The organism is Algoriphagus machipongonensis (genome assembly GCF_000166275.1).
Taxonomy (GTDB): domain Bacteria; phylum Bacteroidota; class Bacteroidia; order Cytophagales; family Cyclobacteriaceae; genus Algoriphagus; species Algoriphagus machipongonensis.
Window position 1 is genome coordinate 57,672 of the sequence record NZ_CM001023.1, and the last position, 230,686, is coordinate 288,357.

The following is a 230,686-nucleotide window of genomic DNA, read 5'->3' on the forward strand; positions in this document are numbered from 1 at the left end:
GAACGAACTTGGAGTAGACATGATCCTTTTAGGTTCCCGAGGAAAATCAAAGTCTGCAGCAATTTTACTTGGATCTGTGGCCGAAAAACTTGTCATGGTCAACAATGTGCTCCCCATGCTAATCTTTAAAAAGAAAGGAGAAACCATGGGCTTCTTCGACGCACTATTCAGAATTTAAGCAGGTTTCGTCAGATAAAAACAAACCTGATCCCCTTTGCCCTCTTGGTTATACCGGAGGGCTTTTTTATGGAATTCATCCAGCGTCTCCTTAGAGAATTTTCCTTTTGCTAATTCTGGATTGAGGGGGATTCCCATTTTGTATAACTCTGTGCCCCAAAATTGAAAGCCATCAGAGTCAAATACCACATCCTCTAATTGAAAACCACAGGCTTCTGAAGCTTTTTTAAAGCCTTGGGTGGATGGGATAATCAAGTGTCTAGGAGCATCTAGCTGAACCCAGAAAGTTCCCTCCTCTTTCCAAACTTGGCTATTTGTGACTGGGGTACGAATCAACAGCTTGCCTCCGGGGTTTAACTTATTATAGCAGGCTTTTAAAATAACGTCAGGGTCTGGCATATGCTCAAATGAATGATGTAACATAATCACATCAAACATCTCATCTGCTTCTTCTATTCCCTTTTTTAATAGACTCAATGAATTGGATATGATTTGGTCTTTTGGGATAAAAGGATCAAATCCCCTAAGATTCTTAAAGCCAGATACAGACAATTCATAAAGCAATTGCCCATTTCCACAACCTACATCTGCGATGCGATCAGTGAATTTTGGCTTCAATTTTTTTAGCCAATAGCCGAAGCTTGGTTCAAATCTTTTCGAACCAGTAGCAAGGAACAATCGCATGCGAAGTTGTTTCAAAAAATTTCGCAGTGGAGGAGAATAAACAAGCTTTTGTAAGGAATAATATTGGTCGGAATAATAAGGCGAAAGATCTTCCGGAATTTCAGCAATCTGCAGAGAGCCACAAGATCCACAATCTTGATAAGTGAATTCCCCACCTATCCCAAACATGCGTTCTGTAGCTTCAACTTGGCTTAAATCCGAGGATCCACAAAACTTACAGTAATCAATCAATTTTCTATAATTTCTCCAGCTTCAAATAAATTAGCAAGGTATTGGTATACCAAAGTGAAAAATAGCCTGAATTACGAAAACCTTTCTTCAAAACTTAGGTGGGGGTAAATTCAATTCCTATTTTTGCAGATTGAAGCTAGAATAAATGAAAAATATCTATTCAAATTCCAGCTTTTTGCTTTAAATCAGAAATAAGGCTCATTTCTGAATCAAAATTAAGAAAAGAATCATCTAGGCTGATTACTTTTGGAGCTAATTATTTTCCAAACCGCTCTTTTGAGCAATTTATGAGTTTTATTACAGAATTATTTGCTGCTTCCGATAATCCCAATTCTTTGGGAGCCAAACTTCGAAATAAAAGACAAAAGGCATTTGAGAAACTTTTTTTCTCCACTTTCCCTGATAAAAAACCTATCAAAATTCTAGACCTAGGTGGTACTGCCTACTTTTGGAAAAATAGTTTTCTTCTTGATCTACCTTATGTGGAAATCACCCTTCTTAACCTCACAAAAGAGGAAGAAAATCTCCCCAAGATTAAGAGTGTTTGCGGAGACGCTACAAATATGCCTGAATACCAAGATCAAAGCTTTGACTTGATCTTCTCTAACTCGGTCATCGAGCACCTTTATAATTGGGAAAACCAGGTCAAAATGGCCGAGGAAATTAAACGAGTTGGTAAAAAGTATTTTATTCAAACTCCCAACAAGTACTTTCCAATAGAAGCACATTATGCGATTCCATTTGCACAGTTTGCTCCCAAGTCACTTATTTTTAAAACATTGACCAAGACAAAACTTAGCAGACTCAAGAAGTGGGATGAAGCTGATGCCAAACAGTATTTAGAGGAAATTGTCCTTTTATCTGAAGGTGACATGAGGAAACTCTTTGAAGGAGCTTCTATTTACAAAGAAAAAATGTTTGGTCTCACCAAATCCTTAACAGCCCATAATCTAGGCTAAATCAAGCTGATTTTCTTTGATCAGTTGGTGGATTCCATCCCAAAGCACTTTCCTTGCTTCTAAAGCCTCTCGAGCAGCATTCTTTGCCTCTCTGAATTTTTCTGGGTCTTCACCTATCAGATGACTGACCATCCTCCAAGCCAAAGGCCCATGCTCTTCCTCATCTAAGTGGATGTGGCGATCAAAGTAAAAAGAAAGTGTTTCTAGTTTCTCAGGCTGGTGTTTAACTAACCCCTCCACTAATTTTCTGAATAAATCGGGAATCAAATCTTCTCTTCCCAAAGTGAAAGAGGCTGCAATCTCATGTGCTTTACCTGATCTGACTAACCTGTAGTTTATCTTGAGAAATGTTCTGACAAATACTGGAAGATGCAATTGATCCAGTACCTCCGTAAACTCTTTTCCCGAGCTCAAACCTTCTACCAATTGATCTATTTGAAAAGTTGAAGCTCCCGCCTCTTTCATCGACCTACGGTAGAGCTCAAAATGGCTACAGAAGCCTCCCTTACCGTCTTCATCGCTTTCTTCAGCCAATACGATATCATTGATTAGTCTTGCGATAAAAGGATCTTGAGCAGGAACCCAGGGAATATTCATCCCAGTCAAGCGAACTTGCAATGCTTTTAACAAACTCATGAAATCCCAAACAGCAAAAACATGGAATTCCATAAAAAATTGGAAATCGTGTAGGGTCAATAAGTCCTGATAAAGACCATGATTCAACAGGATTTCTCTTTCTGGCTGAACTGCCTGAATCAATCTTTCTAGAGGGGTTCTCATGGGGGTTTTTGTCGAATTACGAACTAACTTCCAATTTGGATTACCAGATCAATAAAATTCTTCGATTAATTTTCTGCAAATTGTAATCTCACCAGGTTGGCATAGAATCCCTCATCTTTTTGAAGTAGCTCCTGATGATTTCCAGACTCTACAATTTCCCCATCTTTGAGTGCATAAATACGATCTACCTTTCGAATAGTCGCAAGCCTGTGGGCAATGATTATTGTAGTTCTTCCTTTCATCAGTTCGTCCAAAGCCTCTTGTACCAAAGCCTCAGATTCCGCATCCAAAGAGGAAGTTGCCTCATCCAAAATCAAGATAGAAGGATCCTTCAAAATGGCTCTTGCGATTGCCACTCGTTGTCTTTGTCCTCCAGAAAGCTTCACTCCACGCTCACCAACCAAGGTCCCTAAACCCTCTGGGAATTGACTGATAAACTGCCAAGCGTTGGCCTTTTTAGCAGCAAGAATAATTTCTTCTTCCGTGGCATCTGGTTTTGCATAGGCAATGTTCTCTCTTATAGAGCCTCCAAAAAGCAGAACTTCCTGCGGGACCATCCCTACCCTGCTTCGCAAAGCCTGAATATCCCAGTTTTGAATATTCTTGTCATCAACAGCAATACTACCTTCCTGAATATCATAAAAGCGTAAAAGCAATTGAATAATGGTGGATTTTCCTGCACCCGAATGCCCTGCAAGCGCCACTTTTTCCCCGGGATTGACATGGAAACTCAAATCTTTTAATACCTCCACCTCTGGTCGTGTAGGGTAATGAAACTTGATATTTTTGAAATCAATTTTTCCTTGAAATTCCATGGCCACATCGCCACCGGAAGCTTCAGGCTCCTCTTCTAAAATCTCCAATACACGTTCCGATGAACCGATCGCTTTTTGAACTTGACCGTAAATATCACCTAACCCTGCAATGGAGCCTCCAATAAACGTGGTGTACAACACAAAAGAAACCAATTCACCCACACTCATATCTCCTGATCCAACTAGGCTGGCTCCGTACCACATCACGGCCACGATTCCACCAAATAATGCGAAAATGATAAATGAAATAAAGGCTCCTCGATATTTAGCTTGACGTAAAGCTACGCCTACTACGGAATTCAGCCCTTTTCCATATCGAAGGGATTCATAAGTCTCACCAACAAATGATTTAACCGTGCTAATGGATTGAAGGGTTTCCTCCACAATGACATTTGCTGCGGCCAACTCATCTTGGGTTTTCTTCGAAAGCTTTCTGATAAATTTCCCAAAAACCATGGCTATTAAGACCAAGACAGGAAATGTTCCCAACATAAACAGCGTCAACTTCGGGGTATTAAAAAGCAAAAAGGCCACACCGGCAATCAGCGTAACAATCTGCCTGAAAAACTCAGCCAAAGTCACCGAAAATGTATCCTGCAATAAGCTCACATCAGAAGTAATCCTGGAAATCAGCTCCCCTGTTCTTCTTTTATCAAAAAATGTCATGGGCAAGCGAACCATTCGAGAATAAAGAGCCAGTCTGATATCTCGCATGGATCTTTCCGAAACCAAGGCAAAAAGCCATACCCGGAAAAATGAAAAGATACTTTGGACAGCCAGAATTCCCACCAAAATCAAAGCGATGGAATTGATATCTGAAACGATCCATTCTGTTCCCTGTGCTGCATCGATCAACTTGCCAGCCACATATGGAAATGTCAATAAAGTAAGTGAAGAAAATAAAAGGAATACCAACCCCAAGATAAATACCCATTTGTAGGGTAATAAAAAGCGGAAAATACTTCCCATTTTTTGTAAATTCTGCTTCGACAACTTCCTCTTTTCGCTCTCTTCTAAAGCAGTACCTCTTTGTTTTGCCATTCGTTTATACTGGTAATTGAAGGGACAAAAGTAAGGGTTTTTGAATGCATATCATTCCTATTTATACAAATCCCTATTTCAAGTGAACATTTAGTTTACTTCAGCCTTAATTTTCAAGATAAAATAGCTGCTTCAGACAAGCCAAAACAAAAAAAGAGACCGTCTCATAAGACAGCCTCTTTTTTTGAAACTTTTTAGAAACAATCTGAGGGAATTTTCTACTTTTTGCCCATTTGAACATCAATTAATTCCCTTTTCAATTTCCTTTCTCGATCCAGTGTGTTCTTTCTGTGGGCATCAAATTCCTCCTGAACTTCTTCCAAATCTTTACGAGCTTTTTTGATCTTATTAAAACTCCTTAAATACTGCATTGAGAAAAAGGCCAGTGCCGCAGCCAAAATGGCCACTAAAATCCACATCATCGAAGAATAAACGGCCTTGTGTATTCCCATTCCTAAAAAGCTGAAATTATCCTTGGCAGCTATTGCTTCTTCTTTCTCTGCCTCAGCATTCTGCATGACTATATTCATATTCCCTAGGGAATCTTTCTGATTGGAAATCAATGTTTTCAAATCAACAACTTCCTGTCTCATCGTTCTCATCGAGTCCAGAATATTGGATTTTAACTTGTCCAAGTTGGTCCGCTTGACAACCTTATATTCTTGGTAATTATTAGATACGTTATAGATGTAATCAAATTGGCTATCAATAGTGCCTTCATTCAAAGATCCTTTGTCTTCTGTTTCGCTTTGTGCCAATACTTGATTTTCAATTACACAAACGAACAGCAGCAAACTACACAGCTTCAATACTTTTAACATTGGGTATAAATTTTACAATTTGGGGGATTGGCATCGGGCTTCAATAAACATGCCCAGCCGCAAAAATAACAGGTATTTTTTAAAAGCCCTTCTTTTCAGCCACTTAGGGTTTTGGTAATAACAGAAAGTCCCAAAAATCGTATTTCTAAAAAATTCTACCTATTCCGATTTAAAAAAATAAAACCTCCTTTAACAGCTGAAATTCAGCTCTCTTTGTTAATTCTAAGGGAGATTAGGTATTTTTATTCGGTTAAAAATTTGATCCATAAATGCCCAAGATTTTAAGGTTTATTCTCTTATTCCTTCTTCCTATAGCTAGTTTTTCACAACAGAAAAACAATAGCTCCATTTTGGAACAAGGGAAAATTGCCTTTGAAAATGAAAACTGGAAGCAAGCGGTTGGGCATTTTGACACCTGGCTTAGCTTACACCCTAAAGATGAAGAAGCGTATTGGTTGAGAGGTCAATCCTTTGAATACCTGGAGGAATATGAGCGATCCAATAGTGATTACAGTGCGGCTTTGACCTTAGATCCCTTGCATGCTGAAGTGTATTTTGCTCGGGGAAGAGTACGACATATGCTTGGGCAATATGAACAGGCTATGCTGGATTTTGATACATTTTTAGAAAGTGAACCTGGAGAAACCACACGGGTCATTTACAGTAGAGCTCCCGGTCAGAAAGGCATTTCAAATATCATAACTGCGCAAAATGAAAATCCAGCTCAGGTTTATTACCATATGGGTTTAAGCAGCATGGAACTCCAAGAGTATGACAATGCCCTGAATTTTTTTGAGGAAGCCCTCAGATTTCAGCCCGGCAAAGCCGATTTTTATGCAGAAATAGGGAGAGCTTATTCTAAAATTGGGGACAATGAACTTGCCCTAGCCGCATTCGAAGAAGCACTTTCCATTGATCCTGATCATCTGATCGCTAAACAAGGTATCGCTACGGTTAAGGCTGGAAATGATCCGGATCTAATAAAAACACTCACTGAGGTTATAGACGATTCCTCTGCCAATTCCCAGACTTTCAAGCAGCGAGGATATTATCGAATGAATAATGATGAATTGGAGGATGCCTTAAAGGATTTCTCTGAAGCCATTAAGCTAGACGATATGGATCCCGAGACCTTTTTCTACCGAGGCAAAGTTTACGGTAAACTTAAAAACTGGAAGGAAGCCGAAAAGGATCTCTCAAAAGCCATTGAACTGGACGCTCAGAATCCTGAATATTATTTAGCCAGAGGCCAAAACCGCTATCTCTCGAAAGCCCTTCAAGAGGCTTTGGCAGACTTCACCATTTTTATCAATCTGGATCCTGAAAATCCATCTGCCTATTACCATAGAGGCATTACCTATCAACGCTTAAAGGAAATGGATTTAGCTTGCCAGGACCTCAAGAAAGCAGCAGACTTGGGGATGGAACAGGCACAAACAATCTGGAAAAAGATTTGTCAGGAAGGGACTCGCTAGAGTTCTTTGACCGTATCAACCTGTGAGGCTATCCAAGCGGGTCTGTAGGATGCCAAAAGCGTAATTGCGATCACGGATAAACTGGTCCAAATAAAGTCTGTCCAAGCTATTTTTATCGGGTAAGCATCGATAACAGCCGAGGATATTCCCAAAGAGACCAAGCCAAAATGCTGCTGTGCTATGCAAACCAAATACCCTAAAATCAACCCAATTGATGCCCCACTCAGGGCGATCATTGCTCCCTGTTTCAAAAATATTCTCCTGATCAACTTATCTGTTGCCCCCATTGCTTTCAATACCGCAATGTCTTTTTTCTTTTCGATCGCAAGCATACTCAAGGAGAAGAAAATATTAAAGGATGCGATGGCCAGAATAAAGGTCAGAGTCAAAAACACAAAGAGCTTCTCCAGTTTTACCGTTCTCAAAATCCCGGCATGTTGTTCATCCGCGTTTTTGACAGAAAATTTCTCGCCAAGCAAGGCTTTCACCCTATCTTGAACTCGGTCAATAGAAGCTCCTTCTTCGACTTTGATTTCTAGTGCCGTCCGTTTATCTCCATAATTCAAGAGATTTTTGGTGAATTCCAGGGGAGCAATGACATATTCATCATCAAATTGTCGGTCAATACTGAAAAATGCTCTGGGATCTAAGACTCCTGAGGCATATAGTTGTGTGGGATCAATCGAGGCGGCACTTCTTGGAGCTTTCGGGTAAAAAACCTTCAAAGGAACGTTGACATCTTTTAAGTTGACAGAAAGAAAAAAGCCTACACCCCTTCCTAAAATCGCTCCCGGATTTTTATCTGTTCCCAGGGTCGTATCGCCCCAATAATACCCTTTTGAAAATCTACCATGATCTAAGAAGTTTTCAGAAACTCCTTTCAGTCTGGCTACAATCTGGTTTCCATTGTAATCAAAGAGTGCATTATCCTCAATGACTTCCGTCAAAATCGCCACACCTTCTACCTGGCGAATGCTTTCCAACCAATCCTCTGTCACCTCAAAGCTTTTTCCCTCCACCACTTCAATTTTTAGCTCGGCATCAAAACTGGCAAATAAGCCTCGAATTAAATCTCCCAAACCATTGAATACAGACATGACGATGACCAATGCCATCGTCCCTACTGCCACCCCAATCATGGAGATGGTAGATAGAATCGTGATAAAATTCCGTTTTTTCTTACTTCGGAAATATCGGGATGCTATGAAGTAACTTAGGCTCAATTGTAAACCAAATTAATCTTCAGTGTCCTCATCTTCTTCCTCCGATGGAGCTTTTGGGATCTCCAAATCCGAGATTACTTTTTCTATATGCTGAGCATAAGAAGCAGAATCATCCGGGAAGAACGCAAGTTCAGGTATCACCCGAACTGACTTACCAATCCTTTTTGCCAACTGATGACGAATTTCTTTCTTATGATCGTTGATCAGTTTATAAGTTGATTCTGGGTCTGCCAGCAAAAAACTTAAATAAACTTTGGCTAAACCCAAGTCCGGGCTTACCAAAACGTGGGTAACGGTGATCATCGCTCTTCCAACCAAGTGCTTTGCATCTTTTTGGAAGATATCTCCAATTTCCTTTTGGATCAGTTTGGCGTATTTTTGTTGTCTTTTACTTTCCATACGAAGTATTTGTGGTACAAATTTAGCGAAATAGTTGGGCAAGCTTTAATTTCGGGCAAAAGCAACCCATTTCAAACTTTATAATCCATTAATCTTGCTGAGATTTTTCAAAGTCAATGATCCTTTCAGGTTGGTAGGTCTCGTCATCTACTTTCTGATATTGACACTTATTTACCTCATTATAAACCCATTACCACTCACTTCTCTGCAGTTGACTTGGATGGTACTGGGTGAGCGATTGGAACAGGGTTTCTTTTTATATCAAGACATCATAGATGATACCGGACCTCTTTCTGCTGGGTTTTTCTCTTTTGTGGATTTAATTTTTGGTCGAAGCGCCTTGGCATTTGAGTTAATCGGCCGGATTTTGATTTTATTTCAAATTATTTTTTGGAATAAGATTTTAATTAAATATCGAGTATTCGATGAAAACACCTACCTGCCAGCCATCATCATGGCGGCCTTGTTTCATTTTTCATTCGATATGCTCTCCCTAAATCCTGCCTTGCTAGGAAGTACATTTCTGGTTTTGGCTTTGGGACAACTTTTCTCTCAAACGGTGCTTCAGAAAGAAACCAGTGAATCTACCTTGCTGATCGGAATCTACGCTGGCCTGGCCACAGGGTTTCACCCAAGCTATGCATTATTTATGCCGTATATGATTTTCACCGGCATTGCCATTAGTGGTTTCTCTTTCCGACAACTATTGCTTTCGCTGGCAGGTTATACTTTGCCTATTCTTTTGATAGCTGTCTTCTATTATTGGAATGATGGTCTTCAAGAGGCGATTGATATCTGGCCTATGATCTTTGCATCAGCCAAAACTGCCTACCAATCCTATTGGAGTTGGTTAATTTTGGGAGCCTTCCCAGTGATTTTATCTATGGTAGGATATTTCTTTAGTGCCGTCCTTAAGGGTTCTACGATCAATCAACAGAAACAAAGGCAGCTGATCATCCTTTGGTTGATCTTTGCCGCTTTGGAGTTTTTCTTTATCAAGAAACAGGCAGGTTTTCAATTGGTCATATTTATTCCAGGACTTACCTATTTGATCACGCAGTTTTTCCTCAATATCAAAAGGGGCATCATCCCTAAAATTGCATTTCCACTCTTGATTTTAGGCTTACCAGCCGCAGCATGGTGGTATTGGCAAAGTCATGTGGATAACCCAGCCTATTTTATTTCCAGTGAAAGCGAAAGTCGATACGAAGGAAAAGAAATCATGATCTTGGGACCTGATATTTCTGCCTACCAAAACTCAAAATTGGCTGGTCCATTCCTTAATTACCCCTTGAGTAAATTGTATCTGGCTCAGGAAAGAGACTTGCCCGAAAAAGCTCGACTTTACCAGATGTTTCAGCAGCAGAAACCTAAAATCATCCTCGATCAGGAAGGCCAATTCCAGTCCATTTTAGATAATTTCCCCGAACTCAGCCGGCATTATAGCAGCAATGGAAATGGAGTTTTTACACTCAAAGACTAAAGAAAGTATTCATTCGATTAAGGCCCTGTTTTAGTGGATCAAAGGATTTGGTAGATATCTGATTTACAGTTCATTGGAATTTGATTTTAATCCCTTTCTAATTAACTTTTAGAATCCCAATCTCTGTAAGAATGAAAAATCTTCTTCCTTTAATACTCCTACTTTCCTTACTCTCATTTTCCTGCGAAAATGCTAAAACACAATCTGATCCTATTCAAGATGAAATCTTAGCGATCGAGAATGGGCTAATTCCACCCTTCGTAGTCAAAGGTGACTCCACAGCGAAGATGAATATTTATGATCGAATGGAACATTACAAGGTTCCCGGAGTCAGCATTGCTGTAGTCAAAGATGGAAAATTACACTGGGCAAAAGGCTATGGAATTGCGAATACTTCAACAGGAGATTCCGTGACCACAGAAACTATTTTTCAGGCAGGATCCATCAGTAAACCACTCGCAGCTTTGGGTGCTTTGAAATTGGTGCAAGAGGGAAAAATGGCCTTGGATGAAGATATCAACACCTATCTGCAAGGCTGGAAAGTACCTGAAAATAAATTTACTGAAACCGAAAAAGTCACGCTTGAAAGACTGTTGACGCATACCGCCGGTATGACGGTTCATGGCTTTCCGGGCTACTCCCAAACCGACACTTTTCCGGATATTATCACAGTTTTGGAAGGGAAAGGAAACACTCCTCCGATTTTTGTGGACACCATTCCGGGAAGCATATGGAGGTATTCCGGAGGAGGCTATACCGTGATGGAAAAAGCTGTTGAAGATGTTTCCGGACAAGCTTTGGAAGTGTTTTTGGCAGAAAATGTTCTGGCTCCTATCGGGATGACGCATAGTACTTATACGCAGCCCCTTTCCGAATCTTTTCAGGCCAATGCCAGCGCCGCCTATGATGGGGATGGAAAATTGTATGAGGGGTTGTACCATAATTATCCCGAACAGGCAGCCGCAGGGCTTTGGACTACACCTTCTGATTTGGCAAAGTATTATCTCGAGATCCAAGCTATCAGAGCCGGGAAAAACGATGGAGTTCTTTCTAAGGAAATAGTGGATCAAATGCTGACCGAACACAAAAATCACTGGGGTTTGGGACCGGCTTTGGGTGAAAGAGACGGAAAGGTTGTTTTTGCACATGGAGGAAAAAATGCCGGTTTCAGCAATGATATGATGGGTTACGCGGATCAAGGAGACGCCATTATCGTGATGACCAGTGCTGATCGGGGAACGCGCCTGATGGCAGAAATCCTGCGGGGAATTTCTGATTATTATGACATGAACTTGAGAAATCCAGGTGAAGTCGAACTGGCTGATCTTAGTTCAGAGGAATTGGAAAACTTGGCAGGATCCTATCAATTGGATCAAGCTTTAGGAGAAATCGAGGAATATAAGGTAGAAGTGACAGTTCGGGGAAAAAATCTTTTTGTCTACGACCCAAATAACGGGGATGAAAACCTCCTCTCTCCTACCTCTAAAACTGACTTTGTGGACTTGACCACTGGCGATCGAGTGGAATTTCAAATCACCCAAAATCCTGTTGGAATGCTTTGGGGAGGTGGTTATCAGTTTTATAAAGTGGAAGATAAATGATGGTTCTATAGTTTATTGGTTACCAAATCCTTCTAATTAGTAAGATTGAATTTTGGAGGTGTTCCCTTAAACTTTCCGGTTTTTGAGATGCAAGCATATCCGTTAAGAAAATCAATTAGCTCGCGAGGGACGAGAGAGATCCATTGATTTTTAGGATGTGGTAAAGCGAAAAAATCAAATCAATACGAATTGAAGTACTTTCTTGTTCCTTTTCCGATTTGAAGGAAAGTTTAGGGAAAAGGCTTTTGGGTACTTTTGGCCTCAAAAGTACTTTAGAACAAATTTTATTTCTTTAAAATGTAATGAGCAGGCAGGCTGAGCACATAAGGGACGAGAGTCTCTAAATCAAAGCTTAAATTTATTCCAAAGACTTTTAGTTTATTGAATGCACATTTTTTTTCCTGTCCTTTTGTCTTGATACAAAAGGACCAAAAGATCAAGATTTGGCAAAGCTTCATCCGCACAAGCCCAACGCCCGCCCCGCTGCCAAATCCTCCCCACGCGCATTCCAAAAACAATACGCCTTCAAATAATTCGATTCTTTTTAGAAAAGACTTGATTTAGCTAGCTAATCGCCAACCTTAAGGCAGGCTGGCGTTCGGACTGACAAAAAAATTCTAACAATTCAAAAATCCCTAACTCATCGACATTTCCATTGGAAAACTTGAAATAAATCCCCACTTTAATTGAATGGTTTATCAGCATTCCGTCGGAAACTTTAACTATTCTTTTCCCGACCTCAAAACTGTTTTGGCAAAGGCTACTCCCGAAAAATCCGGAGACCAATTAGCTGGTTTGGCTGCCCAAAGCGAGCAGGAACGAATTGCTGCCAAACTGGTACTTGCCGATATTCCTTTGAAGCAATTTCTCCAGGAGGAAATCATCCCAGTTGAAATTGATGCGGTATCCCAACTCATCCAAGACTCATTTGATGCCAAAGCCTTTCAGCATATCTCCCACCTGACTGTGGGTGGATTCCGAAATTGGCTGCTGGACTATCAAACGGATGGAGAAAAAATCGCTCAAATCAGTCCCGGACTCATACCCGAAATGGTCGCCGCGGTTTCGAAAATCATGGCCAACCAAGACCTGATATTAGCAGCTTCAAAAATCCGGGTCATTACCAAATTCAGAAATACACTTGGCCTGAAAGGTCATTTCTCCACCCGACTGCAACCCAATCATGCCACCGACGATGCCAAAGGAATTATGGCCTCCACCATCGATGGCTTGCTTTATGGAGTTGGCGACGCGGTGATCGGAATCAATCCGGTTTCGGATTCGGCAGAGACTACCCTTCGATTGCTCGAAATGCTGGAAAAACTCCGACTCCAATACGACATTCCTACCCAATCCTGCATTCTTTCCCATGTGACCACCACCTTGGAATTGATTGAGAGGAAAGCGCCGGTAGACCTGATTTTTCAATCAATCGGAGGCACGGAAGCCACCAATACCAGCTTTGGCTTTAGCTTAAATACCTTGGATGAAGCCTATCAGGCAGGCAAAGAATTAAATAGAGGAAGTATCGGAGATAATTTTATGTACTTCGAAACGGGTCAGGGAAGTGCACATTCTGCCAATGCCCACCATGGCGTGGATCAGCAAACTTGCGAAGTCCGAGCCTATGCCGTCGCCAGAAAATATAATCCCTTACTCGTTAATACCGTGGTCGGATTTATCGGTCCGGAATATCTATACGATGGCAAACAAGTGATCCGTGCCGGATTGGAAGATCATTTTTGCGGAAAATTGATGGGTTTGCCTATGGGCTGCGATATCTGCTATACCAATCACATCGATGCGGATCAGGACGATATGGATAATCTCTTGACTTTACTCGGAGTGGCCGGATGCAATTTTATTATGGGAATCCCCGGTGCGGATGATGTGATGCTGAATTACCAAAGCACTTCTTTCCACGATCAACTCTACATCCGACAGGTGTTGGGGCTGAAAAGAGCTCCTGAATTTGACGAGTGGCTGATGAAGATGAATCTGACAGACTCCTCCGGAAAAGTCTTGGAAGTCAAGGGAAATAAATTGCTGAAGCTATGAGCGAGGTATCCAATCCCTGGGAAAAACTCAAAGACTTTACCGACGCCAGAATCGCTTTGGGAAGAACGGGAGGCAGCCTCAAAACCCAAGAACTCCTGGCTTTCAGAAAGGATCATGCCTTGGCCAAAGATGCGGTTTGGGCAGATTTGGATATTGACTCTTTGCGAAAGCAACTGGAGGATTTACAAATTCCTAGCATGCTTCTCTCCAGTCAGGCAAAATCCCGGGAGATCTATATCAAACGTCCCGACCTTGGCAGGAAGTTAAGTGAGGATTCCTTTGCAGAGATTCAGAATTCCAAAGTTCCAGCATCCGAAATTTCCATTATTCTGGCGGATGGATTGAGTGCAAATGCCATTTCCCTGCATGCTATCCCCTTTTTACAGGAATTTTTACCCAAACTAAAAGGGCTTTCCATCGCTCCCATTTCCATCGTCAGCCAAGGAAGAGTAGCCATCAGCGATGAAATCGGCGAAAGCTTCTCCAGCAAAATTTCCATAATTCTGATCGGGGAAAGACCCGGTTTGAGTTCCCCGTACAGCATGGGGATTTATTTGACATACAACCCAAAAGCAGGAAATACAGACGAAAAGCGAAACTGTATATCCAATATCCGAACCGGCGGTTTGCCCTATGCCTATGCAGCGGAAAAACTCGCCTTTTTATGCTCAGAAGCACTGAGACTTAAATTATCCGGTGTCCACTTGAAGGATACTTTTGACCACCACTCACTTAAAAATGAATCAGGAAAAAACTGAATTAAAACGCACGCTAGGGCCATTTATGCTTTGGGGGCTCGGCGTCGGCTATGTGATTTCGGGAATGTATTTTGGCTGGAACCTCGGGCTGGCGGAAGGCGGAACCCTCGGACTGGCAGTAGCCACCCTCTTTATCATCATCATGTATGTCACCTTTACCTTTAGCTACACGGAGATGGCCTGTGCCATTCCCAAAGCCGGAGGAGCTTTTGACTATGCCCGTTTGGGATTGGGAAAAAACTGGGGATTTCTGGCAGGAATCGCCCAAAGTATAGAATTTATCTTCGCCCCGCCGGCCATCGCAGCGGCAATTGGAGCCTATTTCAATGTGTTTTTCCCGGAAATCAGCATTACCGCGATTGCGATTACAGCCTATCTGATTTTCACGCTGATCAATATCTCCGGGGTAAGGTTTGCTGCCTACTTCGAACTGATCATTACCATAATTGCGGTAGCCGAACTCCTACTTTTCTCAGGAGTTAGTTTTACCGAATTCAAATTTGAAAACCTAACCCAGAATGCCCTGCCTAACGGTTGGGGTGGTGCTTTTGCAGCGATACCTTTTGCGATCTGGTTTTTCCTGGCGATCGAAGGTGTGGCCAATGTAGCCGAGGAAGCCAAAAACCCGCAGCGAAATATTCTGATTGGGTTTGGTTCGGCACTTCTGACTTTGGTGATTTTATGCCTGCTCACCTTCACTTCCTCGATCGGAGTGGATGGCTGGGAGACGATCGTCTATCCTCCGGGAAGTACAGCGCCTTCCGATTCTCCCCTGCCTTTGGCTTTGGCCAAGATTGTAGGCGAAAGCAATATTCTCTATCACCTGCTGATTACCGTGGGCTTGTTTGGGCTGGTGGCTTCCTTTCATGGGATTATCCTGGCGGCGGGTCGATCTACCTTGGAACTGGGAAGAGAGCGTTATGTGACGCCTTTTGTGGGGAAAGTCCATGCCAAAACCAAGACTCCTGTCAATGCCCTTCTGGTGAATATGGGCATAGGGATCCTGGCCTTGCTCACAGGAAAAACCGGTGAAATCATCACCATCGCCTGCTTTGGAGCCTTGACATTATATATCGTATCGATGATTGCCTTTTTTGCCTTGCGAAAGAATCATGCGGACTTGAAGCGCCCCTTTCGGGTTCCGTTATTCCCCTATTTCCCAGCCATCGCCTTGGTCATCGCCATTATCGCGATGATCGCCATGAGTATTTACAACCTGACTTTAATGGCTATTTTCTGGGGATTGGTAGGTTTTGGCTATATGAGTTTTCGATGGTATCAGAGGAAGGGGTAAGGGAAAAATACCCTGTACTGGGTATTGCAACTAAAGAATTTCATACCGTTCTTGAAGATTTGGTTCGGAATCAGAATTAAAAGGATTCATTTCTCAATCAATTCTATTCCTCAGACAACAAACGTTTGTTTTCATTTGTTGTCGAGTAATTATTTTAAAATGCTGATATTCAAAGGATTAAAAACTACCTGTAATTAAAATCTATAATGGATATATACGCAATTACGTATATACAAGTGTTGGGTGCAATAAAGTAATGCATGACGAAATGAAGAAAATATTGAAATTGTCTGGCTGCGAACAGTTGTGTTTGCTCCTTGATGAATTCAAAGAGGAGATGAATAAAATTTCATCAGACCAAATAATCAATTCGTTGATAAAAGAGTTTGAAAAGAGTTCTGGTCAACAAAATTTTCAAGTAATATCCAAGGATCCATCAGCACTTCTACAGCTTGCTTTATTTACGAATGCAATAATTGTTCGATTAAATGACTTACCATCATCCGATCGTATCAAAACTTTAATTAGTGCTTTTCAGGATTGTTTAGATAAGAACATAACCAGTGTTATTGATTCTTCAGAACATCAGATAATAAAATTATGTTGCTTTCTCAATTCAATAATTCAAACCCTGAGGCAATTAGAGTTTGAAAACATTTTCATTTTGGAATTACCCTTAGGAAATTCTATTCCATCCAAACTTTTGAAAGAAATGCTGGATGAAAAAGAAATAAAGTCAACGATACTCTCTGTGTCAATAAATAGGAATGACAGTAATCGAAAAGGCATTACACGAGCCCAATTAATTGATCAAAGGGTTTCTGAAATTGATACAAAGGATTCAATACTTATTTACCTTGATGAATGGATTACAGGGTCTAATTTTTACAACATTTTAACTATACTAAACAGGAATGAAAACTTGAATTTGATGCCCGGTGCATTTATGCTAGAAAAATCAAAATCAGAAATTCGTTTTCAAAAATATATGACATTACACGAGAATATTAGTCAGAAAATAGGTCTGAAGTCCGAAGATTTGATTTGTGTTTTCCCCAATCTCAATAACAATGTCAGTTCAAATCAAGAGTTCATCTGGGCTGAGAGCGATCGACTTGCTGGATATCGAAAGTTGGAATTTTGGGGAAGTATAGTTAGTTCTTATATCTCTGCAGGTGAATTATTGAATAATGAACCCAAAACACTGGATGAAACATTAAAACAAAGCATTTCCGAATGCACTACCCTAGATAAGGAAACTGAAATTCCAGAAGATCTTAGAAATAAAATTCAAATTTCATTTCAGCACTTTAAAGATGAATTTTCAACATCTCTGAAAAAAGAATTTGAATCTCAAGAAGTAATATTTTCCGATGAATTTAACATAGATGCAGAAACAACAAAAGCAATTTCAATTATGAAAAATGTACAAGGGTATGAAAAATCAAAATTGGCCATTAACATAATTGGATATTATCTCAAAACCAATGTAATCAGTCCAACTTCAAGATATTACTATAGAGGTCAAGCACCACTTTGCATTAAACTTGAAGACCAAGAAAATGCATTAAACAAAAAATTCGTAGCTGAAATAAAGAAATACTGCACCCAACAAGGTGTATAGTGCATACCCTTCGGGATACGCACCATACACAGAACGTTAGCCTCAATATTCGAAAATCGAATGACCACCTCTAGATTCAAAATATACCCCCACTAGCCCCTTCTAGGTGTAGGTACTATTTTTTTGAAATCACCCTCCACCAGAACCCAATAAATCCACTGATTCCCAATACCATAGAAGATATTCTAAGCCCTCAAATTTTGCATAGCCCATATAAATAGGCTATCTTTTTAATACAGGAAATTTGGAAAGAATGGTATCCAATCAGGATACGAATTAGCCAAGCCCATTTTTAAACAAGCTTATTATGTCAAAGAAACAGTTTGGAAACATTGGAAAATTCAGCAGTAAAAACCTGAATATAAAACCTATCGATATCAAGGTTAACCCATCAAATCGAATCTCGAATGCACAATTGAAAAAGCTCGATCCAAAGGGTATTGCCAGCATTCCAGCGCTTAGAGTTAATAGAAATGACTTGTTGAATTTGCAGGCCAACGAATCCTGGGAAATCACTGCTCAAAAGTTGAAGGATAAGGATATGTATGTCGCTGAATATTTTGGATGGCATAGATCCGACCAAACAAGCATTGATGTACATCCGGAAAACAAGTACTATCCAAGATTAAATAATGGCATGGCTGGATTCCTTCCTGAAATGAGATACTTGGTTTTACGATTCAGACCCGAAATGGGTAAGCGGTATCGCGTGACCATTCAGTTAAAACCAGGTTCCTACAGAAATAAAAAAGTCATGACCAATATCACGGGTAGGTATAATGACACATGGTATATCAATTATCAATTTAATGAGTTGATGTTTGATTTTTTGGCCTCATCAAATGAGATAAAAATAAGTCCTATTATCGCTGGTTATGAGAACTATTATGTCAAGTATCAGCCTTTGCAGATTGAGAAAATTAATGTGGATAAGGTAGGGGATTGATTTCAGCTCTGAGAAGAAATTTACATCAGGTCATTTCACTAGGTGAAGTCCTCGATTTTGTCGAAAAGGACTTCACCTTTTTTATTTTTTGAATTGAAAAACCGTACCTAACCTTTCCAGAGTATTCCCTTTTTATTCCTAAGGGAGAGAAACTCTTCAAAATCCCCTAAATTGTTTCGATTAGCATTTCTGCCGAATAGGGGCAATTTTTGAATGAAGAATGGATTTTAACAAAGAGAGTATTGCGCGTTTTGGCATTGCCACCAAGGGTTTTGTTTACATCTTAATAGGTGCACTCACATTTATGGCTGCAATCGGTACTGGGGGCTCCAAATCAGGGAGCAGTGATGCATTGAAATTTCTAAGAGATAACACCTTTGGAAGCATATTGCTCGGGATCACAGCCGCAGGACTGGTGGCTTACGTTTTCTGGCGTTTTTATCAGGCCATCATGGATCCTGACAAGGAAGGCACCGATTACAAAGGAATAGGAAATAGATTAGGATTCTTTTCCAGTGGTGTTTTTTACGGTCTTATGGCATTTTCAGCTATCAAAATCCTTATTGGAAATGGAAGCGAATCTTTAGAAAGTCAGGAATCTCTTATCGCAACGGCCTTAAGCAAGCCATTCGGGCAGGCCATCGTACTTATTATAGCCACTATTTTTTGGGAAGAGCCATATTTCAAATGGTCATTGCCTACACTGATTTGTACAAAAAGAGGGTAAAAGCTCAAAATTTAGATCCTAAAACACAGAAATTGATGGTTACTCTGGGTAAGGTTGGACATACCGCTAGAGGGTTAGTCATTGGGGTGATTGCATTCCTAACATACAGAGCAGCATTTTCTTACAGTTCGGAAGTAGCTGGAGGCACTAAGGAGGCATTTAGTTTCCTTCAAGATGAATTCGGAACGATTGTGTTATCCTTGGTTGCTTTGGGCCTAGCCATGTACGGCATTTTTTTGTTAATTAATGCTCGCTATCGTGATATGAAGAGGGTATAGGCAATTTCTACCTAAAATAAATTGAAAGACGTCGGCCTTTTTTCAATCTTACCCAACCTTCCTAATTCAAAAACACGTAGAGGATAAGACCTAAAATAATTTTGTTTCCGTTCTTCATGGCTTGGACTGGAAATTTTTGATTGATCTAACTAGAACCATGCATAAATATCACCTCCTACTGATCCTCTTTCTTTTTGGAATCAGACAAGCAAAATCCCAAGATACAGGGAACATTGAAATCGGCAGCACTTATACCATTCACTCCAGCATTTTGGATGAGGACAGAAGCTATTGGGTCAGCCTTCCTGAATCTTATGGCAATCCAGAATCATCCTATAAAGAATATCCCCTGCTGATTGTATTGGATGGCAGCAGTTTTTTTCATCCGATTAGCGGTATGACGAACTACATGGGTAGAATTGGAAGGATTCCAGAGATGATTGTTGTCGGCATTCAAAATGTAAGTCGAACCCGGGATTTTACCCCTGACAAAATCGTCACGACACGAGAAAATGATTTTGGAGGTGGAGATAATTTCTTGGCTTTTCTAGAGGAGGAACTGATTCCAAAACTGGATCAGGAGTATCGGACCGTACCTTATCGAATTCTTTTTGGGCATTCGCTTGGCGGATTACTGGCTACCCATGCTTACATGAAAGAAAATACGATTTTCAATTCCTTCCTAGCCATTGATCCAAGTTTTGGCTCCTGGGATGCCGAAACCATGGATAAAAAACTAGAGGCAGTTAGCCCTAATTCATTTAAGAGATACATCTATTTCGCCACTGCGAATTGGGGCAAAAGAAATATCAGAAACAGGGACCGACATGTGCGCTTGTTTGAGTCGCTCAACAGTAAATATGATGGAGTATTTCCTGGGAAATTGGAATATTTCGAAAATGAGGATCATAGTTCGGTACCCATGATTGCATTCCACAACGGAATCAACAGCATTTTTGATGGCTATGGGATTTCTTATCGGGATGTGGATAACTTAGAGCAACTCACCCAGCATTTTCAAGATATTTCGCAGCGGTTATCCTGGACTTTTGCTCCGCCGGAAAGCCTCGTAAACAGAATTGCTTACAGTAAACTTCAAAGCAGAAACGAAGCAGAGAAGTCAAAAGCATTGGAGTTCTTTATTTTAAATACTGAGAATTATCCTGACTCCTACAATGGCTTTGATAGCTTGGGAGAAGCCTATGAACTAGTGGGCAACACTTCGAAAGCCATTGAAAACTATGAAAAGTCCCTTTCCCTGAACCCAACTAATGGGCATGCGAAAGCGAAGGTAGATGAGTTGAAAAAGAAGGAATGATCAACAAGAAGATAGCAAAACTGATTAACGATTTTCTTATATTGGATTCAGTTTGAACCTGAATTCCGTTGCCATGAGAAAGTTTTTAAGCGTACTATTTTTGGCTATTCTGTTTTTTTCATGTGAAGAGAAAAAGGACCAAACAGAAGAGCCAGCAAGTGATAAGCTACTTTATTCCCATGCCGGGAAAGATTACGAAATCCCTGAAAACCCCTTAAAAGAGGCCTATTTTGGTGAACAGCATTTACATACAGCTGCCTCGATGGATGCCTTTATAGCCGGTACTCGCCTTACTCCGGATGATGCCTATCGATTTGCGCAAGGTGAGGAAGTCATGGTGAATGGCAGGCCCCATACAATAAACAGACCCTTAGACTGGGCTGCTGTAACAGACCATGGCGAATTTTTGGGAGAGGCCTACACGCTAATGAATCCAGGATCCCCCGGTTATGACAGCGAGGCCGCAAAATCAATGCGTGAAGCTCCTGATTTAAAAACAGCTTTGGCAGTGTACAAAAAATATGTACTCGATGCTTTAGCTGGAGGTAATGCCCATCCTGATTTTTGGCAGGGTTACGAGTCAGTTAAATCCCAGTGGCAGGTTAATATTGAAGCTACTGAAAAAAACTATGCCCCTGGCAAATTCACGACCATCCATGCCTACGAATGGAGTTCGGCTCCTAATACGGCAAACCTTCATAGAAATGTATTTTTTAGAGATACTAACCTGCCAGAAATACCCTTTTCTTCCAATGAAGGGGCATCTCCTCAGGAATTATGGGATTGGATGACTACACAAGAAGCCAACGGGGTAATGGTGTTTTGTAATCCACACAACCCAAACGAAAGCAAAGGCATGCTCTTTCCTGAAGTGGCCATGAATGATAAACCTATCGATGAAACCTATGCCTCAACAAGACAGCATTTTGAGCGGAATGTGGAAATGATGCAAACTAAAGGAAATTCAGAAGTTGTACCTGATTTTTGGCCCAACGATGAGTTCGCGGATTTTGAAAATGCCAGATCTCTGCAGGAATACAACGGTAGAATTTTTGAGAAGCATAATTTCATTCGATATGGATTGAACCGTGGGGTAAAATACCAGGCAGAACTGGGTGTAAATCCTTTTAAATATGGTTTTGTAGGCGGTACTGATAGCCACAATGCGGTGATGTCCAATGTGGAAGAATTCAATTATGTCGGCCACCATGGAATGGCAGATGAAACGGCGCTTGACCGATCCCGAAATGAGCAGGAAGGGGAAATGTTTAATAGAGATATGAATCCCGGAGGTCTCACCGGTGTTTGGGCAACCTCCAATACGCGTGAAGCCATTTGGGATGGAATGCATAGCCGCGAATCTTTCGCTACTTCAGGCCCTAGAATTAAAGTGAGATTTTTTGCAGGTAACGGTTTTAAAGAGTCATATGAATCTTATGAAGAAATGGTAAAAGACGGCTATGCCAAAGGGGTACCTATGGGACAAAACTACGAGGGTAGAGAAGCTCCAGAGTTTTTGGTTTGGGCGCTTAAAGACCCGATTGCCCCGAATTTAGACCGTGTTCAAATTATTAAAGGATGGGTAGATGCGGATGGTGAAATGCATGATACCATTTATGATATAGCTGCTTCAGACAATCGTATGCGGGCCGATGGAACTGTAGAGCCGATAGATGCTCCTGTCAATATGGAAACGGGAGAATTCAATAAGGAAAAAGGATCACCTGAATTTACCGTGGTTTGGAAAGATCCCGATTTTGACCCAAACCAAAATGCTTATTATTACGTGCGTGTCATCCAACTTCCCACCGCCCGATATAGCTTATGGGATGAAATCAGAAATCCTGATGTTCAATATCCCGAAGACACAAAACAAGTGATTCAAGAGCGAGCGTGGGCTTCTCCAATCTGGATTGAACCGAAAAATTAAAATCTCTTCATGCGGAAATTTTTAAAAGAGCCCTTGGTTCATTTTCTGCTCCTAGGCGGATTGATTTTCGGGTATTACTCTCTGGTCAATTCCGAAAGTGCGTCAGAAAATACCATTGTCATTGATGATGCAGAATACGACTACTTGCTTTCTTTATGGAAAAAACAATGGAAACGAGACCCAAATGAAGAAGATATAAAGGCCTTCATAGATCAATACCTTAGACAGGAAGTCTTCTACAAAGAAGCACTTGCTTTGGGCTTGGATCATAATGACATCATAGTAAAGCGTCGCTTAGCTCAAAAAATGGAAGCCGTATCCAATGATTTGAATGCAATGCTCAAGCCTCCAACAGCGGCTGATTTAGAGGACTTTTATATGGCTAATGATAGCTTATTCCGACTACCCACCAGTTATACTTTTCAGCAAGTTTTATTTACAAATCAAGAACCCAATTGGCAACAGGAGTTTGTAACAATTCAAACAGCTCTGAAAGAAGGGAAAGAGATTCCAACATCCAGAGTACTTAAGTTATCCATTTCGAACGATTGGAAAGACATCCCCATCAACGAGATTAATCAGTCTTTTGGAGGGGAGTTTGCTTCTAAATTAGGTAGTCTGCCTTTAAATCAATGGGTAGGGCCGATTTCATCTGGCTTTGGAAAGCATTTGGTATTTATTTCTGAAAAAAATGACAGCCAGTTGGCTGATTTTGAAAGGATTAAATCCTATGTAGAAAAAGAATTTGAATACCAAACGGAGCTTGAAATGCAAGAGCAAGTGTTTCATGATCTTTTGGAAAAGTATCCTGTGAAAATCACTTCGGATAAAATTCCTGAAAGTATTAAAAAGAGTTATTAACCGTGATGGAAAGAGTTTCAAAAATCACCCTATTTCTACTCTTTGTTTTTCAGGTAGTTTCCGTACAAGCTCACGAGGTGCGTCCGGCTTACTTACAAATACAGGAGGAATCCCCACATGTCTATTCGGTATTATGGAAAGTTCCGCGTACCGTAGACAAAGTCCTGGATATTCAACCCAAATTTGAAGAACGCTTCTTATTGACTGAAACAGTTCCTCCCCGAATTTTGGAAGCATTTGTCCTCTATACTTTTAAGCTTTCTGGTGAAGAAAGTCTGGCAAATTCAGAATTGCGAATAGATCAGCTAAATACGACAGGTACCGATGTTTTGGTAAACATTCAATTACTCAATGGAGAAAATCACAGCTTTTTACTCCAACCGACCCAAAACTCAGTGCATATTCCAGAAACACCCAGTATATGGATGTTGGCTAAAACCTACACTATGTTGGGCATAGAACATATTCTGTTTGGCTTTGACCATTTACTTTTTGTTTTAGCCTTACTTGTGATTACCAAAGGCTTCAACAAATTGCTGAAAACCATCACGGCTTTTACCTTGGCTCACAGTATTACACTATGCTTTTCAGCTTTAGGCTTCGTCAATTTACCTGGACCCCCAGTGGAAGCTGTAATTGCCTTGAGTATTGTTTTTTTGGCCCATGAAATCATTAAAGTTCAACAAGGTCATCCCACACTCACTTCCCGTCGACCTTGGCTGGTAGCATTTAGTTTTGGTTTACTCCATGGGTTCGGTTTTGCTGGAGCTTTAGCTGATATTGGTTTACCCACCAATGATATTCCAATGGCTCTCGCTACTTTTAATATTGGTGTTGAGTTAGGGCAACTTATGTTTGTAGTAGTTGCGCTCGGCATTTTCCGTCTTACACAATCCATCATCCCACAGCAAAATTGGATTCGTAAAACCGTCCCTTATGTCATTGGTTCTGTAGCAGCTTTTTGGCTAATTGAGCGAATAGTGGCATTTTAAGCATTTGAATCTTGGGAGGAAATTGTGGAATGGTTAAATCAGACTTTTCTATAATCATCTAGCTATCCAGATCAGAATGGAATTCCAGATTACTAAGGTTATAAAAATCCTTCAGGCAATCTACATTCTTAACTGATTCATTTTTAGTTTACTAAATGCTCTTACAAACAATCAAATAAAGGCAAAATACCCAGTACTGGGTATAGGATTCCTGTACATAGTTTCCGTTCTTAATAAACCCAAAAGACCTTATTGATGGAAAAGTTAGGCGAGAAATTCACCGAATTGTTTAAAAAGTATTTGCCTGACGCCTTTGTATTTGCTCTTGTTTTAACCCTCCTCACCGCACTTTTTGCTCTTATTTGGACGGATACCTCAGTCATGGGAATCATTGAGGCTTGGTATCAAGGTTTTTGGATGCTTCTTGAATTTGGAATGCAAATGATTCTCTTGTTAGTGACAGGGTATTCCATAGCTCTTGCCACACCGGTGAAAAGATTTTTATTCAAAATAACCCAATTCATTCAAACACCCAGACAGCTTTATCCATTCATCATAATCATAGGCATGCTTCTCAGCGCTGTTAGTTGGGGTTGGATAGTGATTACCGCTGTCTTGGCCAGGGAACTTGCCTTGCGGATGAAAGGAGTCAATTATCCCTATTTGATAGCCTGTGTTTATTTTTCTGGAGTTATTTGGGTAAGTGGATTTTCCAGCTCAATTCCACTTTTACTCAATACAGAAAATAACTACCTCATCGAAGCAGGTATTTTATCCAATACCATCCCTACTTCCTATACGCTGGGCTCGTACTTGAATCTCTCGATTATTGCTTTTTCATTAATTATTGGCCCCCTTCTCATGTTTTTGCTGATTCCAAAAAAAGGACAAAGTCTTGAGGAAATGTTAGTCTCAGAAAACCCAAGAATGGAGCGTTCTCTCAAAGAAGAGGAAAATAGTATGAAACTTCCAGAAAATCCCATTTCTGACAAATTAAATAGCAGTCCAATTTTCCAATACATTCTTGGGTTCATGGGCTTGGCTTATATTATTTATCACTTCAGTAGTAGAGGCCTGGATATTAACCTGAATATCATGATTTTTATTTTCATAATCATGGGTCTGTTTTTACATAAAACTCCCATGCGCTATGGAATTGTCATGAAACGTTCCAGTAGTAATATTTCTGGAGTTCTATTCCAATTTCCATTTTATGCAGGAATCATGGGAATCATGATTTATACCGGCTTAGGGGATGAACTTACAAAATGGATGGTTTCGGTAGCAACCATCAATACCTATCCTCTCCTTGCTTTTTTCAATGGGGCAATCGTCAATTTCGCAATACCTTCAGCAGGGGGTGAATTTGCAGTAGTGGGACCTAGCATTATCAATGCAGTCAAAGAAATTGGAATAGGTCTTCCAGAGGCAGAGGTCACAAAAATGATTGCAAGAGCAAGCTTATCCGTTGCATTTGGGGAATCGCTAACGAATTGCCTTCAGCCTTTTTATTTACTGATTGTACTTCCTGTTATGGGCATTGGTATCAAAATACAGGCTCGTGATGTGATCGGTTTTCTTTTCATTCCCTTTGTCATTTTTCTGGTATCATGGGCACTGATGGTGGTTTTTGTACCACTTTAAAACATCCATTCAATACAGCTATTTTTTGGCTAAAGCCAGTTGGATTGTGATTTTTGATGGAATGGAATGGGCTAAAGCCACATTCCTATTCATGCTAATCCACATTAATTTCCTCTAGTTTTAGCCGAATTATTCATATTTATCAGATTCCAAAGTCCTATTCAAGTCAATGATTTTTCAAGCCAGTATTCTAATATTATTACATTTCTTCCTGCTTTTGATGAAGGCAAACATCAATCAAAAAGTTATTGCTTAAACCAATAAATGATTCCTCTGCAGAATTAGAAAGGAACTGGATATTTCCTTCAGCTTTAGCTGGAGGCTGACATCAATCCCTAACCCTTATCCGGCTTTAGCCGAATTATTCATTTTTATCAGATTCCGAAGTCCTTCATCCCTTATTAAATCGAAAAATGGTAACTTATTATTTTCCCTTAAAAAGAGAACGCATTTAAAAAGAATCCTTGAATCAGAAAAAAATGGAAAATCAAGATAATTTCTCGCATGCAGCGACCATTTTTCCTGTGGAGGATCTGCAAACCTCCATCGATTTTTATACCCAAAAACTGGAATTTAAACTAACCTTTTCCTGGGGAGAGCCAACGAACTACGCAGTCATAAAAAAGGGAGGAGTAAGTATTCATCTCGTGAAGAAATCAGACGATAGGATACCCTCTAAAAAACATTGTGCCTTATACATTTTTGTCTATGATATTGCCAAAATCTATAAAAGGTGTGTTTCTGAAAAGGTTTCAATTATCAATACGCCAGAAACTCGAGATTACAACATGAAAGACTTTGATATTAAAGACCCCGATGGGTATATCATAACTTTTGGAAACGGAGGATAAAATCTGAAAAGCAATCATTCAAAAACTCCTCCCTGATTATAATCAATCTCCTACTTTAAATTTTCATTTTAGCTTAAGAATTTACCATGCCACGTGCTATTTCAAAAACACTATTTTTGATCTTTTTTATCCTAGGAATACAGCAAATAGCTTATTCTCAAGAGGCAGAAAAATCCCTTAAAGTCATGACCTATAATATCTGGAATGGCTTTGATTGGGGCAAAGATTCAGCACGACAAGAAAACCTGATCCAATGGGTGAAAACGCAAAATCCAGATGTGTTGGCCTTGCAGGAGCTCTGCGCGTATGATGTGGATAAGTTGAAAAAGGATGCAGCCAAGTGGGGACATCCCTATGTTCAGATTTTAAAAGAAAAAGGCTACCCAACAGCCCTTACATCCAAAAAACCCATTAATCTTATTGAAAAAAATGTTGATAACTTCTGGCATGGGCTTTTACATGTCCAGACATTTGGGATAGATTTTTATGTGGTTCACCTGTCTCCTTCTGATGCCGACACGAGATTGAGAGAAGCTCAGCAAATCAAAACAAGAATTCAAGAACAGGCAAGTGATCAGTATATCATCTTAGGAGATTTCAATTCTTACTCACCCTTTGATGCCTATTGGTTGGAATCGAAATCTGACTTGAGAACAAAGATGTCGGAAGAAAAAAATGAGAAATATAGTAATCTAAGATTAGGAGAATTTGACTATGCTCCGATGTCAGAGTTTCTTTCAATTCCCGCGATCGATGTGAGTCTGGGAAAAGTTGATAGTGAAGAAAGTTATACTTTTCCTACTCCAGCCTTGGTGGGATTGTATGACCAGACTGCAGAATCCATTCTCGAAAATCGAGTTCGTATAGATTATATTCTCGCCAGCCCAACTTTGGCGCAAGCATGCAGCCAGGTAGAAATTTTCAATCAAGGAATTCCTGAAACTTTGTCGGATCATTACCCGATGATGGCGGTTTTTCAAATTAAGATGTAAATGAACTTAAATAGGTCGAATTCATGATCGTGAATTGATCTTCAAAAATATCCATTCATATAATTACTAACTACTTCACCTTTTTTAACTAGTGATAATTCACCTTATTAGAAGGGTTAGCGTTAATTTTGTATTATGATTAGAAGCAAAATTCAAATATTGACAGGACTAGGAATGGGCCTACTGATGATGGGATGTAGTACTTCCAACATCATCACTGCCCCACCTATTAATTACTCTAACAGCAGCTCTAAAGTTGCGGAACTAACAGATCAGGAATCCCGACATTGGGGTCATCTAGATTTACAGCAAGATACCATCCCAGGAATGAGTGTGGATCGTGCTTATACCGAACTTCTAAAAAAGAAAAAAGGCGAGGAAGTGATCGTTGCGGTGATTGATTCGGGGATAGACCTGGATCATGAGGATATTCAGGAGGTAATCTGGACCAATGCGGATGAAAAACCTGGAGATGGCATTGACAATGACGGAAATGGTTATATCGATGACATCCATGGCTATAATTTCCTTGGTGAGTCTTATAACGAGCAGATGGAAATGGCAAGGATCCTCCGGTTAAAAATTGGAGATGAAGCCTATCAAGCTGCTGCCAGAGCCAAACTAAACGAGATGCTTCCTGAGGCAGAAGCCGGTCTTCCTCAACTCAAACAGGTGGAAGCAATGCTGACCCAGGCAGATAAGAATATCAAGGAATCTTTAGGAAAGGAGAACTATTCTCTAGCTGATCTGCAAAACTATCAGCCAAAAAATCCGCAAGAGGAAAGGACAGTGGGCATGCTGATGCAGCTCATAGGCATGGGAGAAGAAATTCCAGCCACGATCAAGAATATTCAAAAGGGAATCAAGTACTACGAAACTCAGGTGAATTATAATCTGAATGTGGATTTCAACGGAAGAATCCCTGTGGGCGATGATCCTTATGATATATCAGATGATCAGTATGGCAATGGAAACCCGGATTCCAGGTATCAAGATGAAAGCCATGGTTCACACGTCGCCGGGATCATAGCAGCTACCCGAAACAATAAAAAAGGAGTAGATGGAGTAGCTTCTAATGTAAAAATCATGTCAGTCCGTGCCGTTCCTAATGGTGATGAATACGATAAGGATATTGCATTGGCCATACACTATGCGGTAGATAATGGAGCTAAAGTCATCAATGCCAGCTTCGGTAAGGGATTTTCACCGAATTCAGAATGGGTATATGAAGCATTAAACTATGCAGCTTCAAAAGATGTATTATTCGTACAGGCTGCAGGCAATGACGGTATCGACTTGGACTCTCCGGAGAATCCGGTTTTCCCAAATGACCATAAATCCCAAACTCAGGAATTCGTGGATAATTACCTGACTATTGGGGCACTCACCCCGATGTTTGGAGAAAACATGGTAGCTTCTTTCTCGAATTACGGGAAAGAGAATGTGGATATCTTTGCACCAGGGGACGAGATTTATTCCACCATGCCTGATAATCAATATGAATTTCAAGGCGGTACTTCTATGGCAGCTCCTGCAGTTACGGGTCTTGCGGCAATGATCCGCTCTTATTTTCCGGATCTTTCTGCGGCACAGGTGAAACAAGTCATAATGGATTCAGGCATTCCCCTTGCAGTAGAAGTTCATGTAGGCGGTCCTGAAGGCCCGGTAAAATCCTTCTCGGAAATCTCGAAATCCGGTAAAATCGTCAATCTCTACAATGCCTTGATTTTGGCTAGTGAGGTGGCCAATGGAAATGCCAGCTTATAAAGCTTTGATTCCATAAGCCTTTTCAATCAAAAGAGCCCATCCTGTTTTCACAAGATGGGCTCTTTCATTTATTGATTTCTGCTGATCGCTTTTTAGCTACAAGCAATTTTATTGACTCTGTTTTGATGTCTTCCCCCTTCGAAGTCCGTGGTCAGGAAGGTCTCAGCCAATTTTTCAGCCAATTCATAAGAAATAAAACGAGCAGGAAGGGCAAGGACATTCGCATTATTATGTTGTCTTGATAAGGCTGCCAAGTCCTCATTCCAGCAAAGTGCTGCGCGGATTCCCTGATGCTTATTGGCTGTGATGGCTACGCCATTTCCAGATCCACAGATCACAATCCCCAATTCATACTCACCAGCTTCAATTGCCGTGCTCAAAGGATGCACATAATCCGGATAATCCACTGAAGCATCAGAGAAGGGACCAAAATCCTTTACCTCATAGCCTTGTGACTCCAGTTTGCTGATCATTTTAGCCTTGTATTCAAAGCCTGCATGATCTCCTCCTATTGCTATTTTCTTTGCCATAATTAGTAAATTTATATAAGCTTCGATTTCGAGACTCTTGTCTCTCAAGTACTCAGCCTGACTTTTTTGTCATCCTGAGCGCCTGTCTGCCGAAAGGCAGGGAGTCGAAGGATATCTTAAACCTTAATCTCGATTACCCATTGCATCACGTGCTTCTTCCTCAGCTTGTCTGATCGCTCTTTTCTTCTCCAAGCGCTTTGCAATACGGATTCCAGCCTCATAAAGGACCAAAATAGGCATGGCAATCAAAATCTGTGAGATTACATCCGGCGGAGTAATGATGGCCGAAAGCACCAAAATAACCACGATCGCATGTCTTCTATACGATTTTAGCATTCCAGAGGTCACCAATCCTGACATAGCCAAGAAGTAAACGACTACGGGTAGCTGGAACATAATGGCAGAAGCCAGCACCAGCATAGTCAGCGTAGAGATATACGAGGTAATATCAAACTCATTCAGAATGGAAGGATCCAACTGATAATTTGAAAGGAAGTTGATCGAAAGTGGCGAAAGGATAAAGTATCCAAAAGCTGCTCCCATAAAGAACAACAAGCTCACAAAGAATACGGCTCCTCTGGCTGCATTCTTCTCCTGGTCATAAAGTCCAGGGCTGATGAATCTCCATATTTCCCAGAAAACAAATGGGAATGAAACAATAAATCCCACCACAAAACTCGAAGTCATGTGCATGGTAAACTGTCCAGTCATTTGCCTACTTTGAATCGTAAAAGGCAATTCATCAATACAGAGTGCTGGTACACCAATGTAATCACTGATATTACAAAGCCATCTATAAGTGACAAAATCCACCTTGGAAGGACCAAGGATTACGATTCCAAAAACAATGCTTTTTGCTAAAAAAGCAATAACTGTAAATATAAGGATTGCAGCAACGGAGCGGAGGAGGTGCCATCTAAGTGCCTCCAAATGGTCCAAAAAGGACATTCCTTCCTCTTCTTCGTCTTGGTATTGATCTAACGCCACGGGTGGTATCTAAATTCTAGTACAATGGAAACTGATTCATCCAAGCATTTACCTCGCTACGGATGTTTGCCAACTCGGCTTCATTTTCATGATTATTCAATGCCTTGTCTATCAAAGCAACGATTTTTTTCATATCATCTTCTTTCAGGCCTCGGGTAGTGATTGCGGCAGTACCTACTCGCATTCCTGAGGTTACAAAAGGAGACTTGGTATCAAATGGCACCATGTTTTTATTGATGGTAATATCCACTTTGCCTAAAGTCTGCTCTGCAATTTTTCCTGTAAGATCTTTATTTCTAAGGTCAATCAACATCATATGATTGTCTGTTCCTCCAGAAATAATCTGATATCCTAAACTTACGAACTCTTCAGCCATTACGGATGCATTCTTTTTCACCTGAAGTACATATTCCATGTATTCATCAGAAAGTGCTTCTTCGAATGCAATCGCCTTAGCTGCGATGATATGCTCTAATGGACCTCCTTGAGTACCTGGGAACACTCCCATATCCAACAAGGCTGACATTTTCTTTATTTCTCCTTTTGGAGTGGTAATACCCCAAGGGTTATCGAAATCTTCACGCATCATGATCAAACCACCTCTAGGACCTCTCAAAGTCTTATGAGTAGTCGTAGTCACGATATGGCAATGCTCCAATGGATCATTCAACAAACCTCTTGCAATCAAGCCTGATGGGTGAGAAACGTCTGCCAAAAGAATGGCCTCTACCTGATCGGCAATCTCTCTAAGTCTTGCATAATCCCAATCTCTTGAATATGCTGAAGCTCCACAAATGATCAATTTTGGCTTTACTTCTAAAGCTTTCTCCTCAACCTTATCGTAATCAATGGTACCCGTCTCTTTTTCTACCCCGTAGAAATGTGGTTCATATAGTTTCCCGGAAAAGTTAACCGGAGAACCATGAGTCAAGTGTCCACCATGGGAAAGATCGAATCCTAAAATAGGATCACCTGCTTTTAAACATGCCAATAATACAGCGGCATTTGCCTGTGCACCGGAGTGCGGCTGAACATTGGCCCAGGTAGCACCAAAAAGCTTCTTAGCACGATCGATCGCCAATTGCTCGATCTCATCCACCACTTCGCATCCTCCATAATATCTTTTGCTAGGTAAGCCTTCAGCATATTTGTTTGTCAATACGCTTCCAGCAGCTTCCATCACTTGCTTGCTGGTGAAGTTTTCTGAGGCAATCAGTTCGATTCCTCTCTTTTGTCTGTCCTCTTCTTGGCCAATCAGGTCAAAAATCGCCGTATCTCTTTTCATTTTCAGGGGTTTGATTGCGGATTTTCGAAGAAAATTGAACTGCTCAGGCAGTTCAAAAACGAGCCCAAAAATAGTCTGAAAGTCTTGATATTCCAATCCAAATACTGCTTTGATCAAAGAATGAAGAATTCCTTTTTGGGAATTGTTATTTTTGAGGCATGTTTAACTTTAAATTCAGGCCCGAAAGCTACTTTCTAGAGGAAGTTACCTCGGTTTTGCTGGTCAAGCTAAAATACCCAGAAAGTCAGTGGGGAGAGCAGATCAGTATCTATGCCCATTGGATGGAAAGGAAAATTCACTTTGAAGCGGTGGATTTTTATGGAAATGACTTTGTCTTGTATCCATCCTCGTCTGAGGAGCCATTGGATTTTGAAGATATGGTTTACCTGCTTGAAAGCCTTCAGGTCAATCAGGATGAGGTAGAAGGGAATGTAGAATTAACACTTTACGGCGTACCAAAAGCCGAAAGTGAATTCTATCCGGAGCTGGAAAAATATTTTGATGAAAAAAGAAAGGAATCAGGTCTGACTTAAAAGTCTAGCGTGGCCTGATTCAAATGATTGACATAATGGGACCTAAACCAATATTCATAGGTTGAAAAATCCACACATTCGTTTAACTCTATTCCTTGAAAAGGAATTTTCTTCACAGAGTTAACGGGCAACCAGGATTTCAGCTGTGCAGCTTGTTTGACGCTCAACTGCGATAATTGAATCCATTTTCCGCCTTCAATACAAATTGGTACAAGTTTCGTCATAGTAAACTGATTGATCTTTCCAAAAGTATACTGATATTCAATACGATACAAAAATTTTAAATTAAATCTATGTTAATTACAATTTACCAATCCCAAGCGACTATATGATACCTGTAATCATAGCCATCGTGGGACTTTTATTGGGTTTATTTCTACAGCATAGAAAAGGTTTTGATGCAGAAAAAGCCACGAAATGGACTAATTTTTATCTACTCAACATAGTACTACCGGCATTAGCCCTTTTATATATTCCACAGATCAAAGCAGAATGGAAGCTTTTGATCCCGATCTCTGCGGCCTGGTTTACTTTTATACTTTCCTGGGTAATATTTGGTACCCTTGGTAGAGTCCTTCAATGGGACAGAGGTCTTACAGGCTGCCTGATTATCGTCGCAGGGTTGGCAAATACTTCCTTTCTAGGCTTTCCTATTGTGGAGGGATTGTATGGAAAAACGGGAATGCCAGTGGCCTTATTGATGGATCAGGGAGGATCCTTTTTACTGGTTTCCTCTTTGTCTATCATAGTAGGCTCTCTCTACAGTGAGCAGGAAGGAAATTTGCGTCAAATTCCTCTAAAAATACTTTCTTTTCCACCCTTTGGCTTTTTGATGGGCACCCTAGTGATGAGTATTTTAGAAATCCCTACGCCGGAATTTCTAATGCCGATTTTGAGACTTATTGGAAGATCCATGGCTCCTATGGCCCTATTTGCCATCGGACTCAAGTTTTCTCTGGACTTTGAGTCCATTAAATCCAAGTATTTTTGGTGGGGTATGGGCTACCGCTTGATTCTAGCCCCTTTCATAGTTTGGCTTATTTACCAAAACTTCATGGACTCATCCAGCCTTACTTTCAAGGTTACGGTTTTGGAAAGCGGAATGGCTCCCATGATAACAGGCTCAATTGTAGCAATTAGCTTTAATCTAAGGCCTAAACTTGCCACCTTGCTAGCTGGTTTAGGCATCCCTATAGCAGGTATTACATTACTGGCCTGGTATTATTTCCTAGGTTGATTAGTTCCAGATAGCTTGGATTTGCTTCGTTAACTCTTCCTGAATTTTAGTATTGGTGGCGATAATCTCTCTACCAAAGATATAATCCTTTCCACCTGAAAAATCGGTGACGGTTCCTCCTGCCTCTTGGACTATCAATGCTCCTGCAGCGACATCGTAAGAGTTCAGGTTATATTCAAAGAATCCTTCTATTCTACCAGTAGCCACATAGCATAGATCGGTTGCAGCACTCCCAAATCTCCTTACACCATGGGTTTTCTGCATCATGATCTTTAAAGCATTCAAATACTTATCGATCAACTCAAAATTGTAATAAGGAAATCCTGTAGCGATCAGTGAGCTTGCCAAATCCGGTGCTGGGCTCACCTTAATTTTAGTGTCATTACAAAATGCTCCTCCACCTTTCATGGCATAAAAGCACTCATGTCTATTCACTTCGTAAACTACTCCGAGGATAACCTCATCATATTCCATCAAAGCTATGCTTACCGCAAAAACAGGAATGCCATGGATAAAGTTAGTCGTGCCATCCAATGGATCGATTACCCAGTTGAATTGCTCTGCCTGAGTGGTATTGGTTCCTTCCTCAGTAATAAATCCTGCTTCTGGTAAAATCTTCTCCAGTGCATGGACAATTTTCTTTTCTGCCTCTTTATCCACATAAGAAACCAAGTCATTGAATCCTTTGTGCTCCACTTTTCCCAAATCAAAATGCTGACGCTCTTTCCTGATAAAAGATCCGACTACTTTGGCAACTTCCTGGGTCTGCTCTAATAGATTTGTTAGTTTTTCTTGGCTAATCATAAAGCTAATAAATAGGCTAATTAAGATTTTGGGTTCTTCCCTGCCACTACGAGAACAATTTCTCCTTTGACAGGATGTGTTTGATAATACGCTATAAGTTCCGCCAAAGTCCCTCTGGCATTCTCTTCATGGATTTTAGTGAGCTCTCTGGAGACACAGGCTTGCCTATCCGCACCGAAAGCCTCAGCAAGTTGCTCCAAAGTTTTCATAATTCTATGAGTAGACTCATAAAAAACCATGGTTCGCACCTCATCGACCAAGCCATCAATCCTCGTCTTCCTTCCTTTTTTATGAGGAAGAAAGCCTTCAAAAATAAATCGATCATTGGGAAGACCACTATTTACTAAGGCTGGTACAAAAGCAGTAGGCCCTGGAAGTGTCTGAACATCCAAACCTGCAGCGAGTACTTCTCTCACCAACAAAAACCCTGGATCAGAAATCGCAGGCGTTCCTGCATCAGAAATTAGAGCAAAATGTTCACCATCCTTCATCCGTTGAACCAATTTTTCAACGGTTTTATGCTCATTGAATATATGATAGCTCTGCAAGGGTCTAGAGATCTCCAAATGCTTCAAAAGCTTGCCACTGGTACGTGTGTCCTCAGCAAGTATCACATCAGCTGCTTTTAAGACCTCTATGGCCCGCAATGTGATGTCCTGAAGGTTTCCTATTGGAGTAGGAACCAAATACAAATTAGGAAGAGTAACCTCGCTCATCAGATCAGTTCGTCAATGGCCTTGGCTAGTTTATGGTCTTTCTCTGTGACAGTATTTCCGGCATCATGGGAGGTAAGTGCAATATCTACTTGATTATACACATTACTCCAATTGGGATGATGCTGCTGAGCCTCTGCCAAAAATGCCACTCGGGTCATGAAAGCAAAAGCTTCTTGAAAATCCTTGAATTCAAATGATTTTGTAAGTTGATTATCTACTTCTTTCCACATCGTTTTTTTTGTTTAAAGTGAAATAATACCCTCGATTTTAGAAGCTTTCTCGTAAATATCGATGACCTGATCTGAAGTTTCCACCATAGACTGAATGGTAGTACTCACGTATTTTCCACCTGTACTGGCCTTGGTTTTGATTTCATGCTTAGGAAATAAAAGGGCAATCTCATTTTCCCGTCCCGAAGGCACAATAAATTTAAACATATAAAGCATGGGAAACTGGCCTGAAGCTTCTAGTTTCTCTTTGAATTTTACTTTATCAAATTTCTTATCCATAAGTCAAATCCTGAAATTATATCAAAAGGGTTTAAACAAAGAACCCATGCCGTTTGGCATGGGTTCCGATGGTGGTCCTTTTATTTAAAAGAATTTATATCGATAATCCTTTACGCCCACTAGCTCTTGCAAGGCCATCATGATCTGGTAAGTAGATCTCTGAGCAGCTCCTTGAGTCAGTTGACGCTGGAAAGCAGTGTAATCACCAATCTCTCCTGCTGGATTCTTGCTATTTAATTTTCCTACGATCACACCTACATCTTCACGAATAGGAGCAGTCAAGTCTCCTGAATTCTGCAATCCGAAGATTGCTCCGATTGCTCTAGGTGCAAATCCAACTCCAGGAATAACTGAAGCACTCAACTTCAAGTCTGGAGTAGTATTAAGAGATGCATCTGGGTAAACAGACTGCATTTCTTCCAAAGTAGCTTTTCCTTTTAATTGCTCAGCAATCATAGCCGCTTTCTTCTCATTTCTTACTTGGGTCTCAACCTGAGTACGAACATCAGCAAGCTCAACATCGCCTTCTTCTTTTTTGCTGATCAAAGACGCTACGATATAATTATTGTCTAATTCAAATACTGGAGAAACCTCATCTTCTGAAGCCTCTGTGAAGGCCCATCTGATGACCTGTCTTGCATTCTGGATGTTATTGATGTTTCTGGCTGTAGCATTGACATTGCTAGCTTCCAGCACTCTGTAACCATCTGTAGAGGCATTCTCTTTAAACTCATTTCTGTTTCCACTGGAAGCAGCAAAAGAATCCGCCATTCTGAAAGCTTCATTACGAGTAGCATCACTTGCTACCAACTCACGCTCTAACACTGCAAGCTTTGTGTAGGTAGTCAAAGGCATACCAGTTACTTCCACAATATGGAAACCATATTCAGTTTCTACCAAGTTGTTGATTAATCCTTCAGATTTTGCAGCAAATACCGCTTCTGCAAATGGCTCCACAAAGTCAGCCTTCTTAAAGTATCCAAGATCACCACCATTTTGGGAAGTTCCATCTTGTCCATACTGGCTTGCAGCCAAAGCAAAGTTTCCTCCACCTTTAAGGTCTGCCAATACTTCTTCCGCCTGTGCTCTTACATTCGCTTTAGCAGCATCGTCCATTCCTTCAGTGCTAAATAAGATATGAGAAGCTCTCATTCTTGCAGCACCTTCATACTGGTCGGAGATTTTATAAGAAACGTAAGAAGAATTTGTCGTAACAAAAGGTCCATAAGTTTGACCTGCCTCTACCTCATCCACATTGGAAGTTAATCCTACTGGAAGTTCAGCTCCTGGCTGATAAGTAAAGAATGGGAATTGGGTCTCAGAATTTCTGACTACAAAAGTGGAATCATTATCACTATTTCTCAATTCCTGAGTCAAGCTGTTCATCTCAGAGATAACCTCTGCTGAATCTTGGCTTGATGGCTGAATGCTAAAGCTTACATATTCGATGTTTGCACTAGAACCAGTCTCAAACTTGCTCTTATGCTCGCTTAGGTAACTCTTCATTTCACTTTCGCTTACTTCCACTGCAGAATCTGCAATGACATAATAAGGAACGAACAAATGAGAAACGTCAGCTACGGTGTTTGCAGCTTCGTATTCAAACTTTGCTTCATCGGTAGTTGTGTACTCAGAAGTAGCAAGCATGTTGTCATACTTGATTCTTAATCTTGATTCAGCAAACATCTGCTCTTGCTGAGCCCAAAATGCTTGTTGAGTTGGATCAGCTGTCTCAAGAGATTGTAAGAATGAAACCAATTGAGTTTTGTCAAACTGACCTGTTTGAGGATTGATTAATTGCTGACGTATCTCAGCAACAATATTTTTTCCCTGGACCATGTCCACTAGCTCCGCATCAGAAATTTCCAATCCAAGTTTTTCATATTCTTCTTGGAATACGTTTTCCACGATCATCGCCTGCCATGCCTGCTCTCTCACTGAAAACATCTCTGGTTCGGAAGGAGTTCTTCCAGTTCTTTGCTGAAAGGACATTTTAAATTCCTCCACTTTGGCTGAATATTCCTCGTATGAGATTTCCTCACCTCCGATTTCACCAACAATGTTTTGATTTGAATTCAGAAGGGTGGAGTTTGGACTTAGCAAGTCTCCTCCCAAAAGGAATAAAATCAACCCGCCGGCAATAACGCCGATTGCGAGACCAGTTCTCTGTCTTATTTGTTTAATTAACGCCATTAGTATTTCTACGCTTTTTTAGAAGTGTCGCAAAATAATAGCATTAGTGGCGAAATTCAAAATATATTCTGAATCAAACCTTTATCTAAAAAATCCCTGAACTGTTGATTTTCAGCTTAACGGTGTCAATTCTATGGTCTTGTTTTGACACAACGGTAAAGGTATATGCCCCAAAAACGACCGACTCGCCTTTCTTAGGCAGGTTTTCCGTCAAAGAGAGGATCAAACCTGAGAGCGTTTCAAAATCTCCGTATGGTAATTCCCATCCATATTTATCATTTAAATAATCTATCTCGTGACGTGCACTTAACAAATATTCATAGTCTCCGGTCTTTTGTTCGATCAAATCATCGTTGTCATATTCATCTTCGATCTCTCCAAAAATCTCTTCAATGATATCTTCCATGGAAACAATTCCACTCGTTCCTCCAAATTCATCCACCACCAAAGCCAAGCTTTTACGTTCCTGAATAAATTGAATTAACAACTCATTGGCCAAGGCAGATTCCGGAGCAATGATAATTGGAGTCAGGATATCTTCAATAGATTTTGGCTTTTTGAACAACTCTAACTGATGACAATAGCCAATAACATCATCGATGGTTTCTCGGTAAACAATCACTTTGGAATGTCCACTTTCAGCAAAAATCTGCTTTAGGTCACTGATGGAATCTTCTATTTCAACTGACACAATATCCGTTCGAGGTACCATGCATTCCCTCACGCGAACAGTCTTAAATTCTACAGCATTATCAAAAATCTTCGTATCGATCTCCACATTCCCTTCTTCCTTTTCCTGTGTGAGGTGGTTTTGGATAAAACTATTCAGGTCAGTAACGGTAAAAACGGGTCGGTCCTCGCTGTATTCCAGACGTAAAATTTTTGTGATAAAAAACCTGGACATTCCTACCACAGCCCATACAATGGGGTACATCAGATAATAGATCACCAAAAAAGGCACGGCAAAAAACGCCAACATGCTATTGGGATTCAATAAAAAGATGCTTTTAGGAAGGAATTCTGCTGTGATCAATACCAAAATAGTCGATAAGATCGTCTGCAATATCAAAATGATGGCTTGATTGTTAAAACCATCCGGAAGCCACATTTTTAAAGGGTCTTCCAGTAGATAGGCCATAAAAATACCATACAATACGAGTGAGACGGTATTGCCCATAAGAGTGGTCCCAATAAACTGCCCTGGCTTATTGGCAAAATTACTGAGCACTCGCCCAACGAGGGCTCCTTGCTTATTTTGAAGCTCGATTTGCAGTTTATTAGAAGAAACGAAGGCAATCTCCATTCCTGAAAAAAATGCAGAAAAAAGCAATGTAATAATGACGTAGATCAGATAGGAAATCTCCATGCTTAATGCTTTTTCCTTTTTTTAGATTTTGGCTTTGGTTTATTGGGCTCTTTTGGGGCGTTTGTCCTCCTATATTGAAACCAAAATAGTAAGGCTACCGCAAACATAAAAATAGCATAGGAAGCTTCTACTCCTATGGTAAGACTTAAATGTATTCCTATGATAATAAATGCTAGCGCAAGGGATAAAATAAGGACGTCTGCTAATTTCAATTCTCTACTTTTAATTTAATTTCCTCCGACCTTTACTGTATCTCTTTCACCAGGAAGCAAGGTTCGGCTATCTTTGATGTTCCTAAGCGTGTAATTGGAAAAACCTTCATCAGCTTCCATTCCAGTTCCATTAAAAACCGTCTGTCCATCACGGACTGTCACAAACTTTTCCGTATAAATTTTTTTGTCATTTGGGTTCCAAAATATCTCTTCAGCTTTCAGAGACTGGTCTTTGACCAAGTTCTCAACTTGCACATCACCCACTCCTTTATACAGATTTTCATCTCTTAAGTAAAATCCTTTATCAGCTCTAAAGGTCGTGGTGACATTTCCATCTTTATCAAAAAACTGAATATCCACTCCCTCAGGAAATTCCCTATTTCCATTGGCAAACTCTAATTGCAAAGGAGCTTTGATATGGGATCTTATGACGGTAGAATCACTCTGAACCAGATCAAAATTCTTTGCACTGTTGACTGGGCCATCATAAACCTGCAATTCGGTAGCTCCAATGTCCTCTCGGCAGGAGCTGAAGCCAGTTAGGGCGACTACTAATACTAAAAGAAGATTGACTGCTTTCACGTTACAAATGTAATTGAAAAATAAATGATTCTTGCCCGACTCCATCTGGAGCTGTTTTATTTATGAACTATTAACAACGTTCATAAAAATCAAAGGTTTTTGATTCGGAAGTAAGATAGCCTTTAGTCTCAGGGAATTTTCCAGGACGAACTCTTAATTGCTAACAACAAAAAAAGGACAGTCCCATGGAACTGTCCTTAATATTATTTTTTGTACTGATTAGTCTCTGGTAGCCAAAGTTACAGTTTCACCAATCCAACATCCAGTGTTGATGGTCTGTCCTGGCTGTAAACTTTCAGTAAACAATTCTTCTTTAGAAGGGAATCTAGCCTTGGCGTTTGCCATTCCAGTATTGTCACCTGCTCTTTGATAAGCATTGTATGCTGCAATGTAGATAGAGTAATCTTTTGCACGGCTTTCTCCACCTTTACAGTCGTTAATTGAACTCATGTACATGTCAGCAATCAATTTCCAAGAATCTTTGCTCTTAGATTCATCTAGGTTAGCCGCTTCCTTAGCAGCTGTTCTAGCAGCAGATTTCTGACCTTTAGCACCATATAGTTTTGCCAATTCAAACTGAATCTCTGCTTTCTGAGCATCATTTTCAGCTAGAGTCAAGGCTTTGTCTAATACAGGCTCTGCCTTCTCATAATCCTTCTCCTGAAGATATCTCATCGCTCTTACCTGAGAAGTAGCAAAGGTTGGGTTTTTAGAGTCAATAATCTCCAATGCTTGTAAGAAAGCATCAGAAGAGAAACACTTGTACTGAACAGAATATTTGAAAATCTGATTAGCCAATTGCTCATTTCCAGGATCAGCGACTAATTTTGGACCCATCGTGTTCTCGATAAAGTCACAGTCGATCAACTCCATCGCAACAAGAATTTGCTCTGTAGTACTTTTTGGTCTTGAAACATCTGTTCCTGCAGCCGCTGCTTTGTCTAAGTCGGCCTGGATAGCGTTATAGATACCCAAAACTTCTTCTGGAGTATAAGCTTTGTTATAAGCATTGTTTCTATATACTGCATCAAAGTAAGCAGAATAAAGATCCGGAAGAGAAAGTTCTCCGTTTAGCTCAATAGCTCTCTGGAAATCTCCTACTACCTCAGGAAGTTTTTCTTTTACATTCTTATAATAGCCATAGCCATAATAAGCTTTATTCTCGATCCATTTTGGAGCGTTGTCATAAAGTTCTTCTCTTTTATTATAAAGAGCGATCACAGAGTCCTGATAAACTCTTTTTTGAGCTTCATCCGAAACTTCATCAGCTGCACCATTATAAATTTTGGTACCGTTGATATAGATAGATTCGTTCAATTCAGGAACATTTACCAATAACCAACTTAATGGCTTGGTTGCATCAACATACTGCTCCGACTTCATGTAGTCAGTGTATGCTGCGTTCAATTCTCTTGCTTTGGCTTCTTGCGCAGCGTCAGATGGCCAATTCCATCCGTCTTGCGCTTGAACCACGCCGGCCATAAGGATGGCCGCTAGACCTAATAGGGTTGATTTAATTTTCATGGTTATTTATGCTTTAATCAAATACTCGTTTATAGAACCAACTGTTGTCATTAAGTGAAAATCCTAACGTGAAATTCATATAATTTTCTTGGACGAGGCCATTCTCTGTAGTTCCTCTTGTCCCTAGCTTCATCGCGAAGTTCACTAATGAAAGCTGGTTTACTGGGAATGAAACTCCAAAGTTGATGCCAATATCATTAATATTTGTTTGGTTCAGATAATAAGGAGTCTGCAAATATTCCACTCCAAAACGGTAAGTAGTCCTTTTGAAATAGTTATCTATTGCTTGATAATCTGGTACTATCTGAAAACCTAAGCCAACTTTTATAGCTTCTTTCAATGCTAATTCTTCTCCAAAAAAGGATTCGAACTTATTGAAATCCTGAATTTGTCCCTCCAAACCGAGGGCGAATTTATTCATTTTTTCAAAAGTTACCCCAAAACCGATGCGATTTGGAATGTATATACTGCCTTTTTCATTGTCAGCGATCAAATCCCCGTCTGAATCCGGATCGCTAGCTTCATCAACATTTCCCAATTTGGCAAATGCTTTTCCATTAACATTTCCAAGATTCTGATAAATGGCACCAAAGTGTAAACTATTCTTTTCGGAAACCTTAGCTACGTAGTGAGCTCCGAATTTAAAGCCAATATCACTAACTGTTAATCTTTCATAATATTCTGAAGAATTCCCTACCGGGTTATCATTATCATTCAAAATCGTCAGTTGGTTGTTTCTTATCGTCGAGCCAAATAAATAGGATGCTTGTGCTCCGACACTCAGTCCTTTCGCAACTTTAACCCCTAAATTTAAATAAGCTTCAGTAATTCCACCATCTCCTACAATATAGTTATAGGCTCTGAGATCAGAATTTTCTACCTGACTGTTGATTTGAAGTCTATAATTCACAGAGGTAATCTGATTTAAACCTAAGCCCATGGTCACTCTACCTGACTTTAGGGGAAGAGACATAGCTACATAGGATAAACCTCCACCGTCTACATCTTCTTTCTCAGAACCATTATCAGCATTGATCTTTTTGTAGTTCAATGCAGCCTGAAAATTAAAGACAGTGTTATATGTACTCAATGCGGGATTGACCACATTCACATTCCAGCCAGTTCCATAACTAATTCCAAGACCTCCCATTCCTTGATTTTGGGTTAATCCGGAGTAATTAAACTCCCCGATGCCCAATGCACTATAGGTAGAGGCCGAAGACTGCGCTTGGACTTCAGAAAATAAGAAAAGGGTGCAGATTACACCCAGCAATTGCAATTTGATTTTACTCAACATTGTGGTTTAGAATACTATTCAATCCGCGAAGGACTAAATTTTGGACTACAAATATGTGGTCTTTTGCTAATGTTTCAAAAGAAAGAGCGTCTCCACCACAAACAAAGACCTTTAATTGTGGATATTTTTGCTCATATTTTTGGATTTGGCCAAGAATCTCGGCTTCCACCCCATACCAAATTCCGATTTGCATACAACTAATCGTATCGGTACCAATGAAATTTTCTGGCCTTTTCTCCAAATCCACCAGAGGAAGACGTGCAGTTAAGGAATTCATTGCTTTCGCTCGCATCAACATTCCAGGACTGATGGCACCCCCTCGGTAGATATCATTTTCATCTACTAAGTCAAAGGTCATACAGCTTCCCATATCAATAACTAAAATGGGACCTTTACCCGCTAAACTCCAGCCTCCAACTGCGGCGGCCATCCGATCAAGCCCCAAGGTAGCAGGACTTCCATAGGCATTGCCAATAGGAAACTTTATTCCTTGCTTGAGAAACAGAAAGTCAAATGGTAACTGTATTTTAATATCCTTCTCCGACCATTTGACGGAGCTTACCATGCAGCGATCAAAAGAAAGTGCTTTCCAAGCTGGAATGGCGGTAGCCAAATCAGGAAATACCGAATCCGAAAGGAGTTCATCCTCTCGAAATAAGGCAGATTTGATTCTGCTATTGCCAATATCTATGATTAGATTGTTCATGCCATCAAAATGGTAGACCGCAAAATAGGCATTAATAAAAAGAAGCCTTTTCCAGCGCGGCAAATTATCTTTGGAATGCTCAATACTTAACAAACATTAACCCATGAACACCGACTCTTACCACATGATCGGCCTGATGTCAGGAACCTCCGGGGATGGCTTAGATGTAGCCTATTGCCATTTTGAAAAAAATGAAAACTGGAATTTTGAGATCATTCGAACCCATACTTACCCCTTTCCAGAGGTCTTGGGAAACCGCTTACAAAGGTCCCACACCCTCAGTGGTTTAGAGCTTCATTTATTGGATGTTGAATTTGGAAAATGGATGGGTGAAGTAGTTCATGCCTTTTGTAAAGAAGCCCAGATTCACCCCGATGCTGTATGCTCTCATGGTCATACGGTATTTCATCAACCCCAGCATGGGCTGAGCCTTCAAATTGGCAATGGTTATGCACTTCACCAAGCTTCCCGATTGAAAGTAATCAACGACTTTAGGATGATGGATGTGCAACTAGGAGGGCAGGGAGCTCCGCTAGTGCCCATAGGAGATAAACTGCTGTTTTCTGAAATTGATTATTGCCTAAACTTAGGCGGTATAGCCAATATCAGCATGGAGCATCAAGATCAAAGGATCGCATTTGATTGCTGCCCCTTTAATTTACTTCTCAATCCCATCGCCCAGGAATTAGGGCAACCTTTTGACAGAGATGGGGTTTGGGCAAAAGAGGGGAGTATCAACCCAGATCTTTTAGCTCAGTTGAATCAGCTACCTTTTTATCAGATTCAAGGGGCAAAATCTCTGGGAAGAGAAGACATGGAAAACACTTTTGAACCCCTTCTTGCTGCCTCCAGTGCCTCTCCAAAAGACAAACTTGCTAGTTTAGTAGAGCATTATGCGATTCAGATTTCAAACATCATCAAGAATTATTCAAACACAGCTTCCCCTTCGGTATTGATAACTGGAGGAGGTGCCTACCATCAATATTTTATCGAAAGGCTGGATTTCCATCTCTCTTCGCAGTGGAATCAATACGAAGCCAGTCAAGAATTGATTGAATTTAAGGAAGCTTTAATTTTTGGCTTTTTGGGCGTACTTAAATTAAGGGGAGAAGTCAATTGTCTTGCCTCTGTAACCCATGCTAAAATGGATTCCTGCGGAGGGACTATTTACAGTTAAGAGAGAATCACCTCATTGCTATGTAGACGCTTAAATTTTCATATTTTTGGTCCAAATATAAACCCAAATAGCATGCAGGAATTATTAAAAAAATTCGAAAATAAAAAAGCAGAAATAGTATTTGAATGGAGTGACTCAGAATCAGAGGCTGAAGGCTGGGTGGTGATCAATTCACTTCGAGGCGGAGCCGCTGGGGGAGGAACCCGAATGAGAAAGGGTCTTGATAAGAGAGAAGTTGAATCCTTGGCAAAAACCATGGAAATCAAATTTACTGTTTCTGGCCCGTCTATCGGCGGAGCAAAGTCAGGGATAAACTTTGATCCCAATGATCCAAGAAAAAATGAGGTTTTAGAAAGATGGTATAAAGCCGTGATGCCTCTATTAAAAAACTACTATGGTACAGGTGGGGACATGAATGTGGACGAAATCCATGAGGTAATTCCTATCACTGAATCCTATGGGCTTTGGCATCCCCAAGAGGGAATTGTCAATGGACACTTTCATGCCAATGAGCCTGAAAAAATTCGAAAAATAGGGCAGTTGAGGCAAGGTGTTTCCAAAGTTTTGGAAGATCCTTTATTCACGCCAAATGGCCCTAAAAAATATACCGTTGCCGATATGATCACCGGGTATGGTGTAGCCGAATCGGTAAAGCATTATTATGAAATCTGGGGAGGATCCATCCGTGATAAGCGCGCAGTGATCCAAGGTTGGGGAAATGTCGGCGCAGCAGCAGCTTGCTTTCTTGCTTTGGAAGGAGCGAAAATAGTGGGAATTATAGACCGGGAAGGTGGAGTCATCCGTGAAAGCGGTTTCACCGTGGATGAAGTCAGAGAAATGTTCCTCAAAAGAGATGGTAATAAACTCGTTGCCGAGAACTTTATTCCCTTCGAAGAGATCAATGAAAAAATATGGGACTTAGAGAATGATATATTCATTCCAGCAGCCGGTTCTCGATTGATTACTCAATCCCAAGTCGAACGCATGGTCAATTCAGGGCTAGAAGTGATTTCCTGCGGAGCGAATGTTCCTTTTGCTGACAAAGAAATTTTCTTTGGACCGATTGGGGTCTGGGCGGATGAACGAGTATCTGTCATCCCAGACTTCATAGCTAATTGTGGTATGGCTCGGGTATTTGCCTACTTAATGAATGATCAGGTGGAACTCACCGATCAGGCTATATTTTCAGATGTGAGCGAGACCATTAAAAATGCATTGAAGAAAACACATCAAGAAAGTTCAAGTAAAAATAACATCGCTCAAAACTCCTTTAAAATAGCTCTAGGTCAACTCGTATAAATTTTACTAGTTAGATTGAAATCCATCCGTTAATTTATGATTAAATATTCTTTGGGTTACTTCTCAATTGGGCTCTTTCACCCAAAATCAGTAGTTTAGCAGAAACCAATTTGGGAAAGTAACCACCGGAAAATTATATTTATTTAACCGAAAAGATCGCCCAGTTTACCCTATTAACCGAATGAAGCATTTTATACTAAGTTTCTCTATACTTTTCGGAATACTCTTTCTAGGTGCGTTGCAGCCACAGATGAGCTTTGCTGAAGAGCGAGAGACCAAAGAAACTTTTCTAGCGCAGGCTGGTCAGGATACGAATGCTGAACATGCTGATGTAGAGCATAGTGCAGATGAAGATCATGGAGATGAAGTACATCATCAAGCCCCTACCTGGTTAGTCATTCCTTTCGTAGCCTTGCTATTGATGATTGCGACAGGTCCTTTATTTTATGAGCATTTTTGGCATAAAAACTATCCCAAAATAGCCATAGGACTCGCCATCTTGGTGGTATTCTATTACTTATTTGTCTTGGAAAATGTGCATAACCCCGTTCATGCACTTGCAGAATACATACAATTTATCGCTCTCCTTGCCTCCCTTTACATCGCTTCTGGGGGTATTTTGATCGAAATTGATAAAAAGGCCACGCCTTTTGCCAATGTATCGTTGCTTTTGATCGGTTCTGTTATTGCTAACCTAATCGGAACCACGGGTGCTTCCATGCTTTTAATTCGTCCCTTTATTCGATTAAATAAAGGGAATATCCAGGCATACCATATTATCTTTTTCATCTTCATGGTGAGTAATGTGGGTGGCTCTTTGACTCCGATTGGTGATCCTCCATTGTTCCTTGGGTTCTTAAAGGGAATTCCATTCTTCTGGACCCTGGAGCATAACTGGCCTGCATGGATTGTAGCCTTGATCCTTCTTGCTGTTGCCTTTTATTTCATTGACAAAAAACTGGGTAAAGCATCTGAGGATGAAATAGAACTAGAGGAGATTACTTACACCAATAAGTTTTCACTCATCGGAATGAAAAACTTTGGATGGTTATTTATCATCATCTGTTCTGTTTTTCTTGATCCAAATGTAATTGATGGAGTTCCTGCTATCGTGTATGATGGACAGAAATTCTCCTATTTAAGAGAGGTAATTATGCTTACTGTCGCATTCCTCTCATTTAGGTTTGCAGACAAAAGAGCCATCGAAGGGAATGAATTTAATTTCGAACCTATTCGTGAAGTGGCCTTTATTTTCATCGGTATTTTCGGAACGATGATGCCTGCACTGGAGCTGGTAGGAAACTTTGCTAAATCTCCCGAGGGAGCATCCTTGATCACGCATAACACCTTGTATTGGGGAACAGGTACCCTCTCCGGATTCTTGGATAATGCACCAACTTATTTGAACTTCTTGGCAGCTGCCATGGCTTCCAAAGGTGCTGATATCAATAATATCGAGCAGGTGAGACTCTTTGCAGCTGATGGTTTTCATGACTCGGCCTTTGAGTTGATGGCGATCGCGGTTGCTTCTGTATTCTTTGGTGCGATGACTTACATCGGTAACGGACCAAACTTTATGGTGAAGTCCATTGCGGAGCAAAGTGGTATCAAAATGCCATCCTTCTTTGGCTATATCATCCGCTTCTCTTTACCGATTCTACTTCCAATCTTGATTTTGATTTGGTTGATTTTCTTCGCTTTTGCTTAATAAAATCTAAACTTCGGTATACCGAAAACAATCCACCAAATGATCATTTACGAGTCCCGTGGCTTGCATATGGGCATAGATGGTCGTGCTGCCTAAAAATTTAAATCCTCGTTTCTTCAAGTCTTTGGCTAATAAGTCAGATTCGGGCGTAGTGGCAGGAGCGGGGTCACCCTTCTTCAAATTATTTTGAATGGGTTTACCACCGACAAATCCCCAAATGTATTTGGAAAAACTTCCGAATTCTTTTTGCACCTCCATAAAGCGTTGGGCATTATTGATTGCTGCTCGAATCTTTAATTGATTTCGAATGATCCCGGGATTTTGCAAAAGCTCCTGCACATATCCTTCTGGAAATTCTGCCACTTGTCTGTAATCAAAATTCGCAAAAGCCTCTCGGTATCCATCCCGTTTCTTTAGGATAGTCGCCCAACTCAGACCTGCTTGAGCACTTTCCAAAACTAAAAATTCAAAGTGGGTTTGATCATCCCAAACAGGCTTTCCCCACTCTTCATCATGGTAGGCAATGTATTCTGGAAAACCCAAACACCAGGGACAACGGGATTTTTGATCGCTCATAGCTAAAAATTTCAATTGATTGAGAATAAAATTAATGCAGAATTGGGATAAAGTGGCAGCATGTCTTACTTTTTCATTTCAAAAAACTTACAACGATGATCGCTACCTCCTACCTGGAAATTAGCGCGAAAGCTTACCGTCAAAACATCCGATATATACGCTCTGAAATTGGGCCTTCCACCGTCATTTCGGCAGTAGTCAAAGGAAATGCCTATGGGCATGGGATCCAACAAATGGTAGAGATCGCCGAGAAAGCCGGTATACGGCATTTTAGTACTTTTAGCTCCGATGAGGCTTGGGAGGTTTTTAGATGCTCTAAAAAGAAATCTGAAATCATGATTTTGGGTATGCTTTACCCTGAGGAAATGTCGGATATTATTAAAGCCGGTATCAATTTCTATGTGTATGATTTTCGCCGATTAGAATTAGCTGTTACCATTTCCAAAAGCCTGGGAATTCAAGCCAAAATCCATATTGAGCTGGAAACTGGTTTTCACCGAACTGGATTTGAATGGAGCTCCAGAGAAAAACTGGCCACCTATCTAAAAGAGCAAATGGATCATATCCAGCTCAAAGGCCTTTGTAGCCATTATGCAGGAGCCGAAAGCGTTAGCAACTTCGTAAGGGTCAAGAACCAAATAGAGGTTTATAATAACTTCAAGACGTATTTTAATCAAAAAGGAATTCATTTTGAGAAATACCATACTGCTTGCTCTGCTGCTACCTTGATTTTTCCGGAAACCATTATGGATATGGTCAGAATTGGCATTGCTGGCTATGGTTTTTGGCCTACTAAGGAAACCTTCTTTGCTAAGCTTAACTCCCTTCCAAAAGCTAATAAAAACCCTTTAAAAAGGCTTGTTTCCTGGAAGAGCACTGTGATGAGCATCAAACCTGTGAAAATGGGTGAGTTTGTAGGGTATGGCAATAGCTTTATGGCCTTACAGAATATGAGACTCGCGATTGTTCCTGTAGGTTATGCGCATGGATACAGCCGTTTATTGAGCAATCAAGGGCAGGTACTGATCCGAGGCAAATTTTGTAATGTCGTAGGTACTGTCACCATGAATACCATTGCCTTGAATATTACGAATTTGAAAAATATTGAAGTAGGTGACGAAGTCGTGTTAATCGGAAAGCAAGGAAATAAAGAAATCACGGTAGCTTCCTTTTCTGAGTCTACCCAACAAGTTAATTATGAGCTATTGACCCGATTACCCAAGGATATTCCCAGAAGGATTATTCCTTAGTAAAAAATCACCGTCTTATTCCTAAAGGCCAAAACTTTTCTGTCCAGGTGATATTGGATTGCCTTGGACAGAACTACTTTCTCCACGTCTTGCCCAATTTGAACCAGGTCCGGAATGGTGTTGTGATGCCTCACCCTTGCCACTTCCTGCTCGATAATCGGACCAGCATCCAATTCTTCCGTCACATAATGTGCCGTGGCTCCGATAATTTTCACCCCTCTTTCATAGGCCGCATGGTAGGGCTTTGCACCCACAAAAGCAGGTAAAAAGGAATGGTGAATATTGATGATTCGATTCGGAAAATGGTTGATAAAATCACCCGATAAAATCTGCATATACCTCGCTAAAACCACGAAATCAACCTGATGCTCCTGCATCAATTCAAGCTGTTTGGCTTCGGAAGCTGATTTATTTTCTTTTGTAACTGGAATGTGATGAAAGGGGATGTTAAATGCCTCCACCACAGATTGTAGGTCTTTATGATTGGAAATCACCAAAGGGATATCTACTTCTAATTGCCCCGAGTGATGTCTAGCCAAAATATCGAATAGACAGTGGGATAACTTGCTGACAAAAATGGCCATTTTAGGCTTAGGGAAATTGAAATGAAGCTTAAAGTCCATCTTGAATTTAGCTCCTACTTCCTTTTCAAATTGTTGCGCTATTTTTTCTTTCTCCAAAGAAAAAGAATCCAGCTCCCAAGCTGCTCGCATAAAGAATAAGCTCAATCCTTTATCTACATGCTGATCAATTTCTAAAATATTCCCCTGATAAGAATACAAAAATCGGGATACCTCAGCTACAATTCCTTTTTGGTCTGGGCATTGAATAAGTAAAATGGCTTTGTTCATAGGCTTTGAATTTACTCATTCCAGATTTTCCATGCTGCTTCTGCCTGAAGTTCCAGCATATCCTGTCCATTTTTTGACTTTCCACCCGCCTGAATGCAAGCTCTCATCAAAGCGGTTTCTGCTGGATTATAAACCAAATCATACACACGGTGCGCTTCATTCAATTGGTTTAATGGAATCGCTGGCATTCCTTCTACTTTTGGGTAAGTTCCTAATGGAGTACAATTAATTATTAGGGGGTTATTTTTTAAAAACTCAGGATTACTTGCCAAATCATCATAGGTAATCTGATTTGTAGCGGCCTTTCGGGAAACAGAAATAAAGTCAATCCCCAAATCTTTTAGGGCTTGTTTTACAGCTTTGGAAGCTCCACCTGTGCCAAGAACCAAAGCATTTGGTCTTTCTTCACCAATCCAACTTTGCAAGGAATGCTTAAAGCCTATGTAATCTGTATTGTATCCAGTTAACTTATTATCCTTGATTTTGATGCAATTCACTGCCCCAATCACCTCACAAGCAGGATCCAGGTCATCCAAATATGGCATTACCTCCTGCTTATATGGAATAGTGACGGCCATTCCTTCCAGTTCGGAATTCTCTTGGACAATTTTTTCAAAAAGTTCGATTTTCGGAATTTCGTACAGATCAAATTGGCAGCCTACAATCTTTTCTTTTTCAAATTTCTGTGAAAAATATTTCTTCGAAAATGAATGCCCCAAAGGGAAACCGATCAGTCCAAATTTTCTCATGATTTATTGAAATGTGCTGCTAAACGATCTATTCCTACCACTAGAAAAATTCCTACTAGCAAAGCAATGATTGCTGAGGTAAGTTGCGGGTCTTTACCAACCTGTTCCAAATATTCGGCTGGCCATAAATTCTCTGTCAAGAATGGTTTTTCTTCTCCGCTAGAAGAAGTTCTATATGCTGTCACCAACTTCCAAGGCCAGAGTTTATTAATAGAGCCTAGCATAAAGCCAGCTAGTAAACCAATGGTGGTCGCGTAATATTTTTTCAAAAGCCAGGAAATCACCCGGCTAAAGGATAATATCCCAACCATACATCCCAAAGCAAAAACAGCTAATGTGACAATATCTCTTTCTGAAACTGCAGTAAGTATGGTTTCATATTTACCTAAAATGAGCAAAATAAAGCTCCCGCTAATCCCCGGTAAAATCATGGCGCAAATAGCAATCGCTCCCGACAAAAAGGTGAACCAAGTAGCCTCTGGTGAAGAGACAGGAGGCAATTCTGTAATAAAATAGGCCACAATGATCCCTATGACAATTGCTAAAACTACCCCAAGGTGCCACCTTCTAATATCCTTTAGGATCACAAAAGCACTGATTAAAATCAATCCACAGAAAAATGACCATAAGGGTACAGGGTGCTCCTCCATCAAAAAAGTAATCAACTTGGAAAGGGTAAATACAGAGGTCAAAATTCCTGCAAATAAACTTAGCAGAAACGTTCCATTGATCGCTTTATAGAACGGTTTAAACTGCAGAGAAAGCAGTAGCTTCAAGTTCTTTCCGTTGATAGAGTTAATACTCTCCAGCAAGGTGGAATAAATTCCAGTGATCAAAGCGATTGAACCTCCAGAGACTCCAGGGACGATATCTGCACCTCCCATGGCCATTCCTTTAAGGAAGTTCAGAAAATACTTTTTAATTAGATCCATAGGTAAAAATAAAGGCTGATCGGAAACAAAACCGATCAGCCCATAATAATTTGTTGATCTTTTATAGTTTAACTTCTCCCAAGAAATGGTCGAAAGTATCTCCTCTTAATCCCAAACGAATTGTTTCCAAAGGAATTATTTCAGATGGGCTGATATTACCCAAATTCACATTCGCTCCGAGTAATTTGATAAACCAAACTTGTTGAGCTTTGATAGGAGCTTCCCAAATAATTCTCTCTTCAGGAATCTGAGTTAGAATCTCCTCTACCAGTCCTTGCCTTACTTCACCGGAGTCTCTAAACAAACCTACATTTCCTCCCTCACGGGCTTCTCCAATAACTTTCCAAGCACCCGCATCCAATTCCGTCTGCATCTGCTCGATCCACTTATAAGGAGGGATAATTTTTGCGGCATCTTTTGATCCTACTTCAGAAAGTACTGTTACCTGCTGTGCAAGAGTTGAGATGTATTCGCATTTCCGATCATGATTTAGCGAAATAGAACCATCCGAAACTTCGCAGTATTCCAGTCCATATTTATCCAAAACTTTACGGTAATCTTCAAATTGGTCTCTTACGATGAAAGCCTCGAAAAGTGTACCTCCCAAATAAACAGGAATTCCTGCTTCCTTATAAATAGCGATTTTTTCAGTGAGGTTTTTCGTCACATAGGAGGTTGCCCACCCAAGTTTTACGATATCAACATAATCAGAACAGCTATCGACAAAATCTTCTGTAGCTCTTAGGCTAAGTCCTTTGTCCATGGCCATAGTAAATCCCGAGGTACGCGGCTTTTCAGTACGTACAGGGATATTCTTCAGCTCATAATTCATTGGCAAGGTATTATAATGTTAGGTCTCCGGATTTTCTTCCCGGTACTGGGCAATGATTTTGGACATAGCCTTTTGCTTCTCCAACTCGGGCATTAATTCGTACAAAACCACGTGCCTATCAAAGGCCAAAGTTAATGCATTTTCCAAATATGAAAACGCTTCTTTGTAATTGCCTGTCTTGATTTGAAAAACGACCATTCTATAATACAGCTCCGCCTCTTCCGGAAGTTCCTCGATTCCTTCCGTGATGACGTCGATGGCTTCCTCAAATCTGTTTTGGTCAAAATAGATTAAAGAAAGGTTGATATAAGTCTCTAAAATGCCGGGTTCCAGGTTGATAGCTTCTTCATAAGCTTCCGAACTAGCTTGTAAATTCCCTAGATTAAACTCTGCATCAGCCATGCCCACCCAGAAATTGGGGCTTTGTTTATTTAGATTGATGGCCTTCTTAAAATAGTGAATGGCCTCAAAATATTTTTCTTTTTTTAGCATACACATGCCTAATCCAAACCAGGCATCGTCGTATTCTTCATCTAGTTTTGCCGATTTTTTGAAATATTTAAAGGCTTGCTCGATATTTCCCAACTTCTCATAGGCTGCTCCCATGTAGCAGCAGTTCTCAGCATTTGCTCCTTCACAATTGATCGTATTTTGATACGCCTCCAAAGCCAATTCATATTGAGAAGTGTTCATCAGAGCATTTCCCAGATTGAAATAAGCAGAAGCAAAAGACTCATCTATAATAATCGCATAATCATAAGCTTTGATAGCCTCTTCATACCTTCCCAATCGATTATAGACTACCCCTAGATTATACCACGCTCCAGCACTGTAAGGGTCTTGATCTATAAATTCCTGATAGAAATCTAAAATCTCGTCGAAAGACCCATCTTCTTCCGTGATCATAGCCAACTGAAAAAGAGCATCTTCGTGGTTAATTCGATTCTTCACCGCTTCCTTAAAATAATGAGAAGCTTTCTCTCGATCTCCTTTTGCTCTGTATAGGTTCCCTAAGGAATAATACACCTCGGCTTTATCCTCAGCCAAGGGAAGAAAATTCTCCAGTAATTCAATCCCGTCTTGTGGGCTACCTGCCAAAATATGTGCATTGGCCAAAGCCAATAAAATCTCCTCATTGTTAGGAGAAATATTATTGATGTTTTCAAGTATAGACAGTCCCTCTTCCAGCTCATCATTAAAAATGAGGCATTGCGCTTTTAAAAGCTTAATCTCTATAGAATAAGGGAATTTTTCGAGCGAAAATTCTGATGCCCGAAGAGCTTTCAAGAACTTTTGCTGGTCAAAATAAAACCGGATAATATCCTCAAGTTCCTCCTCTTCGAAATACAAATCCAGGTTGGATTTAAGGGAATTTTCAAATCGCTCTACAAGCTTTTTGTCATTTTCCCAATCGTGATCGTGATCTCCAGTCATTAGGATGTGTTAAGTTTATTTAAGATACCAAATAATTCGATCTCTCAAAATGCCAAATTGTTAATTTTTACTTCAAATTATTGAAATAATACCTCTCCATTTTAGAAAAGGTAATTAGCAAACGAATGCTTTTGAAGATAAGTTTACTTTGCCCAAATAAAGGTGTCCTCTACAGGGGTATAATCAAAGTCCAACAAGTCTTTTATTTTTTGATTTTCAAAAAGAATGTCTTGTTGCGAAATCATGGCCGTTTGCTTCGTCAATGGACTTTTGGTCAAGCCTAGTGTTCTTGCTACGCTTAAACTAAAAAGTAATAATTTCAACATGCCCATGGAAACAGGCTTTTCGGGCACCTTTTTGTCAAATGCCACTGCCATTTTTTTAAAAAATTCTTGGTACTTCATATTTCCCTGATTCAAAATAAATCGCTCACCCCAGCTATTTTTCTCAAATAAGAGCCTAATTAACTTTGCTGCATCCCGAACGTCAAGGTAATTAATGCTTCCTTTTGGGAAATAGCTTGAATTATTCAGAACATGGGAATAAATAGAAGTACTGCTTCTATCGTCAGAAATCTTTCCCAGTAGTATAGATGGGTTTACCACAATCAGATCTAAACCTTCCTGCTCCGCTCTCCATACCTCAAGTTCTCCCCAATATTTAGACATACCATATTTGGTGTTCCATGGCGAATCCACCCATTTATGATCTTCATTTACTTCGCTTATTTCAGGAGATCTCCCAAGCGCGGAAACCGAACTGATATGAATTAACTTTTTAACGCCTGAATAGAGCATGGCGTTAACTAAGTTACGGGTACCTTGTACGTTTACTTTATACAGCTCCTCTTCCTCACTTGGTAAAAAGGAAACTTTTCCAGCGCAATGGATCACTAAATCCATTCCTTCTAATGCATGATCGATGGATTCCACGTTACCCAAGGTTCCCTCATGCCATTGAATAGGAAAATCCACATCATCCAACAAACGTGTCGAGGAGTTTGGTCTTTTAAAGCCATGAATCTCTCCCAAAGAGGAAAATTCTTTGGCCACATAGCTACCTAAAAGTCCGGTTATACCCGTGATGAAAATTTTCACTTTGCTTTTTTAAAGTTCCGTATTCAGAATTTTTATCTCGCGAATCTTATCATAGCTTTTTGACCTAGGAAGGGTTTCCAGCATGTCCAGATATCTTGGATTGTGGCAATCAGTACCAAAAAATTTCACCAAACCTCTTTCCAAAAGCATTTCGGCAAAGTCTTTAACCGGTTTGGAATAAAAACCTGTCAAGGAAAGCAAATTGATCTGAAAATAGATTTGTCGATCCACTAAATCTTCCAATAGTTTTTTATCTCCCAAAAGGTATTGGTAACGCTCAGGGTGAGCAAAAATCGGCTTGTACCCTGACATTTCCATTTGGAAAAAGGTCTCAAGAAGCATTTGAGGTTTGTTGATAAACCCGGTTTCCACCAAGAGATGGTTACCGTTGATCGTCAGCATTTCTTCCCCGTTTTTGATTTTTTCTAGAAAAATCTCATCCATATAATACTCTGCAGCGGCATCAATTTCTATATCAATTCCTTCCTTTTTAAGGGAATTGCGCAAGTCCTCAAGTCCCATTCGAATAATCTCGGGAGTATTCCGGTAATATTCAGACATGATATGAGGTGTGGTGATGATTTTCCGTAGACCAAAATCTGAAAGTCGACGAATTAAACTCAACGATTCCTCCATAGACTTTGAACCGTCGTCTATCCCTGGAATCAAATGTGAATGCATATCCACCTGCATCCAGCCAAGATCTAAGTCTTCGTATACAACTTCTTTCTTTTTGAAAATATCAAACAGTCCCATTATAAACCTCCTTCACTTGTTTCTTTAAATTCTTGTAGTTTTTGCCATTGGGCATCTTTTTCCGAAATGATCGGATTATCTACCATCCAATCAATTCCTAAGTGAGAATCGTTCCATAAAATTCCTCCTTCACTTTCTTTATGGTAGTAATTAGAACATTTATAGACAAAAATGGCATCTTCCAATACAGAAAATCCATGTGCGAATCCAGTGGGTACATATAATAAATTATGCTGCTCGGTGTCCAAAATAGTAGAGTAGTGGGCACCAAAAGTCTCAGAGCCTTTCCTAAGGTCTACCACCACATCCAACACTTTACCTTGGATTACCCTGACTAATTTGGCCTGAGCATGATCCCCCCTCTGAAAGTGCAGTCCTCGAACTGTTCCTTTTTGAGAAAATGACTGATTATCCTGAATCCAATTTTCTTTACAACCATGTTGTTCTAACCAGTCCGACCTAAAAGATTCAAAAAAGTAACCTCTTTGATCTTCGAAAACTTTTGGAAATATCTCTAAAACTCCGCTGATGGGTGTTTTCCTAATTTCAGCCATGGATGATAATATTGGGCTTTTGTGAAGTAAAATAACCAAGCCAACATGGAGTATCCTAATCAATTGTAAGGAAATATGTCGAACTTTGGCCAATAAAGTTAAGAAGCTGCAAAATTATTGATTATCACGGCTATCATTCCATAAAAATGAAACTAAAAGCAGCTTTCTTTCCTTTTATTTATTGAAAAACATCATTTATGGGTAAATTTTCTAGAAAACTACAAAAACTATACGATACAGCTCCTAAAATTGATACTGCTGTGTTGGTAAGTATTGTCCGCCAAGGACAGACTGAAATGGAGATCGACGAGCATTTGGATGAGTTGGCCTTCTTGACAGAAACCCTTGGTGCCAAGACGGTTTATCGATTTACCCAAAAAATGGAGAAACCTGATATCCGTACTTTCATAGGTTCTGGAAAACTTGATGAAATCAAGGCATATATTGAACACTTTGAAGTAGACATGGTCATATTTGATGATGACCTATCTCCTTCCCAAATGAGAAATTTGGAAAATGAAATGAAAGTGAAAATCTATGATCGATCCTTGTTGATTTTAGATATCTTCCTAAATAGGGCACAAACGGCTCAGGCCAAAACTCAGGTAGAACTGGCAAGATTTCAGTATTTACTCCCCAGATTAACAAGAATGTGGACTCACTTGGAGCGTCAAAGAGGTGGAACCAGTACTCGTGGTGGAGCAGGTGAAAAGGAGATCGAGACTGATAAGCGTGACATCCGAAATAAAATCACTCTTTTGAAGCAAAAGCTTCGTGAAATAGAAAAACAAGGAGTAACCCAGAGAAAAGGCAGGAAAGGCATCGTGCGTGTAGCGCTGGTAGGATACACCAACGTGGGAAAAAGCACCTTGATGAACTTGGTGACAAAAACCGATATTTTGGCTGAAAATAAGCTTTTCGCAACTGTGGATTCAACAGTTAGAAAAGTGGTTTTGGAGAGAGTACCTTTCCTATTATCAGATACTGTAGGTTTTATCAGAAAACTTCCCACACACTTGATTGAGGCATTTAAATCTACTTTGGATGAGATTCGGGAAGCCGATTTATTAGTGCACGTTGTAGATATTTCTCACCCCAATTTTGAAGATCACATTTCTGTAGTGAATCAGACCTTAAGAGAGATCAATGCAGGAGACAAGCCTATTTTACTGGTATTCAACAAAATAGATTTAGTAGAACAGATGCCAAGTGAGGAGGCTATCATGAACATGACCGAATTGGAGCTGGAAGAATCAAACTACCTGGATTTTGCTTCGCTTTCGGATGCCTATGAAAAGAAAACAGAGATCAAACCTGTGTTTATGGCTGCCAATTCAGGATTACATGTGGATGAGTTCCGTGAATCCTTAATTACCGAAGTGAAGAAAGCGCATAGAAAGATCTATCCACATTATCTTGAAGATGAAACGGTTGATTGGGAGAGCAAGGCCTATGAGGAAGATTAAAATTTATTTTTAAAGGAAGTGATTGATCTATTTTTTTCCAATACCTTGATAGTCCTAAAATTTTAATAATGGATCAAAATTCATTTGAGTTCGAGCGTTTTTTTGACATTTCCCCAGACCTACTTTGCATTGCTGGCTATGATGGATATTTCAAGAAAATAAATCCTGCTGTCAAAGATGCCTTAGGTTATTCTTATGAAGAATTATATGCTCGGCCAATTCATGAGTTTATCCATCCTGATGATAGAGCCCTTACCGCGCATGTTCGCTCGGAATTGATTCGGGATAATGTTCTTTTAAATTTTGAGAACCGATATTTAACTAAATCCGGTAAGGTTATTTGGTTAGCCTGGAGCTCCCAACCTATTGATGATCAAAAGCTTGTATTTGCAATAGCTAAAAACATTACCCTCAAAAAAAGACATGAATCTGAGAGAAATGCATTGTTGGAAAACATTAACAAGATCAATCAAAATCTAAAACAATTGAGCTTTACTGCAGCTCACGATTTAAGAGCTCCTGTTAATAATTTAATGGAGCTTATGAGTTTCATCAACACGGATCATGTGACTGATAAAGAAACAGTGGAAATGCTCGATTTATTAAAGTATTCCATTTCTAATTTAAAAGATACGCTTAACAGATATGTGGACCGATTAAAGGAAAATCAAACTATCCATACTACCAAAGAAAACGTCAATTTACCTGCTGTTTTAGATCCCATTTTACTTTCCATCAAGTCCTTGATTACTTCTTCAAAAGCTAAAGTTCAAGTGGATTTTGAAGCATTTCAAGATATTAGTTTTAATAAAACATGCATGGAGAGCATCTTCTTAAATTTACTTTCTAATTCAATTAAATATTGTAATCCCGAGGTAACTCCTATTATTTCAATTCGATCAAGATTTTTTAATGGAACTAAGCAATTGATCATTGAAGACAATGGACTTGGGATCGATGTAAAAAAGTACCAAGACCAAATTTTTGGAATGAGTCAAAGCTTTCATCAAAATGAAGATAGCAAGGGAATAGGTCTTTATTTAGTCCATAATCATGTGACTTCCATGGGAGGAAAAATAGCGATCGAAAGTGAGATTAACCAAGGCACCCGATTTATCATAGATTTTGAAAATGAAAAATGCCTCCAAGATTGATCTTGGAGGAATTAAAAAGGTTTTTAATCAATGAATTATCAAGGAAAATCATTCCGTCCTATCAGTAATTCTGATAACGGAGAAACTTCAGAAGAAACCCTTTTTCACTACCAGCAAGAAGGAAATATTCTCACTTGCGAATACGCTGGTGGAAAAATAATCAAAGGACATCTTATTGGATTAGTCGATCGCGAAGGGAAAATCAACATGAGATACCATCAGGTAAATACTTCAGGGGAATTGATGACTGGAATCTGTCATTCTGTTCCTGAGAAAATGGAAAACGGCAAAATACGCCTCCACGAAACCTGGCAGTGGACCTCTGGTGACCAATCAAAAGGGAATTCCGTTTTGGAAGAAATTTAAAAAAAGCTGTCTCACAAATGAGACAGCTTTTAATTTAGCCAATAGGCTCAGAAATAGATTCTCGAAGCAGTTTTGCTGCAGAAACCATTTCTATCAAAGCACTTTTGGTTTCTTCCCATCCTCGGGTTTTTAGCCCACAATCTGGATTTACCCACAATTGACTTTCTGGAATTACTTGTACTGCTTTTTCCAATAAAGCATACATTTCATTTCTTGCCGGCACCCTGGGTGAATGAATATCATAAACACCAGGACCAATCTCATTTGGATAGTTAAATTCCCCAAAGGCATCCAACAATTCCATTTGCGATCTTGAACATTCAATCGTGATGACATCAGCATCCATCGCTGCTATGTTTTCGATAATGTCATTGAACTCCGAATAGCACATATGCGTGTGTATTTGGGTCTCATCTTGAACCCCAGAAGCAGAAATTCGAAATGCTTTGACTGCCCAGTCCAAATAACTTTGCCAATCAGATTTCCTCAATGGAAGTCCTTCTCGAATCGCGGGTTCATCGATCTGAATGATTTTTATTCCTGCTTTTTCCAAATCAATCACTTCATCCCGGATCGCCAAGGCAATTTGATTACAAGTATCTTTTCTTGGTTGATCATCTCTTACAAAACTCCATTGCAAAATTGTCACGGGCCCAGTCAACATTCCTTTAACAAGCTTTTCTGTTTGACTTTGTGCAAAGCTGGTCCAGTCAACAGTCATCTTAGAAGGCCTGGAAACATCCCCATAAATAATCGGAGGTTTCACACATCGGCTACCATAACTCTGAACCCAACCATTTTTGGTAAATAAAAACCCATCCAGTTGCTCTCCAAAGTACTCCACCATGTCGTTTCGCTCAAACTCACCATGTACCAAAACATCCAAACCAATAGCTTCTTGCCACTGAATGGCTTTGATCGTCTCAGACTCCAAATTCTTATTGTATTGACTTTTGGACAATACCCCTTTTTTGAATTTAGCTCTCCATGATCGCACTTCCGTCGTCTGTGGAAAAGAACCTATGGTCGTGGTAGGAAAAAGAGGAAGGTTTAAGGCCATTTTTTGCTTTTGCTGTCGAATAGAAAAAGGACTTTTTCTCTGATCAATACTTTCAGGCAATCCCGCAATTCTCTCTTTTACCTCATTTTTGTGGATTAGTTTAGATTTATTTCTGCTTTGGATGGATGCTTGATTTTTAGCTAATTTTTCCTCTGTAAGAGTACCTAGCTCTTTTACCTCTTGGAGCTTCTGTTTAGCAAATGCTAACCAGTCTTTTACTTCTGCAGACAACCCCTTCTCATCTTCCAATTCCAGATCTATGGGAGCATGAAGCAAGGAACAAGAGGGAGCAATGAATATTCGATCTGAACCTATGGCATTTATTGCTTTTTCAATGAGTTTTTGAGATTTCAAATAATCATTTTTCCAGATATTTCTCCCATCTACCAAACCTAAGGAGAGAGATTTTCGCTTTTTTAATAATCCAGATTCTAAGATATCATCCAGCTGAGATGGGCACCTGACTAAATCCAGATGGAAGGTATCCACAGGAAGAGAAAGTGCTGTTTTTAGGTTTGCCCCAAAGCAATCAAAATAATTGGCCAATAAGATTTTTAGGTCAGGAAAAGCCTTTCTTATCTCGCCATAGGTATACACTAAAGCATCTTTTTCTTTATCATTTAAGTCCATCGCTAAAAATGGCTCATCAAACTGTACCCATTCTACATGGTTATCTTCAAGCTTTTTGAGAACCTCCAGATAAACTGGTAAAATGTTTTTAATTAGGTCAATTCGATCGAAACCCGTTTCCTTTTCCTTTCCAAGTAATAAAAATGACACCGGACCTATCAGAACAGGTTTGGTAATCAGCCCTTGATTTTTGGCCTCAATGTATTCCTGAATCACTTTAGTAGAAAAAAGCTTGAATTGCTGATCTTTTTTAAATTCCGGAACGATGTAATGGTAGTTTGTATCAAACCACTTGGTCATTTCCATCGCTGTGATATCCAGACCATCTTTCTGATAGCCTCTGGCCATGGCAAAATAAAGATCTAACTCATTGTTTCCCTTCTTTAAAATCACTTCATGATATCGCTCTGGAATTGCTCCTACTGTCATAGAAAGGTCTAAAACCTGATCATAAAATGAAAAATCATTGGAGGGGATTAGATCAATTCCAGCCTCCTTTTGAACTTCCCAGTTGTTCCTCCGAACAGATTCACCTGCTGATTGGAGCTCGTGTAAGGAAATTTTACCGGACCAATAGCCCTCACAGGCTTTTTTGAGTTCTCTGTTGCCACCAATTCGCGGGTAGCCAAGATTGTGCGTTTGCATCTCTTTTAACTTTTAATAATTAATAATTAGTTAAAAGCTCGTATACTGAACTCTGCAATGCTTTAAAAATGAAGGATTTACCAAAATTAATACATCAAAAATCAGGGCATAAGTTATCAGGCCTGGAATGGACAGGCTTAGAACTTAGCTCAGAAATATCGCATCAATCTTGACTTTAGGCTTCAGATCGCGAAAGCATCGTCAATTCTACCTTTTGGGTAGATCGGAATAGGCAGGTCTCCTGACTTGTAACGACTTTCATCGTCCTTCCCGTCTCGTTGTGGACCGTGACAGTGGACACTCAATGGATGATTGTCTTTGGTATGTTACTTACAGTTGCGCGACAGTTCGTGATTTTCACACGATTCCCTATTATCCTCGATCTTCATCGTGGACCTGTTCCGCTAGATAAGAAATAAAGTATAGAACTATTTCAATTGTGAAATTAGTAAATTTTATTGTGCTACAACCAATTATGCAGCATTGTAATTTTTCATTGTAGATCCTTTGTCAGAATTTATTTTTAAAAAGTGTAATTTCAATACAAAAAATATCCTCATGACACTTTTCATAGACATTTTGATCGGGCTAATTGCCGCTCTTCATTTGTATTTTCTCTACTTCGAAATGTTTGCCTGGGAAACCATCGGGAAAAAAACTTTTAAATCCTTACCTCCGGAATTATTCCCTAAAACAAAAGGATTGGCTGCCAACCAAGGATTATACAATGGTTTTTTGGTGGCCGGATTAGTGTGGTCATTGCTAATTGAAGATCCAAAATGGTCTTTTTATGTTGCAGTCTTTTTTCTAAGCTGCGTATTGGTAGCAGGAGTTTTCGGAGCCCTAACTGCCAGTAAAAAAATCTTCTGGGTTCAAGGATTACCTGCGTTAATTGCGTTGGTATTGTTGCATTTGAAATGATGAGTTGACCGCAGAGGTGCGGAGACCTTGAGAAAAAAAATTAAACAGTCTTCTTTTTTGGATCCATTCTAGTATCAAAAACTCGTGCTATTAAAATAGCTTTTTGTTCAACGATACGATAAATGATCTTGTAATTTCCTTCTATGATATACCTGTATTCAAAAGGAACATCAAAATCCAAGTTTTCGACAACTCCAATTTCAGGATATGATGTCAAAATTTTAACTTTCTCAATCAGCTTACCTGTTATCTTCTGTGCTACATTTATTGAGGCAGAGAAAACATAAAATTCAAAAATAAAGTCAAGGTCTTTTAATGATCTTTCAGACCAGACAATTTTCATAAAACTCTTCCTTCTTTAATTCTTTTTTCCAAATCTTCTTGAGAAATAATACGCCCATTTACATAGTCAGCTTCTGCTTCTGCTAAACTATCTCGCAATTCTTCCTTGCTCATCGGCTGTAATGATTTATTATATTTCTCCTGAAGAAATTGCTTTTTTAACTGTGATATTTCATCCAATACTTGAGTATCATCCAACTTGGAAAGCCATGTAATCAAATCCAATTTAATTTCAGCTATACTCATAATTACATTTTTTTGAGTTCTCTAATCTACTAAAAATCAACCTATTTAAGGAATAAATTCAACTTTCGCATTTATCTCAAATACATCCCTAAACTATTGAATCATATAATATTATCTCATAGCTCAGTACAGATTTTTTTAATCTTCATGAGCTATGAATGACCAATATTACAAATCATCCTCCTCAAAATCCTCTTCGCTACCTAAGCCCATATCAAACATGGAGCTAAATAGGTCTTTGAATTTCAACCCGGTTTCCAAAAGTTTTTTGCTGAGTTGACTGTATTCTGCCAAGCCATGAAGTGCAAATTCCATAAAGAATTCCTTTTCTTTTTCAGGCAGGTTTTCCACCATTTGAGTGACCACTTCTTCCAAACCTGGAACAGACTGTAAAGCGGATTTATACTCTTTATCTGACTGTGAGGCAAGAATATCTAGCTCATTTCCTTCTCCAAACCATGCTAATGGAACTACATAGGGATTACCCTCTTTTGATTTTTTCTTTTGCTCTGGTGATGGGAAATAGTTGATAAATTGAGATCGAATGGCTTTGCCTATCAAACTGTAGGCAACAATTCCCGCACCCTCTTGCTCTCCTTCATAAACTAACTCCACCTTTCCTGTGATAGCCGGAATCACTCCTATCAGATCCGCAATCCTCACCATGGTATCTGTTTCTCCATTCAGATACATTCTTCGCTCTGCCGCTGAAATCAGATTCTCATAAGCGGAAATGGTCAATCTCGCCGAAACTCCACTTTTTTCATCCACATATTCTGATTCCCTGGCTTCGATGGCAATCTGCTCAATCAAATCCTTCATTAATTCAGGAATATGAATATGCTCCACCGGCTTGCCTTTCAAATTGGCCTCCTGCAAAGTGATTTTTCTTCCGATCTCGATTGATTTTGGATAATGTGTAATTATCTGGCTTTCAATTCGATCCTTCAAAGGTGTCACAATACTTCCCCGGTTGGTGTAATCTTCTGGGTTGGCAGTAAAGACAAATTGAATATCCAGCGGCAATCTCAATTTAAATCCTCTGATCTGAATATCCCCTTCCTGCAAAATATTAAACAAAGCCACTTGAATTCTAGCTTGCAAATCGGGTAATTCATTAATGACAAAAATGGAGCGATGAGACCTAGGAACTAAGCCATAATGAATCACTCGCTCATCATTATAACTCAACTTCATTGTCGCCGCCTTAATCGGATCCACGTCACCAATCAAATCCGCCACAGAAACATCAGGTGTTGCTAACTTCTCTGTATAGCGCTCATCTCTATGCCACCAGATAATAGGAGTATCATCCCCTTTTTCATCGATTTTATCTTTTGCATAGGTGCTTAATGGAGCCAAAGGATCATCATTTAATTCTGAACCATAAACCACTGGAACATATTCATCCAATAGCTGGGTCATCATTCTGGCTATTCTCGTTTTCGCCTGTCCTCTCAATCCCAATAAGTTGATATTGTGACGAGATAGGATTGCTCTCTCAATGTCTGGAATCACGGTATCCTCATACCCCCAAATACCTTCAAAGACATTTTCCTTCTTTTTGATCTTTGAAATCAAGTTGTCTCGAAGTTCTTCTTTAATGGCTTTGGGTTGGTAGCCAGCTGCTTTGAGTTGGCCGAGGGTTTTTATCTGGGTGATTTCTTTTGTGGTCAATTTTTGGTAGTCCATATGGCTTAAAAGCGTTTCGTTCTATTTCTTCTATAATCTTCAAAAATCAGGTTGCCAAGCCCTTTCAGGCTACTGTAGTAGGCATTCCCATTATTTACTTTGGTAAATTCTTTCACAAATTCCTTTAGATAAGGATCCGAAGCAATCATAAAGGTGGTTACTGGGATTTTTAACTTACGGCATTGCGCAGCGAGTTTCAGCGTTTCGCTGAGAATCTTACTATCTATTCCAAAAGCATTTTTGTAATATTTGATCCCCACTTTTAGGCATGTTGGCTTTCCATCGGTGATCATGAAAATCTGCTTATTTGGATTTTTCCTCCTACGCAGGAGATCCATTGCCAACTCTAAGCCAGCCACCGTATTGGTATGATAAGGGCCCACTTGCAGGTAAGGCAAATCCTTGATTTCTATCTGCCAGGCATCATTTCCAAAAACGATGATATCTAAAGTATCTTTTGGATAGCGGGTTTTAATAAGTTCTGCCAAGGCCATCGCTACTTTCTTGGCAGGAGTAATTCTATCTTCACCATACAAAATCATGGAGTGAGATATATCGATCATCAGCACGGTGGAAGTTTGAGACCGATATTCATTTTCCACCACCTCCAAATCACCTTCCGTAAGAAGGTAATCTCCAGAAAAACCATGATTTGCTTGTGCATTCCGCAGTGAATCTGTCAAGGCTATTTGATCCAAATTATCCCCAAATTCATAGGCTCTGCGATCTGAGCCACGTTCTTCACCCTGGCCGGAATTGGTAGTTTTATGCTGACCTGATTTACCTCGTTTCAGCTTACCGAAAATCTCCTCCAATGCAGATTTCCGGATCGTTTGCTCTGCTTTTCCACTAATCTTAAACTCTCCCTTTTGGTTTTCCTCAGTCAGGTATCCCTTACTTTTCAGGTCTTCTATAAAATCTCCAATCCCATAGTTGGGATTGGTCATTCCATATCGGTTATCCAGATTGGTCAACCAACTTAAAGCCTCAGCTACATCTCCACCGGTCATGGTGACGAGCTGCAAAAATATATTCAAAAGATTCTCAAAAGTATTTTTCTCAGGATCCTGAGGAGGTACATATTGAGTAAATCGAAATCCTTTCATAATTAGAATCAAGTATCAAGATTCGAGACACAAGACTTTGTTTAGAGTAAACAACTAGCCTCTTGTCAAAACAAACTAGCCAGAAAGCCTTAAAATTCAATTTAGTGGAATTTTATTCTCTCTGACAGATTAAGTAACAAACAGATGGGGATGGTAGTTTATTAATTAGAATAAAAATTCTAAAAAGATGAAAAACTATCTGCAAGTAGTGGGAATCGTGACGGGGATTTTGATTGTTTTCGTCACTCTAATTCAGCTGGAAGTGGCTATACCGTTAATCTGGCTCATATTTATATGTGGCCCTGGATTAATAATTTGGATGGTTTGGTCAGTACTTGTTGCTAATGTTGAGGTAAAAGAAACTTTTGAAGACTGTTGGTATCAGGACAGACCGGATTTGAATAGAAACTTAGCTTAAATTTTTTTTGAGTCTTTATAAAACGAAGCTTTCTATATGGATCCTTTTATTTTTTAATCATCGAATCGAGAGACTTTATTACTAAGCGAGGAGGAAAATTAAAGACTTGTATCTTTACCCTATGACTTCAGCTGAGCGACATGCTTCCTTTATCAAATCTACCGCAAAACGGCTAGGATTTGACTTTTGTGGCATAGCAAAAGCTGAGTTTTTGGAAGAGGAGGCGCCAAGATTGGAAGAATGGCTCAGTCGTAATTACAATGGAGAAATGGGCTATTTGGCCAATCATTTTGACAAGCGACTGGATCCTACCAAGCTTGTAGAAGGAGCCAAAACGGTAGTTTCTATGGTTTACAATTACTATCCAGAGAAAAAATTACCTGAATCTTCCGAAGATATCAAATTGGCCAAATATGCCTACGGAGAAGATTATCACTTCGTGATTCGAGAGAAACTCAATGAATTTCTAAAAATTCTTCGTGAGGAAATAGGAGAAATTGATGGTCGCGGTTTTGTGGATTCAGCTCCTGTCATGGAGCGGCAATGGGCCAAAAAAGCTGGTTTAGGTTGGTTGGGCAAAAACAGCCTTTTGCTGAATAGGCAGATGGGAAGTTTCTTTTTTCTGGCTGAATTGATTATTGACCTAGAAGTGACTCCAGATACACCTTTGGCTAAGGATTACTGTGGTACCTGCACAGCCTGTATCGATGCTTGTCCCACCGATGCCATAGTGGATCATGGGGTGATTGACGGCTCCAAATGCATTTCCTACCTCACTATTGAATTGAAAGATGCCATTCCAAGCGAGTTCCAAGGCAAGATGGAAAACTGGGCTTTTGGCTGTGATATCTGTCAGGACGTCTGCCCTTGGAATCGATTTTCAAAACCTCACCAAGAAGCAAAATTCCAACCTCATCCAGAGTTGGCAGAATTTACCCATCGGGACTGGCAGGAGATCACGGAAGAAACTTTCCGCAAAGTTTTTAAAAAATCAGCCGTAAAGCGCACTAAACTTGCTGGACTAAAAAGAAATGTCGATTTTCTAAAATCTAAATAACCATACCTTAGATCATATGAGTCCCAAAGCTCCTAATCTTAAAACTGTACAACGGCTGTTTAAGCCTAAGAAAAAGAACAGAAAGAATATCAAAGTAGGTTTGGCTCCTGGCTCCCTTGTCTATACTGGTGAGAAAGAGCTGCAGCAGGTAAGTATCAACCTTATCACCTATGATGATAATGAGCTACTGGAGGAATCCATCCAGCTCAGCCAGCTGGAGAAAAGGATAAAGGAAAAGAAAAGGGTACTCTGGATCGATGTAGTGGGGCTTCATGATGTGGAGTTGTTGGAGAAAATTGGTCTGCTTTTTAACATCCACAAATTGACCATGGAGGACATTCTGAATGTGGATCAGCGTCCTAAGATGGAAGCATTTGATGAGTATATTTTTGCGGCGCTGAAAATGATCCAGTGCCAAAGTCCAGAATCCCCCATAGACGATGAGCAGATTAGCTTTGTCTTAAAAGATGGGATTTTACTGACCTTTCAGGAGAAAAAAGGCGATGTCTTTCAGTCCGTTCGAAACCGCCTGGCGGATCAAAAAAGGGCAATTAGACAGCGAAAAGCTGATTATTTACTTTATGCCCTGCTGGATGCAGTAATCGATAATTATTTTGTCGTAATGGAAAATGTGGGAGAGCGGATAGAAAACCTGGAATCCCAGGCTATGTTAGAACCGGATAATCAAACCCTGAATTCTCTCTATGTTCAAAGGAGGGAAATGATGGATCTTCGTCGTACTGTTTATCCGCTACGGGAAGTCATTGGTTCATTTGATAAATATGCGGATGACAAAATCAGTGCGGAAACTAGACCATTTATTCGGGATTTGTATGAAAACACCATTCAGGTGATTGAAACCATGGAAGTATTCCGGGATATGTCTTCCGGCGTGCTGGACTTGTATATGAACAGTCTTTCCAATCGCATGAATAATATCATGAAGGTTCTTACGATTATCTCCACGATCTTTATTCCCCTGAGTTTTGTAGCAGGTGTGTATGGGATGAACTTCGACAATATGCCGGAGTTACATACCAAAAATGGCTATTTCTATGTGCTGAGTGGTATGGGGCTAGCAGTCTTGGGGATGCTTTATTATTTTAAAAGGAAGAATTGGCTGTAATTATTGCAGCTTAATAATGGTTCTTTTATCTCCATCTTTTAAATGCAACTGTCCTCCGGTTTGTTGATAATACCGAACCGAGTTTAGCGTCTCCAAAAATTTATTTTCGAAAGCTGAATTTTGACAGGACATCCTTGAGGCACCAATATCACCAAATCTCAAGCTGTTCTTTTTTTCTATTTCGTATGGGCCAAAAATTCTGTTGCAACCACCTGAACCTGTAATCTGGTTTTCTCTTGCATTAAAAATCAAATGGGCATCATTTGCTGTTCCTGAAGTTTGAACAGGGACACCTGTGATCTCCACGACTGTCCATTGCTTTCCTTCCCATTTTACGTCAGGAAAAGACTTGGAACTGCAAGATGCGAGTACAAAAACGAATAGTATATAAAGTAATTTTTTCATTCTGGTTTAGTTTTCACTTATCCTGTGCAGGAACCGAGCCAGATTCTAAAATGCTTTCAGACTGATATCCATGCTCTTTACTGAATGGGTCAAAGCTCCCATCGAGATAAAATCCACTCCACATTCCGCTACAGGTATTAGTGTGTCTTCTGTAATTCCTCCAGAGGCCTCAATTTTAAATTGACCTCCAATCATCTTTACTGCTTCTCTCATGGTTTCATAATCCATGTTGTCAAGCATGATAAAATCTACCCCTCCAACTCGGATAACTTCTGAAACCTCTTGAATGTTTCTAGTTTCTACCTCAATCTTCAGATCCAACTGATGTTTTTTCAAGTAGGCTTTGGTCTGGGTGATTGCTGCTTCTATACCTCCTGCAAAATCCACATGGTTATCCTTAAGCATGACCATATCATAAAGCGCAAATCGATGATTTTTACCTCCACCGATAAGAACAGCCCACTTTTCCATCAATCGAAAATTAGGAGTGGTTTTGCGAGTATCCATCAATCGGGTCTTGGTATGAAGGATTTTCTCTGTCAAGCGATGAGTCAAAGTTGCAATGCCAGACATACGCTGCATGCAGTTCAATACCAATCGTTCTGCTGAAAGAATCGATGCTGCAGAACCTTTGACAATCAAGCCTATATCCCCAAATTTCACTGCATCTCCATCTTTAAGTAGCGTTTCCACTTCTAATGAAGGATCATACATTTGAAAGATTTTTTCAGCCAATTCTATTCCGGCCAGGATTCCATCTCCCTTGATTAAAAGCTTTGCTTTTCCTTGTTTCCCTTCAGGTATCGAGGCCAAAGAGGAGTAATCTCCAGGGCCAATATCTTCTTTGAAGGCTGCTTTTATAAAAGTCTCGACGGCATCATCCGTCAGGTAGGCTGGTTTCATCCTCCAAAATTAGTCAAAATGAAAATTTGAGATTTATTTTTCTCGAAAATGATTTAGCCTTTTACAAATTCCAGGCTGTAAATCTTAAAACTCGAGTCTTGTTGGGAAACCTTGATGAAGACTTTAAAAGTTCCATCTCCGCTGACATAGTCACCAATAAAAGAACTCAAACTGGGGTTTGTTTCACTCGAATAGACAATAGAAAAACCTTGGGAAGGGTTTCTTTTAAAAAAATCTTTGATGACAATTTCTGCTTGATTTTTAGAATAGCTTCCCTGCTGACCATTGATATTCAGAGAGATACTTGACTCAAAATATCTAGCTAAATCACTACTGGAATTACCGTCTATTGCAGCTACGACCGAATCAATAGATATTTCATCTCCCTTTTCAAAAGTGGGATTCTGAAATAACAAGAATAAAGAAAAGAATAGGTTCAAAATGGCCATCACCCTATCTTGGCAAATACTAAGCCAATTTGAGAATCTTTCGGTATCAAATTTGATTAGTAAAACAATAGCGACAAATCCAGTCTGGAAAAGTTTAAAAGTCGGGATTGGGTCGAAATTTAATATATTTGCCACATGGATAAGAAAGTACTTTTAATGATTTTGGATGGCTGGGGAATTGCCACCAACCCATCCGTATCAGCGATTGAGAAAGCCAACACACCTTTTGTAGACAGCCTTTACAACAAATACCCACATGCAAAACTGGAAGCATCCGGTTTGGCAGTAGGTTTACCCGAGGGACAAATGGGTAATTCTGAAGTAGGTCACATGAATATTGGTGCAGGTAGAGTAGTCTATCAGGATTTGGTGAAAATCAATCAAGCTGTAAAAAATGGAGACCTAGACTCTCATCCAGTTTTGGTTGAAGCTTTTGCAAAAGCCAAAGCAGCGAAGAAAAAAGCTCATTTCATTGGTTTAGTTTCCGATGGAGGAGTTCACGCTCACATCAACCACTTAAAAGGTCTATGTGATGCAGCCAAAGCAAATGGAATGGATGATGTATTTATCCATGCATTTACTGACGGTAGAGATACAGACCCAAAAAGTGGAATTCAATTTTTATCTGAATTACAAGACCATTTAAAAAGCTCTTCAGGCAAAATTGCATCCGTAATCGGTAGATACTATGCCATGGATCGTGATAATAGATGGGAAAGAGTGAAGCTCGCTTATGATGCCATGGTCAAAGGAGAGGGTGAAAAGTCCAAAGATGTCTTGGCTTCCATCAAAAAATCCTATGAAAATAATGTGACCGATGAGTTTATCAGACCAATCATCCATGTAGGTTCAGACAACAAGCCTCTTGCCAATATTGAAGAAGGTGATTTAGTGATATGCTTCAACTTCCGTACTGATAGAGGTAGAGAAATCACGCAGGTTTTAACTCAAAAGGATTTTGAGGACTTCAATATGAAGAAGCTCGCATTGGATTACATCACCTTTACCAATTATGACAATACTTTTGAAGGAGTGAAGGTATTGTTTGAAAAAGATAACCTCAATAACACCTTAGGCGAGGTTTTAGCCAACGGTGGTAAGAAACAGATTCGAATTGCAGAAACTGAAAAATATCCTCACGTAACTTTCTTCTTTTCTGGAGGAAGAGAAGAAGTATTTGAAGGGGAAAGCAGACTTTTATGTCCATCTCCTAAGGTGGCCACATACGATTTGAAGCCTGAAATGAGTGCTTTTGAAATCGCTGCCAAAATTAATCCTGAGTTAAAAAGAAAAAGTGCCGATTTCATTTGTCTCAACTTCGCAAATGCAGATATGGTAGGCCATACTGGTGTTTTTGATGCTGCTGTAAAAGCCTGCGAAGCCGTGGATAAATGTGCTGAAAGTGTTATTTCTACAGCTTTGGAAAATGACTATACTATTATTGTCATTGCTGATCATGGAAATAGTGATATGATGATCAACGAAGATGGATCGCCAAATACAGCACATACGACCAACTTGGTGCCTTTTATCATGGTGGACGATAAAGATCAGTTGACGGTAAAAGATGGCAAGCTTGGAGATCTCGCACCAACTATTTTAAAACTTATTGGAATGGATATTCCGGAAGATATGACCGGTGAAATCTTATTGACCTAATGAATTTCAAAATCAGTTTACTTCTTGGTTTTCTTGTACTAGGCCTGTTTTCTTGTTCAGGAAACCAACAAGGTTCCGAAGAATTAGAAACTCTCCCTTACTTTGATTTAAAAGGGCAAATGGAACAATCCCTAGAAGGATTAGAGGCTGCCCAAGTAACGAAAGTTTCCAGAATCAATGGTGAAGAAATTACTGAAGAGGTAAAATTAAGCCCTGAGCAATGGAGAGAAGAGTTAGCTGTATTCTTTGAAGCAGATATCAATAAATCGTCTTTAGTCTCGGCTTATGATACCCAGGTGAAAAATGAGTATCTGATCCATGAATTGTATCCAGATGCCAAAGGATATGTGAAAAATATCACGGTAAGCATCATCAATGATGAGGTACACTTCATTACTATAAAAATGTCTAAAGAGAACACCTTTTATAGTTCTGTCACAAACGCTGAGGTATATTTCAATAATGTGACAAAAAAAATAGATCATTATGCCATAGAGACTACTCAAAAAATCTGGTTTCTAAAACCCAATAATATAAAAATCAGAGGGGTACTAAGATTCTAAAAAAATGGCTCTGGATTCTCCAGAGCCATTTTTTATTGATCAAATAAAGGAGGTCGCTTCGCCTGCCAATCTGAATTTTTCTGAATAAAATCTCCCAGCATCACCAATTTTTCTTCTTCAAATAAGTTAGCCAATAAAGTAATGGAGGTGGGACTGTTCCGGTCATTAAATCCATTCGGTAAACAAAGAGCGGGGTGCCCCGTCAAATTGGTAATCTGTAATTGTGGTCCCGCAAAAGAGGGCGTCACAATCACATCATACTCCTTCATCAATTCGTGCATTTCCTGTATCAGCAGCGTTCGCTGACGACTTAATTGAACATATTCCACCGCTGGAATAAATCGAGCTGCTCGAAATAGGTTAGGCCAGGCATTTTTATGTTGAGCAACCAACTGATCATCCCAACCAGCTCTAGTCAATTCATCAAACGCAGAAGCGCCTTCCACCATTAGCATCATCACAATAGGACCAGCCTGAATAGATGTCTTCAATTCCAAAGGATGAAGTTCTATCCCTTGATTTTTCAATAGCTCTAAAACAGCTTTATCATTTTCTTGAACTCTTTCTCCTTCAAAATAGGGTTTGAAATAACCTACTTTAAGATCTTTCACAGACATACTGGCATCAAAATTAAAAGCTGCCTCAATGGTACTCGCATCATTGATATCAGCCCCATTTAAAACTGATAAGATGATTCCATCATCTAATGCTGACCTAGAAATAGGACCGATTTTATCCATAGACCAGCTCAAGGCCATTGCTCCATCTTTACTCACTCTCCCATAGGTCGGTCTTAGCCCAGTTACCCCATTTCGTGTTGAAGGAGAAACGATCGAGCCCAAGGTCTCAGTACCTAATGCAAATGGTACCAGCCCTGCGCTAACGGCAGATGCAGACCCTGCCGAAGAACCACTGGAACCCTGCTCAAGATTCCATGGATTTTTGGTCACTCCTCCATACCAAACATCTCCCATTGCCAATGCTCCCAAAGTGAATTTGCCTACTAAAACAGCTCCTGCATCATTGAGCTTTTGAACAACCGCTGCGGTCTTGTCAATTTCTTGATCCTTATAAGGCATCGCACCCCAGGTCGTTTTCGTCCCTTTAACTGCAAGAAGGTCTTTTATTCCGTAAGGGATTCCATGTAATGGGCCGCGGTAGTTACCACTCGCTAGTTCTTCATCCATTTGCTTGGCTTTTGACAGTGCTTCCGTTTCCATCAAAGTAATCAGGCATTGTAGTGTATCCGAATACGTTTTGATTCGGTCCAAATAGATTTTTGTCAGGCGCTCACTACTTATTTTTTTGCTTTTTATCAGTACAGCCAGCTGATGTACTGGCAAGTAAGCAATGTCGGATTCTTTTTCTGGAAGCTCCATGGCGGTAGCTAAACCCCAATCAGGTTTTTTTTGCTCAGTATCTGGCTTAAAGCCTTTGGGAAGAGGATTGAAAACCAAAGCAGGGGAAACAGAGTTGTCAATTGGTTCTTTCCGTAAACTTTCAATATTATTTAACTGATTCTCCAACCTGGAAATCATACTGTCTTTTTCGGCAGGAGTAAAGCTTAAACCAATCAATTCTGAAGCTCCTTCAATGGAATTCGGAGTGATTTCTCCGGACTTCTTTCCTAAGGTAAATCCGAGTGCCAAACAGCAACTTGCACCAAGGAATATCAGAAAAGCTCGTGAACTCATTCGATTATTAATTTTCATTGGATAGTTTTGTATAAAATGGGGATCATAATCTTTCAAGATCTTCAAATAAAAATAATAAATCAAACCACCCATGGATGATAAAAGTCCTTTTCCAGTATTCCCTATGCATTTCAGAGGAATCCTTCTTCTAGCAGGAATGTATACCATCGCTTGGTCTGCCTTTTTCAAATGGTTTGGCTCTGACCTATGCCAATGGCTATCTATGGGAAATTCTGAATTGATAGATTTACCTAGTAACTATTATGGTAGCTTTGGACTAATTGTAGGCGTGATTATTTTCATCAGCGCTTTTTACCCTGTCAGTTGGGTCTATTTGATTATCGCAGGTATTTCAGGAAAAATCATTTTAGCTATCTGGTTTACGCTGGGTTTCCTGCCTGACTTAGGGTGGAACAAACGAACTGGTTTTCAATTGATCGGAAACGAAATCATTTGGCTCATCCCATTGATCCTAATATTTTTGAGAGGCTGTCAGGTAAAAAATTATCTTGAAAAAAATGAAGTAGAAGAATCTTAAAGGGTTCTGATAAAACAGCAAGAAGTAGAAACAAAAAAAGGACTCAGATTGAGTCCTTTTTTGTTGAAAATGATTGATCTTAAAGGATGATGATCAATAACAAAATGATGATAATTGCACCTACAGAAATATAAATACCATTTCCTGCAGCTTTTGCTTCTTTTTTCATATCTCTCAACTCCATTCTGATCTCTTTCTTCTCATCTTTGGTCATTGATTTAAAATCCATGGCTTTGATTTCATCCAATCTAGCCTGCATTTCCACAGCACGTTTTTTCTGAGCTTCTGTTAACTCAGTTTTTTCATTTTTAGAATCCCTATCTGGCAGCGGTGCTGCTTGGATAAACTGAACAGAAAGGAACAAAGCAAAAATCGCAATTAGCTTTTTCATAAGGTATTTTGTTTTAAGGTTAGATAATCAATTCTTCAATAAACCAGCCATTTTCTGACAGAAATAGTATTGAGGCCAGAATCTGACAATTTCAAATTCTATTTTTAGTAACTTACACTGCCTAACGCCACATTAAAATCAAATCAAAATAATTTAATAATGCCCCAAAAACAAGCACATAAGCTTTTTTTACTTGATGCCATGGCTCTTATATACAGAGCCCATTTTGCATTTAGCAAGAATCCTAGAATAAATAGCAAAGGTTTAAATACTGGGGTCATGCTGGGCTTTACCAATACGCTATTAGAGGTACTAGATAAGGAAAATCCTACCCATATTGGGGTCGCTTTTGACACACATGCCCCAACTTTTAGACATATTCAATATGAGCCTTATAAAGCCAATCGGCAGGAACAGCCAGAAGATATTGGCGTAGCCATCCCATGGGTAAAAGAAATTGTCAAGGCTTTTAACATTCCTATTTTGGAAATGGATGGATTTGAGGCAGATGATATAATAGGCACTTTAGCCAAACAGGCAGAAGCGGAGAATTTCACCGTTTACATGATGACTCCTGACAAGGATTATGGGCAATTAGTAGATGATCATATTTTCCTATACAAACCGGCTTTTATGGGAAAAGGAATTGAAGTCATGGGGCCTAAGCAGATCTGCGAAAAATGGGATATCGAACGGGTAGACCAAGTCATTGACATGCTTGGCTTGATGGGTGACTCTGTTGACAATATTCCAGGAATTCCCGGTATTGGTCAAAAAACCGCTGTGAAGCTGCTGAAACAATATGGTTCTGTGGAAGAACTTATAAAAAACACCGATGACCTGAAGGGTAAGCAAAAGGAAAACGTAATAAACTTTGCAGAGCAAGGTATTTTATCCAAACAACTGGCGACCATTAAAATTGATGTTCCAGTTAACTTTGTCGAGGAAGAACTGAAATATGATGGTTTTAATGAAGAAACTTTAAAAACCATCTTTGCTGAGCTGGAATTCAGAACCCTGGCCAGTAGAATTTTTAAAGATGGAAAAACCAAAAAGGCAGCAATAAAAGGCAATGATCAGTTAGGGTTATTCGGTGATAGCAAGGCCACAACCTCCACACCTACAATAGAATTTGAAGAAGAAACGGTAAATGCCGCACCGATACCCGAACATAAAAACATACTTACCACCGCACATCAATACCATAAAATTGCTGGACCGGAAGCCATTGAAGAGCTCGTTTCTTATTTGATGCTTCAAGATCAGCTTTGTTTCGATACCGAAACCACTTCTGTAAATGCTATGGAGGCTGAGCTGGTCGGAATTTCTTTTGCCTATCTCAGTGGAGAGGCTTATTACATTCCTTGCCCAGCAGATAGAGCAGAAACAGATCAAATTTTGGAACAACTTAAGCCTGTTTTTCAAAATGAAAAAATTCTCAAGATTGGTCAAAATATAAAATACGATCTGCTCATCTTGAAAAATTATGATGTGGAGGTAAAAGGGAAACTCTATGATACCATGCTCGCTCATTACCTTATTGAGCCAGAAGGAAAACACTCTATGGACTGGTTAGCAGAGCAATACCTTAACTACCAACCGGTATCCATCACCGAACTCATCGGAAAAAAAGGGAAAAATCAGGGTAATATGCGTGACGTAGATGTCGATCAAGTCACAGAATATGCCTCTGAAGATGCTGATATAACGCTACAGCTTAAGGAAAAGCTCGACCCTTTTTTGAAAGAGAATTTATTGGAAAAGCTTTTTTATGAGGTAGAGAATCCATTGATCAATGTATTGACAGAGATGGAGTTTGAAGGCATTCGAATAGATACCAAAAGCCTTGCTGAAATGTCTATCTCTTTGGAAAAAGAAAGTAAGGAGATCGAAAACAAGGTTTATGAAATCGCCGGTGTTCGATTTAATCTGGCTTCTCCAAAACAATTGGGGGATGTCCTGTTCGAAAAGTTGAAACTAGATCCTAAGGCCAAAAAGACAAAAACAGGTCAATACGCTACTGGAGAGGAAATTTTGAGCAAGCTGGCCAATGAACATGAGATCGCCAGAGCCATTTTGGATTTTAGACAAATGGTCAAGCTCAAGTCTACTTATGTCGACGCTTTACCTACCATGATTAATTCCAAAACAGGAAAAATTCATACCACATACAATCAGTTTGTGGCAGCTACAGGAAGACTATCCTCAATCAATCCAAACCTCCAGAATATTCCTATTCGGACAGAAAGAGGCCGGGAAATCAGGAAAGCATTTGTTCCAAGAGATGAAAACCATATCCTTTTGGCAGCTGATTACTCCCAAATAGAATTACGTATTATGGCGGCTTTTTCTGGGGATGAATCTATGATAGAAGCTTTCAAAAATGGACGGGATATCCATGCTACTACGGCAGCTAAAATATTTCAGGTTCCTTTAGAGGAAGTCACCTCAGATATGCGTAGAAAAGCCAAAACAGCCAATTTTGGAATTATTTATGGTATTTCTGCTTTTGGACTTTCCCAGAGATTATCGATTTCCCGCACGGAAGCCAAGGAAATTATTGATGCCTATTTCAAGGAATTCCCAGCTGTAAAAGAATACATGGATAGAGCGATAGAAAAAGCCAGAAATGATGAATACGTGGAAACACTTTTGGGCCGTAGAAGATATTTACGAGATATCAATAGTAGAAATGCTACCATGCGAGGCTTTGCGGAGCGAAATGCCATCAATGCACCTATCCAAGGATCGGCAGCTGACTTAATTAAAGTTGCCATGATTGACGTTCATAACTGGATGAAAAAGGAAAATCTCAAGTCTAAAATGATTCTACAGGTACATGATGAATTGGTTTTTGATGCACATAAAGATGAAGTGGAAATTCTAAAAAAGAATATCCCTGAGCTTATGTCAAATGCAATTAAAATGGATGTTCCTGTGGAAGTAGAAGTTGGTACGGGAGATGATTGGCTGCAGGCACACTGATTAGAGTATTAAGTACAAAGTACCAAGTAGTTCGAGGCTCATAATTTTAAAATTATAAGATTTGAAGATTGAAAAATTTGTAAATCGAGACAAGCAACTAAGTAATCCCATCTCTGAGGTTCTTTAAATTTCGTAAATCTTATTTTCCATTTCGTACTTCACAATGGCCAAAATCAAAACCACTTTCTTCTGTCAAAACTGCGGTGCCCAAAGTCCAAAATGGATAGGCAAATGCCCTGCATGTGGGGAATGGAATACCTATGTGGAAGAGGTAATTCAAAAAGAAGAAAGTGGAAAAGGAAGTTGGAAAACCAGTGGCTCTACTCAAAAGAAAGCTAATACTCCGAAAAAAATCCAAGAGGTCAATTACGAGGAAATGCCTCGCTATGTCACTGGAGATGCGGAACTGGACCGAGTGCTAGGTGGAGGTATTGTCCCTGGTTCCTTGGTTTTGATAGGAGGAGAACCTGGTATTGGGAAATCTACTTTAATGCTACAAATAGCCTTAACCTTAAAGGCAAAGTCCGTCTTATATGTTTCCGGAGAGGAAAGTGAAGCACAAATCAAGATGCGTGCTGATCGAATGCAGGCCAAAAATCCCGACTGCTATGTGCTCTCTGAAACAAATACGCAGCATATTTTCCAACAAATTGAGGCTTTGAAGCCCAACCTGTTGGTGATAGATTCTATACAGACGCTTCACTCCCAACTGGTAGAGTCTGCAGCCGGTTCGGTTTCTCAGGTTCGAGAATGTACTGCAGAGCTCATGAAATTTGCCAAAGAAACTGGTACTCCTGTCTTTTTGATCGGGCATATCACAAAAGATGGATCTATCGCAGGACCAAAGGTTTTGGAACATATGGTAGATACGGTTCTTCAATTTGAAGGAGATCGGCATATGAGCTACAGAATCCTGCGAACCAGTAAAAATCGATTTGGCTCGACGCATGAATTGGGAATTTATGAGATGAGAGTAGAAGGTTTGCGCCCAGTAGTCAACCCTTCAGAAATTTTATTGACTCAAAGAGAAGAAGTACTCAATGGAGTCGCCATTGGAGCAATGATGGAGGGAAATAGGCCTTTGTTGATAGAAATACAGTCCCTCGTCAGCCCTGCAACTTATGGAACTCCCCAAAGAAGTAGTACCGGACATGATGCCAAGAGACTGAATATGCTTTTGGCAGTGTTGGAAAAACGAGGAGGGATGAGGTTAGGCCAACAAGATGTGTTTCTAAATGTGGCTGGAGGCTTAAGAGTAGACGACCCGGCCTTGGATTTGGCTGTTTGTGCCAGCTTGATTTCCAGCTATGAGGACACCCCTGTTTCCGAACAAATCTGTTTCGCTGGAGAGGTAGGCTTAGGAGGAGAAATTCGTGCTGTCCAAAGAATCGAAAACAGAATTGCCGAAGCAGAAAAACTTGGTTTCAAAAAAATTATTGTCTCCAAATATGCAATCAAAGGTTTAGACCTTAAAAAGTATCGCATAGAAGTCATGGCAGTCGGCAAACTGGAAGAAATGTACTCTAAGATTTTCTAGGTTCATTCAATTTTGGCGTAGCCAAAGTTGACGGAAAAGTCAACACACCAGATTAACACGTACTGGTATTCTTCAAAATCAACATTATCTGGTAAATCATATTCATAATCCCCTTCCAATCCTTTCAATTCACCAAGTGTAATAAATTCTGAAGCTTTAGTGTCAGTAGCCAAGTACACTTCCAGAAGGGGGCCGTCATCTGATTTAAAATCTGAAAATTCCAGAATATTCTTATTAGTATTCACATTTACTTTTCCTGAAGTAGGATGAGCGTCGGAGACAAATTCACCCATATACATGGTCATTTGATCTTCATCCATGTCAGCAGACATTTCCATATCGTCTTTGTCCATGGTCGTATCCATATCATCCTCATTCATACAAGAAGAAAAAAATACTGTTGAAAAAAGAAGAAGTAAATTCTTGAGTTTCATAATCCAGGTTTTTGATCTGAGAGTTTTACTTCTCATTAAGATACCAAATATTATTTATACGTTATTTTAACTTCAATTGGTCAATGACCCATTTGGTAAACATTAAACCAATATAAATGTTGACTTAACGATCGTTTTAATTCTATAATTTCAAAACAACTGTAATGAGAAAATCCTTCCATTTAACACTTTACCTTTTATTGCTTTTTGGGTTTTACTCCTGTCAATCCATCCCAAAAGGAGCAACTGCAGTTTCCCCTTTTGAGATAGAAAAGTACATGGGTACCTGGTATGAAATAGCCCGAATAGATTTTAAATTCGAAGAGAACTTAAATAATACCACAGCAAATTATAAGCTTCAGCCTGATGGAAAAGTCAAAGTGACGAATAGGGGATATAACTATGTCAAAGAGGAATGGGAAGAAGCAATCGGCAAAGCTAAATTCAGAGGGGAAAGTGATGTAGCAGAACTCAAGGTCTCGTTTTTTGGACCATTTTACGCTGGCTATAATGTTATCGGATTAGAAGGATACTATGAATATGCTCTCGTAGCTGGAAAAGACTTAGACTACTTGTGGATATTATCGCGAAGTAAGTCTATACCTGAAGCAGTCAAAAATAAGTTTTTAGAAAAAGCCAAAAGCATTGGTTATGATACTTCGAGACTCATTTGGGTTGAACAGGATAAAAATGAGTGACTCGTTTAGGTAAATGGGCTCAAAATTTTAAATTCCCCATTAAATGAACGCTCAAACCGAATAAAATTGGGCAGTTTTATGTGGTTTGGATTCAAGGATTCACTAAATTCAGAATTCCTAAAATCCCAACCTTATGAAAAAGTTATATTTCTTTCTTTTTTGCTTGTTTGCCTCCTTTGGTTTTACACAAGCCCAAGATCTAAGTCTCCAAGTGCCTAAGGAGAAAGTCAACATGAAAATCGGTGAAACGCTCCAACTAGAAGCCATGGTTGTAGATGCCGATGATAACATGGTTTCAGGTCGGGATTTCATTTTTTATTCCAGAAATAGAAGAGCCCTGTCAGTAGTGGATACAACAGGCCTTGCCACGGCTATTAGGCATGGTGAATATGAGGTTTTTGTCATTAGCCCGGGATCCCCCCAACTCAGAACCAGTATTTTCGTAACGGTTGCGCCTGAACCAATTGCCTCCATTGATTTAGAAGGTATTCCTGAAAATATTTATGCAGGAATTAATGTGCCTTTAGAAATAACAGTAAAAGATGAAGCCGGATTCGAAAGACCTGAAAAAGTAATCGCTTTGAGCTCCTCAGATGAGGAAATAATCACGGTAGCTCCTTTTAATAAGCTGATCGTCAAAAAGCCTGGAAAGGCTACCATAACTGCGAAAGTAGATGAGGTTGAGGAATCAATAACGATGGAAGTCATCGAAAATCCAATAGCAAAAATCCTCCTCAAGTCTGATAAAGTAGAGGGAAAATCAGGAGATGTCTTTACACTAACCGCTTTAGCAGTGGATAAAGATGGAAATGAAGTGAGTGATGCCCCAATCAGTTACTCTTTTACCGGAGAATCATTTGATGTATCAGCAGCGCCATCAGGCCTTATCAATGAAGAAGGAAAATTTGTAGCGGACGAACCTGGAATATATGTTCTCAATGCAACTTCAGGACCTTCAGCAGCATCTATCACCGTTCAGGCAAATACCAGAAATGTAGGTAGAGAAATTGAACTTATTGGGCAAGGTTCCATGAACAAAAAGCATACTTCAGACCTTTGGGTTTGGGAAGGTATAGACGGAAAAGACTATGCAGTAACAGGAACTTGGGGAGCAGATGGTACAGCCTATTTTTGGGATGTAACTGATCCTGCGGAGATTTTTTTAGTAGACTCTGTGAAAGTGGATGCTCGTACTGTAAACGACGTGAAAGTTTCCGAAGATGGAAAAGTAGCTATCATATCTAGAGAAGGTGCTTCCAATCGTAAAAATGGTTTGGTAATTATTGATGTAAGCAATCCAAGAGATGCTAAAATCATTTCAGAATTTTCTGAAAACCTTACCGGTGGTGTTCACAATGTATTTATTTATCAAAACCATGTCTATGCTTTAAGTGCCGGTAGAAAATACTATTCTATCAATATTGAAGATCCTGCAAACCCAAAGATTGTAGGAGAATTTGAATTGGATACTCCAGGACATTCCATTCATGACGTTTGGGTACACGATGGGATTGCCTATTCTTCCAACTGGAGTGATGGTGTGCAGCTTGTGGACGTAGGAAATGGAATTGCAGGTGGAACACCTTCCAACCCTGTTCAATTTGCTAGTTATGCTTATCCTAGCGGTTCGAATCATGCAGCATTCCCTTATAAAGATGAAAAAACGGGTAAGTTTTATGTCATTTTAGGAGATGAGGAATTTCCTTATGGCTTAGATCCTTCGGGAAGAAAACCTAGTAGAGCTGCAGGTTACCTTCATGTTATTGATTTCACTGATCTGAAAAACCCAAAAGAGGTGGCTTGGTTTCAAGTTCCATTTGCTGGATCGCATAATTTCTGGATTGAAGATGACATTCTTTATGCCGCATTCTACAATGGAGGTGTACGTGTCGTTGATTTAAGTGGTGAGTTATTAGGTGATCTTAACCGGCAAGGACGTGAGATTGCCTGGATTGTCCCTGAAGATCCAGATGGCTATGTTGCGAATGCACCTTTTACTTGGGGAGCTCAGCCGCATAAAGGGCATATTTTCTATTCGGATTGGAATAGTGGCCTTTGGTCAGCGAAGTTGAAGCCGGTAGTTCCTGAAAATGCCAAATTAGAGGCAAAATAAATTAACCAAAAACCATAGGAAGCAATGATTCAATTTAATAAAAATGGGATCTCCAAAATTTGCGTTGTCCTGATCGCGATCCTAGGATTTTCTTTAAAATCCCAAGCTCAGGAATACTATGTTTACGTCACAGCAGAATCAGAGGATGAGGTAGCATTGATCAAATTTGATGGTGAAAAAGCTTGGGTGGAGGAAACCATTCCTGTCGGTGTATGGCCGGCAGAAATAGAAGGTCCGCATGGAATCAATATAAGTCCTGATGGAAAATACTGGTATCTATCACTTGCCCATGGCAATCCCTATGGGATTTTATATAAGTTTTCTACCGAAACGAATGAGGTTGTAGACACTGTTCAGTTGGGGCTTTTCCCTGCCTCACTCCAAGTTTCTAAGGCCACAGGCCTTTTGTATTGTGTCAACTTCAACCTTCATGGGGATATGGTACCAAGTACTGTTTCTGTTGTCGATCCCGAGGAGATGATAGAAATTGAGAAAATTGAAACAGGAGTGATGCCTCATGGGTCCAGGATTTCATCAGACGGACTCTATCACTATTCGGTGGGTATGATGTCTGGAGAACTCTTTGAGATATCCACGGCAAAATTGAAGGTTACGAGAAAGCTAAATTTGGATGGGAAAGAAGAAGAAATGAAAATGGATGGAATGGATCACAGTACAATGGATCATTCTCAGATGGGACATAGCATGATGACAGCATCTCAGCCTATGTACCATAGTGCCACTAAGCCGACTTGGGCTATTCCTCACCCAAATAATGGTAAAGTTTATGTAGCGGGAAATGGATCGGATGAAGTTTTGGAAGTGGATTTAGAAAAATGGGAAATCACGGACCGTTTCAAAACTGGAAAAGCACCATACAACTGTGATGTGACACCAGATGGAAGATATCTTGTCGTTACATACAAGGGAAGTGGGGAGACAGGTATTTGGGATTTAAAAAAGAAAAAAGAACTTCCTAGAGTTAAAAATACCCGAAAAGTAACCCATGGTGTATCCATCTCCTCTGACAGTAAATATGCATTTATCTCTGTGGAAGGTATCGGTGGTGAACCAGGAACAATGGATGTTATAGATATTAAAAATGCAGAAAAGGTGGCCTCAGTAGATATGGGTAAACAAGCAGGAGGTATCATTTTCTGGAAAATGGATTAATAACTTCTAAAGCACTTAAATTCAGCATTATTTGTGTTTTCCTTGATATAATTCATCTCATAATCGAAAATGCGCAGCCAACTTTTTAATTCTAAAAATAGAAATCCTAATATTAACTATCGAGGAGAAAGTCCTTCTCGATTGGATAACCTGACGGATGCTGTTTTTGGGATAGCTGTTACACTTTTAATCTTCAATTTATCCAGTCCCAATTCACTGGAGGACTTGATCGTTTTTACGAAAACACTTCCAGCATTTTTAATTAGCATTGGTTTTCTGATCCTGATCTGGCAGGAACATGTAAGATTTTCTGAGATGTACACGCTGAGAGGATCTTGGCTTGTTTTTCTCAATTCGCTTTTTATAGCTTTGATCATATTTTATGTTTACCCGCTACGCTTTTTAACCCTCTTTTTGACCAATTTAATCTTTGGTACAGACATTTCATTGCAGATTTCAGCTGTAGAAATCCCCGATTTAATGATCTATTATGGCTCCATCGCTTTTGCTCTCTATTTTGTCCTTTTTTGGTTTTACTTCATTGCTATCAGGAATAAAGAAATACTTGCTTTAAGTAAGTATGAGGAGATGCATACCAACTACCAGCAGATTCGAATTGTGATCATGTTTACGGTGCCTTTACTATCCATCTTGTTAGTTTGGATATTACGAACCCAGTCAATAGCATGGGCTTCGTTCTTGGGTGGAATGGTCTACGGTTTATATACCCCAGCAATTTTGGTATGGCTAAAATCTTATAAAAAAGCAGCAAAGCGATCCCTTGATATGGGGAAATAGCTTTTTGATATTTTAAAAATGGAAAGACACTAATGGTTTACATTACTCAATTAATATATCTCAAAGCAGGACAAGAAAGCATTTTTCATCAATTTGAAGAGATTGCTATTCCCACTATTAGTAAATATAATGGGGATCTACTTTTAAGAATCCGCCCTGATAATGCCTCATTAATAGAGGGCAGTATGGAAAAACCCTATGAAATTCATTTAGTGACATTTAAAACACAGGATGATTTTGAAAATTTCAAACATGACGAGGAGCGGAAAAACTTCCTTCACCTGAAAGATGAATCCATTAAAACATCAATCCTTATTCAAGGAAGCAAGCTATAGAAACCTATTCCATGCATGTTACTCCCTGATACTTAAGGAAAATGAATATGTCTAACCCAAAATTTCGAACCTATGAAACGCATAATTTTATTCCTTCTCTCCTTTCTATTCATACTCCGAGTTTCGGCTCAAATGGAAGTACGAACAGCTATAGAAATGGGTCCAGATCACTATCCTCAGGAGGGTGTTCCAAAAGGTGAATTTCTTGGACCTTTTGATTTTCACAGTAAAATAATTGAAGGGACCGTTCGACAATATTGGCTTTTTATCCCAGCTCAATATGAACCAAGCAAACCTGCAAGTCTTTTGGTTTTTCAAGATGGATATCGAGCTACCAACCCTAATGGGTCTATACGCGCTCCTCAGGTTCTGGAAAACCTGATTGCAAAGGGAGAAATACCCGTAACTATTGGCATTTTTATTTCTCCTGGCAATCTCTCTGAGACTTACCCAACAAATCTTGGTTCGAGCAATCCTAACAATAGAGCAGCTGAATATGATGCCATGGATGACAGGTACGCAAGGTTTATTATTGAAGAAATGTTACCCACAGTCAGCAAAGATTATAATCTAACATCTGACCCCGAACAAAGAGCAATCGGAGGAACAAGTAGTGGGGCGATAGCAGCATTTACCGTGGCTTGGCATTATCCTGACTATTTCCGCAAAGTTTATAGTGGCATAGGAAGCTATGTTTCTATTGGTTTTAGACCCAATGAAACTCCAGTTAAACTCGGTGGACAAGACTATCCTGCCTTAATTCGAAGAGAGAAAATCCGTCCCATTCGAATTTTCATTCAGGATGGTACCAATGACCTCAGTAATGAGTGGGGAAATTGGTTTTTAGCGAATCAACAGATGGTCTCAGCTTTTGAATATGCCAATCAAAATGCAGACAAAAACAATTTGTCTAATCCTAGGTATGAATTTACTTATGTTTGGACGGATGGTGAGCATAGCGATAAGCACCCTGGGGCATTATTGCCTGAGGGGCTTAAATGGTTATGGAAATCCGATAAGTAAGGATTTAAAATATTCCTTGACCTTACAGTATTAGTTGGGAATATCTACTAAATCCGCTTTTTCAAAGTCTAACTCCATACAATCTTCCACAAAATCCGGCCAATAAATCTTAAAAAATAGGGCATGATGTGGATTTTGATGGAATGTTTGAAAGGCTTCTTGATTTTCAAATTCAATGTTCAAACCATAATCAAACTCATTTTTTTGACTTATCTGTTTTAGTATGGTAAAATTTTCTACCCCAGAAATGGTAGAAAGTTTAGCAAGCGCATTAAAGAATGTATGCTCTTCAGGCGATCCTATTGGATACTTCAACCTAAAAAATAAGCTGTGTGTAATCATGGCGTTAAAGTTAGAGTCAGAAAAAAGTTTACTGAAAAAGTAACCCAAAGGTTTACTTTATGTTATAAAAGGAAAAGCCAATTTTGTCATTTAGATGAAATAAAGATAAAAGCTCATCCTTAAAGAAAATCACATCTAATAAAATTTCATTACCTCTAAAAATAATAATCTTTCGTCTATTTACCACAAACAATTTCTGGTTTTCAAGAAAACCGAAGTAAAAGAGCTCTAAATAACCTGTTATATAAAAAGGACAGGATAGGACAGTTGGCCTTTCTATTTTTGGTAATTTACCATGATCAACTAATTGTTCCCTTTTGGAAATAAAGGACTGATTTATATGCTTAAACTCAAAAAACCTATTTGCTTCTTTCTATTTATTGCCGTCTTCTCTTTGACTAATAAGATGGCCTTTAGCCAAGACCTCTGGCCAGATGGCACAGAAATATCCCCTTGGTTTCATGATTATACCAAAGTGAAATTAGAGGATTTAGGAAAGCAATATGTAATCACCCAACATGGAGTATTTGCGGATAGTACTCTTTTACAAACCCAAAAAATTCAGCGAATTATTGATGAAGCAAGTCTAAAAGGCGGAGGTGTCATCATCATTCCCAAAGGAACATTTTTGAGCGGAGCACTTTTTTTTAAACCCAATACGCATCTTTATTTAGAAGAAGGGTCCGTTTTAAAAGGTTCCGATGATATTTCTAATTATCCCAAAATCCCATCGAGGATGGAAGGACAAAATCTGGACTATTTTGCTGCATTAGTAAATGCTTACGGTGTGAATGGCTTTACTATTTCTGGAAAAGGTACCATCAATGGGAATGGGCTGAAATTTTGGGAGGCGTTTTGGCAGCGAAGAAAAGAGGATCCAAATTGTACAAATTTGGAGGTTTCGCGTCCCAGATTGGTATTTATCTGGAAAAGTAATGATGTACAACTTCAGGATGTAAAATTGATTAATGCTGGATTTTGGAGCAGCCATTATTATCAAAGCAAAAACATAAAAATCCTTGACCTAACAATCACTTCCCCACACGAACCTGTAAAAGCTCCAAGTACGGATGCTATAGATCTAGATGTGGTTTCCAATGTTTTGATAAAAGGCTGTTATTTAGCCGTGAATGACGATGCCATAGCGCTAAAAGGTGGTAAAGGTCCTTGGGCTGATGAAGACCCCAACAATGGAGAGAATACGCATATTTTAATTGAAGACAGTGAATTTGGCTTTTGCCATTCTGCTTTGACGAATGGTAGCGAATCTATTCACAATAAAAATGTGATCATGAGAAATGTCAAGGTCCAAGATGCAGTTCGACTTCTATGGCTTAAAATGCGCCCGGATACTCCTCAAAATTATGAATATATCACGGTAGAAAATATCACTGGCCAAGCCAGAAGTTTTATCTATGTAAAACCATGGACACAGTTTTTTGACCTAAAGGGAAGGGAAGAGGTCCCTATTTCCTACTCAAACCATATCACAATGAAAAATATCGATTTGGAGTGCAAGATATTTTTTGACGTGGCTATCACCGAACACGACAGAGTATCCAATTTCAAATTTGAAAACTTAACAATTCAGGCCGAGGACCCCAGTTTTGATGCAGGATTTGTTGATGGATTCGAACTTAAAAACGTAAAAGTAAACGGAAAGCTTATTGAATAGACTTTTCTTTATTTACTTGTAATAAAGGAGGTTGTGGATAAATTTCATCTTTTCGATTACCAGTGGACTTACTACAAATGGGTAGGCATCTGGAGTACCCATGGACCGGTTAAGACTATTAATCGCAAATGATAAAGGTGCCCAGCTGTTAAAAATCTTCTGAAAATCCTGTTCTTCATATGGGTCAAATCCGAAAGACCCTTTGACACTTTTTTCCTGGACTTTTGGATCTACTGAAAACCCAAAATAATAAGCAGTTTCGGCCATGTCCATGATATGTAGGTAATGAGCCCAAGTCTCCGCCCAATCTTCCCATGGATGAGAAGTAGCATATTCACTGATAAAACTTTCCTGCCAATTCATCGCTGTATTTCCTTGGTAATAATCATTGAGAGACTGCTGATAGTCTTTACGTTCATCACCAAACAGATTTCTAAAATTCTTCAGTTTTTCAAAGTCATTAGCGACCAGTCGATCCCAAAAATAATGACCCACTTCATGACGAAAATGCCCTATTACCGTTCGGTAAGGCTCAGAAAGCTGTTTGCGCATTTGCTCACGTTTGACAGGGTCTGCCTCAGAAAGCAAGATGGTAATCACACCATCTGCATGGCCAGTCATTTTATTGACCTGATTTCCATGTTTGGCTACAAAATCAAAGCATAACCCATTGACATCATCCATTTTAGAATGAAGAACTAAGCCTAAACGATCCAGTTGATACACCAGACGATGCTTGGAAACTTCTAATCTCTGCCATTTATTAAAATTCTCATGATCAGAAAGGTCTGGAATCATCCGATTGAGTTTACAGGCATGGCAAAAACCATCAGAGTTTTCACCTTTAATCAACCAGTTACAAACTCCATACTGATGATTTTTACAGAACTTAAATTCCGTATGATCACGATCTGAGGTCAGGGAATCCCTTTTTTGGTCAAATGTTTTTAGTTTAAATTCCTCAGGAGCATAGCCAATCAAATGGCCACAATTCCCGCAACTCTGATTCTCAAAATAAAGAGGTTGCTCACAGTTTCCACATTCAAAAATCTTCATAATCAAGGCATTATTTCAAAGAATAGATACAAAAGGTATGCAATAAAAGGACATGATTTCTCACATAGGGTTAACTAAAAACATACTTCCAAAAAGTCTGGGGATTTCAAAAGCTGGTCCATCAAATAAACTTTGGCATTCGAAAAATTATTAAAATTTTAAGTGCTTATCATTCAATGTTTTACAGATTTTCAAAATTAAATTTTTAAATTCCTTTTATGATAAACCATTTAACCCATTTTTCAGATGAAAAAACTTGTTGCAGAATTTATTGGAACCCTATGGCTGGTCCTAGGGGGATGTGGTAGTGCCGTTTTGGCGGCTGGTTTCCCCGAATTGGGAATTGGATTTGTAGGCGTGGCATTCGCATTTGGATTGACAGTTTTAACCATGGCCTATGCAATCGGACACATTTCGGGCTGTCACTTAAACCCGGCAGTAACGCTTGGCCTTTGGGCAGGAGGAAGGTTTGAAAGCAAAGAAGTAGTAGGCTATATCATCGCACAGGTGCTGGGAGGTATCGCAGGAGCTGCTATTTTATATATCATTGCCACAGGAAAAGCTGGGGTGGATATTGGTGGTTTTGCTTCCAATGGTTATGGAGAAGCATCTCCGGGAGGATATGGTCTCGTATCCGCATTAACAACGGAAGTGGTCATGACTTTTATGTTTTTGATTATCATTTTAGGATCAACACATTCCAAAGCACCCGCAGGTTTTGCAGGAATTGCCATCGGACTTGGCTTAGTATTAATCCACTTGATAAGCATTCCTGTGACCAATACTTCTGTTAATCCAGCAAGAAGTACCTCACAGGCGATTTTCGCTGGAGGCATCTATTTACAACAGTTATGGCTTTTTTGGATAGCACCTATTATAGGCGCAGTTTTGGCAGGGATTTTATACAAATTTTTATCTCCCACAGAATGAATTTCCAAAAAAAATTAAATCTTTGCTATTAGAAATATTTTAATGTCACTTAACCTTTATTAAAATGAAATATATTAAGATTTTATTTCTGGTTGCATTTTTTGGCTGTGCAGCTAGTTTAGAAAGTAATGCACAAGAATTAGGTATCAGATTTGGTCAATTTGGTGGTAACAATGTAGCCGTTGATGCTGTTTTTTCAGTAGGCCAGTTTAGTAGAGTTCATGCTGACGTGAGTTTCGGTGATGGAGTAGGAGTTGATGCTCTATGGGACTTTATTTATAGACCGGTTGGCTCAAGTGACTTTAATTGGTATGTTGGAGCAGGTCCATCTATAATTATAAATGATCCATTCTCTTTGGCAGCAGCTGGCGAAATAGGGATTGAATACGCATTTGCTGATGTACCAATAGTGATTGGTGCAGATTGGAGACCTACTTTCCGTATTGTGGAAAACACCGATTTTTTTGCAGATGTATTTGGACTCAACGTACGATGGAGATTTGGAAAAGTAGAGTAAGATCTACTTCTAAACATAAAAAAGCCGTTTCTACTCAAGAAACGGCTTTTTTTATGAGCAATAATTAGTCTAAAACTCTACAATAATTCCTACAGTGGGAAGAATTGTTCCTGCTGTATTGGAAATGTATTTCAATTGATATCTCGAAGGATCTGTGGGATCTACTTGAATTGTTCCTTGGGCATCCCTGACTGGAACCAATAAAGGTGGCTGCTCCGCCTCATAGTTGTAAACGTTTTGAATGTCTACATACCAGTTTAGGTTCCACTTAGGGAAATAGTACTTTTTATCAATTCTCAAGTCTAGTTGGTGAAATGCATCTAATCGAATAGCATTAATTTGAGTATAGTCCAATACGGGTTGACCACGTAAATCCCAATTGCTTATCAAAGATGATTCATCCTCGTCATAGGGTGTATATGGAGTTCCGCCAAGATACCTCCAGCGAGCACCGATTTCCCAATCTTTACTAAACCTCTTTCCCGCAGTTAGACTCACAATCACTTTGTTATCCCAAGAGGATGGAATATAGCCTTCCGTATTGGGATTGGTAAATTCACTTCTGACCAAAGTCAGTGAAGCAATACCATAAAAATTCTGAAAAAGCCTCTGTTGGGCTAAAAACTCCAGTCCATATGCTTTTCCTTTTGCATTGGAAACCACCGGCTCATTTCCAATCACCCCAAAATCAGCTCCTAAATTGGCCAAGGCGATTCCATTTCTAACTGAGGAAGGGTATTTGTCATATCTTTTATAGAATCCTTCTAGCGTGAATCGTCGGTTTTTTTCAGGGACTAAGAATTCAAGACCCGCAATCAGCTGTTTATTTTGGATAAACCTGACATCATTTGCCTGGTTGACCAACTCTCCTTCATTATTCTGGTATCCCAGAACCGTATAGGGAGGTTTCTGATAATAAACTCCAGCATTGGCTGTAGCAAATAAATTTGGTTTTAATTGATAAGATAAAGAAACCCTTGGGCTTATCTGATTCAAAGGATTTTGAGCGGTTTCTCCAAAATCTGCCCCATCCATTCTAATTCCACCAGATAATAAAAGTCGTTCTTGAAAGACATATCTGGAAGCTGAAATAAAGGCTCCATATTTATTGTAGTTGGAAGTAGATTCTACTTCAATCACCTCAGAAGAATTGGCTAAAGTGGATCGGTCATAATTATTGATATAATACCTTGCGTATTCATAATTGAACCCATATTTCAAGGTGTATTCATCCCCAAAAATGCTGTTTTCCGCACGAAACTTATTTTCTGACTCTTGAGAGATATATCGATAGAGGAGGTTAGATTCTGGAGTCTCTTCATTTCTAAAGTATTTTTCAGCCTCATTGTTGAGCATATTTCTACTCAAAACAAAGGTCCAAAAGCCATTTTCACGATACCGCTTTAATTTAAGTCCGGTGGTATAATTCCATTGCTTTTGAACGGGCAATACATCCAATAAATACAAGCGGTTTTCAAGTTCTTCTCCAGTTTCATCTTCTGGGATTTCCTCATTAAGGACAAATTTATCAATCGCACCTACACCGATAAAAGTCAACTCAGTCTTCTCATTCAATTTCGTCGTAGTCTTTAACTGGAAATCGTTGAAGGTAGGTAAAAATGGAAGACCCAAAATCTTAAACAACCCTTGTAAATAGGACCTTCTTGCAGAAAGTGAATAAGTGGTATTTTCTCCTAGTGGTCCATTGTTAGATAACGTCAACTCTGATGCTCCCAAAGTCATCTGGGTTTGCATAGCTTCTCGGTTTCCTTCTTTCAATTGAATTTCAAAGAAGGAGCTCATCGCATCCATTCTATTCGCCGGGAAACCCCCGGTGATTAGGTCTACGTTTTTGATCAAATTTACATTGAGAATACCCACTGGACCTCCAGATGAACCCTGCGTGGCAAAATGATTGATCACCGGTACTTCTATTTCATCCACATAGAATTTATTCTCATTGGGAGCACCTCCACGAATCAAAATATCATTTCTAAAACTAGGGGTACTTGCTACTCCAGGCATGGATTGGATAACTTGGGAAATATCCCTATTTCCTCCAGGGTACCGTTCAATTTCATTACTGTTTAATCTCCTGACAGAAAGAGGCGTTTCTTCAGATCTTGAAAACTCAGAGGAAACGACCACTTCATTCAGTTCAGAAGCATCCTCTTCCAATTCAAAATCAAGCTGAGTTGCTCTAGCAAGAGTTACTTTGATTTCATATTGTGTCTGCGGTTTAAAACCAACAAAACTTGCCCGCACATTGTAAAGGCCCGGCTTCAAATCCATTATTTCATAAGAACCTTCTTCATCAGAAATAGCTCCTGTCTCCGTTCCTAACACTAGAATGTTAGCATATGCTACGGGCTCTCCATTGACAGGATTGGTAATTTTACCGCGGATCACTCCCTGCGAAAACGCAGAAAACGAAACAAAGAATAGAAGAAATAATAAGTTGGGTGCTTTCATAATTCAATAACTCAAAAACATAAGCGCTTTTGATCGAAATAGTTTCGGAAGAACTAAATTTTATTCAAGGTTTTTTCTTTTTCCTTCCACAATCTCCACCAGGGTGTTCCAGGAGAATCATGGTGTTCATAGTGATATCCAAAAAAATAACAGGAGAGAAATGCCCACAGATGATTCTTTGATTGAGTGGTAGAATGATGCTTATTTTCACTCTCTCCTTTATGTGGCACGTAAGTCCCAAAATAAAAGAGTTGGAATGTGGATAACACAGCTGGAAGCATCCAAAAAATTATTAAGTTATCCACATTGATCACTAATTTCAAGAGATTAAAGGTGATTGCCATCAGTACAATCTGCCAAATATTGACGTATTGCTTGATAAAACTAATGTACCAAAGAAAGAAGTTATCGGAATGATGGTAATCGGGGTCTCGATCCGTTGCGACAAACCGATGATGTTCATGGTGTTTCCCATAAAGCCTTCCGTAAAAATTATAAGAAAAAAGAAGCGCGGAAAATGTTCCAATCGCCTTGTTCAATTTCTTATTAGAGGAAACCAAACCATGCATGGCATCATGAGCTGTGATAAATAGTCCTGTATACAAATGCATTTGGATAATTACTCCCAGATAAACCCATGGCTTTGCCCAATCAATTTCATATCCGAGCCAAAATATTAATGAGGAAAACCATAGACATATGATGGCAAAAGCGATCATAAGACCTTTTGGGTCTATACTTTTGGTACCTACCTGAGCACTTTTACTGGACATACTCTCAATCACGTTGATTTATTTCAGAGAGTCAAGAGTTTATTTTTAACTTCTTCCATTAACCACATGGGTGTAGAGGTTGCCCCACAAATACCCACCGTATCATTTTCATCAAACCATGAGGGATCTATTTGGTCTGGGTTGGGAACAAAATATGTATTTGGGTTTTTATCCTTGCATACTTGGTAGAGCACTTTTCCATTAGATGATTTGGTGCCGCTCACAAAAACAATTTTATCGTAATTCAAGGCGAAGGCTTTCAATTCCTTGTCCCGATTTGAAACTTGCCTACAAATCGTGTCATTGGTATTCACCTCAATGCCATTTTCCTTTAAAACTTGATTGATCTCGTAGAAGCTATTGGTGCTTTTGGTTGTCTGGCTATAAAGGGTAAGTTTTTTAGGAAGCGTTTGTAGGTCCAATTCAGAAATATCCTGAAAAACAACGGCCTTATTCTGGGTTTGACCCATTAAGCCAACCACTTCAGCATGTCCTTTTTTCCCATAAATATAAATTGCCTCCTCTTTGTCATAAGAGTTTTTGATTCTATTCTGAAGCTTTAATACCACAGGGCAACTCGCATCTATTAAAGTGAGGTTGTTTTGAATGGCAAGCTTGTAGGTAGCTGGCGGTTCGCCATGAGCTCTAATCAACACTTTCTCATTAGAAAGCCCCTGAAGTTCATCATGATTGATGATCCTCAAACCCTTCTTGGTCAAGCGATTGACTTCCTCATCATTGTGCACGATATCCCCTAGACAATAAAGATGTCCCTCCTCATCCAGAATATCTTCTGCCATCTCGATAGCATACACAACACCAAAGCAAAAGCCAGAATGATCGTCGATATGAACCTTCAAGTTTTTCATAAAATATTAACTTTTAGAGGGTTTAAATGTTTTCGTTTTCCTAAACCATTCAAAAAAAGAAATATTCATTAGTAATAAACTCATGGAATAAATGGTGTCTTCTACGGGAACTGAACCTATGCGAATGCCCAGATTTTCGGAGTTATTATATATCACCACGGGTTCCTCAGTAAAACCACCCGTCAGGATACCATTGCAAAGCAAAAAGGGAATCAAATGAACGAGATAGGCAAAGAGAAATTTACCTAAAAACCGATCGTTGAAAATCAGAAAGTGAATCAATAATACCATTGCCCCTACTAGGAAATTGACAGAAGTATACCATAAATCAAGATGCATAAGTGCCAATCCGATCAACAATGGGATCATCACATATAAAAACGGTTTTCCAAAGTTTCTTAGTGGGTCTTTTGGGAAGAAGTAAATCAAGACCTCATAAATAAACACGCAAGCAAAGGGTACTGTCAAGAAAAACAGCCATTCCTCCAAGGGTAATTGGAAAATGTAAATGCCTAATAAATACCTTGGGTTAAATTCCCAGACTCCCATCCTCGTAAACAAGTGATCCCAAATAAGAAAAAATGCTCCTGTCAAAAATATGGCAGGAAACAAGGCTTTCCACTTGGATGAAAACTTGATTTTAGGTTCGAATGACCTTACCAGAGGGAAAGATATAGTGAAAAGATTAAGCCCTAGGTATAGATATTTTTCCATCTTAGGTTATCCCCAATTTATTTCCAAAATAGGTTGAAACCAGTAATGAGAACTTTTTTGAGTTCGGAATTCTGATTCTCTTTTGGGTGATAGTTTCCGGCGGCAAGCCTTTAATCTTATTGAAGAGTTTTTGGTAATATAGATAAGCCATATTAACCCCAAACTTCGCCCCTTGGGGTAATTGCTGAATCCCAATGAGCGCTTCGTCAAAATCATCCTGAATATCTTCCTCAATCTGCTTTTTGATGATTTTGTCAAAATGATTGAAATCTACTCCTGGAAAATAAACACGACCTCTTTCTTCATAATCACTTTTGATATCTCTCAGAAAGTTCACCTTCTGAAATGCGGACCCCAGTTTACAGGCAGAGCTTTTTAGCTTATCATAAATAGCCTGATCCCCTTCACAAAACACTTTCAGACACATGAGTCCTACCACTTCTGCTGATCCGTAGATATATTCCTGATATTTTGAATCATCATAAGTGGTGTAGTCCAAATCCATTTCCATACTATGTAAAAATGCCTCGATCAGATTTTTATCAATTTTATATTGATTAACCACTTTCTGAAAGGAGTTTAAAACTGGATTTAGACTTATTTTTTGATCAATTGCATGGTATGCATCTTTCTTAAAACTCGATAACAAAGATTCTTTGTCCTGACCATGAAAGGTATCTACAATCTCATCTGCATACCGCACAAACCCATAAATAGCATAAATGGGCATATGAAATTTCTGATCCAAGGTTTTAATCCCGAGGGTAAAACTCGTACTATAGCGCTGTGTAATCAGCTTACTACATTCAAAACTCGTCTGATCGAAAAGTTCTCTCTGGTTCATTGGGTTAAGGTCTTATCAAATTTTTTTGAAAACTCCTTCATTACTTCATTTGCTACCACCTGTCCGGATATCAATGAAGGGGGAACTCCGGGCCCTGGAACTGTTAACTGACCTGTATAATACAAGTTAGAAACCTTTTTGTTTTTTAAAGAAGGTTTTAGAATTGCTGTTTGCAATAATGTATTGGCCAAACCATAGGCATTGCCCTTAAAGGCATGGTAATCTGATTTGAAATCACTATGTGCATAGGACCTTTTATAAACAACATGTGATCGTATCTCTTGTTTGGAATGATGCTCCAGACGATCCATGATCATTTGATAATATTTCTCTCTAGTCTCTTCCGAATCTTCTAAATCTGGTGCCAATGGGATCAATAGAAATAAATTTTCCTTTCCTTTCGGTGCCACTGTTGAATCCGTCAATGAAGGAACGCATGCATAGAAAAGCGGCTTTTCTGGCCATCTGGGGTGTTTATAAATAGCATCTGCATGAGGCTCCAATGGTTCATCAAAAAACAGATTATGATGATTGAGGTTCTCTAATTTCTTATCAACTCCTAAATAGAATAAGAGACAAGAAGGCGCCAAAACTCTTTTATCCCAATATTCCTCACTGTAATTACTGTAATTTGGGTTGACAAGATGCTTATCTACATGATGATAATCTGCGCCGGCTACTACAACGTCAGCGGGAATTCTTTCTCCATTGATCAATCTTACTCCTGTCGCCTGTGCATTATCTATTTCTATTTCTTCTACCTCAGCTTCGTATTGAATCCTAACACCTTTTTCCTCAGCTAAACTTACCATTGCCTGAATAATCTCATGCATTCCCTTCTTGGGATACCATGTCCCAAGGGCAATGTCTGCGTAGTTCATCAAACTGTAAAGTGCAGGAATGTTTTCTGCTGTTTCACCGAGAAACAGTACTGGAAACTCCATTAATCGGATGATTTTCTCCGATTTAAAAAATTTACGAACATGTTTAGACATGGATTGAAAAACATCCATTCTCAAGATATCCTTTAATAAAGAAGGCGAAGTAAATTCAAAAAGGGATCGACTAGGTTTAGTAACCAAATCATGGATTCCTACTTGATATTTGTAAGCAGCTTGTTGTAGAAACTCATCCAACTGAACCCCAGCACCTGGCTCAATATTTTCCAGCATCTTTTTGAATTCTTCCAAGTTTGCTGGAATTTCCCAAACCTCATTTTCTCCGAAAACAACAGCATAGGATGGGTCTAATCGAATCAGGTCATAATAGTCAGATGGTTTTTTCCCAAAGGCCGCAAAATATTTTTCAAATACGTCTGGCATCCAATACCAGCTTGGTCCCATGTCAAACACAAAACCTTCGTGTTCAAATTTCCTGGCTCTTCCACCGGGGTTTGCATTTTTTTCTACGAGTGTCACCTTGTAGCCACCTGCAGCTAAATGCGTAGCCGCAGAAAGTCCGGCAAAGCCCGAACCGATCACTACGGCATGGTTTCCTGTCATTTAATTAATTTTTATGCTTGTAAACTATCAAGTCTTCCTTCAAAATTTTTCGAGCGATATGAATTCTATTCTTTACAGTACCTATTGGAATCTGTAAATCATCTGCAATCTCATAGTATTTAAATCCTTTGAAATGCATTAGAAAAGGCACTTTATAAACATCATCCAACTTCCCAATAGATTCATGAATGTCCTCCATTGCCAAATTGCCATAAACACCGTTTTGGATTTCAGTGCTACTGGAATTAAGATAGTGCAAATTATCTGTAGTATCTACAAAAGTCGCCCTTCTTACCATTTTTTGATAGTTGGTAATAAAGGTGTTTTTCATGATGGTATATAACCAAGCTTTTAAGTTTGTCCCTTCAGAAAACTTATCCTTATTGGTGTAAGCCTTCACCATCGTATCCTGAAGTAAATCATTTGCATCATCCATATCCCTTGTCAATTTCAGAGCGAAGGGCTTCAAACTTCCTGAAAGCTTGTTTAATGAGTAGCTGAATTCTAGAGTCGTCATCGGAGTTTATTTTTTGTTTAATTAAAAGTAGAATATATTAAACAAAGGAACAAGCTTTTGTTTAACTTTTTTTATTATTCATTAAACATTTATTGTCTAAAAATTTAATAAATGGCTATTATGAGCTGTAAGGGCATAAAAAAAGCATTTCCGAAGAAATGCTTTTGTTTAATCTTTTTTTATAAACTATAAACTATTTTTCTATTGGTACTTGTTCTAAGCTTTCCAATTGTGCTTTTAAATCATTAATGTTATGCAAAAGGTGCACATTAGGACTAAAGGTATATTCCTTATCCAAGATCTGAATTCCCGAGACCAAGAGCGTTGCCTCATTAAATTTCCTTGCCAATTTCTCCACATAGTTATTAGCCTGATCACCAACAGGCACTGAAGTTACAACTGTCAACAAAAATTCTGGAGCATGTAATTCATATACAGCGTCTAAATCCTTCTTAGGAGTGCTTTGCCCTAAATAAATGACTTTATGCCCTTTACTTTTGATCAGGTAGGTAGCAAAAAGTAAGGAAATTTCATGGAGCTCCCCTTCCGGCAAAAACAACATGAACTTCTTTCCGTCCGAACTTGGAACCTGACCATCAATAGCCACAATCAGTTTTTGTCTAACCAAGTTGGATATAAAATGCTCTTGTGCTGGATTGATAGCTCCCGTCTGCCAAAGTACTCCGATCTTAGTCAGAAAGGGGTAAATGACATGAAGCATGGTTTGCTCAAAACCCAGCTTAATAATATTGGTGGTGAGAATTTTTTCAAATTTCTCCTCATCCATCTCAATCATGCAGATAGTTAAGGAATGGATCTGATCATCATGCATCAGCGATCTATCTGTCAACTTGATCACTTCTTCACTGATACACTCGGGAGTCATGGAAGCTATTTTACTGATTTTATGGCCTTTCTCATTAAGTAAAGCCACGTTCAAAATCAGTTTCAAATCCGCTTCATCGTAATATCTAATATTAGTGTCTGTCCGTTTAGGGCATAAAAGATTATAGCGCTGTTCCCATATACGCAATGTATGAGCCTTTATCCCCGATAAATTCTCCAAATCTTTAATTAAATATCTGCTCACTTTTCCTCTTCTTTAAAATATTCCTTCGGCACTACAAACAACCCAAACGACACTGCATCGTCCTTTTTATTGCTGCGATGATGAGCTTGGTGGGCTTTAAAAATACCTCTTAGAAACAAACTCTTTGGTCTTTCAAACCACTTGATCCTTCTATGGATCAAAACATCATGTAAAATAAAATACAGCAAACCATACAAACTGATTCCGATTCCTATCCAAAATCGATAATCCAATTCTGAAATCCCCAAAAAGATCAGGATTACAGCAATACTACCAAACAACAATGAAAACAAGTCATTTAGCTCAAATGCATGCTTGCTCGGCTCATGATGTGTTTTGTGTATCATCCATAGTGGCCCATGCATTAGATACTTGTGAATAGCCCATCCTGAGAGCTCCATCAATGCAAAACCCAACAATATAAATCCGATAGCAATGATCATTTGAAAGAAAACTACAAAGTTTCTGTTTTGTTATGATTCTAAGATAAATTCTTTTCAAGCACTCTAAAATACCATTAAAGGTCCAATGTAAAATTGAGTATGGCAAAAAACAACAGCATGGTAATCAGTATAAAAGCTGCCAGAGGATTGGATTTCTCAAAATTGGCCTTTCTATAAATTACATGAATGATGAATGAGATCAAAAACCAGCCCAAGTAATTTTTAGCAGGAATTACATCAAATTTCCAATACCACATATCCAATGCTGTCGCTACCGGCTCCATAATATAGTCAAAAGCCGTCATGGCGGTTGCGCCCATAAATGCAGCGTAGTAGTCATTGGAAAACTTATGAAAAACAGCTGCCGTCAGATAAGTTAAAATAAACCAGTTTACCCCTATTACTAAGGGCACTTCCCATAATTTGGGTCCAAGCGTAGGTCCATAAACGTAATCCCCGTACAGATACCCTGTATGGATTCCGATGATCTCAGAACCAAAGCCGATCCAAAAGGCAAAGGCCGCTGCGATAGGAAAAGATTCTGTCCAACCTCGATGGAATAGTAGGATTATCGCAAGTGTCACTAATAATAAAGCTGGGGAAAGGGATAAAAACCAATCCCTGTATTCAGGTAAGGACATTCCTATTATTCCCACACCATATAAGGCCACCACCAGAATTTGAGCAATTAGCAATCGCTTATTCTTCGCTTCAGGAGGGGTCTGTGCTATTTTATGCATAAATATAAAAGCTTTGCAAGGGGCAAATTCAGTTTTTCGTTTTGGGATTCCTAACTTTGAATTCTCAAATCTGTTTGCAAAAAAACAAAATTACCTCTAAAATCTTCCGCTATGATTCTTTACAATATTACTTTCACCGTTTTCAACGAAATAGAAGAGGATTTTGTCCAATGGATGAAAGAAACTCATATTCCGGACATTTTTGCAACAGGATTGTTTACTGAGCATAGATTCTTTCGTCTACTGAATAGCCCAGATGATCACGCCACGAATTACAGCCTGCAATTCTACGCAGAGAACACAGGCAAATTAATTGAATACGAAAGTCGATTTGCTCACGCTTTACGCTATGAAACTCAGGCCAGGTATGGGCAGAAGGCTTTGGCTTTTCGAACCTTGATGGAAGCGGTTAAATAGTTTCATTGTCAGCATGAGCGCGTCCCTTCCGAAACGTAGGAAGTTGAAGGCAATAGTTCCTAAAGCTTGTCTTGCGAAGGGATATGAAAAGCTGAAAAGTCTTACCTAAGGCAAAATCAATGTCATTGCCCTGCCTCGTGTCTTCACGAGGCAATTTTTTAAGAATAAAATTTAGGTCAGTCCTAAAGAAAGTAGGACCCGGCAATCTAGCTTTTCGCCAACCCTATAATCTGAAAATTAATTTTTTAGATATATTAACTAAAATATTTGCAGTGTATTAACTATTTTCCATTCTAAACTAAATAGAATGCGAAGACTATTTTTGATTTTTAGTTTGCTTTTATTTTTTTCCTGCGGAAGGTCCAAGGATTCCAAATCTTCCAATGCAAGTAATCTTTTCGAAAACCTGACTTATTCTATTGATACGGTGGTGGTGGATTCGAAAGGAGAAATTATTAATCTCTCCAATGGACTGAGGTATTTTGACATATCAGTAGATGAATCTTCTCTATTACTTTTTGACCGGAAGCAAACCATTTTTCAGGAGATAGATCTGAATGACCTGAAACTGAAAGCCACTTATCCATATGAATTTGAAGGACCAAATGGAATTGGCAAAGCCATGAACTTTCAAATTTTACCTGATAGAACCCTTTTTATTCCCACTTTTTCAAAATCAGGAATCTACAACCTACAAGGCAAGTTAGTTTCAAGATTAAATTTTAAACCTACTGAAGCAGAAGGGCTTGAAGAAACTGATCCATTCACCCTGATAAATGCTATACTTATTAATCCAAAGTCAGGCCTTCTCTATTCTCTTCCGGGAGATTATATATCAGGTGTTAAAGATTTGGCAATTATAGATCCAGATAATAATAAAGTAAAATTGATCAAACTTCCAGAAATGGATATTGCCGGAGATTTTAAGGTTTTCTGGAATACAGAAAATGGTAAAGCCATTGAAATGGAGGAATACTCCCTGGCACTTTTTGATGAAACTTTAATTATCACCTGTACCGTAGGAAGTGGAATCTACACCTATAATACTAGTAACGACAGTTTGAATTTTGTAGATCTACCGCATAAAATCATCCCAACAAAAAAATCTGGTGAAATCTTAAATGAAGTAACTGAGGAGTCTGTTTTTTGGGATGAATACCGAAAAGTGGCAAGTCAGGTTTCATACTATGAATTGAAATGGGACAAGGAAAAAGAACGATTTTATCGCTTTGCCAGCAGGACATTTTTGGGGGAAAAGGAAAGCGACCCTGTTCGCGATGAAGTTTATCTTCTCGCTTATGACGAGGGTTTCAATGTCTTGGGTGAAACCAAACTGGATGAGTTAAAAACAATCCCAAGTTCCTATTTCTGGAAAGACGGAAAACTCTGGTCCTTTGTCAATGTCGAAGACGAACTCGGCTTCGCAGTATTCACTTTTGATTTTTAACACATGAAACTCATAATAAACCTCTCACTGATTATTCTTCTGTTTTCCTGTTCCAAAAAGGAGGAAAATTCCTCAGGCAATATCCTGGATAGTCTGACTATCTCTGTAGATACCGTCATTGTTGATTCCAAAGGAAAGCTTCTTGAATTAAACAGGGGGCCAAGCTCTTCATCAGTTTCTGAAAATGGTAAATACCTGTATTTATTCAATTCAAGAACTCACCAGATCCAACAGATCAATTTGGATCAATTAGAATGGGAGAGAGACTTTGACTTTGAAGTGGAGGGACCCAACGGGATCAGTGATATGGTTTTAAAAACACAAACTTTGGATGATAGTACATTCGTTATCACCGCTTTCAATAAATTGGGCACTTTTTCAATAGAAGGCACTAAGCTTAAAAACTTTTCAATCTCATCTCTTCCTCTAGAAAGCGATCTGCAGGAGTTAGATTACAGTGTTATTCTTACTAAAGATCTAAAAAGTATCTTCTCACTTCCAGGAGTCAGATATCAAGGTCCCAGAACTTTTGCAAAAATTGATCTTCAAACTTACGAAATAGACAATTTCTCAATTAAAGAGATGAACTGGATTTTTGACTTAAAAATTGGGACTTCGGCACAATCTGTTTTTCAAGAATCCATGTATTTGGTGGAGGTAAATAATCAGATTTTGGCACTAAGTCCTTCTAGCAGCTCATTTTATCGCTATGATTTAAAAACTGATTCCCTGAACTATCACTCTTTTATCCATCAGCTTAGTCCTATAACCAATGAAACCAAGCTGAAAACCATTGTAGAATCAGATCAAGAATACCATGAAGAAATGAGAAATTTTTTCATGGGAATGTATTTTGGGCCGCTTAAATGGGATGAATCCAATAAGCTTTATTTCCGATTTGGAAGAAAGGCGAATAGTATAGATGACACATGGCAAATTTCCTCCAGCCAAGTTTTTATGTATGCCTATGATGAGAATTTCAATTTGATTGGCGAGGCGGAATTGCCTGAAGAAATAAAATTCCCCAGAGATTTCTTCTTCAAAGACGGCAAACTCTGGTCTTATATCAACATCGAAGACGAGCTCGGCTTTGCCATATTCACTTTTGATTTTTAAAAGAACTATGAGAATCGCCTATCTTTTAATTTTTATATGTGTTATTTTCTCATGTCAGAAAAAAGATGAATCCAAGGTTGAGTTGAATGAACCTACGATTGTCAGAAATCCTATAGATTCATTAAAGAAAGATCCTGAAAAAGAAGATTCAATCATTAGTATAGAGGAAGAGGAAGCTCAAGAAGAAATTCAGAAAGCAGAAGATCTAACCCCAACCAACTTTCTAGAAAATCTTTCCTTTAAAATTGACACTGTGCTCACTGATTCGAAAGGCACTCTAATTTACCTACCTCAAGGTTTAAATAATTCTGATGTATCCCCCAATAAAAAATTTCTTTATGCTTTAAATAAAAAATCAAACAACCTCTACCAGTTTGATTTAGAACGCCTAGAATTGGTGGAATCCTACCAATTTGAAAAAGAAGGGCCTAACAGTGTTCAACCTAGAATCTGGTATTTCCAATTACTGGATAATAATCAAATAGGATTTACAGACTACCACTCTTTTGGAATCTATAATTTCCAGACACAAAAATTGTCTTCCTATCAATTTTCAGAAAAAGATTTTTCCGATTTAATAGACACACCCACCGAGGCCAAATATGAAAGTCTCCAGTTTAGCGCAGATGGAAAAGAAATTTATTTTCTACACCAGAATATTGAGAGAGAGAAAGTGTATTTGGGAATATTTGATCCCAAAATAAATAAAGAAAAGCTGGTGGACTTAGTGGAATTTAAATTCTTGACCCGACTCCGATTTACCCATAGTGAAGGGATAGCCCATCACATCGCCGATTTTGCAAACCTTGGGGTGAAAGTGGAAAAAAATCGAGTACTGATTTATTCTAAAGGTACCAGTAAAGTTTATATATACGATCTTACCAGCGGCACCCTGACTTTCAAATCCCCCCAACACGAAATTGTACCCAATGATCAAATACCCCCTTTCTCCAATAAGGTTTCATCTAGTGAAGAGGTCCGTGAAGCAAGCAACTCCTTAGTGTTTCAAATTTCTTATAGGGACTTTTTATATGATGATCAACGGGAAATGTATTTCCGCTTTGCGTCAATCCTGGAAGATACCGATGATCTCAACGCAAAAAGTGAAAAAGAGGTATACCTTTTCGCATATGATAAAAAGCTCAATCTAATTGGAGAAACCAAGATAGATGAATTGGTAAAGGTGCCAAACTATCCCTTTTTCAAAGACGGAAAACTCTGGTCTTATGTCAACATCGAAGACGAGCTCGGCTTCGCCATATTCACTTTTAACTTTTAAATCCATGAAAAAACTATTTTCCATTACCCTTCTTATCCTTTTTGCTTCCTGTGGAGCCAAAGAATCTGAAAATGAGGAACCCGCAAACCTCCTCGAAAATCTCACTTATTCGGTTGACACGGTGGTAATGGACCCAGGCGAGGATATTTTCAACCTATCGATGGGAATTCGTTCTCTAGACCTCTCACCAGATAACAAATTCCTGTATTATTTTGAAAATATGCCTCCCAAACTCCTAAAGGTTGACTTGGACAAAAGGTCCTTAGTGAGTAAAACAGAATTTGAATCCGAGGGACCCAATGGAGTGGGAGTTTTTGTAGGAACTATTCAAGTAGGCCCTGAAGAAAAACTTGTTTTATTAGGTAATAATGCTTCCTATGGGGTTTTTGACATGAATGGGACCAAAATCAAAGACCTTAAAACAAAGCCGGAAGGCCTTGATCCCAATTTGGCAGAGAATTTCTTCAACCTTTATGGAAATAGCATTTACGATTGGGAAAACGATAAGATCTTTTCCTGGCCTGTTGAAAGAGAAATGGAATCGGCAGGACAGAAAGAGGGACTGGTGTCTATTGATCTGAAATCTAAATCAGCCAAAATAATCGAAGTTCCAGAAATGGAGATTGTAAAAAAGTACAGTATTTTATTCGAAGAAAATGGCGCATCTCAAGGTTCTCCTCAGGAAGTTTATTTGACTCAACACGAGGGTAAAATCTTGATTTCATGTTCTGCCATGGGTGATTTTTATGTATATGATCCCAAAACCGATGAAACCAAGTTTATTCAAATTGATCATCAGTTGGTTCCCAACAGACTAACAGGTGAAATAAACAATAGGCCTGCCTCACAAGAAAGCTTTAACGAGGAAATGGCGAAAGTAAATTCACAGATCTATTTTCAAAACCTGAAATGGGATCCTTCTCGAGAAATGTACTTAAGGTTTGCCCGAAAAGTGTTTATGCCAAAAACACCTGAAGAGGAATTTACATTTGAATATTTCCTTTTAGCCTATGATCCAGAATTCAATCTGCTAGGTGAGACCAAGTTAGATTTGGAAGAAAGGATCGACTACCATGTATTCTTTAAAGACGATAAACTTTATTCCTATGTCAATGTAAATGACGACTTAGGTTTCGCTGTGATCTCTTTTGATTTTTAATAATCATGAAGCAGCTTTTAGCGATTTCACTTTTAACTAATAAATCCATGAAAAAACTATTTTCCTTTGCACTTCTTGCCCTATTTGCTTCCTGTGGAGCCAAAGAATCAGAAAATGAGGAACCCGTAAACCTCCTCGAAAATCTCACTTTTTCGGTTGACACTCTGGTGGTAGATGCGGGTGATGATTTTTTTAATCTGAATTTCGGACTCGGCACAAACGGATTAAATCAGGATAAAAGTGAATTGCTGTTTTTTGAAAACAGCCCTCCAAAGTTGGTAAGGGTAGATTTAGATCAAATGAAGTTGATTGACAAAACTGATTTTGAAGCTGAAGGCCCAAATGGAATCGGTCCCTACCTCACAGGGTTTTCGGTGGGCCCGGAAGACCAATTGTATATACAAAGCTTTACCACCATGGCAATTTTTGATTTGCAGGGGAAATTAGAGAAAGACTTAAAAGTAGTTCCAGAGGGAATAGATCCAGATTTAGCGGGAGACTACATCTCACTTTTTGGAAGGCCTGAATATGACTTTGATACACAAAAGATTTACACGCAGCCGTCATTTGAAAAAGCAGGGGAATATGGTCTTTTCGTCATTGACCCACAAACTAACAGTGCGGAAGTTTATCCAATCCCCAAGATGAAAATTGTGGATGATCTTAGTGGCACATTCGAAACCAAATCAGGAGAATATACAACCTTCTTTTATTTTGGAACATCCAGGTACACTACTTCTTTGCCTGGTAAGCTGATCATATCCTGTTCTCCTATGAGTGGAGCTTATGTTTTTGATAAAAAAACCAATCAAATGGAATTTAAGGATATCCAGCATCAAACTGTTCCCAATGAGATGCAAGTTGACTTGGTAAAATCCCACAGATGAGGCAACAGTTAAGGAAAACCGCCGAAAAATAGGTGAGGAACTCAACTTTCAGACCTTTTTATGGGACGAAAGCAGGGAAATGTATTGGAGATTTGGGAAGAAGACTTTTGAAGGCAAGGAAAAAGGAGATCCAAGGACCTTTGAAATTTACCTTTTTGCTTATGATGAAGATTTCCATGTCCTAGGAGAAACCAAGCTGGATGAGTTAAAAACAATGCCTAGTACCTATTTCTTCAAAGACGGCAAACTCTGGTCCTACGTCAACGTCGAAGACGAACTCGGCTTCGCAGTATTCACTTTTAATTTTTAACACATGAAAAAATTACTTCCATTTATTCTGCTCAGCATTTGCTTGGCATGTAACAGACCAACTGAAGAATCCAGTCAGGAAGAATTTAAATTTTCTTACAGCAGTGACACAGTGATGGTGGACGCAGGAGATGACTTCATTTATCTCAGAAGAGCATTGGGAATCGCAGATTTAAGCAAGGACGAAAAACAGCTGTATAATTTCAATTTCGATGCTACAGAAATGGAAGTAATCGATTTGGAACAAATGAAACTGGTGGATCGGATAAAAATGGAAAAAGAAGGACCTCTTGGCACTGGTTTTCCTCGATACTTGAGTATCAGTGATGATGGAAAATTTTTCTTTGTAGGCTTCACAGATATTCGTGAGTTCGATCCCTCTTTGCAAAATCAGGTCCTCTATCAATTCCGAAGTGACAAGCCTATTGGCCTAGAGGAGGGAGAGACGCTAGGTCAGGAATTCCAAATTTCCCAAAATGGCCAATACATTCTGGTTCCATACGGACCTGAAAACATGGATGAGCCCAAAACCGGAATAGCGATCCTTACGCTCAATGATATGAAAGTCAAAAAAATCCCAATGGATCTGTGGCAAAGGACGCAAGACTATTTGGTAACCCTATACATAGATGGAAAATTGCAATCCAGATCATTTGAACAAGTCGATATATTACCAAGGAAAGAACAGGTTTTGATCTCCTCTCACAATTTTAACGAAGTATATGTGCTGGATTTAAAGACAGATTCTATCACTCACAAAACTTACCATTCCCAGATAACCGCTGATACAAAAAAGCTTCCCACCAAAACTACTCTAGATGCTCCGGAACAAATGCGGGATTCCTTTACACAAATGAATGAAGATGTGGAATTTGGTGGATTTTATTTCGATGAAGTCAACGAGAAATTCTTTAGATTTTCCAGAGAGCTAGATCGGAAAATCGGTGATTCAACTGTCTTTAAGGAAGTAGTCACCATTTTTGATAAAGACCTAAACCAAGTACATGAAGAAATCTTCCCCATCAATTATTATGGTTTGAAATTTTTTAAAGAAGGAAAACTCTATTCTTATGTCAACATCGATGACGAGCTGGGATTCGCAGTATTCACTTTTGATTTTTAAATAAAATGAAAAAACTATCCTATTTCTTGTTTCTAGCGCTGTTTTCATGCGGAGGTAATGAAAATTCTGAGTCTTCCAATTCTAATATTCTGGAAGATCTAACCTTCTCCGTGGATACAGTAGTGATAGATCCAGGGGAGGAATTACTCGTTATTTCCAGCGGATATCAACTGAAAAGCTCCAGCAGTTTTTCAGAGGATAATCGCTTTCTATACATTTTCAATCACCAAGATCACGTTATTGCCAAAGTGGATCTAAATGAGCTAAAATTGCGTGACTTTTTCAGCTTCGAAAAGGAAGGTCCCAATGGAACTGGTCCTTATGTTCAAAACCAACAAGTATTACCTGAAGAGCAGTTTTTAATAACAGGGTACCAATCTGCAGGTGTTTTTGGGCGGACAGGCACCAAGGTTCAGAATTTTAATTTGAACACAGAAGAATTCAGCGGTTTGGATGAAAACACACCCTTTGGGAATCAGTTGATTCTGGCTTCTGGTGCAAATTGGCTATTTTCCCTGTCTGGCTTATTCAACCAAGGGGGCAAAGACTTGGTCAAGCTCAGCCCTTCAGAAAAGACCGGAAAGCTGATTGACTTATCGGGATTGGATATTGCCGACAACTATTTCGTAGCATTGCATAGCGATCAGGGAAGTATGTTTTCGGCTCCCCAATTCAACCTTCAAGAAATCAACGGTAAACTCTACATCACTACGGAAGTCACCTCATCCTTGTATCAATATGATTACCAAAATGATTCGCTTCACCTAGTCACTTTTGACCATCAGATTGTCCCACCTGCCAAGACTGGAAAATTGAAAAAGGAAGTCACCAGCAGGGACGAGTTTAATGATGAAATGCTAAAGTCTTCCTCCCAAGTTAGTTTTGAGAAATTGCTATGGGATGAGAAAACGAATCGTTTTTTTCGATTGGGTAGAAAAGTGCTTCGAGATGACCCCAGCGATGCCAACTCATATAGTTTCGAATATTACCTATTTGTCTACGATAAGGAATTAAATCTTCTGGGTGAAAAGTATTTGGATGGAGTCACTGACCAACTTGCTTTCTATTTTCTTAAAGAGGGCAAACTCTGGTCCTACGTCAATGTCGAAGACGAGCTCGGATTCGCAGTATTTACTTTTGATTTTTAAAATCATCTTGCTTTAGTTTTAAAACTATTATCTTTTTCATTCCATATTCTTAAAATGAAAAAACTATTACCACTCCTATCACTCATCTGCCTAGCCTCTTGCGGGGGAAAAGACGGTTCTGAAAAAACAGAGTCAGACAATCTTTTAGAGAATTTGACTTATTCCGTAGATACCTTAGTCTTAGACCCAGGAAAAGAGCTCATAAACCTTAGATATGGATTGAGATGGTTTGATCTATCTTCAGATAAGCAATCACTGTTTCTTTATGACCCAGATCGAAATCTTTTCCAAGAAATAGATTTGGAGAATATGACTCTGAAAGAAAATTATCAATATGAAAAGGACGGCCCAAATGGTACTGGACGAGTCAACTCATTTCAACTTCTATCTGATAAAACGATTTTTATTCCTTCTTATCAGAATCCAGGAATTTTCAATTTACAAGGAGAGCAGACTCGTTCATTCAACCTAAAACCAAACGATTTGGAAGGAGCAGGGTCAATGAGCGGATTTGCTATTCTTAATCAGATGCTATGGAGCCCAAAATCAGAGAAACATTACTCCCTTCCTGGTGATATTACCACTGGCAAATTTGAATTTGCAATCACAAACCCTAAATCCCAATCTGTTCAGGTTCTGAATTTAGTTGAAATGGAAAAATCTCGAAATTTCCGAGTAACTCAGATTGAAGGAGATGGAGGAGCTGCATTTACGGAAGTTTACAACCTTACATCCTTCAAAGATGATTTCATTATTACTTGTTCTATTGGAAGTGGGGTTTACTTCTACGACACGAGCATTGACAGTCTTTTATACTTAAACTTTTCTCACAAATTAATTCCTACTGAAAAATCAGGTGAGATTAAAAATGACGTGAGCTCATCCAATGAATGGTGGCAAGAATATAAAAAAGTAGTTTCCCAGATCAGTTATTGGGGACTGCATTGGGATGAATCTACATCAAGATTTTATCGTTTGGCAAGTAGGTCCATTTTAGGAGAAACTAGAAAAGATCCAGCTTCCTATGAAGTATTTCTTTTGGTCTATGATAAGGAACTAAACCTATTAGGAGAAAGCCAGATAAAAGGGTATGATCAATTTCCACAGAGTTATTTCTTCAAAGACGGCAAACTCTGGTCCTACGTCAACGTCGATGACGAGCTCGGCTTTGCAGTATTCACTTTTGATTTTTAAATAAAATGAAAAAAATCCTCCCATTTCTAAGCCTTATACTTTGCGCAGCCTGCGGTGAAAAAGGCAGTTCTGAAGATGCAAACACAGATAATATCCTAGAGAATCTAACTTTTACAGTGGACACGGTAGTCGTAGATCCAGGGGAGGAAATCATTGATTTATCGAATCATCTTAGATTGGCAGATATCAGTAAGGATCGAAAAAATCTCTTTTTGTTTACAGAAAGTGACAACAAACTTTCGGTCATCAACCTGGATCAACTGAATCTGGAAAAAAAGATACCCTATGAAAAGGAAGGTCCAAATGGAGTAGGAAGTTTTCTGTGGAATTTGGATCTCATTACGGAGGACAAATTCTATTTGATGACATTCAATACTGCTGCGATTTTCGATTTTGAAGGCATTAAACAGGAGACAATTAATCTCGAAGAAGAGGACATCCAAGGAATCAAAGATAAAACACTTCAAAATAACCGACTAAAGGTAACTGAAGATCTAAAATGGTACTATACAGTGCCAGGTTCGGATTTCGATCAAGGAGACCAGTCAGCTGAACTGGCCATTATCAACAGAGAAAACAAAGAAGGGAAACTGTTCCCTTTACCAGCCTTGGACAAAACACAAGAATATAAAGTTATTCTTACTGATGGGCCAATGATGCAAGTCTATGTGGAGGAATATTTTCTATCCGAGTTCTTCGGTAAGTTCTTTGTCACCTCCTCAGCGACAAGTGATATCTATACGATTGATCCAAAAAATGACTCATTAGTACTCCATTCTTTTGATTTAAAACATACTCCAAAGGAGAAAACTGAGCCCCCAAAAATGACAGAATTCACGGAAAGAGAAGCCTGGAGGGAAGAAATCAATAAAATTCATACACAAATCACCTTTGGAGGATTGCTTTGGGATGAAAGCAGAAAGAATTTTTTCCGCTTTGCCAATATTCTCATCCCAAGTCTATCTGAAGATATTCCTTCCAAAAGGCAAGTTTTCCTATTAACCTTTGATGAAAATCTAAACCTTATCGGAGAAACAGAACTAGAGGACTTAGACGAGTTCCCCGAATTTCCATTTTTCAAAAACGGCAAGCTCTACTCTTTCGTCAATGTCGAAGACGAACTGGGCTTCGCAGTATTCACTTTTGATTTTTAAAATCATGAGAAGAATATTATTTCCAATCATCGCACTTTTTATCCTTGCCTCATGTGACGGTGAAAAAGAAATAATAATGAAAGAGGACCAGCCTTTCACTTTTTCTGTTGAAATCGACACAGTTACAATTGATTTCAAGGACAGGTTTTACTTTATGGAGATCTATTTGGCTACCGCTACTGTATCTCCTGACAAGAAATTTTTATACAACTTAAATATATCTGCCCCAAACCTGGAAATTATTGACTTGGATAAGCTAGAGTTGATCGAAATAGAACCAATGGAAAAAGAAGGTCCAAAAGGCATTGGTCCAGTAGTTTTTGGGATTAGTATTACCCAGCAGAATGAGTTGGTGGTAGAAGGGTGGAATGAGTATAGAGTTTTTGACTCTCTGAGGACCGAAATGAAAACTATCAAAATAGGCCCCAATCATCTCAAGGGAGATGAGATGGAAGAAGGAGAGCGTTTCGAGTATTACCCCGTCGTTAGTGATGATGGATCTCATCTTTATGCAATCTACAAGGAAGATGCTGGTATGAAGTTGGGCGAAACCAAAGGTCTGGCATTGGTTGATTTAGTTAATTCTAGAATCCGAAAAATCCCTATTCCTGAACTCAATAGCCTCAAACAGTTTATTATACAAAACCAATATGGTTTTGAAAAAGGAGAATCATCCTATATCGCAAAATCAAAAAACAATCTAATTGTATCCACAAGCGCTTTTAATGAAGCATTTGTCTTTGACATGATAAATGACACTCTAATTCATAAGGTGTTTCATTCCCAACTCACATCAGAAGCAAAAAAAGGAAATTCCACTAATGAATCTAGCAGTGAAGAAGACCGTAATGCCACTTTCAAGGAGCGCTCCAAAGAGGTGAAATTTGGCAAATTTCTCTATGATGAGCAGAATGAAAAATTTTGGAGATTCAGTTATGACCAGGATCGAATGATTGGAGATTCTATTGTACTCAAAACAGTGCTGACAATTTTTGACTCTGATCTCAATCAATTGCATGAGGAAAAAGTAGGATATGATTACTCCTATTATCAATCCTTTTTCAAGGATGGTATGCTGTATTCCTATATCAACCTAAATGATGAGATGGCTTTTGTAAGAGTGAAACCACACTATCAGGAATTTTAATCTATATCAAATTATGAAAAAACTAATTCCCTTTTTTATTCTTATTCTCTTTGCTGCCTGCAGCGAAAAAGGCAATTCAGAAAATGCTGAATCTTTAAACCTCCTCGAAAACCTGACTTTCTCTGTGGATACCCTGGTGGTAGATGTGGGCGAGGAGATTTTTAATCCCGGAGCTTATTATGTAAATGATCTAAGCTCTGATCAAACCAAGGGGTATTTTCTCTATATGCAAAATGAAATCCATGAAATTGATCTAGAGAATATGAAGCTTCTGAATCGCTATGTATTTCAACAAGATGGACCCGATGCAATTCCAAAATATCCAAATACCTTTCAAATATTACCGGACAACGAAGTTTTTTTGGGAGGCTATGCTCAAACTGGAGTTTTTAAAATCTCGGGAGAAAATGTAGCTAACTACAAAGTCAGACCTGAAAATTTGGATGGTATCCCGAATGATGCGGGCTATTCCATGACCAATTCACTTCATATCAGTCCAGATAAATCCAAAATGGTTTCCCTTCCCAATATTTTTGGAGAATCTATTGAAGGGCTTGCCGTAATTAACCCTGAGGACATGAGCGCAAAGATTCTGGATCTACCTGCCCTGGAACTGACTAGTAAATACCAACTTGTATTTAGAGAAGGAAATGGAGCTACTGCCATTGGGGACTTTGACAGAATCAAATTCCTGAATAATCAATTTATTATCTACAGCGGAGCCACATCCGATATTTACAGATATGATTGGAAAACGGACTCTCTCCAGCTAATTAATTTTCCTCATCAGCTAGTTCCTGCCTCAAAAACCGGAGATATTTCCGCTAATATTGATTCTAGAGAGGCCTTATTTGCCCAAAGAAAAACCCTCAAAAAGCTAATTACTTTCGGTGAGTTTTTTTGGGACAAAGAAAAAGAAATGTATTTCAGGTTTGCGGATATGAACGCTCGATACAATGATGAAGGAAGGGAAATAGGATCGGATGTATATCTATTTTCTTATGATAAAGATTGGAAGCTGACCGGAGAAAAGCTTATCAAAGAATTAGACAATCAACCTTATTCGGCATTTATGAGGGATGGCAAATATTACCTCAAATCAGTTCAAGGTGAAAACCCAGCCTTTGTTGTTTACTCTTTTGATTTTTAAACAATTATGAAAAATTCCAGATACCTTTTGCCTCTTTTTCTAGCAGTAATGGCCAGTTGCAGCAGCAAAGAAAATTCAGAAAATCCTGCCAGTAAATCTGTTGAAATATCTTATGAACTGGATACAGTCATGATTGATGCAGGAGAGGAGTTTATCCATGTCAACTGGCAGATGATGTCCTCGGACCTTTCAAAGGATGGAAAGTATTTGTACAATTTTAAAACAGGTGCAGAAAAACCCGGTGTTGAAATCATCAATCTGGAAGAATTAAAGCTGAAACAGGTAATTCCTATGAGTTTGGATGGTCCTAATAATATCAGGCATCCTTATATCTCTTCTGTAGATGTGCTGGATGACGATACTTTTTACCTTTCTGATAGTTATTTTCTTTATCGATTTGATCAGGAAGGAACTAAGTTATCCACATTAAATCTTGCAGATCACAATTTTGAAGGAGAAAAACTTCCTGATGACTTACGAATTGACTTAAACCAAACACTTTCTGAGGATGGAAATTCACTAATAACATTTTATGCAGATAAATTCTTAGAAAAAGCACCAATGGGTATCGCAGTGTTTGATTTTCAAAAAGAATCATTCTATTACAAACCCGTCGATGTTCTTAAAAGTCTCGAAAAATACCGGGTAAATTTTTACTTTAATGATAATCCGGCAGGAGCCATGTTTTCTTCCTTTTATTTACTGTCTAAAAATGATACCCTTATCTTTTCAAATGGAGGCGTCAACCAACTTTACTTTTACAATTTAAAAACTGATTCGATCAGCCATAAAACCTATTCCAGCGAATTCACTAGCTATGAAATCACTTCCAGCTATCCTAGCCGAATGGATGATGAAGTAGCATATAGAGAGCTGACCAAGGAAACACAAAAGGAAGTGAATTATGGAAGACTTTATTATGACAAAGTGCATCAGGTGTATTGGAGGTTCACCAAGGAATTTAATAAAATGAAGGGAGAAACACCTTTATTTAAAACCGTCCTGACAGTCTTCGACCCCCAATTTGACCAATTGGGAGAAATTTTGCTTCAAGAAGATTTTGTACTTCCTTACAAAGTATTCGTCAAAAACGGAGCGATCTGGACCTTTTTGAATATCGAGGATGAAGTTGCTTTCGTAAGACTCAAACCAACTATTAACTATGAATAAATACTTAACATTTCTACTAGGAGCTTTATTAATCGGCTGCTCTTCTAAAGAGACCAACAATGAGCTAAATCAGATTAATATAGAATTCTCTTACAGCATCGATACAGTCATGGTAGATGCTAAGGATCACTTTTTTTTCCTAAACTGGGGTCTGGGAATTTCAGATTTAACCCAAGGCAAAAAGCTGCTCTATAACCTTAATCCTGAATCTCTTTTGCTGGAGGTGGTAGACCTAGATGCTTTGGCACTGGCAGAAACTATCCAGTTGGAAAAAGAGGGTCCAAATGGAATCGGGGCTGGCTACATTTCCAAACTTCAAGTACTCGGAAATGGGAATCTGATACTCTTTGACTTCAATAAAATTGTGGAAATAAGTCCTAAAGGCGAATTGGTGAAAAAATATAAATTCGATAAAAATACCTTGAGCGGATATGAATTTGGGGAAACAGATGTGGTTAGTTACTTGGGGACATTTTCACCGGATGGAAAAACTTATGTAGGGCAATTGGAAGATGAAGATTTCAGAAAACCCGCCAAAGGACTTGCTATAATTGACTTGGAAAAGATGGAATTGAATTTCGTCCCAACAGATGCGATTTCGAAGCTAGATGAATTCCGAATCATGCTGGAAATGAACGGAAATGCCATGATGTCTACAGGAGAAGATTCATATACGAAGTTTATCAATGGAGAGCTAATTCTCAGTAATTCTGCTATGAATGAAGTCTATATTTATGATTTTGAGATGGATAGTTTACTTCATAAAACCTTTGAAGCCAGTCTCACCGGAAATGAAAGGATCAAAAACTTCCCAACTCAGGTAGATACTCAAGAAGCGCTTTTTGCATCCTCCAATGAAAAAAACAAGCAGGTCAAATTTGGTCCAATGATCTTACAAAAGGAAAAAAACCTTATTTGGAGAATAAGTACAGATTTGGATCGTATGATTGCAGATTCTGTGGTGACAAAGGATGTGGTCACTTTTTTCGATACGGACTATACCATGTTGAAAGAACAACCTTTAGAAAACTACATCACATCGTCTACTCGGTTTTTCAAAGATGGAATGTTGTATAGCTTTATGAATTTAGATGATGAACTGGCTTTTGTAAGACTCAAACCAAGCATCGAAAAATGAGACGACTTCTTCCTTTTCTTTTCCTATCCCTGATTTTCAGTTGCTCGACTAAAAAGGAAAAGGTGGAAGTAGTGCCTCAAAATTCTGTTGGCTTTCAATTTGATTATTCTTTAGATACCGTCATCATGGATTCTGGTGACTCCATGCCCTATCTGGACATGAATCTGGTGTCTTCGGACTACGATGCCGCAGAAGGATTATTTTATAATTTGGACCCTGGAACAGCCCGGGTGGACGTCTATGACATTGCTGAACAAAAGCTGATAAAACATATCCAGTTTGATGTGCATGGTCCAAACGGGATCAGAAAGTATTTTCCTACAGGTATCAAAAAAATCAGAAATGGAGACTTTATCATCAGGGACTACTTTGAGATACTTAGAATGGGAGAAGACACCCAATTAAAAGACTCCTATCGCCTCCAAAGTCACAAACTAGAGGGAGATGATCTTGGGGAAAGCCAGGAAGTAAACGGCATGGGAGAGATTGCTGAAGATGGATCTTATTTCGCCAGTTATTATGGCTACTATCCTTCGAATGGCCGGATTGTCGGTCTGGCAAAAGTGGATTTAACTACGAAATCCCTACAACTGATACCTGTGAATTTCAGAGATCAATCTGAAAAATTTTTAATCCGATGGGAATATAGGGAAGGGAAAAGCACGGTGGTTCCAGAATACAAATTCATAACCTTAGACGGCCGCAACTTCATTGCTACCAACTCCTACAAAAACGAGCTCTGGTACTATTATGCAGCTAATGATTCTGTGGTTCATAGAGTTTACAAAAGTAGTCTCATATCCAATATTAAGCGGGGCTACTTCCGGAAACAAGTGGGTTCTATGCAAGAATTTAATCTGGCCAAAAAAAGAAAATTCCAGGAAGTAGTCTTTGGTCCGATTATCAAAGATCCTAAAAATAAGCGCTTCTATCGCTATAGCAGAGAAGTTCAAGCAGAACCTGAAGAAGGTGGAAGATATTTCAGGTTTGTATTGTCGATTTTTGATGAAAACCTCAACTTGATTCACGAGGAAAAACTGGATTTATCTGCATTTATCCCTGGAGAGTATTTTGTCAATAAGACCTTCGTCCATGAAGGAATGTTGTACACATTTTTGAAATTAGAAAATCAAATTGCGTTTGTCCGCCTCCAACCAAGGTTCGAAAATGAATAGAATTTTATTGTTCTTCGTTTTAATAGCTATAGTTGCTTGCGAGGAAAATGTTAGAAAAGCAGAAAATCCAATCACTTTAGAATTCGAATTTTCTTATGATACGGTAACCATTAATTCAGGAGAACATTTATTCAACCTAGGTCATGGTATACCAAAAGTTAAGCTTTCCCAAGATGAACAATACCTATATTTTTTTGATGATTATAACCTTGCCTTAGACAAAATAGATCTGGAAAAAAAAGAATTTGTACTCACTATTCCATTTGAAAAAGAAGGTCCAAAAGGGATAGGTGCCACATTTGATTACATCCCTGAAGAAAATGGAAATATCCAGCTATTAACACCTAAAAGGTTATTTTCTATTGACGAAAAAGGAGTTTTAAATAGTAATTTCCCATCCTACCATTCAATTTTCGAAATGGGTTTTGAAAGCCGATTTTTTGAAGGAGCAAGAATATCTCCTGACAGCCAATTTCTTTTTGGTCTTACAACTTCAACAAATGGTAACCAATCCCTTGCTTGGGTAAATCTAAAAGACACTGTTTTCCATGTATCTCCTTTGGATAGCATGGCATATAGAAAATCTCTTGAAATTGATCTGGGGAGATTAACAATAAGCGGGATGCAAGAAGCAGAATATTTCGATCATCATATTTTAGTTTATCATGATGATGGAATTGACTTTTATGCCCTTGATCTAAATTCAAAGAGTTTGGAATTTCATGATTTCGAACCAACCAAAGTTCCGAAAAGAAAGGATGGAAAATATCCAAAATCAGGTTCTACTGCGGATCTAACAAAGATTTTAGAAATGGAAGGACTTGAAATTAATTATTCCCGAATAGTTTATGACTCATCCTATAAACGATACTATCGAATAGCAAGTAAGAAAAGAGAGAACCAAGTCCGAGCTGGAATACCCAATCAATTCTTGCTTGTTTTTTCTGATGATTTTAAACTAATCCATGAAGAAGATCTCTCAAATTTACCTTTCAGTATTACCACCTATTTTGTCCGAGAAGGAAAGTTTTGGGTTTTTAATAAAGAAACAGAAGAACTTGAGTTTTTTGTCTTTGACTTTAACTTCAATTAGATAAATAATGGATAGGGATTAATCCAAATTCTGCATTGAACTGCGGACATCTGCGGGAATTTGCCAAAAGAGATTTTTATCTGGGATTGAAAAAACACCCACCACCTTAAATTTGGACTAGAAATCCTCAATGTTCGATCTGAACACTGAGACTGAGAGCTGAGACTTTCTAGAGATTTCTGAATTCTAATCAAGCCTCGGTAAGCTCAATTTATATTTCATTGCCAAAAACCGAATACTAATCACCAATGACATGGATATCAACATATTGTAATTACGGTCTACTTCGAAATAATCCAAAACCACATACAAAACAGCGCCAGCCAGACAAGCTGAAGCATACACTTCTTTTCGGAAAAGAATCGGGATTTCATTTGTCAGGGTATCGCGGATCACGCCTCCCATCACTGCCGAAAACATTCCCATAATTGCAGCAATCTCCGGTCTCACTCCCAAACTCAATGCTTTTTCAACACCCAAAACGGTAAAAAATCCAATTCCGAGCGTATCAAACAAAAAGAAGGTCTTGCGAAGCCTACTTAGAAAATTGGGGAAAATAAAAGCCGCCAAAACACCGGCCAAAATAGCATACAAAAACTTTACATCTCCAATCCACACCAATGGATAACTATCCAACAGGATATCACGCAAAGTACCACCCCCAATTGCAGTAATAAAGCCGGTAAACCCTGCCCCGAACATATCATGCTCTCGCTCCCGGATAGCCAAAGCACCAGAAATAGCAAAAACAAAGGTTCCTACAAGCTCTAAAGCGTATTGAAGATCCATTTTTAAATTGTTTACAATTAAATTTTATTAAATATTTATGAAGTTTATTTATCCGAGTTTTTTACCTTTTACAAATGGAGAATTTCTCTTTCCAATTTTCTAATCCAAAATTAAATGAAATTTCGATCCTATCGCATGAATAGCAAGATCCTGTCTATTTAGATTAATACAGGAAAACATTTATCAAAATTATAAGTTCTCCAGATTACTGAAAGCTTCTTTTTATTTGATAATTTATTGATCAATCCAACGGAATAATCTTATTATTTCTAGTTTAAATAGTAATTCTATTTCATTTAATCCATAGAAACCGTACCTTTTTAATTAGTGATTTAACTCTAATCAATCGAAGTAGGAAAATCTACCGCCAATGATTCGTTTACGTTTCTTTTTACTTTTTCAGTTGTTACTGGTAGCGACTTCCATCTTGGCTAGAGATCTTCCTGCAGATTCTATCAATAGGGGTTTTACTTTAACCAACATTTTTAAAAAAGATTATGGCCACTCCAAGGCCACGCTAGAATTTGCAAATTTCGCTGCTCAGGAAACCAAAAAAGACACTTCTTGGCTAAAAATTGGAGGAGCCCTCCGTCTCAATACCATTTACACGATCTATGAAGGCCAAACATTCCCATTAGGAACTGATACCAGAAATGACTGGACTTGGGATACATGGAGAATCAATGTAGACTCCTACAGCGATGGTCTACAGCTTTCTTTTGAGTACCGATTTTACCCGACTTTTAATACACATTTCATCAAATATGGATGGATCGGATACCGATTTAATCCTAGCACCAATTTACAAGTAGGTATTACCCAAGTGCCTTTTGGCTTACTCACATATGCATCTCACAGCTGGTGGTTTATGACTCCCTATTATGTGGGTTTGGAAGATGACCATCAAATCGGCTTTAACTTTACAAAAGAGATAGATAAATGGAGATTTAATATCGCCTATTTTTTACTTTCAGAACCTCGAGGTACGAACGAATTGACTTTTGGGGTTCCAGCTTCTGCCCGATATTCCTACGATGTAGTCCCTATCCCGGGGAATAGTAATATTGAGAGAAGGCAGATCAATTTAAGAGCTGCAAAGCTTCTCAACGCTGGTGAAATAGGTCTTTCACTCCAGACGCATGAGGTTTACAATCAACAAACCACTCACACAGGTAGACAATTTGCAGGAGCCATTCATTTTGAAAATAATTGGGGCCAATGGAATCTAAAGACACAGGTTATTTATTACAACTACAAAAATGTCCAAGATGATAATGGCAACGAATTGGATTTCGTCCAAATGGGGGCCTATGGATTTGGCACCTATGATGTTGCTTCCGAAGCAGCGATGTACACCATAGGTGCATCCTATGATATCCCCTTAAAATGGGGTCCCATCAGAAACATTCAACTATACACAGACTATACCTACATGCAAAAATTCGGAGAAATCCGGCTTAACGGAGTAAATGAGCGCTTTACTCCTACGCACATGCTCGTTCCAGGTGCCTTAATTAGCGCAGGGAAAATATATTGCTATTTTGATATTGCTGGTGGAATCAACCAACCTTGGCTTACGGATTCCTTTGGAGGCAACTCTGCAGGAACCGGAAGGGGAGTTAATTATTTGGAACCCATAAGCGACAGCAATCCTATTGACCGTGATCCCTATTGGAACACTAGATTAAACATTAACCTTGGTTATTATTTCTAAAAACCTCTTACAATGAAAAATAAATACTTCGATATCCACCCACCCGTATTTTGGCCAGCCACATTTCTGATATTCTTTTTTATCACGCTTACACTCTGGGTAGGGGAACCAATGGAGGAAATCTTTCTAAACATAAAGGATTTTATCACTGATCAAACAGGTTGGCTTTTCATTTTGGTAGTTAACCTCTTCATTCTCTTTTGTATCTATGTGGGCTTTAGCAAGTATGGTAAAATCAGACTAGGTGGAAAGGATGCCAAACCTGAGTTTTCCACCTCAGCATGGTTTGCAATGCTTTTCAGCGCAGGAATGGGTATTGGTTTACTTTTCTGGGGGGTAGCAGAACCAGTGAGTCATTATGCAAACTCACCCACTTCGGAAAATTACAGCATAGAAGCTGCACAAAGTGCCATGAACCTAACCTTTCTTCATTGGGGTTTACACGCATGGGCTATTTATGCTATCGTAGCATTGGCTTTGGCATTTTTTACCTATAATAAAAAATTACCCTTAACTATTAGATCGGTATTTTATCCCATTTTGGGTGATCGAATACATGGCTGGATTGGAGATACGATCGATGTTTTTGCAGTCTTAGCAACTTTATTTGGATTAGCCACCTCATTGGGTTTTGGGGTTCAGCAGCTAAGTGGTGGATTATTCTACTTATTCGAAATCCCAAATACTTCTACTACTCAAGTTATCTTGATAGCATCTATTACCTCCATTGCCACTATTTCTGTGGTTTCAGGTATAGATAAGGGTGTGAAGTTTCTGAGTGAATGGAATATTAGGATCGCTGCCTTGTTCCTGCTATTCATATTGATATTCGGGCCAACACTTTACATTTTCAGAGGATTCCTACAAAATGTTGGAACCTATTTGAGTGATTTTATCTCAGTTTCTACGTGGACAGAGGCTTTTAAAGACGAGGGATGGCAAGGGGATTGGACGGTATTTTATTGGGCATGGTGGATATCCTGGTCCCCATTTGTCGGGATGTTTATCGCAAGAGTTTCTAAAGGAAGAACAATTCGAGAATTTATTTTTGGGGTTTTATTGATTCCTGCTTTGTTGACCTTTCTATGGATGACCGCCATGGGAGGATCTGCTATCTATTTGGATTCGCAATCTGGAAATCACGAATTGGCTAATGCTATCATTTCGGATACCTCTACAGCTTTATTTGTTTTTATAAACCAGTTTCCAGCAAGTATTTTAGGATCTATTATTAGTTTATTCCTAGTAGCTTCCTTCTTTGTAACTTCCTCGGATTCAGGATCCTTGGTTATTGATAATATTACATCTGGAGGTAAGTTAGAATCTCCTGTTGCTCAGAGAGTTTTTTGGGCTACCACTGAGGGAACTGTTGCCGCCGTACTTCTTGTCGGTGGTGGATTGGGCGCTTTGCAAACAGCTACCATCACCACAGGGCTACCCTTTTTAGTCATACTTCTGTTTATGGTATACTCCTTGAATAAAGGCCTAAAAGCCGAATATCAAGAATTGGAACAACTTGATAAACCAACGGATAAGAAACGGTACGAGAAAAAAATCAAGAAAAGCATTAAAAAAAGTGAGGAGAAATCTCAAGAGTCTAAATAAAATTTGAAATTTCCATCAACCAACAATGATTATATGAAAATGAGATGAAATCGAGCATATTTCAAACCTCCTAGCTAGTTTGATGATAGGATATGTGAGATTCCATAGCCTGCACCGACTATTCGGGGTGGCCAAAAAAAGAATAATAAACACATGAAAAATCTAAAAAAAATAGCTCTAGCAGCAGATTTAACCGAAATGGATGAAACGATCCTTCGATTCATAAAAGGCTATGATAAACTTTTTGACTTTGATGAGCTTTGCATCATACACCAAATAGAAATTGAAGAAGTTTCTGCTGAACTCCAAGCTGTATTGGACAAAAAAGGCCTTACTCTTGAGCAGCTTATTCACAAGGAAATTCAATCAAATGTGGATGCAGTTTTCGGCTCAGAAAACACTCATATTCACATTTACATCCACCCGAGGCCAGATTTTAGTGAGTTGGTACACTGGGTCAACAAGAGTAAATTCGATCTATTCTTTTTAGGTAAAAAAATGGGACTGGAAGGCTCTGGAGTATTTAGCAGCAAAATGGTCCGATTACTAAGTTGTAATTTAATTCTTGTCCCAGAGACAGCGAAACCGACCATTACAAAAATCATATCGCCTATTGATTTTTCATCCTATTCCAGTAGGGTACTTGAAGTTTCAGAACTCATCGCCAGCAATACTGATGCTGAGTTGATCCCATTGCATATCTTAAGAATAGGCATTCATTATTTCCCTTTTCTTGGTTCAGAGAAAAAGATCCAAAAGAGTCTGGAAAAAGAGGCAATTGAAAAGTTTGCTAAGCTCAAGAAAAAAACGAATATCAATGCCGAGCTAGAAACACTATTGGTAGAAAGCGAACCCATAGGTACTGCCATCTTCAAAAAAGCGAAGGAATATAAAGCAGATTTGATTATCATTTCCAAAAAAGGAAAGTCTGACGACTCGGACTTGCTTTTAGGTAGCGTAGCAGAAGATTTAATTTCAAACGAAAAAAATATTACGGTAGCTATTATCAATTAAATTCATTGCTTCTCTAGCAAAAAGACACCCATTTCTCGTTGGTTTAATACCAAGACTGTCTTGGGTGATTCAAGAAATTGGAAGCCCTTCAAGATCAACTTATCCACATGGTCCTGAGTAAGCACAAACCGTTCGGAATCATCAGGTAAATGGTATCTACCCTCTCCCAATGGCTCAGATTGAGATAAAACCTCTCCAAAGCCAGTACACATTCTGAACCAAAAAACTCCTCCGGGTTTAAGGACACGGTGAATTTCATCGATCATTTGCCAGAAGTTATCCACACTGCTGGCAAAATGCAAAACAGCTGAGCAAATTACCGCATCAAAGGAGGAATCATGAAAGGGTACTTCCTCCAATTTTCCCTCTAAAAACCGGTGAATATCGTAGTTTGGGTCTAGACTTTTTGCCTGGTATCTGCAATATTGAATTGCTATTTCGTTTGGGTCTATTCCAAAAATTTGAAATCCTTCCCGAATAAAATAAACGGTATTTCTTCCTTCTCCACATCCAGCATCCAGGATTTTCATCTCCTTGCCAAACCTTCCTTTTAGAATCTGATCGAGCAAATAGACATCTATATTACCTAGTAATTTATTCAGTTCGCTAATCTGCATTTTCCCATTCGTCTAAAGCCAAAGCAGCTTTTTGTCTGCCAATTTCTATTAATTCTGCGGCTCGATGAAACTCTAGGGTTCCGGCTTGATTTCTCGCCACTCTTATCCTGATCTCCACAGGATATTTTTCTATCAGTAAATTACAAAACCTGTCCTGCAGTAGATCAAAAGATCGAGTCATCAAATTGATAGAACTCAATGAGCTGGATTTTTCTACTTTTTCCTGATCTGGAAAATACTGCTTCATTTTATTTCTATAATCTTTTAACCATTTCGGTAAGGAAATAAAACGATGTCCTTCCGCGTCTTTTTTAGGAGGAGTGATCAATTCAGAATCTGGGCCATTCAGCCCAACCACTATGATATTACTATCCATTGGATTCTTAAGAAGAGAAATCGGAACAGGGTTAGTCACTCCACCATCAATCAGTTCATAATTATTGATTTTTGCAGGTTGAAATACCGTAGGAATACTTCCCGAAGCCCTGATAGCAGCATACAGACTTCCCTCTCTGAAAATTATTTCTTTCCCTGAGCGATAATCCACTGCATTGCAGGAAAAGGGAATTGCCATATCCTCTATTTGGCAGTCATTGACTACTTTTTTGAGGGCATTATATACTTTTTCCCCTTTGATGAATCCTCTGCTGGAAAAAGTGAAATCCATCAAGGAAAACACATCCACTCGATCCAGATGACATATCCAGTCTTTAAACTCCTCCAGCTTTCCTGCAGCATACATCCCTCCAACTAAAGCCCCTGCAGAACAGCCGGCTATTTCAGAAATATGGTATCCTCTTTTTTCAAGCTCCTCGATCACTCCTACATGCGCTAATCCTCGCGCTCCACCGCTGCTCAAAACCAAGGAAACAGATTTTCTATCGGACATTTTTTTCAAGGAATAATAAACTAAATTGACACTGAAAACTTGAAACGAAAGTACGCAATATGAGTCAATTTAAACCCTTTCACTTGGCTTTCCCTATCCGGGATATCGAAGAAACCAGAGCATTTTATGGAGAGCTGCTCGGTTGTGAGATAGGAAGAAGCACCGAAAAATGGATCGATTTTAATTTCTTTGGTCATCAACTCTCTGCCCATATCAAACCTGAAGAACTTGCCTTAGCACAAACCAATGCTGTCGACGGCAAAAATGTCCCTGTAAGACATTTTGGGGCTATTTTGCCTTGGGAGGAATGGCATGATCTTGCAGATAAACTAAAAGCACATGGAATTGAATTTGTGATTGAACCTTACATTCGATTCAAAGGAGAAGTGGGAGAGCAGGCCACCATGTTTTTTCTAGATCCTTGTGGAAATGCTTTGGAATTTAAATCCTTCCAAGATCCCAGTCAGATTTTTGCGAAATAAGATTTGTTATCTGTGAATACATTCTTTTTAGAAAGCGCGATTGACCGCCAAATATCATTTGGAGGAAAATCCTACTTTTTCTTTAGTGGCACTTCTTATCTAGGAATCGGCCAAAATGCTGAATTTCAGGAACAGCTTATCCTGGGCATGAAAAAATGGGGCTTAAACCATGGAATGAGTCGCATCAACAATGTCAGATTATCCGTTTATGATGAATTTGAAGCCTATTTTGCTCAGCAAGCCCAAGCTGATGCTGCCTTGGTAATGAGCAGCGGATATTTGGCAGGAATGACTGCTCTTCAGCTCCTCACCTCCAAAACTGATCAAATATGGGTAGCTCCCGATACTCATCCCGCAATTTTGCCCCTGAACCTGAAACCTGATCCAAGGGAAAGTTTTGAAAGCTGGAAAAACAACTGTCTCGAAAAGTCTCATAATTTGCCACCACAGCGCATTGTCTTCCTTGGAAATGCAGTCAATCCGCTGATTCCTGAAATACATGATTACACTTGGCTCAAGCATATCGCACAAAAGCATGAAGTGAGCTTTTTGCTTGATGATAGCCATGCTTTTGGGGTATTAGGCAATGATATTTTCGGGACCTATGCCCAATGGAAAAAACTGCCTATCCGCCTAGTAGTATCAGGTTCTTTAGGAAAAGGCCTAGGAATTCCTGGAGGAATAATCCTTTCAGATCAAAAGACAGGCGAAAGCCTTAAAAAACTCCCAATATATGGAGGAGCTTCTCCATGTCCGCCTGGATACTTGCAGGCATTTTTAAATTCAAAAGAAGCCTTTAAACAACAGGCTAAGACCTTGAAAGATCGAGTTTCCTACTTTCATCAGAAAAATAAACTACCAAACGAAGTTTATGGAGCCGAAAACTATCCGGTCTTTTCTTACACAAATGAAAATTGGGTTCAAAAGTTAGAGAAGAAGAACATCATCACTTCTTCCTTCCATTATCCTACTGCTAAAGATCCAGCTGTAAATAGAATCATCATTTCAGCATTCCATAGAGAAGATGATATCGACTACCTCTTGAACACTCTGCAATCAATAAAGCAAGAATGAAATCTTATAAATTTCAGATAATATTCACCCTTTTTATAATCGTTTTTTCTAGCTGCCAAAAGAAGGAAAAAATACCTTTCCAAGATGGGTTGGAGAATTACCCCACTTTACAAAAAGTCTTATCTAATCCTGAAAAATATAAGGTACAGATTCTCTATACTCAGGTGGATAGAAACGAACATGGGGTCCCCATGTTTAAGGAGTTTTCTTTCCATTTGAACGACTCAAACTACTTTTATCCTGCCTCCACTGTTAAGCTTCCTGTAGCTCTTTTTGCACTGGAATGGCTGAATGAACAAAATGTGGATAACTTAGATAGAGAAAGTACATTATTTATAGATTCTGTCCGTCCATCTCAGAAACCTGCCTATGTGGATAAGACATCTATTGACTCTCTTCCGAGTATTTCAAATTATATCAAAAAGATTTTATTAGTTTCTGATAATGACGCTTTCAATCGGCTTTATGAAGTCATGGGATTAGACTATATCAATGATAAATTAAAGGATAAAAACCTCATTAACAGTGTTATAAGTCAAAGACTGTCATTTCCCATTTCTAGCGAGGAAAATAAATATTTTAATCCTCTAAGATTTGTGGATAAGTCAGGAAATATTATTCTGGAGTTACCAGAAAGGCATACAGAAAACAATTATTTTGTTCGTGGAAAACCTAAAATAGGAAAAGCTCATTTTTCAGGAGATTCTTTGGTTCAAAAGCCGATGGATTTCACTTTTAAGAACAAATTTGCCCTTTCAGATCTAGATGCTGTCCTCAAAAGGATTTTATTTCCGAGAGCATTTTTCGAGGCAGAGCGATTTCAAATTTCTGAAGAACAAAGAGACTTTATTTTAAAGTATATGGGCATGAAACCTAGGGAAAGTAAGTACCCATCCTACCCTGTTTCAGAATACACAGATAGCTATTCAAAATTCTATAAATTCGGCACTTCCAATGACACGATTCCTTCTCAGTTTAGGATATTCAATAAGACAGGATGGTCTTACGGATTTCTGATAGATGGCAGCTATTTCGTAGATTTCAAAAATGGTGTGGAATTCTTCGTTTCTGCAGTCGTTTATTCCAATGAAGATGAGATCTTAAATGATGACAATTATGAATACGAAGAAATCGGAAAACCATTTTTTGCTGAACTTGGAGACTATCTATATCAGCTAGAATTAAATCGAAAAAAATTAATCAAACCGGATCTCAGCTCCGTCAAATTTGATTACTAGGTAAAAAAGGAAATCCCATGGTCAAGAAAAAAACTCCATTTATATATCGATCTTTTTTATCCTTATGGCTGGCGGTGGTCCTTCCCGCAACCATCATTGCCCTAATAATCTCAAAACTCTATTATAATAACACGATCAACTTCGAACCTCTAAAAGAGGCAGATGTTTGGTTGTATTTTGTGCTTCTTCAGGTATTCGCTGGATTTTTTACTTACATCTGGGTTTATATTCCCAAATCAAAAAAATATCGATCTTAGACAGAGGATAGAAATAATCAATTGTTTACAATTAAAACCTAATGGCCTTGGCTGATAATTCAATTTGAAAATGGGTAAAAAGATACTTTTAACATTAGGAAGTGTTTTTTTAGGCTATCGATCCTATGAATTGATTACTTCTTGGGGAAATATGCCCTTAGAACCACTTTTTTCAAAGTTTATCATGGCCTTTTTGGCTAATCTCTTTATCCTAGGCGTTTTTGCTTTTCTAGGTTTTGCCTGGCCCACTTTTAAACTTTTGCCTGATCGCTATTATCAAATCAACAATCCAAAAAATTTACTATCATTTACAAAACGTATCGGCGTTCCGGTATTTCAAAAATTCTTGTTACTCACGTTCTGGAGAAACAAAGCCAAGCAGAAATCCTACTTCAATGGCAGTAAAACAGGAATTAAAAACTTTATTATAGAATTAAAACGATCTGAAATTGGACATCTTATCCCTTTTATTCTTATTAATCTACTTTTTATTTGGAGTCTCATCCTAAAAGACTTTTGGACCGCGTTTTTTCTGCAATCCCTTAATATCATTGGTAATTTTTATCCTATCATGCTTCAGCGAGCTCATCGAGCGAGAACTCAGCGATTAGAGAAGTTACTTAAAGATTCAACCAGTAATTCAATTTAAATACCAGAGACCTTTGCTTTGGCGCGAAAGTATCAGGGAAATAATTATCCGTATAAACCAGGAAGAAATCTGAAACAGGGGCAAAGCGCCATTGAAGTCGCGTATTGATATTAATATTTTCGATTTGATTATTGTACTGGATAAATGTTGTCCAGAACAGTTTCTTCGTAAAGGTCAAATCAATTCTAGGTCCTACTAATACTAAATCTGCATCATTTTGAGGCTCAGGAAGCCGGATTCTGGCATAGTTGAAATTCATGGAAATATTTGCCTTCACACCCAGTCTCAAGCCCAACTCACTGACAACCCTTTGGAAATTCCCTGTGTAATAACCTCCACCTTCTGCCTCTAATTTTATTAAAAATGCATTCCTTGGATTACTGCTGTATTCAATCTGAATCGTTTTGGTATTGTAATCCGTCCCTGCAGGAAGTTTTTCACCACCAGTTCTTGTCGGGTCAAAATCCGAAAACAAATACACATACCTATTTCTCTGCGTAACAGTAATTGTCGAAAAAGAATTAAACTGAACGTTATAGCTCAAATTAATATCTCTATCAGTCGTTCCATTTGCTTCATTCCATAATAATTCAAAATCTAATTTTGGACCATGGCGGTTTATTAACCTTGAATTTGGATAAAATAAATAGGAAATATCTGGGTTAAAACGCTTGTAATCTGACCTAGGAACAAAACCTACTTCCGGATTAAAGTCTTTTCCAATATCCCGATAGCTTAAACTCCAAGACCAATGGATATCATTGAACCTGATAAATGAATTTAGGGAATATGGTTTTTCGGTATCTCTTGATTCAAATGTTCTATGGTAATAAGCATTTCCTGTCCATTTACCATCCGCTGAATTTAGATTATAATCTATCCCTACTAATCGGTTATACTCATCTGGGTTGAATAGAGATTGATTTTCACCTAAGGCAAGAGATTCTCTATCGACGAAGATTAAACCAATATTTGATCTGGCAAATAGCTTCTTTTGTACAGCTACTACAGAAAAATTCTTTCCCGCTATTCCTGCTTCATCATCGGTTGCTGTCTGCATATTCATGACACCCAACCTCCAGTTTTCATTTACCTTACCACTCAATCGAGCCCCATAAATGATCTTACTCTGAACGTTTTGCCCAGTAGCTGAATCAATATCCACTCCAATTCGCCTTGAAAAGAAAGGTCTGGATTGCCTGGAACCAAAACTATCAAAGAGATCTGCATTTTCTAAAAAGAACTGTCTTCGTTCTGGAAAGAAAATCTCAAAGCGATCCAAATTTGTCACTTGCTGATCCACCTCCACCTGAGAAAAATCAGGATTGAAAGTCAAATCCAGATTCATGGCAGGTCCAACGCCAATTTTAGCATCTCCCCCTACTGCTGGAGTAAATTTTTCACTGGTATTTTCTAGGTAATTTTTGGAGGTTTTTCCTGCTATATAAGGTATCAAAGAAATATTTGCGGAAGTTTTACTAAGAGGCTCCTCAAATATCAATTTCCGGTTGAAAGCAGTGGAAATAATTGATAAGTTCCTTGGTATTGGAGACCAAGTGCTTCGCTCTCCGGTATGGCTATCTATTCTATAAAAGTTTACATTCCAGCTTTTCGCCCCATCTTTAAATCGAATTGTGGAAAGTGGAATTATGGCTTCTACCTGCCAATGTGTATCAAAAATTCTTGCTTCTGCATACCACTTATTATCCCAGGCTAAACTTAAATCTTCACTTCTAATCCCCCCATTTGCCAATAAGCCTTCTCTTTGGACTCCATAAGGATTCACTCCAAATTGAAAGGCATTTGTTTTATCATTGAAAGTATCAAAAACGAAGGTGATTCCATCATTTTGCTGCCCTCTATAATCTCTTCGTAATGAGGTAGATACATAATCTCTTGGCTCATTATTTTCCATAACAGCAGCCAAATAGAGGTTATGCTCATCAAAAGCAATTTTCACTCTTGTGGGTGTTTGGGATAAGGAAGTATCCGAAGGAAAATACTGCATAAAATCAGTGTTCCATCCTGTGGGATCCAACCATATATCTTCTGTCAATTCCCCATCTAGCTGAATTCCTTGTTTAGCCTTAACAGCTATGGCAGCCGGATTCTGGTCAATTTGAGAAAATACTGTTCCGATGCCTAGAATATAGGCAGTTAATAAGAAACAAAAGTTTCGCATAAGCTTAGTGATACCGAACAAAAATATCTTGTAGCGGCTATCATATCACTTATATTTTACCAATGGTCAAATAAATAATCGGGGACACAATATCACATTTAGAATATTTCCCCGAAACAGGTCAAAACAAGACTTCTTGAAGAAGCGTGTCTCCGAAATTCACATAAATATATTCCCTGCCATGTTCCCATGGCCAGCCTTCCCTCAGAAATAGGAATTTGCAGGCTTGAATCAAAAAAACTCGCTTTGATATGTGCTGGCATATCATCAGGACCTTCATAGGTATGAATAAACTTAGGATAGTTTTCCGGAATCAATTCATTTACAAAAGTTTGAAAATCTCTGCGCACTGTAGGATCAGCATTTTCATTGATGGTTAGAGCTGCAGAAGTATGCTGAATAAACACTTGCAAAAAACCGGTTTTTACTTTTCTGATCTCCGAAAATTCATCTTCAATCAAATCTGTAATTAGATGATACCCTGAAGAATAATGTGGAAGTCGGATTTTCTTTTGGAAAAATTGAGCCATCTGCAAAAGTAAAACTACTCTAGAAAGTAAAAAAGTACTGGTCTCAAATTAAGGCTTAAGCCCGAGAAGCATTGTAAAGAGGGTTGAAGAATTTATTAGCTATTTAAGCATCAAATTCGACTTCAACCCCCATTACAATACAATAATTATTCTTTGTCAAAATACAATTTCGGACCATCACAGCTGTCCCAAGTGCCTGTTAATTGTCCTTTGCTGTTAATAAAATAATCCTCAAAATCTGAAGAACAGCTATGGATAAGCAGACTTTGTTGAGTGCCGTATTGAAATCTATATTTAGTTAAGCCATCCGAAAAGGACTCTTCATAGGTGCCACTGAGCTCATATTCGCCCACTGTTTTGGTAAAGGTCCCATCAGGCATCATGGTGTAAACATAGGCAGAATCCTGAATACTGGTATACTCCAAATGCCCTTCTAGATCTACTTGATAGCCAGCAAGAGCCCATTTTTGATTTTCATCTTTGTATTCTGGCAACTCACTAAAATTGCAACTGAAAGCTATGATTGCTAAAAGGGAAAAAATGGAAAGATTTTTCATGGTGTTGGTCTTGTTTGAAGTCTATTAAAACTCTAAATCAACTTCTTTGCCAAGCTTGACTAACCAACTATTTTTCTCTCCTTTTTTTGCTTTTTTTCGCTTTAGGATTGAATTCTAAGGCCTTTTCAACCCAAAATTCCCAATCATCGTCCAAGTCAAAGCCCTCAGGATCAACGAAAACAAAGCCTTTCATGGGTCTCCCTGTAAACTCCATAGACCTACAACCTGCCCTTTTTATACACATCTCCTCAGCATCTTCTCCCACTCTTACCATCAATCGGTCCTTGCCTGAGTTATTATCACGATTAATACCCATAAACATCTTATCATCCACCATAAAAAGCATTCCACCCATCATCTTCTTGTGTTGAAATGGTATGTGGCGACTTTTTAGGCTTTGAGCCAAGCGCTCTACCAGATATTCATCGTATGCCATTTACTCAGATTTTTGAAATGGTATTTTCTAAAACTCCGATTCCATCAATAAATATTCGGACGACATCTCCTTCTCCTAGGGTAAAATCATCAGGCACAATGCCTGTTCCTGTCATTAAAAAAGATCCTATCGGAAAAGAATTTCCTTTGAAAAGCCATTCAGCAAGCTCTGGGGGCTTCCTTTTCAATTGTGTTAGATCTGTTTCTCCTGCAAATGCTAATTGACCCGACCGATCTATTTCCAATCTGATTTTTGACTCCTCTGGCAGGAGCTCATCTTGCACTAAGATACAAGGGCCAATGGAGGCACATCCTAAATAAACCTTGGCTTGAGGCAAATAAAGAGGATTTTCACCTTCAATACTTCTACTACTCATGTCATTGCCAATCGTAAAACCCTGAATCCTACCTGCAGGAGAAATCAATAAGGTAAGTTCAGGCTCCGGCACATCCCAAGTCGAATCTTTTCGAATATTAACTGCAGCTCCTGGGGCGGAAACCCGACTTGCTGTGGCTTTAAAAAATAGCTCAGGACGATCCGCAGCATAGACTTTATCATAAAAATCTGCCCCTCCAGCATCTTGACTTTCTTCCATTCTGGCAGTTCTACTTCTGTAATAAGTCACACCAGCTGCCCAAATTTCCTGATCTCCCATTGGAGACAAAATTCCAGCATTCAACAAATCTTCGGCTTCTTCTTTCGATACTACTTTCCAGGATTTTGATTCTAGGCTCAGATACTCTTTCAAGTTTTCTCTACCCAATAATTCATTCCAGTTTAGGCTTGGTCCTAAAAGATAAGATTCCTCGATTTGGACTAATGTCCCGGAGGTTAGTTTATAAAGTTTCATGGTTTAAGGTTATTTTGAGAGAGAAATTTAACGAAAAGTTTCAGCATGTGAAGATTTTGAGCCATTGATTTTCTTTCCTCAGAATTGCAAATAGATTTTTCCCCATTACCTTTGCAACAAGATCATAAGGGGTGCCTTAATAAAACGGGCTGAGATCATACCCATACGACCTGATCCGGGTAATGCCGGCGAAGGGAAATGAGCAACATAACAAGTTATTATTCGAAAATGCGGAAGGCGCCTTCGTGTTTCAATTGATAAAAGTTATGTAAAAGGGTAAACAATCACGGAAGACTTCCCCTGAGTTTTCTCATGTTTCACCTCAACAACCCGAAAGGGTATTTACATGAAAAAAGTATTGCTAAATCTGGCTTTTTGCCTTATTGCAATTTCCTCTTGGGCACAAGAAAACCTGAGTGGAAAAGTTTTGGACGCTAATTCCGGCGAACCTTTAGTAGGAGCTTCTGTTTGGACAGGAAAACAAGGTAGAGGAGCAGTCACTGATGAATACGGTGCCTTTACGATTACCAAATTAACTGCAGGAGAAATCCAGCTTAGGGTTTCCTATGTGGGTTACAGCAGTCTTGAAAAAAACCTGGCTGTTCCTTATGCTGGAGATTTGACGCTTGAGCTTCAACCTACCGAATTATTAACAGAAGAGTTTATAGTCTCTGCTACTAGAGCTTCGTCTACTACTCCCACTACCTTTCAGACTATTGACAAAGAGGAACTTGCCAAAAGAAATTTAGGACAGGATATTCCCATCTTATTGAATTTTACGCCATCCGTTGTCACCAATTCAGATGCTGGAGCTGGCATAGGTTATACTGGTATGAGAATTCGTGGATCTGATCAGACCAGAATCAATGTAACGGTCAACGGAATCCCAATGAATGATGCGGAGTCTCATGGGGTATTCTGGGTGAATATGCCTGATTTTGCCTCTTCTGTAAATAGCCTTCAGATACAGCGTGGTGTGGGTACTTCTACGAATGGGGCGGCCACTTTTGGGGCAAGCGTGAATATCCAAACGGATACACGAAATGAGGAGGCCTATGCAGAAATTGATAATTCTGTAGGTTCTTTCAATTCCTGGAAACATACTGTAAAAGCAGGAACCGGGCTATTAAACAACCGTTTTGCTGTAGATGCCAGACTTTCGAAAATCTCTTCTGATGGTTATGTAGACCGAGCAACTTCTGACTTACGTTCTTACTTTGTTTCAGCAGGATTTTATGGTGAAAACCATGTCCTAAAATTGAATGTATTCTCTGGAAAGGAAAAAACTTATCAATCTTGGTGGGGACTTCCTGAATCCAAATTAGAGGATGACCGAACAGACAATTACTACACGTACGAAAATGAAACCGATAATTATCAGCAAGATCATTATCAACTGATTTACTCTGGCACTATTGGGGATAATTGGAAAACCAATGCAGCACTACACTACACGTATGGTAGAGGATATTATGAGCAATATCGAGAAGATGATGATTTTGCCAGCTATAATCTACCGGATGTGGTCATCGGCGATTCTACGATCAGCAGCACAGACATCATCAGAAGAAGATGGCTTGACAATGATTTCTACGGTGCAGTTGCTTCCATCAACTACATTTCAGATAATGGCCAATGGGATGTCGTTCTTGGCGGTGGTGCCAATCGGTACGATGGAGATCACTTTGGAGAAATCATCTGGGCAAGAATTGCCGGCGATACGGACATCCGCGATCGATATTATGACAACAATGCCGTCAAAGATGATCGCAATGTTTACCTAAAAGCCACCTATGAAGTTTCCTCTGGTTTGAATCTATTTGGAGACTTGCAAGTCCGGTCTATCGATTACTCTTTTATAGGTGTAAATGATGATGGAAGAATTGTAGATGGAGAAGAAAAGTACACCTTCTTTAACCCGAAATTTGGTCTTAGTTATGAGAAAAATGGTAAAGTCTGGTATGCGAGCTATGCCGTTGCCAACCGTGAACCTACAAGATCTGATTTTACGGATAATCCTATCACCGAAGTTCCAAGACCAGAGAAGCTTAATAACATAGAAGCAGGAATCAGAGCTAAAAGTGGGAATTTCAGCTACAATGCTAATTTCTACCTGATGGACTACAAGGATCAATTGATCCAAACTGGCCAAATCAATGATGTAGGAGCTTATATCCGAGAAAATGTACCTGATTCTTACCGAGCGGGAATTGAGCTCGATGGAGCATTTCAGTTATCCAAAGCCTGGATGATTGGGGCTAATATAGCTTTAAGTCAAAATAAGATTAAGGAGTTTACTGAGTATATAGATGATTATAGTACTGCGGAATTTACTCAGGAATCCTTCACCTATACTGACACAGACATTGCTTTCTCTCCGAACATTGTTTCTTCCCTCATGATAGAATTCAAGCCTGTGAAGAATCTCTCTTTGAACTGGTTGAGTAAATATGTTGGTAAGCAGTATTTAGACAATACTTCAAACGATGCAAGATCATTAGATGCGTTTTTCACCAATGATTTTAGGGTAAGCTACTCCGTTCAACCTAGATATTTCAAAAGCATTGATATAAACCTGATGGTCAACAATGTCTTTAATGAGATGTACGAGCCAAATGGCTATACTTTTAGCTATTTCTTACCTGGAGAAAGTCAGAAGGAATTGGTTACAGAAAACTATTATTACCCAATGGCCGGGACCAACTTTATGTTAGGAATTAGTATGAAATTCTAAGAAATCTAACCTGTAGAAACCCATGCAACTCGAGAAAAAACACTTTGAAATACTTCCCAAAGCGCAGCAAAACTGGCAAAATCGCCCGGAATGGTTTTTCAATAGAGCACATACAGACACCTACGAACTTTGGTACGAGGGTCGCTATAAGCGAGCAGAAATCTGGCAGAAAAAAGTCATGGAGCAGCTGGTATCTAAGGACAAAAGGATCAAAACCTTACTTGAATTTGGCTGTGGAACCACTCGATTCACACGCTGGTGGAAGGAAATTGGTATTAAAGCCACCGGAGGGGATATTTCCCCTCTCATGCTTTCCCAAGCCATCAATCTTTTCGAGGGTGATTTAGTCATGGCGGATTCCCATCATATGCCCTTTAAGGATCATACCTTCGATTCGCTGGCTTTCATTACCACTTTTGAATACTATAAAGACCCGGTAAAAGTGATACGCGAATCTGCCCGAGTAGCAAAATACGGCATTGCCATGGGCATGATGAACCGAAATTCACCCAAGGTCTTGAGAAGGAGAGTCCAACAGGTTTTTGGTAAAAATCCTTTCTATGTAACTGCAACTTTCTACACTCCTGCAATGCTGATCAAAATTATTGAGGAAGCATTGCAAGGAAGGCAATATACCATCGAATGGTCATGCACTGGCCTACCAAAATGGTTTCCGGTACAGCAGTGGAGCGTTCCTTATGGTGACTTCTTTGGTTTGTATGTGAAATTCAATGATGTAGACTGATGGCAGATCTGGGTAAAATCAATCATGAAGGATATCAAAGCTTGCTTGCGGGAAGGCTTGGAGCATTTCGCAAAGAGGTAAAGCAAGGTCCGGGCTTTGGTGTGGACGTAGCGATTACTTCCTTGCCTGGCGGCTTGGCTATGGCAGCGACTAGCGACCCTTTATCTTTGATTCCTTCCCTAGGCTTACAGGAATCTGCTTGGCTCAGCGTGCATTTGATGGCCAATGATATGGCGACCACTGGCTTTGCCCCTCAATACGGCCAATTCGTCCTCAATCTCCCAGATTCCTTAAGCAATGCTGACTTCAGTACCTACTGGGGCTATATTGATCGCTTTTGTAAGGAAATTGGAGTGGCAATCACAGGGGGTCATACCGGCTTTGTCCAAGGACAAAACTCCACTTTTGCCGGCGGAGGAACACTTATTACCATCGCCCCGGAATCAGAAATGATCTGCGCAACAGGCGCGGAAGAAGGAGATGTGATTTTAGTGACCAAATCCTGTGCAATGACTGCCACGGCCATTTTGGGAATGAGTTTTCCTGAAACTGTCAAGAATAAACTCGGAACCGATGTATATGAATCAGCTTGCCAACAATTTTATCAAACTTCCTCGCTAAAAGATGGCTTAATCGCTGCTGGTGAATCTGAGAAATTCCCAGAAATAACGGCTATGCACGATGTGACGGAAGGAGGGGTTTTGGGAGCGATCTACGAAATGTTGATTGCTTCAGGAAAAGGGGGAATGATAGAAAATGACTTGATTCCTGTGGGAGAAATCGCCTCCCAAATTTCTAAGTTATTTGATTTAGATCCCCGCTACTGTGTAGGAGCTGGAGCAATGATTATTTCCTGTAGGCCTGATAAATCTGCTCAACTTATAGATCGTTTAGGAAATGAAAATATCAGCTGTACTGTAGTAGGGAAGGTATTAGGACAGGATCAAGGAATTAGGATTTCAGAAGGAGAGAGTTCATCACTATTGGAATATAAAGAAACAGACCCCTATTGGGCCGCCTATTTCAAAGCATTAAATGAAGGTTGGAAATGAAAACATCAGCAACAATATCAGGAGGGCTTTATTTGGTTATTGATCCCAGTAAAGAGGAAACCTTGCTTTTGAAGTCATTGAAACAAGCATTATCTGCAAAGCCTTGTGCCGTTCAGATTTGGGATAACTTTCCTGAAAAACCTCCCGTAGCCGGCTTGATAGGCAAAATTAAAGTGCTTTGTAAGGCAGCTAAAGTTCCTTTATTGATCAATAACCATCCAGAATGGGTGGAGCTTTTTGATCTGGATGGGGTGCATTTTGATGAGATCAATCAATTCTCTGAGAAATGCCTGAAAACCTTTCACGATATGAGAAAAATTGTGGGAGTCACCGTAAACAATGACCTAAAAACCATCAAAAAGGCTGTGGATTTTGGAGTTGATTACCTCTCCTTTTGCTCCATGTTTCCATCCAGCACTAGTACCAGTTGCGAATTGGTGGATTTCGAGACCGTTCGCAAAACAAGGGAAATGACTCAAAATCCAATTTTCCTTGCAGGAGGAATCAGCCCTCAAAACCTAGCCGATCTTGAATCTCTGAGTTTTGATGGCATCGCTGTCGTATCTGGAGTGATGAGCTCTGAAGATCCAAAAGCTGCCATATTAAATTATCAACAGTCCCTTTCAACACTGAACAAATGAAACTAGAAACTATAGCCAAGCTTTGCTGTCCTTTTGATAAAGAGGACCTGGAATTGAAAACTATCCTTACCGACGATCAGGAAAACATCCTGGAGGGCTGGTTGACTTGTGGATCATGTAAGCGCATTTATCCTATCATCAAGGGGATTCCTATCATGAACCCAGATGAATATCGCGAGGCACATTTGGAGCAACCCGTTTTAGAACGATGGCAGAAGGAATTGGACGGAAAAGAAATTAAGGATTTTAGACTTTTAGAGGAAAATTCAAAGGAGTCCTAAGCCTTCTTTGACCTTTTTCAGGGCAGCTACGGCTGCCTTTTCTTTTTCAAAATCCAAGGCGAGAAACTTGGTTCCATTGGAGATTAGTACAATTTTATAAATGGTCACTTCTCCTGAAAGTGTTGGGCTCAGACCATTGGGAACATTCCTACTTCGAAAGCTATGCAAGATCATTTCTGCATGTTCAATTTTAGGAAGTTTTTTCCACGCTCCCAACTTAAAAAAAAGCAAGGTTTGATATTCTTTGTATTTCCTATTCTCAAAGTCCAGCAGCGTCCCAGTATAAGTAGTAACAAGAATTACCCCAATCAAAAAAGGTATTCCAGCAACGAGGACAATTTTCAATGTATTGGTTTCTACTTCTACAAAAACTGGAGTAAGTATTACCACCAAACCTAGAAAAATCAATACTAAGCCGAATAAACGCCCCCCACTCAAAATCGACCTGTAGCTATGATTGAATTTTTGCAAGGAAGAGCGTTTAGCGGGACTTGACATTTTTGTTTTTACGAACTAAGATTAGCGCAATTATAGAATAGATCAGTAAATATTTATACAAATCCACAGAAATTGTAAATCTGATATTGATTAAGAAAGGAAGGTTTTGTTCAAAGAAATTTGTAGCTATAAAGTCAGCCAAGCCAGCAAAAGCTAAAATATGGGTAACCGTGGCCAAAATTATAAACAGCAGCCTTTTGATCAATACAATATGAATACGAGCTAGAAATCTTACTTTTTTGAAAAGTACATTCCAAAGGATCGAAACTGGAAAAATCAGGATCCATAAGGAATTGATCAGACGATTTTCAGTATCATAAATGGAGTGATCAAACTTCTGATCATAAAGGTAATCTTGGAGAATGGTAACCAACAATATTAAGATCAACACCGAGAGGTATTTCAGTGTCGCCTTCATTCTGAGTTTTTTTTGCTGGAAAACAGGAGACATACTTTCAGCAATTGGTGTTGCTTGAAGTTACAAAATATTAAATAGGCGGGCTGTTTGAACTAAGGAACTGCTGTAGGTAAAGATTTTTCAATTTTCTTTACCTACAGGGATTGGTATGTAAAACAGCTTTACATACTAAATTCTAGAAAATGGCCATAGGTTTACCTCCCTTCAGGTCTGCAATCTTAATCCCCGGCCATCTCCGGGAAATCAGAATATCAATCTGGAAATACTGATTTATCCATCCTAGGGACGATTCTTAAAGCATTTTTATAATACAGCTTTTTCAAAACCTCATCAGAAAGTCCTAGTCCATACATGGCCCAGAAGGCATGGTATTTCTTGTAATAAGGAAAATACTCATCCTCAGTTTCCAAAACCCTAAAATAGGTATAGAACTCTTCCTTATTATAGGCATCCTTACCGAAAAGAACTCGGTCTTGGTATTTTTCAAAAAACTCCTTTGCCCTTCTAGGCTGTCTTCCAAACTCAGCAATCACAGCCCCGATCCCAAAATTAACATTTGGGTACTTTTCTAAATGGGCGCTTGCAGCATCCAAATCATTTGCCATCCATCCCATATGTGCATTGATGAAAGTAGTCTCAGGGTGTTTGGCAAAAACATCGTGTTGCTCTGCTATTATTTGTTCGAAAGGTGCTGGGTTATCTGCGCCTCTTTGACGACGCGGGTGTGTTTTTAGCTCAAGCCAACGCTCATTATTTGCATCCATTGGTTGCCAAAATTGTGCTGGATCAGCAGAGTGAATGATTACAGGAATTCCCAACTCTCCAGCCTTAGCCCAAACGGCATCTAAATCTGGGTGGTTTACAGGTACTCGGTTTCCGTCAACATCATTTACATTCAAGCCTAAACTTTTATAGATTTTCAATCCACTTGCTCCAGCTTCCACATCCTCTTCCAGTTCTTTTACTGCAATTCTCGTCCAGTTTTCATCCCCAAAACCTGCAAAATTCAGATTGGTAAATACCATAAACCTCCCTGGTGCATGCGTATTGAACTCCTCAATCATGGATTTAATATATTCTTGCTGCGAATTGCTATCTCCTCTACCAAATCCTCGACCTGAAAGATTCACCAAAACTCCCATATTAATTTCATCCATTTCCGAAACCAATTCATCGATTCGTTCTTTATTGATCCCTCCCTGGTGAGAATGTATGTCTACAAAAGGAAATTTCGCTTTGGTAACAGGATGCTCAGGAACCTTCAGTGTGGATGGGGGATTGTACTCTTCGAAACTCATTTCTTGAGCAGAAGCAATCCCAGAAAAACCCAATAAAATTACTGTAAGACCAATGCTAATCTTCGGAAATAAAAATCTTTTCATAAGTAAAATTTGGTTGAGGTAAAAGGTGATGATTGTGTTTAAAGTTTTTTGAAAATATTCTATTGTGTACGAAAGAAACAAGGAATTGGCTGAATTAACTTGAAAAAATACCAAAAACGAAAAAATCCCGAATCATAAGACCCGGGATTAAAAAACTTCAATTGTTTCAATTCTTATCTGCCAGTACCACTATTAATGGTTTGACCGAAGAAGATTGCATTTAAATACAGTTTATTCGTTCCAAACCAAAACGCACGGAAATTCATATTGTCAGCAAACCCAACAATTCTTCCTCTTCCCAAAGAAGAGATTCGAATCACTGCTCCATTTTTCAATCCTTCCAAATTGGTCGGGTGAACGTAGCCAGAAGCCAATGGGTTCTCTGTATAAACCAATGGATTTGCATAAGGATTCTCTGAAGGCTCTAAGAATAAATTATCATTTCGGAAAGTATGGATTTCGCTTTTAGTATAGCCGTAACCAATCGGGTGGGTTAAGTCCAAATTCGCATTGAAAATGGCTCCTCCAGTAACTTTAGCGCCATTGGCATTACTATAGTCTGCGTAGCTTTTTTGGATCTCCTCGTCCTCAGTTTCAGGTAGAGATTTAAAGGAAAAACTACCTATTTCATGTTGGTTTAAGAATCTCAAAGCCCCGCCTTTTGCTACTAAGGTTCCACCTTCTGAAATCCATTCTCTTAAGCTTGAAGCAGCAGATTTACCCAAGTTGTAATATCTTCCATCGGGCATTAAAACCACATTATAACGATCTAGCGTATTACCCCCAATTTGATCTACCGGAAGTAGGGTAATCGCCATTTCCATACGCTGATCTAGCAAATGCCAGATTTCTCCCGCTTCATAACTGTCCACTCCACCTTCTACCAAGAGTGCAATTTCTGGCTTATCCAAAGGATCCGTAAAGGTCGAACCCATATTGATTCCAGTAGTATAACCTGAGGTAATGGCATGAATATTTACATGAGATTCTGATGCAATTTCGTTCAACTTTTGGTACATGGCATTTTCATCCAATCCAGACTTTCCCGGACCAATGAGAATCGTACCTCTTCCAAAACTTTGGCCATCATCGGTTCCAAATTCTGCATGGGCAACGCGCACCAAAAATCCAGCGTTCATCAGCTTATTTGCAGCTTTTGGAGCGTAATAATCATTCCACTTCATGGCATACTGATAGGCTCCTGGAGCTCCAATAACTTTTCCTGGAGCTAGAGAAAGCGTGTTTTTATCCACTTTTTCCACATTCGCCAGATTTAAAATCCGGCTGTTTAAAGCCACATAGTCTAAATTGAAGGCCATTGGATATGTCCAGGCAGAAATGTCATAAAATAAACTATCCTGAAAAGAAGTACGCGTTTCAAACATGGCCTTGATCAATCGATACTGAGGTTGGTTTGCTGGAACGATATAGGCATTCTCTTTCTTAAATTCCTGCCCATTCAAGGTCACATCTTCTTTTAGTGAATATACCTCTATGTCATGTTGGATAATCAAATCCGCCAAGTGAAAGCTCTTGGCATCATCCTCTTGGCTACCAAAAATATAGGCCTTATTTACATCCGCATCGCTTTCTGATTTTACATCCGAATAGAAATCCTTCATCCACTGGTTTAGCTCTGTTCGCATTTCTTTAGCCGCCTGGTAGGAGGATAAGTTGGCTGTAAATTGGTTTCGAATCGTAAATGGAAAGCTCAACATTCCATAATCTGTTTCCTGAAGGTGGCCTCTGGAACTCGCTTGTTCAAAAAGAATTCCTATAGATCCTTGAACATCAGGATAGGTTGAACCTTTACCGTAGTAAAAGTCATCGTAGTTTTCTTGATTGTAATAAAGAGAACCGATTTGATCCAATGCTTTTGCATGGTATTCACCAATCTTCTTGGTCAACTCGAAATTCTTTTCTGGAGTCAAAGGGTGCATCCTAGCTGGCACACCAGGCTGGAAAAAGAAAGTGCTATTGCTTCCCATTTCATGGAAATCCAAATGAACATTTGGAAGCCAATCCTGAAAAACCCGAACTCTATTTCTTGATTCTGGGTGCTGAACTGGTAGCCAATCTCTGTTTAAGTCAAACCAATAATGGTTGGTTCTTCCTCTAGGCCAAGCTTCATTGTATTCGCGGCCATTAGGATCGCCATTGAGATTGTATGATTTATGGGAATTTACCCAAGATGCAAAACGATTGAGTCCGTCAGGATTAATTGCTGGATCCAAAAGAAGGACTATTTGTTCCAAATCAGCCTCGATTTCATTAGCTGCGGCAAAATGGTAGGCGGCCACAAGTGAGGCATTGGCTCCACTTGGCTCATTTCCATGAACAGAATATCCCATGAACATCACAACCGGCATATTTTCTATGTCAACAGAAGCTCCTGGATCCCGCAGCTTAGCACGGTCAGCTTTAATTTGATCAATTCTACCAAGGTTGGAAGGAGACGTAATGGTGAGTAACACCTGAGGTCTCTTTTCATAGGTTCTTCCCGTTTCTTCAAAAGTTACCCGGTCTGAAGCCTCAGCCACAGCTTTCATATACATGACTAGCTGATCATGGCTCACATGCCATTCTCCCACTTCATATCCCAAAACCTCTTTCGGTGTTGGAATGGATGAATCATAGGTGTATCCCTTTGGTAAATAATAACTCAAATCGACTTGAGCGTAACTAAAAAGGGCAAAAACGCTTAGTATTAGCGACAAAACAGCCTTTTTCATGTGATTATATTAATTTAAATACGCCACATGGAATCTCGCAAAATGAGGAATCAACCTGATGCTTTTTAAGGTTTTTGCTCGATTTCATATAGATAGATGGTTTAAAACTTTAGGCAAAATTCTTATTTTCATTCCTTAAAAAAAACTAATTTGGTTCAATGGTTAAATTAATTGAAGAAGCACCATGGATTTGATTGTACCATCAAATGGCCTATGGATCTGGCAGCTAGTTACTTTCTTAGTTATGATTAGCTATTTAGGCTTTACCATTTATGCCCTAATAGATTTAATTCGATCCGATTTCCGCGAGATAAATATGAAGCTTTTTTGGGCTTTATTGATTTTATTTACCCCAATGATCGGTACTTTTCTTTATTTGAGTATGAGCAGATCTACTAAAAATAACAGAAGAAAATTCGACCCTGATTTTTCAAATACATCAAAAAATAATTTATGACACTTTCTTTTATTCAAAATATTGGCGGTGGTTTTATAATAATCATCCTTGCCTATTTTGTTCTTTGGGTTTATTGCTTGGTAGATATCATCCGATCTGATTTTAAAGATGGCAATATGAAACTGATATGGGTAATCATCATTCTTTTTGCCCAGGTTTTAGGCCCAATAGCTTATTTAATCTTGGGTAAAAACACCAAATCAACTTAAACTACTTGCGATGTTTGGATTAGGAATTATTGGCCTTGCTATTTATGCTTATACCATCTATGATGTTGTCATAAGCAACTTTCACAATTCTAGTGATCGACTAATCTGGTTACTGATTGTAATTCTTGTACCCTTCGTAGGCACCATCTTATGGTTTTTGATCGGAAGATCGAAAAGAATTTAAGCAGCCAGTTTTCTAAAGCCTAATTGTGGAAAATATCCTTCAAGGCAGGGATTAAAATTGGGTGCTCATATTCGAAGCTTGCTTTTTGTATTTTCTGGGATGAAACCCGATTTCCCCCTGTAACCATGGCGGACATCTCTCCCAATACCAAATTCAAAATAAATTCAGGAACACCGATACCAATAAATGGCTTTCCTTTGGCTCTAGCTGCTTCTTGAGTGAGTCGATAGTTGGTAGCTGGATTTGGAGAGACGGCATTAAAAATCCCCTGAAGAGTGGTTTTCTCCAATGCAAAAACAAACATTCTAGCCAAATCCTCTATATGAATCCAGCTCATCCACTGATCTCCTTTTCCTAAAGGAGCAGCCACCGGAGGTTTAAGCATTTCACCCAGTGCACCACCCTTTTCATCTAAAACAATCCCTATCCTAAGGATCACAGTACGTAAGTGGAGTCCTTCAATTTTTTTCACCTCAGCCTCCCAATCTCTCACCACTTTGGCCAGAAAATCCACTCCGTTTGGAGCACTCTCTTCCAATAGTACTGGGCCGGTTTGAAAACCATAATATCCTATTGCAGAAGCTGAGACAAATGTATCTGGCTTTTTCTCAGCCTTTTCTATGGCATCAAAAAGTAATTGAGTAGAATGAGTTCTAGATTCAAGGATGACCTTTTTCCTCTCATCAGACCACCTCTTATCTGCCACACCTGCCCCAGCAAGGTGGATGATGGCATCCGCCCATTCCATTGCTTCTGGATCAATGGTTTTTTTCTCCACATCCCACAAAAAAGATTTTTGTGATTGGGTACTTCTGCTGAGCCAAGCCACAGATTTCCCCTGTGCCTCCAAAAGGGCAGTGATCCTTTGGCCAATTAGGCCTGATCCTCCAGTAATTAGGACATGTTGCATAGGGTGATTTTATTGAAGTTAACCCTAAAATCGGGAATTTGTTAATTTGAAAACTAGACTTTCATCTACCTTCACTTATACTCTTTCATTTTCTATGCCTAATTTGGGCGAAACTTATTTCAAAAAAATTGAACTTCACATCACTGGTCGCTTATTTATTTCGTTGGACAGGGTTTGGTTTGTTGATTGGTCTTCTTGCAGGAACCGCTTCTGCTTTTTTCCTTTTTGCTCTGGAATGGGCTACCCAAACCAGAGAAAGTCACCTCTGGTTAATCGCCTTATTACCTATTGGTGGTTTTTTGATTGGCTGGACTTATTATAAGTATGCAGAATCATCAGTCAAAGGAAATAACTTATTACTTGAAGAACTCTATCAATCCAAAAGTCCAATTCCTCTGAGGATGACTCCCTTGGTTTTATTTGGCACGATTGGAACCCATCTTTTTGGTGGTTCTGCTGGTCGAGAGGGCACTGCAGTGCAAATGGGGGGCTCTTTGGCCGATCAACTCACCAAATGGTTTAAACTGAGTCATGAGGAAAGAAGACTCGTAATCATCGCTGGAGTTGCCGCAGGATTCGCCTCTGTCTTTGGTACACCCCTGGCAGGAGCCATCTTCGCTTTGGAGTGGATGCTATCAAGAAAATTTCGCTGGAGGTCTCTTTACCCTGCCTTTTTTACAGGCTACATCGCTCATCTTGTTTGTGCTAATCTCTGGGGGATTGGACATACACATTATAGCATTCCTGAAGTGCCCGGGTTTACTTTAATAAATTTTCTTTGGATCATACCGGCAGGAATTGCTTTTGGATTTTCGGGAAGATTATTTGCCCAAACAACGCATTTTTTTACTCATCAATTTTCAAAATGGGTCAGCTATCCTCCTCTTAGACCGGTCATTGGTGGACTGGTGATCGCAATAATTGTATGGTTTTCGGACAGCACCACCTACATAGGTTTAGGTGTACCAAGAATCGTAGAAGCCTTTGAGCAGCCATTACCATGGTACGACTGGCTAGTCAAAACCGGAATGACAGGTTTTACTCTTGGTGCAGGTTTTAAAGGGGGAGAAGTCACACCCTTATTCTTTACGGGTGCTACATTGGGAAACGCCCTTTCCACTTGGATTCCTTTACCTTTGGCTTTGCTTGCAGGAATGGGATTTGTAGGAGTGTTTTCTGGAGCTACCAATACTCCCATGGCTTGTACCGTTATGGGAATGGAGTTATTTGGATATGAATCGGGACTATACCTAGCGATAGCTTGTTTTATTGCTTATGTGTTTAGCGGAAAATCCAGTGTTTACGGCTCCCAGAATTTGGAACAAAAGATTCATATTTATCCTAAAAAGAGGTATTTTTCACTTGATCGATGGTTTAAAAAGTAAGACTCTCGATCACTTTCTACTTATCAAGGAGTTCATTATTCTATGAAACCAAAATTTAAATTTTTTTCCAATCCAGATCGAAATCTATACTTTTTAAGGAAACTTGAAACCGTTCTGGAAAAAGTAGTTAGGTATAGTAGTTTCATCACTTTTGGGCTATTATTATACCATTTAGGATATGATCCTAACCCAACCATTTACGCCATTTCTTCCTTTTTTTTCACGATATGCCTTTTCTTAATTGGCTTTGGCTATATCCTGAAAATTCTATTAAAAGAACCTTCCATTTTTGTAGGAAGAGTTTTGGCAGAAATTTTTCTTTCACTGGTACTAATCGGCTTTTCTCTATTGAGATGGAATGCCTTCGGCCTGGAGTTTTCTGAAGGAATTCTAAATTATTCTAGGCATTATTTCCTGGTCAACATCCTGGTAGTCATTCTATTTTTCATAGAAATCAGTAAATACAGCCTCCACATCAACCGGCTCAAGGCGAGCCCTACTTTAGTCTTTATTTCAAGCTTTCTACTCTTGATTTTTGTTGGGGCCATTTTGTTGAGCCTGCCCCACGCCACTACGAATGGAATTAGTTTTATAGATGCGCTTTTTACATCCACCTCTGCGGTATGTGTGACGGGTTTGATCGTCATGGACACAGCAAAGGATTTTACCTTCTTCGGACAGACGACCATTATGATTCTTTTCCAAATTGGAGGTTTGGGAATGATGACTTTCACTTCCTTTTTTGGCTTCTTTTTTAAAGGAAATTATTCCATCGAAAATCAACTTTTCATCCGTGATTATATCAATGAAAACAATGTCGGAGAGATATATTCCACCCTTCTAAAAATCATCTTCTTTACTGTGATCACAGAGGTGGCAGCTGCATTTTTAATATATCACTTTACGGATGATGCCTTATTTGCCAACAAAGGTGATCAGCTCTTTTTTGCGGCCTTTACGGCCATTTCTGCTTTCTGTAATGCTGGATTCTCCAATTTGAGCAATGGTTTATATGAGTCTGGTTTTCGAGAAGCATACAACATGCATTTGGTATTGGCAATGGCTATTATTCTTGGGGGTATTGGTTTTCCTGTATTTATAAACTATTACAATTACCTAAAGCATGTTGTAGTCGGAGGAACCAAAAAAATATTGGGAATAGAGTCTTACAAGCACGTTCCTCGAATAACAAATATCAGTACTAAGCTCTCTCTCTATACCACTGGGATTTTGCTGGTGTTCGGCTTTTTTACCTATGCGATTTTCGAGAGCAATCATACGCTGGAAGGACTGAGCCCTTATGGAAAATTTGTGACGACCATATTTGGTGCTGTCACGCCAAGAACTGCGGGTTTTAATACGGTGGATATGACCATGTTGTCCGTCCCAACCATCTTAATTTATCTGATTTTAATGTGGATTGGTGCCTCCCCGGGATCTACGGGAGGGGGCTTAAAAACCAGCACGTTTGCAGTTGCCATTTTGAATACTTTAAGCATTGCCACAGGAAAAAAAAGAGTGGAGATTTTTAGAAGACAAATCTCCAATGAAACGCTGCAAAAAGCTTTTGCGGTGATTGCTTTATCCTTCTTGTTCATTGGCCTGGGCATATTCCTTGTCATGTTATTCAACCCAGAACTTGCCCTTATTGATGTTGCTTTCGAAGTCTTCAGTGCATTTTCCACCGTGGGTTTAAGCTTAGGGATCACCTCCCAACTAGGTGCAGCGAGTAAAGTGGTAATTATGATCTGCATGTTTATGGGGAGGGTGGGTACACTTACCATATTGATTGCTATCGTGAGAAAAGCAGGGCAACAGAGATATAAGTATCCAGAAGAAAGTGTCTTTATTACGTAAAAATTGAAGGAGTTATGAAATACATCATTGTTGGAATGGGAAATTTCGGTGGATACCTCGCCATGAGGTTAACTGACCTTGGGCATGAGGTAATCGGAGTGGATAACATTGAAAATCGAATTGATTTGGTGAAGGACAAAATCACCTATTCCGTTACCATGAATGCAACAGATTCACATGCGGTAAAAAATCTACCCTTAAAAGATTGTGATTGTGTGATTATTGCGATCGGCGAAGACGTGGGAGCATCAATCATGTCGACCGCTATTTTTAAGCAGCTGAATGTAAAAAGGATCATTGCTCGTGCCATTAATGATCTACATGAAACCGTGATCAGAAGTATTGGAGTGGATGAAATCATCCATCCGGAGGAAGAAACAGCAGATAGGCTTTCGAAGCGACTTCAGATGAAAGGAGTCATGGATTCTCTGGAAATTTCAGATGAATACAATATTATCGAAGTAAAAGTCCCTAAAAGATATGTGGGAATGAAAGTCTCTGAGGCAGATATCCGAAAGGAGTTTTTTCTCAATATCTTGACAGTCATCAAAATGGAAGAAAAAACCAATTTATTGGGAATAAAGACTTTGGAAAGACGTGTGATTGGCGTGATTACCCCTGAATATCAATTAGATGAAGGAGATTTATTATTGCTCTTCGGAAAAATTAAAAACATTCAGGAATTCCTGAATTTGGATGATTAACGCAATTTCACTCCACAATTTCCACAGAAATTATCACTGGGGTTCACATTTTCTTTTCCACAATTTGAGCATGAAATCAAATGAGCTGCCTCATCCTTTTTTCTTTGCGAAGCCATCTCAGAACTAACAATTCCTGTAGGAACAGCTATAATCGCATAGCCCATTAACATAATGATCGAGGAGACAAATTGACCCAGCGGAGTAGCAGGCGTAATATCTCCAAAACCTACCGTTGTGAGGGTAACTATGGCCCAATACATACCCACCGGGATGCTTGTAAATCCATGTTCAGGTCCTTCTATGATAAACATCAGCGTTCCCATGATCAATACGATCGTTACCACGAAGCCTATAAAAATCATGATTTTGTGAGTACTTGCCCGAAGAGAACGCTGAAGATACTCTGCCTCGGAAATATACCTTCCCAATTTTAGAATTCTGATCACTCGCAAAAGCCTCAAAGCTCTTACCACGGCTAAAAGTTGGGAGTTGACTACGAAAAAACTTAGATAAGATGGTAAAATGGCCAACAAATCTACGATGCCATAAAAGCTAAAAATATAGCCGCTTGGTTTTCTGGAAAGCCAAACTCTCAAGACATATTCCACTGTAAAAAGAGCCGTAAACAACCATTCTAAAACAATGAACAAGGTTCCATAAGTAGAACGTAAACTTGCAACGGAGTCCAAAATGGAAACCAGAATACTCCCAAAAATCAAAAAGAGCAATACAATATCAAAAGTCTTTGATGCCCAGTCATCCGACTCAAAAACAATGTGTGCAAGACGCTTTTTGGTAATTTTCATCCTTGAATTTAGAAAAATAATTCTGCCAAGCCCACTTAGTCCAAATAGTAAATCCTTTTTACTCGGGCACTGATGTTTGTTAATAATTCGTAGGGAATGGTTTCAATCCTATCTGCCAGTTCTTTTAAAGAAATCCCTTCCCCATAGATAATGGCCTCATTTCCAGCTTTGACATCCTCTATATCCGTCACATCAACCATACACATATCCATGCAGATATTTCCAATAATAGGGGCTTTCTTCCCTTGAATGATCACATACCCTTTGCCGTTAGAAAATCTTCGGTCATATCCATCTGCATAGCCCAAAGACAAAGTGGCGATCTTTCCTCCCTCCGGAAGACTTCCTTTCCGAGAGTAACCAACAGTCTCCCCGGGTTCAAGAGTTTTTATCTGTGAAATAGTAGTTTTCAAGGTACTGATGGACCTTAAAGAGCTCGCATGTTTTCCGGTCACTTCAACTCCATATAAACCAATCCCCAATCTTACCATATGCATTTGAAAATCTGGAAAAGCCACGATTCCTGCAGAATTGAGCGCATGAAATAAAGTTGAACTAGGAAGTAAATGTTCTAGCTTACCTTTCATTTTCTTGAATAATTTAAGCTGCCGCAAAGAATAATCCTTGTGAATTTCTTCATCTGCTCCAACCAAATGAGTGTATACGGAAGCGATGCGCAATCTCGTTTCAGCTTCAAGCAATAGGCCCAATTCCTCTAAATGCTTCTCCTCAAATCCCAGACGGTGCATTCCTGTATCCATATCCAAATGAATGGAAAGTTTGGAGTCATGAGCTTGACAATAATTGGATACCATTTTAAAAAAAGCAGGACTATACACCACTGGCTCCAATTCATATTGATGACAGAGATCAATGGATTCTTCCATAGGATTCAACACCATGATAGGAAGAGAAATACCATGTTTACGAAGCGTTACTCCCTCATCCGTAAATGCCACGGCTAAATAATCTGCCCCCATGGTTTGAATATGATTGGCAATTTCTACTGATCCTCCACCATAGGCAAAAGCTTTCACCATTACCATTACCTTGGTCTCTGGCTTTAGCCGACTTTTATAAAAGTTATAATTATGGGTCAGGGCATTGAGGTTGATTTCCAATGTCGTCCCATGAATTCTTTGCTGAAGTTTATTCACCACTCTTTCGAAACCAAAAGGTCTAGCTCCAGTGATTAAAATGAGATCATTGGAAAATTCCTCTGGGTTCAGTTCATCCAAAAGTTTTTCCGTATCAGAATATCCGATAAACTGTTTTGGAAAAAAGCTCTCCAATTGAAATATATGCTGACCCACTCCTATAATCTGGTCCAAATGATGACTTTTCACCATCTCCGCAACTTCTGAATATAACTGTGCAGCAGTCCCTTGTTGCAGTAAATCCGATAAAATAAGGATTTTACGTTTTTTAGGTCGCTGTAAATTTAGAAAATCAAGTGCTACTTTTAATCCCGCCAAATCATTATTGTAGGTATCATCTATCAGCAGAGAATCATTGACCCCTGGCTTCAGCGTCAATCTCATATCCACTGGTTTGAGATGATTTAAGCCTTGCTGGATCAACTCAGGCTTAAGACCTAATGTCATTGCGCCAACCAACACATGAGTGATATTTTCCAAAGAGGCCGGATCTGAAAATGGTACATGAAATGTCATAGTACTCAGATCTGACTTGATGAAGATAATTTTAGCTCCTACATCCTGAATTTTTATACTTCTCGTGTAGTCCGCTCCTGCCTTGTCAGACCAAGCGATCAATTTATCTGCCGAAAATTCCTGCTCAATGATACTTGCAGGAAGCTCTTGATCTTTGCAATAGACCAAAAAATCAGAGCCTTTAAATAGGCTTAGCTTTTCTAATATTTTACTTTCCTGACTGCTGAACCCTTCCTTATGGGCTGAACCTATATTAGTAAAGATCCCTAGGTTAGGTTGTATAATTCTTTCCAGGGCGGCCATTTCCCCTGTTTTTGATATCCCAGCTTCCAAAATGGCTACTTGATGCCCTGCATCAATCCCAAAAACTGATAAAGGTACTCCCACTTGGGAATTGTAGCTTTTCGGGCTTTTAGCTACCTGATACGCTTGACTTAGTACCTGACCCAGCCATTCTTTGACAATGGTTTTGCCATTGCTCCCTGTAATCGAAACAACAGGCTTTTCAAAATAACTTCTTTGGTACCGTGCTATTTCCTGAAGGGCCTTTCGAGTATCGTCTACCAAGACAAAATTGGCTTTAGCCAACAATTCTCTCTTCAATGAATTACCCTTGTGGACAATGAAATTGCGCACTCCCAGATCTATCAGTGCAGGAATAAAGTCTTGTCCTTTTGCTTTGGCACCTACCAGGGAAATGAAAAGTGTTTTTTCAGGATTGCTAACCTGCCGGGAGTCAATAGCTATTTGTGAAATCTTTTGGATGTGATCATTTTGTATCAACTCTCCACGAGTGATTTCTGCAATCTGATCTATGCTTAAAGCGCGTAGCATTTTACTCTGTTTGTTCCTTATTCTTTTTATTAAAAAATACCTGCTTGATCCATCTAGGCAAGAATAATGCCCCAAGGATCAGGTATGGATAATAGGAGAGGAGTCTCCACAATATGCTGGTAACAAAAGTATATTTTGTGAGAAATTCGGTAAAAAACTGCGCAAAGAAGAATTCCGCCGTGCCACTGGATCCAGGGGTAGGAGATATCATCATTACAATCCACATGATCACCTGACGGGCAAATACAATCACATGATCATTCAAATTCAAGGGGACAAAAGCTGAAATCAATGCATTGAGCATCAAATAACGCGAAGTCCAGATAAATATCGTTGCAAGAATTATCGGTCCCCAATAGTTTATTCTTTTTCCAGCCAACTCCTTTGAAGCCTCAATGATTTGATTACCATATTCGCTGGCATCATGCTTCCATTTGCTTAACCACTTAATGGAAAATACTTTGATAAGGACCCACTTAAACACCCTCGGTCTATAGAACAATGCAGCGGCCATCACAAGACTATAGGTAGCATATAAGGCATAACTAATCCAGAAAATCGCCTCCATACTATTCTGAAGCTGCGTTTCCAGAACCTTACTTTCAGGGAATATATTGCCCTTGGCAAAGAACAAAATAATCGGAGCTCCGATCACAAAGAAAAGATTATCCAAAATCGCTGTTACCATCACATAAGCGATGGCTCTGCCCAATTTGATCCCTTCCTTATTTAAAATAAAGATGGCTACGGCTGTTCCTCCCACTACTGAAGGCGTCACTGCAGAGGCAAATTCCCATAAAATGATCACATAAATGGCCCTAGTCCAACTGAGACTCCGATCTGTTACCTCTCGGATTCTGTAGACATAGCCTGCATCTCGAAATAGGATCACCAAAATGGCCAAAAATATCCAAGGCAAAGAAGCATCAAAAACTACATCCAGGGTATCCGCATTAATGGACGGATCAAAATAGAACATCCCAAACACGATCCCCAAGCCAATGATGATTGGAAACCAAACTTTGTTTGGGTTAAGGGTTTGAAAGATTTTTTTGTTGTCCAACTTCATACTTAGCCTGCGGGGATTGGCTCAGTTTTTTCCACCCAAAAATTATTAAAGCCTTCACCGATAATGATGGTCACTTTTGAAAGCTGAAGTAATTCTAGGATAGCCAGAAAGGTATAAATCACAAAAATTTTATCTGGTTTGTAGGTGATAAATTCTGAAAACGGAACTTGCTTTTTAAAACTGATTTTTTCCAGGACAAAATCTTTTTGTTGTTCGATGGTATAAGGATACTGAATCACCGTGTGGGTAGTTTCATCCCTTCTAGAGGCAAACTTAGCCATACTTTTTTGAAACACTTTCAGAAGCTTGTATAGATCTACGTGTTGCATCTCTGCATCCACATCCTCCACCTTGCTAAGCTGCTGAAGCTCAAACATCAGGTTTCCTCTTTTTTCTTTAGAAAGTCTTTCCTCCTCAAGGTCTGCCAGCTCTTGAATTACTGATTTATACTTTTTGTATTCCAAAAGGTTTCTGATCAACTCTTCCCTAGGGTCAATTTCCTCCCCTTCCTCATTTAATTCAGGCCTTGGAAGCAACAGTTTGGATTTGATTCTCATTAGGGTGGCCGCGAAGAGAATAAATTCACTAGCTACCTCAATTTCCATTTGTTCCAAATGATGCAGGTAATCCAGGAAATCATTTGTTATCTTGGAGATAGGAATATCATATATATCCAATTCGTCCCGCTCGATGAAGAATAACATCAGATCAAACGGGCCTTCGAAAAGCGGTAATTTGATTTCGAAACTCAAGGGATATTTAAATTATTGGTTAATTTTGCAACCTTGTAGCCAAAGATATTCAATTAAGCGTAAATTAATTGGACTTACGTGAAAGAATGAGAAAAGGTGTCAAAAGTTTTCGGCACTGGTTTTGGAACAAAAGTCTTCCAGAATAGTTATTTCATTCTGACACATGAACACCAAACAATGTTGATTCAACCCGGAGAATTATTAGCACAAATCAACAGCCCAGCGGATCTCAAGAAATTTCCGAAAGAAAAGCTGGTTCAAATTTGTGACGAGTTAAGACAATATATTGTTGATAATGTCTCCGTATATGGTGGGCATTTCGGCGCCAGTCTTGGAGTGGTAGAGCTGACTGTAGCATTACACTATATACTTAATACCCCTGAAGATCAATTGGTTTGGGATGTTGGCCATCAAGCTTATGGTCATAAAATCCTAACGGGAAGAAGGGATCAGTTTCATACCAACCGGGTTTATGGTGGTATCTCTGGATTTCCAAAAAGGAAAGAAAGTGAATACGATACTTTTGGTGTTGGGCACTCCAGCACATCGATATCTGCTGCCTTAGGAATGGCTGTTGCCTCCAAATACAAAGGCATCAAACAAAAACAGCACGTTGCTGTCATCGGAGATGGCTCCATGACTGGAGGAATGGCTTTTGAAGCTATGAACCATGCAGGAGTAAGCGATTCCAACCTCCTAATCATCCTAAATGATAACTGTATGTCCATAGACCCTAATGTTGGGGCTTTAAAGGACTATTTGACGGATATTACTACATCTCATACGTATAATAAAGTCAAAGATGAAGTTTGGAAGTTATTGGGCAAGTTCAGCAAATTTGGAACTAGTGCTCAAGATGTTATTTCAAAAGTAGAAGGGGCAATTAAGTCTGCTGTTTTAAATCAAAGCAATCTTTTTGAATCCTTAAACCTTCGATATTTTGGTCCTGTGGATGGCCATGATGTAAATCATATGGTAGAAATCCTTCAGGATATGAGAGATATTCCTGGACCTAAGATTTTGCACTGTGTGACAGTCAAAGGAAAGGGTTATGCTCCCGCAGAGAATGGAAACAAAACTACTTGGCATGCTCCCGGGACCTTTGATAAAGTGACCGGAGAAATTTTCAAGAAGACGCCAAGTACTCCTCAGGCTCCTAAATACCAAGAAGTTTTTGGACATACTCTAGTAGAGCTTGCTGAAATGGATGATCGTATCATGGGAGTGACTCCTGCGATGCCTTCAGGCTCTTCGATGAATATCATGATGAAAGCTATGCCGGATCGCGCATTTGACGTGGGAATCGCAGAGCAGCATGCAGTCACTTTTTCTGCCGGATTAGCGACACAAGGGCTTGTGCCTTTCTGTAATATCTATTCCACATTTATGCAGCGTGCCTATGACCAAGTGGTTCATGATGTCTGCCTTCAAAATCTTCCAGTTGTCCTTTGCTTGGATAGAGCTGGATTTGCGGGAGCAGATGGACCAACACACCATGGCGCTTACGATATAGCTTATTTCAGGTGCATCCCGAACCTGGTAGTTTCTGCACCGATGAATGAAGAAGAGCTCCGAAACATGATGTATTCTGGTTCACTTCACAATGGTCCTTATTCTATCAGATACCCAAGAGGAAAAGGTGTGATGCCAGAATGGAAAACTCCATTTAGGAAAATCCCTTTAGGCCAAGGTAGGATTATCAAAGAAGGCGAAGAGATAGCCATTCTTACTATTGGTCATATTGGAAATTATGCTGTTGAGGCTTCCGAAATTTTATCCAAAGAAGGTTTAAATCCAGCTCACTACGATATGAGATTTGTGAAGCCTTTGGATGAGGAATTGTTACATGAAGTTTTTGGCAAATTTACCAAGGTAATTACTGTAGAAGATGGTTGCCTTCAAGGTGGATTTGGTTCTGCAGTCCTAGAATGGATGATGGATCATGGGTACCAAGCACAAGTAAAACGCTTAGGTATTCCAGATGATGTCATCGAACATGGCGAACAATTAGAGTTGCATAAAGAATGCGGATTTGACCCAGAAGGTATTGCCGAAGCGGTCAAAAGCATGGCTGAAATAGCCAAGTCGCATTAAAATATTTTAAAATGTCTGGAATTAACTTTTTTGAAAAGGGTGAAGGTCAACCTCTCATCCTGATTCATGGTTTCTGTGAAGTAAGCCAAATGTGGAATGACTTTGCTGAAAAATTATCTTCCAATTTTAGAGTCATCTGTCCAGATCTTCCCGGTTTTGGCAAGTCACCTTTGGAGCATGAATCAATCACGCTTGAAGAAACAGCAGTAATTTTAGAGGAGTGGATGGAAAAATTCAACATCCATCAACCCATCGTCATTGGACATTCTTTAGGAGGATATGTCACCCTAGCCTTAACGGAGTTAATGGGGAAAAACCTCAAAGCTATCGGTCTTTTTCATTCTACAGCCTTTCCTGATTCTGAGGAGAAAAAAGATATGCGGAATAGAACGGTTCAATTTTTAAAGAAAAATGGGGTGGATAAATTCGCCACTTCTTTCGTTCCTCCTTTAATTCCAGAAAACAAAAGAGAAGAACTCAAAGAGGAGGTTCAAAAAGCAATCGCACAAGGAAAACAATCCACTTTGGAAGGACTGATAGCTTACACATATGCCATGCGTGATAGAAGGGATCGGTTTGAGGTTTTACGAAATTTCACAGGATCAAAGTTGATGATTGCAGGTGAACTAGACGGAGCCGTGCCCTTAGAAGCAAGCAGAAAACACAAAGAAGTAATCACCCACTACTTTGAATTAGCAGAAACGGGGCACATGGGATTGATTGAGCGCAAAGCCGAGACAATTGATATTCTCAATGACTTTTGCCTCAGCGTGATTTAAAGGGTTTTACCTAATATCCCCATCAATTTTTCCAAGTAGAGCTGATCGGCACTATCAAAATCATTTACCTGATCGCTATCTACATCCAAAACCATAGCAACTTGCTCCCCTTTAAATACTGGAACTACGATTTCTGATCTAGAGGCTGAACTACATGCGATGTGACCTGGGAAAGCATCCACATCAGGAACAAGTTGGGTTTTGGCATCTTGCCAGGCAGTACCACAAACACCTTTTCCTATTGAAATCCGAGTACAGGCAATAGGCCCTTGAAAGGGGCCTAAAACTAGTTGGGTCTCTTTTACTAAATAAAATCCAACCCAGAAGAAGCCAAATGCTTCTTTCAATGCAGCTGTAATATTGGCAAGATTGGCATACAAATCAGGTTCCCCACTGATCAATGCTTCGATCTGCGGAATAAGTGCTTCGTATTTTTCAGCTTTGTTAGCTGATTCTGGGATCATTAAATTTTCAGACATGGTAATGAATGGATAAATGGTCTTCTAACACGGGGATATTTTCCGAGGAAGGCTTCGGAATTAGTGGTGCTTTTATTCCTTCTCCGAATTTATTCCGGCTGGTAAATATCCTTGCCTCATCCCAAAGACCTAATTCAATAAATTTGTTTAACAGAAAACTTCCCCCCTCCACAAGTAAGCTTTGAATATTTCTATTGTGAAGATCCTCCAAAATTTGATCTAGACTAAAGCCAGGCTTTAGTTTTACAAACTCCAGGTTTCCACTTTCCTCTGTTTTCTGTGTATTGTAGCAGATAGTTGGAACTGCCTGGTCAAACAATTTTAAGCTTTGGCTTAGTTCCAATTTACTGTCAATGACTAACCTCAAAGGGTTTTTACCAACCCAATCTCTGACATTCAAGGCGGGATCATCATATTTGGCAGTGTTTTTCCCTACCATAATTGCATCCTCCTCGGCTCTCCATTGATGCACTAATCTTCTACTGGAGGAGTTACTAATCCATTTGGAAGAATAATCAGATCTTGCAACAAAGCCATCTTGAGTTTGGGCCCATTTCAAGATTACATAAGGCCTCTTTTTTTCAATTTGAGTGAAAAACCTTCTGTTTTGCCATCGAGCTTCCTCCTGCAAAAGCCCTGTTTCTACTTCAATGCCTGCTTCTTCTAAAATTTGAATTCCTTTTCCCCCAACCAATGGGTTGCTATCAAAAGCAGCAATCACCACTTTCCCTACTTTCTTGTCAACCAATAAATTGGCGCAGGGAGGAGTTTTTCCAAAATGTGCACAAGGTTCTAAAGTCACATAAACCGTGGAACCAACAATATCGGTTTGATCCTCTACGGAATTGACAGCATTTACTTCTGCATGTGCCTCTCCATACTTCTGATGATACCCTTCTCCAATGATTTTATCCTCTTTCACGATCACACATCCCACCACAGGATTAGGGCTGACTTTTCCTCTCCCTAACTCAGCCAACTCTAAAGCTCTTCTCATGTAGCTTATTGCACTCATCTTAAGGCTTCGGTTTTAAAGTTATCTTTTCAAGCGTTTGGGTTACCCCTTTTTCTACCTGCACATTATTAATCAAGGTGTCTTGATATAATTCATCTTTTGGATCCACATATATGGAGTAGGTACCAACAGGCAACCTAAAAAGAAATGATCCTGAGCTATTAGGATGCGTGCTTAAAGAATCTCCATCTTGGATAGCATAAATAGCAGGCTTAAGAGTTGTTGGTCCCAAGGAACCTTTAACTTCCCCCGTTCCTGCTCCTCGATAAATGATAAATGTGGGATCCAGCTGTACCTTTAAGGGATTCTCTTCTGCAACTAAAATAGATTTTTCCAAATCAAAATCAAGAACGATATCATAGGAAAACCCTTGGTCTATATCCATCTCAAAGTCTAAGGGAACATCCATTTCCGACAGGTCCGCCAATTCCAGTTTGTACTTTTTTTCATCCAAATACAAGGAATGCTGATCTCCAAGCTTCACAGTAATTTTAAGAATCTTGCTCACTGGAAATTCATTTCTTCCTAAGAGCAATGCTTCTCCGCCTACTAATGCACTTACTTCAATTTTTTTATCCCCAGGAGCATAGGGAAGAAATTTGGTTTGAAGGGTGCCATCGGATTTCCCATCAACAATATACTCGATCTCTGCTCCCAGAATTTCTACAAAAACAGAATCCCAAACGGCTGGAGAATCCACCAAAATAAGGTTTACAAGTCCTTTAGGATCTGAATCTATGTCCTCTTTACAGCTCCAAAATCCCAAAAATGTACTTCCTACGAGGAAATAATAAATCAACTTTTTCACGGAGTAAATTTAGCCCAAAACTTATCAAAAAATAGGAATTCCATGGATAGGGGGTTAAAATCAAAAAAAGCCGGCTATTAACCGGCTTTTATTTTTGTTATTCTTCTATAGGAACCAGCGTTATGGGATCCATTGTTTCTACCATACCTTCTTCTACCATCACATCATCTACTATCAAGATGGCATATTCATCATTTGGAGTAAAGGTGATCGTATAAAGACCATCATCCATCCCTAAAATCTTGAAATTTCCATCATCATCTACGAAGGTATTATAAGTGTCATCTCCTTTACTAGCACTTACAGCTACTGGCATTGCTTCGTCAGGGAAAACTTGACCCATCACTCCTGAAGCTGCCTCTTCCATATAAGCTCTTAAAACTGGCTTAAGAATTATATTTCCTGAATTTCCAGCTTCTACAATAGATTTAGCCACATCAAAATCAATGACTAAATTATAACTCATTCCGCCTTCTATATCTTCATCAACTTTTATTTTAAGACCAGATTGTTGAGCACTAGGAGTTTTTAAATCAAATCTATCACCATTTTTAATGACATAATTATCATCCCCTAATACCAATCTTAATTGATCAATTTCTCCTTCAGGAAAATCTTCAGATCCTAAGAATAAAGAGTTTTCTCCTGTTAGATCCAGTAAATTCACATAACGATTAGTTTCATCATATGGAATTTCGATCCATCCAATTTCATCATCGTCATCATCTATTCCATCATCATCCATGTCATCATCACCGTCCGCTTTCACACGAACAGCTAAGACCTCCACCCACACTTCTTCAAAATCTCCCGGAGCATCTACCATGTAGAAGTTTACTTTTGCCATCCCATTGGAGGGACTACCATCGTCATCATTGGAGCAGGCTACAGCAAACAACATGACTCCCACCATCATCAAATAATTGAATAAATTTTTCATTGGTTAAATAGTTCAGTTAGTTTATCTCTACTCTCTTATCCAAGCTCTGTGCCATTAATACAATTTTCCATTTTTAAACGAATTCTAAAAGGTCCTTGTTATTTTTGGGGATGATGAAATGGGAAAATCTTTTAGCCCGGGGCAGATTTGGTGATGAACCCGGATTTATTCCAACTCAAGCAGTACGAAGTGAGTTTGAAGTAGATTATGATCGGATAATATTTTCGGCACCATTCCGAAACTTACAAGACAAGACACAGGTGTTTCCGCTGCCTGATCAGGCTTTCGTTCACACCCGTCTTACTCATAGTCTTGAAGTTTCCAGTGTGGGTCGTTCCCTCGGAAAATCTGCTGGAGAATACTTACTTGAAAAATACCCAAACCTTAAAAAGACCGGTATTTCAGCCTATGAAGTAGGTGCAATTGTAGCAGCTGCTGCATTGACACATGATATAGGTAACCCTCCTTTTGGCCATGCAGGAGAGGAAGCGATTTCAGATTTCTTTAAGTTCCATCCCATGGGAAAATGCTGGAAAACGCATGTTCGTGGCGAGCAATGGGCAGATTTATGTGATTTTGAAGGGAATGCACAAGGCTTCAGAATGTTGGTTTCGAAATCCAACGGACTGAAACTTACTTATGCGACCCTCGCTGCTTTTACTAAATACCCTAGGCCAAGCTTTATTCCGCACCGAGATGTGGCCCGTAGAAGTCAAAAGAAATATGGTTTCTTTATTAACCAGCTCACTGACTTTGAACAGATGAGTTCTTTTCTTGGGATAGAAAAATCCAGCCCTGAATGCTGGTTTAGACATCCTCTGGCATTTTTAGTTGAAGCTGCGGATGATATCTGCTACAGCATCATTGATTTGGAGGATGGCTGCACCATGGGACTTGTGAGCTTTGAAGAGACGGTCAAGTTATTGGCACCAATTCTTAAAGATAAATTTGATCCTAAAAAGCTCAAGGAGCCTCGGACTAACACCCAAAATTTAGGTGCCCTACGAGCAATTGCAATTGGTGAGCTAATTAGAGAAACTGTTGAAGTTTTTGCACAATATGAGGAGAGCATGTGCAAAGGTTTTTTTGATAAAGCTCTTACTGATATCATCCCTTCGGCCAAAGCTCTGAAGAAAATCACTGAAATTTCTGTGGAGAAAATTTACAGATCTAAAGTAGTGCTGGAAAAAGAAGCGGCTGGATTCCAGGTTTTGGAAGGCTTGCTAGCCGTTTACTCCAAGGCATTATATAACAAATTTTACGATCCGGATAATTTCTCTGGACAAGACAAAAGTATTCTAAGGCTATTACCTGAAGATTTTCCAATGAAAGGCTGGGGGGAAGAAGTAAATCCTTATCCACTTCTCAGGTCATTGGTAGATTTTATTTCAGGAATGACTGACAAATATGCTCTTAATCTGTACAGACGTGTCAATGGCATTTCTTTCCCAGGATCCTGATTCTATTGATCTAGCAGATTGCTTCTTTTCTTTAAAACAATAGGTGAGTTCAATCAATTTATCTATGTAATCTAGGCTGTTTCTTTCATTGAGTAATCCGTCTGATTTTGCTAACCCCATTTTGAAATTGGGTAGGTAGTAAGCAAATGTCTTTTTCCGATAATTAGAAATTACATTTCGGTAAATATTGGTAATCAGAGAGTTCCAATCCCTTTTTTTTGCCTGCTAAATAATTTCAAAGAATGGAACATCCAATTCTCTTTAACTGAGTATTAAAATAAATCTTCTGGTTAAAGGCTCAAATTTTGCAACAATTTAGTCAACAGATGACTTATCTGCGTAAATAGCGATTAGCTAAAATACCTAAATAGGAGCCAAACCATCCTATTAGACCAATAGAACAAAAAATGAAAAAGTTTCTAATAATAACTGCTGGAGTATTTATCGTATTAATCGGAGCTGCTATTGCATTTCCCATTCTTTTTAAGGATAAAATTGCTGCCCGAATTGACCAAGAAATTGCCCAATCTGTGAACGCTAAAGTCCTTTATGATTTGGACAATGTCAGTTTGAGCATTTTTCGGAGCTTTCCCAATATCTCAGCAAACATTCAAGAATTCGGAATTGTAGGGAATGCTCCCTTTGAAACCGATACTCTAGTAACACTGGATGAATTACAGATAGATTTCAACCTAAAATCGGTTCTTTTTGATGATTACCCAACACTTACTGGGGTACACCTCAATGGAGGAAATCTATATATTAAAGTGCTTCAAGATGGTACTGCCAATTATGATATTATGTACCCAAGCACAGACACTACTGCTGTAGCTGAAGAAAGCAATATGAGAATCGGAATAGATCAAATTGAGATCAACCATCTCAACTTAGTCTATGATGATAGACAGCTCGATTATTTTATGGCTTTAGGAGAAATTAATGCTCAGGGAAACGGTGAATTTACTTCAGATGTTTATGAACTTCCGATTGAACTAGAGGCATTAATTGCGGAAGTCAACTATGAGGGGACTTCTTACCTTTCCAACAAGAATTTCTCAGGAGAAACTGCTTTAACTGTAGATATGGAGCAGATGAAATTCACTTTGGGAGAAGGCAATTTCCAACTGAATGATTTCATTTTTGGTCTAACAGGATTTTTGAGCATGCCTGATGAGGATATAAACCTTGACTTAGCTTTTGAAGGAAAAGACAATGAATTTAAAAGTATCCTATCACTGGTACCAGGAATCTATTCTGACAGCTTTTCTAGTTTAGAAACTTCCGGAACCATGGATTTTCAGGGTAATGTAAAGGGAGTTTATAACGAGCAGAAGTTTCCATCTTTTGATGTGTCTTTAAAAATCGCTGATGGGATGTTTAAATATCAGGATCTGCCAAAACCCGTGAAAAATGTCAATTTAGACATGCAGGTGTTGAATGAAACAGACCAAATAGATAATACCTCTATTTCCATCCCAAATTTCAATTTGGACTTTGGTAGCAATCCGATTTCAGGTAAATTTTTCTTATCAGATTTGATTTCATATACCATTGATGCGGCTGTAAAAGGAAACTTGAATTTAGAAGAATTGACTTCTATTTTCCCAATAGAGGGAATGGATCTGAAAGGTAACCTAGCTCTTGATGCTGTCGCAAAAGGAAGATATGACTCAGTAGCAAATGAAATTCCAAACATTGATGCAAACTTCTCATTAGTGAATGGGTATGCAAAAAGTGCTGACTATCCTGCGCCTTTGGAAGCTATCAATGTCAAGGCTATCGTTAAAAACAGCACAGGAAAAATGAATGACTTCTTGGTAAACTTGAGCCAATTTGGTTTCGAGTTGGAAGGAGAAGAAATCCAAGGAAACATGACCATTGAGGACTTTGATAAACTCAACTGGAATGGGCAGGTAAAAGGTGCCGTAGACTTGAAAAAGCTTTTGACAATTTTCCCAATGGAAGACATGAGCATGGAAGGGAAAATTCTGGCTGATATACAAACTAAAGGTTCTTATGCCGCCATAGAAGCTAAAAACTACCAACAACTGGAAACGAAGGGTTCTATAGACGTTTCCAATTTTAAATACAATTCTGTTGATGTTCCACAAGGAGTAGAGATTTCTAAAGCTAATGCTACGTTCAGCCCTGAACGAATTACTTTGACACAAATGGATTCCAAGCTTGGTGAAAGCCAAGTCAATGCCAGTGGTTCATTGAGTAATTATATGAATTACCTTTTGGGAGAGAATGGAACTCTTAAAGGTCAGCTGACTGTCAACAGTCCGCGTTTCAATGTAAATGAATGGATGAGTGAATCGACTCAAACCGATAGCTCTAATTCTGAACTCACCGTCATTGAGCTTCCCAAAAATATAGATTTCACCATGTCAGTTGCAGCCAACGAGGTTTTATACGACAATATGAACCTGAAGGAAATGAAAGGTGAAATGCTATTGAAAGATGGGATTCTTACTTTCAGGGATGCCTCTATGAGTACGATGGGAGGTAGAATTGCCTTGACTGGTAGCTATGACTCAAGGGATTTATCTACACCGAAATTTAATTTCGATTTAAATGTATCCGATCTAAGCATTTCTGAGGCATTTAGTACATTGAACACTGTAAAGGCATTTGCACCGATTGCACAAAATCTAACAGGTACCTTCAATTCCAATTTGAATTTTTCTGGAGTTTTGGGTCAAGACATGATGCCATTATTAGCTAGTTTGGATGGAAACGGTCTATTGAAAGTGGCAGAAACCGCTTTAAAGGACAGTAAAATCCTAGAAGGCATCACGAGTCTTACCAAACTAAAAGATGTCAATACTTTACAGCTAAAGAATGTTACCATTCCAATCTCTATAGACAATGGAGTAATGGATGTGAAACCATTTGATGTGAAACTTTGGGATTATCAGGCCAAGGTTCAGGGTACAGCTGGATTTGATGGCTCAATCAATTACTTGATCAATTTGGATGTGCCTGCAAATAAATTCGGTTCGCAGGCCAATTCCTTGTTGGCAACGGTCACAGGTACGAAAGTCGATGAAAATACAACCATTCCTTTAGCACTTAATCTTACAGGAACCTATAAATCACCAAAAGTGGGATTAGCCGGTGGTAATAGCATTGAATCGCTGGTAGCAGATGCACTCAAAGCAAGGATCAGTGGAGAAACTTTATCCTTAAAGACTAAAGCTACAGAGGAATTTAACGCTTCTCAGGACAGTGTTAAGCAGCAATTAAAGCTGAAATCTGAAGTTGCTCAAGACAGCGCGAAAAAAGAAGTGGATAAGCAAACTAATGCCAGTAAAGACAAAGCAGTAGAAGAAGCCAAAAATTTGTTGAAAGGATTCCTTAAAAGCAGCACCCAAACCAAGAAGGATACGACAGTGAAGAAAGATAATTGATTAGGCAATAGATAATAGTCGAAAGACAATAGAAATAGCCCATGGTTTCAATCGTGGGCTATTCCTGTTTATATAGAGTATTCAGGATCAATCTTTGTTTAGTTTTGATTCATCTCCGCTACCTTTTTCTCAATATGTTCCACTACTTGTTTCATTCCTTTCTCCGGACTAAAATCTAATAGTTTAAGGTCGTCCAAAACTACAGCTGAATGTCCCGGAGGCATATAAAACAAGTCTCCCTCATTTAAGATTACTTCACCATCCTCATCATAAATCATTTTCAAAGAACCTTTGATGATGTATCCCCAATGTGGAACTTGACAAGAATTATTTTTCAGGCCTTCCAATAAAGGCCCCAAGTCTGTACCAGCAGGCATTTCGTTTACTGCTACAGACATACCTCCCCAATCATCCAAGTGATTGATGACCATATTCTTTGGAAAATCAGAGATCGCAATATGTTTTTCAGGATTGGCTTTTTCTTTAAAGCCCATTGCAGCTAAAAATCCCAGAAGGAAAACTGCCGACATGATAAAGTAATTTTTCATAGTACTAATGTTTAAAGTTGCTATGAAAATTCGCCATGAATCTTGTGGCATACATATCAAATCTGTGGCATATCCTTATAAAATAGTTGCAAAATCAGCTTTCCACCTGAACAAGTTTTTGAAAATCAGGGTCATCAAAAAGCGAGACTAAAAATATATCTCTTTCATAATCCCAATAATGTCTTAATTGTCCTTCTTCCTTGGCTATTGCCAATTGTGAAATCGCTTCTTTTTTAAAACCTGCCAAAGCTAAAATCCTGGCTTTATGATAGGCAATGTGGTAGGGGTATTCGTGCCGTCTCCATTTTAATTCCGTTTGATCTCCAAATTGATTGAGGAGATTTTCAATTTGATTAAAGGAACTTCTTTTTGCTTTTACATAAGTCAAATAGATCTCTAATTCTAGCTTCAATTTTGGCTGAAGTTTTAGCCTATCATTTATCAAGCTCTCGGCATTTTCCAGATCTCCAGCTAAAAAATAAGCATCGATCAAGTCATAATCTCCAACTCCTTCATTCGGAAATTCTTTTAGGAATTCAATCGCTTTATTCGCAAAATACTTCGACGAAGAATCATTGGATTTTAATTGATATTCCAATGCTGCATGAACCAAATATGCTGGATAAAGTGATTGATCACGATAGGTATTTAGCAAACTATCCACCGAACCCCGCCCTTTTCCCATCCCTACATAGGTACTAATCCATAATTCGGGAATAGCTGAATTTTGTAAATCTTCCGGAATCGACTTTAAATATTCAACACATTCATCAAACCTGTGGAGCATCAGGAGAGATTCTGCTTTATTCCTAGTTTTGAAATAATGCCAAATCAAACCCATTTCATTGACATTGGGATTCTGAACTTGGGCTAATACTTCCAAGGCTTTTTCTGGCATAAAAAGAGACTTGTATTTATGTCCTGCCATAATATTAAAATAATAATCCTGCTGATAATCATCCAATATGCCCAAGCAAACCTGCAAAGCTTCCTTATACCTTCTTTGAAACATATTTGATTGCTCAAGGTATAAGGACATTTCATATTGGGTCATTGTGGGAATTTTTTCAACCCTTTCCATGATTGAGTCAACTTTTGAATAATCGACAAACCAGGACATAAAAATCTGGGCCATGACAAAATTGGGTTCCAGAGTGGTAGCTTCTCTGAAATAATTATAGGCCTTAGATGGATATAATCCATCTTTCATTTCAGCAAGTCCTTTTAAATATGCACTGTATGCATCATAGCTCGGAGGTTTCAATTTCCCGATTTTTACATCTTCCAAATTGACAAGGAGTCCCAAGACATCCAGTCTTATTTCTTCAATTATGGACATCACGCTATCCCTATGCCCTTTTTTGATTGGAAAATGATAGATCGATTCCAGTGATATACCATCAATCAAACTCACATCAAAATAAATTACATCGTTCGATAGGTAATAATTCCCAATCAGTAAGTTCCGAGCATCAACCAACTCTGAAAAGGTAGGTCGATTTTCCTGATCATTGCTTAATACACCCAAGCTAGGAAGGTATTCATCTACAGTAAAAGCAGGAACAGTTTTGATACCTTCCACATTATCCAGCTGCGTAGCAATCCAGCTACTGGCAATTTCACCTATGGAATTCAGCTGAGAATTTCCTGTTTCGTTTTTTAAAGGAACAATTGCGATTCTGGAGTTCTGAGGTAAATGGAATTTTGATGAGTCTTCTTTTTGAAAAAAATAAATTCCGAATGGAACAATGATCAAGAGTGCTATCCAAATCAAACTTTGATAGTTTTTTTTCGAAGTTGAATCGACATCCCAAGGCAAAGGGATGGCTTTTTTTAGTATTTCATGAATTTCCGGATGCAAATAAAATTCGTAGATATCTTTCCCTTTAGGGCTGAAGGTATCTTCCATTTTTTTGATCTCTCCTGGACTAATTCCAAAATCATCTTTGAAGCACTTATTGAAATAGGAAGGATTGTCAAAACCTACTTTAAAACTAATCTCTGAACCGGTAAAATCAGTTTTTAGCAGATATTCATAGGCTTTGAGTAACCTTATATATCTGATAAATCTACCCGTGGATAATGAAGTAGATTTTTTTAATTTCCGATGAGTTTGTTCTCTACTTAGGGATAAGGCAGAAGCCAATTCATTTCCATTAAAATCACTATCATCCAAATTGGATAATACTATTTCAATAGCTGATTGAATAAAACTTCCGCTTTGTAAATCCATTTCCAAAAAGATATAAAAAAAGTATTGTATTGAATTTAAGGTTTTTAAAGTTGGAATTGATGAATTTCAAGCTGTTTTCACTCATAGGCGTTTATCAAAATCCTATTGAAGCAAAAAGCCCCAGACCTTTCGATCTGGGGCTTGGCTATTTCGGGTTTGTATCTTTAAACCATACGGTTTTGACTCAAACTTGAATTACTTGTTTTTAAACTCTACTTCATTTACAGAAACCAATACCTGATCTGGGGCTGCCTCTGAATTCTTAAAGATAAAGTAAATATCATGAGTCCCTGACACTTCAGAAATTTTTGTTGAAGGGGTAGCGGACAATTGTCTTCTCCATTCTGTCATAGTCATCCCTTCCGGTGGTCTAAAGCCTCCACCTGCAGGAGCTTTCGTAACTTTTTCTGTTTCTCCTAATAATTCTCCAGTAGGAGAATCTAATCTAACCTCTACAGATGCACCGATAGCTCCCACACGATCACTGATACCTAGATAAAACATGATTTCTTTGATACCTGTCATGTCGATATCCTTGAAACTAAAATAGGACTGATCTCCAATCATCGAGAAGCTAACTCTTGGTGTGGTTAACAATTGGACTCCTTTACGATCTGCTGACAGTTGTGGGTCTAGGAATGGATTTCTCAAGGCAACATAGTCCTCTCCTGTTAAAGATGGTGTGTTTCCAGAACCTTTATCTGTATAGAAAGCACGTAACAAATAACCTCCTTCGCCATCTTCCCCTTCTGGAACTTCTGCATTTACAGATCCAGCTAAAGGAAGGGATTCTACAGTAGGTTTCAGTTCATTCATATTCATGATATAATCTACCATCCTGGTAACATCTGACTCTGATAATTGAGGATGCGCACTCATGGCATGATCTCCCCATACACCACTTCCACCATTAATTACTTTGCCCACTAACATTTTTACATTTTCTGCAGTGTTTTCATATTTATCAGCCACAGCTTGATAGCTTGGTCCAATAGAAGCTTTGTCATATTGATGACAAGACTTACAATCGCTTGACTCAATAAGATTTTTGCCAATGGTTAGCACAGCCATAGATTCTGCTCCACTTTGTTTAGAAGCAATTTCGATCGGATCAAAACCAGCAGGCACATAGTCAAATGTAACGGCTACCTCATTTGCTTTGATACTGCCATCTGCGCTGCTACCATCTTCCTTGTCAGAAACCTGAACTTGATAATTTAGTGAGCTCTCTCCGAAGTAGAATGTTCGGTTTTTCCCGTCAAAATCAATGATAACCACTGGTTCCTCATTTCCAGCAATCAAATCCAAGCTAGCAGAATTTGATTCGCCTTTGGTATCAGTAACTGTTAAAGTCGCCTGATATTCACCTGCATTTTCAAATGTATAGGATGGGTTAGGGCCCTCTAGTTCTACCGCTGAACCATCAGACGATTTGATAGCCCAAGAATACTTCAAATTTCCCTCATCATAATCATCAAAGTCATTCGTACCTTCTGCTGAAAAATTGGTAGTAAAAGGAATAGCTCCAGCTAATTTATCAGCTGATGCATGGACATTTGGCTTTCTGTTTCCTGCATTGTACTCGATTTTTACAATTCTCGAATTGGAATTTCCTCTAAACCATGCACTTCCATATTCTAAAACATACAAGGCACCATCAGGACCAAAATCCATATCAATAGCAGAGCTAAATGTATCGTTTGGCAAAAATCTTTCCATCGATTGATAATCTCCATTTTCATCCATGGATACAGACATAATCCAGCCTCTCATAAACTCCACGATCAACCATTTCCCTTCATAATAAGCTGGAAAAGTAAAGGGAGCATCAGGTGCAAAATCAGCTTTCCTAAATACAGGTCCACCTGTGGCACTCCTTCCAGAACTTCCTACTAAAGGAAACTCTTCGGATACCCCATATGGATACCAAATGAATGCAGGAATTACAGGAGTGGGCAATTCTCTTAAACCTGTGTTATTGACAGATTCATTGACTGGGTTATTTACATCGTAGAATTCACCAAAGGTTTCTGTTTCATAATCATGGCTGGTATAAGGATAGTTGTTGCCAATGAAATATGGCCATCCAAAAAAGCCCGGACCTTTGGCCTGATTAAATTCATCATATCCTCTTGGACCCCAAATAGAGTCAATAGAGGCATCTGGCCCCACTTCTCCCCAATACAAATAGCCTGTTTCACTATCAATCGTAGGTCTCCAGGGGTTTCTGTGACCCATCGTGTAGATTTCGGGTCTTGTTTTTTCAGTCCCAACAGGAAATAAATTTCCTTCAGGAATGCTGTAGGTTCCATCATCCTCTGGATGGATTCTTAAAATTTTACCTCTTAAATCATTGGTGTTTCCTGGCGCTCTTTGATCATCAGCATTTTCATGACCTGGTCTCTCATCCAGATTGGATGTACCTAATCTAGGATTGGCAGTATTATTACCTACCGTTAAAAATAAATTGCCTTCTTGATCAAAGGCCATTCCTCCACCAGTATGGCAACATTCTTCTCTTTGAGTAGGAATCTCTAACAAGATTTTTTTGGAGCTTTCTACCAATTCATTCCCTTGCAGTTCATACCTAGCCAACACATGTTTCGTATCTACCGGATCTGCATAATATAGGTAAACCCAATGATTTTGCTCAAAATCAGGATGTGCGATTACACCCATTAATCCCTCTTCAGCTTCTCTGACAGCACCTTCCTTGTTTGTGTATTTTGTATTAACTGGGATGGTAGTGACCAGGGTCAATTCCCCAGTTTTTTCGTCTAGAATTTTGACGCCACCTTTTCTTTCCACAAAGAGAATTCTACTATTGGGAAGGAAAGTCATTTCCATGGGTTCATCCATTCCCTCTGTCAATACCACTTTTGTAAACCTATTTTCTTCAGGTTTAACTGTGGGATCATCGGTGGGTTTAGATTCTTTACAGCTACCCAAAGCAAAGATCAATAGGAAAGCCATAAGGGTGAAATAGCTTTCTCTGGTATTTAAAGAGAACATACTTAAATCAGGTTATTGGGAATGATTGAGTTTGGAAGTCAATATTGGTTTATTTTGTCAATTTGACAAATTAGAAAATTGATGACTAATAAAATTTACTATTCGGTAGAATATTAGGATAAACGCTCGAAATAGCTCATTTCTAAAGTGTTGTCACCGAATTCAACTTTTTCATAAACCCAATATGATTCATAACAACCACCCCTTTTTCATTCTGATCAAAAATAAACCGGATACGCTTTAGCTTACTCGATTCAAAGGCTGGGTTCTTGGAACGAAATGCTTGTAGTTCAAAAGCAAATTTTTGGAATACGATCTCCGAAGTTCCATCATTCTCCAAAAAATCTGTTTTTAAAATTTGAACTTTAACCTGTCTTTGGAGGGCAGAAAAATCACTGAGTAAAAATTTCACTTCATTTCCTAAAGAATCAACAAGCAAAATACTCAGGTCCAAAGGCTTTTCGGGTTCCTTCTCATCTGAATCCTCCTTTTCCTCACCTTCTTGACCCTCATTTTCCTTTTCTTCCAGATTTTCATTCTTGCTTTCTTCTTCAATCTCATCGTTGGAGTTACTCACCTCCTCATTGTTATTTTCATTCACCCATTTTCCACCCGTTTTAGGGTTGGAGCTTTCTGTGGATTCTGACATTTCAAAAACAAAAACAGAGGTAGAATCTAAATGGTATTCTCCCACAGGTAAGTCCAAAGTATAGGTAGCAATCAAAGAGTCTGGGACACTAGTTTCAATTGGTTTTTCTTTTAAGCTATCTTCCAAATCATAGTTCCATCCCAAATAAACTGCTCTAGTGCCCTTTTCCCGATAATTTAATTTGACTTCTGATTCTCTCCATACGGTTAAGTTTTCCCCATGGATTTTTCCATTATTAGATGCTGTAATCACATCAAAATCCTCGTTAAAATCGACCAGATACTTAGTGTTAGAATCTTCAAATTGATTCAAATATATCGTCTCGGGAAGCCAGTTTTTTCCTTGTCGGGCATCCATAAATAAAGGAAGGTATTTTATTTTCTTCCTTAAGGTAATTTCCAAAAAAGCACTGATATAAACCTTCGCAATTTCTTGCTGGCTTTTTTCATCCAACTGCTGCTCTAAATTAATTAGGCCTTTGAAAGGATTACCAGTATCATTATCTCCCCAAGAAGTATTAAACTGTCCGTGATTTGCTCCTTGAATGTAAAGCCCAGTCTTAAAGTGATAGCTAGAATCTTCAAATGTTACTCGCTCAAATTGCATAGATCCCATAAATGAACTTACATCGGCATCTTGAGCACCGTGGAAAACGAAATAGTTGATGTCTTTGAGTTTGGTTAAGGTGCCTCCTGGTTCGTATTGTCCATCAACTGGAGCAATGGCAATGATGGATTGAAGGTTGAAATGATAACCCAAAGGAATGGTTGCATCATCTGGATAAAAATCCAATTCATTTAGCATTGCTGCATGAGCAACCGCCTCACCACCTCTGGAATGACCAATCAAGGAAATTCTACTCATATCTATTTTCCCAGCAAAAGCATGGTCTGAAGAAGAATTCCACTCCTCCCAAACCTTTAAATGCTCTAACAACAGCCAACCTCGGGCATCATTTTCTTTGCTTAATCCTCCAAAAAGATCAGACCAAGAACCATTGATGAAATTTTCATCAACAGAAGCCAAAATCATTCCTCGGGAGGCTAATAACTCTCCCAAATAATCATAACCTGGGTCTGAATAATCCTGCATGGAATGATTCCCATGAACAACTAAAACTAATGGGAATGGCCCCGTCCCTTCAGGATACCAAACCCTGCCGTTGATAGGTAGGGCTTTTGAATCAAATCCCCAGTACTTTTCTCTCCACCAACCACCAAACCCATCCCAATCATCCAAAAAAGCAACTCCGTTTACTGATTCTGTTTTATAGGTAACCTCTTCTCCAAATTCCTCCCTATGCTTGTCCATTCCACTACCATAGCTCATGGTTTTCACAACATACTTTCCTTTGGTAGCAGGAGATTCTCCAGCAATGTGTGGGATGGAAACTTCGGAATAAAGAGCAGCATTTTCGATTTCATCCATTTCAAGCCCCTTTAGGGAATAGTAATAAATGGACATAATGAGGCCTGCAATTCCAATAAGTGCACCGATTATGAAGACAACTTTCTTCGGTGTTTTTAGGTTTTTAAAACCAGTTTTGGATAAGGTAAACCAAGTGGCTCCCAGCAAAGAAAAAATCAGTATGGATGCCAATAGCAACTTCTCATTTCCAAAAAACACCGTAAATAATAGTGGAATGGACGCGAAAAAAGCGATTTTATTCCATCTGGGAATTCTGTTCAACAAGTTATAAAGCCTTGCACTCAGCATTCCCGACAAAACTGCTGCTGCAACCATCAATAAGCCCAGTACTAAAACCCATGGATCTCGAATATTAATAGCTCTCAGTAGTGAAGAAAGAAGGAGCAATCCAACACTACCTATCAGCAAACCTACAGCTGCACCTTTAAACGAATTGTCTCCGGGCTTGATTAGTAGAAATTTGGCACAAATCCATGCCCAAGCTTGCTTGAACTTCTTTTTAATAATCTTGATCATACTTGGTGGTTTATAGGCAATTAAAAAAATCTGTAATCACCAAGCTAAAGAAAAATTAGAATGAACGGAAACCCTTCATCATTAAGATCTTATAAAAGTTATTGGCTATTAGGTTCAAATTTTCCATAAACAGCATCGCGGAAGTTTTTGTGTAGGCCAATACCATCATATGGAAACAGTTGTACAAACAATACTGCAGTAAGTTCATTTACCGGATCTACCCAAAAAAGTGTACTTGCAGCTCCGTCCCAAAAGAATTCACCAACTACTCCATTCATCTCCTCTTGGCTTGCAGGAGGATCTGTCCTAACTGCAAAATCAATCCCAAAACCGACATTTCCTTTACTCGGAAGCCAAGACCTTTCTGTAACCGAATCCGCAAGGTGGTTGGTAGCCATTAATTTAACAGTTTCAGGTTTCAATATCTGTGTTCCATTAATAGAACCCTGCTTCACCAGCATCCGGGCAAAAGTCATATAATCATCCAGAGTTGACGTCAAGCCAAATCCTCCGGGAGTCAATGGCCATTTTTTTAAATTGAAAGCATGAGCAGAAGAATCAGGCATCTGGGTCAATTGCCCTTCTCCAGTCCTTTGGTAGGCAGCAGAGAATCTATCCAAATCACTTTCAGGAACTACATACCTTGTCTCATCCATTCCCAATGGATCTAAAACATGCTCTCTAACATAGGTTTGATAAGGAACTCCGGAAATTCTTTCTACCAAAAATGCCTGTACATCCACTGACTGACCATATTCCCACTGTGCACCCGGTTGGAACCATAGGGGAGTGCTGCCAATTTTTGCTGCCATCTGAGTTAAGGTATTTTCATAACTTCTGGCATCTTTTTCTTTCATCAGCTCACTTAAGCCCGGAATATTATCTCTATTTGGAAAACCTGCAGTATGTCTGGTAATATCTCGAATCGTCACAGGTCTATTGGCATCCTCCAAAATCAAATTTCCTTCCTCATCCACACCCTGATAGACTTTCATATCAGAAAATTCAGGAGCATATTTTTCTAATGGATCATCCAACTGAAAAGCACCCTCTTCGTAAAGAGTCATAAGTGAAGTACCCGTAATAGGCTTTGTCATGGAATAAATCTGAACGATTGTATTCCTGTCCATTGGAATATTTTTCTCCTGATTGGCATAGCCATAAGCATTGAAGTACACTTCTTTGTCTTTTTCAAAGATCAGGGCAGAAATGCCAGCGACATTCCCCGATTCTACATAGCTGCTGAGCGTCGAGTCCAGTCTTGCCTTTGCTTCTTCATCAACTACAAATTCTACTTGGCCTTCCTCTGTCTGATTTTGACATGCCGAAAACCCAATAAATAATAGAAAGAGGAAAAGGCTAAACTTTTTCATGGCTGGAATTTTAGGGTTTATTGATTGATGATTTTATAAATTTTTCCGTCGGCTTTGGTCATTACATAAACTTGACCTTGACAATCTTGTCCATATTTTAAATCTACCCGACCATTTTGACATAAATCCCTCAAGGTGGTTTCCTTCCCATCATATACTACTCCTATTTCAAGTATTTCTGGTTGGGATTGATTCAAATCTGAGAAGAACAGCTTGCCGGAGGGAATATCCCCAAAGAGTAATTTTCCTTTAAATGGCCCACCTTCAGGAAAATATCCTGCAATGATGGCATTTCCTTCATCGTGATCAAATTGCAACAATGGATAGGTAGCATTCAATAAGGAATCATCCGCAGGAAGAGGGTAGAGGTTGCTCATATTACCAAATGGATTAATAACAAAAGTACCCTCTCGAATCGGCCAACCGTAAAACTTACCTGGCTCAATCAAATTCAACTCTTCAATATTATGATGACCTATTTCTGTAGCCAGCATCCTTCCTTTCGGATCCCAAAAAATACGGTTGGGGTTTCGGAATCCATAGGCATATATTTCTCCCAATTTTCCTGGTACTCCTGCAAAGGGATTTGAAGCTGGGATACCATATTTTCCATTGGCACTATTTGACCCACTAGGGTCTATCCGCATAATACTACTCCATATTTTACTTCCTTGATGATCTGCGATAAATGAAAATCCGCTTTCTGCGCTTCCTCCATCTCCAATACCTATAAATAATAAGCCATAATCTTCATCTCCTGGGCTTGCATTAGGATTAAAGGCCAATTCCTGAACTCCATGGATTTGAGTTACTACATCAATTCGCATGAGTTCTCGCCCTGTTCCTTTAAAAGTTTCCGCATTAGGATCTTCTAACGTCCATTCTGTGATCACCCACTCCATAGTTACTTTGATACTATCTGCATAATCAAAGTCCTTAGGTTTATTTCCAGGCTTTTCTGTATGGGAAGTATATAAAAGCCCATTATTTGTAAAATCGGGATGGAAAGCATAACTACCAAAACCTGTAGCCAACCCTGGCTTTGAGACAAAATCTGGGAAATACGATTTTAGATTGAAATACTCATAGGGTTTAGAATCACGGATTTCATACATAATCCCATGTTGATCCTGAACAAAAAACCTTCCTGAAACCGGCTCACATTCCATCTTGGTGATTTTCGCTAGGGGAGAGGCTTTGTCGGAAGCCGGAATTTGAGCGAAATACTCCAATTCCAAATTCAAATCTGATTTTGAGATTTTTTCAGGTATTGGATCTTCCAGTTTTTCGGAATCATTGACTTCGACTGGTGCCCTTTCATAGGTGTGCATGTAACTTAAAAGCGCATTGATATCCTCTTCTTTCAAGGTTGGAAAAGCAGGCATATAAACTTTATACTTTTCATAAAGCTCTTTGGCTCGCTCATCTCCCTGGTCAATTTTCTCTTGTGGGTTTTTAATAAATCCCCGAATCCATTCGGATTCAACTTTTCTTGTCAGACCACTCAAATTAGGTCCAATGGCACTTTGGTTAAAGTTATGACAGGTAGAACAATTCTGCTCAAAGAGTACTTTTCCAGCTTCAATTTGTTCTGTTTCAGTACTGATATCAGCCCCAATTTCTTTTGTGCCAGAGGTACAAGAAATCACAGTAAAAAGCAGCAAACTAGCTGCAAAAAGGTTAATTAGGTTTTTCATCGATACTAATTTGGGGTTTTTTAATTAATCCCGAAAGATTATTTCAACTCTTCCATAATATCTACATAAAAAAACCTCTGAAAATAATTCCAGAGGTTTCAATTAGTATTCTATTCAGATTAGAAAGGATATTTCCCTTGATCAATCATATAATCAGCAATCTGTCTTCTTAATTTTTTGGTATTCACCAGATCAGCTTTCGTAAATCGTTTGAGCCCCATCAGCATTACCTTCTGCTCATCTCCTTTTGTGAAACTAGCGATGGCTTCTTTGGCTGCAGATTGAATTTTATCAATTGCCTCTGATAAGTAAACCTGACTCATCGCTATTTGATGGCTACACTCTGCTTCGCTTTTAAGGCTTACTAGTTTTTCTGTCCTCAAAATGGCAGATTCCGCTGCATAAATTTCAATCATCACATCGGCCAAATTCATCATGATCTCTTGTTCATCTTCGATCTTTTCCTGTAAGGCCATGGCAGCTTTTCCTCCTACCATCAAGAATACCTTTTTTAATTTTTTCAATACCTCTTTTTCAGCAGCAAAAAGCTCTGAGGTATCTATGGACTCAAATGATGGAACAGAAGTTAACTCTGCAGATACTGCCATTGCTGGTTCGAAAAGGTTTACCTCTCCTTTCATGGCACGCTTGAGAAGCATTCCAATCATCAGCATCCGGTTAATTTCATTTGTTCCCTCATAGATTCTCGCAATTCTGGCATCACGGTAAGCTCTTTCCATTGGAGCCTCGGCGGAATAACCCATTCCACCATAAATCTGAACACCTTGATCTACAACATAATCCAAAACTTCTGAGCCATGGATTTTAGCAATCGCACATTCCATAGCAAACATTTCCACACCTTTCAATTTTGCTTCGTTTTCAGGCATTCCATCCGTGATAAACTCATTGATTTGATCTTCAATATCCTGTCCAGCACGATAGCAAAGGGATTCAGAGACATAGGTTCGAATAGCCATCTCAGCTAACATGGATTTTACCGCTCCAAAAGAATTGATGCTTACGCCAAATTGCTTTCTCTCAGTAGAATAGTTAATTGCCTTGGTGGTAACCGTACGAACACCCCCTAGGATTCCGGAGCCTAACTTGATACGACCAATATTTAGAATATTCACGGCTATCTTGAAGCCATTTTGGCGATCAGAAAGCATGTTTTCTACCGGAACTTTACAATCATTAAAGAAAACTTGTCTGGTCGATGAGCCTTTGATACCCATCTTTTTTTCTTCCTCGTTCATGGTAATTCCCCCAAAGGATTTTTCCACGATGAAGGCTGTCAAATTTTTATCTTCTTCGATTTTGGCAAACACTATGAACAAGTCAGCAAATCCAGCATTGGAAATCCACATTTTCTGACCATTGATCAGGTAATGCTTTCCATCTTCTGTTAAGGTCGCTTTTGTTTTACCACTGTTGGCATCCGAACCAGCATCTGGTTCTGTCAAACAATAACATGCAGCCCATTCTCCAGTAGCAAGCTTTGGAAGGTATTTTTGCTTTTGCTCCTCTGAACCATAATAAAGAATCGGTAAGGTTCCTATTCCCGTATGTGCTCCATAAGTGGTAGAAAATGAACCTGCTGATCCAATAATATCGGCGATCAACATAGAAGTCACAAAGTTCATCCCCATGCCTCCATATTCCTCAGGCACAGAAATTCCCAAAAGCCCAAGTTCTCCGGCTTTTTTGAAAATTGAGGGAACAAGGTCCGGGTTTTTCATGCTGTCTATTTCTTCGATTTTTGGGGTGATTTCCGTATCGATAAAATCCTGACAGGCCTGAGCCATCATTTTTTGCTCTTCAGTATATTGCTCTGGGATGAATACATCCTGAGCAAGTGTTTCCTTGATGAGGAATTCTCCTCCTTTGATTGTATTAGCCATAGTTTGGTATATGGAATGCTGTTTTCTTTATTTTTCTACTTTCTACTTCAAGAGCTCATAAACTCCGGCAACTCCCTGTCCTCCTCCTACGCAGGCAGTCACTAAACCGTATTTCTTATTCCGCTTTTGAAGTTCATTAAACATCTGAACTGATAGTTTGGCACCAGTACAACCTAATGGGTGACCTAATGCCACTGCACCTCCATTTACATTGACAATGTCAGGATTCATATCCAATGACTTGATTACTGCCAGACCTTGAGCAGCAAACGCCTCATTTAACTCAATCAAATCAATGTCATTCAGTGTTAAACCCGCTTGCTTTAGCGCTTTTGGAACAGCCTCTTTCGGGCCAATTCCCATTATTCGAGGCTCAACACCAGCAACTGAATAAGATGCTAATCTGGCCACAGGTTCAAGATTCAATGATTTCATAAATCTTTCGGACATTACCACCACAAATGCTGCCCCATCAGAAGTCTGTGAAGAGTTGCCTGCTGTTACTTGTCCTTTATTTTTGAAGGCAGGTCTTAATCCAGATAATACTTCCATGGTAGTACCTGGTCTTGGCCCTTCATCTGTATCTACAGTATATTTTCTGGTTTTCTTTTTCCCTTTTTCATCCAAATAAGTTTCCTCAACTTCTACAGGAACAATCTCATCTTTGAATCTTCCTTCTGCTATAGCTGCCAAAGCTTTTTCATGAGATTTAACGGAAAAAGCATCAGACTCTTCGCGAGTAATCCCGTATTCCTTGGCCAGCTCCTCTGCTGTAAGCCCCATGCTGATATAATAATCTGGGTGCTCCGTAGCAATCTTATAATTCAATACCGTCTTATATCCCATCATTGGAACCATGGACATACTTTCTGTCCCTCCGGCAATGATACAATCTGCCATACCAGCTTTGATTTTGCCTACCGCCAAAGCAATTGCTTCCAGTCCTGATCCACAATATCTATTGATTATAAAGCCTGGGTTTTCTACTCCAAGTGCCAATAAGGAAATCATCCTACCCATTTGCATTCCTTGCTCTGCTTCAGGAACGGCATTTCCGACGATTAAATCATCCACATGTTTCGTTTCCAGACCTGGAGTGTTAGCCACTAGATGTTTGATCACATCAGCAGCTAAATCATCTGGCCTGTAAAATCGAAAACCACCTTTTTTGGCTTTTCCGACTGCTGATCTATATCCGTTTACTATATATGCTTCCATTTATTATTTTATTTTTAGTTAATATGGGTTCTAAGAGTATCTAGTATTTAGTATCAAGATCTTGCTTCAAGAGATGATTTAAGTCCTGTAATCATTCGTTGTACTTCACCAAGTTCTTTTTCCATTTCTATCGCTTTTTCTGAATCAAGGATTCCTACACGTTCAGAAATAATCAATTGGGTTTCCAACTCAAAACTTTCTCCAAGGCTTATTTCTAAAGAATTTACGAATGATTTTCCCGAAGTTTTTGCACAACCTTCTGCAATATTTGAAGGGATTGATACACCCGCTCTTCTCATTTGAGAAACAAGACCAAACTTTTCCTCCATTGGAAAATCCTTCGTGGCAGAATAGACTTTGACTGCAAAATCAACAGATTTCTGCCAAACTTTAAGCTCTTTGAAATTGTGCATAATTTGTATTCTTATCTATGTCTAAAGTCTTGCTACTTGATACTAAAATCCAGCTTCTACATTCTTAATTCCTCAAAGGTTTTCCTTTAAACAAAATGCTGTGAATTCTCTCTAAGGTCTTTTTCTCTCCGGTAAGACTTAAAAAAGCCTCCCGTTCCAAATCCAATAAATGTCTTTCTGATACCTCTGTTGGAGAAGATAAATCCCCTCCAGACATTACCCACGCTAGTTTTCTGGCAATCTTCGCATCGTGCTCAGAAATATATGCTCCGTATTGCATTCCTGTAATTCCAGCCTCAAACAGTGCCAAAGAAGATTTACCCATTACTTTAATATTCTGTTCCACAGGCTGAGAATAGCCTTGATCGTAAAGGGAAATCACTTTTTGCTTGGCTTCTGCCAGCTGTCTTTTTCGATTTAAAGTAATCCCATCGCTATTTCTTAAATATCCCAGATTTCTCGCTTCCTCTGCAGATGTAGATACTTTTGCCATCGCAATATTCATAAAGCGTTCCTGCAATCTATTTAACTCCACATCTCCTGATTCGATTTCATTGGAAAATCTCAAGGTCATTTCCTTGGTTCCTCCTCCAGCAGGAATCAATCCTACACCAACTTCCACCAAGCCCATGTATAACTCAGCGTGCGCCTGAATATGATCTGAGTGTAGGGACAATTCACATCCACCTCCCAAGGCCATATTATGTGGAGCAAGAACCACTGGAATTGATGAAAATCTAGCCCTCATCATCGTATTTTGGAATTGAGCAATCATCAGGTTGATTTCATCGAAATCTTGATCGCCTGCAAACATAAATAGCATGGCCAAATTGGCACCAGCTGAGAAATTGGCTCCTTCATTTCCTATCACCAATCCTTTATGTGATTTCTCCGCCATTCCTATCGCGGTATTTATTCCTTCGATCACTTCCTGACCCATTGAATTCATTTTCGTATGAAATTCCAGGCCAATCACATCATCACCCATATCATATACAGAAGCACCTGGATTCTCCCAAAGTTTTTTCCCGGCAGATTTCAGCGTATCTAAAATGATAAACTCTTCTATGCCTGGAATTTCCTTGTAAGATTTAGTCGGAATATCGTAGTAATGCTTTTTGCCTTCAATCACCTGATAGAAGGAATCATTTCCAGCTTCAAGCATTTCATAAACCCATGCTGCCGGCTTCTCACCTGCAGCTTCCATTTTTTCTACCGTCTCTTTCACTCCCAATACATCCCAGGTTTCGAAAGGACCTAATTCCCATCCAAAACCTGCACAAACTGCTTGATCTATTCGATAGAGTTCATCGGAAATTTCTGGAATCCTATTGCTGCAATATTTAAATAAATCATAAAAAGTAGTTCTGTAAAACTCACCTGCTTTATCGTCAAAATTGACCAAGAACTTGATTCGTTTTTTCAAATCCTCTATTTCTTTTGAGGCTTGCAAAGCTTTGATATTTGGCTTTTCTACATCCTTGTATTCAAAAGTTTCAAAATCAATTTCTTTAAGCTCTTTGCTACCATCTTTATGACGGATCATTTTGAAATAACCATGGCCCGTTTTATCACCAAACCATTTATTTTCATAGAGAACTTCTACTATTTTAGGAAGCTTGAATTTTTCTCTCGACTCATCATTTGGAAGGGCTTTGTATAAATTATTGGCCACATTAACTGTAGTATCTAATCCCACCACATCCATGGTTCTGAAAGTTGCCGATTTTGCTCTTCCTATGACTGTACCCGTCATTTTATCCACTTCTGAAACTCCCAGTCCCATTTTTTCCACCGTGTGCATGGCAGAAATAATGGCGTAAACCCCAACTCTGTTAGCAATAAATGCGGGTGTATCTTTACACAGAACTGTTTCTTTTCCCAAAAAACGATCTCCATAATCCATCAGAAATTCAATATTTTCTGGCTTGGACTTAGGTCCAGGAATTATTTCCAATAATCTTAAGTACCGAGGAGGGTTGAAAAAGTGAGTTCCTGCAAAATTCTCCTGAAAATCTTCTGATCTACCTTCGCACATCATGTGCATAGGAATACCAGAAGTGTTTGATGTAATTAATGTACCCGGTTTTCTGTGCTTCTCTACTTTTTCAAAAAGCGACTGTTTGATGTCTAGCCGTTCTACTACGACTTCCATCACCCAATCATAATCTTTGATTTTGTGAAGGTCATCATCAAAATTTCCTGTCTGAATTCGATCTGCAAATGCTTTGTCATAGATCGCTGATGGATTGGATTTGAGGGTACTTTGCAAAGCAGAATTTACCAACCTGTTTCTGACAGCTGGATCCTCCTTTGTTAATCCTTTCTTTTGTTCCTGCTCTGTTAATTCAAAAGGAACAATATCAAGGAGAAGTACTTGTACACCAATATTCGCAAAATGACAGGCAATTCTTGATCCCATCACTCCGGAACCTAAAATGGCTACATTCTTAATGGTTCGTTTCATGTTTTTGGGTTTTATATTTTTGGTCGTAACCAAAATAAAATTTATAGTTCAAATATGGTTTTATTCAAATGGTCCGCATTTTCGGATTGAGCCTGATCGATCACCAGCTGAATTTTTTCAAACACTTTAAAGAATGTACCGAGGTCTTTTTCACTCACCACTTCTCTAACCTGTTCGTTAAATTCTCTGATGGTATTCACAGAGGTTTCTTTCTTGCGCTTTCCTTCTTCTGTTAAATAAATCCTAACAGAGCGCTTATCCACTAAATCTGGTTTTTTGTAGATCAATCCCTTTTCCTCCATATTTTTTAGCATCCTGGTGAGACTTCTTGTTTCCAAGCCCATCATAGGTGCAATTTTCGTTGCAGGAGTTCCTTCTTTTGAATTAATATTGATCAGTACAAAACCTATTGCCGTGGTGAAACCTTCGCCAACAGCCTTTTGATTATACATTCGTGAAATGGCATGCCAAGCTGATTTAATATGATAATCTACAGTCTCTTCTCGCTTCATACGGCTTAATTTTACCAATTTCTATGGACACCTAATGTAACGAATAATTTGTATGCATGCATACTATATCTCAAAAAATAATTATGCATGCATCACAAATAATCCATTGATTATTTAAAAAATAACCGATTTATGTATCGATAAATGATTGGTGCTGCAGGAAAACAAAATATTATCCAAATTATAGAATAATATCGAAACAAGATTTTGAAAATTATCTTTTGATTATGTTTTCCAGATTCTGTGAAGTAGAATTTAAACTAACAGTTTTTGATATAGGTCAAGAGCTATAAAACGCTTCAATCTCATTCTCATATTTCGAATGGATTACTTTCCTTTTCAATTTCATCGTTGGGGTCAACTCTCCAGTCTCTATCCCCCAGGCATTACTGATTAATTTAAACTGCTTGATTTGTTCCCATTTTCCAAAATATTTATTCAAGTCGTCAATCTCTCGTTGAAATTTCTCTATGATCTCCGGTTTAACAATCATCTCCCCTAATTCTGTAAAGGGAAATCCCTTGTATCGACAATATTCCCTTAATCCTTCCTCGCTAGGAACGATCAGTGCTGCAGGAAAATTTCTGTTTTCTCCAACTACCATAATCTGATCAATCAGGGCCGATTCTTTGATTTTGTTTTCGATAACCTGAGGAGCTACATATTTTCCTCCAGAGGTTTTAAACATTTCTTTTTTACGATCTGTAATTTTTAAGTACTCTCCCTCAAGCTCACCAATATCTCCTGTATGAAACCAGCCATTTTGAAGCACCTCTGCCGTGAGTTCCTCCTGCTTGTAGTATCCTTGCATCACATTGGGTCCTTTCACTAGGATTTCACCGTCTTCAGCGATTTTTACAGAAACGTCTTCAATCAGTTTTCCAACATATCCTATTTTGATTGCTTCATGAGTTCCCATAGAAGCTGAAACTACCGGTGATGTTTCTGTTAATCCATATCCTTCACAAATTTTGATCCCTGCTGCCCAAAATACTCTTGCCAATCTGGGTTGCAATGCCGAAGCCCCAGAATTTATCTGAATAACTTCTCCTCCCAAAGCCTCTCTCCACTTACTAAAAATGAGCTTATTTGCCATTTTCAATTGCCAATTATACCAAGCTCCCTGATCCACATTGGGCTCGTATCTCAACCCTAAGTTTAATGCCCAGAAGAAAAGGGATTTCTTTATCCCAGTTAACTCATAACCTTTTGATACTATTTTATCAAAGATCTTCTCCAAAAGCCTTGGTACAGTATTAAATAGATGCGGTTTTACCTCTTTTAGATTTTCACCAATCTTTTCAAGGCTTTCTGCATAATAAACAGAGGATCCTATATAGAGACAACAGAAAAAACCCGTTCGCTCATAAATATGACAAAGTGGTAAAAAACTAAGAACTCTAGAAGTTCCCTTATCCACAAGAATGAACTTACTTACTCCAATAACATTACTGAGGACATTTTTATGAGTAAGCATGACTCCTTTGGGTCTCCCGGTTGTACCAGAGGTATAAATAATCGTAAATAAATCTGATCCGTCAACTGAATCCTTAGACTGCTCAAGCTGAGCTAAATCTTGATGTTCCCCAGTTTTCATGAAGTCTTCCCAAAAAGCTACACCTTCAAGTTTATCGAAACTATAAATCTTCCGGTCTTTAGCTACTGGTTTTGCTTTCTCATAGATCTCTTGATTTCCCACAAAAATCATCTCAACCTCAGCGTGATCAAATATGTATCGATAATCTTCAGAAGTTATAGTGGGATACATAGGAACTGAAATAGCACCAATTTGCTGCAATGCCAAATCCACGAAATTCCATTCCTCTCTATTATCTGAAATGATGGCCACTTTTTTTCCTTTGGAAATACCTGCAGCTAAGAAGGCTAAACTAAAATTATCAGTGATTTCCTTAAGTTGACGCGAGGAGTATTTGTTCCACGAACCATTTACTTTTCTAGCTAGTGCTACCTCTTTGTCATAAATACTTATTTGGTAGGCGATGAGATCAAAAAGTCTATTGATTTCCATTTTGTTGATCTTGGGTTTCTGAAAATAAGTTAATCAAAAATCATCAGATTCTTTATGCTATCCACATTCCTCTTTCTTTAATAGTAATTAAATAGATTTTTAAAAAAAGAATTTATTATAGTTATTAAGTGTGTGGATTTGTGGACAAGTGGGCTTTAATAAGTTCTCCACGTTTTTAGTATCTACTATTCTTAGTTATCCTACTAGTTATACCATGTTTTTCCACATCTAAAGTTTTGATATTCTGGGGTATGAATTTTTATCCACCGATTTGACCTTTTTTTACCTTTTATTCCTGTTGGTAATATTGCTGTGGATTAAAAGAGTTTGGAATGTGGAAATGATATGGGTTTTCCCCAAGTTGGTTTCTTTTGGTTTTCGAAGAAATTGTAAATGGGGATAAGCTCATTTCTATACAGTTTTTTGAGATTGTTTTCCACCGCATTTCAACAGTTATCCACAGGTATTTTTGAAGCTATTGTATACCTGTATTGGGAGATGCATTGATGATAATTCCCTCAGTAGTCCATCCTGCTTTTATGATGATATCTTGGCTTTGTGTTTCTGGATTTAAAAAGAAATACACTTTCTCAGCATGCCTTTTCTCTAAATAATTGGATGGATCCCATCTATTGTTTCCATTGAGATCTTCAATTACCCTGATTTTATAGGTACCTGGTTCCAGTAATGTAAAGGAGAATTTATTTCCTTCCTCTATATATTTTTCTCGGCTTATTTGGCCTTTGGAGTCCAATAGATGCATGATATAGGGGCCCTTTCCATTGGCTATACCTCCAGTAATAGAGTCTGCTAAGGTTTCTCTTTTAAGTTTTCTATAGTTGGCTGCTAAGACAGATTCATTAAACTGCCCTTCGATATCTTGAAAAGTGGAATCTGTTCCATTGATCGTTAAAATATCTGTTACTAATGAATCTGGGAGAGAAAGATTGATTTCAACTTTATCTCTTTTGAGGGAATCTGTAAGAGAAACCATTGCTGGGGTAATAGGAATGACAGATGCGGTATCGTATGATATATATAGGGAATCATAATTAATCTTGGATATAGGCTTGTTAAAAGTGAGTTCGATGCCTAAATCTTGATAAAAGCTTTTTCCTGAATTGACTGTGAATGTAAGGTTTTCAGGTCTTCTTTGAGACTCTTCAAACTTTGCATAAATAGTGGTGTCTATCCTAAAACTTAAGGAATCCTGAATTTCTAAATCAAACCTTAAACTGTCAACTCTAGGAGTTTCAGAATATAGTTTTATCCTCTTATCTCCGGTTGTATAGAATATAGTTTTTCCCAATTCTTCATTTGACATCTCTATATCCAAGGGATCTTTATTGAAAATGATGTCATAGTTAGTTCCTGAAGTAGAAGATCTGGTTAGGTTGATGACAGTTTGATCGGCTTTCGATAGATTGAAAACTGCTCCTGTGAGGTTTTCATTAATGCTTAATGTATCTAAAATGAAGTCATAATCTTCGCTTTTATATTCTGCCTTTAAAGAGTTGTTGTCATCATTCCAGGCATAGGCTCTGTATTCTCCTGCTTTAATATTGTTTATGACAAAATTTCCTAAGGAATCAGTTTGTGATAAATAATAAGGTTGTGCAGTAAATACATCAGTTGTGTCATTGGATTCATAAAGGCCAACAATCACATTTTCATAAGTAAAAGTTCTAGTGGGAAAGTAATTATTGACCTTTCCTTCAAAAGACAAACTGTCTATACTATTTCCTGTAGAAAAGACGAGCTTTAGATTTTCTGTGGGATTTCCTTCTGATAAGTCTTGTATGGATTTTTGAAAGTTGAAAACGTAGGTAGTACTATCCTCCAATTCCTGGTTCAATTCTATTTTCACCATGTCCTTGAGAGCCGTAATGATTAACTCATCTTTGTCTAATTTAGGTGTGATAATAATGTTCCTATTGGGATTTTCAAGTTTGATGTATTCGTCAAATAGAATGGTTATTTCCTCTGGCTTTTGGTTTAAACTTTGATCCTTTGGGTACATTTCCAAAACAACTGGTGGATCTTCATCTCTTGGACCGCCCATAGGTGTACTTTGTTTTGCACAGGAATACAAAATCAGTGAAACAAATATGAATGCTAATAAATAAGAGTACTTCACTTTTTCCTGAAAATAAATAAGTTACTGGAATATTTCCCTGGCTTTCCTTTAGCCTCTTTGTTTGATTTGATCCCGTTGGTGACAGCCTTCATATACTTCGTGATTAAAGGCTGTTTAGGATTTAAGTAACCTTCTGATAAAAGTGAAACATAGTAACTGTCAAAAGGCATGGGATTGATCGTGACTAAATCAAGATCAAAGATTTCTGTAAAATTTTGTATGGCTGTTTCATTGAAATGGTATAGGTGTCTAGGAACATCCCATCCTGCCCATTTTTCGCCATATTTGATGGCATCAAAACTCGTAGGATTAGGTACGGCTATTATGATATAACCATCTGATTTTAAATGAGTTATGATTTTTTTTACCGTTTTTCTTAGCGAGTGAATATGCTCTAATACATGGAATAAACTGATGACATCAAACTTCTTCTTTTTATCGAGTAGATCTATGTTTTCGAATACATTTCCATGTAATAGTTCGTTTGCCTGAGTTCTGGCTTTTTCTGTTGGTTCTATTCCAGTTACTTTCCAGCCTTGAGTATTTGCTGCAGAAAGAAATTCACCTGTCCCACATCCATAGTCCAATAATTTACCAGTTCCTTTGAGTTTAGTAATCAGCTTTACCTTTTCAGAAACTGCATAGTTTCGAACTTTGGAATAGATTAATTGAGTTAGATTTTTGTTATTCTTTTCATGAGAATAGTACTCAGGAAAATCATAGTAAGGACCTATTTTTTCTTCTTTAGGTCTTGGGTTTGTAAAGAGAAGTGAACAATCCTGACATCTACATATAATGAAGGTTTCCTTACTTACGGCATGATCAATTATCTCAGAATGATTTAAGAATCGACCGCTTTTACAGAGGGGGCATTTTTTAAGTCTTTCTGCCATCTTTTATCTTCCTAAATAAACTGTAAGAATAGAAAGGTCTGCAGGTGATACGCCTGAAATTCTAGAAGCTTGCCCTAGTGTTTCAGGCTTGATTTTGTGAAGTTTTTGTTTTCCTTCATTAGATAATGCTGGTATGGTTAAATAATCAAATTTCAATGGAATTTTGAAATTTTCCATATTACTTAACTTGTTAACCATTTGCTGTTCTTTCTCTATATAGCTATCATACTTGATTTGAACTTCAGCTTGTTCACGAACATCTTTTGGAAAACCCTCTAAGAATTTAGAAATATCTGGATCAAGATCCATCATTTGATCTAATCCTAATTGTGGTCGTTTTAAAAGCTTTTCAAGGGATATTTTCTCTTTAATCTCTGCAGTACCTAAAGCTTCTAAACCTTTGTTTATTTGTTCTGGTGCTAGTTTTTTCTGCTTTAAGTCATTTATTAGCTTTGCTGTGTTTTGTTTTTTAGACTGCATTTTATCAAAACGTTCCTGACTGGCCAGATTGAGGTTATAGCCTAGTTCGGTTAATCTTAAATCTGCATTGTCTTGTCTTAATAAAAGTCTAAACTCAGCTCTTGAAGTAAACATTCTATAGGGCTCTTCTGTCCCTTTATTGATCAAATCATCAATCAATACTCCTATATAGGCATCAGATCTTTTCAATAAAAACGGATCTTTTTCCTGTACTTTAAGGCTGGCATTGATACCTGCAATTAACCCTTGGGAAGCAGCTTCTTCATATCCTGTAGTACCATTTATTTGTCCAGCGAAATATAATCCTTCTACTAATTGGGTTTCTAAGGTTAATTTTAGCTGTGTTGGAGGGAAAAAATCATATTCTATAGCATAACCAGGTCTAAACATTTTAGCGTTCTCGAAGCCTGTTATTTTCTGTATAGCTTTATACTGTACATCTTCAGGTAAAGAAGTAGAAAATCCATTTACATAGATTTCTACAGTATTCCACCCTTCTGGTTCTACAAATATTTGATGTCTTTCCCTTTCAGCGAATCTGTTTATTTTATCTTCTATGGATGGGCAATATCTAGGACCTAGACCTTTTATTCTCCCATTAAACATAGGAGATCTATCAAACCCTTCCTCTAAAGTGCTATGGACTTCTTTATTGGTATAAGTTATCCAACAGGTTCTTTGTTCTTTTATTGGGCTAGTTTCGTCTGAATAGCTGAACTTTTCAGGGTTCTCATCCCCATATTGGACTTCCATTTTAGAATAATCTAAGCTTCTTCCATCCACTCTAGGTGGTGTTCCAGTCTTCATTCTACCAGATTCGAAGCCTAAAGAAACTAATTGTTCGGTTATTCCTTTTGCTGCTGACTCTCCTGTTCTTCCTCCTCCAAACTGTTTTTCGCCAATATGGATGAGTCCATTTAAGAAGGTTCCGTTGGTTAAAACGACACTTTTGGCCTCTATTTCTATTCCAATTCCAGTTTTTACACCCTTTACTCTCCCATCTTTTTCGATGATGCCCGTGATCATTTCCTGCCAAAAATCAACATTTGGTGTTCTTTCAAGGGCTAAACGCCATTCTTCGGCAAATCTCATTCTATCATTCTGAGATCGTGGAGACCACATTGCAGGACCTTTGGACCTATTAAGCATTCTGAATTGTATCATGGATTTATCTGAAATAATCCCTGACATTCCTCCTAATGCATCTATTTCCCTTACTATTTGACCTTTTGCCACTCCACCCATTGCTGGATTACAGGACATTTGAGCAATGGTATTCATGTTCATAGTACACAATAGTACCTTTGAACCCATCTTAGCTGCTGCATGTGCTGCTTCACATCCTGCATGACCTGCGCCTACTACGATGACATCATATTTTGGAAACATGAGTATATTTTTTACTGTTTCACGTGGAACACCTAGTTTTTATTGTCCTAAGTTTTCTAACTGTTTCACGTGGAACACTAGATTGTTTGAAATAAATTTATTGCGAATTCTTCCTTGTTTCGCATTTCTTCAGCCTCGTTTTTGTCTTTGTCTTTGTATCCCATTAAATGAAATAAACCATGACTAATGACTCGGCTGAGTTCATCTTGAAGTGTTGCTCCAAGTTTGTTTGAGTTTTCTTGAACTCGATCAATACTTATGAAGATATCCCCTTCTATGGTTTGCTCTTCTTCAGAATTGTCAAATGTGATGATATCTGTATATGTATCATGATCCAGATATTCTACATTTATATTATAAAGGTATTCATCACTACAGAATATATAATTGAGTTCTGAGATATTGAATCCTTCTTCAGATGCTATTTTTCGCAACCACTTTTTCCTATTAAGTTTTTGCTTTAGCTGAAAGTTGGTTTCTTCCTGAAAGAAATTGATAGCCATGATTAATTCATATAAAACGATAGAATAGTCTTTCTACCGTCTTCTTCAAATTTCACTTCATCACTTAGGTGTTTGATGAGGAATATTCCTCTACCACCCGGCTTCTCAATGTTTTCAGGTGCAGTAGGGTCTTTTAATTCGTTGTAATTAAATCCTCTGCCTTCATCCTCGATGATGAATTTAAGTAAGCCCTCTTCAGTTGCTAATTCCAGGTGAACAAGTTTTGACTTATCATGTTTGTTTCCGTGAATTATTGCATTGCTGATGCATTCTGTGACAGAAATCATGATGTTACCATAGATATCATCATTGATTTCGAAATTGTCTCGTGCATTGTCGATAAAGCTTTCGATTATCTTAATATTCTCTATGAGTGAGGGAATGGATATTTTAATTGATTTCATCTATGGTTCTTTCAATGATCAACTTTATTCAATTTAGTTCAATTCTACTAAAATTGGGCAATGATCGGAATGTTTGGCCTCTGGTAATATGACAGATCTTTTTAACCTGTTTTCCATATCCTTTGTTGCCATATGGTAATCTATTCTCCATCCCAAGTTTTTAGCTCTTGCATTTGCTCTATAGCTCCACCAAGTATATTGATGTGGTTCTGGATTAAAATGCCTGAAGGTGTCAATAAATCCACTTTCAGTAAATTTATCCATCCAGACTCTTTCTTCTGGTAAGAATCCAGAACTATTTTTATTAGAAACTGGATTATGAATATCTATGGCTTTGTGACATATATTATAATCACCACTTAATATGAGATTTGGTTTCGTTCTTCTCAAATCTTTTATATACCCATAGATATCATCTAGAAATTCATATTTGAAAGTTTGTCTGATATCTCCTGTAGTTCCAGATGGAAAATATGCTGATAGAAATGAGAAATCTTCAAATTCTATTTCAAGCAATCTTCCCTCATCATCATACTTCTGTAAACCCATCCCATGGTGGATGGATTTAGGAGTTATTTTACTTAAAATTGCTACTCCGCTATATCCTTTTTTCTGAGCAGGATACCAGTAAACTTTGTATCCTAAATCTTTAAATATAGAGGTGTCAATTTGATCTTCCATCGCCTTAACTTCCTGTAAACCAATGACTTCTGGGTCAGTTTGCTTTAACCAGTCCAGAAATCCCTTGTTCATCGCTGCCCTTATCCCGTTTACGTTATAGGAGACAATTTTCATGTTTACTTAATTTCTATTTCGTACTCTTTTTCGAAATATTCGAGTACCTGAATTTTTAATAATTTTTCCTGTTCCAATAGGTCAAAATGAGGTAAATCCTTCACTAATTTCCAATGAGGCCATCCATCTTGATCTACATAGTCCAATTCATAAAAGCCATCATAGCTTAGAACTTTGCAAATCGCAATATGCATTAAATCTTGCTTTTGCTCTTTGGTGAAAGTTTTATTGCCTTGACCCAATTCCTGGACTCCTATCAAAAACAAAACGCCATTTAGATCATTGGGTTTCTTTCCAATGGTTTCTTTTAAACCCTCCAGGAGTTTTGACCATCTTTTTTCCAGATCTAAGTCTCTTTTGAACATGATACTATTTATAATTTTTCAAGTTCTTCCCAGTACTCAGTAGCCCTTCTCAAATGTGGAATTACAATTGTACCTCCTATCAAAGTGGCTATCGAAAATACTTCAAATATTTCAGACTTACTGAGACCTACCTCATGGCATTTACCCAAATGGTATTTGATGCAATCATCGCATCTTAAGACCATAGAGCAAGCGAGGCCTAGCATTTCTTTGGTTTTAACGTCAACAGCTCCTTCAGCAAATGCGTTTGTGTCAAGATTAAATATTCTCTTGACCACTTTATTGTCAGAGGCTAAGATCTTATCGTTCATCTTAGCTCTGTATTCATTGAATTCCTCTATGAGATTCATTAAATTAACAGTTTAGGGCACTTATTTACAGGCAAATATAGCAGGTATTCGTCCTTGGTTCTCACTAACAGTACTTTTTAGATATGCGTTTACTTTTTTTGAAAGATTTTTTGGATTTAATTTTCCCGAGGAATTGTGATCTATGCGGTAGAAGCCTTTTTGATTTTGAATCCTGCCTTTGTAAAATATGTGTTGGGATGCTTCCCAAAACGATTTATCATCAGATGCCAGCCGAAAATGATCTGACAGACAAGCTGAAAGGACTTAGTCAAATTGGTTTGGCTATGTCCTTCTTAAGGTTTACCAAAAATGGTGTAAGCCAGAAATTACTTCATCGACTCAAATATCGAAATAAGCCAGAAATCGCAGTAAAATTGGGAAATCTCTATGGTCAAACCCTAAATAAATCTGGACTTTACACTAACTGGGATATACTTATTCCTGTTCCATTACATGAGTTGAAGCACAAAAGAAGAGGTTATAACCAAAGTGAAGAGTTTGGAAGAGGATTGGGTGAATCTATGAGTTTACCCCTGAGATTGAGCCTAAAAAGAGCAAAATTTACCGAAACACAGACTAAAAAGAGTAGAATACAGCGATTAGATAATGTTGAAGGCGTATTTGAACTCAAACCTGGTCAATCTGTATCTGGGCTTAGAGTGCTCTTGGTAGATGATGTGATGACCACCGGAGCTACTTTGTGTGCCTGTGCCAATGTCCTTTTGGCTAATGGAGCAAAAATGGTAGATTTGGTTACTATCGCTGCCGGAAAATAAATAGCCATGATCGACATAGAATTATTGAAATATCCAATTGGGAAATTTCAGAAGCCTGAAGCTATCACACAGGAAAATATAAAAGAGGCCATTGCGGAATTTAAAGCGCTACCTAAGCATTTGGAGGCCACAGTAAAGGATCTATTAGAACCACAGTTACAAACACCCTACAGACCCGGAGGATGGACGGTTAGGCAAGTAGTCCATCATCTTGCAGATAGCCATATGAATGCCTATATGAGGTTTAAACTGGCTTTGACTGAATCCAACCCCACTATCAAGCCTTATGATGAAGCAGCCTGGGCAAATCTTAGTGATAGTAAGCTGCCAATTGAGATTTCCATAGGCATCTTAAAAAACATTCATTTTAGGCTAGGGACAATTTTAGATGAAATGTCTGATTCGGATTTTTCTAAAACCTATTATCATCCAGAATCCCAAAGTACAGTTCCATTAAAAGAAGTAATATTAATGTATGACTGGCATGGAAAACATCATTTAGCACATATTCAGGCGTTAATGATCCGTGAGAAATGGTGATTTACTTCTATTAACTATACTCATCTTTAGCATATGCATATTTCATTAAAAGGTCAGCGAATTCTTGTAACAGGTGCTTCCAGAGGTATCGGGAAGGCTATTGCCAAGCAATTGTCAGAATCTGGAGCAGAAGTTATTATTCATTACAACGCCAATAAATCCGCGGCTGTAGCACTTCAGGCTGAGCTAAAAAATTTAAGTCATGCTGAGAAATGTGATTTAGGAAATTTGGAAGAAGTGATTGGTTTCATTCCTAGATTGGTGAAGCAATATGGCCCAATCACAGGTATTGTTAATAATGCAGGGATAGCAAAATCTGCTCCTGATGATCTACCCACTGAAGAATGGGCAAAAATCTGGAATGAAACCATACAGGTTAATACCAATTCACTGGGAATTCTATGTAAGGAATTTGTAGATCAGGCGAAGATCAATCAGGAGGGTAGAATTGTAAATATTTCATCCAGAGCAGCATTTAGAGGAGATACAACCGATTATTTGGCCTATGCAGCCTCTAAAGGGGCTTTGGTAAGCCTGACGAGGTCCATTGCCAGGTATTACGGTAAGCAGGGAATCAAGGCTTTTCTAATCGCTCCAGGCTTTACACGTACAGATATGGCCAATGAGATTTTGTCTGATTATGGTGAAGAGTTTGCTTTAAATGACATCGCTTTAAAGGAATTAACAAAGCCAGAAGATATCGCTCCCATGGTCACCCTGTTATGTTCTGGTATGGCCGATCATGTCACCGGGGCGAGCATTGATATCAATGCAGGTTCCTATGTGCATTAATTCCAATTAGGAATTGGGTTTAAGTGAAAAAAGTAATGAAATCAGGTAAAGACCCTATTCTTACACCGGAACTCCTGAAAATCATTAAAATTTTCGGGCTTGCCTCCATCGCTTTGGTCTTGGTTTTTTCTTTGTTTAATGAAAAGAGAGCCAATAATACCGGGGATGATTTGACATTCAGAGTGAATGATTCTAATCGCTTATTTTTCCTAAACCTCAAAGCAATCCACTATGATCAAGAGAAGAATCAGGATGCGAAAATGACGCTTTATCGTCATAGCGATTTAAGCTATTCAGAAGACGAAGTAGGTCTAATTCCCATCATTTTATTGAATCCAGCAAAAGATGAGGCTTATCTATATTTGGAGGCCATCAATACAGACTGGCCATTAAAAATTAAAGCAGTTGTTGCTCAGGATAGTACAGAGTTCCAATTTGAAAATGGAAATCGTGAGCAATTTCTGGCTTATGTTAATAATATTAGACCTTGGATGGACCAAGAAGCCAGCTTTTTCATCAAAATCAATGAAAAATGGACTCCTTTATGGTCTACGCCAGATGAGAAAAAGGCTCTTGAAGAGACTTTAAATGACTATTTTCAACTTTTGGAACAATAAAACTACATGTCCACGCCCTTAGAATATTTCAAATCTCAGATTGGTAAAAAATTAGATAAAACACCCTCAGCAGCTGGTAATTGGCTGGCAGGAAAGCTCATAGAAATTTCTGAAAAGCATATCAAGGTTCAATATGAAGTAAGGGAAGAATTGTGCAATCCTGTTCGAATCTTGCATGGTGGAGTAGCTTCCCTGATGTTAGATGATGCTATAGGAATTGCAAATTTTGCCGCGGGTTCAGAATTTCTGATGACAAGTGTTAACCTCAATGTTGATTTCCTTTCTTCTGCCCTGATTGGAGATGTTCTTGAATTGGAAGCTAAGCTCGTAAGATCAGGATCAAACTTGAATCACTGGGAAGCTGTGATTAAAAAGGAATCGGGAAAAATAGTTGCCAAAGCCAGTTCGAATATGATAAAAACCCACATCAAATTGAATGAGCTTAACCTTTGAGCTGATCAAGCTTGACCATCATATGCCAAACTGAAATTCCTAAAGTCACAGAAATATTTAAGGAATGTTTTGTTCCTAATTGTGGAATTTCCAATACATGATCACAGAGTTCTAACACCTCATCCTCTACTCCAAATACCTCATTACCAAATACTAATGCTATTTTTTCTTTAGGGTCAGGCTGATATTCCTGAAGAAAAATAGATTGATCCACTTGTTCCAAAGCACAGAGTGTATAACCCTGCTTTTTTAATTCTTTTAAAGCATCTACAGTTTGAGGATAGTGTTCCCATTCCACAGATTCTGTGGCTCCTAAGGCTGTTTTTTGAATATCTCGATGTGGTGGAGTTCCTGTGATTCCGCAGAGCATTATTTTTTCTACTCGAAATGCATCTCCCGTACGAAAAGCTGATCCTACATTATTCAGGCTTCGGATATTGTCCAAAACCAACACGAGAGGCGATTTTTCTATTTGTTTGTATTCTTCCACTGAGAGCCTTTCGAGCTCATCCATACTTAATTTTTTCATCGGCTTTTGTTCTGCTTGCGGATTGCCTTATTTTCAGGTTTTATTCTGAAGGATAACTTCCAACAAAAGTAGTACAAAGAAAGCATACCCACCCATGAGCAAATCAAAAGCTGGCAAAGAGACACCTTTAATGAAGCAATACAATGCTATTAAGGCAAAGCACCCTGGCGCATTATTACTTTTCCGAGTGGGTGACTTTTATGAAACTTTTGGTGAAGATGCTGTCAAGGCCAGTAAGGTTTTAGACATCGTATTGACCAAAAGGGCCAATGGATCAGCCTCTCATATAGAGTTGGCAGGTTTTCCACACCATTCTTTGGATACTTATTTGCCAAAATTAGTGAGAGCTGGAAATCGTGTGGCTATTTGTGACCAGTTAGAAGATCCAAAATCTGTTAAGGGAATTGTAAAGCGCGGAGTGACAGAATTGGTAACCCCGGGTCTTTCTTTTAATGACCAGGTGCTGGATACTAAGAGAAATAATTACTTGGCATCAATTCATTTTGGGAAAGATAAACATGGGATTGCCTTCTTGGATTTATCAACCGGAGAGTTTATGTGTGCGGAAGGTAACTCCTCCTACTTGGAAAAATTGGTTCAAAGTTTTGCTCCATCAGAAATAATTTTTTCTAAAGCAGCTAAGAAATCTGCTCAGGAATTGCTGAAAGATGATTACATCACTTTTCATTGCGAGGATTGGGTTTACCAATATGACTTTACTTACGAAAAGCTTAAAACACACTTTAAAACAGCCAATTTAAAAGGTTTTGGTATAGAAGACCAAGAGCTTGGTACTGTTGCAGCAGGTGCTGTACTTCATTATTTAGAGGAAACCGAGCATAAAGAAATCCAGCATATTTCAGCGATTTCAAGAATTGCTGAGGAGAAATACGTTTGGTTGGATAAGTTCACCATACGAAACTTAGAGCTGGTCTATCCGCAACATGAAGGTGGTGTTCCATTGATTCAAATTCTCGATCAAACGGTTACTCCTATGGGGTCCAGGATGATGAAAAAGTGGATGGTACTTCCGTTAAAGGAGAAGACTGCGATTGAAGAGCGATTGAATGTGGTTGATTTCTTCTATCAAAACTCAACTTTGATTGAGGAAATCGTATCAGAATTAAAACATATTGGGGATTTAGAGCGATTGATATCAAAAGTGGTGGTAGGAAGAGCCAACCCAAGAGAAATCAATCAAATTAAAAAGGCACTTAAGGCAATCATTCCTATCAAGGAAATGCTGAAAGGACAGGACAATCCTACTTTGAAGCGCCTTTCGGATCAGTTGAACTTGTGTGAGTATTTGCTTGAAAAAATAGAGAATGAGCTCAAGGAAGATGCACCGATGCTCACTCATCAAGGAGGTATTATCAAGGATGGCGTAGATGATGAATTGGATGAATATCGAAACCTGGCGAATTCAGGCAAAGATTTTTTAGTCCAGCTTCAGCAGCGAGAAGTTAAAAACACAGGGATTACCTCTCTGAAAATCGCTTTTAATAAGGTATTTGGATATTATTTGGAGGTTACACACGCCCACAAGGATAAAGTACCTCAAGAGTGGATCAGAAAACAGACTTTAGTTAATGCGGAACGCTACATTACCCCAGAGCTAAAGGAATACGAAGAAAAGATATTGAATGCGGAAGAGCGTTTGGTAGGCTTGGAACAAAAATATTTTCTTGAGCTAGTTCAGGAAGCGGCAAAATACGTAACCCAGATCCAGCAGAATGCGAGGATTATTGGCACAATGGATGTTTTGCTTTCTTTTGCCCAGATTGCTTTGACCAATGATTACAGTCGTCCAAAGATTTCTGACACTGAGACCTTGGAGTATAAAGATGGTCGGCATCCCGTGATCGAGAGACAACTTTCTCCGGGAGAAAATTATGTGCCCAATGATGTTTACTTAGATCATGATAGTCAACAAATCATGATTATTACCGGGCCAAACATGGCGGGTAAGTCCGCTTTGCTTCGTCAGACGGCTTTGATCGTGCTTATGGCCCAAATGGGAAGTTTTGTGCCTGCCTCTTTCGCAAGAGTTGGTATCATAGACAAAGTCTTTACGCGAGTGGGAGCCTCTGATAATTTGTCCAAAGGGGAATCGACTTTTATGGTGGAAATGACTGAGACAGCTAGTATTTTAAACAATTTATCTAGTAGAAGTCTCGTTTTGATGGATGAAATAGGAAGGGGAACGTCCACCTATGATGGAATTTCCATTGCCTGGTCAATCGTGGAATACCTTCATAATCACACGACCTTCAAGGCGAAGACGCTATTTGCAACGCATTATCATGAATTAAACCAACTGACAGAAGATTTCCCTAAAATCAAAAACTTCAATGTATCAGTTAAAGAAGTTGGCAACAAGGTCATTTTTATGCGAAAGTTAAAGCCAGGAGGTAGTGAGCATAGCTTTGGTATTCATGTGGCTCAAATGGCTGGGATGCCCAATCCGGTTGTTTTGAGAGCTGCAGAAATCATGGCTCACTTAGAAAAGGACAAGGCTTTAAATGAGCAAAAGGAGAATTTTAAAGAAATTCCAAAAAATAATTATCAGATGAGTTTATTCGAAATGGACCCTAAGTTTAAGGAAGCTAAGGAGTTAATCGAGGAGATAGACATCAATGCAATTTCTCCTATTGAAGCTTTGTTAAAACTTCATGAGATTAAGAAGAGAATTGAAGAGTAGTTCCATAGAATTTGTATATTAGAAATGCTTTTTTAGTTAATAAATAATCTTATGGATAAGGTGCTGCTCAAGGACCTGAAAAAACAGGATAAATATTCAAAATTTTTTCATTCTTGGAAGGAACAGGAGTTCCAAGATCACCCCGATGAAGAGAAAAGCCTCCAAGAGTTGGAGGTTTTAAGTCAGAACATAGGGATGAGAGAGGGCTTAATCATTGCTTGCTTCGATTACAGAAAGTTAAATTTAGCCTTCTATACGGGCAATTTGGAGGAGATTACGGGCTATCCTAATTCCATGTTTCGCTCAAAAGGGATGGAGACCTCTTTTACGATGATTCATGAGGAGGATCGGGAGGAATTGTTTCGTTTTCAGAAAATAATTTTAGAGGCATTTCATGGACTGAGTATGACAGAGAAGAAGAATTTTGAATTCTCTTACACGACTCGATGGGTTCATAGGACTACTGGTGAGATTTCTTGGATGATGGGCAGGGTAAAGCCTTATTTGATTGATTCTGCTGGTAATTTTGCAATGGACTTACATATCATCCTAAAACTCCAAACTCCCCCAAAGGCTAAAGGGTACGATTGGAATTACACCTATCTTAAAGATGACGGCACTAGGGTTTTTGTAAGTAAAAATTCTCCTCAATTAAAAACCGTATCCCTGACAAAAAAAGAGAAACAAATTGTCAAAATGATTTTGGATGGGATGAAATCAAAGGAAATTGGCCAGGTATTGAATATCTCATTTAATACAGTATCTACCCATAGAAAGAATATATTGAGAAAGCTGGGAGCTAAAAATCTTGGGGAAATGGTGAAAATTTTGGCCTCTTATGATTTTGATATCAGCCTGTAAATCAGCAAAATCCTGATTTTGGGAGATAAAAAGAAAAAAAATCATTGTATAACCCTTGTAATTTTCTTCCCACGTCTTACCTTTGCATCCACAATTCGCTCAGAGAATGTTTGAGTGGTTAAAAAAAGCGAGAGTAGTTCAGCTGGTAGACCACGACCTTGCCAAGGTCGGGGCAGCGAGTTCGAATCTGATATCTCGCCGGAGGAAGCCCTTGATTCAAGGGCTTTCTTGTTTAGAGAATAAGTAGTTCCGAAAAGTCGGAATGAAGCCGGGATGGTGGAATAGGTAGACACGCAAGACTTAAAATCTTGTGGCCGTAAGGCCGTGCGGGTTCGATTCCCGCTCCTGGTACAGAAGCCTCGTAGAAATACGGGGCTTTTTGTTTATCTTTTAATATGATTACTGTCTATGCGATATCCAGTAAAGTAAAGAAATACGTTTACGTAGGTCTTACATCTAATTTGGAAGACAGGCTTAATCGACATAATTCAGGCTACGAGAGAACTACTCGTCCATATCGCCCTTTTGATGTCATATTTACCAAAGGTTTTTCGACTAGGCTTGAAGCCAGAGAGTTTGAGAAGTATTTAAAAACAACAACCGGCAAACGAAAAATTTTGGGGACTTAAAATCTTGTGGCCGTAAGGCCGTGCGGGCCTGCCTGATGCAGACAGGTTCGATTCCCGCTCCTGGTACTCAAAGCCTCGTAGAAATACGGGGCTTTTTGTGTTCATGGGTATTTAGTTTTTGGTGCTCAGGTTTAAAACCCAGAGAAAAGAATTCAAGATTACAAATCTCGAACAGCGCAACAGCGGTTGGTCGGACTTAAATTGGGCTGTCCCACAGGTTGAACTATCAGGCATTTGGCATAAAGCAAACAAGCTTCACAACCTTTTTTTAAAATCTATCGCATTTTCCTTGGGTCATTATTCTGAAGTCCTCTAAATTTGAATGACCATTCAACTTTTCCTGCTTCTTAGGAAAATCATTCAAATTTTCACAAAATCAATCCCATGCAAAGCATCCCATTATTTATCGATAATAAGTCCGTAGAGGGTTCCGGTAAGCAGTTTAACAACTACAATCCAGCAACAGGAGAAATTACTCATGTGGTAACGGGTGCTTCTCAAGAAGATTTCGAGAAAGCCGTTCAATCTGCAAAAAAAGGATTTCAGGTATGGTCTGCCATGTCTCCTACCGAGCGCGGAAGAATTTTGCATAAAGCATCGGCTTTGTTGAGAGAAAAAAATGATGAATTGGCATTGTTGGAAACACAGGATGTAGGAAAACCTATTAAAGAATCTATAGCAGTAGATGTTATTTCAGGAGCAGACTGCCTGGAGTACTATGCGGGTTTGGCCCCATCACTTCATGGAGAGCATTTTGAGTTGGGTGGAGATTTTGCCTATACCAAAAGAGAACCTTTGGGAATTTGTGCGGGGATCGGTGCTTGGAACTACCCAATTCAAATTGCCTGCTGGAAAGCGGCACCAGCTCTGGCATGTGGAAACGTGATGATTTTTAAACCAGCTGAACTTACTCCTTTGACAGCGTATAAGTTGGCAGAGGTTTTTAGAGAGGCTGGAATGCCTGATGGTGTTTTCAATGTGGTACAAGGAGATGCTGAAGTAGGTCAAATGATGACGGCTCATCCTGACATAGCCAAAGTATCCATAACCGGTGAGGTGGGTACGGGTAAAAAGGTAATGGCTGCCTCAGCGAATACCTTGAAGCATGTGACTTTGGAATTAGGCGGCAAATCCCCAATTATCATTTTTGAAGATGCAGCTATTGATGAAGCAGTCTATGGAGCCATGCTTGGAAACTTCTATACCCAAGGAGAAATCTGTAGTAATGGAACACGGGTTTTTGTACATGAATCCATCAAGGAGAAATTTATCGAGCGATTAATAGAGAAAACCAAAGAACTAAAAATCGGCAATCCTGCAGATTCAGAAACTCAAATTGGAGCTTTGATCAACAAAACTCACTTTGAAAAAGTGATGAGCTACATTGCCTTAGGAAAAGAGCAAGGTGCGGAATTGCGTTATGGTGGGAATTCTATCGCTGTTGATGGATGTGAAGGAGGATACTTTGTAGAGCCTACAATCTTCGTTAGCAATGACGAAGAGGACAGAATCGTAAAAGAGGAAATATTTGGTCCAGTGATGACCATTTTGACCTTTCAGGAGGAAGAAGATGTAATTCGTCGAGCAAATGACACTCCTTTTGGCCTAGCTGCTGGTGTTTACACCAATGACATGAGAAGAGCGCATAGATCTGTGGCTAGCTTGCAAGCAGGCATGTGTTGGATCAATACTTATAACATCAATCCAGTAGAAATACCTTTTGGAGGAAATAAGCAATCTGGAATTGGCAGAGAAAATGGCTTGGCTGCGATCGAACATTATTCTCAACTGAAGACAGTCTATGTTGCGATGAAAGATTTAGGGAATCCATTTTAAACTCAGGCAATTGGGAAATTAACTACAAAAAAGAGAAATCAACTTTGATTTACTTTTTGTATTTTTCTCCAATGGATGAATTCAACAATCTATCCCCAGACTGGTCCACCCTAAAAAACTGGCTGATTATTGCAGGAGTATCCCTGGCAATCTTCTTATTATTTGTCTTTTTCGCCCGTAAATCAAAGAAGTTTTTGAGAATACGCTTGGTGAAGCGAATGGATGATGATTTACTGGCAAATTTCCTCGCTGGAATATTCAGCACCCTCATTATATTGGTCGGGCTGTTAGTTGTATTTCGAGTGATCGGTCTGACGGGTGTGGTTTCTGGCTTGTTGGCAGGAGCAGGAATCTCCGCTTTTATTATTGGCTTTGCTCTAAAAGACATTGGAGAAAATTTCCTCGCTGGAATCATTTTAGCATTCAAAAGGCCATTTCGAGTGGGAGATTTTGTCGATCTGAATGGAATGAGAGGGAAAGTACTGACTTTGAACCTACGAGATACTCAGATCAAATCTGCCGATGGGAAAGATATTTTTATTCCGAATGGATTGATCTTAAAAAGTCCGTTGGTCAATTTTACTATCGACGGTTACCTTCGCTATGATTTTATGATAGGTCTGGATTATGGCTCGGATTATCAAAAAGCTGTTGACTTGATTAAATCAACCCTAATGGAAGTTCCTGGAGTTTTGGATGATACTAAAGAACCTCAAGTATGGGTGGTGGAAGTTGGTGAAAGCACCTTGAACATTCAGGCTACCTTTTGGGTGGATACTTTTGCCAGGGCGATATCGGATGCCGTGATAAAAAGTACAGCTATTATAGAAGTGTTGACAACATTAGAAAAGGCCGGCTTTAATATGCCGGCCCGAATTGTGGAACTCAAGAATTATCAGGACAAAAGCCTCAAAACTTCCTAAGCTTATTTTTTTAGTATTCCTGCTAAATCAGCTGGTGAATAATTGACAGATTTTAGTGTTTTGTGATCTCCTTCTCTAAAAACAAGGTATAAATCACCTTCTTTTTCGTAAAAGCTTGGAGTGCCTTTGGCTTCATAATGTGCAACTGTAGCTTTGGCTTCTTCTTCGGTCAAGCAAGCTTTGCTCATATTGGATCGCTGAACTTCATCAAAAAGAGCTTTGAACTTTTCTCCCATACCAAATTCCAATATGGCTCCGGAAAGTACATATTGAAGATCGCAGAGTGCATCAGCAATTTCTACCAAATCTTTGTTGTCGATGGCTTCTTCCAATTCCTTTAATTCCTCGGCAAGTAAAGAAACCCGAAGATTACATCTTGTATCAGATGGAATCGTAGGTTCTTTTAAAACCGGATGTTTAAATGTTTCGTGAAATAAAGCGACAGAAGTTAGGGACTTAGGATCTTGCATAGTGTTTATCAATTAGAGTTCGAAATAAATGAAAAAGAGCCGGATTTCCGGTCTTTTCATCGGTTTTATGATTCTCATTCCTATGATTTGGATAAATAGGCTTGTCGAATGATTTTCTAAAGTCCACTGATGGAAATATAGAAGTCCATCAATTTTGTCGTTTTTGAAAACCCTAATCAGACAATAAGTCTGATTTTGTGACAAGTTGATTATGTTTGCATTCTTAATGGCAGTTGGTTGAGTTTTTGAACCTAAGAATGTTAAGCAAAAAATCCATGGAAATTACATTTTACAAATACCAAGGAACCGGGAATGATTTTGTCATGATTGATGACAGAAAAGAAAATTTTGATGCAGGTGATTTAGCCTTGGTGTCTAAGATTTGTGATCGGAAGTTTGGAGTGGGAGCAGATGGATTGATTCTTATCAGGAATCATAAGGACTATGATTTTGAGATGATCTATTTCAATGCTGATGGTTCCCAAAGCATGTGTGGAAATGGAGCCAGATGTGCAGTAGCATTTTCCGCTTTTTTAGAAATCATCAGCGACAAAACCCAATTTCTTGCGATTGATGGTCCACATGAAGCTATTATTCAAGATGGATTGGTTCAGTTACTAATGGGTGATGTGGAAAAGATTGAGGAGAAAGCAGAAGACTATTTTGTGAATACAGGTTCCCCGCATCATGTACGGATGGTAAGTAAGATTTCGGATTATCCGGTTTTTGATGAAGGAAAATCTGTTCGATACGATGAAATGTATGCTCCTGCAGGAACCAACGTAAATTTTGTGGAGCCTATTTCAAAAGAAGAAATATACGTTCGGACTTACGAGCGCGGAGTTGAAAATGAGACTTTGTCTTGTGGAACGGGCGTTACGGCCTGTGCTTTGGTTTATGCTAAAGATCAGGATAAAGCAGAAATAAAAATTAATACCCTTGGGGGCAAGTTATCCGTTAGATTTACCGCTGGCCAAACTGGTGGTTTTCAAGATATATGGTTAATAGGTCCTGCCGAACAGGTATTTACTGGGAAGATTAAAATTTAAAATGAAATAAGTACATCCGGAACACTTCGGGATGTATTATCAATTGTAATAAAAAGGGCTTAATTTTAGAGCCCGTTTTGAGAATCACATTCATTCGACATGTTAGACATATTAGCAAAAGGACTCGCAAAAGTATTCGGAACGAAGTCCGATAGAGATATAAAGGAGTTATCTCCAAAAGTAGAAGTCATCAATAAAATCTTTGTCAGCCTTGCCTCAATCTCAGATGATGAGTTGAGAGGGAAAACTGATGAAATCAGAGCGATCATTAATGAGCGATTAAAATCTATTGACGATAAAATCGGGAAAATCAGAGTTCAGATTAATGAATTACCTGCCAATGCGATTCATCAAAAAGATCAATTGTTCAATGAAATTGACCAACTGGAGAAAGAAAGAGATGAGTCTTTAGAGGAAGTATTGCAGGAGGTTATGCCTACGGCTTTTGCTGTGATCAAAGAAACTGCACGCAGGTTTAAAGAAAACAAGCAATTGCGAGTTACAGCTTCTCTTCACGACAGAGAGCTTGCTGCTACCAAGCAAAATGTTGAGATTGATGGAGATCATGCTATTTGGCATAATAAATGGCTAGCCGCAGGCACTGAAGTAGTCTGGGACATGGTTCATTACGATGTGCAGCTAATCGGTGGTATGGTTTTACACAATGGTAAAATTGCCGAGATGGCGACAGGTGAAGGTAAAACATTGGTTTCTACCCTTCCTGCCTATCTAAACGCTTTGGCAGGTCGAGGAGTACATATCGTTACGGTCAATGATTACCTGGCAAAACGAGATTCCGAATGGAATGCCCCACTTTTTCAATTCCATGGTTTATCAGTCGATTGTATTGATAAATACCAGCCTAATTCCGAAGGTAGAAAGAAAGCTTACGGAAGTGATATCGTCTATGGTACCAATAACGAATTTGGCTTTGATTATCTAAGAGATAATATGGCGCGTGATGGAGGAGATTTGGTTCAGGGCAAACATCATTTTGCTATGATTGATGAGGTCGATTCTGTATTGATTGATGATGCCAGAACACCTTTGATTATATCCGGTCCGGTTCCAAAAGGGGATGTTCATGAATTTGATGACATGAAGCCTCGAGTAGCCACTTTGGTAGATGAGCAAAGAAAGTTAGTACAGGGATATTTATCTTCTGCTAAAAAGCAGATAGCAGATGGCAATGAAAAAGAGGGTGGTTTAGCCTTGTTTAGAGCATTTAGAGGAATGCCTAAGTATAAGCCATTGATTAAATATCTATCTGAGCCTGGTATTCGAGTGATCTTACAGAAAACCGAAAATTTTTATCTCCAGGATAATAAGCGGAATATGCCAGAGGCTGATGAGCCGCTAATGTTTACCATTGATGAAAAAACCAATGTAGTTGATTTGACGGATCGTGGTATTGATATCATGACCACTAAAAATGAAAATGCTGAATTTTTCATTTTACCAGATATTGGAGAAGTCATCGCAGATCTTGAGAAAGATGAAACGGTAGATGACAAGGAGAAGCTTATTCGTAAGGAAGAAGTAATCAAGGATTATGGTGTAAAAGCACAAAGGATTCATACCGTCAATCAGCTTTTGAAAGCTTATTGTATGTTTGAGCGTGACACGGAGTACATCATTGTGGATGGCAAGGTGAAGATCGTGGATGAGCAAACAGGTCGTGTGATGGAAGGACGTAGATATTCTGACGGCTTGCACCAGGCAATTGAAGCGAAGGAAAATGTGAAGGTGGAGGATGCCACACAAACTTACGCCACCATTACCTTACAGAACTACTTTAGGATGTACCACAAGCTTGCAGGTATGACCGGTACTGCTGAGACCGAAGCAGGTGAGTTCTGGGAAATTTATAAGTTGGACGTAGTAGTAATTCCTACGAATAGAGTCATTCAAAGAGCGGATAAAGAAGATAAAGTTTATAAAACTGTTCGTGAGAAATTCAATGCTGTTGTTGATGAAATTAACGAATTGGTAGCAGCAGGAAGACCTGTACTAGTAGGTACGACCTCTGTAGAAATATCCGAAGTATTGAGTAGGATGTTGACTTTGAAGAAAATTCCACACCAGGTATTGAATGCAAAACAGCATGCGAAGGAAGCAGATGTGGTAGCAATGGCTGGTAATTCAGGTACAGTAACTATTGCCACCAACATGGCAGGTAGAGGTACTGATATTAAACTTTCACCAGAGTCTAAAAAGGCGGGTGGTTTGGCCATTATCGGTACAGAAAGACATGAGTCTAGACGAGTGGATAGACAGTTGAGAGGTCGTGCAGGTCGTCAGGGTGATGTGGGATCTTCACAGTTCTTTGTGTCTTTGGAAGATAGTTTGATGAGACTTTTTGGATCAGACAGAATCGCCAAATTGATGGATAGAATGGGGCTGGAAGAAGGAGAGGTAATTCAGCATAGTATGATTACCAAATCCATCGAAAGAGCTCAGAGAAAGGTTGAGGAAAATAACTTTGGTACGAGAAAGAGACTTCTTGAATACGATGATGTGATGAATTCACAGAGAGAGGTCGTTTATAAAAGAAGAAAGAATGCACTGAAAGGTGATCGTCTGGAGCTGGATATCTTGAATATCATGTATGATGTTTGCGAAAGCAATATCGAAATGGGTAAATCCAGTGGTGAGGTTGAAGATTTAAGAATGAATATTTTCACTTCTTTAGGCCTAGATTTCCAGATTTCTGAAAGTGATCTTAAAACAAAGGATGCTCAAACCCTGACTCAGGAACTATATGAAGCAGCCTATGAAAGTTATAAGAAGAAGAATGAGATGATTATGAGCACAGCGCTTCCGATCTTCAAAAGAGTTCAGGAAGAGAGAGGTGCTACTGTGAAAGATATCATGGTTCCAATTTCAGATGGTATCAAGCAGATCGGGGTCGTGGTGAATCTGGAAAAAATGATTGAAAATGAAGGTCGTGAATTGGTCAGATCCATCGAAAAAAATGTGACTTTGGCGATCATTGATCAAAACTGGAAAGAGCACCTACGCGACATGGATGACTTAAAGCAGTCTGTGCAAAATGCCGTTTACGAGCAGAAAGATCCACTTTTGATTTATAAGTTTGAGGCATTCGAAATGTTCAAGCGTTTCATTGGTAAACTGAATGAGGATGTGATATCCTTTATTTCCAGAGCAGATTTGCCAAAGCAAGATCCAAGTGAAGTTCATGCAGCGCAAGCTCCAAAAGCGCCTGTTCAACAGGGTCAGGCCAGCAAAGAAGAAGTTTCCAGTACCTTAAATCCTGGTGCTAATCGTGCGGCAGCAGCGGCGGCATCTGCTGGAAGACCAGCTCCTCAGGTTGTTGCTCCAAGAAAGTCGGAGAAAACCTATGGTAGAAATGACCGTGTTTCTGTACAGTATACCAATGGCACTACCAAGTCAGATGTCAAGTATAAAAGTGTAGAGCAGGACTTACAAGAAGGTAAATGTGTTATCATCGAATAATCTAAGAATTTATGAGAGCTTTTTGGGTAGTCGGATTAATAGCAATAATTGCTACAGGTTGTAAATCCAGCAAATCAGGAACAAATGGGGCTGCTACCTATGCGAGCTACCAAGAAAACTTGACGGCCTCTTTGCCGGTTTATCCTGACTATGAAGCTGAGTTGGCAAAGCAAAATACCAGCAATACGGAAAGCTCCGTAAAAACAGTTGATTCTGACTTAGATCAAGTAATCACAGGTCTTTACGAGAAGAATTTGGAAGAGCCATATTTCAATGGTTATTCCGTATTGATCTACTCTGGAATCGACCGGACAAAAGCATTTGAAACCCAAGAAGAATTAGCGGAAAACTTCCCTGATATCAAGGCAGAAATGCAATACCAAGAACCTCGCTACTTATTGAAAGTGGGGAAATTTAATTATAAAATTGAGGCTCAAAAGAGCTTTTCACTGATCAAATCGCAGTTTCCCACAGCAAGGATAATTCAAGACAGATTTCAGAGAAAAGAGTACGAAGCCCCGGAAATCCTAGATTCGAATGTTGAAGGACAAAATTAAGTCGCTTGCAAAAGCCTATAAAGAAGAAGTAATCGGGAATAGAAGGCATTTACATGCCAATCCTGAGCTTTCCTATTCTGAATTTAAGACTGCAGCTTTTGTAAAAGAAAAACTCCAATCGATGGGGATTACTGAGATTGAGCAAAAAGCGAATACAGGCTGGGCTGCTTTGATCAAAGGAAAAAATCCAGATAAAAAAGTCGTTGCCCTTCGTGCAGATATGGATGCACTACCTATTATCGAAGCCAATGACGTTCCTTATAAATCTCAAAATGAAGGGGTGATGCATGCCTGTGGGCATGATGCACACACAGCTTCTTTATTGGGAGCAGCAAAAATTTTAAACGAAGTCAAGGAAGATTTTGAAGGGACGATAAAATTGATTTTCCAACCAGGAGAAGAGGTGGTTCCAGGTGGAGCTTCTTTGATGATTAAAGATAAAGTTTTAGAAAACCCTAAGCCTGCTGGAATTATTGGACAGCATGTGATGCCATTTATAGATGCTGGTAAAGTAGGTTTCAGAAAGGGAATCTATATGGCCAGTGCAGATGAAATTTATGTCACAGTCAAAGGAAAAGGAGGCCATGGGGCAATGCCCGAAACCCTGATTGATCCTGTATTGATTGCTTCGCATATGATTGTTGCTTTGCAGCAGGTGGTGAGTCGAGCAGCTAGTCCAAAAATTCCTTCTGTGCTTTCTTTTGGGAAAGTAGAAGCTTTGGGAGCAACCAATGTCATCCCTAATGAAGTAAAGATTCAGGGTACTTTTAGGACTTTGAATGAAGAATGGAGAGCAAAGGCCCATGAAAAAATGCTTCAAATTGCCCATGGTATCGTAGAAGGTATGGGTGGAAAGTTGGATTTCGAAATTAGAAAAGGATATCCTTTCCTTCAAAATGACCCTGAATTAACCGATAGATCTCAAAATGCGGCGATCGAATATTTGGGTAAGGAGAATGTATTAGATCTCGATATTTGGATGGCTGCAGAAGACTTTGCTTACTATTCTCAGGAGATCAATGGTTGTTTTTATAGACTAGGGACAAGAAATGAATCTAAAGGAATTACTTCTGGTGTTCATACTCCGACCTTCGATATTGATGAGGAATCTTTAGAAATTGGTTCTGGATTGATGGCTTGGCTAGCAGTTTCAGAATTGCATAATTCTTAACATTCCCGTTTCTTTTCTTTTTGATTTTCCACTTAGTTTTGCACTATACTTTTGAGATATGAAAATCAACAAATTTCTTACGTTAACTGTAGCATTTACATTGACGCTATCCCAGGCTTTTGCTTGGGGACAGATTGGTCATTATCTAATTGGATATATGGCAGGACAACAATTAAAAAGATCTGCCAGAAAAAATGTGGAGCGGGTTTTATACCCCATGTCCATCGGTCGTAGTGGCACTTGGATGGATGAAATAAAATCAGACAAACGATACGACTATGCTTATTCCTGGCATTATTTGACCAGTAAGCATGGTGAGTATGATCCTCATCTGCAGGAAGAGGGTGGTGATGCCTATGAGGCTATCAATCGGATTAAGGAAGAATTAAAATCTGGAAATTTAAATCCTACTGAAGAAGCAGAAAAATTAAAAATGTTGATTCATATGGTGGAGGATATTCATCAACCTCTGCATGTGGGAACTGGAGAAGATAGAGGTGGAAATGATGTGAAGCTGGAATATTTTTGGCAATCTTCTAATCTACATTCCGTTTGGGATTCTGGTATGATTGATCGATGGTCCATGTCTTATACAGAAATTGGAGATGAACTAATGAGAAGGCTCACTCCAGAGATGGAAGATCAATACAGAGAAGGCAGTATGGAGGATTGGCTTCAAGAGGCAGTGGATGCCAGACCACTCGTTTATAAAATACCTGAGAACAGGAAATTATCTTATAACTATGATTATGCCGTTCGTCCTTTGCTTGAGGAGCGCTTAATTGCGGCAAGTGTAAGATTAGCCCAGATTTTAGAAGAAATCTACGGTTAATTTATCAGATATTTTCTATAATAATAGTGAGCGAAAAAGACATTTTTATATATTTAAAATGTTTACGCTTAAAGATTAATGTCCCGTTTACTTTTTCTAGGATTTATCCTGTTATTTAATGTACCCTTTTTATTCTCACAGACTTTAAGAGAGAGGCTTGGTCGTACGTATGTAAATTCTGATTCTGTTGAGATTATTTTTGAATTGGAAAAGGAGAACCTCTTCAATGCGAATGATAGCGGAGTTTATTGGTTTTTTGTAGCTGAAAAATACAATCGAGAATTTGAAAATGACCTGGCCACTGAAACCTTTCTTAAAAGTGCAGAACTTTTAAATCCCAGCGAATCAAGTGACTTAATAAGCCTTTGTTATATTCGATTAAACCGTCTGGAAGCCACTTCAGGAAATTGGGATCAGGCCCTATTTTATTCCCAGAAAGGTCTTGAAAATGCCACAGCAGCTCTGGATAGTAATTATATGGGCTATGCCTTGCTGGATATTTCCGTAGTATATCACGACATGGAAGATTATGCCCGAGGAGTGGAATACGGTAAGAGAGCCTACGAATTACTCAACGAATTTACTGAGGCAAGACCCACTTTTAAAGCATTTGCTTTGAATGCCATAGGGATAAATTTTGATGATTGGGATAAACCAGATTCAGCACTTTTTTATCATTATAAAGTCCTGGAAAATATTGATGAGCTGGATAGTTTAAGAGTCAGTTTTACTTTCAACAATATTGGCAACACACTCCTGAAACAGAAAAAGTATCAAGAGGCTAAATCCTGGTTGGAAACATCTGTGAATCTCAATATGAAGGATCAGAATAGCTATAGCTTGGCGGCTAACTATACTAACCTGGCTACCATTGCCTATAAAACAGGAAACTTTCCCCATGCTCAGGTGATGATGGATTCTGCTTATAAATATGTGGAGCTAAGTGGGTCAACAGAAAAACAGAGAGACTACCTATATGAGCAATATGGTTTCCATAAAGCCAAAGGAGACCTTATCAAATCGATGGATTATTTGGAAGAGTATGTTGTCATAAAAGATTCAATTTTTAAAGAAGAACGTATAAGAACATTAGGAGAACTCGAGACAAAATATCAAGTAGAAACAAAAGAAAGGGAGCTCGCTGAGTCAAGAGCGGCTTTGGCAGAAAATGAGCTTTTGGTTAAAAGCCGAAACAACCAGTTATTACTATTGCTACTTCTAGGTTTAGTGGCATTTGGGCTAGGGTTTTTCTTTTACTACCGTCAAAAAAATAGGAATAGGCATTTACAGCAGGAGGCAAAACTTCAAGCAATTTTTGCCGAGCAAGAAACCCAAAAGAGGCTACATGAGCAAAGAGATAGAATTTCTACCGATTTGCATGATAATATTGGAGCGCAACTAACCTTTATTATTTCCTCTTTGAATAATTTAAAATTTGGAAATCTTAGCTCAGAATTAATGGGGCAAAAAATAGATCAAATTTCTGGATTTACTGTGGAGACCATAAATGAACTTAGGGACACTATTTGGGCAATGAATAAGGATCATATTAGCGTAGAAGATATTGAAGGAAGGCTTGCCAATTTGATTTCTAAGGCAAATGATTCTTTTCCAAACGTTGATTTTAAGCTTGAAATTGATGCTGCTGTTGATAAAAAACTGTTACTGAACTCCATGGAAGGCATGAATTATTTTAGGGTTGTTCAGGAAGCTATTAATAACGCATTGAAACATTCAAAAGCCAGTGAGATTGCAATTTCTATTTCTCAAAATAGGGGTAAAATAAAAATCTGTGTTTCAGATAATGGAGTCGGTATCTCAAAGAATGGAAATCTCGGAAACGGCTTGGGTAATATGAGAAACAGGGCAGATCGAATCAGTAGGGAGCTCTCTATTAAATCTGAAATGGGACAGGGAACAGAGATATGTATATTTTAATGTATTTTTTGGGATGAAGATTAAAATTGCGATTGCTGAGGATAATAACTTTTTGCTACAAGCAATATTGGAAAAGCTGTCCTTATTTAAGGAAATTAACGTGAAGTTTACAGCTTACAATGGGCTTGAGCTTTTGGAGCAGCTGGAAAAAGATTCCAATATTGATTTGATCCTTATGGACATTGAAATGCCAAAAATGAATGGAATCGAAGCTGTGGAGCTTGTTTCAAAGAAGTATCCGCAGATCAAAACGATCATGTTGACCGTCTTTGATAATGATGAGTATATTTTTAAAGCTGTCCAGGCTGGAGCAAATGGATACTTTCTTAAGGAAGTGGACCCAACAACTCTTTTCAAAGGAATAAAGGAAACACTTGAAGGTGGAGCAGCCATGACTCCATCTGTAGCTTTAAAAACCCTGAAACTTCTCAGAAACCCTCCAAATTTTGAAGAACCAAAGGAGGAAATAACTTTGACCAAAAGAGAGGTTGAAATCCTTGAGCAAACTTCAAAAGGTTTGAATTACAACCAGATAGGGGAAAACTTATTTATTTCTCCAAAAACAGTACGAAAGCACATTGAGAACATCTACCATAAACTGCAGGTTCATAGTAAATTGGAAGCAGTTCAAAAGGCTGTAAAAAATCGAATTATAGAGGGTTGATTTTATTTTCTCTTCTCAAATTCTTCTTTTGCTCCGTCTAAAAAGTCTACAAAATTCTGAATATTTGTATCATAAGAATGGGGCTTGGCAAGCAAGTTTTCATCATGATCCAAGATCACATAATAGGGCTGGGCGTTATTGTTGAACTTGGTAATCTGAAAATCTGCATTCTGTTTACCCAATGTCTTTTTGACTTTGCCATCGTATTCAGAAGTATACCATTCACTTTCTGGTAACTCCAAGCGTTCATCGATATAGAGCGCCACCATCACAAAGTCATTCTTCAATCTGGATAAAACGGCTGGCTCTACCCAAACATTTTCTTCCATTTTTCGGCAATTCACACAGCCATGTCCAGTAAAATCAATCATTAATGGCTTCCCTTCTTTCTTTGCAGCAGCTAGGGCTTGATCATAGTCGAAGTAGCCATTGATCCCTAAAGGGATATCTAAGATATCATCGTATTTGATGTTTTCAGAACTACTTTCTTCCGCAGAATCTGTCTTACTTGATGTCAAGGAAAAATTCTGTGTGGTCAAAGGAGGAAGGTATCCGCTGAGTAGCTTAAGTGGAGCTCCAAACAGGCCAGGAATCATATAGATGACAAACATAAATGTGATCAAAGCCAAAAGAAGTCTTGGTACTCCAATAGATTCTGTTTGAGAGTCATGTGGTAGTTTGATTTTCCCAAGAAGGTAAAACCCTAAGGCAGCAAAAATTACAATCCATATCACCAAGAATACATCTCGGTCCAAAATTCCCCAATGGTAAACCAAGTCTGCCATAGAAAGGAATTTAAAGGCCAGGGCAAGTTCCAAGAAACCTAAAACTACTTTGACAGAGTTTAACCATCCACCAGACTTAGGAAGAGACTTCATCCACTCTGGGAAAATGGCAAACAAGGTGAAAGGAATAGCAAAAGCCATAGAAAAGGCAAACATTCCTAAAACTGGCTTAATGAGTTCACCACCTGCGGATGAAATAAGAATGGATCCTACAATCGGTCCTGTACAGGAAAATGAAACCAGCACTAAAGTAAAGGCCATGAAGAACACGCCAGCGAAGCCTCCTTTTTCTGCTTTTGCATCTACTTTATTCACCAATCCAGAAGGAAGATTGATCTCGAATAAGCCTAAGAAAGCTAGGGCAAAGAAGATAAATACTCCGAAGAAAAAGAGATTGGGTAGCCAATGAGTTGCCAGCCAATTTGCAAACTCTGGTCCCTGAATAGCTGCTACAGCTGTTCCGGCGATGGTATATATCCCAATGATGGAGAGACCGTAGATAATGGCTTGTTGTATTCCCTTAGCTTTGGATTTAGATCTTCCAGTAAAGAAAGTTACCGTCATCGGAATCATCGGGAACACGCATGGAGTCAATAAAGCTGCCAATCCTGCTAAAAAGGCCAAGGCCATGAAGCCAATTAATGATGTATCAACGATCTCGTTATCTGCGGTAAAATTCGTGTTGTTTAAGACTTGGGTATCACTCGAATTATCTTCAGAATCTACCATCCCAAATGGACTGTCTGATTCCGTATTATTTTCAGAAGATTCTTCAGAAGTCGAGCTAGAGTTTTCTCCAGTTTCTGTATTGAAGTTGACAAGAATATCCAGGTCGTAATTGATGCAAAGCCCAGTTACATCCGAGCACATCTGATATTCCAAATTGCCTTGGATTGTTCCAGTTGGCGTGTTTAAAATAACTCCTTGCTCAAACCTTCCCTTCCCCATGAAGTAAGTGACATCCCCTTCCCAGGTTTCATCATATTTCTCTTTAGGGTCAATGGCAATTAAGTTTCCTGAAACCGTATAATCCTCAGATTCCTCAAGATTTAATTCTGTGAGATTTGGCCCTAGGTCCGGGTCAAAATCATTGGAATAAACATACCACCCGATTGGAATTTTAGCTTCCAAGACAAGAGTTGCCTCTTCTCCCAAAGCTGGTTTTTCAGGAGATAACGTTATTTCCCATTCTGGTGGGGTCACAATTTGACCCTTCAGCTCTCCGAAGTTTATAAGTAAAATAAAGAAGGCTGCGAAAGCCAGCAGAAATCGAGGAAATTTCATTTGGGAATAGAATGATTGTAATTCAAAGGAAAACGAGTGGAATTAAGTTCCTGAATTATTGCTGTTTTAGATTTCTAAAGTGTCTAAAGAAAGCAGCAATGGTTTCAATACCTATGAAATAGTTTGCGACACCATAATGTTCATTTGGCGAATGCAAAGCGTCAGTATCAAGTCCAAATCCGAATAAAATAGGATCTGATCCCAATTCTTTTTGGAATAAAGCAACAATCGGAATGGAACCACCTTCTCTAGTAGGTATTGGTCTTTTTCCAAAAGTCTCTTCCATGGCAGCTTCAGCAGCTTTGTAACCTACAGATGAATCTGATACTACGGCTGGAGCTCCACCATGATGAGCTTTCACTTTGACTTTTACAGATTTCGGAGCGATGGATTTGAAATAGTTTTCAAATAGTTCGGAGATCTCATGCCAGTCCTGATCAGGAACAAGTCTCATGGAGATTTTTGCATGCGCTTTTGAAGGAAGGACGGTTTTGGCTCCTTCACCTATATATCCTCCCCAGATTCCATTCACGTCCAGCGTAGGTCTAATCCCCACCCGCTCTATGGTTGTAAAGCCTTTTTCTCCGTGAACTTCCTCAATATCTAACTTATCCTGGTATTCCTTAAGATCAAATGGCGCTAGGTTTAGACGCTCTCTTTGTGCTGCAGTTAACTCTTGGACTTTATCATAAAAGCCAGGAATGGTGATATGATCATTTTCATCCTTCATCGAAGCAATCATATCACAAAGCACATTGATCGGGTTAGCGACCGCTCCGCCGTAAGTGCCAGAGTGAAGGTCACGATTGGAACCAGTAACTTCAACTTCCATGTAAGCCATTCCTCGCAAACCAACTGTAATAGATGGATCTTGCATGGAAATCATATGCGTATCAGAGATCAAGATGACATCAGCCTTCAGTTTCTCTTTGTTTTCAATAACGAATTTGTCAAGATTATCCGAACCCACTTCCTCTTCTCCTTCTATCATGAATTTCACATTGCAAGGCAAATCTCCTGAAGCCATCATCGCTTCGAAAGCCTTCACATGCATGTAAAACTGTCCTTTGTCATCTGCAGATCCTCTGGCAAAAATGGCTCCTTCAGGATGCTGCTCTGTCTTTTTGATCACTGGCTCAAAAGGAGGGGAATCCCATAACTCATAGGGGTCTGCTGGCTGCACATCATAGTGGCCATAAACCAAAACAGTAGGAAGGCTAGGGTCAATGATTTTTTCTCCATAGACGATTGGATAGCCTGCGGTTTGACAGATTTCAACCGTATCTGCCCCTGCTTTTTCCATGCTTTCTTTCACAAACTCTGCAGCAGCAAAAACATCGTCTTTAAATTTAGGGTCAGCACTTACAGAAGGAATTCTGAGCAAATCCAATAATTCATTAAGAAATCGATCTTTGTTGTCTCGGATAAAATCATTTACAGCCATATATCTGGGATTTTTTGGTAAAGGCCTCAAAATTATCCTTTTCAGCATGAAATGCCTATTTTAAAACCTAATTTTCAAGCCAAAACACCTAATTGACTATTAAATGAAAGCGATTGTTTGTGAAGAGTTCGGGTCTGTAGAAAATCTATTTTTAGGAGAAAGGCCTGATCCAATTCCCGATTCCAATCAGGTGTTGATCAAAGTAGAAGCTTGTGGAGTGAGTTTTCCGGATTTGTTGATTCTGCAGAATAAATATCAATTTCAGCCCTCCCTTCCCTATTCTCCAGGCGGAGAAGCAGCAGGTCAAATTGTGGAGGTGGGTAAGGAGGTGAAAAACTTCCAAAAAGGTGATCGGGTTTTGGCTCTTTGTCGATGGGGAGGCTTTGCTGAGAAAGTAGTGGTAGATGCTGAACGAGTTTTTAAAATCCCAAATGCAATTTCTTATGTAATGGCAGCAAGCTCAATTTATTCTTACAGCACTTCTTACCATGCTTTAAAAGATCGTGGGGAATTGAAGAAAGGAGAAACTCTCCTTGTTTTAGGGGGTTCTGGAGCCATAGGATCGGCAGCCATTGAATTGGGGAAGGCAATGGGTGCCAAAGTAATCGCTGCTGCTTCATCAGATGAAAAACTGGCTTTCTGTAAGGAAAAGGGAGCCGATGAGCTGATTAACTATGGTAGTGAGGATCTAAAAAATAAAATTAAGGAATTGACGGATGGGAAAGGAGTGGATGTGGTGCTAGATCCGGTGGGTGGCAACTTCACTGAGGCGGCTTTGAGAGGCACTGCATGGAAGGGACGCTATCTTATTGTTGGTTTTGCTAATGGAGAGATTCCAAAAATTCCGATGAATCTTCCTCTGCTTAAGGGATGTGCTATTGTAGGGGTATTTTGGGGTAATTTTTCAAAGAAAGAAGTAGAATTAAACCTTCAAAATATGGATCGGCTAAATCAATGGTTTCTAGAGGGTAAACTTAAAGGAGAATCAATTCAAGAGTATCATTTGTCAGAAGCCAAAAAAGCTATCCTAGCTCTTCAAGAAAGAAGTAAATTTAAAAAGGGAGTTGTTAGAATTTCTTAATTAGTTAACTAAAGATATTCTCAATATACTTTATTCCTTATATTGGTTTCTACTTACCAATTAAAATTAAATTATGCTTAGAGGCCTAGTATGCTATTTCTTGTTTTTGATATCTTTTTGTTCCATTGCCCAGACTCCATTTGACCCAGAAACGGAATCTGATTTTGTAAAAGCCAGTTATACCAAGGGAAATTTGATTACTATTTTGAGCCAAGGGCTAACTTACCCAGAGAAAGCCGTGGCCAACGGTGTGGAAGGGAATGTCATTTATTCATTAAAAATTGATTCTTCAGGAAATCTTGAATCTGTTGAAGTGAAGGAAGAGGTTTCCGATGAACTTGCTGCTCAAGCAGAAGAAAGCCTTGCAAAACTTACCGCTGATTGGACTCCGAGTAAACTTAATGGTGAGGCTGTTGACAGGGAATACCTAGTTATCTTCAGCTATAATATCTATTACAATTCTCTTCCAACAGACTATCATGGAAAAGCAAAAAAGTTTCAGGATAAGGGAAAGCTAGAGAAAGCAGTAAAAGTTTACGATGAGGCAATAGAAAATAACCCTTATACCCCAGAATATTATATTATGAGAGCAAGGCTCAAAAAAGAACTGGGAGATTTAGAAGGTGCAAGCAGTGATGAGTTGCAGGCGGATAAATTAAAAATGGAGCTTTTAGCAATGGTAGAAATTGGCCAAACTCAAACTTTAAGATAGGTAAACTGAATCCCCAGTTAGAGGATTGCAGTTACATTGACTTCAATATTTCCAGCCGTTGCCTTAGAATAAGGGCAAATTGCATGTGCTTCATCAGCAAGTTTTTGAGCCTCTTCTAGTGATTTTGCATGAGGTATTTTGACAAAAATATCCACTCCTAATCCGTAGTCCTCAGGAGCAAAACTTCCTAAGTGTACTTTTGCAGTGATTTCGGAATCTCTTAGGCTGATCTTTCCAGCTACAGACCCAAGTGCGCCTCCGAAACATGCAGCATAGCCTGCAGCAAAAAGTTGCTCTGGATTAGTTTTTCCTCCTTCACCACCTATTTCTTTTGGCATTGCTACGTCAAAATCCAATAAGCCATCATCTGTTTTAACATGACCTTTTCTACCTCCGGTATTTACAGCTACTGCTGTGTAGTCAACTGATAATTTTTTCATTCTTTACTTTTCTGTTTGAGGGTTTCTATGCTCTCAAACAGGTTTTGCAAAGAATTGTTTAATGCCACTACATCCTGACTAATATATTCATTGATGTTTTCCTCCAAAGGGGAGAGAGCTTGAAGGATTTTAGGTTGTAGAGATTTTCCTGGGTAGGTCAACTCTATTCTTACTGTTCGTTCATCTTGCTCTCCTCTTACCCGCTTCACATAGTTCATGGCCTCTAGTTTTTTAAGCAACGGTGTAAGAGTACCCGAGTCCAGATGAAGCTTTTCACCCAATTGCTTAACCAAAATCCCATCTTCCTCCCATAAAATACTCATGGCCATATACTGTGGATAAGTCAGATGAAAATCATTCAAGTATCCCTGTATCAATTGGATAAAGGCTCTTGAATTGGTGTACAGGGAAAGAGATAATTGATGGTGAAGGGACATTTAATCAGATTATTTAAATTTTATACAATTTAACTGTATAAAAAGTAAATTAATAATATCGACCGATTTTAGGATGGTCTACAATTTGTTTTTTCATAGTCAAAGGATCCATAGGTCCAGAAATTTTGTAGGCTATTTGTCCACCTGGCTCTATCAAAAGCGTGATAGGTAAGCTTCCATCCCATTCCTTTCCCACCACGTCAATAACTTCATATTTATCTTCCGTGTCCATTAAATAATTGGGCAAAGCGGAGTATTTTCCTTTCAGGTATTTTAAGGCTTTCGCATCTTGATCGGGTCTATCCATGCTCACAGAAACAAATTGAAAATCACGTTTTCCATACATCCGTTGCATGGTTACAAACTCTGGATATTCTATGATGCAAGGCCCGCACCAGGTCGCCCAAAAGTTGACAAGCAGTAATTCATCTGTGTTATTTTGAAGCAGTTCGGCAAGTCCACTGGGAGAAAGCTTTTCTAAGGTGACTTCTTTTTCTTTCCAGGCCTTATTTGTTTTGATCGTATAATCATTTTTCCAAGCCCATTTCATAGAACATCCAAATGAAGGAGTCATGGCTTCTTCCTCGGGCAAAGCTTCTCCAGAAAGCGTATAGTCAATTGCTTTGCGGAGATCTTCGGCATTTGCCGTCCCAGGTTTTTCTGAAACATCTATTCTACCAGAGTAGGTGAGTTTACGGTTTTTATCAAAGACAAATACATGCGGTGTGGCCACTGGTCCATAGGCCAACGAAAACTCATGCGTATCCCCATCATAGAGGTACGGAAAATTATAAGCCTTTTCTGCTGCTCTAATTTTCATTTCCTCATACGTATCACTCAAATCAGTATAGCCCAATTCTTCTGGAAGAATTGCGATCGGACTATTGGTAGAAATTGCTATAAAGGCAACACTCTTGTCTTTATAATCTTCCACCGCTTTGATATATCGATCCTCGTATGCCTGCGCTGTGGGACAATGATTGCAAGTAAAATTCACAACTAAAACATCCGAATCATCATACTCTGAAAGTTGATGAAAATCCCCATCTATTCCCGGTAAATTAAAATCTGGGGCGGTATCTCCTATTTGAAGTTTGGGAATAGGTTTTTCCGCCACGACTTGGGGATCGGCCACAAAAGAGGCCATGGAATCATCAGAACTGGTATTTTCCATTTCACCAGATGACTCTTTGGAAGAGCATCGTGAAAACAAAAAGACAAATAGCAGCAGAATTTCTGCTAGTATAATGATCGTTAATTTCGATTTCATGGAGATTGTTATCTAGTGAAAGATTGGGCTTTTAGCCAAGGGAATAGCCATTTTGATAGACATAATGCAATTGTGTATTTGCTTCGAAGTCATCGATGAATTCTTGCGTATTGGGATCCCACTTCAATGGCCTTCCTAGTTTAGCAGCTATGTTTCCTAAAGTACAGGCTGTACAGGTGCTATGGCCAATTTCCACGGGAACAACGGGATCTTTTCTTTTCAGAATCGAATCGATGAAATCCACATGATGAGCTCCAAAGCTTGTTTCTTCATTTGAGAACTTTCTTTCGCAGGAAGCCACATTCGTATCATATTGCCCTCTTGACACTTTTATCCAGCCCTTTTCCCCAAAAAACTTAACCCCTTGTCTTCCTTCATCAAAGGGTGTGATGTGCATCTTAATTCCATTGGAATAATAATAGGTCAAAGGATTGGAGTCTGAAGCAGGGATAATTTCGGATGGTCCATTTCTGTCCATTCCCAATCCCCATTGGGCTATATCGACCATATGTGCACCCCAGTCTGTCATCAAGCCTCCTCCTGTTTCCTGATACCATCTCCAGGCTCCCCACATTTTTTCATTTTCCTCAGGGTTTAAGCTGATGGGAGGATTGAGTTCTTCATTGTAATGGATGTCAGGCAGTGGCCCAACCCAGGAATTCCAGTCTAAACCTTCAGGAACAGGTTGAGCGGGTAAGTCATAGGGTTTTGGGTTAGCAGGAGTTCCTACATTTACCAATACCTCTGAAATTTTGCCAAGATTTCCTTTCTGAACCATTCTAACAGCATGTTGGAAATTGGCTCCAGATCGTTGCATACTTCCTACCGCTAGCACGGTACCATTTGATCGGACCGCTTTGACTAATTCCTGCCCCTCTTTTATGGTAAAAGTGAGGGGTTTTTCCAGGTAAATATCTTTTCCTGCATGACAAGCATCAATGGCCATCAAAGCATGCCAATGATCTGGCGACGCAATCACTACCGCGTCTACCTCAGGGTTTTCTAATAATTTTTTGTAGTCATCATATAAGCTCACAGCTGGGCTTTCTTGATTCCTTTCCTGATAATTTTTAGCTACGCGCTGTTTGAATCTCTCTAATTTGATTTTATAGATATCAGCACCGGCGACTACTTCCACTAAAGGGTTTTTCATCATATTATTCAGCAAACCCATGGCCTGTCTACCAACTCCGATAAATCCCAGTCGGACTTGACCAGAATCGATTATTTTTGAAGAAGATGCATTGGCGAAAGTCATGGCTGGTATACTGCTCAGGCCAACTGTCGTTAAGAGGGAGGTGCTTAAAAACTTCCGTCTTGAAAAAGAGGATTTACTCATGGTTTTAATTTTGGGTTTTTGGCTAATCGTTTTGAATCGAAAAATAAATTACTGTTTTTCTGATACTTAGGAAAGTTATCCCCTTAAAATTTAGAAGCCCTTGTAAATGATGGATACAATTGCGCGGGAACTAGATTTGATTTTTTTACTTTTAAGCACCAAAAAAGAAGCAATGACCATCCAACAACTTGAATATTTGATCGCTGTGGATAAGCACAGACATTTTGGGCAGGCTGCAGAAAGCTGCTTTGTTACTCAACCTACCTTGAGTGCTCAATTGAGTAAGTTGGAAAGGGATCTAGGAGTAATCCTTTTTGATCGTAGCAAAATGCCCGTGATTCCTACTGAAATTGGCGTTCAGATCATTGCACAGGCCAAAAAAGTCGTTTCTGAAGGTAAGGGGATATTTGAGTTGGTGGCTCAGCTCAAAGGCGATATTTCAGGAGTGATTAAGCTGGGAATAATACCTACACTTGCTCCTTATCTTCTTCATTTATTCATTCGAAGTTTCTTAGAAAAGTTTCCAAAAGTCAAGTTGGAAGTACAGGAAATGGTGACCGAGGAGGTTGTCAGGAAATTAAAAAATGATGATTTAGATCTTGGGATTATTGTAACTCCACTGGAAGAAAATGGCATCTTGGAAAAGCCTATGTTCTATGAAAAGTTTTATGCCTATCTCAGTCAAGATCATCCTCTTTTGAAGGAAAAAGTTTTTAAGCCTGATATGGTTAAGAAAGAAGACCTTTGGATTTTGCAGCAGGGGCATTGCTTCAGGGATCAAGTAATTAATTTATGTGATCAGAATCTCAGTGGACCCAGCAATTTTCACTATGAAAGTGGTTCTTTGGAAGGACTAAAAAACATGGTGAATAAATACAAGGGAATTACCTTACTTCCCGAATTGGCAACGTTTGACCTTTCAGATGAGGAAAAGAAAAGACTTAGACCTTTTGATGGAGTTCCACCTACTCGAGAAGTAAGTATCATTCTCAATAGAAGCTATCTAAAGCAAAAATTGGTGGAATTGCTATATAATGAGATCACAGAGGCTATTCCTAGCGAAATGACATCAAAGGCACATGGTAAGATTGTGCGTTTTAAGTGATTTTATTTTTTGTGTAGGATGTAATGATCTGCCAAGTCTCCAGTGATCATCTGCCCTGAACGATCAAGTTGCCAGATTTTATCTTCTCCCACTTTAAATTGTGATGGAGCATATTTTACGTCTACCAAAATGACCTTGGATCCTGTTTCATCCCAATGGAAGGTTCCGTTAAAAGTTTCTTCCAAAGCATCGTTTCTACCCAAATAATTGGTGACGATCCTATAAGTCATGTCTCGGTTTAACGTCAGAGTAGTTTCAATCCCAGTGCAATCGGCACATGGGACTATCCCAGAATATGTGCCATTCCAATCCAAAGAAGTCATAGAGTTATCTGCCTCGTGAAGCGTAGTTGCCGGGGTGATTTCTTCAGTTTCAACTGTTTCTTGGCTCGAGGTATTTTTCTCCGAACAGGCAGTAAAAAGACAGATTATGAATCCGAGTAGGATGATTTTGGAATTAATCATAGATAAGATCTTTACCACAAAGGTAGTAGGACTGGAAAAAATGTAAAGTGTCAGGAAAACAAAAAGGAGAACCACCATTGATTCTCCTTCTTTTGATTATTGAATTTTACTTACAGTGATTTAGGTTTGTTTGATGCACCATACCCTACAATCACTACATTGGTCAGTTCATTTTTCTTTAAAAACTCACTTTGGTTATAATCTAGCTTAGCAAGCCACATTTCACCTTTCATGGTATAATATTCACTTCTTTTTTCATACAATTTTGATGAAAAAGGATTCTCTTCAATGGCTTTATTTAGAATCGCTAAATGGTCCACCTCTTTTTCTACTTTGTATTCTTTCAGCGGGTTTTTGATAAATTCAGCACCCTTTTTCATTATAAACTCGAATGACATTAGGTATTCTTCACCGGCTTCTTTTCCATCTAAGAAGGAAGGGTCCCACGCTTCTTTTACTTGGTTATAAGTCCGGAGGATTTCCTCTTTCAAAATGTCGCTTGCAGCATAAACCTTAGGTTCTCCTACTGGGTATCCTTCTTCATCTATTTCTACGGAAAGCGTCACAATTCCAGTTTCATTTTCCATTCTAGCTTCAGCCGGATATTTTACTGATTTAGCAAACATCTGATTCATCCCGAGCTTTTCTTCTGAAGATTGAGCATAAGAGCTGAGCCCAGCAAAAATTAATAGAGCGAGAATCAAAGAAGTCTTTTTCATAAAAATTTTGGGTTATAGTTTATGTTACTGATTATGAACGATATAAATAACTAAAGGTTTATTGAAATAGCAAATTTCAACGTTTGATCTTTAGATTAATCAAAAAACTCTCCAAAATGCCATAAGTTTCCGGCGGGATCATGAAGGAAAAACTCCCTTCCCCAATCGTCTTTTTTAATCTCACTTAGCTTGACTCCTTTAAATTTTTCTGGTAAACCCAAAATTTTTACTGCCTCCCAATAGGCGTCTAACTGTTCGACTTCCAGAAACAACATGCAGTTTTCACACCAATCCTTTTGATAATAATCCTGAAGGTAAAAACATAAATTCCCCGACACCTTTACTAAGGAAAATCCAGGGTTTATCTTTTTAACTTCAAATCCTAAAGTTTGATAAAACCGGGTACTTTCTTCAAAATTCTTTGATCCAATAAATGTCCTTAATGATTGGGCGGGGTGTATCATACTCCAAATTGTGTCAAATGATGATCCAGATGTTTATAAAATTGATTATTCCATTCCTCAGAGGTCATGGGTCCAAAAGAAATAGACTCTTTTCCTTCAAAATGTGCTTTTCCTAAATCTACTGACTGATTTAAGAAAGCGATAAGTCTGGCTTTTTCCTCGTCAAAATTCCTATCCCCAGAAATAATAAATGCCGGGGCAGTTCTAAGGTTCTTTTTATAAGGCTTTTCATTTACAACTCCGTTTTTAACGAAAGATTTCAATAAAAACCGCAGGATTGCATTTGGTTTGGGGTGTTTGTCAGTAAATGCCATTTCGTAAGGGACACAACAATGTGCCAGCATTTGGTCTACGCTCATCTTTCCCCATAGTGGCTGTGTTTCAGGGCTTAGCTTATTTATCCTTTGAATTAATTCCTCTTTAATTTCAGGATCAAAAATATTTTTCATGGTTTAGAAATTCTTTGACATGCCAAAATATAGTGATTTATGAACTTCAAAGCACTGGTAAATAATTATTTAGAAATAAATAGGTTTATAATGTAAACCTATTTATGTTTGTGTCGTAAGAATAGAAAAAGATAATATTATGGAAAAAGAATTGAGTGGAAAAGAATCCCTTGCCATCATCACAGAGATGATTGGGAAAGCAAAAAGGGAGGCAGCTGGAGACGGAAGTTTTCAAATTTTACTATGGGGCTGGACCATTTCCCTTTGCAATTTGGGGCACTATTTTCTGGAGAAATCAGGCTATGAGTATCCCTATGCAGTGTGGTTATTGGTGATACCAGCTATTATAGCCAGTATTGTGTACGGGGTAAGAAAATCCCAGAAAGCAAGAGTGAAGACACATCTTGACGTGGTTCTCAATCAGTTATGGTTGGCGATTTTTGGAGGAATTATGGTGGTATTGGCCTTTATGCCTTCCCTACAGTTTAATCAGAGTCCGGTCATATTGATTTTGGCAGCTTTGGGGATGTTTGTAACAGGTACCTTGATTCGTGTGAACATGGTAAAGCTGGGCGGACTCATTTTGGCAATTGCCGCTATTATTGCTTTTACATTGCCGGTAACGGAGCAGTATTTAGTATCAGGTATTGCCATCATTTTGGGATATCTTGTGCCCGGTTATTATTTGAAAAGAAATTATCGTGAGCGTGTTTAAGCCTTTAGACCCACTTCTTCATTCCCAACTTAGGTTGGCTGTCATGTCACTCTTGTTAAGTGTGGAGGAAGCAGAATTCACCTTTTTGAAGGAGAAAACGGAATCTACTGCTGGAAATTTGAGTGTACAGTTGGATAAACTGGAAAAAGCCGGGTACATACAAATTGAAAAGTCTTTCAAAGGAAAAAGACCTTTGACCACATGTAAGATACTTCCTGCCGGAATCAAGGCTTTTGAAGCGTATGTGGAGAATCTTAAGAATTACATCAATTAAAAAAATTTCTGTTTTTAGTTTATAATATAAACCAATTTACAAATGAAAAATCTAATTAAAATTATCGTGTTCGTCGGAGCTTTTACAGGTTTTCAGCTGGAGGCAATTTCTCAAAATGTGGATACTGATCCAGTTTCCAAAAAATATGTTTCTCAGCTAGCCTCTATGGTGGGATCTTGGGAAGGAAAAGGGTGGATGATGGCAGCAGATCAAAAAAGGCATGAGTTTACTCAAACAGAAAATATCCAATTCAAGTTGGATTCAACGGCGATCTTAATAGAAGGAAAGGGAATGGAAAGCGGGAAAGTGATACACAATGCCATGGCGGTAATAACTTATAGTGGAGAGCATGAGCGATACGATTTTCAATCTTATCTTCAAAATGGGAGAAAAGGTTCTTTTGAGGCAGAATTGATTGATGGAGTATTTTATTGGTATCCCATGGATAATATTCGCTATATAATCAAAATAAATGAACAAGGGCAATGGTTTGAGATTGGTGAAATAAAGCAAGGAGATAATTGGTATCAATTTTTTGAGATGACTTTAGAAAAAAGCAAGTAAATGGAAGTTATTAGTTTGAAAACAGGGGAAGATTGATAATTGGCCTTTTATTCCAATGAGAATCATTTTATTTTAGTAGAATAATTCTTTGAAAATCGGCTATGAAAAATTTTTATCTCTTTCCCCTTTTATTCATTCTATTTTTCTCCACTGCAGCATTATCAATTGCGCAAGAAATGCAGAATGGGGAAGAAGAAATTGAAATCGAAGAAGTAGAGGGTAAGCATAGCATTGCTTTTGTTTTGGGTCATTCGCGAATAGGCCAAGGGAGAGATGCTGAAGGCAAAAAGCAATTCACCATGGTTCCTTCTTTAGCAATTGACTATAATTACTGGATAAGTAAGAAATTTGCTTTAGGACTTCACACTGATTTCTTAAACGAGAATTTTTTTATTGAGAGCGAATCCGAAGGCGAAATAATCGAAAGAGAAAGACCTATTGCTCCTGCAGTGATGGGAACATTTAAACCAGAAGAACATTGGTCTTTTGCCTTGGGGTTTGGAGGTGAATTTGTAGCAGGCGGAGAGACTTATTTTGTCACGAGAGTTGCCATCGAATACGGAGTTGAGATCCGAAATGGTTGGGAAGTGTTAGGAGTTTTAACTCAGGATTTCCGGGCGAATGCCTATAATGTGACAACCCTTGGTTTGGGCATCGCAAAAGTTTTCTAAAGAAATCTTTTAAGCCTGTAGAAGTTGATAAACTTGATTTTTGAAGATTTCTACTTTTTGATCGTAAAGCTCTTTTTCATCAATCATTGATAGGTAGTAATAAGCCCCTTCTACCACCACAAAGATTTGCTCAGCCAATAATTCGGTATCTTTCTCCTTTAATTTTTCGTCCTGATCCAGAATGTCTTTTAGCTGTTCTCTCAGTTTAAGGTGGAGGTTTCTGTACTCTTTTTTGATCGTGTCATTTCTGAATATCAAGCTAAAGCAACTATAAAACACTCCATCATCGATGAGTAAATTCCAGTCTCTTGAAAACAATCTTTCTACAAAAGTTACCGGATCCGTATAATTCTGAACGCGCAATTCCTGAATGATCGGTGTATAGATTCGAAGTAATCTTTCGAGAATAAAAGAAATCAGGTTTGAGATTAAGATATCTCTGGTAGGGAAGTAATGCATGATTAAGCTAGGCGGCATTTCCAGGTGTTTCCCTATTTTGGCGATAGAGGTATTTTCTATTCCGTTGATCTTTGCAAGATCATAAAAACCTTGGATTATTTCTTTTTTCCTGTTTATGGAAACTTTCGTGCTCATGTTTATCAAATGATAAAACTAAGTTAATTAAGATATTTTTTATTTAATGTTCTTTTGTTTAAAAATTGACAACATATAATATTGAATGATCATTCAACTATTTTGGTTTAAAAGAACTAATAAGGTAGATATCAATTTTTTCAATATCGATTTTATTCAAAAAAAAACACAATGAAGAGAAGGAAGTTTTTAGCGAAAACAAGTCTATTATCGGCGGGAATAGCTTTACCGGAAGTTGTTTCTGCTGGGACTAAAGTGAATGAGGAAAGATCGTTTTTGACAGTGGCTCATATCACGGATGTTCATATAAGACCAGAAGATAATATTCCAAATAGAGCTTTGGACTGGCTGAATTTAGTAAAGAAGCATCAACCAGATTTTTATTTAAATGGGGGCGATAGTATTCATGATGCTTCCTATAAAGATGTGAGTAAGGAGCGAGTGCTGGAGCAATGGAAGGTTTGGGATTTATTTCGTGCAGGAATAAGTGAAGATGAAGTGTATAGTTGTATTGGTAATCATGATCCTTGGTGGGATGTACCCAATAAGGAAGAGGAACCCATGTACGGCAAGCCTTATGTAGTCAAAAGACTTGGAATGCCTGCTGAA

Annotated in this window: 218 protein-coding genes, 1 tRNA gene and 2 riboswitches (2 of these 221 only partly in view); of the genes, 113 read left to right on the forward strand and 106 right to left on the reverse strand. The window is 38.9% G+C overall.

Features of this window, described 5'->3' with window-relative positions:
* Positions 1-178: the end of a universal stress protein gene (locus ALPR1_RS00250; protein ID WP_008197577.1), read on the forward strand. It extends 737 nt beyond the left edge of the window; only the last 178 of its 915 coding nucleotides appear in the window; its start codon lies beyond the left edge, outside the window; its stop codon occupies positions 176-178.
* Here the strand turns inward: ALPR1_RS00250 and ALPR1_RS00255 are convergent.
* A complete protein-coding gene (locus ALPR1_RS00255; protein WP_008197579.1) occupies positions 175-1,092 on the reverse strand; it encodes a class I SAM-dependent methyltransferase in 918 nt (305 codons plus the stop codon). The two genes, ALPR1_RS00250 and ALPR1_RS00255, sit on opposite strands and share 4 nt — an antisense overlap.
* Before the next feature lie 287 nt (positions 1,093-1,379).
* Between ALPR1_RS00255 and ALPR1_RS00260 the strand changes: the two genes are divergently transcribed.
* Positions 1,380-2,051: a class I SAM-dependent methyltransferase gene (locus ALPR1_RS00260; protein ID WP_008197580.1), complete on the forward strand. Its 672-nt coding sequence runs from the start codon at positions 1,380-1,382 to the stop codon at positions 2,049-2,051.
* Here the strand turns inward: ALPR1_RS00260 and ALPR1_RS00265 are convergent.
* The 3 genes from ALPR1_RS00265 to ALPR1_RS00275 all read right to left on the reverse strand — a co-directional run bounded on the left by ALPR1_RS00265 (position 2,043) and on the right by ALPR1_RS00275 (position 5,508).
* Entirely contained in the window at positions 2,043-2,831 is a 789-nt protein-coding gene (locus tag ALPR1_RS00265; RefSeq protein WP_008197582.1) for a DUF3050 domain-containing protein, read from the reverse strand. The two genes, ALPR1_RS00260 and ALPR1_RS00265, sit on opposite strands and share 9 nt — an antisense overlap.
* 65 nt (positions 2,832-2,896) lie before the next feature.
* Positions 2,897-4,687 (reverse strand): ABC transporter ATP-binding protein, encoded by a 1,791-nt coding sequence (locus ALPR1_RS00270; RefSeq protein WP_008197583.1) that lies wholly within the window; start codon positions 4,685-4,687, stop codon positions 2,897-2,899.
* Positions 4,688-4,905: 218 nt separating this feature from the next.
* Entirely contained in the window at positions 4,906-5,508 is a 603-nt protein-coding gene (locus ALPR1_RS00275) for a hypothetical protein (protein ID WP_008197584.1), read from the reverse strand.
* Between the two features lie 269 nt (positions 5,509-5,777).
* On the opposite strand from ALPR1_RS00275, the gene ALPR1_RS00280 reads away from it, so the two are divergent.
* Complete coding sequence (locus ALPR1_RS00280; RefSeq protein ID WP_008197586.1) at positions 5,778-6,983, forward strand: tetratricopeptide repeat protein; 1,206 nt, start codon at positions 5,778-5,780, stop codon at positions 6,981-6,983.
* Here ALPR1_RS00280 and ALPR1_RS00285 read toward each other — a convergent pair.
* A complete protein-coding gene (locus tag ALPR1_RS00285; protein WP_040302397.1) occupies positions 6,980-8,206 on the reverse strand; it encodes an FtsX-like permease family protein in 1,227 nt (408 codons plus the stop codon). The genes ALPR1_RS00280 and ALPR1_RS00285 overlap by 4 nt on opposite strands.
* Positions 8,207-8,218: 12 nt before the next feature.
* Positions 8,219-8,605 (reverse strand): 30S ribosome-binding factor RbfA, encoded by a 387-nt coding sequence (gene rbfA / locus ALPR1_RS00290; protein ID WP_008197590.1) that lies wholly within the window; start codon positions 8,603-8,605, stop codon positions 8,219-8,221.
* A 94-nt stretch (positions 8,606-8,699) separates the two neighbouring features.
* Here rbfA and ALPR1_RS00295 point away from each other — a divergent pair, with 94 nt between their 5' ends.
* From ALPR1_RS00295 to ALPR1_RS00370, 17 genes are all read left to right on the forward strand, one after another.
* Positions 8,700-10,088 carry a hypothetical protein gene (locus tag ALPR1_RS00295; protein ID WP_040302398.1) on the forward strand — a complete coding sequence of 463 codons (1,389 nt, stop codon included), beginning with the start codon at positions 8,700-8,702 and terminating at the stop codon, positions 10,086-10,088.
* Between the two features lie 131 nt (positions 10,089-10,219).
* Positions 10,220-11,689 (forward strand): serine hydrolase domain-containing protein, encoded by a 1,470-nt coding sequence (locus ALPR1_RS00300; RefSeq protein WP_008197595.1) that lies wholly within the window; start codon positions 10,220-10,222, stop codon positions 11,687-11,689.
* 690 nt (positions 11,690-12,379) lie between these two features.
* The gene (locus tag ALPR1_RS00305) at positions 12,380-13,747 is read left to right on the forward strand and encodes an ethanolamine ammonia-lyase subunit EutB (protein ID WP_008197596.1); all 1,368 of its coding nucleotides are present in this window, start codon (positions 12,380-12,382) and stop codon (positions 13,745-13,747) included.
* Positions 13,744-14,505, forward strand: a complete 762-nt coding sequence (gene eutC / locus ALPR1_RS00310; RefSeq protein WP_008197597.1) for an ethanolamine ammonia-lyase subunit EutC — start codon at positions 13,744-13,746, stop codon at positions 14,503-14,505. The genes ALPR1_RS00305 and eutC overlap by 4 nt, the downstream gene beginning before the upstream one ends.
* Positions 14,465-15,799 carry an ethanolamine permease gene (gene eat, locus ALPR1_RS00315; RefSeq protein ID WP_237701605.1) on the forward strand — a complete coding sequence of 445 codons (1,335 nt, stop codon included), beginning with the start codon at positions 14,465-14,467 and terminating at the stop codon, positions 15,797-15,799. The genes eutC and eat overlap by 41 nt, the downstream gene beginning before the upstream one ends.
* 268 nt (positions 15,800-16,067) lie before the next feature.
* Positions 16,068-17,423, forward strand: a complete 1,356-nt coding sequence (locus tag ALPR1_RS00320; RefSeq protein ID WP_153231745.1) for a hypothetical protein — start codon at positions 16,068-16,070, stop codon at positions 17,421-17,423.
* Between the two features lie 307 nt (positions 17,424-17,730).
* Positions 17,731-18,369 (forward strand): hypothetical protein, encoded by a 639-nt coding sequence (locus tag ALPR1_RS00325; RefSeq protein ID WP_008197600.1) that lies wholly within the window; start codon positions 17,731-17,733, stop codon positions 18,367-18,369.
* Between the two features lie 220 nt (positions 18,370-18,589).
* Positions 18,590-19,096 (forward strand): DUF1206 domain-containing protein, encoded by a 507-nt coding sequence (locus tag ALPR1_RS20135; RefSeq protein ID WP_050776349.1) that lies wholly within the window; start codon positions 18,590-18,592, stop codon positions 19,094-19,096.
* Positions 19,097-19,131: 35 nt separating this feature from the next.
* Positions 19,132-19,374 (forward strand): DUF1206 domain-containing protein, encoded by a 243-nt coding sequence (locus ALPR1_RS20140; protein WP_237701663.1) that lies wholly within the window; start codon positions 19,132-19,134, stop codon positions 19,372-19,374.
* 157 nt (positions 19,375-19,531) lie between these two features.
* On the forward strand, positions 19,532-20,692 hold the full coding sequence (locus tag ALPR1_RS00335; protein WP_008197601.1) for an alpha/beta hydrolase-fold protein: 1,161 nt from the start codon (positions 19,532-19,534) through the stop codon (positions 20,690-20,692).
* A 73-nt stretch (positions 20,693-20,765) separates the two neighbouring features.
* The gene (locus ALPR1_RS00340) at positions 20,766-22,622 is read left to right on the forward strand and encodes a DUF3604 domain-containing protein (RefSeq protein WP_008197602.1); all 1,857 of its coding nucleotides are present in this window, start codon (positions 20,766-20,768) and stop codon (positions 22,620-22,622) included.
* Between the two features lie 9 nt (positions 22,623-22,631).
* Complete coding sequence (locus tag ALPR1_RS00345) at positions 22,632-23,483, forward strand: peptidyl-prolyl cis-trans isomerase (protein WP_008197604.1); 852 nt, start codon at positions 22,632-22,634, stop codon at positions 23,481-23,483.
* Positions 23,484-23,488: 5 nt separating this feature from the next.
* The gene (locus ALPR1_RS00350) at positions 23,489-24,475 is read left to right on the forward strand and encodes a HupE/UreJ family protein (protein WP_008197606.1); all 987 of its coding nucleotides are present in this window, start codon (positions 23,489-23,491) and stop codon (positions 24,473-24,475) included.
* 255 nt (positions 24,476-24,730) lie between these two features.
* Positions 24,731-26,119 (forward strand): TIGR00366 family protein, encoded by a 1,389-nt coding sequence (locus ALPR1_RS00355; protein WP_008197608.1) that lies wholly within the window; start codon positions 24,731-24,733, stop codon positions 26,117-26,119.
* A gap of 479 nt (positions 26,120-26,598) precedes the next feature.
* Positions 26,599-26,970 (forward strand): VOC family protein, encoded by a 372-nt coding sequence (locus tag ALPR1_RS00360; protein ID WP_008197610.1) that lies wholly within the window; start codon positions 26,599-26,601, stop codon positions 26,968-26,970.
* Positions 26,971-27,086: 116 nt separating this feature from the next.
* Complete coding sequence (locus ALPR1_RS00365) at positions 27,087-27,962, forward strand: endonuclease/exonuclease/phosphatase family protein (protein WP_161599211.1); 876 nt, start codon at positions 27,087-27,089, stop codon at positions 27,960-27,962.
* 135 nt (positions 27,963-28,097) lie between these two features.
* Positions 28,098-29,729: a S8 family peptidase gene (locus ALPR1_RS00370; protein WP_008197616.1), complete on the forward strand. Its 1,632-nt coding sequence runs from the start codon at positions 28,098-28,100 to the stop codon at positions 29,727-29,729.
* A gap of 92 nt (positions 29,730-29,821) precedes the next feature.
* Here ALPR1_RS00370 and rpiB read toward each other — a convergent pair whose 3' ends face one another.
* The 3 genes from rpiB to ALPR1_RS00385 form a co-directional block, all read right to left on the reverse strand.
* The gene (gene rpiB / locus ALPR1_RS00375; RefSeq protein WP_008197618.1) at positions 29,822-30,259 is read right to left on the reverse strand and encodes a ribose 5-phosphate isomerase B; all 438 of its coding nucleotides are present in this window, start codon (positions 30,257-30,259) and stop codon (positions 29,822-29,824) included.
* A gap of 123 nt (positions 30,260-30,382) precedes the next feature.
* Positions 30,383-31,246, reverse strand: coding sequence for a twin-arginine translocase subunit TatC (gene tatC, locus ALPR1_RS00380; protein ID WP_008197620.1), 864 nt, complete (start codon positions 31,244-31,246; stop codon positions 30,383-30,385).
* Between the two features lie 16 nt (positions 31,247-31,262).
* Positions 31,263-32,531, reverse strand: coding sequence for a serine hydroxymethyltransferase (locus ALPR1_RS00385; RefSeq protein ID WP_008197622.1), 1,269 nt, complete (start codon positions 32,529-32,531; stop codon positions 31,263-31,265).
* Positions 32,532-32,689: 158 nt separating this feature from the next.
* Between ALPR1_RS00385 and ALPR1_RS00390 the strand changes: the two genes are divergently transcribed.
* The gene (locus ALPR1_RS00390; protein ID WP_008197623.1) at positions 32,690-33,064 is read left to right on the forward strand and encodes a hypothetical protein; all 375 of its coding nucleotides are present in this window, start codon (positions 32,690-32,692) and stop codon (positions 33,062-33,064) included.
* Here ALPR1_RS00390 and ALPR1_RS00395 read toward each other — a convergent pair.
* Positions 33,061-33,288, reverse strand: a complete 228-nt coding sequence (locus tag ALPR1_RS00395) for a hypothetical protein (RefSeq protein ID WP_040302406.1) — start codon at positions 33,286-33,288, stop codon at positions 33,061-33,063. The two genes, ALPR1_RS00390 and ALPR1_RS00395, sit on opposite strands and share 4 nt — an antisense overlap.
* 104 nt (positions 33,289-33,392) lie before the next feature.
* Here ALPR1_RS00395 and ALPR1_RS00400 point away from each other — a divergent pair, with 104 nt between their 5' ends.
* Positions 33,393-34,301: an AEC family transporter gene (locus ALPR1_RS00400; protein ID WP_008197625.1), complete on the forward strand. Its 909-nt coding sequence runs from the start codon at positions 33,393-33,395 to the stop codon at positions 34,299-34,301.
* On the opposite strand, the gene ALPR1_RS00405 is transcribed toward ALPR1_RS00400, so the two are convergent.
* The 10 genes from ALPR1_RS00405 to ALPR1_RS00455 form a co-directional block, all read right to left on the reverse strand.
* Positions 34,302-35,105, reverse strand: a complete 804-nt coding sequence (locus ALPR1_RS00405; protein ID WP_008197626.1) for an inositol monophosphatase family protein — start codon at positions 35,103-35,105, stop codon at positions 34,302-34,304.
* A 20-nt stretch (positions 35,106-35,125) separates the two neighbouring features.
* Entirely contained in the window at positions 35,126-35,821 is a 696-nt protein-coding gene (gene rsmI / locus ALPR1_RS00410; protein ID WP_008197627.1) for a 16S rRNA (cytidine(1402)-2'-O)-methyltransferase, read from the reverse strand.
* Positions 35,821-36,051, reverse strand: coding sequence for a 4a-hydroxytetrahydrobiopterin dehydratase (locus ALPR1_RS00415; RefSeq protein WP_008197628.1), 231 nt, complete (start codon positions 36,049-36,051; stop codon positions 35,821-35,823). The genes rsmI and ALPR1_RS00415 overlap by 1 nt, the downstream gene beginning before the upstream one ends.
* A gap of 12 nt (positions 36,052-36,063) precedes the next feature.
* Positions 36,064-36,330, reverse strand: coding sequence for a DUF493 family protein (locus tag ALPR1_RS00420; RefSeq protein ID WP_008197629.1), 267 nt, complete (start codon positions 36,328-36,330; stop codon positions 36,064-36,066).
* 84 nt (positions 36,331-36,414) lie between these two features.
* The gene (locus tag ALPR1_RS00425) at positions 36,415-38,523 is read right to left on the reverse strand and encodes a peptidylprolyl isomerase (RefSeq protein ID WP_008197630.1); all 2,109 of its coding nucleotides are present in this window, start codon (positions 38,521-38,523) and stop codon (positions 36,415-36,417) included.
* Between the two features lie 85 nt (positions 38,524-38,608).
* Complete coding sequence (locus ALPR1_RS00430; RefSeq protein ID WP_008197631.1) at positions 38,609-39,889, reverse strand: hemolysin family protein; 1,281 nt, start codon at positions 39,887-39,889, stop codon at positions 38,609-38,611.
* A gap of 227 nt (positions 39,890-40,116) precedes the next feature.
* On the reverse strand, positions 40,117-40,728 hold the full coding sequence (lptC, locus tag ALPR1_RS00440) for an LPS export ABC transporter periplasmic protein LptC (RefSeq protein WP_008197633.1): 612 nt from the start codon (positions 40,726-40,728) through the stop codon (positions 40,117-40,119).
* Between the two features lie 174 nt (positions 40,729-40,902).
* Positions 40,903-42,207 (reverse strand): tetratricopeptide repeat protein, encoded by a 1,305-nt coding sequence (locus ALPR1_RS00445; RefSeq protein ID WP_008197634.1) that lies wholly within the window; start codon positions 42,205-42,207, stop codon positions 40,903-40,905.
* Positions 42,208-42,220: 13 nt separating this feature from the next.
* Positions 42,221-43,504, reverse strand: coding sequence for a hypothetical protein (locus ALPR1_RS00450; RefSeq protein ID WP_008197635.1), 1,284 nt, complete (start codon positions 43,502-43,504; stop codon positions 42,221-42,223).
* Positions 43,494-44,210, reverse strand: a complete 717-nt coding sequence (locus tag ALPR1_RS00455) for a type III pantothenate kinase (RefSeq protein ID WP_008197637.1) — start codon at positions 44,208-44,210, stop codon at positions 43,494-43,496. Before ALPR1_RS00455 ends, ALPR1_RS00450 begins: the two co-directional genes overlap by 11 nt.
* A 103-nt stretch (positions 44,211-44,313) precedes the next feature.
* On the opposite strand from ALPR1_RS00455, the gene ALPR1_RS00460 reads away from it, so the two are divergent.
* The 3 genes from ALPR1_RS00460 to ALPR1_RS00470 all read left to right on the forward strand — a co-directional run bounded on the left by ALPR1_RS00460 (position 44,314) and on the right by ALPR1_RS00470 (position 48,394).
* Complete coding sequence (locus ALPR1_RS00460; RefSeq protein WP_008197639.1) at positions 44,314-45,387, forward strand: anhydro-N-acetylmuramic acid kinase; 1,074 nt, start codon at positions 44,314-44,316, stop codon at positions 45,385-45,387.
* Between the two features lie 72 nt (positions 45,388-45,459).
* Complete coding sequence (locus ALPR1_RS00465) at positions 45,460-46,686, forward strand: Glu/Leu/Phe/Val dehydrogenase dimerization domain-containing protein (protein WP_008197640.1); 1,227 nt, start codon at positions 45,460-45,462, stop codon at positions 46,684-46,686.
* A 181-nt stretch (positions 46,687-46,867) separates the two neighbouring features.
* On the forward strand, positions 46,868-48,394 hold the full coding sequence (locus ALPR1_RS00470; protein WP_040302410.1) for a sodium:proton antiporter: 1,527 nt from the start codon (positions 46,868-46,870) through the stop codon (positions 48,392-48,394).
* Positions 48,395-48,400: 6 nt separating this feature from the next.
* On the opposite strand, the gene ALPR1_RS00475 is transcribed toward ALPR1_RS00470, so the two are convergent.
* Positions 48,401-48,970 carry a DNA-3-methyladenine glycosylase I gene (locus tag ALPR1_RS00475; protein ID WP_008197643.1) on the reverse strand — a complete coding sequence of 190 codons (570 nt, stop codon included), beginning with the start codon at positions 48,968-48,970 and terminating at the stop codon, positions 48,401-48,403.
* A gap of 95 nt (positions 48,971-49,065) precedes the next feature.
* On the opposite strand from ALPR1_RS00475, the gene alr reads away from it, so the two are divergent.
* On the forward strand, positions 49,066-50,220 hold the full coding sequence (gene alr / locus ALPR1_RS00480; RefSeq protein WP_008197646.1) for an alanine racemase: 1,155 nt from the start codon (positions 49,066-49,068) through the stop codon (positions 50,218-50,220).
* Here the strand turns inward: alr and purU are convergent.
* The 8 genes from purU to rfbC all read right to left on the reverse strand — a co-directional run bounded on the left by purU (position 50,217) and on the right by rfbC (position 57,425).
* Positions 50,217-51,071 (reverse strand): formyltetrahydrofolate deformylase, encoded by an 855-nt coding sequence (gene purU, locus ALPR1_RS00485; protein WP_008197648.1) that lies wholly within the window; start codon positions 51,069-51,071, stop codon positions 50,217-50,219. The two genes, alr and purU, sit on opposite strands and share 4 nt — an antisense overlap.
* A gap of 11 nt (positions 51,072-51,082) precedes the next feature.
* Positions 51,083-51,820 carry a shikimate dehydrogenase family protein gene (locus ALPR1_RS00490; protein ID WP_008197649.1) on the reverse strand — a complete coding sequence of 246 codons (738 nt, stop codon included), beginning with the start codon at positions 51,818-51,820 and terminating at the stop codon, positions 51,083-51,085.
* Positions 51,817-52,752, reverse strand: a complete 936-nt coding sequence (locus ALPR1_RS00495; RefSeq protein WP_008197651.1) for a DUF368 domain-containing protein — start codon at positions 52,750-52,752, stop codon at positions 51,817-51,819. Before ALPR1_RS00495 ends, ALPR1_RS00490 begins: the two co-directional genes overlap by 4 nt.
* A gap of 61 nt (positions 52,753-52,813) precedes the next feature.
* Complete coding sequence (locus ALPR1_RS00500) at positions 52,814-53,584, reverse strand: phosphosulfolactate synthase (RefSeq protein WP_008197653.1); 771 nt, start codon at positions 53,582-53,584, stop codon at positions 52,814-52,816.
* Positions 53,585-53,602: 18 nt separating this feature from the next.
* On the reverse strand, positions 53,603-55,018 hold the full coding sequence (locus ALPR1_RS00505; protein WP_008197656.1) for a tetratricopeptide repeat protein: 1,416 nt from the start codon (positions 55,016-55,018) through the stop codon (positions 53,603-53,605).
* 143 nt (positions 55,019-55,161) lie between these two features.
* Positions 55,162-56,115: an NAD-dependent epimerase/dehydratase family protein gene (locus ALPR1_RS00510; RefSeq protein ID WP_008197657.1), complete on the reverse strand. Its 954-nt coding sequence runs from the start codon at positions 56,113-56,115 to the stop codon at positions 55,162-55,164.
* A gap of 9 nt (positions 56,116-56,124) precedes the next feature.
* Positions 56,125-56,871, reverse strand: a complete 747-nt coding sequence (locus ALPR1_RS00515; RefSeq protein ID WP_008197658.1) for a tyrosine-protein phosphatase — start codon at positions 56,869-56,871, stop codon at positions 56,125-56,127.
* Positions 56,871-57,425, reverse strand: coding sequence for a dTDP-4-dehydrorhamnose 3,5-epimerase (rfbC, locus tag ALPR1_RS00520; RefSeq protein WP_008197660.1), 555 nt, complete (start codon positions 57,423-57,425; stop codon positions 56,871-56,873). The genes ALPR1_RS00515 and rfbC overlap by 1 nt, the downstream gene beginning before the upstream one ends.
* Positions 57,426-57,622: 197 nt before the next feature.
* Here rfbC and hflX point away from each other — a divergent pair, with 197 nt between their 5' ends.
* The 3 genes from hflX (at position 57,623) to ALPR1_RS00535 (ending at position 60,411) form a co-directional block, all read left to right on the forward strand.
* Positions 57,623-58,891 carry a GTPase HflX gene (hflX, locus tag ALPR1_RS00525; RefSeq protein WP_008197662.1) on the forward strand — a complete coding sequence of 423 codons (1,269 nt, stop codon included), beginning with the start codon at positions 57,623-57,625 and terminating at the stop codon, positions 58,889-58,891.
* Between the two features lie 68 nt (positions 58,892-58,959).
* A complete protein-coding gene (locus ALPR1_RS00530) occupies positions 58,960-60,045 on the forward strand; it encodes a PAS domain-containing sensor histidine kinase (RefSeq protein WP_008197664.1) in 1,086 nt (361 codons plus the stop codon).
* 30 nt (positions 60,046-60,075) lie between these two features.
* On the forward strand, positions 60,076-60,411 hold the full coding sequence (locus ALPR1_RS00535) for a hypothetical protein (protein WP_008197665.1): 336 nt from the start codon (positions 60,076-60,078) through the stop codon (positions 60,409-60,411).
* A 34-nt stretch (positions 60,412-60,445) separates the two neighbouring features.
* On the opposite strand, the gene metE is transcribed toward ALPR1_RS00535, so the two are convergent.
* Positions 60,446-62,746 carry a 5-methyltetrahydropteroyltriglutamate--homocysteine S-methyltransferase gene (metE, locus tag ALPR1_RS00540; protein ID WP_008197666.1) on the reverse strand — a complete coding sequence of 767 codons (2,301 nt, stop codon included), beginning with the start codon at positions 62,744-62,746 and terminating at the stop codon, positions 60,446-60,448.
* Positions 62,747-62,960: 214 nt separating this feature from the next.
* Positions 62,961-63,161: riboswitch (cobalamin riboswitch) on the reverse strand.
* 143 nt (positions 63,162-63,304) lie between these two features.
* On the opposite strand from metE, the gene ALPR1_RS00545 reads away from it, so the two are divergent.
* Positions 63,305-63,667: a DUF1304 domain-containing protein gene (locus ALPR1_RS00545; protein ID WP_008197667.1), complete on the forward strand. Its 363-nt coding sequence runs from the start codon at positions 63,305-63,307 to the stop codon at positions 63,665-63,667.
* A 40-nt stretch (positions 63,668-63,707) separates the two neighbouring features.
* On the opposite strand, the gene ALPR1_RS00550 is transcribed toward ALPR1_RS00545, so the two are convergent.
* From ALPR1_RS00550 to ALPR1_RS00565, 4 genes are all read right to left on the reverse strand, one after another.
* Positions 63,708-64,010, reverse strand: a complete 303-nt coding sequence (locus ALPR1_RS00550; RefSeq protein ID WP_008197668.1) for a type II toxin-antitoxin system RelE/ParE family toxin — start codon at positions 64,008-64,010, stop codon at positions 63,708-63,710.
* On the reverse strand, positions 64,007-64,255 hold the full coding sequence (locus tag ALPR1_RS00555) for a hypothetical protein (protein ID WP_008197669.1): 249 nt from the start codon (positions 64,253-64,255) through the stop codon (positions 64,007-64,009). Before ALPR1_RS00555 ends, ALPR1_RS00550 begins: the two co-directional genes overlap by 4 nt.
* 168 nt (positions 64,256-64,423) lie before the next feature.
* Positions 64,424-65,947 carry a hypothetical protein gene (locus tag ALPR1_RS00560; RefSeq protein WP_008197670.1) on the reverse strand — a complete coding sequence of 508 codons (1,524 nt, stop codon included), beginning with the start codon at positions 65,945-65,947 and terminating at the stop codon, positions 64,424-64,426.
* Positions 65,948-65,952: 5 nt separating this feature from the next.
* Entirely contained in the window at positions 65,953-67,053 is a 1,101-nt protein-coding gene (locus ALPR1_RS00565) for a vWA domain-containing protein (RefSeq protein WP_008197671.1), read from the reverse strand.
* 187 nt (positions 67,054-67,240) lie between these two features.
* Between ALPR1_RS00565 and ALPR1_RS00570 the strand changes: the two genes are divergently transcribed.
* The 3 genes from ALPR1_RS00570 to corA all read left to right on the forward strand — a co-directional run bounded on the left by ALPR1_RS00570 (position 67,241) and on the right by corA (position 69,654).
* The gene (locus ALPR1_RS00570) at positions 67,241-67,471 is read left to right on the forward strand and encodes a hypothetical protein (protein ID WP_008197672.1); all 231 of its coding nucleotides are present in this window, start codon (positions 67,241-67,243) and stop codon (positions 67,469-67,471) included.
* 121 nt (positions 67,472-67,592) lie between these two features.
* A complete protein-coding gene (gene queG / locus ALPR1_RS00575; RefSeq protein WP_008197673.1) occupies positions 67,593-68,528 on the forward strand; it encodes a tRNA epoxyqueuosine(34) reductase QueG in 936 nt (311 codons plus the stop codon).
* Positions 68,529-68,544: 16 nt separating this feature from the next.
* Positions 68,545-69,654: a magnesium/cobalt transporter CorA gene (corA, locus tag ALPR1_RS00580; RefSeq protein ID WP_008197674.1), complete on the forward strand. Its 1,110-nt coding sequence runs from the start codon at positions 68,545-68,547 to the stop codon at positions 69,652-69,654.
* Here the strand turns inward: corA and ALPR1_RS00585 are convergent, their stop codons facing one another.
* From ALPR1_RS00585 to ALPR1_RS20145, 3 genes are read right to left on the reverse strand one after another with little or no spacing between them, the layout of a single operon-like run.
* Positions 69,655-70,059 (reverse strand): META domain-containing protein, encoded by a 405-nt coding sequence (locus ALPR1_RS00585; RefSeq protein ID WP_008197675.1) that lies wholly within the window; start codon positions 70,057-70,059, stop codon positions 69,655-69,657.
* 45 nt (positions 70,060-70,104) lie between these two features.
* A complete protein-coding gene (gene nadC / locus ALPR1_RS00590; protein WP_008197676.1) occupies positions 70,105-70,962 on the reverse strand; it encodes a carboxylating nicotinate-nucleotide diphosphorylase in 858 nt (285 codons plus the stop codon).
* Between the two features lie 53 nt (positions 70,963-71,015).
* Positions 71,016-71,546 (reverse strand): DUF4783 domain-containing protein, encoded by a 531-nt coding sequence (locus ALPR1_RS20145; protein WP_008197677.1) that lies wholly within the window; start codon positions 71,544-71,546, stop codon positions 71,016-71,018.
* On the opposite strand from ALPR1_RS20145, the gene gpmI reads away from it, so the two are divergent.
* Positions 71,547-73,070, forward strand: coding sequence for a 2,3-bisphosphoglycerate-independent phosphoglycerate mutase (gene gpmI, locus ALPR1_RS00600; RefSeq protein ID WP_008197679.1), 1,524 nt, complete (start codon positions 71,547-71,549; stop codon positions 73,068-73,070). It begins immediately after the preceding gene.
* Positions 73,070-73,633 (forward strand): hypothetical protein, encoded by a 564-nt coding sequence (locus ALPR1_RS00605; protein ID WP_008197681.1) that lies wholly within the window; start codon positions 73,070-73,072, stop codon positions 73,631-73,633. Before gpmI ends, ALPR1_RS00605 begins: the two co-directional genes overlap by 1 nt.
* A gap of 32 nt (positions 73,634-73,665) precedes the next feature.
* Here the strand turns inward: ALPR1_RS00605 and ALPR1_RS00610 are convergent, their stop codons facing one another.
* Positions 73,666-75,327 (reverse strand): amidase, encoded by a 1,662-nt coding sequence (locus tag ALPR1_RS00610; RefSeq protein ID WP_008197683.1) that lies wholly within the window; start codon positions 75,325-75,327, stop codon positions 73,666-73,668.
* Positions 75,328-75,418: 91 nt separating this feature from the next.
* Between ALPR1_RS00610 and ALPR1_RS00615 the strand changes: the two genes are divergently transcribed.
* Positions 75,419-75,865 carry a hypothetical protein gene (locus tag ALPR1_RS00615; protein ID WP_008197684.1) on the forward strand — a complete coding sequence of 149 codons (447 nt, stop codon included), beginning with the start codon at positions 75,419-75,421 and terminating at the stop codon, positions 75,863-75,865.
* Positions 75,866-75,944: 79 nt separating this feature from the next.
* Here the strand turns inward: ALPR1_RS00615 and ALPR1_RS00620 are convergent, their stop codons facing one another.
* Positions 75,945-76,256: a hypothetical protein gene (locus tag ALPR1_RS00620; RefSeq protein ID WP_008197685.1), complete on the reverse strand. Its 312-nt coding sequence runs from the start codon at positions 76,254-76,256 to the stop codon at positions 75,945-75,947.
* A 159-nt stretch (positions 76,257-76,415) separates the two neighbouring features.
* On the opposite strand from ALPR1_RS00620, the gene polA reads away from it, so the two are divergent.
* Both polA and radA read left to right on the forward strand, forming a co-directional pair.
* Positions 76,416-79,241 (forward strand): DNA polymerase I, encoded by a 2,826-nt coding sequence (polA, locus tag ALPR1_RS00625; protein ID WP_008197686.1) that lies wholly within the window; start codon positions 76,416-76,418, stop codon positions 79,239-79,241.
* 163 nt (positions 79,242-79,404) lie between these two features.
* Positions 79,405-80,778, forward strand: coding sequence for a DNA repair protein RadA (gene radA, locus ALPR1_RS00630; protein WP_008197687.1), 1,374 nt, complete (start codon positions 79,405-79,407; stop codon positions 80,776-80,778).
* A 2-nt stretch (positions 80,779-80,780) separates the two neighbouring features.
* On the opposite strand, the gene ALPR1_RS00635 is transcribed toward radA, so the two are convergent.
* The gene (locus ALPR1_RS00635; protein WP_040303082.1) at positions 80,781-81,212 is read right to left on the reverse strand and encodes a DM13 domain-containing protein; all 432 of its coding nucleotides are present in this window, start codon (positions 81,210-81,212) and stop codon (positions 80,781-80,783) included.
* Positions 81,213-81,376: 164 nt separating this feature from the next.
* On the opposite strand from ALPR1_RS00635, the gene ALPR1_RS00640 reads away from it, so the two are divergent.
* The 6 genes from ALPR1_RS00640 (at position 81,377) to ALPR1_RS00665 (ending at position 87,352) form a co-directional block, all read left to right on the forward strand.
* The gene (locus ALPR1_RS00640) at positions 81,377-81,910 is read left to right on the forward strand and encodes a lipocalin family protein (RefSeq protein WP_008197689.1); all 534 of its coding nucleotides are present in this window, start codon (positions 81,377-81,379) and stop codon (positions 81,908-81,910) included.
* Positions 81,911-82,043: 133 nt separating this feature from the next.
* Positions 82,044-84,023, forward strand: a complete 1,980-nt coding sequence (locus ALPR1_RS00645; protein ID WP_153231747.1) for a hypothetical protein — start codon at positions 82,044-82,046, stop codon at positions 84,021-84,023.
* Between the two features lie 24 nt (positions 84,024-84,047).
* Positions 84,048-85,196 (forward strand): YncE family protein, encoded by a 1,149-nt coding sequence (locus ALPR1_RS00650; RefSeq protein ID WP_008197693.1) that lies wholly within the window; start codon positions 84,048-84,050, stop codon positions 85,194-85,196.
* A gap of 69 nt (positions 85,197-85,265) precedes the next feature.
* Positions 85,266-85,994, forward strand: a complete 729-nt coding sequence (locus ALPR1_RS00655; protein ID WP_008197694.1) for a TMEM175 family protein — start codon at positions 85,266-85,268, stop codon at positions 85,992-85,994.
* A 32-nt stretch (positions 85,995-86,026) separates the two neighbouring features.
* The gene (locus ALPR1_RS00660) at positions 86,027-86,329 is read left to right on the forward strand and encodes a hypothetical protein (protein WP_008197696.1); all 303 of its coding nucleotides are present in this window, start codon (positions 86,027-86,029) and stop codon (positions 86,327-86,329) included.
* A gap of 72 nt (positions 86,330-86,401) precedes the next feature.
* On the forward strand, positions 86,402-87,352 hold the full coding sequence (locus tag ALPR1_RS00665; protein WP_008197698.1) for an alpha/beta hydrolase: 951 nt from the start codon (positions 86,402-86,404) through the stop codon (positions 87,350-87,352).
* 30 nt (positions 87,353-87,382) lie between these two features.
* Here ALPR1_RS00665 and ALPR1_RS00670 read toward each other — a convergent pair whose 3' ends face one another.
* Entirely contained in the window at positions 87,383-87,694 is a 312-nt protein-coding gene (locus ALPR1_RS00670) for a Dabb family protein (RefSeq protein ID WP_008197699.1), read from the reverse strand.
* Between the two features lie 340 nt (positions 87,695-88,034).
* Between ALPR1_RS00670 and ALPR1_RS00675 the strand changes: the two genes are divergently transcribed.
* On the forward strand, positions 88,035-89,369 hold the full coding sequence (locus ALPR1_RS00675) for a rhamnogalacturonidase (protein WP_008197700.1): 1,335 nt from the start codon (positions 88,035-88,037) through the stop codon (positions 89,367-89,369).
* A gap of 12 nt (positions 89,370-89,381) precedes the next feature.
* Here ALPR1_RS00675 and ALPR1_RS00680 read toward each other — a convergent pair whose 3' ends face one another.
* A complete protein-coding gene (locus tag ALPR1_RS00680) occupies positions 89,382-90,425 on the reverse strand; it encodes a zinc-binding metallopeptidase family protein (protein WP_008197701.1) in 1,044 nt (347 codons plus the stop codon).
* Between the two features lie 246 nt (positions 90,426-90,671).
* Between ALPR1_RS00680 and aqpZ the strand changes: the two genes are divergently transcribed.
* Positions 90,672-91,355, forward strand: coding sequence for an aquaporin Z (aqpZ, locus tag ALPR1_RS00685; RefSeq protein WP_008197702.1), 684 nt, complete (start codon positions 90,672-90,674; stop codon positions 91,353-91,355).
* 64 nt (positions 91,356-91,419) lie between these two features.
* The gene (locus tag ALPR1_RS00690; RefSeq protein WP_008197703.1) at positions 91,420-91,872 is read left to right on the forward strand and encodes a hypothetical protein; all 453 of its coding nucleotides are present in this window, start codon (positions 91,420-91,422) and stop codon (positions 91,870-91,872) included.
* Between the two features lie 69 nt (positions 91,873-91,941).
* On the opposite strand, the gene ALPR1_RS00695 is transcribed toward ALPR1_RS00690, so the two are convergent.
* From ALPR1_RS00695 to ALPR1_RS00740, 10 genes are all read right to left on the reverse strand, one after another.
* The gene (locus tag ALPR1_RS00695) at positions 91,942-94,344 is read right to left on the reverse strand and encodes a TonB-dependent receptor (protein ID WP_008197704.1); all 2,403 of its coding nucleotides are present in this window, start codon (positions 94,342-94,344) and stop codon (positions 91,942-91,944) included.
* A 53-nt stretch (positions 94,345-94,397) separates the two neighbouring features.
* A complete protein-coding gene (locus tag ALPR1_RS00700) occupies positions 94,398-95,117 on the reverse strand; it encodes a fatty acid desaturase (protein ID WP_008197705.1) in 720 nt (239 codons plus the stop codon).
* A 23-nt stretch (positions 95,118-95,140) separates the two neighbouring features.
* Complete coding sequence (locus ALPR1_RS00705; RefSeq protein WP_008197706.1) at positions 95,141-95,986, reverse strand: 4-hydroxy-3-methylbut-2-enyl diphosphate reductase; 846 nt, start codon at positions 95,984-95,986, stop codon at positions 95,141-95,143.
* A gap of 6 nt (positions 95,987-95,992) precedes the next feature.
* Entirely contained in the window at positions 95,993-96,700 is a 708-nt protein-coding gene (locus ALPR1_RS00710; RefSeq protein WP_008197708.1) for a lycopene cyclase domain-containing protein, read from the reverse strand.
* Between the two features lies 1 nt (position 96,701).
* The gene (locus tag ALPR1_RS00715; RefSeq protein WP_008197711.1) at positions 96,702-97,544 is read right to left on the reverse strand and encodes a phytoene/squalene synthase family protein; all 843 of its coding nucleotides are present in this window, start codon (positions 97,542-97,544) and stop codon (positions 96,702-96,704) included.
* Positions 97,541-99,046 (reverse strand): phytoene desaturase family protein, encoded by a 1,506-nt coding sequence (locus ALPR1_RS00720; RefSeq protein ID WP_008197713.1) that lies wholly within the window; start codon positions 99,044-99,046, stop codon positions 97,541-97,543. Before ALPR1_RS00720 ends, ALPR1_RS00715 begins: the two co-directional genes overlap by 4 nt.
* Before the next feature lie 4 nt (positions 99,047-99,050).
* Positions 99,051-99,563, reverse strand: coding sequence for an RNA polymerase sigma factor (locus tag ALPR1_RS00725; RefSeq protein ID WP_008197715.1), 513 nt, complete (start codon positions 99,561-99,563; stop codon positions 99,051-99,053).
* A 193-nt stretch (positions 99,564-99,756) separates the two neighbouring features.
* Positions 99,757-100,653, reverse strand: a complete 897-nt coding sequence (locus ALPR1_RS00730; RefSeq protein ID WP_008197716.1) for a MerR family transcriptional regulator — start codon at positions 100,651-100,653, stop codon at positions 99,757-99,759.
* The gene (locus ALPR1_RS00735; protein ID WP_008197717.1) at positions 100,650-101,096 is read right to left on the reverse strand and encodes a sterol desaturase family protein; all 447 of its coding nucleotides are present in this window, start codon (positions 101,094-101,096) and stop codon (positions 100,650-100,652) included. The genes ALPR1_RS00730 and ALPR1_RS00735 overlap by 4 nt, the downstream gene beginning before the upstream one ends.
* 74 nt (positions 101,097-101,170) lie before the next feature.
* Positions 101,171-101,836, reverse strand: coding sequence for a carotenoid biosynthesis protein (locus tag ALPR1_RS00740; RefSeq protein ID WP_008197718.1), 666 nt, complete (start codon positions 101,834-101,836; stop codon positions 101,171-101,173).
* Between the two features lie 111 nt (positions 101,837-101,947).
* Here ALPR1_RS00740 and ALPR1_RS00745 point away from each other — a divergent pair, with 111 nt between their 5' ends.
* From ALPR1_RS00745 to ALPR1_RS00830, 17 genes are all read left to right on the forward strand, one after another.
* The gene (locus tag ALPR1_RS00745) at positions 101,948-102,253 is read left to right on the forward strand and encodes a DUF4286 family protein (protein WP_008197719.1); all 306 of its coding nucleotides are present in this window, start codon (positions 101,948-101,950) and stop codon (positions 102,251-102,253) included.
* Between the two features lie 307 nt (positions 102,254-102,560).
* Entirely contained in the window at positions 102,561-103,700 is a 1,140-nt protein-coding gene (locus ALPR1_RS00755; RefSeq protein WP_008197720.1) for a DUF4221 domain-containing protein, read from the forward strand.
* A 3-nt stretch (positions 103,701-103,703) separates the two neighbouring features.
* Positions 103,704-104,816 carry a DUF4221 domain-containing protein gene (locus ALPR1_RS00760; protein WP_008197721.1) on the forward strand — a complete coding sequence of 371 codons (1,113 nt, stop codon included), beginning with the start codon at positions 103,704-103,706 and terminating at the stop codon, positions 104,814-104,816.
* 7 nt (positions 104,817-104,823) lie between these two features.
* Positions 104,824-106,095, forward strand: coding sequence for a DUF4221 family protein (locus ALPR1_RS00765; protein WP_008197722.1), 1,272 nt, complete (start codon positions 104,824-104,826; stop codon positions 106,093-106,095).
* A 4-nt stretch (positions 106,096-106,099) separates the two neighbouring features.
* The gene (locus ALPR1_RS00770; protein ID WP_008197723.1) at positions 106,100-107,254 is read left to right on the forward strand and encodes a DUF4221 domain-containing protein; all 1,155 of its coding nucleotides are present in this window, start codon (positions 106,100-106,102) and stop codon (positions 107,252-107,254) included.
* A gap of 47 nt (positions 107,255-107,301) precedes the next feature.
* On the forward strand, positions 107,302-108,141 hold the full coding sequence (locus ALPR1_RS00775; RefSeq protein WP_161599212.1) for a DUF4221 family protein: 840 nt from the start codon (positions 107,302-107,304) through the stop codon (positions 108,139-108,141).
* A 28-nt stretch (positions 108,142-108,169) separates the two neighbouring features.
* A complete protein-coding gene (locus tag ALPR1_RS00780; protein WP_083796105.1) occupies positions 108,170-108,451 on the forward strand; it encodes a DUF4221 family protein in 282 nt (93 codons plus the stop codon).
* A gap of 3 nt (positions 108,452-108,454) precedes the next feature.
* A complete protein-coding gene (locus ALPR1_RS00785; protein ID WP_008197727.1) occupies positions 108,455-109,573 on the forward strand; it encodes a DUF4221 domain-containing protein in 1,119 nt (372 codons plus the stop codon).
* 5 nt (positions 109,574-109,578) lie between these two features.
* On the forward strand, positions 109,579-110,721 hold the full coding sequence (locus ALPR1_RS00790; RefSeq protein WP_008197729.1) for a DUF4221 domain-containing protein: 1,143 nt from the start codon (positions 109,579-109,581) through the stop codon (positions 110,719-110,721).
* Positions 110,722-110,775: 54 nt separating this feature from the next.
* Positions 110,776-111,915 (forward strand): DUF4221 domain-containing protein, encoded by a 1,140-nt coding sequence (locus ALPR1_RS00795; protein WP_008197730.1) that lies wholly within the window; start codon positions 110,776-110,778, stop codon positions 111,913-111,915.
* Positions 111,916-111,920: 5 nt separating this feature from the next.
* Positions 111,921-113,069 (forward strand): DUF4221 family protein, encoded by a 1,149-nt coding sequence (locus ALPR1_RS00800; RefSeq protein ID WP_008197731.1) that lies wholly within the window; start codon positions 111,921-111,923, stop codon positions 113,067-113,069.
* 4 nt (positions 113,070-113,073) lie between these two features.
* Positions 113,074-114,216: a DUF4221 domain-containing protein gene (locus ALPR1_RS00805; protein ID WP_008197732.1), complete on the forward strand. Its 1,143-nt coding sequence runs from the start codon at positions 113,074-113,076 to the stop codon at positions 114,214-114,216.
* Between the two features lie 13 nt (positions 114,217-114,229).
* On the forward strand, positions 114,230-115,366 hold the full coding sequence (locus tag ALPR1_RS00810; RefSeq protein ID WP_008197733.1) for a DUF4221 domain-containing protein: 1,137 nt from the start codon (positions 114,230-114,232) through the stop codon (positions 115,364-115,366).
* Between the two features lie 6 nt (positions 115,367-115,372).
* Entirely contained in the window at positions 115,373-116,536 is a 1,164-nt protein-coding gene (locus ALPR1_RS00815; protein WP_008197734.1) for a DUF4221 domain-containing protein, read from the forward strand.
* Positions 116,529-117,674: a DUF4221 domain-containing protein gene (locus ALPR1_RS00820; RefSeq protein ID WP_008197735.1), complete on the forward strand. Its 1,146-nt coding sequence runs from the start codon at positions 116,529-116,531 to the stop codon at positions 117,672-117,674. The genes ALPR1_RS00815 and ALPR1_RS00820 overlap by 8 nt, the downstream gene beginning before the upstream one ends.
* A complete protein-coding gene (locus ALPR1_RS00825; RefSeq protein WP_008197736.1) occupies positions 117,671-118,849 on the forward strand; it encodes a DUF4221 domain-containing protein in 1,179 nt (392 codons plus the stop codon). The genes ALPR1_RS00820 and ALPR1_RS00825 overlap by 4 nt, the downstream gene beginning before the upstream one ends.
* Positions 118,842-119,942: a DUF4221 family protein gene (locus ALPR1_RS00830; protein ID WP_008197738.1), complete on the forward strand. Its 1,101-nt coding sequence runs from the start codon at positions 118,842-118,844 to the stop codon at positions 119,940-119,942. The genes ALPR1_RS00825 and ALPR1_RS00830 overlap by 8 nt, the downstream gene beginning before the upstream one ends.
* A gap of 186 nt (positions 119,943-120,128) precedes the next feature.
* Here the strand turns inward: ALPR1_RS00830 and ALPR1_RS00835 are convergent, their stop codons facing one another.
* Entirely contained in the window at positions 120,129-120,731 is a 603-nt protein-coding gene (locus ALPR1_RS00835; protein ID WP_008197740.1) for a trimeric intracellular cation channel family protein, read from the reverse strand.
* A gap of 370 nt (positions 120,732-121,101) precedes the next feature.
* Between ALPR1_RS00835 and ALPR1_RS00840 the strand changes: the two genes are divergently transcribed.
* The 3 genes from ALPR1_RS00840 (at position 121,102) to ALPR1_RS00850 (ending at position 125,064) form a co-directional block, all read left to right on the forward strand.
* The gene (locus tag ALPR1_RS00840) at positions 121,102-122,445 is read left to right on the forward strand and encodes a hypothetical protein (protein ID WP_008197742.1); all 1,344 of its coding nucleotides are present in this window, start codon (positions 121,102-121,104) and stop codon (positions 122,443-122,445) included.
* A gap of 12 nt (positions 122,446-122,457) precedes the next feature.
* Positions 122,458-124,050 (forward strand): BCCT family transporter, encoded by a 1,593-nt coding sequence (locus tag ALPR1_RS00845; RefSeq protein ID WP_008197743.1) that lies wholly within the window; start codon positions 122,458-122,460, stop codon positions 124,048-124,050.
* Between the two features lie 153 nt (positions 124,051-124,203).
* On the forward strand, positions 124,204-125,064 hold the full coding sequence (locus tag ALPR1_RS00850; RefSeq protein WP_008197744.1) for a universal stress protein: 861 nt from the start codon (positions 124,204-124,206) through the stop codon (positions 125,062-125,064).
* Between the two features lie 2 nt (positions 125,065-125,066).
* On the opposite strand, the gene ALPR1_RS00855 is transcribed toward ALPR1_RS00850, so the two are convergent.
* On the reverse strand, positions 125,067-125,681 hold the full coding sequence (locus ALPR1_RS00855) for a class I SAM-dependent methyltransferase (protein ID WP_008197745.1): 615 nt from the start codon (positions 125,679-125,681) through the stop codon (positions 125,067-125,069).
* Positions 125,671-126,570, reverse strand: coding sequence for a patatin-like phospholipase family protein (locus ALPR1_RS00860; protein WP_008197746.1), 900 nt, complete (start codon positions 126,568-126,570; stop codon positions 125,671-125,673). Before ALPR1_RS00860 ends, ALPR1_RS00855 begins: the two co-directional genes overlap by 11 nt.
* A 59-nt stretch (positions 126,571-126,629) precedes the next feature.
* Here ALPR1_RS00860 and ALPR1_RS00865 point away from each other — a divergent pair, with 59 nt between their 5' ends.
* The 5 genes from ALPR1_RS00865 to ALPR1_RS00885 all read left to right on the forward strand — a co-directional run bounded on the left by ALPR1_RS00865 (position 126,630) and on the right by ALPR1_RS00885 (position 130,270).
* On the forward strand, positions 126,630-127,052 hold the full coding sequence (locus ALPR1_RS00865) for a VOC family protein (RefSeq protein WP_008197747.1): 423 nt from the start codon (positions 126,630-126,632) through the stop codon (positions 127,050-127,052).
* Between the two features lie 12 nt (positions 127,053-127,064).
* Entirely contained in the window at positions 127,065-128,126 is a 1,062-nt protein-coding gene (locus tag ALPR1_RS00870; RefSeq protein WP_008197748.1) for an aminotransferase class I/II-fold pyridoxal phosphate-dependent enzyme, read from the forward strand.
* On the forward strand, positions 128,123-129,364 hold the full coding sequence (locus tag ALPR1_RS00875; protein WP_008197749.1) for a serine hydrolase: 1,242 nt from the start codon (positions 128,123-128,125) through the stop codon (positions 129,362-129,364). Before ALPR1_RS00870 ends, ALPR1_RS00875 begins: the two co-directional genes overlap by 4 nt.
* 17 nt (positions 129,365-129,381) lie before the next feature.
* On the forward strand, positions 129,382-129,621 hold the full coding sequence (locus ALPR1_RS00880) for a hypothetical protein (protein ID WP_008197751.1): 240 nt from the start codon (positions 129,382-129,384) through the stop codon (positions 129,619-129,621).
* 70 nt (positions 129,622-129,691) lie between these two features.
* Positions 129,692-130,270 carry a glycosyl-4,4'-diaponeurosporenoate acyltransferase CrtO family protein gene (locus tag ALPR1_RS00885; protein WP_040302416.1) on the forward strand — a complete coding sequence of 193 codons (579 nt, stop codon included), beginning with the start codon at positions 129,692-129,694 and terminating at the stop codon, positions 130,268-130,270.
* Here ALPR1_RS00885 and ALPR1_RS00890 read toward each other — a convergent pair.
* The 5 genes from ALPR1_RS00890 to ALPR1_RS00910 form a co-directional block, all read right to left on the reverse strand.
* Positions 130,242-132,452 (reverse strand): DUF5916 domain-containing protein, encoded by a 2,211-nt coding sequence (locus ALPR1_RS00890; RefSeq protein ID WP_008197755.1) that lies wholly within the window; start codon positions 132,450-132,452, stop codon positions 130,242-130,244. The genes ALPR1_RS00885 and ALPR1_RS00890 overlap by 29 nt on opposite strands.
* Positions 132,453-132,550: 98 nt before the next feature.
* The gene (locus tag ALPR1_RS00895) at positions 132,551-132,982 is read right to left on the reverse strand and encodes a secondary thiamine-phosphate synthase enzyme YjbQ (protein ID WP_008197758.1); all 432 of its coding nucleotides are present in this window, start codon (positions 132,980-132,982) and stop codon (positions 132,551-132,553) included.
* A 146-nt stretch (positions 132,983-133,128) separates the two neighbouring features.
* Positions 133,129-133,539: a hypothetical protein gene (locus ALPR1_RS00900; RefSeq protein ID WP_008197760.1), complete on the reverse strand. Its 411-nt coding sequence runs from the start codon at positions 133,537-133,539 to the stop codon at positions 133,129-133,131.
* A gap of 67 nt (positions 133,540-133,606) precedes the next feature.
* Complete coding sequence (locus tag ALPR1_RS00905) at positions 133,607-133,975, reverse strand: TfoX/Sxy family protein (protein WP_008197761.1); 369 nt, start codon at positions 133,973-133,975, stop codon at positions 133,607-133,609.
* Between the two features lie 4 nt (positions 133,976-133,979).
* Positions 133,980-134,825, reverse strand: coding sequence for a fumarylacetoacetate hydrolase family protein (locus ALPR1_RS00910; RefSeq protein WP_008197762.1), 846 nt, complete (start codon positions 134,823-134,825; stop codon positions 133,980-133,982).
* 117 nt (positions 134,826-134,942) lie between these two features.
* Positions 134,943-135,039: riboswitch (TPP riboswitch) on the forward strand.
* Positions 135,040-135,171: 132 nt separating this feature from the next.
* Here ALPR1_RS00910 and ALPR1_RS00915 point away from each other — a divergent pair.
* The 5 genes from ALPR1_RS00915 to ALPR1_RS00935 are packed head-to-tail and all read left to right on the forward strand — an operon-like array spanning position 135,172 to position 140,278.
* Complete coding sequence (locus ALPR1_RS00915) at positions 135,172-137,559, forward strand: TonB-dependent receptor (RefSeq protein ID WP_008197763.1); 2,388 nt, start codon at positions 135,172-135,174, stop codon at positions 137,557-137,559.
* Positions 137,560-137,581: 22 nt separating this feature from the next.
* Positions 137,582-138,304 (forward strand): class I SAM-dependent methyltransferase, encoded by a 723-nt coding sequence (locus ALPR1_RS00920; protein ID WP_008197764.1) that lies wholly within the window; start codon positions 137,582-137,584, stop codon positions 138,302-138,304.
* Positions 138,304-139,356, forward strand: coding sequence for an AIR synthase family protein (locus tag ALPR1_RS00925; protein WP_008197765.1), 1,053 nt, complete (start codon positions 138,304-138,306; stop codon positions 139,354-139,356). The genes ALPR1_RS00920 and ALPR1_RS00925 overlap by 1 nt, the downstream gene beginning before the upstream one ends.
* A complete protein-coding gene (locus ALPR1_RS00930) occupies positions 139,353-139,997 on the forward strand; it encodes a thiamine phosphate synthase (protein ID WP_008197766.1) in 645 nt (214 codons plus the stop codon). Before ALPR1_RS00925 ends, ALPR1_RS00930 begins: the two co-directional genes overlap by 4 nt.
* Positions 139,994-140,278 carry a Trm112 family protein gene (locus ALPR1_RS00935; RefSeq protein ID WP_008197767.1) on the forward strand — a complete coding sequence of 95 codons (285 nt, stop codon included), beginning with the start codon at positions 139,994-139,996 and terminating at the stop codon, positions 140,276-140,278. The genes ALPR1_RS00930 and ALPR1_RS00935 overlap by 4 nt, the downstream gene beginning before the upstream one ends.
* Here the strand turns inward: ALPR1_RS00935 and ALPR1_RS00940 are convergent.
* The 4 genes from ALPR1_RS00940 to ALPR1_RS00955 all read right to left on the reverse strand — a co-directional run bounded on the left by ALPR1_RS00940 (position 140,264) and on the right by ALPR1_RS00955 (position 145,308).
* Complete coding sequence (locus tag ALPR1_RS00940) at positions 140,264-140,749, reverse strand: hypothetical protein (protein WP_153231748.1); 486 nt, start codon at positions 140,747-140,749, stop codon at positions 140,264-140,266. The genes ALPR1_RS00935 and ALPR1_RS00940 overlap by 15 nt on opposite strands.
* Before the next feature lie 10 nt (positions 140,750-140,759).
* Positions 140,760-141,194, reverse strand: coding sequence for a hypothetical protein (locus tag ALPR1_RS00945; RefSeq protein ID WP_153231749.1), 435 nt, complete (start codon positions 141,192-141,194; stop codon positions 140,760-140,762).
* 251 nt (positions 141,195-141,445) lie between these two features.
* Entirely contained in the window at positions 141,446-142,576 is a 1,131-nt protein-coding gene (locus ALPR1_RS00950) for an amidohydrolase family protein (RefSeq protein ID WP_008197770.1), read from the reverse strand.
* A gap of 173 nt (positions 142,577-142,749) precedes the next feature.
* Complete coding sequence (locus tag ALPR1_RS00955) at positions 142,750-145,308, reverse strand: M14 family metallopeptidase (protein ID WP_008197771.1); 2,559 nt, start codon at positions 145,306-145,308, stop codon at positions 142,750-142,752.
* 244 nt (positions 145,309-145,552) lie between these two features.
* Between ALPR1_RS00955 and ALPR1_RS21085 the strand changes: the two genes are divergently transcribed.
* Genes ALPR1_RS21085 through ALPR1_RS20480 form a run of 3 tightly spaced genes read left to right on the forward strand, consistent with a single transcriptional unit; the run spans position 145,553 to position 146,158 of the window.
* Positions 145,553-145,765, forward strand: a complete 213-nt coding sequence (locus tag ALPR1_RS21085; protein WP_394330543.1) for a PLD nuclease N-terminal domain-containing protein — start codon at positions 145,553-145,555, stop codon at positions 145,763-145,765.
* Complete coding sequence (locus ALPR1_RS00965; RefSeq protein WP_040302423.1) at positions 145,762-145,974, forward strand: PLDc N-terminal domain-containing protein; 213 nt, start codon at positions 145,762-145,764, stop codon at positions 145,972-145,974. The genes ALPR1_RS21085 and ALPR1_RS00965 overlap by 4 nt, the downstream gene beginning before the upstream one ends.
* A gap of 10 nt (positions 145,975-145,984) precedes the next feature.
* The gene (locus ALPR1_RS20480) at positions 145,985-146,158 is read left to right on the forward strand and encodes a PLDc N-terminal domain-containing protein (protein ID WP_083796111.1); all 174 of its coding nucleotides are present in this window, start codon (positions 145,985-145,987) and stop codon (positions 146,156-146,158) included.
* Between the two features lie 19 nt (positions 146,159-146,177).
* Here the strand turns inward: ALPR1_RS20480 and ALPR1_RS00970 are convergent, their stop codons facing one another.
* Complete coding sequence (locus ALPR1_RS00970) at positions 146,178-147,068, reverse strand: TIGR01777 family oxidoreductase (protein WP_008197772.1); 891 nt, start codon at positions 147,066-147,068, stop codon at positions 146,178-146,180.
* A gap of 128 nt (positions 147,069-147,196) precedes the next feature.
* Between ALPR1_RS00970 and ALPR1_RS00975 the strand changes: the two genes are divergently transcribed.
* The 3 genes from ALPR1_RS00975 to ALPR1_RS00985 are packed head-to-tail and all read left to right on the forward strand — an operon-like array spanning position 147,197 to position 151,014.
* Positions 147,197-148,453, forward strand: coding sequence for a voltage-gated chloride channel family protein (locus ALPR1_RS00975; RefSeq protein ID WP_008197773.1), 1,257 nt, complete (start codon positions 147,197-147,199; stop codon positions 148,451-148,453).
* A 42-nt stretch (positions 148,454-148,495) separates the two neighbouring features.
* A complete protein-coding gene (locus ALPR1_RS00980) occupies positions 148,496-150,310 on the forward strand; it encodes a TrkH family potassium uptake protein (protein WP_008197774.1) in 1,815 nt (604 codons plus the stop codon).
* A 14-nt stretch (positions 150,311-150,324) separates the two neighbouring features.
* Positions 150,325-151,014: a potassium channel family protein gene (locus ALPR1_RS00985; RefSeq protein WP_008197776.1), complete on the forward strand. Its 690-nt coding sequence runs from the start codon at positions 150,325-150,327 to the stop codon at positions 151,012-151,014.
* Here the strand turns inward: ALPR1_RS00985 and ALPR1_RS00990 are convergent.
* From ALPR1_RS00990 to ALPR1_RS01005, 4 genes are read right to left on the reverse strand one after another with little or no spacing between them, the layout of a single operon-like run.
* Positions 151,011-151,820: an ion transporter gene (locus tag ALPR1_RS00990; RefSeq protein ID WP_008197779.1), complete on the reverse strand. Its 810-nt coding sequence runs from the start codon at positions 151,818-151,820 to the stop codon at positions 151,011-151,013. The two genes, ALPR1_RS00985 and ALPR1_RS00990, sit on opposite strands and share 4 nt — an antisense overlap.
* 35 nt (positions 151,821-151,855) lie before the next feature.
* The gene (locus tag ALPR1_RS00995; protein WP_008197781.1) at positions 151,856-154,327 is read right to left on the reverse strand and encodes a bifunctional UDP-N-acetylmuramoyl-tripeptide:D-alanyl-D-alanine ligase/alanine racemase; all 2,472 of its coding nucleotides are present in this window, start codon (positions 154,325-154,327) and stop codon (positions 151,856-151,858) included.
* A gap of 1 nt (position 154,328) precedes the next feature.
* Positions 154,329-155,396 carry a lysylphosphatidylglycerol synthase transmembrane domain-containing protein gene (locus ALPR1_RS01000; protein ID WP_008197782.1) on the reverse strand — a complete coding sequence of 356 codons (1,068 nt, stop codon included), beginning with the start codon at positions 155,394-155,396 and terminating at the stop codon, positions 154,329-154,331.
* A 2-nt stretch (positions 155,397-155,398) separates the two neighbouring features.
* Entirely contained in the window at positions 155,399-156,148 is a 750-nt protein-coding gene (locus ALPR1_RS01005; protein WP_008197783.1) for a segregation and condensation protein A, read from the reverse strand.
* A 177-nt stretch (positions 156,149-156,325) separates the two neighbouring features.
* Here ALPR1_RS01005 and dxs point away from each other — a divergent pair, with 177 nt between their 5' ends.
* Positions 156,326-158,242, forward strand: a complete 1,917-nt coding sequence (gene dxs / locus ALPR1_RS01010; protein WP_008197784.1) for a 1-deoxy-D-xylulose-5-phosphate synthase — start codon at positions 156,326-156,328, stop codon at positions 158,240-158,242.
* Between the two features lie 11 nt (positions 158,243-158,253).
* Entirely contained in the window at positions 158,254-159,021 is a 768-nt protein-coding gene (locus ALPR1_RS01015; RefSeq protein ID WP_008197785.1) for an alpha/beta fold hydrolase, read from the forward strand.
* Here the strand turns inward: ALPR1_RS01015 and ALPR1_RS01020 are convergent.
* The 4 genes from ALPR1_RS01020 to ALPR1_RS01035 all read right to left on the reverse strand — a co-directional run bounded on the left by ALPR1_RS01020 (position 159,018) and on the right by ALPR1_RS01035 (position 162,263).
* Positions 159,018-159,500: a GAF domain-containing protein gene (locus ALPR1_RS01020; RefSeq protein ID WP_008197786.1), complete on the reverse strand. Its 483-nt coding sequence runs from the start codon at positions 159,498-159,500 to the stop codon at positions 159,018-159,020. The two genes, ALPR1_RS01015 and ALPR1_RS01020, sit on opposite strands and share 4 nt — an antisense overlap.
* Entirely contained in the window at positions 159,493-160,515 is a 1,023-nt protein-coding gene (gene ribD / locus ALPR1_RS01025; protein ID WP_008197787.1) for a bifunctional diaminohydroxyphosphoribosylaminopyrimidine deaminase/5-amino-6-(5-phosphoribosylamino)uracil reductase RibD, read from the reverse strand. Before ribD ends, ALPR1_RS01020 begins: the two co-directional genes overlap by 8 nt.
* Before the next feature lies 1 nt (position 160,516).
* Positions 160,517-161,323: a DUF4382 domain-containing protein gene (locus ALPR1_RS01030; RefSeq protein ID WP_008197789.1), complete on the reverse strand. Its 807-nt coding sequence runs from the start codon at positions 161,321-161,323 to the stop codon at positions 160,517-160,519.
* Positions 161,324-161,420: 97 nt separating this feature from the next.
* The gene (locus tag ALPR1_RS01035; RefSeq protein WP_008197792.1) at positions 161,421-162,263 is read right to left on the reverse strand and encodes a DUF4382 domain-containing protein; all 843 of its coding nucleotides are present in this window, start codon (positions 162,261-162,263) and stop codon (positions 161,421-161,423) included.
* A gap of 113 nt (positions 162,264-162,376) precedes the next feature.
* Between ALPR1_RS01035 and dgt the strand changes: the two genes are divergently transcribed.
* Together dgt and ALPR1_RS01045 are read left to right on the forward strand one after the other, a co-directional pair.
* Entirely contained in the window at positions 162,377-163,723 is a 1,347-nt protein-coding gene (gene dgt / locus ALPR1_RS01040) for a dGTP triphosphohydrolase (RefSeq protein ID WP_008197794.1), read from the forward strand.
* A gap of 407 nt (positions 163,724-164,130) precedes the next feature.
* Positions 164,131-167,136, forward strand: coding sequence for an AsmA-like C-terminal region-containing protein (locus ALPR1_RS01045; RefSeq protein ID WP_008197796.1), 3,006 nt, complete (start codon positions 164,131-164,133; stop codon positions 167,134-167,136).
* 98 nt (positions 167,137-167,234) lie between these two features.
* On the opposite strand, the gene ALPR1_RS01050 is transcribed toward ALPR1_RS01045, so the two are convergent.
* The 20 genes from ALPR1_RS01050 to ALPR1_RS01145 form a co-directional block, all read right to left on the reverse strand.
* Positions 167,235-167,684 carry a cupin domain-containing protein gene (locus ALPR1_RS01050; RefSeq protein WP_153231752.1) on the reverse strand — a complete coding sequence of 150 codons (450 nt, stop codon included), beginning with the start codon at positions 167,682-167,684 and terminating at the stop codon, positions 167,235-167,237.
* Between the two features lie 94 nt (positions 167,685-167,778).
* Positions 167,779-169,917: a helix-turn-helix domain-containing protein gene (locus ALPR1_RS01055; RefSeq protein WP_008197800.1), complete on the reverse strand. Its 2,139-nt coding sequence runs from the start codon at positions 169,915-169,917 to the stop codon at positions 167,779-167,781.
* Positions 169,918-170,112: 195 nt separating this feature from the next.
* Entirely contained in the window at positions 170,113-172,929 is a 2,817-nt protein-coding gene (locus ALPR1_RS01060; RefSeq protein WP_008197801.1) for a PQQ-dependent sugar dehydrogenase, read from the reverse strand.
* 142 nt (positions 172,930-173,071) lie between these two features.
* Positions 173,072-175,522, reverse strand: a complete 2,451-nt coding sequence (locus tag ALPR1_RS01065) for an alpha/beta hydrolase family protein (RefSeq protein ID WP_008197802.1) — start codon at positions 175,520-175,522, stop codon at positions 173,072-173,074.
* Between the two features lie 98 nt (positions 175,523-175,620).
* The gene (locus ALPR1_RS01070; protein WP_008197803.1) at positions 175,621-176,895 is read right to left on the reverse strand and encodes a serine hydrolase domain-containing protein; all 1,275 of its coding nucleotides are present in this window, start codon (positions 176,893-176,895) and stop codon (positions 175,621-175,623) included.
* Positions 176,896-176,912: 17 nt separating this feature from the next.
* Positions 176,913-178,592: a PQQ-dependent sugar dehydrogenase gene (locus ALPR1_RS01075; protein ID WP_008197805.1), complete on the reverse strand. Its 1,680-nt coding sequence runs from the start codon at positions 178,590-178,592 to the stop codon at positions 176,913-176,915.
* 119 nt (positions 178,593-178,711) lie between these two features.
* The gene (locus tag ALPR1_RS01080) at positions 178,712-180,496 is read right to left on the reverse strand and encodes an acyl-CoA dehydrogenase family protein (RefSeq protein WP_008197806.1); all 1,785 of its coding nucleotides are present in this window, start codon (positions 180,494-180,496) and stop codon (positions 178,712-178,714) included.
* Between the two features lie 42 nt (positions 180,497-180,538).
* Positions 180,539-181,714: a thiolase family protein gene (locus tag ALPR1_RS01085; RefSeq protein ID WP_008197809.1), complete on the reverse strand. Its 1,176-nt coding sequence runs from the start codon at positions 181,712-181,714 to the stop codon at positions 180,539-180,541.
* Between the two features lie 53 nt (positions 181,715-181,767).
* Complete coding sequence (locus ALPR1_RS01090; protein ID WP_008197811.1) at positions 181,768-182,127, reverse strand: four helix bundle protein; 360 nt, start codon at positions 182,125-182,127, stop codon at positions 181,768-181,770.
* A gap of 64 nt (positions 182,128-182,191) precedes the next feature.
* The gene (locus ALPR1_RS01095) at positions 182,192-184,594 is read right to left on the reverse strand and encodes a 3-hydroxyacyl-CoA dehydrogenase/enoyl-CoA hydratase family protein (protein ID WP_008197813.1); all 2,403 of its coding nucleotides are present in this window, start codon (positions 184,592-184,594) and stop codon (positions 182,192-182,194) included.
* A gap of 41 nt (positions 184,595-184,635) precedes the next feature.
* Positions 184,636-185,106, reverse strand: coding sequence for a MarR family winged helix-turn-helix transcriptional regulator (locus ALPR1_RS01100; protein WP_008197815.1), 471 nt, complete (start codon positions 185,104-185,106; stop codon positions 184,636-184,638).
* A gap of 280 nt (positions 185,107-185,386) precedes the next feature.
* On the reverse strand, positions 185,387-187,135 hold the full coding sequence (locus tag ALPR1_RS01105) for an AMP-dependent synthetase/ligase (protein ID WP_008197817.1): 1,749 nt from the start codon (positions 187,133-187,135) through the stop codon (positions 185,387-185,389).
* Positions 187,136-187,610: 475 nt separating this feature from the next.
* Positions 187,611-189,197 carry an Ig-like domain-containing protein gene (locus ALPR1_RS01110; RefSeq protein WP_153231753.1) on the reverse strand — a complete coding sequence of 529 codons (1,587 nt, stop codon included), beginning with the start codon at positions 189,195-189,197 and terminating at the stop codon, positions 187,611-187,613.
* 71 nt (positions 189,198-189,268) lie between these two features.
* Positions 189,269-190,165 carry a class I SAM-dependent methyltransferase gene (locus ALPR1_RS01115; RefSeq protein ID WP_008197821.1) on the reverse strand — a complete coding sequence of 299 codons (897 nt, stop codon included), beginning with the start codon at positions 190,163-190,165 and terminating at the stop codon, positions 189,269-189,271.
* Positions 190,166-190,168: 3 nt separating this feature from the next.
* Positions 190,169-192,034, reverse strand: coding sequence for a tRNA uridine-5-carboxymethylaminomethyl(34) synthesis enzyme MnmG (gene mnmG, locus ALPR1_RS01120; RefSeq protein ID WP_008197823.1), 1,866 nt, complete (start codon positions 192,032-192,034; stop codon positions 190,169-190,171).
* Positions 192,035-192,111: 77 nt separating this feature from the next.
* Entirely contained in the window at positions 192,112-192,537 is a 426-nt protein-coding gene (ybeY, locus tag ALPR1_RS01125) for an rRNA maturation RNase YbeY (RefSeq protein ID WP_008197825.1), read from the reverse strand.
* 2 nt (positions 192,538-192,539) lie between these two features.
* Complete coding sequence (locus ALPR1_RS01130; RefSeq protein ID WP_008197827.1) at positions 192,540-192,941, reverse strand: ATP-binding protein; 402 nt, start codon at positions 192,939-192,941, stop codon at positions 192,540-192,542.
* Between the two features lie 33 nt (positions 192,942-192,974).
* Positions 192,975-193,736 (reverse strand): exodeoxyribonuclease III, encoded by a 762-nt coding sequence (locus tag ALPR1_RS01135; RefSeq protein ID WP_008197828.1) that lies wholly within the window; start codon positions 193,734-193,736, stop codon positions 192,975-192,977.
* Between the two features lie 2 nt (positions 193,737-193,738).
* Positions 193,739-194,101 carry a hypothetical protein gene (locus ALPR1_RS01140; protein WP_008197829.1) on the reverse strand — a complete coding sequence of 121 codons (363 nt, stop codon included), beginning with the start codon at positions 194,099-194,101 and terminating at the stop codon, positions 193,739-193,741.
* A gap of 8 nt (positions 194,102-194,109) precedes the next feature.
* On the reverse strand, positions 194,110-194,451 hold the full coding sequence (locus ALPR1_RS01145; protein WP_008197830.1) for a carboxymuconolactone decarboxylase family protein: 342 nt from the start codon (positions 194,449-194,451) through the stop codon (positions 194,110-194,112).
* 197 nt (positions 194,452-194,648) lie between these two features.
* Between ALPR1_RS01145 and ALPR1_RS01150 the strand changes: the two genes are divergently transcribed.
* The 5 genes from ALPR1_RS01150 to ALPR1_RS01170 are packed head-to-tail and all read left to right on the forward strand — an operon-like array spanning position 194,649 to position 197,629.
* Positions 194,649-195,227, forward strand: a complete 579-nt coding sequence (locus tag ALPR1_RS01150; RefSeq protein ID WP_316929460.1) for a ComF family protein — start codon at positions 194,649-194,651, stop codon at positions 195,225-195,227.
* A gap of 6 nt (positions 195,228-195,233) precedes the next feature.
* Positions 195,234-195,767 carry a YfiT family bacillithiol transferase gene (locus tag ALPR1_RS01155; protein ID WP_008197833.1) on the forward strand — a complete coding sequence of 178 codons (534 nt, stop codon included), beginning with the start codon at positions 195,234-195,236 and terminating at the stop codon, positions 195,765-195,767.
* 33 nt (positions 195,768-195,800) lie between these two features.
* Positions 195,801-196,559, forward strand: coding sequence for an SDR family NAD(P)-dependent oxidoreductase (locus ALPR1_RS01160; protein WP_008197834.1), 759 nt, complete (start codon positions 195,801-195,803; stop codon positions 196,557-196,559).
* Between the two features lie 35 nt (positions 196,560-196,594).
* Positions 196,595-197,176 (forward strand): hypothetical protein, encoded by a 582-nt coding sequence (locus ALPR1_RS01165; protein ID WP_008197835.1) that lies wholly within the window; start codon positions 196,595-196,597, stop codon positions 197,174-197,176.
* 6 nt (positions 197,177-197,182) lie between these two features.
* The gene (locus ALPR1_RS01170) at positions 197,183-197,629 is read left to right on the forward strand and encodes a PaaI family thioesterase (protein ID WP_008197837.1); all 447 of its coding nucleotides are present in this window, start codon (positions 197,183-197,185) and stop codon (positions 197,627-197,629) included.
* Here ALPR1_RS01170 and ALPR1_RS01175 read toward each other — a convergent pair.
* Entirely contained in the window at positions 197,619-198,158 is a 540-nt protein-coding gene (locus ALPR1_RS01175; RefSeq protein ID WP_008197839.1) for an RNA methyltransferase, read from the reverse strand. The genes ALPR1_RS01170 and ALPR1_RS01175 overlap by 11 nt on opposite strands.
* A 94-nt stretch (positions 198,159-198,252) precedes the next feature.
* Here ALPR1_RS01175 and mutS point away from each other — a divergent pair, with 94 nt between their 5' ends.
* The 6 genes from mutS (at position 198,253) to ALPR1_RS01210 (ending at position 205,108) form a co-directional block, all read left to right on the forward strand.
* Positions 198,253-200,859, forward strand: a complete 2,607-nt coding sequence (mutS, locus tag ALPR1_RS01180) for a DNA mismatch repair protein MutS (RefSeq protein WP_008197841.1) — start codon at positions 198,253-198,255, stop codon at positions 200,857-200,859.
* Between the two features lie 51 nt (positions 200,860-200,910).
* Entirely contained in the window at positions 200,911-201,720 is an 810-nt protein-coding gene (locus ALPR1_RS01185) for a helix-turn-helix domain-containing protein (RefSeq protein ID WP_008197843.1), read from the forward strand.
* A 267-nt stretch (positions 201,721-201,987) separates the two neighbouring features.
* Positions 201,988-202,071, forward strand: a tRNA-Leu gene (locus ALPR1_RS01195).
* A gap of 44 nt (positions 202,072-202,115) precedes the next feature.
* Entirely contained in the window at positions 202,116-202,349 is a 234-nt protein-coding gene (locus tag ALPR1_RS01200) for a GIY-YIG nuclease family protein (RefSeq protein WP_008197845.1), read from the forward strand.
* 384 nt (positions 202,350-202,733) lie between these two features.
* Positions 202,734-204,185 carry a betaine-aldehyde dehydrogenase gene (gene betB, locus ALPR1_RS01205; RefSeq protein ID WP_008197847.1) on the forward strand — a complete coding sequence of 484 codons (1,452 nt, stop codon included), beginning with the start codon at positions 202,734-202,736 and terminating at the stop codon, positions 204,183-204,185.
* Positions 204,186-204,256: 71 nt separating this feature from the next.
* The gene (locus ALPR1_RS01210) at positions 204,257-205,108 is read left to right on the forward strand and encodes a mechanosensitive ion channel family protein (protein WP_161599213.1); all 852 of its coding nucleotides are present in this window, start codon (positions 204,257-204,259) and stop codon (positions 205,106-205,108) included.
* Between the two features lie 2 nt (positions 205,109-205,110).
* Here the strand turns inward: ALPR1_RS01210 and ALPR1_RS01215 are convergent, their stop codons facing one another.
* Entirely contained in the window at positions 205,111-205,578 is a 468-nt protein-coding gene (locus ALPR1_RS01215) for a pyrophosphohydrolase domain-containing protein (RefSeq protein ID WP_008197850.1), read from the reverse strand.
* Between the two features lie 275 nt (positions 205,579-205,853).
* On the opposite strand from ALPR1_RS01215, the gene dapF reads away from it, so the two are divergent.
* The 7 genes from dapF (at position 205,854) to ALPR1_RS01250 (ending at position 215,266) form a co-directional block, all read left to right on the forward strand.
* Positions 205,854-206,627, forward strand: coding sequence for a diaminopimelate epimerase (gene dapF, locus ALPR1_RS01220; RefSeq protein WP_040303098.1), 774 nt, complete (start codon positions 205,854-205,856; stop codon positions 206,625-206,627).
* A 99-nt stretch (positions 206,628-206,726) separates the two neighbouring features.
* Positions 206,727-210,104 (forward strand): preprotein translocase subunit SecA, encoded by a 3,378-nt coding sequence (secA, locus tag ALPR1_RS01225; RefSeq protein WP_008197852.1) that lies wholly within the window; start codon positions 206,727-206,729, stop codon positions 210,102-210,104.
* Between the two features lie 11 nt (positions 210,105-210,115).
* Positions 210,116-210,661 (forward strand): hypothetical protein, encoded by a 546-nt coding sequence (locus ALPR1_RS01230; protein ID WP_008197854.1) that lies wholly within the window; start codon positions 210,116-210,118, stop codon positions 210,659-210,661.
* Entirely contained in the window at positions 210,642-211,832 is a 1,191-nt protein-coding gene (locus ALPR1_RS01235; protein ID WP_008197855.1) for a M20 metallopeptidase family protein, read from the forward strand. The genes ALPR1_RS01230 and ALPR1_RS01235 overlap by 20 nt, the downstream gene beginning before the upstream one ends.
* 58 nt (positions 211,833-211,890) lie before the next feature.
* On the forward strand, positions 211,891-212,664 hold the full coding sequence (locus ALPR1_RS01240) for a S1/P1 nuclease (RefSeq protein WP_008197856.1): 774 nt from the start codon (positions 211,891-211,893) through the stop codon (positions 212,662-212,664).
* Positions 212,665-212,742: 78 nt separating this feature from the next.
* Positions 212,743-214,602 (forward strand): tetratricopeptide repeat-containing sensor histidine kinase, encoded by a 1,860-nt coding sequence (locus tag ALPR1_RS20150; RefSeq protein ID WP_008197857.1) that lies wholly within the window; start codon positions 212,743-212,745, stop codon positions 214,600-214,602.
* A 13-nt stretch (positions 214,603-214,615) separates the two neighbouring features.
* Positions 214,616-215,266, forward strand: a complete 651-nt coding sequence (locus tag ALPR1_RS01250; RefSeq protein WP_008197858.1) for a response regulator transcription factor — start codon at positions 214,616-214,618, stop codon at positions 215,264-215,266.
* A gap of 2 nt (positions 215,267-215,268) precedes the next feature.
* Here the strand turns inward: ALPR1_RS01250 and ALPR1_RS01255 are convergent, their stop codons facing one another.
* Both ALPR1_RS01255 and ALPR1_RS01260 read right to left on the reverse strand, forming a co-directional pair.
* A complete protein-coding gene (locus ALPR1_RS01255; protein WP_008197859.1) occupies positions 215,269-217,335 on the reverse strand; it encodes a protein-disulfide reductase DsbD family protein in 2,067 nt (688 codons plus the stop codon).
* A 55-nt stretch (positions 217,336-217,390) separates the two neighbouring features.
* Positions 217,391-218,779, reverse strand: a complete 1,389-nt coding sequence (locus tag ALPR1_RS01260) for a dipeptidase (RefSeq protein ID WP_008197860.1) — start codon at positions 218,777-218,779, stop codon at positions 217,391-217,393.
* 103 nt (positions 218,780-218,882) lie between these two features.
* Here ALPR1_RS01260 and ALPR1_RS01265 point away from each other — a divergent pair, with 103 nt between their 5' ends.
* Both ALPR1_RS01265 and ALPR1_RS01270 read left to right on the forward strand, forming a co-directional pair.
* A complete protein-coding gene (locus ALPR1_RS01265; RefSeq protein WP_008197861.1) occupies positions 218,883-219,860 on the forward strand; it encodes an NADPH:quinone oxidoreductase family protein in 978 nt (325 codons plus the stop codon).
* A gap of 73 nt (positions 219,861-219,933) precedes the next feature.
* Complete coding sequence (locus ALPR1_RS01270; RefSeq protein WP_008197862.1) at positions 219,934-220,572, forward strand: energy transducer TonB; 639 nt, start codon at positions 219,934-219,936, stop codon at positions 220,570-220,572.
* 17 nt (positions 220,573-220,589) lie between these two features.
* On the opposite strand, the gene ALPR1_RS01275 is transcribed toward ALPR1_RS01270, so the two are convergent.
* The 4 genes from ALPR1_RS01275 to ALPR1_RS01290 are packed head-to-tail and all read right to left on the reverse strand — an operon-like array spanning position 220,590 to position 224,058.
* On the reverse strand, positions 220,590-221,012 hold the full coding sequence (locus ALPR1_RS01275) for an organic hydroperoxide resistance protein (protein WP_008197863.1): 423 nt from the start codon (positions 221,010-221,012) through the stop codon (positions 220,590-220,592).
* On the reverse strand, positions 221,009-221,449 hold the full coding sequence (locus tag ALPR1_RS01280) for a MarR family winged helix-turn-helix transcriptional regulator (protein ID WP_008197864.1): 441 nt from the start codon (positions 221,447-221,449) through the stop codon (positions 221,009-221,011). Before ALPR1_RS01280 ends, ALPR1_RS01275 begins: the two co-directional genes overlap by 4 nt.
* A 49-nt stretch (positions 221,450-221,498) precedes the next feature.
* Complete coding sequence (locus tag ALPR1_RS01285; protein ID WP_008197865.1) at positions 221,499-222,719, reverse strand: redoxin domain-containing protein; 1,221 nt, start codon at positions 222,717-222,719, stop codon at positions 221,499-221,501.
* A gap of 31 nt (positions 222,720-222,750) precedes the next feature.
* A complete protein-coding gene (locus tag ALPR1_RS01290; RefSeq protein WP_008197867.1) occupies positions 222,751-224,058 on the reverse strand; it encodes a Gfo/Idh/MocA family protein in 1,308 nt (435 codons plus the stop codon).
* A 172-nt stretch (positions 224,059-224,230) separates the two neighbouring features.
* On the opposite strand from ALPR1_RS01290, the gene ALPR1_RS01295 reads away from it, so the two are divergent.
* Complete coding sequence (locus ALPR1_RS01295; RefSeq protein WP_040303103.1) at positions 224,231-225,163, forward strand: hydrogen peroxide-inducible genes activator; 933 nt, start codon at positions 224,231-224,233, stop codon at positions 225,161-225,163.
* 2 nt (positions 225,164-225,165) lie between these two features.
* Here the strand turns inward: ALPR1_RS01295 and ALPR1_RS01300 are convergent, their stop codons facing one another.
* From ALPR1_RS01300 to ALPR1_RS01315, 4 genes are all read right to left on the reverse strand, one after another.
* Complete coding sequence (locus ALPR1_RS01300) at positions 225,166-225,627, reverse strand: copper resistance protein NlpE (protein ID WP_008197870.1); 462 nt, start codon at positions 225,625-225,627, stop codon at positions 225,166-225,168.
* Positions 225,628-225,737: 110 nt separating this feature from the next.
* Complete coding sequence (locus ALPR1_RS01305) at positions 225,738-226,346, reverse strand: energy transducer TonB (RefSeq protein ID WP_008197871.1); 609 nt, start codon at positions 226,344-226,346, stop codon at positions 225,738-225,740.
* Between the two features lie 95 nt (positions 226,347-226,441).
* Positions 226,442-226,810 (reverse strand): VOC family protein, encoded by a 369-nt coding sequence (locus ALPR1_RS01310; RefSeq protein ID WP_008197872.1) that lies wholly within the window; start codon positions 226,808-226,810, stop codon positions 226,442-226,444.
* Positions 226,807-227,259: a DUF1569 domain-containing protein gene (locus tag ALPR1_RS01315; RefSeq protein ID WP_008197873.1), complete on the reverse strand. Its 453-nt coding sequence runs from the start codon at positions 227,257-227,259 to the stop codon at positions 226,807-226,809. Before ALPR1_RS01315 ends, ALPR1_RS01310 begins: the two co-directional genes overlap by 4 nt.
* A 139-nt stretch (positions 227,260-227,398) precedes the next feature.
* Here ALPR1_RS01315 and ALPR1_RS01320 point away from each other — a divergent pair, with 139 nt between their 5' ends.
* The 4 genes from ALPR1_RS01320 to ALPR1_RS01335 all read left to right on the forward strand — a co-directional run bounded on the left by ALPR1_RS01320 (position 227,399) and on the right by ALPR1_RS01335 (position 229,483).
* Positions 227,399-227,974 carry a hypothetical protein gene (locus tag ALPR1_RS01320; protein WP_008197874.1) on the forward strand — a complete coding sequence of 192 codons (576 nt, stop codon included), beginning with the start codon at positions 227,399-227,401 and terminating at the stop codon, positions 227,972-227,974.
* Entirely contained in the window at positions 227,961-228,248 is a 288-nt protein-coding gene (locus ALPR1_RS01325; RefSeq protein ID WP_008197875.1) for a winged helix-turn-helix domain-containing protein, read from the forward strand. The genes ALPR1_RS01320 and ALPR1_RS01325 overlap by 14 nt, the downstream gene beginning before the upstream one ends.
* A 42-nt stretch (positions 228,249-228,290) precedes the next feature.
* Entirely contained in the window at positions 228,291-228,812 is a 522-nt protein-coding gene (locus ALPR1_RS01330; protein WP_008197876.1) for a hypothetical protein, read from the forward strand.
* 101 nt (positions 228,813-228,913) lie between these two features.
* Positions 228,914-229,483: a hypothetical protein gene (locus ALPR1_RS01335; RefSeq protein WP_008197878.1), complete on the forward strand. Its 570-nt coding sequence runs from the start codon at positions 228,914-228,916 to the stop codon at positions 229,481-229,483.
* A 9-nt stretch (positions 229,484-229,492) separates the two neighbouring features.
* Here ALPR1_RS01335 and ALPR1_RS01340 read toward each other — a convergent pair whose 3' ends face one another.
* Complete coding sequence (locus tag ALPR1_RS01340; protein ID WP_008197880.1) at positions 229,493-230,077, reverse strand: TetR/AcrR family transcriptional regulator; 585 nt, start codon at positions 230,075-230,077, stop codon at positions 229,493-229,495.
* A 171-nt stretch (positions 230,078-230,248) separates the two neighbouring features.
* Here ALPR1_RS01340 and ALPR1_RS01345 point away from each other — a divergent pair, with 171 nt between their 5' ends.
* Positions 230,249-230,686 carry the 5' end (the start) of a metallophosphoesterase family protein gene (locus ALPR1_RS01345; protein ID WP_008197881.1) on the forward strand. 459 nt of this gene lie beyond the right edge of the window, so 438 of the gene's 897 nt are visible here — the first part of the coding sequence; it begins with the start codon at positions 230,249-230,251; its stop codon lies beyond the right edge, outside the window.

Coding starts and splice junctions, on each gene's coding strand:
- ALPR1_RS00260 (WP_008197580.1), top strand. CDS start 1,380: ATGAGTTTTATTACAGAATTATTTGCTGCTTCCGATAATCCCAATTCT.
- ALPR1_RS00265 (WP_008197582.1), bottom strand. CDS start 2,831: ATGAGAACCCCTCTAGAAAGATTGATTCAGGCAGTTCAGCCAGAAAGA.
- ALPR1_RS00270 (WP_008197583.1), bottom strand. CDS start 4,687: ATGGCAAAACAAAGAGGTACTGCTTTAGAAGAGAGCGAAAAGAGGAAG.
- ALPR1_RS00275 (WP_008197584.1), bottom strand. CDS start 5,508: ATGTTAAAAGTATTGAAGCTGTGTAGTTTGCTGCTGTTCGTTTGTGTA.
- ALPR1_RS00280 (WP_008197586.1), top strand. CDS start 5,778: ATGCCCAAGATTTTAAGGTTTATTCTCTTATTCCTTCTTCCTATAGCT.
- rbfA (WP_008197590.1), bottom strand. CDS start 8,605: ATGGAAAGTAAAAGACAACAAAAATACGCCAAACTGATCCAAAAGGAA.
- ALPR1_RS00300 (WP_008197595.1), top strand. CDS start 10,220: ATGAAAAATCTTCTTCCTTTAATACTCCTACTTTCCTTACTCTCATTT.
- ALPR1_RS00305 (WP_008197596.1), top strand. CDS start 12,380: ATGGTTTATCAGCATTCCGTCGGAAACTTTAACTATTCTTTTCCCGAC.
- eutC (WP_008197597.1), top strand. CDS start 13,744: ATGAGCGAGGTATCCAATCCCTGGGAAAAACTCAAAGACTTTACCGAC.
- ALPR1_RS00320 (WP_153231745.1), top strand. CDS start 16,068: ATGAAGAAAATATTGAAATTGTCTGGCTGCGAACAGTTGTGTTTGCTC.
- ALPR1_RS00325 (WP_008197600.1), top strand. CDS start 17,731: ATGTCAAAGAAACAGTTTGGAAACATTGGAAAATTCAGCAGTAAAAAC.
- ALPR1_RS20135 (WP_050776349.1), top strand. CDS start 18,590: ATGGATTTTAACAAAGAGAGTATTGCGCGTTTTGGCATTGCCACCAAG.
- ALPR1_RS20140 (WP_237701663.1), top strand. CDS start 19,132: ATGGTTACTCTGGGTAAGGTTGGACATACCGCTAGAGGGTTAGTCATT.
- ALPR1_RS00335 (WP_008197601.1), top strand. CDS start 19,532: ATGCATAAATATCACCTCCTACTGATCCTCTTTCTTTTTGGAATCAGA.
- ALPR1_RS00340 (WP_008197602.1), top strand. CDS start 20,766: ATGAGAAAGTTTTTAAGCGTACTATTTTTGGCTATTCTGTTTTTTTCA.
- ALPR1_RS00345 (WP_008197604.1), top strand. CDS start 22,632: ATGCGGAAATTTTTAAAAGAGCCCTTGGTTCATTTTCTGCTCCTAGGC.
- ALPR1_RS00350 (WP_008197606.1), top strand. CDS start 23,489: ATGGAAAGAGTTTCAAAAATCACCCTATTTCTACTCTTTGTTTTTCAG.
- ALPR1_RS00355 (WP_008197608.1), top strand. CDS start 24,731: ATGGAAAAGTTAGGCGAGAAATTCACCGAATTGTTTAAAAAGTATTTG.
- ALPR1_RS00360 (WP_008197610.1), top strand. CDS start 26,599: ATGGAAAATCAAGATAATTTCTCGCATGCAGCGACCATTTTTCCTGTG.
- ALPR1_RS00370 (WP_008197616.1), top strand. CDS start 28,098: ATGATTAGAAGCAAAATTCAAATATTGACAGGACTAGGAATGGGCCTA.
- rpiB (WP_008197618.1), bottom strand. CDS start 30,259: ATGGCAAAGAAAATAGCAATAGGAGGAGATCATGCAGGCTTTGAATAC.
- ALPR1_RS00385 (WP_008197622.1), bottom strand. CDS start 32,531: ATGAAAAGAGATACGGCGATTTTTGACCTGATTGGCCAAGAAGAGGAC.
- ALPR1_RS00390 (WP_008197623.1), top strand. CDS start 32,690: ATGTTTAACTTTAAATTCAGGCCCGAAAGCTACTTTCTAGAGGAAGTT.
- ALPR1_RS00395 (WP_040302406.1), bottom strand. CDS start 33,288: ATGACGAAACTTGTACCAATTTGTATTGAAGGCGGAAAATGGATTCAA.
- ALPR1_RS00400 (WP_008197625.1), top strand. CDS start 33,393: ATGATACCTGTAATCATAGCCATCGTGGGACTTTTATTGGGTTTATTT.
- ALPR1_RS00405 (WP_008197626.1), bottom strand. CDS start 35,105: ATGATTAGCCAAGAAAAACTAACAAATCTATTAGAGCAGACCCAGGAA.
- rsmI (WP_008197627.1), bottom strand. CDS start 35,821: ATGAGCGAGGTTACTCTTCCTAATTTGTATTTGGTTCCTACTCCAATA.
- ALPR1_RS00415 (WP_008197628.1), bottom strand. CDS start 36,051: ATGTGGAAAGAAGTAGATAATCAACTTACAAAATCATTTGAATTCAAG.
- ALPR1_RS00420 (WP_008197629.1), bottom strand. CDS start 36,330: ATGGATAAGAAATTTGATAAAGTAAAATTCAAAGAGAAACTAGAAGCT.
- ALPR1_RS00425 (WP_008197630.1), bottom strand. CDS start 38,523: ATGGCGTTAATTAAACAAATAAGACAGAGAACTGGTCTCGCAATCGGC.
- ALPR1_RS00430 (WP_008197631.1), bottom strand. CDS start 39,889: ATGGAGATTTCCTATCTGATCTACGTCATTATTACATTGCTTTTTTCT.
- lptC (WP_008197633.1), bottom strand. CDS start 40,728: ATGGAGTCGGGCAAGAATCATTTATTTTTCAATTACATTTGTAACGTG.
- ALPR1_RS00445 (WP_008197634.1), bottom strand. CDS start 42,207: ATGAAAATTAAATCAACCCTATTAGGTCTAGCGGCCATCCTTATGGCC.
- ALPR1_RS00450 (WP_008197635.1), bottom strand. CDS start 43,504: ATGTTGAGTAAAATCAAATTGCAATTGCTGGGTGTAATCTGCACCCTT.
- ALPR1_RS00455 (WP_008197637.1), bottom strand. CDS start 44,210: ATGAACAATCTAATCATAGATATTGGCAATAGCAGAATCAAATCTGCC.
- ALPR1_RS00460 (WP_008197639.1), top strand. CDS start 44,314: ATGAACACCGACTCTTACCACATGATCGGCCTGATGTCAGGAACCTCC.
- ALPR1_RS00465 (WP_008197640.1), top strand. CDS start 45,460: ATGCAGGAATTATTAAAAAAATTCGAAAATAAAAAAGCAGAAATAGTA.
- ALPR1_RS00470 (WP_040302410.1), top strand. CDS start 46,868: ATGAAGCATTTTATACTAAGTTTCTCTATACTTTTCGGAATACTCTTT.
- ALPR1_RS00475 (WP_008197643.1), bottom strand. CDS start 48,970: ATGAGCGATCAAAAATCCCGTTGTCCCTGGTGTTTGGGTTTTCCAGAA.
- alr (WP_008197646.1), top strand. CDS start 49,066: ATGATCGCTACCTCCTACCTGGAAATTAGCGCGAAAGCTTACCGTCAA.
- purU (WP_008197648.1), bottom strand. CDS start 51,071: ATGAACAAAGCCATTTTACTTATTCAATGCCCAGACCAAAAAGGAATT.
- ALPR1_RS00490 (WP_008197649.1), bottom strand. CDS start 51,820: ATGAGAAAATTTGGACTGATCGGTTTCCCTTTGGGGCATTCATTTTCG.
- ALPR1_RS00495 (WP_008197651.1), bottom strand. CDS start 52,752: ATGGATCTAATTAAAAAGTATTTTCTGAACTTCCTTAAAGGAATGGCC.
- ALPR1_RS00500 (WP_008197653.1), bottom strand. CDS start 53,584: ATGAATTATGAGCTGAAGAATATCCCTGTACGTACTGAAAAGCCGCGT.
- ALPR1_RS00505 (WP_008197656.1), bottom strand. CDS start 55,018: ATGACTGGAGATCACGATCACGATTGGGAAAATGACAAAAAGCTTGTA.
- ALPR1_RS00515 (WP_008197658.1), bottom strand. CDS start 56,871: ATGGGACTGTTTGATATTTTCAAAAAGAAAGAAGTTGTATACGAAGAC.
- rfbC (WP_008197660.1), bottom strand. CDS start 57,425: ATGGCTGAAATTAGGAAAACACCCATCAGCGGAGTTTTAGAGATATTT.
- hflX (WP_008197662.1), top strand. CDS start 57,623: ATGGGTAAATTTTCTAGAAAACTACAAAAACTATACGATACAGCTCCT.
- ALPR1_RS00530 (WP_008197664.1), top strand. CDS start 58,960: ATGGATCAAAATTCATTTGAGTTCGAGCGTTTTTTTGACATTTCCCCA.
- ALPR1_RS00535 (WP_008197665.1), top strand. CDS start 60,076: ATGAATTATCAAGGAAAATCATTCCGTCCTATCAGTAATTCTGATAAC.
- metE (WP_008197666.1), bottom strand. CDS start 62,746: ATGCAAACGCACAATCTTGGCTACCCGCGAATTGGTGGCAACAGAGAA.
- ALPR1_RS00545 (WP_008197667.1), top strand. CDS start 63,305: ATGACACTTTTCATAGACATTTTGATCGGGCTAATTGCCGCTCTTCAT.
- ALPR1_RS00550 (WP_008197668.1), bottom strand. CDS start 64,010: ATGAAAATTGTCTGGTCTGAAAGATCATTAAAAGACCTTGACTTTATT.
- ALPR1_RS00555 (WP_008197669.1), bottom strand. CDS start 64,255: ATGAGTATAGCTGAAATTAAATTGGATTTGATTACATGGCTTTCCAAG.
- ALPR1_RS00560 (WP_008197670.1), bottom strand. CDS start 65,947: ATGGACTACCAAAAATTGACCACAAAAGAAATCACCCAGATAAAAACC.
- ALPR1_RS00565 (WP_008197671.1), bottom strand. CDS start 67,053: ATGAAAGGATTTCGATTTACTCAATATGTACCTCCTCAGGATCCTGAG.
- ALPR1_RS00570 (WP_008197672.1), top strand. CDS start 67,241: ATGAAAAACTATCTGCAAGTAGTGGGAATCGTGACGGGGATTTTGATT.
- queG (WP_008197673.1), top strand. CDS start 67,593: ATGACTTCAGCTGAGCGACATGCTTCCTTTATCAAATCTACCGCAAAA.
- corA (WP_008197674.1), top strand. CDS start 68,545: ATGAGTCCCAAAGCTCCTAATCTTAAAACTGTACAACGGCTGTTTAAG.
- ALPR1_RS00585 (WP_008197675.1), bottom strand. CDS start 70,059: ATGAAAAAATTACTTTATATACTATTCGTTTTTGTACTCGCATCTTGC.
- nadC (WP_008197676.1), bottom strand. CDS start 70,962: ATGAAACCAGCCTACCTGACGGATGATGCCGTCGAGACTTTTATAAAA.
- gpmI (WP_008197679.1), top strand. CDS start 71,547: ATGGATAAGAAAGTACTTTTAATGATTTTGGATGGCTGGGGAATTGCC.
- ALPR1_RS00605 (WP_008197681.1), top strand. CDS start 73,070: ATGAATTTCAAAATCAGTTTACTTCTTGGTTTTCTTGTACTAGGCCTG.
- ALPR1_RS00610 (WP_008197683.1), bottom strand. CDS start 75,327: ATGAGTTCACGAGCTTTTCTGATATTCCTTGGTGCAAGTTGCTGTTTG.
- ALPR1_RS00615 (WP_008197684.1), top strand. CDS start 75,419: ATGGATGATAAAAGTCCTTTTCCAGTATTCCCTATGCATTTCAGAGGA.
- ALPR1_RS00620 (WP_008197685.1), bottom strand. CDS start 76,256: ATGAAAAAGCTAATTGCGATTTTTGCTTTGTTCCTTTCTGTTCAGTTT.
- polA (WP_008197686.1), top strand. CDS start 76,416: ATGCCCCAAAAACAAGCACATAAGCTTTTTTTACTTGATGCCATGGCT.
- radA (WP_008197687.1), top strand. CDS start 79,405: ATGGCCAAAATCAAAACCACTTTCTTCTGTCAAAACTGCGGTGCCCAA.
- ALPR1_RS00635 (WP_040303082.1), bottom strand. CDS start 81,212: ATGAAACTCAAGAATTTACTTCTTCTTTTTTCAACAGTATTTTTTTCT.
- ALPR1_RS00640 (WP_008197689.1), top strand. CDS start 81,377: ATGAGAAAATCCTTCCATTTAACACTTTACCTTTTATTGCTTTTTGGG.
- ALPR1_RS00645 (WP_153231747.1), top strand. CDS start 82,044: ATGAAAAAGTTATATTTCTTTCTTTTTTGCTTGTTTGCCTCCTTTGGT.
- ALPR1_RS00650 (WP_008197693.1), top strand. CDS start 84,048: ATGATTCAATTTAATAAAAATGGGATCTCCAAAATTTGCGTTGTCCTG.
- ALPR1_RS00655 (WP_008197694.1), top strand. CDS start 85,266: ATGCGCAGCCAACTTTTTAATTCTAAAAATAGAAATCCTAATATTAAC.
- ALPR1_RS00660 (WP_008197696.1), top strand. CDS start 86,027: ATGGTTTACATTACTCAATTAATATATCTCAAAGCAGGACAAGAAAGC.
- ALPR1_RS00665 (WP_008197698.1), top strand. CDS start 86,402: ATGAAACGCATAATTTTATTCCTTCTCTCCTTTCTATTCATACTCCGA.
- ALPR1_RS00670 (WP_008197699.1), bottom strand. CDS start 87,694: ATGATTACACACAGCTTATTTTTTAGGTTGAAGTATCCAATAGGATCG.
- ALPR1_RS00675 (WP_008197700.1), top strand. CDS start 88,035: ATGCTTAAACTCAAAAAACCTATTTGCTTCTTTCTATTTATTGCCGTC.
- ALPR1_RS00680 (WP_008197701.1), bottom strand. CDS start 90,425: ATGAAGATTTTTGAATGTGGAAACTGTGAGCAACCTCTTTATTTTGAG.
- aqpZ (WP_008197702.1), top strand. CDS start 90,672: ATGAAAAAACTTGTTGCAGAATTTATTGGAACCCTATGGCTGGTCCTA.
- ALPR1_RS00690 (WP_008197703.1), top strand. CDS start 91,420: ATGAAATATATTAAGATTTTATTTCTGGTTGCATTTTTTGGCTGTGCA.
- ALPR1_RS00695 (WP_008197704.1), bottom strand. CDS start 94,344: ATGAAAGCACCCAACTTATTATTTCTTCTATTCTTTGTTTCGTTTTCT.
- ALPR1_RS00700 (WP_008197705.1), bottom strand. CDS start 95,117: ATGTCCAGTAAAAGTGCTCAGGTAGGTACCAAAAGTATAGACCCAAAA.
- ALPR1_RS00705 (WP_008197706.1), bottom strand. CDS start 95,986: ATGAAAAACTTGAAGGTTCATATCGACGATCATTCTGGCTTTTGCTTT.
- ALPR1_RS00710 (WP_008197708.1), bottom strand. CDS start 96,700: ATGGAAAAATATCTATACCTAGGGCTTAATCTTTTCACTATATCTTTC.
- ALPR1_RS00715 (WP_008197711.1), bottom strand. CDS start 97,544: ATGAACCAGAGAGAACTTTTCGATCAGACGAGTTTTGAATGTAGTAAG.
- ALPR1_RS00720 (WP_008197713.1), bottom strand. CDS start 99,046: ATGACAGGAAACCATGCCGTAGTGATCGGTTCGGGCTTTGCCGGACTT.
- ALPR1_RS00725 (WP_008197715.1), bottom strand. CDS start 99,563: ATGACGACTCTAGAATTCAGCTACTCATTAAACAAGCTTTCAGGAAGT.
- ALPR1_RS00735 (WP_008197717.1), bottom strand. CDS start 101,096: ATGATCATTGCTATCGGATTTATATTGTTGGGTTTTGCATTGATGGAG.
- ALPR1_RS00740 (WP_008197718.1), bottom strand. CDS start 101,836: ATGCATAAAATAGCACAGACCCCTCCTGAAGCGAAGAATAAGCGATTG.
- ALPR1_RS00745 (WP_008197719.1), top strand. CDS start 101,948: ATGATTCTTTACAATATTACTTTCACCGTTTTCAACGAAATAGAAGAG.
- ALPR1_RS00755 (WP_008197720.1), top strand. CDS start 102,561: ATGCGAAGACTATTTTTGATTTTTAGTTTGCTTTTATTTTTTTCCTGC.
- ALPR1_RS00760 (WP_008197721.1), top strand. CDS start 103,704: ATGAAACTCATAATAAACCTCTCACTGATTATTCTTCTGTTTTCCTGT.
- ALPR1_RS00765 (WP_008197722.1), top strand. CDS start 104,824: ATGAGAATCGCCTATCTTTTAATTTTTATATGTGTTATTTTCTCATGT.
- ALPR1_RS00770 (WP_008197723.1), top strand. CDS start 106,100: ATGAAAAAACTATTTTCCATTACCCTTCTTATCCTTTTTGCTTCCTGT.
- ALPR1_RS00775 (WP_161599212.1), top strand. CDS start 107,302: ATGAAAAAACTATTTTCCTTTGCACTTCTTGCCCTATTTGCTTCCTGT.
- ALPR1_RS00785 (WP_008197727.1), top strand. CDS start 108,455: ATGAAAAAATTACTTCCATTTATTCTGCTCAGCATTTGCTTGGCATGT.
- ALPR1_RS00790 (WP_008197729.1), top strand. CDS start 109,579: ATGAAAAAACTATCCTATTTCTTGTTTCTAGCGCTGTTTTCATGCGGA.
- ALPR1_RS00795 (WP_008197730.1), top strand. CDS start 110,776: ATGAAAAAACTATTACCACTCCTATCACTCATCTGCCTAGCCTCTTGC.
- ALPR1_RS00800 (WP_008197731.1), top strand. CDS start 111,921: ATGAAAAAAATCCTCCCATTTCTAAGCCTTATACTTTGCGCAGCCTGC.
- ALPR1_RS00805 (WP_008197732.1), top strand. CDS start 113,074: ATGAGAAGAATATTATTTCCAATCATCGCACTTTTTATCCTTGCCTCA.
- ALPR1_RS00810 (WP_008197733.1), top strand. CDS start 114,230: ATGAAAAAACTAATTCCCTTTTTTATTCTTATTCTCTTTGCTGCCTGC.
- ALPR1_RS00815 (WP_008197734.1), top strand. CDS start 115,373: ATGAAAAATTCCAGATACCTTTTGCCTCTTTTTCTAGCAGTAATGGCC.
- ALPR1_RS00820 (WP_008197735.1), top strand. CDS start 116,529: ATGAATAAATACTTAACATTTCTACTAGGAGCTTTATTAATCGGCTGC.
- ALPR1_RS00825 (WP_008197736.1), top strand. CDS start 117,671: ATGAGACGACTTCTTCCTTTTCTTTTCCTATCCCTGATTTTCAGTTGC.
- ALPR1_RS00830 (WP_008197738.1), top strand. CDS start 118,842: ATGAATAGAATTTTATTGTTCTTCGTTTTAATAGCTATAGTTGCTTGC.
- ALPR1_RS00835 (WP_008197740.1), bottom strand. CDS start 120,731: ATGGATCTTCAATACGCTTTAGAGCTTGTAGGAACCTTTGTTTTTGCT.
- ALPR1_RS00840 (WP_008197742.1), top strand. CDS start 121,102: ATGATTCGTTTACGTTTCTTTTTACTTTTTCAGTTGTTACTGGTAGCG.
- ALPR1_RS00845 (WP_008197743.1), top strand. CDS start 122,458: ATGAAAAATAAATACTTCGATATCCACCCACCCGTATTTTGGCCAGCC.
- ALPR1_RS00850 (WP_008197744.1), top strand. CDS start 124,204: ATGAAAAATCTAAAAAAAATAGCTCTAGCAGCAGATTTAACCGAAATG.
- ALPR1_RS00855 (WP_008197745.1), bottom strand. CDS start 125,681: ATGCAGATTAGCGAACTGAATAAATTACTAGGTAATATAGATGTCTAT.
- ALPR1_RS00860 (WP_008197746.1), bottom strand. CDS start 126,570: ATGTCCGATAGAAAATCTGTTTCCTTGGTTTTGAGCAGCGGTGGAGCG.
- ALPR1_RS00865 (WP_008197747.1), top strand. CDS start 126,630: ATGAGTCAATTTAAACCCTTTCACTTGGCTTTCCCTATCCGGGATATC.
- ALPR1_RS00875 (WP_008197749.1), top strand. CDS start 128,123: ATGAAATCTTATAAATTTCAGATAATATTCACCCTTTTTATAATCGTT.
- ALPR1_RS00880 (WP_008197751.1), top strand. CDS start 129,382: ATGGTCAAGAAAAAAACTCCATTTATATATCGATCTTTTTTATCCTTA.
- ALPR1_RS00885 (WP_040302416.1), top strand. CDS start 129,692: ATGGGTAAAAAGATACTTTTAACATTAGGAAGTGTTTTTTTAGGCTAT.
- ALPR1_RS00890 (WP_008197755.1), bottom strand. CDS start 132,452: ATGCGAAACTTTTGTTTCTTATTAACTGCCTATATTCTAGGCATCGGA.
- ALPR1_RS00895 (WP_008197758.1), bottom strand. CDS start 132,982: ATGGCTCAATTTTTCCAAAAGAAAATCCGACTTCCACATTATTCTTCA.
- ALPR1_RS00900 (WP_008197760.1), bottom strand. CDS start 133,539: ATGAAAAATCTTTCCATTTTTTCCCTTTTAGCAATCATAGCTTTCAGT.
- ALPR1_RS00905 (WP_008197761.1), bottom strand. CDS start 133,975: ATGGCATACGATGAATATCTGGTAGAGCGCTTGGCTCAAAGCCTAAAA.
- ALPR1_RS00910 (WP_008197762.1), bottom strand. CDS start 134,825: ATGAAACTTTATAAACTAACCTCCGGGACATTAGTCCAAATCGAGGAA.
- ALPR1_RS00915 (WP_008197763.1), top strand. CDS start 135,172: ATGAAAAAAGTATTGCTAAATCTGGCTTTTTGCCTTATTGCAATTTCC.
- ALPR1_RS00920 (WP_008197764.1), top strand. CDS start 137,582: ATGCAACTCGAGAAAAAACACTTTGAAATACTTCCCAAAGCGCAGCAA.
- ALPR1_RS00925 (WP_008197765.1), top strand. CDS start 138,304: ATGGCAGATCTGGGTAAAATCAATCATGAAGGATATCAAAGCTTGCTT.
- ALPR1_RS00930 (WP_008197766.1), top strand. CDS start 139,353: ATGAAAACATCAGCAACAATATCAGGAGGGCTTTATTTGGTTATTGAT.
- ALPR1_RS00935 (WP_008197767.1), top strand. CDS start 139,994: ATGAAACTAGAAACTATAGCCAAGCTTTGCTGTCCTTTTGATAAAGAG.
- ALPR1_RS00945 (WP_153231749.1), bottom strand. CDS start 141,194: ATGAAGGCGACACTGAAATACCTCTCGGTGTTGATCTTAATATTGTTG.
- ALPR1_RS00950 (WP_008197770.1), bottom strand. CDS start 142,576: ATGAAAAGATTTTTATTTCCGAAGATTAGCATTGGTCTTACAGTAATT.
- ALPR1_RS00955 (WP_008197771.1), bottom strand. CDS start 145,308: ATGAAAAAGGCTGTTTTGTCGCTAATACTAAGCGTTTTTGCCCTTTTT.
- ALPR1_RS21085 (WP_394330543.1), top strand. CDS start 145,553: ATGATTAGCTATTTAGGCTTTACCATTTATGCCCTAATAGATTTAATT.
- ALPR1_RS00965 (WP_040302423.1), top strand. CDS start 145,762: ATGACACTTTCTTTTATTCAAAATATTGGCGGTGGTTTTATAATAATC.
- ALPR1_RS20480 (WP_083796111.1), top strand. CDS start 145,985: ATGTTTGGATTAGGAATTATTGGCCTTGCTATTTATGCTTATACCATC.
- ALPR1_RS00970 (WP_008197772.1), bottom strand. CDS start 147,068: ATGCAACATGTCCTAATTACTGGAGGATCAGGCCTAATTGGCCAAAGG.
- ALPR1_RS00980 (WP_008197774.1), top strand. CDS start 148,496: ATGAAACCAAAATTTAAATTTTTTTCCAATCCAGATCGAAATCTATAC.
- ALPR1_RS00985 (WP_008197776.1), top strand. CDS start 150,325: ATGAAATACATCATTGTTGGAATGGGAAATTTCGGTGGATACCTCGCC.
- ALPR1_RS00990 (WP_008197779.1), bottom strand. CDS start 151,820: ATGAAAATTACCAAAAAGCGTCTTGCACACATTGTTTTTGAGTCGGAT.
- ALPR1_RS00995 (WP_008197781.1), bottom strand. CDS start 154,327: ATGCTACGCGCTTTAAGCATAGATCAGATTGCAGAAATCACTCGTGGA.
- ALPR1_RS01000 (WP_008197782.1), bottom strand. CDS start 155,396: ATGAAGTTGGACAACAAAAAAATCTTTCAAACCCTTAACCCAAACAAA.
- dxs (WP_008197784.1), top strand. CDS start 156,326: ATGTTGATTCAACCCGGAGAATTATTAGCACAAATCAACAGCCCAGCG.
- ALPR1_RS01015 (WP_008197785.1), top strand. CDS start 158,254: ATGTCTGGAATTAACTTTTTTGAAAAGGGTGAAGGTCAACCTCTCATC.
- ALPR1_RS01020 (WP_008197786.1), bottom strand. CDS start 159,500: ATGTCTGAAAATTTAATGATCCCAGAATCAGCTAACAAAGCTGAAAAA.
- ribD (WP_008197787.1), bottom strand. CDS start 160,515: ATGAGTGCAATAAGCTACATGAGAAGAGCTTTAGAGTTGGCTGAGTTA.
- ALPR1_RS01035 (WP_008197792.1), bottom strand. CDS start 162,263: ATGAAAAATTTATTCAATTATTTGATGATGGTGGGAGTCATGTTGTTT.
- dgt (WP_008197794.1), top strand. CDS start 162,377: ATGAAATGGGAAAATCTTTTAGCCCGGGGCAGATTTGGTGATGAACCC.
- ALPR1_RS01045 (WP_008197796.1), top strand. CDS start 164,131: ATGAAAAAGTTTCTAATAATAACTGCTGGAGTATTTATCGTATTAATC.
- ALPR1_RS01050 (WP_153231752.1), bottom strand. CDS start 167,684: ATGAAAAATTACTTTATCATGTCGGCAGTTTTCCTTCTGGGATTTTTA.
- ALPR1_RS01055 (WP_008197800.1), bottom strand. CDS start 169,917: ATGGATTTACAAAGCGGAAGTTTTATTCAATCAGCTATTGAAATAGTA.
- ALPR1_RS01060 (WP_008197801.1), bottom strand. CDS start 172,929: ATGTTCTCTTTAAATACCAGAGAAAGCTATTTCACCCTTATGGCTTTC.
- ALPR1_RS01065 (WP_008197802.1), bottom strand. CDS start 175,522: ATGATCAAGATTATTAAAAAGAAGTTCAAGCAAGCTTGGGCATGGATT.
- ALPR1_RS01070 (WP_008197803.1), bottom strand. CDS start 176,895: ATGAAAAAGTTTAGCCTTTTCCTCTTTCTATTATTTATTGGGTTTTCG.
- ALPR1_RS01075 (WP_008197805.1), bottom strand. CDS start 178,592: ATGAAAAACCTAATTAACCTTTTTGCAGCTAGTTTGCTGCTTTTTACT.
- ALPR1_RS01080 (WP_008197806.1), bottom strand. CDS start 180,496: ATGGCTAATACAATCAAAGGAGGAGAATTCCTCATCAAGGAAACACTT.
- ALPR1_RS01085 (WP_008197809.1), bottom strand. CDS start 181,714: ATGGAAGCATATATAGTAAACGGATATAGATCAGCAGTCGGAAAAGCC.
- ALPR1_RS01090 (WP_008197811.1), bottom strand. CDS start 182,127: ATGCACAATTTCAAAGAGCTTAAAGTTTGGCAGAAATCTGTTGATTTT.
- ALPR1_RS01095 (WP_008197813.1), bottom strand. CDS start 184,594: ATGAAACGAACCATTAAGAATGTAGCCATTTTAGGTTCCGGAGTGATG.
- ALPR1_RS01100 (WP_008197815.1), bottom strand. CDS start 185,106: ATGAAGCGAGAAGAGACTGTAGATTATCATATTAAATCAGCTTGGCAT.
- ALPR1_RS01105 (WP_008197817.1), bottom strand. CDS start 187,135: ATGGAAATCAATAGACTTTTTGATCTCATCGCCTACCAAATAAGTATT.
- ALPR1_RS01110 (WP_153231753.1), bottom strand. CDS start 189,197: ATGGGCGGTCCAAGAGATGAAGATCCACCAGTTGTTTTGGAAATGTAC.
- ALPR1_RS01115 (WP_008197821.1), bottom strand. CDS start 190,165: ATGGCAGAAAGACTTAAAAAATGCCCCCTCTGTAAAAGCGGTCGATTC.
- mnmG (WP_008197823.1), bottom strand. CDS start 192,034: ATGTTTCCAAAATATGATGTCATCGTAGTAGGCGCAGGTCATGCAGGA.
- ybeY (WP_008197825.1), bottom strand. CDS start 192,537: ATGGCTATCAATTTCTTTCAGGAAGAAACCAACTTTCAGCTAAAGCAA.
- ALPR1_RS01130 (WP_008197827.1), bottom strand. CDS start 192,941: ATGAAATCAATTAAAATATCCATTCCCTCACTCATAGAGAATATTAAG.
- ALPR1_RS01135 (WP_008197828.1), bottom strand. CDS start 193,736: ATGAAAATTGTCTCCTATAACGTAAACGGGATAAGGGCAGCGATGAAC.
- ALPR1_RS01140 (WP_008197829.1), bottom strand. CDS start 194,101: ATGTTCAAAAGAGACTTAGATCTGGAAAAAAGATGGTCAAAACTCCTG.
- ALPR1_RS01145 (WP_008197830.1), bottom strand. CDS start 194,451: ATGAATCTCATAGAGGAATTCAATGAATACAGAGCTAAGATGAACGAT.
- ALPR1_RS01150 (WP_316929460.1), top strand. CDS start 194,649: ATGCTTCCCAAAACGATTTATCATCAGATGCCAGCCGAAAATGATCTG.
- ALPR1_RS01155 (WP_008197833.1), top strand. CDS start 195,234: ATGATCGACATAGAATTATTGAAATATCCAATTGGGAAATTTCAGAAG.
- ALPR1_RS01160 (WP_008197834.1), top strand. CDS start 195,801: ATGCATATTTCATTAAAAGGTCAGCGAATTCTTGTAACAGGTGCTTCC.
- ALPR1_RS01165 (WP_008197835.1), top strand. CDS start 196,595: ATGAAATCAGGTAAAGACCCTATTCTTACACCGGAACTCCTGAAAATC.
- ALPR1_RS01170 (WP_008197837.1), top strand. CDS start 197,183: ATGTCCACGCCCTTAGAATATTTCAAATCTCAGATTGGTAAAAAATTA.
- ALPR1_RS01175 (WP_008197839.1), bottom strand. CDS start 198,158: ATGAAAAAATTAAGTATGGATGAGCTCGAAAGGCTCTCAGTGGAAGAA.
- mutS (WP_008197841.1), top strand. CDS start 198,253: ATGAGCAAATCAAAAGCTGGCAAAGAGACACCTTTAATGAAGCAATAC.
- ALPR1_RS01185 (WP_008197843.1), top strand. CDS start 200,911: ATGGATAAGGTGCTGCTCAAGGACCTGAAAAAACAGGATAAATATTCA.
- ALPR1_RS01200 (WP_008197845.1), top strand. CDS start 202,116: ATGATTACTGTCTATGCGATATCCAGTAAAGTAAAGAAATACGTTTAC.
- betB (WP_008197847.1), top strand. CDS start 202,734: ATGCAAAGCATCCCATTATTTATCGATAATAAGTCCGTAGAGGGTTCC.
- ALPR1_RS01210 (WP_161599213.1), top strand. CDS start 204,257: ATGGATGAATTCAACAATCTATCCCCAGACTGGTCCACCCTAAAAAAC.
- ALPR1_RS01215 (WP_008197850.1), bottom strand. CDS start 205,578: ATGCAAGATCCTAAGTCCCTAACTTCTGTCGCTTTATTTCACGAAACA.
- dapF (WP_040303098.1), top strand. CDS start 205,854: ATGGAAATTACATTTTACAAATACCAAGGAACCGGGAATGATTTTGTC.
- secA (WP_008197852.1), top strand. CDS start 206,727: ATGTTAGACATATTAGCAAAAGGACTCGCAAAAGTATTCGGAACGAAG.
- ALPR1_RS01230 (WP_008197854.1), top strand. CDS start 210,116: ATGAGAGCTTTTTGGGTAGTCGGATTAATAGCAATAATTGCTACAGGT.
- ALPR1_RS01235 (WP_008197855.1), top strand. CDS start 210,642: ATGTTGAAGGACAAAATTAAGTCGCTTGCAAAAGCCTATAAAGAAGAA.
- ALPR1_RS01240 (WP_008197856.1), top strand. CDS start 211,891: ATGAAAATCAACAAATTTCTTACGTTAACTGTAGCATTTACATTGACG.
- ALPR1_RS20150 (WP_008197857.1), top strand. CDS start 212,743: ATGTCCCGTTTACTTTTTCTAGGATTTATCCTGTTATTTAATGTACCC.
- ALPR1_RS01250 (WP_008197858.1), top strand. CDS start 214,616: ATGAAGATTAAAATTGCGATTGCTGAGGATAATAACTTTTTGCTACAA.
- ALPR1_RS01255 (WP_008197859.1), bottom strand. CDS start 217,335: ATGAAATTTCCTCGATTTCTGCTGGCTTTCGCAGCCTTCTTTATTTTA.
- ALPR1_RS01260 (WP_008197860.1), bottom strand. CDS start 218,779: ATGGCTGTAAATGATTTTATCCGAGACAACAAAGATCGATTTCTTAAT.
- ALPR1_RS01265 (WP_008197861.1), top strand. CDS start 218,883: ATGAAAGCGATTGTTTGTGAAGAGTTCGGGTCTGTAGAAAATCTATTT.
- ALPR1_RS01270 (WP_008197862.1), top strand. CDS start 219,934: ATGCTTAGAGGCCTAGTATGCTATTTCTTGTTTTTGATATCTTTTTGT.
- ALPR1_RS01275 (WP_008197863.1), bottom strand. CDS start 221,012: ATGAAAAAATTATCAGTTGACTACACAGCAGTAGCTGTAAATACCGGA.
- ALPR1_RS01280 (WP_008197864.1), bottom strand. CDS start 221,449: ATGTCCCTTCACCATCAATTATCTCTTTCCCTGTACACCAATTCAAGA.
- ALPR1_RS01285 (WP_008197865.1), bottom strand. CDS start 222,719: ATGAAATCGAAATTAACGATCATTATACTAGCAGAAATTCTGCTGCTA.
- ALPR1_RS01290 (WP_008197867.1), bottom strand. CDS start 224,058: ATGAGTAAATCCTCTTTTTCAAGACGGAAGTTTTTAAGCACCTCCCTC.
- ALPR1_RS01295 (WP_040303103.1), top strand. CDS start 224,231: ATGACCATCCAACAACTTGAATATTTGATCGCTGTGGATAAGCACAGA.
- ALPR1_RS01300 (WP_008197870.1), bottom strand. CDS start 225,627: ATGATTAATTCCAAAATCATCCTACTCGGATTCATAATCTGTCTTTTT.
- ALPR1_RS01305 (WP_008197871.1), bottom strand. CDS start 226,346: ATGAAAAAGACTTCTTTGATTCTCGCTCTATTAATTTTTGCTGGGCTC.
- ALPR1_RS01310 (WP_008197872.1), bottom strand. CDS start 226,810: ATGATACACCCCGCCCAATCATTAAGGACATTTATTGGATCAAAGAAT.
- ALPR1_RS01315 (WP_008197873.1), bottom strand. CDS start 227,259: ATGAAAAATATTTTTGATCCTGAAATTAAAGAGGAATTAATTCAAAGG.
- ALPR1_RS01320 (WP_008197874.1), top strand. CDS start 227,399: ATGGAAAAAGAATTGAGTGGAAAAGAATCCCTTGCCATCATCACAGAG.
- ALPR1_RS01330 (WP_008197876.1), top strand. CDS start 228,291: ATGAAAAATCTAATTAAAATTATCGTGTTCGTCGGAGCTTTTACAGGT.
- ALPR1_RS01335 (WP_008197878.1), top strand. CDS start 228,914: ATGAAAAATTTTTATCTCTTTCCCCTTTTATTCATTCTATTTTTCTCC.
- ALPR1_RS01340 (WP_008197880.1), bottom strand. CDS start 230,077: ATGAGCACGAAAGTTTCCATAAACAGGAAAAAAGAAATAATCCAAGGT.